This window comes from Paenochrobactrum gallinarii, from assembly GCF_014205685.1.
GTDB classification, from domain to species: domain Bacteria; phylum Pseudomonadota; class Alphaproteobacteria; order Rhizobiales; family Rhizobiaceae; genus Paenochrobactrum; species Paenochrobactrum gallinarii.
Window position 1 is genome coordinate 1 of the sequence record NZ_JACIIU010000001.1, and the last position, 230,686, is coordinate 230,686.

214 protein-coding genes and 2 tRNA genes (1 of these 216 cut by a window edge) are annotated in these 230,686 nt (G+C 49.6%); 72 read left to right on the plus strand and 144 right to left on the minus strand.

Annotated features, from left to right (window positions below):
* The first annotated feature begins 312 nt into the window (after nt 1-312).
* Nucleotides 313-2,616: an NADP-dependent malic enzyme gene (locus FHS77_RS00005; protein ID WP_184218181.1), complete on the plus strand. Its 2,304-nt coding sequence runs from the start codon at nt 313-315 to the stop codon at nt 2,614-2,616.
* Nucleotides 2,617-2,711: 95 nt separating this feature from the next.
* Entirely contained in the window at nt 2,712-3,545 is an 834-nt protein-coding gene (locus tag FHS77_RS00010) for a hypothetical protein (protein WP_184218185.1), read from the plus strand.
* On the opposite strand, the gene gltX (FHS77_RS00015) is transcribed toward FHS77_RS00010, so the two are convergent.
* The 5 genes from gltX (FHS77_RS00015) to gor all read right to left on the minus strand — a co-directional run bounded on the left by gltX (FHS77_RS00015) (nt 3,469) and on the right by gor (nt 10,063).
* Nucleotides 3,469-4,842: a glutamate--tRNA ligase gene (gltX, locus tag FHS77_RS00015; protein ID WP_184218188.1), complete on the minus strand. Its 1,374-nt coding sequence runs from the start codon at nt 4,840-4,842 to the stop codon at nt 3,469-3,471. The two genes, FHS77_RS00010 and gltX (FHS77_RS00015), sit on opposite strands and share 77 nt — an antisense overlap.
* Nucleotides 4,843-4,847: 5 nt before the next feature.
* Nucleotides 4,848-6,509 carry an NAD+ synthase gene (locus FHS77_RS00020; RefSeq protein WP_184219578.1) on the minus strand — a complete coding sequence of 554 codons (1,662 nt, stop codon included), beginning with the start codon at nt 6,507-6,509 and terminating at the stop codon, nt 4,848-4,850.
* A 108-nt stretch (nt 6,510-6,617) separates the two neighbouring features.
* Nucleotides 6,618-6,971, minus strand: a complete 354-nt coding sequence (locus tag FHS77_RS00025) for a diacylglycerol kinase (RefSeq protein WP_184218191.1) — start codon at nt 6,969-6,971, stop codon at nt 6,618-6,620.
* A gap of 151 nt (nt 6,972-7,122) precedes the next feature.
* Nucleotides 7,123-8,502: a class II 3-deoxy-7-phosphoheptulonate synthase gene (locus tag FHS77_RS00030; protein ID WP_184218194.1), complete on the minus strand. Its 1,380-nt coding sequence runs from the start codon at nt 8,500-8,502 to the stop codon at nt 7,123-7,125.
* A gap of 169 nt (nt 8,503-8,671) precedes the next feature.
* On the minus strand, nt 8,672-10,063 hold the full coding sequence (gene gor / locus FHS77_RS00035; protein WP_184219582.1) for a glutathione-disulfide reductase: 1,392 nt from the start codon (nt 10,061-10,063) through the stop codon (nt 8,672-8,674).
* Between the two features lie 329 nt (nt 10,064-10,392).
* Between gor and FHS77_RS00040 the strand changes: the two genes are divergently transcribed.
* Together FHS77_RS00040 and FHS77_RS00045 are read left to right on the plus strand one after the other, a co-directional pair.
* Entirely contained in the window at nt 10,393-10,890 is a 498-nt protein-coding gene (locus tag FHS77_RS00040) for an NUDIX hydrolase (RefSeq protein WP_184218197.1), read from the plus strand.
* Between the two features lie 739 nt (nt 10,891-11,629).
* Nucleotides 11,630-15,427, plus strand: coding sequence for a vitamin B12-dependent ribonucleotide reductase (locus tag FHS77_RS00045; protein WP_184218200.1), 3,798 nt, complete (start codon nt 11,630-11,632; stop codon nt 15,425-15,427).
* Nucleotides 15,428-15,655: 228 nt separating this feature from the next.
* Here the strand turns inward: FHS77_RS00045 and ilvA are convergent, their stop codons facing one another.
* The 8 genes from ilvA to FHS77_RS00085 all read right to left on the minus strand — a co-directional run bounded on the left by ilvA (nt 15,656) and on the right by FHS77_RS00085 (nt 27,739).
* Complete coding sequence (gene ilvA / locus FHS77_RS00050; RefSeq protein ID WP_184218203.1) at nt 15,656-16,912, minus strand: threonine ammonia-lyase IlvA; 1,257 nt, start codon at nt 16,910-16,912, stop codon at nt 15,656-15,658.
* Between the two features lie 166 nt (nt 16,913-17,078).
* The gene (gene dnaE, locus FHS77_RS00055; protein ID WP_184218206.1) at nt 17,079-20,573 is read right to left on the minus strand and encodes a DNA polymerase III subunit alpha; all 3,495 of its coding nucleotides are present in this window, start codon (nt 20,571-20,573) and stop codon (nt 17,079-17,081) included.
* 569 nt (nt 20,574-21,142) lie between these two features.
* Complete coding sequence (locus tag FHS77_RS00060; RefSeq protein ID WP_184218209.1) at nt 21,143-21,826, minus strand: ABC transporter ATP-binding protein; 684 nt, start codon at nt 21,824-21,826, stop codon at nt 21,143-21,145.
* Nucleotides 21,826-23,139 carry a lipoprotein-releasing ABC transporter permease subunit gene (locus FHS77_RS00065; RefSeq protein ID WP_184218212.1) on the minus strand — a complete coding sequence of 438 codons (1,314 nt, stop codon included), beginning with the start codon at nt 23,137-23,139 and terminating at the stop codon, nt 21,826-21,828. The genes FHS77_RS00060 and FHS77_RS00065 overlap by 1 nt, the downstream gene beginning before the upstream one ends.
* The gene (proS, locus tag FHS77_RS00070) at nt 23,139-24,464 is read right to left on the minus strand and encodes a proline--tRNA ligase (RefSeq protein ID WP_184218215.1); all 1,326 of its coding nucleotides are present in this window, start codon (nt 24,462-24,464) and stop codon (nt 23,139-23,141) included. Before proS ends, FHS77_RS00065 begins: the two co-directional genes overlap by 1 nt.
* Nucleotides 24,465-24,784: 320 nt before the next feature.
* Nucleotides 24,785-26,767: a threonine--tRNA ligase gene (gene thrS, locus FHS77_RS00075; RefSeq protein ID WP_184218218.1), complete on the minus strand. Its 1,983-nt coding sequence runs from the start codon at nt 26,765-26,767 to the stop codon at nt 24,785-24,787.
* Between the two features lie 163 nt (nt 26,768-26,930).
* A complete protein-coding gene (gene yidD / locus FHS77_RS00080; protein WP_184218221.1) occupies nt 26,931-27,308 on the minus strand; it encodes a membrane protein insertion efficiency factor YidD in 378 nt (125 codons plus the stop codon).
* A complete protein-coding gene (locus FHS77_RS00085) occupies nt 27,308-27,739 on the minus strand; it encodes an iron-sulfur cluster assembly scaffold protein (RefSeq protein ID WP_184218224.1) in 432 nt (143 codons plus the stop codon). Before FHS77_RS00085 ends, yidD begins: the two co-directional genes overlap by 1 nt.
* Before the next feature lie 361 nt (nt 27,740-28,100).
* Here FHS77_RS00085 and folE point away from each other — a divergent pair, with 361 nt between their 5' ends.
* The 3 genes from folE to FHS77_RS00100 all read left to right on the plus strand — a co-directional run bounded on the left by folE (nt 28,101) and on the right by FHS77_RS00100 (nt 29,554).
* On the plus strand, nt 28,101-28,682 hold the full coding sequence (gene folE, locus FHS77_RS00090) for a GTP cyclohydrolase I FolE (RefSeq protein ID WP_374786232.1): 582 nt from the start codon (nt 28,101-28,103) through the stop codon (nt 28,680-28,682).
* 22 nt (nt 28,683-28,704) lie between these two features.
* Nucleotides 28,705-29,121, plus strand: coding sequence for a phosphoribosyl-AMP cyclohydrolase (hisI, locus tag FHS77_RS00095; protein WP_184218230.1), 417 nt, complete (start codon nt 28,705-28,707; stop codon nt 29,119-29,121).
* A 348-nt stretch (nt 29,122-29,469) separates the two neighbouring features.
* Nucleotides 29,470-29,554 (plus strand) — tRNA-Leu (locus tag FHS77_RS00100).
* A 161-nt stretch (nt 29,555-29,715) separates the two neighbouring features.
* Here FHS77_RS00100 and bluB read toward each other — a convergent pair.
* Entirely contained in the window at nt 29,716-30,339 is a 624-nt protein-coding gene (gene bluB / locus FHS77_RS00105; protein ID WP_184218233.1) for a 5,6-dimethylbenzimidazole synthase, read from the minus strand.
* A gap of 189 nt (nt 30,340-30,528) precedes the next feature.
* On the opposite strand from bluB, the gene FHS77_RS00110 reads away from it, so the two are divergent.
* From FHS77_RS00110 to FHS77_RS00120, 3 genes are all read left to right on the plus strand, one after another.
* A complete protein-coding gene (locus FHS77_RS00110) occupies nt 30,529-31,200 on the plus strand; it encodes a thermonuclease family protein (protein WP_184218236.1) in 672 nt (223 codons plus the stop codon).
* On the plus strand, nt 31,193-31,843 hold the full coding sequence (locus FHS77_RS00115; RefSeq protein WP_184218239.1) for a uracil-DNA glycosylase family protein: 651 nt from the start codon (nt 31,193-31,195) through the stop codon (nt 31,841-31,843). Before FHS77_RS00110 ends, FHS77_RS00115 begins: the two co-directional genes overlap by 8 nt.
* A 131-nt stretch (nt 31,844-31,974) precedes the next feature.
* Nucleotides 31,975-32,454, plus strand: a complete 480-nt coding sequence (locus tag FHS77_RS00120) for an Lrp/AsnC family transcriptional regulator (protein WP_184218242.1) — start codon at nt 31,975-31,977, stop codon at nt 32,452-32,454.
* Between the two features lie 65 nt (nt 32,455-32,519).
* On the opposite strand, the gene cobT is transcribed toward FHS77_RS00120, so the two are convergent.
* A complete protein-coding gene (cobT, locus tag FHS77_RS00125; RefSeq protein ID WP_184218245.1) occupies nt 32,520-33,539 on the minus strand; it encodes a nicotinate-nucleotide--dimethylbenzimidazole phosphoribosyltransferase in 1,020 nt (339 codons plus the stop codon).
* Nucleotides 33,540-33,683: 144 nt separating this feature from the next.
* Between cobT and cobS the strand changes: the two genes are divergently transcribed.
* The 3 genes from cobS to FHS77_RS00140 are packed head-to-tail and all read left to right on the plus strand — an operon-like array spanning nt 33,684 to nt 35,407.
* Complete coding sequence (gene cobS / locus FHS77_RS00130; RefSeq protein WP_184218248.1) at nt 33,684-34,466, plus strand: adenosylcobinamide-GDP ribazoletransferase; 783 nt, start codon at nt 33,684-33,686, stop codon at nt 34,464-34,466.
* Nucleotides 34,467-34,484: 18 nt separating this feature from the next.
* Nucleotides 34,485-34,703, plus strand: coding sequence for a DUF1289 domain-containing protein (locus FHS77_RS00135; protein ID WP_184218251.1), 219 nt, complete (start codon nt 34,485-34,487; stop codon nt 34,701-34,703).
* A complete protein-coding gene (locus tag FHS77_RS00140) occupies nt 34,703-35,407 on the plus strand; it encodes a TIGR02281 family clan AA aspartic protease (protein WP_184218254.1) in 705 nt (234 codons plus the stop codon). The genes FHS77_RS00135 and FHS77_RS00140 overlap by 1 nt, the downstream gene beginning before the upstream one ends.
* Here the strand turns inward: FHS77_RS00140 and dusA are convergent.
* The 3 genes from dusA to FHS77_RS00155 form a co-directional block, all read right to left on the minus strand.
* The gene (gene dusA, locus FHS77_RS00145; RefSeq protein WP_281383531.1) at nt 35,391-36,473 is read right to left on the minus strand and encodes a tRNA dihydrouridine(20/20a) synthase DusA; all 1,083 of its coding nucleotides are present in this window, start codon (nt 36,471-36,473) and stop codon (nt 35,391-35,393) included. The genes FHS77_RS00140 and dusA overlap by 17 nt on opposite strands.
* A gap of 156 nt (nt 36,474-36,629) precedes the next feature.
* Nucleotides 36,630-37,766 (minus strand): alpha-D-ribose 1-methylphosphonate 5-triphosphate diphosphatase, encoded by a 1,137-nt coding sequence (locus FHS77_RS00150; RefSeq protein ID WP_184218259.1) that lies wholly within the window; start codon nt 37,764-37,766, stop codon nt 36,630-36,632.
* Between the two features lie 40 nt (nt 37,767-37,806).
* The gene (locus FHS77_RS00155; protein ID WP_184218262.1) at nt 37,807-38,526 is read right to left on the minus strand and encodes a DUF1045 domain-containing protein; all 720 of its coding nucleotides are present in this window, start codon (nt 38,524-38,526) and stop codon (nt 37,807-37,809) included.
* A gap of 135 nt (nt 38,527-38,661) precedes the next feature.
* Here FHS77_RS00155 and FHS77_RS00160 point away from each other — a divergent pair, with 135 nt between their 5' ends.
* The 10 genes from FHS77_RS00160 (at nt 38,662) to FHS77_RS00205 (ending at nt 48,660) form a co-directional block, all read left to right on the plus strand.
* Nucleotides 38,662-39,579, plus strand: coding sequence for a sugar kinase (locus FHS77_RS00160; protein ID WP_184218265.1), 918 nt, complete (start codon nt 38,662-38,664; stop codon nt 39,577-39,579).
* Between the two features lie 399 nt (nt 39,580-39,978).
* Nucleotides 39,979-40,257, plus strand: coding sequence for an acyl carrier protein (locus FHS77_RS00165; protein WP_184218268.1), 279 nt, complete (start codon nt 39,979-39,981; stop codon nt 40,255-40,257).
* Nucleotides 40,258-40,314: 57 nt separating this feature from the next.
* The gene (locus FHS77_RS00170) at nt 40,315-41,463 is read left to right on the plus strand and encodes a beta-ketoacyl-ACP synthase (RefSeq protein ID WP_184218271.1); all 1,149 of its coding nucleotides are present in this window, start codon (nt 40,315-40,317) and stop codon (nt 41,461-41,463) included.
* Between the two features lie 11 nt (nt 41,464-41,474).
* Nucleotides 41,475-42,752: a beta-ketoacyl-ACP synthase gene (locus tag FHS77_RS00175; protein WP_184218274.1), complete on the plus strand. Its 1,278-nt coding sequence runs from the start codon at nt 41,475-41,477 to the stop codon at nt 42,750-42,752.
* A 152-nt stretch (nt 42,753-42,904) separates the two neighbouring features.
* Nucleotides 42,905-43,933: a zinc-binding dehydrogenase gene (locus tag FHS77_RS00180; protein ID WP_184218278.1), complete on the plus strand. Its 1,029-nt coding sequence runs from the start codon at nt 42,905-42,907 to the stop codon at nt 43,931-43,933.
* A 1-nt stretch (nt 43,934) separates the two neighbouring features.
* Nucleotides 43,935-44,858, plus strand: a complete 924-nt coding sequence (locus FHS77_RS00185; RefSeq protein ID WP_184218281.1) for a lipid A biosynthesis lauroyl acyltransferase — start codon at nt 43,935-43,937, stop codon at nt 44,856-44,858.
* A gap of 114 nt (nt 44,859-44,972) precedes the next feature.
* Nucleotides 44,973-45,650 carry a ribulose-phosphate 3-epimerase gene (gene rpe / locus FHS77_RS00190; RefSeq protein ID WP_184218285.1) on the plus strand — a complete coding sequence of 226 codons (678 nt, stop codon included), beginning with the start codon at nt 44,973-44,975 and terminating at the stop codon, nt 45,648-45,650.
* Between the two features lie 103 nt (nt 45,651-45,753).
* Nucleotides 45,754-47,061, plus strand: coding sequence for an adenylosuccinate lyase (purB, locus tag FHS77_RS00195; protein WP_184218288.1), 1,308 nt, complete (start codon nt 45,754-45,756; stop codon nt 47,059-47,061).
* 208 nt (nt 47,062-47,269) lie between these two features.
* The gene (locus FHS77_RS00200; protein ID WP_184218291.1) at nt 47,270-48,160 is read left to right on the plus strand and encodes a 5'-methylthioadenosine/S-adenosylhomocysteine nucleosidase; all 891 of its coding nucleotides are present in this window, start codon (nt 47,270-47,272) and stop codon (nt 48,158-48,160) included.
* A gap of 221 nt (nt 48,161-48,381) precedes the next feature.
* Complete coding sequence (locus FHS77_RS00205) at nt 48,382-48,660, plus strand: hypothetical protein (RefSeq protein ID WP_184218294.1); 279 nt, start codon at nt 48,382-48,384, stop codon at nt 48,658-48,660.
* Nucleotides 48,661-48,792: 132 nt separating this feature from the next.
* Here FHS77_RS00205 and FHS77_RS00210 read toward each other — a convergent pair whose 3' ends face one another.
* Together FHS77_RS00210 and FHS77_RS00215 are read right to left on the minus strand one after the other, a co-directional pair.
* The gene (locus tag FHS77_RS00210; RefSeq protein WP_184218297.1) at nt 48,793-49,941 is read right to left on the minus strand and encodes a CaiB/BaiF CoA transferase family protein; all 1,149 of its coding nucleotides are present in this window, start codon (nt 49,939-49,941) and stop codon (nt 48,793-48,795) included.
* Nucleotides 49,942-50,017: 76 nt separating this feature from the next.
* Nucleotides 50,018-51,202, minus strand: a complete 1,185-nt coding sequence (locus FHS77_RS00215; RefSeq protein WP_184218300.1) for an acyl-CoA dehydrogenase — start codon at nt 51,200-51,202, stop codon at nt 50,018-50,020.
* A 102-nt stretch (nt 51,203-51,304) separates the two neighbouring features.
* On the opposite strand from FHS77_RS00215, the gene gcvA reads away from it, so the two are divergent.
* The gene (gene gcvA / locus FHS77_RS00220) at nt 51,305-52,219 is read left to right on the plus strand and encodes a transcriptional regulator GcvA (protein ID WP_184218303.1); all 915 of its coding nucleotides are present in this window, start codon (nt 51,305-51,307) and stop codon (nt 52,217-52,219) included.
* On the opposite strand, the gene FHS77_RS00225 is transcribed toward gcvA, so the two are convergent.
* The 8 genes from FHS77_RS00225 to coaD form a co-directional block, all read right to left on the minus strand.
* Nucleotides 52,192-53,193 (minus strand): LLM class flavin-dependent oxidoreductase, encoded by a 1,002-nt coding sequence (locus FHS77_RS00225; protein WP_184219585.1) that lies wholly within the window; start codon nt 53,191-53,193, stop codon nt 52,192-52,194. The genes gcvA and FHS77_RS00225 overlap by 28 nt on opposite strands.
* Before the next feature lie 124 nt (nt 53,194-53,317).
* A complete protein-coding gene (locus FHS77_RS00230) occupies nt 53,318-56,407 on the minus strand; it encodes an efflux RND transporter permease subunit (RefSeq protein WP_184218306.1) in 3,090 nt (1,029 codons plus the stop codon).
* Nucleotides 56,408-56,416: 9 nt separating this feature from the next.
* On the minus strand, nt 56,417-57,538 hold the full coding sequence (locus FHS77_RS00235) for an efflux RND transporter periplasmic adaptor subunit (protein WP_184218309.1): 1,122 nt from the start codon (nt 57,536-57,538) through the stop codon (nt 56,417-56,419).
* Nucleotides 57,539-57,957: 419 nt separating this feature from the next.
* Nucleotides 57,958-59,091, minus strand: coding sequence for a tRNA guanosine(34) transglycosylase Tgt (gene tgt, locus FHS77_RS00240; protein ID WP_184218312.1), 1,134 nt, complete (start codon nt 59,089-59,091; stop codon nt 57,958-57,960).
* 56 nt (nt 59,092-59,147) lie between these two features.
* Complete coding sequence (gene queA, locus FHS77_RS00245) at nt 59,148-60,230, minus strand: tRNA preQ1(34) S-adenosylmethionine ribosyltransferase-isomerase QueA (protein ID WP_184218315.1); 1,083 nt, start codon at nt 60,228-60,230, stop codon at nt 59,148-59,150.
* A 123-nt stretch (nt 60,231-60,353) separates the two neighbouring features.
* Complete coding sequence (locus tag FHS77_RS00250) at nt 60,354-60,863, minus strand: peptidylprolyl isomerase (RefSeq protein WP_184218317.1); 510 nt, start codon at nt 60,861-60,863, stop codon at nt 60,354-60,356.
* Between the two features lie 105 nt (nt 60,864-60,968).
* Nucleotides 60,969-61,559, minus strand: coding sequence for a peptidylprolyl isomerase (locus FHS77_RS00255; protein ID WP_184218319.1), 591 nt, complete (start codon nt 61,557-61,559; stop codon nt 60,969-60,971).
* 20 nt (nt 61,560-61,579) lie between these two features.
* Complete coding sequence (coaD, locus tag FHS77_RS00260; protein ID WP_184218323.1) at nt 61,580-62,077, minus strand: pantetheine-phosphate adenylyltransferase; 498 nt, start codon at nt 62,075-62,077, stop codon at nt 61,580-61,582.
* A gap of 246 nt (nt 62,078-62,323) precedes the next feature.
* Here coaD and FHS77_RS00265 point away from each other — a divergent pair, with 246 nt between their 5' ends.
* Nucleotides 62,324-62,473 carry a hypothetical protein gene (locus tag FHS77_RS00265; protein WP_184218326.1) on the plus strand — a complete coding sequence of 50 codons (150 nt, stop codon included), beginning with the start codon at nt 62,324-62,326 and terminating at the stop codon, nt 62,471-62,473.
* Nucleotides 62,474-62,704: 231 nt separating this feature from the next.
* Here FHS77_RS00265 and gyrA read toward each other — a convergent pair whose 3' ends face one another.
* Complete coding sequence (gene gyrA, locus FHS77_RS00270; protein ID WP_184218328.1) at nt 62,705-65,530, minus strand: DNA gyrase subunit A; 2,826 nt, start codon at nt 65,528-65,530, stop codon at nt 62,705-62,707.
* A 300-nt stretch (nt 65,531-65,830) separates the two neighbouring features.
* On the opposite strand from gyrA, the gene FHS77_RS00275 reads away from it, so the two are divergent.
* Nucleotides 65,831-66,460 carry a MarC family protein gene (locus FHS77_RS00275; protein ID WP_184218331.1) on the plus strand — a complete coding sequence of 210 codons (630 nt, stop codon included), beginning with the start codon at nt 65,831-65,833 and terminating at the stop codon, nt 66,458-66,460.
* Nucleotides 66,461-66,524: 64 nt separating this feature from the next.
* Here the strand turns inward: FHS77_RS00275 and FHS77_RS00280 are convergent, their stop codons facing one another.
* Nucleotides 66,525-68,357, minus strand: coding sequence for an extracellular solute-binding protein (locus tag FHS77_RS00280; protein WP_425498146.1), 1,833 nt, complete (start codon nt 68,355-68,357; stop codon nt 66,525-66,527).
* A gap of 338 nt (nt 68,358-68,695) precedes the next feature.
* Between FHS77_RS00280 and FHS77_RS00285 the strand changes: the two genes are divergently transcribed.
* Nucleotides 68,696-69,310 carry an invasion associated locus B family protein gene (locus FHS77_RS00285; RefSeq protein ID WP_184218334.1) on the plus strand — a complete coding sequence of 205 codons (615 nt, stop codon included), beginning with the start codon at nt 68,696-68,698 and terminating at the stop codon, nt 69,308-69,310.
* 98 nt (nt 69,311-69,408) lie between these two features.
* Here the strand turns inward: FHS77_RS00285 and FHS77_RS00290 are convergent, their stop codons facing one another.
* Nucleotides 69,409-70,095, minus strand: coding sequence for an HAD-IA family hydrolase (locus FHS77_RS00290; protein WP_184218337.1), 687 nt, complete (start codon nt 70,093-70,095; stop codon nt 69,409-69,411).
* Nucleotides 70,096-70,408: 313 nt separating this feature from the next.
* On the opposite strand from FHS77_RS00290, the gene rpiA reads away from it, so the two are divergent.
* Nucleotides 70,409-71,113, plus strand: coding sequence for a ribose-5-phosphate isomerase RpiA (gene rpiA, locus FHS77_RS00295; protein WP_184218340.1), 705 nt, complete (start codon nt 70,409-70,411; stop codon nt 71,111-71,113).
* A 19-nt stretch (nt 71,114-71,132) separates the two neighbouring features.
* Nucleotides 71,133-71,678, plus strand: a complete 546-nt coding sequence (locus tag FHS77_RS00300) for a DUF2059 domain-containing protein (RefSeq protein WP_184218343.1) — start codon at nt 71,133-71,135, stop codon at nt 71,676-71,678.
* An 80-nt stretch (nt 71,679-71,758) separates the two neighbouring features.
* On the opposite strand, the gene FHS77_RS16190 is transcribed toward FHS77_RS00300, so the two are convergent.
* From FHS77_RS16190 to FHS77_RS00320, 5 genes are all read right to left on the minus strand, one after another.
* Entirely contained in the window at nt 71,759-72,541 is a 783-nt protein-coding gene (locus FHS77_RS16190) for an OmpP1/FadL family transporter (RefSeq protein ID WP_343060936.1), read from the minus strand.
* 3 nt (nt 72,542-72,544) lie between these two features.
* Nucleotides 72,545-72,880: a hypothetical protein gene (locus FHS77_RS16460; RefSeq protein WP_374786230.1), complete on the minus strand. Its 336-nt coding sequence runs from the start codon at nt 72,878-72,880 to the stop codon at nt 72,545-72,547.
* Between the two features lie 278 nt (nt 72,881-73,158).
* Nucleotides 73,159-75,891, minus strand: coding sequence for a valine--tRNA ligase (locus FHS77_RS00310; protein WP_184218346.1), 2,733 nt, complete (start codon nt 75,889-75,891; stop codon nt 73,159-73,161).
* A gap of 187 nt (nt 75,892-76,078) precedes the next feature.
* Entirely contained in the window at nt 76,079-76,978 is a 900-nt protein-coding gene (locus FHS77_RS00315; protein ID WP_184218348.1) for a DUF2497 domain-containing protein, read from the minus strand.
* Nucleotides 76,979-77,525: 547 nt separating this feature from the next.
* The gene (locus FHS77_RS00320) at nt 77,526-78,320 is read right to left on the minus strand and encodes a YdcF family protein (protein ID WP_184218351.1); all 795 of its coding nucleotides are present in this window, start codon (nt 78,318-78,320) and stop codon (nt 77,526-77,528) included.
* Between the two features lie 235 nt (nt 78,321-78,555).
* Here FHS77_RS00320 and purC point away from each other — a divergent pair, with 235 nt between their 5' ends.
* From purC to lipB, 7 genes are all read left to right on the plus strand, one after another.
* On the plus strand, nt 78,556-79,320 hold the full coding sequence (gene purC, locus FHS77_RS00325; RefSeq protein WP_184218354.1) for a phosphoribosylaminoimidazolesuccinocarboxamide synthase: 765 nt from the start codon (nt 78,556-78,558) through the stop codon (nt 79,318-79,320).
* A 90-nt stretch (nt 79,321-79,410) separates the two neighbouring features.
* Nucleotides 79,411-79,653 (plus strand): phosphoribosylformylglycinamidine synthase subunit PurS, encoded by a 243-nt coding sequence (gene purS / locus FHS77_RS00330; RefSeq protein WP_184218357.1) that lies wholly within the window; start codon nt 79,411-79,413, stop codon nt 79,651-79,653.
* Nucleotides 79,654-79,732: 79 nt separating this feature from the next.
* The gene (gene purQ, locus FHS77_RS00335; protein WP_184218360.1) at nt 79,733-80,404 is read left to right on the plus strand and encodes a phosphoribosylformylglycinamidine synthase subunit PurQ; all 672 of its coding nucleotides are present in this window, start codon (nt 79,733-79,735) and stop codon (nt 80,402-80,404) included.
* Between the two features lie 106 nt (nt 80,405-80,510).
* Nucleotides 80,511-81,158 (plus strand): glutathione S-transferase family protein, encoded by a 648-nt coding sequence (locus FHS77_RS00340; RefSeq protein ID WP_184218363.1) that lies wholly within the window; start codon nt 80,511-80,513, stop codon nt 81,156-81,158.
* Nucleotides 81,159-81,184: 26 nt separating this feature from the next.
* Nucleotides 81,185-81,595: a hypothetical protein gene (locus FHS77_RS00345; protein ID WP_184218366.1), complete on the plus strand. Its 411-nt coding sequence runs from the start codon at nt 81,185-81,187 to the stop codon at nt 81,593-81,595.
* A gap of 110 nt (nt 81,596-81,705) precedes the next feature.
* Nucleotides 81,706-83,940, plus strand: coding sequence for a phosphoribosylformylglycinamidine synthase subunit PurL (purL, locus tag FHS77_RS00350; protein ID WP_184218368.1), 2,235 nt, complete (start codon nt 81,706-81,708; stop codon nt 83,938-83,940).
* 164 nt (nt 83,941-84,104) lie between these two features.
* Nucleotides 84,105-84,818, plus strand: a complete 714-nt coding sequence (gene lipB, locus FHS77_RS00355; protein ID WP_184218371.1) for a lipoyl(octanoyl) transferase LipB — start codon at nt 84,105-84,107, stop codon at nt 84,816-84,818.
* A gap of 77 nt (nt 84,819-84,895) precedes the next feature.
* Here lipB and FHS77_RS00360 read toward each other — a convergent pair whose 3' ends face one another.
* From FHS77_RS00360 to FHS77_RS00390, 7 genes are all read right to left on the minus strand, one after another.
* Nucleotides 84,896-85,120 (minus strand): alkylphosphonate utilization protein, encoded by a 225-nt coding sequence (locus tag FHS77_RS00360; RefSeq protein ID WP_184218376.1) that lies wholly within the window; start codon nt 85,118-85,120, stop codon nt 84,896-84,898.
* 173 nt (nt 85,121-85,293) lie between these two features.
* Nucleotides 85,294-85,830 (minus strand): MerR family transcriptional regulator, encoded by a 537-nt coding sequence (locus tag FHS77_RS00365; RefSeq protein ID WP_184218379.1) that lies wholly within the window; start codon nt 85,828-85,830, stop codon nt 85,294-85,296.
* 224 nt (nt 85,831-86,054) lie between these two features.
* Nucleotides 86,055-86,384 (minus strand): integration host factor subunit alpha, encoded by a 330-nt coding sequence (locus FHS77_RS00370; RefSeq protein WP_184218382.1) that lies wholly within the window; start codon nt 86,382-86,384, stop codon nt 86,055-86,057.
* A gap of 119 nt (nt 86,385-86,503) precedes the next feature.
* Nucleotides 86,504-87,475 (minus strand): beta-ketoacyl-ACP synthase III, encoded by a 972-nt coding sequence (locus FHS77_RS00375; protein ID WP_184218385.1) that lies wholly within the window; start codon nt 87,473-87,475, stop codon nt 86,504-86,506.
* Between the two features lie 163 nt (nt 87,476-87,638).
* On the minus strand, nt 87,639-88,709 hold the full coding sequence (gene plsX, locus FHS77_RS00380) for a phosphate acyltransferase PlsX (RefSeq protein WP_184218389.1): 1,071 nt from the start codon (nt 88,707-88,709) through the stop codon (nt 87,639-87,641).
* A 131-nt stretch (nt 88,710-88,840) separates the two neighbouring features.
* Entirely contained in the window at nt 88,841-89,398 is a 558-nt protein-coding gene (locus FHS77_RS00385) for a YceD family protein (protein WP_184218392.1), read from the minus strand.
* Nucleotides 89,398-89,976 (minus strand): ubiquinol-cytochrome C chaperone family protein, encoded by a 579-nt coding sequence (locus tag FHS77_RS00390; RefSeq protein WP_184218395.1) that lies wholly within the window; start codon nt 89,974-89,976, stop codon nt 89,398-89,400. Before FHS77_RS00390 ends, FHS77_RS00385 begins: the two co-directional genes overlap by 1 nt.
* 99 nt (nt 89,977-90,075) lie before the next feature.
* On the opposite strand from FHS77_RS00390, the gene FHS77_RS00395 reads away from it, so the two are divergent.
* Nucleotides 90,076-90,573, plus strand: coding sequence for an outer membrane protein assembly factor BamE (locus FHS77_RS00395; RefSeq protein ID WP_184218399.1), 498 nt, complete (start codon nt 90,076-90,078; stop codon nt 90,571-90,573).
* Nucleotides 90,574-90,641: 68 nt separating this feature from the next.
* On the opposite strand, the gene FHS77_RS00400 is transcribed toward FHS77_RS00395, so the two are convergent.
* The 9 genes from FHS77_RS00400 to FHS77_RS00440 form a co-directional block, all read right to left on the minus strand.
* On the minus strand, nt 90,642-92,798 hold the full coding sequence (locus FHS77_RS00400; RefSeq protein ID WP_184219591.1) for a sodium-translocating pyrophosphatase: 2,157 nt from the start codon (nt 92,796-92,798) through the stop codon (nt 90,642-90,644).
* 277 nt (nt 92,799-93,075) lie between these two features.
* Nucleotides 93,076-93,591: a transcription antitermination factor NusB gene (gene nusB / locus FHS77_RS00405; RefSeq protein ID WP_184219594.1), complete on the minus strand. Its 516-nt coding sequence runs from the start codon at nt 93,589-93,591 to the stop codon at nt 93,076-93,078.
* Between the two features lie 219 nt (nt 93,592-93,810).
* Entirely contained in the window at nt 93,811-94,425 is a 615-nt protein-coding gene (locus FHS77_RS00410) for a riboflavin synthase (RefSeq protein ID WP_184218402.1), read from the minus strand.
* On the minus strand, nt 94,425-95,558 hold the full coding sequence (ribD, locus tag FHS77_RS00415) for a bifunctional diaminohydroxyphosphoribosylaminopyrimidine deaminase/5-amino-6-(5-phosphoribosylamino)uracil reductase RibD (protein WP_184218404.1): 1,134 nt from the start codon (nt 95,556-95,558) through the stop codon (nt 94,425-94,427). The genes FHS77_RS00410 and ribD overlap by 1 nt, the downstream gene beginning before the upstream one ends.
* A complete protein-coding gene (nrdR, locus tag FHS77_RS00420) occupies nt 95,559-96,047 on the minus strand; it encodes a transcriptional regulator NrdR (RefSeq protein ID WP_184218407.1) in 489 nt (162 codons plus the stop codon).
* A 170-nt stretch (nt 96,048-96,217) separates the two neighbouring features.
* Nucleotides 96,218-97,516, minus strand: coding sequence for a serine hydroxymethyltransferase (gene glyA / locus FHS77_RS00425; protein WP_184218412.1), 1,299 nt, complete (start codon nt 97,514-97,516; stop codon nt 96,218-96,220).
* A 184-nt stretch (nt 97,517-97,700) separates the two neighbouring features.
* Nucleotides 97,701-99,002, minus strand: a complete 1,302-nt coding sequence (locus tag FHS77_RS00430) for a L,D-transpeptidase family protein (protein WP_184219597.1) — start codon at nt 99,000-99,002, stop codon at nt 97,701-97,703.
* Nucleotides 99,003-99,258: 256 nt separating this feature from the next.
* A complete protein-coding gene (locus FHS77_RS00435; RefSeq protein WP_184218414.1) occupies nt 99,259-99,693 on the minus strand; it encodes a DUF6163 family protein in 435 nt (144 codons plus the stop codon).
* Nucleotides 99,693-100,739: an enoyl-CoA hydratase/isomerase family protein gene (locus FHS77_RS00440; RefSeq protein ID WP_184218416.1), complete on the minus strand. Its 1,047-nt coding sequence runs from the start codon at nt 100,737-100,739 to the stop codon at nt 99,693-99,695. The genes FHS77_RS00435 and FHS77_RS00440 overlap by 1 nt, the downstream gene beginning before the upstream one ends.
* Before the next feature lie 245 nt (nt 100,740-100,984).
* Between FHS77_RS00440 and hemB the strand changes: the two genes are divergently transcribed.
* The 4 genes from hemB to FHS77_RS00460 all read left to right on the plus strand — a co-directional run bounded on the left by hemB (nt 100,985) and on the right by FHS77_RS00460 (nt 104,562).
* Nucleotides 100,985-102,040 carry a porphobilinogen synthase gene (gene hemB / locus FHS77_RS00445; RefSeq protein ID WP_184218419.1) on the plus strand — a complete coding sequence of 352 codons (1,056 nt, stop codon included), beginning with the start codon at nt 100,985-100,987 and terminating at the stop codon, nt 102,038-102,040.
* 115 nt (nt 102,041-102,155) lie between these two features.
* The gene (locus FHS77_RS00450) at nt 102,156-102,638 is read left to right on the plus strand and encodes an RDD family protein (RefSeq protein ID WP_184218422.1); all 483 of its coding nucleotides are present in this window, start codon (nt 102,156-102,158) and stop codon (nt 102,636-102,638) included.
* A gap of 210 nt (nt 102,639-102,848) precedes the next feature.
* On the plus strand, nt 102,849-103,595 hold the full coding sequence (locus tag FHS77_RS00455) for an arginyltransferase (RefSeq protein WP_184218425.1): 747 nt from the start codon (nt 102,849-102,851) through the stop codon (nt 103,593-103,595).
* A gap of 70 nt (nt 103,596-103,665) precedes the next feature.
* Nucleotides 103,666-104,562, plus strand: coding sequence for a DMT family transporter (locus FHS77_RS00460; RefSeq protein ID WP_184218428.1), 897 nt, complete (start codon nt 103,666-103,668; stop codon nt 104,560-104,562).
* 102 nt (nt 104,563-104,664) lie between these two features.
* Here the strand turns inward: FHS77_RS00460 and FHS77_RS00465 are convergent, their stop codons facing one another.
* Nucleotides 104,665-106,977, minus strand: coding sequence for a DNA topoisomerase IV subunit A (locus tag FHS77_RS00465; protein ID WP_184218431.1), 2,313 nt, complete (start codon nt 106,975-106,977; stop codon nt 104,665-104,667).
* A gap of 223 nt (nt 106,978-107,200) precedes the next feature.
* Here FHS77_RS00465 and FHS77_RS00470 point away from each other — a divergent pair, with 223 nt between their 5' ends.
* Nucleotides 107,201-108,379, plus strand: a complete 1,179-nt coding sequence (locus tag FHS77_RS00470; RefSeq protein ID WP_184218434.1) for a YdgA family protein — start codon at nt 107,201-107,203, stop codon at nt 108,377-108,379.
* A 117-nt stretch (nt 108,380-108,496) separates the two neighbouring features.
* Here the strand turns inward: FHS77_RS00470 and aspS are convergent, their stop codons facing one another.
* A complete protein-coding gene (gene aspS / locus FHS77_RS00475) occupies nt 108,497-110,284 on the minus strand; it encodes an aspartate--tRNA ligase (RefSeq protein ID WP_184218437.1) in 1,788 nt (595 codons plus the stop codon).
* A 208-nt stretch (nt 110,285-110,492) separates the two neighbouring features.
* Between aspS and rnd the strand changes: the two genes are divergently transcribed.
* The gene (gene rnd, locus FHS77_RS00480; protein WP_184218440.1) at nt 110,493-111,644 is read left to right on the plus strand and encodes a ribonuclease D; all 1,152 of its coding nucleotides are present in this window, start codon (nt 110,493-110,495) and stop codon (nt 111,642-111,644) included.
* Between the two features lie 57 nt (nt 111,645-111,701).
* Here rnd and ppx read toward each other — a convergent pair whose 3' ends face one another.
* Nucleotides 111,702-113,237: an exopolyphosphatase gene (gene ppx, locus FHS77_RS00485; RefSeq protein WP_184218443.1), complete on the minus strand. Its 1,536-nt coding sequence runs from the start codon at nt 113,235-113,237 to the stop codon at nt 111,702-111,704.
* Nucleotides 113,237-115,438, minus strand: a complete 2,202-nt coding sequence (locus FHS77_RS00490; RefSeq protein WP_246431196.1) for an RNA degradosome polyphosphate kinase — start codon at nt 115,436-115,438, stop codon at nt 113,237-113,239. Before FHS77_RS00490 ends, ppx begins: the two co-directional genes overlap by 1 nt.
* A gap of 251 nt (nt 115,439-115,689) precedes the next feature.
* Between FHS77_RS00490 and FHS77_RS00495 the strand changes: the two genes are divergently transcribed.
* Both FHS77_RS00495 and FHS77_RS00500 read left to right on the plus strand, forming a co-directional pair.
* The gene (locus FHS77_RS00495; protein WP_184218446.1) at nt 115,690-115,944 is read left to right on the plus strand and encodes a zinc-finger domain-containing protein; all 255 of its coding nucleotides are present in this window, start codon (nt 115,690-115,692) and stop codon (nt 115,942-115,944) included.
* Nucleotides 115,945-115,956: 12 nt separating this feature from the next.
* Nucleotides 115,957-117,165: an FAD-dependent monooxygenase gene (locus FHS77_RS00500; RefSeq protein ID WP_184218448.1), complete on the plus strand. Its 1,209-nt coding sequence runs from the start codon at nt 115,957-115,959 to the stop codon at nt 117,163-117,165.
* Between the two features lie 616 nt (nt 117,166-117,781).
* Here FHS77_RS00500 and ntrC read toward each other — a convergent pair.
* The 3 genes from ntrC to dusB are packed head-to-tail and all read right to left on the minus strand — an operon-like array spanning nt 117,782 to nt 121,342.
* A complete protein-coding gene (ntrC, locus tag FHS77_RS00505) occupies nt 117,782-119,239 on the minus strand; it encodes a nitrogen regulation protein NR(I) (RefSeq protein WP_184218451.1) in 1,458 nt (485 codons plus the stop codon).
* Entirely contained in the window at nt 119,236-120,348 is a 1,113-nt protein-coding gene (locus tag FHS77_RS00510) for a two-component system sensor histidine kinase NtrB (protein ID WP_184218454.1), read from the minus strand. Before FHS77_RS00510 ends, ntrC begins: the two co-directional genes overlap by 4 nt.
* Nucleotide 120,349: 1 nt before the next feature.
* Complete coding sequence (gene dusB, locus FHS77_RS00515; RefSeq protein WP_184218457.1) at nt 120,350-121,342, minus strand: tRNA dihydrouridine synthase DusB; 993 nt, start codon at nt 121,340-121,342, stop codon at nt 120,350-120,352.
* A 180-nt stretch (nt 121,343-121,522) separates the two neighbouring features.
* On the opposite strand from dusB, the gene FHS77_RS00520 reads away from it, so the two are divergent.
* Together FHS77_RS00520 and FHS77_RS00525 are read left to right on the plus strand one after the other, a co-directional pair.
* Complete coding sequence (locus tag FHS77_RS00520; RefSeq protein WP_184219602.1) at nt 121,523-122,749, plus strand: bifunctional 2-C-methyl-D-erythritol 4-phosphate cytidylyltransferase/2-C-methyl-D-erythritol 2,4-cyclodiphosphate synthase; 1,227 nt, start codon at nt 121,523-121,525, stop codon at nt 122,747-122,749.
* Nucleotides 122,746-123,249, plus strand: coding sequence for a CinA family protein (locus FHS77_RS00525; RefSeq protein WP_184218461.1), 504 nt, complete (start codon nt 122,746-122,748; stop codon nt 123,247-123,249). The genes FHS77_RS00520 and FHS77_RS00525 overlap by 4 nt, the downstream gene beginning before the upstream one ends.
* A 6-nt stretch (nt 123,250-123,255) precedes the next feature.
* Here the strand turns inward: FHS77_RS00525 and FHS77_RS00530 are convergent, their stop codons facing one another.
* The 16 genes from FHS77_RS00530 to tpiA form a co-directional block, all read right to left on the minus strand.
* Entirely contained in the window at nt 123,256-123,708 is a 453-nt protein-coding gene (locus tag FHS77_RS00530; RefSeq protein WP_184218464.1) for a type II toxin-antitoxin system RatA family toxin, read from the minus strand.
* 7 nt (nt 123,709-123,715) lie between these two features.
* On the minus strand, nt 123,716-124,681 hold the full coding sequence (lipA, locus tag FHS77_RS00535; protein ID WP_184218467.1) for a lipoyl synthase: 966 nt from the start codon (nt 124,679-124,681) through the stop codon (nt 123,716-123,718).
* A gap of 22 nt (nt 124,682-124,703) precedes the next feature.
* Nucleotides 124,704-124,982 (minus strand): GlsB/YeaQ/YmgE family stress response membrane protein, encoded by a 279-nt coding sequence (locus FHS77_RS00540; RefSeq protein WP_184218470.1) that lies wholly within the window; start codon nt 124,980-124,982, stop codon nt 124,704-124,706.
* Nucleotides 124,983-124,992: 10 nt separating this feature from the next.
* Complete coding sequence (locus tag FHS77_RS00545) at nt 124,993-125,220, minus strand: hypothetical protein (RefSeq protein WP_184219682.1); 228 nt, start codon at nt 125,218-125,220, stop codon at nt 124,993-124,995.
* A gap of 54 nt (nt 125,221-125,274) precedes the next feature.
* On the minus strand, nt 125,275-126,738 hold the full coding sequence (lpdA, locus tag FHS77_RS00550; RefSeq protein ID WP_184218473.1) for a dihydrolipoyl dehydrogenase: 1,464 nt from the start codon (nt 126,736-126,738) through the stop codon (nt 125,275-125,277).
* A 17-nt stretch (nt 126,739-126,755) separates the two neighbouring features.
* Entirely contained in the window at nt 126,756-127,343 is a 588-nt protein-coding gene (locus FHS77_RS00555) for a GNAT family N-acetyltransferase (protein WP_184218476.1), read from the minus strand.
* Nucleotides 127,344-127,404: 61 nt separating this feature from the next.
* Complete coding sequence (locus FHS77_RS00560; RefSeq protein ID WP_184218479.1) at nt 127,405-128,742, minus strand: pyruvate dehydrogenase complex dihydrolipoamide acetyltransferase; 1,338 nt, start codon at nt 128,740-128,742, stop codon at nt 127,405-127,407.
* 15 nt (nt 128,743-128,757) lie between these two features.
* Entirely contained in the window at nt 128,758-130,137 is a 1,380-nt protein-coding gene (locus tag FHS77_RS00565) for a pyruvate dehydrogenase complex E1 component subunit beta (protein WP_184218482.1), read from the minus strand.
* Between the two features lie 18 nt (nt 130,138-130,155).
* A complete protein-coding gene (gene pdhA / locus FHS77_RS00570; RefSeq protein ID WP_184218485.1) occupies nt 130,156-131,196 on the minus strand; it encodes a pyruvate dehydrogenase (acetyl-transferring) E1 component subunit alpha in 1,041 nt (346 codons plus the stop codon).
* Nucleotides 131,197-131,331: 135 nt separating this feature from the next.
* Nucleotides 131,332-131,661, minus strand: coding sequence for an FtsB family cell division protein (locus FHS77_RS00575; RefSeq protein WP_184218487.1), 330 nt, complete (start codon nt 131,659-131,661; stop codon nt 131,332-131,334).
* 353 nt (nt 131,662-132,014) lie between these two features.
* The gene (gene eno / locus FHS77_RS00580) at nt 132,015-133,292 is read right to left on the minus strand and encodes a phosphopyruvate hydratase (protein ID WP_184219605.1); all 1,278 of its coding nucleotides are present in this window, start codon (nt 133,290-133,292) and stop codon (nt 132,015-132,017) included.
* A gap of 197 nt (nt 133,293-133,489) precedes the next feature.
* Nucleotides 133,490-134,323: a 3-deoxy-8-phosphooctulonate synthase gene (kdsA, locus tag FHS77_RS00585; RefSeq protein ID WP_184218490.1), complete on the minus strand. Its 834-nt coding sequence runs from the start codon at nt 134,321-134,323 to the stop codon at nt 133,490-133,492.
* Between the two features lie 224 nt (nt 134,324-134,547).
* Nucleotides 134,548-136,176 carry a CTP synthase gene (pyrG, locus tag FHS77_RS00590; RefSeq protein ID WP_184218494.1) on the minus strand — a complete coding sequence of 543 codons (1,629 nt, stop codon included), beginning with the start codon at nt 136,174-136,176 and terminating at the stop codon, nt 134,548-134,550.
* A gap of 350 nt (nt 136,177-136,526) precedes the next feature.
* Nucleotides 136,527-137,069: a L,D-transpeptidase gene (locus FHS77_RS00595; RefSeq protein ID WP_374786231.1), complete on the minus strand. Its 543-nt coding sequence runs from the start codon at nt 137,067-137,069 to the stop codon at nt 136,527-136,529.
* Nucleotides 137,070-137,369: 300 nt separating this feature from the next.
* Nucleotides 137,370-137,777, minus strand: coding sequence for a preprotein translocase subunit SecG (gene secG, locus FHS77_RS00600; RefSeq protein ID WP_184218500.1), 408 nt, complete (start codon nt 137,775-137,777; stop codon nt 137,370-137,372).
* Between the two features lie 169 nt (nt 137,778-137,946).
* Nucleotides 137,947-138,711: a triose-phosphate isomerase gene (gene tpiA / locus FHS77_RS00605; protein WP_184218503.1), complete on the minus strand. Its 765-nt coding sequence runs from the start codon at nt 138,709-138,711 to the stop codon at nt 137,947-137,949.
* Nucleotides 138,712-138,954: 243 nt separating this feature from the next.
* Between tpiA and FHS77_RS00610 the strand changes: the two genes are divergently transcribed.
* From FHS77_RS00610 to FHS77_RS00630, 5 genes are read left to right on the plus strand one after another with little or no spacing between them, the layout of a single operon-like run.
* A complete protein-coding gene (locus tag FHS77_RS00610) occupies nt 138,955-140,844 on the plus strand; it encodes a peptidyl-prolyl cis-trans isomerase (protein ID WP_184218506.1) in 1,890 nt (629 codons plus the stop codon).
* A gap of 8 nt (nt 140,845-140,852) precedes the next feature.
* On the plus strand, nt 140,853-141,872 hold the full coding sequence (trpD, locus tag FHS77_RS00615) for an anthranilate phosphoribosyltransferase (protein WP_184218509.1): 1,020 nt from the start codon (nt 140,853-140,855) through the stop codon (nt 141,870-141,872).
* Nucleotides 141,873-141,881: 9 nt separating this feature from the next.
* Entirely contained in the window at nt 141,882-142,685 is an 804-nt protein-coding gene (gene trpC, locus FHS77_RS00620; RefSeq protein WP_184218512.1) for an indole-3-glycerol phosphate synthase TrpC, read from the plus strand.
* A gap of 11 nt (nt 142,686-142,696) precedes the next feature.
* Nucleotides 142,697-143,185 carry a cyclic pyranopterin monophosphate synthase MoaC gene (gene moaC / locus FHS77_RS00625; protein WP_184218515.1) on the plus strand — a complete coding sequence of 163 codons (489 nt, stop codon included), beginning with the start codon at nt 142,697-142,699 and terminating at the stop codon, nt 143,183-143,185.
* 4 nt (nt 143,186-143,189) lie between these two features.
* Nucleotides 143,190-144,410, plus strand: a complete 1,221-nt coding sequence (locus FHS77_RS00630) for a molybdopterin molybdotransferase MoeA (protein ID WP_184218518.1) — start codon at nt 143,190-143,192, stop codon at nt 144,408-144,410.
* 52 nt (nt 144,411-144,462) lie between these two features.
* Here FHS77_RS00630 and FHS77_RS00635 read toward each other — a convergent pair whose 3' ends face one another.
* Nucleotides 144,463-144,834, minus strand: a complete 372-nt coding sequence (locus FHS77_RS00635; RefSeq protein ID WP_184218521.1) for a response regulator — start codon at nt 144,832-144,834, stop codon at nt 144,463-144,465.
* Between the two features lie 310 nt (nt 144,835-145,144).
* Entirely contained in the window at nt 145,145-145,657 is a 513-nt protein-coding gene (locus FHS77_RS00640; RefSeq protein ID WP_184218524.1) for a single-stranded DNA-binding protein, read from the minus strand.
* A 302-nt stretch (nt 145,658-145,959) separates the two neighbouring features.
* On the opposite strand from FHS77_RS00640, the gene lexA reads away from it, so the two are divergent.
* On the plus strand, nt 145,960-146,682 hold the full coding sequence (gene lexA / locus FHS77_RS00645; RefSeq protein ID WP_184218527.1) for a transcriptional repressor LexA: 723 nt from the start codon (nt 145,960-145,962) through the stop codon (nt 146,680-146,682).
* Between the two features lie 224 nt (nt 146,683-146,906).
* Here lexA and FHS77_RS00650 read toward each other — a convergent pair whose 3' ends face one another.
* On the minus strand, nt 146,907-149,336 hold the full coding sequence (locus FHS77_RS00650; RefSeq protein WP_184218528.1) for a ComEC/Rec2 family competence protein: 2,430 nt from the start codon (nt 149,334-149,336) through the stop codon (nt 146,907-146,909).
* A 466-nt stretch (nt 149,337-149,802) separates the two neighbouring features.
* On the opposite strand from FHS77_RS00650, the gene gltX (FHS77_RS00655) reads away from it, so the two are divergent.
* From gltX (FHS77_RS00655) to FHS77_RS00665, 3 genes are all read left to right on the plus strand, one after another.
* Nucleotides 149,803-151,224, plus strand: coding sequence for a glutamate--tRNA ligase (gene gltX / locus FHS77_RS00655; RefSeq protein ID WP_184218531.1), 1,422 nt, complete (start codon nt 149,803-149,805; stop codon nt 151,222-151,224).
* Between the two features lie 204 nt (nt 151,225-151,428).
* The gene (gene gltA / locus FHS77_RS00660; protein WP_184218533.1) at nt 151,429-152,721 is read left to right on the plus strand and encodes a citrate synthase; all 1,293 of its coding nucleotides are present in this window, start codon (nt 151,429-151,431) and stop codon (nt 152,719-152,721) included.
* Nucleotides 152,722-152,892: 171 nt separating this feature from the next.
* Nucleotides 152,893-153,852 (plus strand): heparan-alpha-glucosaminide N-acetyltransferase, encoded by a 960-nt coding sequence (locus tag FHS77_RS00665; protein WP_184218535.1) that lies wholly within the window; start codon nt 152,893-152,895, stop codon nt 153,850-153,852.
* Nucleotides 153,853-153,854: 2 nt separating this feature from the next.
* On the opposite strand, the gene FHS77_RS00670 is transcribed toward FHS77_RS00665, so the two are convergent.
* Nucleotides 153,855-154,244 (minus strand): MerR family transcriptional regulator, encoded by a 390-nt coding sequence (locus tag FHS77_RS00670; protein WP_184218537.1) that lies wholly within the window; start codon nt 154,242-154,244, stop codon nt 153,855-153,857.
* 236 nt (nt 154,245-154,480) lie between these two features.
* Here FHS77_RS00670 and FHS77_RS00675 point away from each other — a divergent pair, with 236 nt between their 5' ends.
* The 3 genes from FHS77_RS00675 (at nt 154,481) to bfr (ending at nt 156,088) form a co-directional block, all read left to right on the plus strand.
* A complete protein-coding gene (locus tag FHS77_RS00675) occupies nt 154,481-154,867 on the plus strand; it encodes a hypothetical protein (RefSeq protein ID WP_184218539.1) in 387 nt (128 codons plus the stop codon).
* A gap of 461 nt (nt 154,868-155,328) precedes the next feature.
* Nucleotides 155,329-155,640, plus strand: coding sequence for a (2Fe-2S)-binding protein (locus FHS77_RS00680; RefSeq protein ID WP_184219608.1), 312 nt, complete (start codon nt 155,329-155,331; stop codon nt 155,638-155,640).
* Complete coding sequence (gene bfr / locus FHS77_RS00685) at nt 155,606-156,088, plus strand: bacterioferritin (RefSeq protein WP_184218541.1); 483 nt, start codon at nt 155,606-155,608, stop codon at nt 156,086-156,088. The genes FHS77_RS00680 and bfr overlap by 35 nt, the downstream gene beginning before the upstream one ends.
* An 89-nt stretch (nt 156,089-156,177) precedes the next feature.
* On the opposite strand, the gene lpxB is transcribed toward bfr, so the two are convergent.
* The 14 genes from lpxB to FHS77_RS00755 all read right to left on the minus strand — a co-directional run bounded on the left by lpxB (nt 156,178) and on the right by FHS77_RS00755 (nt 170,553).
* Nucleotides 156,178-157,398 (minus strand): lipid-A-disaccharide synthase, encoded by a 1,221-nt coding sequence (gene lpxB / locus FHS77_RS00690; protein ID WP_184218543.1) that lies wholly within the window; start codon nt 157,396-157,398, stop codon nt 156,178-156,180.
* Between the two features lie 12 nt (nt 157,399-157,410).
* A complete protein-coding gene (locus FHS77_RS00695; RefSeq protein ID WP_343060918.1) occupies nt 157,411-158,298 on the minus strand; it encodes an LpxI family protein in 888 nt (295 codons plus the stop codon).
* A complete protein-coding gene (gene lpxA / locus FHS77_RS00700; RefSeq protein ID WP_184218545.1) occupies nt 158,285-159,121 on the minus strand; it encodes an acyl-ACP--UDP-N-acetylglucosamine O-acyltransferase in 837 nt (278 codons plus the stop codon). The genes FHS77_RS00695 and lpxA overlap by 14 nt, the downstream gene beginning before the upstream one ends.
* Nucleotides 159,122-159,126: 5 nt before the next feature.
* Complete coding sequence (fabZ, locus tag FHS77_RS00705) at nt 159,127-159,600, minus strand: 3-hydroxyacyl-ACP dehydratase FabZ (protein WP_184218547.1); 474 nt, start codon at nt 159,598-159,600, stop codon at nt 159,127-159,129.
* Nucleotides 159,593-160,648, minus strand: a complete 1,056-nt coding sequence (gene lpxD, locus FHS77_RS00710) for a UDP-3-O-(3-hydroxymyristoyl)glucosamine N-acyltransferase (protein WP_184218549.1) — start codon at nt 160,646-160,648, stop codon at nt 159,593-159,595. The genes fabZ and lpxD overlap by 8 nt, the downstream gene beginning before the upstream one ends.
* 51 nt (nt 160,649-160,699) lie before the next feature.
* Entirely contained in the window at nt 160,700-163,087 is a 2,388-nt protein-coding gene (gene bamA / locus FHS77_RS00715; RefSeq protein WP_184218551.1) for an outer membrane protein assembly factor BamA, read from the minus strand.
* 241 nt (nt 163,088-163,328) lie between these two features.
* Nucleotides 163,329-164,468, minus strand: coding sequence for an RIP metalloprotease RseP (gene rseP / locus FHS77_RS00720; RefSeq protein WP_184218553.1), 1,140 nt, complete (start codon nt 164,466-164,468; stop codon nt 163,329-163,331).
* A 26-nt stretch (nt 164,469-164,494) separates the two neighbouring features.
* Nucleotides 164,495-165,307 (minus strand): phosphatidate cytidylyltransferase, encoded by an 813-nt coding sequence (locus FHS77_RS00725; RefSeq protein WP_184218555.1) that lies wholly within the window; start codon nt 165,305-165,307, stop codon nt 164,495-164,497.
* A gap of 66 nt (nt 165,308-165,373) precedes the next feature.
* Nucleotides 165,374-166,144: an isoprenyl transferase gene (locus tag FHS77_RS00730; protein WP_184218557.1), complete on the minus strand. Its 771-nt coding sequence runs from the start codon at nt 166,142-166,144 to the stop codon at nt 165,374-165,376.
* A 60-nt stretch (nt 166,145-166,204) separates the two neighbouring features.
* Nucleotides 166,205-166,765: a ribosome recycling factor gene (gene frr / locus FHS77_RS00735; RefSeq protein WP_184218560.1), complete on the minus strand. Its 561-nt coding sequence runs from the start codon at nt 166,763-166,765 to the stop codon at nt 166,205-166,207.
* Nucleotides 166,766-166,814: 49 nt separating this feature from the next.
* Nucleotides 166,815-167,537 carry a UMP kinase gene (pyrH, locus tag FHS77_RS00740; RefSeq protein WP_184219614.1) on the minus strand — a complete coding sequence of 241 codons (723 nt, stop codon included), beginning with the start codon at nt 167,535-167,537 and terminating at the stop codon, nt 166,815-166,817.
* 195 nt (nt 167,538-167,732) lie between these two features.
* Nucleotides 167,733-168,656, minus strand: coding sequence for a translation elongation factor Ts (gene tsf / locus FHS77_RS00745; RefSeq protein ID WP_184218563.1), 924 nt, complete (start codon nt 168,654-168,656; stop codon nt 167,733-167,735).
* 149 nt (nt 168,657-168,805) lie between these two features.
* Complete coding sequence (gene rpsB / locus FHS77_RS00750) at nt 168,806-169,576, minus strand: 30S ribosomal protein S2 (protein WP_184218565.1); 771 nt, start codon at nt 169,574-169,576, stop codon at nt 168,806-168,808.
* A 176-nt stretch (nt 169,577-169,752) separates the two neighbouring features.
* The gene (locus FHS77_RS00755; RefSeq protein WP_246431198.1) at nt 169,753-170,553 is read right to left on the minus strand and encodes a cell envelope integrity EipB family protein; all 801 of its coding nucleotides are present in this window, start codon (nt 170,551-170,553) and stop codon (nt 169,753-169,755) included.
* Nucleotides 170,554-170,808: 255 nt separating this feature from the next.
* Between FHS77_RS00755 and FHS77_RS00760 the strand changes: the two genes are divergently transcribed.
* The 4 genes from FHS77_RS00760 to FHS77_RS00775 all read left to right on the plus strand — a co-directional run bounded on the left by FHS77_RS00760 (nt 170,809) and on the right by FHS77_RS00775 (nt 173,718).
* The gene (locus FHS77_RS00760) at nt 170,809-171,273 is read left to right on the plus strand and encodes a RidA family protein (RefSeq protein WP_184218571.1); all 465 of its coding nucleotides are present in this window, start codon (nt 170,809-170,811) and stop codon (nt 171,271-171,273) included.
* Nucleotides 171,273-171,998, plus strand: a complete 726-nt coding sequence (locus tag FHS77_RS00765; RefSeq protein ID WP_184218574.1) for a glycerophosphodiester phosphodiesterase — start codon at nt 171,273-171,275, stop codon at nt 171,996-171,998. The genes FHS77_RS00760 and FHS77_RS00765 overlap by 1 nt, the downstream gene beginning before the upstream one ends.
* A gap of 82 nt (nt 171,999-172,080) precedes the next feature.
* Entirely contained in the window at nt 172,081-173,280 is a 1,200-nt protein-coding gene (locus FHS77_RS00770) for a GNAT family N-acetyltransferase (protein WP_184218577.1), read from the plus strand.
* A 15-nt stretch (nt 173,281-173,295) separates the two neighbouring features.
* On the plus strand, nt 173,296-173,718 hold the full coding sequence (locus FHS77_RS00775) for an HIT family protein (protein WP_184218580.1): 423 nt from the start codon (nt 173,296-173,298) through the stop codon (nt 173,716-173,718).
* 109 nt (nt 173,719-173,827) lie between these two features.
* Here FHS77_RS00775 and FHS77_RS00780 read toward each other — a convergent pair whose 3' ends face one another.
* Nucleotides 173,828-174,868 (minus strand): dipeptidase, encoded by a 1,041-nt coding sequence (locus FHS77_RS00780; RefSeq protein ID WP_184218583.1) that lies wholly within the window; start codon nt 174,866-174,868, stop codon nt 173,828-173,830.
* Between the two features lie 322 nt (nt 174,869-175,190).
* On the opposite strand from FHS77_RS00780, the gene FHS77_RS00785 reads away from it, so the two are divergent.
* From FHS77_RS00785 to FHS77_RS00810, 6 genes are read left to right on the plus strand one after another with little or no spacing between them, the layout of a single operon-like run.
* Nucleotides 175,191-176,789, plus strand: a complete 1,599-nt coding sequence (locus tag FHS77_RS00785; RefSeq protein ID WP_184218586.1) for an ABC transporter substrate-binding protein — start codon at nt 175,191-175,193, stop codon at nt 176,787-176,789.
* Nucleotides 176,789-177,799 carry an ABC transporter permease gene (locus FHS77_RS00790; RefSeq protein WP_210307004.1) on the plus strand — a complete coding sequence of 337 codons (1,011 nt, stop codon included), beginning with the start codon at nt 176,789-176,791 and terminating at the stop codon, nt 177,797-177,799. The genes FHS77_RS00785 and FHS77_RS00790 overlap by 1 nt, the downstream gene beginning before the upstream one ends.
* A complete protein-coding gene (nikC, locus tag FHS77_RS00795) occupies nt 177,796-178,698 on the plus strand; it encodes a nickel transporter permease (RefSeq protein ID WP_184218591.1) in 903 nt (300 codons plus the stop codon). Before FHS77_RS00790 ends, nikC begins: the two co-directional genes overlap by 4 nt.
* A 9-nt stretch (nt 178,699-178,707) precedes the next feature.
* The gene (locus FHS77_RS00800; protein ID WP_184218594.1) at nt 178,708-179,535 is read left to right on the plus strand and encodes an ABC transporter ATP-binding protein; all 828 of its coding nucleotides are present in this window, start codon (nt 178,708-178,710) and stop codon (nt 179,533-179,535) included.
* Nucleotides 179,535-180,275 carry an ABC transporter ATP-binding protein gene (locus FHS77_RS00805; RefSeq protein WP_184218597.1) on the plus strand — a complete coding sequence of 247 codons (741 nt, stop codon included), beginning with the start codon at nt 179,535-179,537 and terminating at the stop codon, nt 180,273-180,275. Before FHS77_RS00800 ends, FHS77_RS00805 begins: the two co-directional genes overlap by 1 nt.
* Before the next feature lie 12 nt (nt 180,276-180,287).
* Entirely contained in the window at nt 180,288-181,799 is a 1,512-nt protein-coding gene (locus FHS77_RS00810; protein ID WP_184218600.1) for a serine hydrolase domain-containing protein, read from the plus strand.
* Between the two features lie 76 nt (nt 181,800-181,875).
* On the opposite strand, the gene FHS77_RS00815 is transcribed toward FHS77_RS00810, so the two are convergent.
* The 3 genes from FHS77_RS00815 to FHS77_RS00825 all read right to left on the minus strand — a co-directional run bounded on the left by FHS77_RS00815 (nt 181,876) and on the right by FHS77_RS00825 (nt 187,508).
* Nucleotides 181,876-182,943 carry a DUF475 domain-containing protein gene (locus FHS77_RS00815; RefSeq protein WP_184218603.1) on the minus strand — a complete coding sequence of 356 codons (1,068 nt, stop codon included), beginning with the start codon at nt 182,941-182,943 and terminating at the stop codon, nt 181,876-181,878.
* Between the two features lie 255 nt (nt 182,944-183,198).
* A complete protein-coding gene (locus FHS77_RS00820) occupies nt 183,199-184,002 on the minus strand; it encodes a bestrophin-like domain (RefSeq protein WP_184218606.1) in 804 nt (267 codons plus the stop codon).
* Nucleotides 184,003-184,097: 95 nt separating this feature from the next.
* On the minus strand, nt 184,098-187,508 hold the full coding sequence (locus FHS77_RS00825; RefSeq protein ID WP_184219617.1) for a YhdP family protein: 3,411 nt from the start codon (nt 187,506-187,508) through the stop codon (nt 184,098-184,100).
* Between the two features lie 282 nt (nt 187,509-187,790).
* On the opposite strand from FHS77_RS00825, the gene FHS77_RS00830 reads away from it, so the two are divergent.
* Together FHS77_RS00830 and FHS77_RS00835 are read left to right on the plus strand one after the other, a co-directional pair.
* Nucleotides 187,791-188,258, plus strand: a complete 468-nt coding sequence (locus tag FHS77_RS00830; protein ID WP_184218609.1) for a peroxiredoxin — start codon at nt 187,791-187,793, stop codon at nt 188,256-188,258.
* Between the two features lie 92 nt (nt 188,259-188,350).
* Nucleotides 188,351-188,527, plus strand: coding sequence for a hypothetical protein (locus FHS77_RS00835; RefSeq protein ID WP_184218613.1), 177 nt, complete (start codon nt 188,351-188,353; stop codon nt 188,525-188,527).
* A 64-nt stretch (nt 188,528-188,591) separates the two neighbouring features.
* Here the strand turns inward: FHS77_RS00835 and alaS are convergent, their stop codons facing one another.
* The 38 genes from alaS to rpsL all read right to left on the minus strand — a co-directional run bounded on the left by alaS (nt 188,592) and on the right by rpsL (nt 217,399).
* On the minus strand, nt 188,592-191,249 hold the full coding sequence (gene alaS / locus FHS77_RS00840) for an alanine--tRNA ligase (protein WP_184218616.1): 2,658 nt from the start codon (nt 191,247-191,249) through the stop codon (nt 188,592-188,594).
* Between the two features lie 508 nt (nt 191,250-191,757).
* Entirely contained in the window at nt 191,758-192,843 is a 1,086-nt protein-coding gene (recA, locus tag FHS77_RS00845; RefSeq protein WP_184218619.1) for a recombinase RecA, read from the minus strand.
* A gap of 310 nt (nt 192,844-193,153) precedes the next feature.
* Complete coding sequence (locus tag FHS77_RS00850) at nt 193,154-193,819, minus strand: YiaD family glycine zipper/OmpA-like lipoprotein (RefSeq protein WP_184218623.1); 666 nt, start codon at nt 193,817-193,819, stop codon at nt 193,154-193,156.
* Nucleotides 193,820-193,946: 127 nt separating this feature from the next.
* Nucleotides 193,947-194,531 carry a transglycosylase SLT domain-containing protein gene (locus tag FHS77_RS00855; RefSeq protein WP_184218625.1) on the minus strand — a complete coding sequence of 195 codons (585 nt, stop codon included), beginning with the start codon at nt 194,529-194,531 and terminating at the stop codon, nt 193,947-193,949.
* 289 nt (nt 194,532-194,820) lie between these two features.
* Nucleotides 194,821-195,369, minus strand: a complete 549-nt coding sequence (locus FHS77_RS00860) for an NADPH-dependent FMN reductase (RefSeq protein WP_184218628.1) — start codon at nt 195,367-195,369, stop codon at nt 194,821-194,823.
* A gap of 164 nt (nt 195,370-195,533) precedes the next feature.
* Complete coding sequence (locus FHS77_RS00865) at nt 195,534-196,856, minus strand: replication-associated recombination protein A (protein WP_184218631.1); 1,323 nt, start codon at nt 196,854-196,856, stop codon at nt 195,534-195,536.
* 41 nt (nt 196,857-196,897) lie between these two features.
* A complete protein-coding gene (locus tag FHS77_RS00870) occupies nt 196,898-198,331 on the minus strand; it encodes a DegQ family serine endoprotease (RefSeq protein WP_184218634.1) in 1,434 nt (477 codons plus the stop codon).
* A 210-nt stretch (nt 198,332-198,541) separates the two neighbouring features.
* Nucleotides 198,542-198,970, minus strand: coding sequence for a 50S ribosomal protein L17 (gene rplQ / locus FHS77_RS00875; protein WP_184218637.1), 429 nt, complete (start codon nt 198,968-198,970; stop codon nt 198,542-198,544).
* A gap of 40 nt (nt 198,971-199,010) precedes the next feature.
* On the minus strand, nt 199,011-200,024 hold the full coding sequence (locus tag FHS77_RS00880) for a DNA-directed RNA polymerase subunit alpha (RefSeq protein ID WP_184218640.1): 1,014 nt from the start codon (nt 200,022-200,024) through the stop codon (nt 199,011-199,013).
* A 114-nt stretch (nt 200,025-200,138) separates the two neighbouring features.
* Entirely contained in the window at nt 200,139-200,528 is a 390-nt protein-coding gene (gene rpsK, locus FHS77_RS00885) for a 30S ribosomal protein S11 (protein WP_184218643.1), read from the minus strand.
* Between the two features lie 136 nt (nt 200,529-200,664).
* The gene (rpsM, locus tag FHS77_RS00890; RefSeq protein ID WP_184218646.1) at nt 200,665-201,033 is read right to left on the minus strand and encodes a 30S ribosomal protein S13; all 369 of its coding nucleotides are present in this window, start codon (nt 201,031-201,033) and stop codon (nt 200,665-200,667) included.
* Between the two features lie 230 nt (nt 201,034-201,263).
* A complete protein-coding gene (locus FHS77_RS00895; protein WP_184218649.1) occupies nt 201,264-201,848 on the minus strand; it encodes an adenylate kinase in 585 nt (194 codons plus the stop codon).
* Nucleotides 201,845-203,185 (minus strand): preprotein translocase subunit SecY, encoded by a 1,341-nt coding sequence (secY, locus tag FHS77_RS00900; RefSeq protein ID WP_184218652.1) that lies wholly within the window; start codon nt 203,183-203,185, stop codon nt 201,845-201,847. The genes FHS77_RS00895 and secY overlap by 4 nt, the downstream gene beginning before the upstream one ends.
* A 276-nt stretch (nt 203,186-203,461) precedes the next feature.
* Nucleotides 203,462-203,938 (minus strand): 50S ribosomal protein L15, encoded by a 477-nt coding sequence (rplO, locus tag FHS77_RS00905; protein WP_184218654.1) that lies wholly within the window; start codon nt 203,936-203,938, stop codon nt 203,462-203,464.
* Nucleotides 203,939-203,957: 19 nt separating this feature from the next.
* Nucleotides 203,958-204,155, minus strand: a complete 198-nt coding sequence (gene rpmD, locus FHS77_RS00910; RefSeq protein ID WP_184218657.1) for a 50S ribosomal protein L30 — start codon at nt 204,153-204,155, stop codon at nt 203,958-203,960.
* A 58-nt stretch (nt 204,156-204,213) separates the two neighbouring features.
* Nucleotides 204,214-204,774, minus strand: coding sequence for a 30S ribosomal protein S5 (rpsE, locus tag FHS77_RS00915; protein WP_184218660.1), 561 nt, complete (start codon nt 204,772-204,774; stop codon nt 204,214-204,216).
* A 165-nt stretch (nt 204,775-204,939) separates the two neighbouring features.
* Entirely contained in the window at nt 204,940-205,302 is a 363-nt protein-coding gene (rplR, locus tag FHS77_RS00920) for a 50S ribosomal protein L18 (RefSeq protein WP_184218664.1), read from the minus strand.
* Between the two features lie 12 nt (nt 205,303-205,314).
* Nucleotides 205,315-205,848, minus strand: a complete 534-nt coding sequence (rplF, locus tag FHS77_RS00925) for a 50S ribosomal protein L6 (RefSeq protein WP_184218667.1) — start codon at nt 205,846-205,848, stop codon at nt 205,315-205,317.
* Between the two features lie 39 nt (nt 205,849-205,887).
* Nucleotides 205,888-206,286, minus strand: a complete 399-nt coding sequence (rpsH, locus tag FHS77_RS00930; RefSeq protein WP_184218669.1) for a 30S ribosomal protein S8 — start codon at nt 206,284-206,286, stop codon at nt 205,888-205,890.
* Between the two features lie 10 nt (nt 206,287-206,296).
* Nucleotides 206,297-206,602 (minus strand): 30S ribosomal protein S14, encoded by a 306-nt coding sequence (rpsN, locus tag FHS77_RS00935; protein WP_184218671.1) that lies wholly within the window; start codon nt 206,600-206,602, stop codon nt 206,297-206,299.
* A 25-nt stretch (nt 206,603-206,627) separates the two neighbouring features.
* Entirely contained in the window at nt 206,628-207,185 is a 558-nt protein-coding gene (gene rplE, locus FHS77_RS00940; protein ID WP_184218673.1) for a 50S ribosomal protein L5, read from the minus strand.
* Complete coding sequence (gene rplX, locus FHS77_RS00945; RefSeq protein ID WP_184218675.1) at nt 207,178-207,489, minus strand: 50S ribosomal protein L24; 312 nt, start codon at nt 207,487-207,489, stop codon at nt 207,178-207,180. Before rplX ends, rplE begins: the two co-directional genes overlap by 8 nt.
* 12 nt (nt 207,490-207,501) lie before the next feature.
* A complete protein-coding gene (rplN, locus tag FHS77_RS00950) occupies nt 207,502-207,870 on the minus strand; it encodes a 50S ribosomal protein L14 (protein ID WP_184218677.1) in 369 nt (122 codons plus the stop codon).
* Nucleotides 207,871-207,937: 67 nt separating this feature from the next.
* Complete coding sequence (gene rpsQ / locus FHS77_RS00955) at nt 207,938-208,180, minus strand: 30S ribosomal protein S17 (protein ID WP_184218679.1); 243 nt, start codon at nt 208,178-208,180, stop codon at nt 207,938-207,940.
* Between the two features lie 12 nt (nt 208,181-208,192).
* Nucleotides 208,193-208,393: a 50S ribosomal protein L29 gene (gene rpmC / locus FHS77_RS00960; RefSeq protein WP_184218682.1), complete on the minus strand. Its 201-nt coding sequence runs from the start codon at nt 208,391-208,393 to the stop codon at nt 208,193-208,195.
* A gap of 11 nt (nt 208,394-208,404) precedes the next feature.
* Complete coding sequence (gene rplP / locus FHS77_RS00965; protein ID WP_184218685.1) at nt 208,405-208,818, minus strand: 50S ribosomal protein L16; 414 nt, start codon at nt 208,816-208,818, stop codon at nt 208,405-208,407.
* Between the two features lie 39 nt (nt 208,819-208,857).
* Nucleotides 208,858-209,568, minus strand: a complete 711-nt coding sequence (gene rpsC / locus FHS77_RS00970; protein WP_184218688.1) for a 30S ribosomal protein S3 — start codon at nt 209,566-209,568, stop codon at nt 208,858-208,860.
* Nucleotides 209,568-209,957 (minus strand): 50S ribosomal protein L22, encoded by a 390-nt coding sequence (gene rplV, locus FHS77_RS00975; protein ID WP_184218691.1) that lies wholly within the window; start codon nt 209,955-209,957, stop codon nt 209,568-209,570. The genes rpsC and rplV overlap by 1 nt, the downstream gene beginning before the upstream one ends.
* A 2-nt stretch (nt 209,958-209,959) precedes the next feature.
* The gene (gene rpsS, locus FHS77_RS00980; protein WP_184218694.1) at nt 209,960-210,238 is read right to left on the minus strand and encodes a 30S ribosomal protein S19; all 279 of its coding nucleotides are present in this window, start codon (nt 210,236-210,238) and stop codon (nt 209,960-209,962) included.
* Nucleotides 210,239-210,253: 15 nt separating this feature from the next.
* Nucleotides 210,254-211,087: a 50S ribosomal protein L2 gene (rplB, locus tag FHS77_RS00985; RefSeq protein WP_184218697.1), complete on the minus strand. Its 834-nt coding sequence runs from the start codon at nt 211,085-211,087 to the stop codon at nt 210,254-210,256.
* 20 nt (nt 211,088-211,107) lie between these two features.
* Nucleotides 211,108-211,401 carry a 50S ribosomal protein L23 gene (locus tag FHS77_RS00990; RefSeq protein WP_184218700.1) on the minus strand — a complete coding sequence of 98 codons (294 nt, stop codon included), beginning with the start codon at nt 211,399-211,401 and terminating at the stop codon, nt 211,108-211,110.
* Nucleotides 211,398-212,018: a 50S ribosomal protein L4 gene (gene rplD / locus FHS77_RS00995; protein ID WP_184218703.1), complete on the minus strand. Its 621-nt coding sequence runs from the start codon at nt 212,016-212,018 to the stop codon at nt 211,398-211,400. The genes FHS77_RS00990 and rplD overlap by 4 nt, the downstream gene beginning before the upstream one ends.
* Entirely contained in the window at nt 212,018-212,740 is a 723-nt protein-coding gene (gene rplC / locus FHS77_RS01000) for a 50S ribosomal protein L3 (protein ID WP_184218706.1), read from the minus strand. Before rplC ends, rplD begins: the two co-directional genes overlap by 1 nt.
* Before the next feature lie 26 nt (nt 212,741-212,766).
* Complete coding sequence (gene rpsJ, locus FHS77_RS01005; RefSeq protein WP_002964363.1) at nt 212,767-213,075, minus strand: 30S ribosomal protein S10; 309 nt, start codon at nt 213,073-213,075, stop codon at nt 212,767-212,769.
* Nucleotides 213,076-213,138: 63 nt separating this feature from the next.
* Nucleotides 213,139-214,314 (minus strand): elongation factor Tu, encoded by a 1,176-nt coding sequence (tuf, locus tag FHS77_RS01010; protein ID WP_184218709.1) that lies wholly within the window; start codon nt 214,312-214,314, stop codon nt 213,139-213,141.
* 59 nt (nt 214,315-214,373) lie between these two features.
* Nucleotides 214,374-216,458 carry an elongation factor G gene (fusA, locus tag FHS77_RS01015; protein WP_184218712.1) on the minus strand — a complete coding sequence of 695 codons (2,085 nt, stop codon included), beginning with the start codon at nt 216,456-216,458 and terminating at the stop codon, nt 214,374-214,376.
* Between the two features lie 30 nt (nt 216,459-216,488).
* Nucleotides 216,489-216,959 (minus strand): 30S ribosomal protein S7, encoded by a 471-nt coding sequence (gene rpsG / locus FHS77_RS01020; RefSeq protein ID WP_184218715.1) that lies wholly within the window; start codon nt 216,957-216,959, stop codon nt 216,489-216,491.
* Nucleotides 216,960-217,027: 68 nt separating this feature from the next.
* Nucleotides 217,028-217,399, minus strand: a complete 372-nt coding sequence (gene rpsL / locus FHS77_RS01025) for a 30S ribosomal protein S12 (RefSeq protein ID WP_184218718.1) — start codon at nt 217,397-217,399, stop codon at nt 217,028-217,030.
* Between the two features lie 475 nt (nt 217,400-217,874).
* Here rpsL and FHS77_RS01030 point away from each other — a divergent pair, with 475 nt between their 5' ends.
* The gene (locus FHS77_RS01030) at nt 217,875-218,189 is read left to right on the plus strand and encodes a hypothetical protein (protein WP_184218721.1); all 315 of its coding nucleotides are present in this window, start codon (nt 217,875-217,877) and stop codon (nt 218,187-218,189) included.
* Nucleotides 218,190-218,297: 108 nt separating this feature from the next.
* Here the strand turns inward: FHS77_RS01030 and rpoC are convergent, their stop codons facing one another.
* The 9 genes from rpoC to FHS77_RS01075 form a co-directional block, all read right to left on the minus strand.
* Nucleotides 218,298-222,500: a DNA-directed RNA polymerase subunit beta' gene (rpoC, locus tag FHS77_RS01035; RefSeq protein WP_184218723.1), complete on the minus strand. Its 4,203-nt coding sequence runs from the start codon at nt 222,498-222,500 to the stop codon at nt 218,298-218,300.
* Between the two features lie 148 nt (nt 222,501-222,648).
* On the minus strand, nt 222,649-226,779 hold the full coding sequence (rpoB, locus tag FHS77_RS01040) for a DNA-directed RNA polymerase subunit beta (RefSeq protein WP_184218726.1): 4,131 nt from the start codon (nt 226,777-226,779) through the stop codon (nt 222,649-222,651).
* Between the two features lie 213 nt (nt 226,780-226,992).
* Nucleotides 226,993-227,367, minus strand: coding sequence for a 50S ribosomal protein L7/L12 (gene rplL, locus FHS77_RS01045; protein ID WP_184218729.1), 375 nt, complete (start codon nt 227,365-227,367; stop codon nt 226,993-226,995).
* 51 nt (nt 227,368-227,418) lie between these two features.
* On the minus strand, nt 227,419-227,937 hold the full coding sequence (gene rplJ / locus FHS77_RS01050; RefSeq protein ID WP_184218732.1) for a 50S ribosomal protein L10: 519 nt from the start codon (nt 227,935-227,937) through the stop codon (nt 227,419-227,421).
* Between the two features lie 322 nt (nt 227,938-228,259).
* Nucleotides 228,260-228,961 (minus strand): 50S ribosomal protein L1, encoded by a 702-nt coding sequence (gene rplA, locus FHS77_RS01055; RefSeq protein WP_184218735.1) that lies wholly within the window; start codon nt 228,959-228,961, stop codon nt 228,260-228,262.
* A gap of 4 nt (nt 228,962-228,965) precedes the next feature.
* On the minus strand, nt 228,966-229,394 hold the full coding sequence (gene rplK, locus FHS77_RS01060; RefSeq protein WP_184218738.1) for a 50S ribosomal protein L11: 429 nt from the start codon (nt 229,392-229,394) through the stop codon (nt 228,966-228,968).
* Nucleotides 229,395-229,564: 170 nt separating this feature from the next.
* Nucleotides 229,565-230,092: a transcription termination/antitermination protein NusG gene (gene nusG / locus FHS77_RS01065; protein ID WP_184218741.1), complete on the minus strand. Its 528-nt coding sequence runs from the start codon at nt 230,090-230,092 to the stop codon at nt 229,565-229,567.
* 22 nt (nt 230,093-230,114) lie between these two features.
* Nucleotides 230,115-230,315 carry a preprotein translocase subunit SecE gene (secE, locus tag FHS77_RS01070; protein ID WP_184218745.1) on the minus strand — a complete coding sequence of 67 codons (201 nt, stop codon included), beginning with the start codon at nt 230,313-230,315 and terminating at the stop codon, nt 230,115-230,117.
* Between the two features lie 345 nt (nt 230,316-230,660).
* Nucleotides 230,661-230,686, minus strand: a tRNA-Trp gene (locus FHS77_RS01075) (it continues 50 nt past the right edge of the window).

Here is a 230,686-nt window from a genome sequence, read left to right on the forward strand (position 1 = left end):
ACCCACATAAAGCTTTAGGATATCGTTCACCCCGTGAGTTTATCGCGGAGCAAATTAACCAGTAAAAATGACCGATCTTTCGGGGGCAACTACAGCGCAGACGGGCGACAAATCATCACCTTTAAGTGACATGAATATTTGTTAAAGGTGATTATCAATTCTGGCTCTAATCACATGTGCAATCCCTGATACATTGCCCTGACCGTTACAGAGGAAAAACCGTCAAGGCAGATAAGCCTATCCCGCTCAATCGTAGCCCACGGATATAGCAAGGGATAGCTGCCAGAGTAATATTATGAAAGCGAGACGAACATGACGACTAAAACCCCGACGGGCCGTTCAGATTTCGACGAAGCAGCGCTTTATTTCCACCGCTACCCTAAGCCGGGCAAGCTGGAAATTCAGGCAACAAAACCTTTAGGCAACCAGCGTGACCTTGCGCTTGCTTACTCGCCAGGTGTTGCAGCGCCTTGCCTCGCCATTCAGGAAGACCCGTCACTGGCCGCTGACTTTACTGCTCGCGCCAATCTCGTGGCGGTTATCTCCAACGGTACTGCGGTTTTAGGACTTGGGAATATCGGACCACTAGCTTCCAAACCAGTGATGGAAGGTAAAGCGGTTCTTTTTAAAAAATTTGCTGATATTGATGTGTTCGATATCGAAATCGACGCGCTTAAAGTCAATCAGATGGTTGATACGATCAGCGCGCTGGAGCCAACTTTTGGTGGCATCAATCTGGAAGACATCAAAGCACCGGAATGTTTTGAAGTTGAAGAGCAACTTCGTGAGAAAATGAATATTCCGGTATTCCATGATGACCAGCACGGCACCGCGATTATTGTTGCAGCCGCGGTGATGAATGGTTTGGAGCTAGCAGGCAAAAAACTGAGTGATGTTAAAATCGTCACTTCCGGTGCCGGTGCCGCCGCTATTGCCTGTCTTAATCTGCTCGTTTCCATGGGGGCGAAGCGCGAGAACATCTGGGTCAATGATATTGACGGTCTCGTTTACGAAGGCCGCAACACCTTGATGGATCGCTGGAAAGCTGTTTATGCGCAAAAAACCGACCATCGCGTTTTGGCCGATGTGATTGGTGGCGCAGACGTATTCCTCGGCCTTTCAGCCGCTGGTGTTCTGAAGCCTGAACTCTTGCAACAAATGGCGCCGAACCCACTCATTATGGCGCTTGCTAACCCGACACCGGAAATTATGCCGGAAGAAGCGCGTGCAGTTCGCGCTGATGCGATCATCTGCACCGGCCGTTCCGATTATCCAAATCAGGTGAACAACGTTCTCTGCTTCCCTTACATCTTCCGTGGTGCATTGGATGTTGGCGCAACTGCCATCAATGAAGAAATGAAGATGGCAACCGTGATGGCGATTGCAGGTCTGGCACGTGAAGAAGTGTCGGATGTCGCAGCCAAAGCCTATCCGGGCGAGACACCAAGCTTTGGCCCTAACTATATCATCCCGTCGCCATTTGATCCGCGTCTCATTCTGCGCATTGCGCCAGCTGTTGCCAAAGCGGCAATGGAAACCGGTGTGGCCACCCGCCCGATTGAAGATATGGAAGCTTATATTGATAAGCTCAACCGTTATGTCTTCCGCTCCGGCCTGATTATGAAGCCAGTTTTTGCGGCTTCCCGTTCGGCCAGCAAAAAACGCGTGATCTATGCCAATGGTGAAGATGAACGTGTATTGCGTGCAGCACAAGTGGTGCTGGAAGAAGGCATTGCCATTCCAACTCTGATTGGTCGCCCAAGCGTTATTGAAGCACGTCTGAAGCGCTTTGCACTGAAAATCCGTCCGGGCGTTGATTTTGAAATCATCAATCCGGAAGATGATCCGCGCTATCGTGACTATGTCGAGCTGATGCACAAGCTGACTGGTCGTCAGGGTATCACGCCGGAAGCCGCACGCGCACTGGTTCGCACCAACCCGACCGTGATTGCCGCCTTGGCAGTCGTGCGTGATGAAGCTGATGCGCTGATTTGTGGCTTAGAAGGTCGCTTTGAACGCCAGCTGACACTGGTGAAGCAGATTTTGGGCGTTGAAGCACCATTGCGTGATCTCTCCACTCTCAGCCTGCTGATTTCCCCGCGCCAGACTTTGTTCTTCACTGATACTTATGTGAACATTGATCCAACCGCAGAAGAAATCGCCGAAATGACCATTTTGGCTGCAAAAGAAATCCGCCGCTTTGGCATTGAGCCAAAAGCTGCCCTGCTTTCGCATTCCAACTTCGGCTCGCGCGATTCCGAAAGTGCGGCTAAAATGCGTAAAGCCTGCAACATCCTGCAACAGATTTCACCGGAACTGGAAGTGGATGGTGAAATGCATGGTGACGCAGCCCTGTCGCAAATTCAGCGTGACCGTGTCTTCCCGAATTCACGCCTGAAGGGCGAAGCCAACTTGCTGGTGTTCCCGAATTTGGACGCTGCCAACATCACCATGAATGTGGTGAAGATGGTGACCGATGCTCTGCATGTCGGCCCTATCCTGCTTGGTGCTGCACGTCCGGCGCATATTCTGACACCATCAGTCACCTCACGCGGCATCGTCAATATGACAGCTCTGGCTGTTGTTGAGGCGTCGCAACGCGCCGCACAAAAATAAACCTGAAGTTGCAAAATGCAACTATTAGTAGTTAGTTAACTATAATATGCAAATATTCCCCCAGATTTCATTCATCGTTCTGGGGGAATATCGACGTGCAATATACTTCACGACTTTCAGTACGCATTTTTATTATTTTTATATTTCTACCAATAACCCTTATATTAGCGGGATGCGCGCAAACCAGCCAACCAAATAGCTGCACGGCCTCTCAAAAAAACGCACTCATCAAAGAATATAATCTACTCAGCTATCAGATTATTCAAAATCGCAGTGAACTGATCACTGCACATGAAAATATATTAAACTCTAATTGCCGAAGATCACCATTTTCAACGCAAGCAAAATCAGCATTCTGCGAACAGCAAATCTCAAGGATAGCTTCGCTTCAATCGACAATAGAAAAATTGCAAAATGAGGCAGAAACTTATCAAGCGGTGATTAATGGCGCAGCAATTGCGCACCCGCTATTAAGCAATGATGGCTGTTCTGTGCGTGATAGCCATCGCTATAATCAAAAAAACAACAGATCACTGCAGAACAATAAAAAAACGATTTCCGCCAAAACTAAAAAACAATCAAAGGCCGCGATTATTGAAAATAAAAAGAATAATCAACCAGAAAATCTGACAAAACACCCATTAGAAGATGTGGAATATAAAGTTTATACGCCACCGGCATCGGTAAAAATTACGCATGAAATAGTGCCGGAAACATTAGATAAACAAAACCCCGCACAAAGGAACGAACCGGTTAAATCTTTGTCATTCTCTCCGGTTTCAAAGTCACAAAAAAGCGTAGAGACAACTACGCCAACAGGGGCAGATCGCCCCTATCAGCCAGATCCGAAAATCAGGGTAATCGGGTCAGGGTTCTTTCCCGACCAAGAAGCGGTAACAGCTCAGCCAACTCAGGACCAGAATCCTTAAGCGTGAGCGCTAAACGCAGAGGCATGAACAATGTTTTGCCTTTGCGTCCGGTTTCAGACTGCACTTGTTTTGTCCATGATTTCCATGTGGTGTTGTCCCATGGTTCAGCCGGCAGCAGATCAAAAGCCGCACGTACAAAATCCCGATCTTCATCGGAGAATTCAGGCTTGTCGTTGAGATCACCAAACACGACCGGCCACCAGAGAGCCGCATCGGCAACGCGCTCAAGATTACCGCGCACCAGCAGCCAGAAGCTTTCTGCCTGCTCGCCTTCAATGCCCACGGCTGCCAAACGATCAGCAACATCGGCGTAAGTGTATTGATGAATCAAGGCACGATTTAAAGCATCCAGATCAGACGGATCAAATTTGGCTGAGGATTTAGATGTTGCAGCTACATCAACCTTTGTCGCAAGCTCGGCCATGGTTGCAACCGGCACCACATTTTCAGATGTACCGATCAACACTGCCAAGGACGCCACTGCCATTGGCTCATATCCGCTGTCACGCAGGCTGCCGATAGACAATGCACCGCTGCGCTTTGACAAACCTTCGCCCGATACGGTGGTCAGCAAATTATGGTGACCAAACACCGGCGGTCTGGCGCCAAGTGCTTCAAAAATCGCAATCTGCACACCGGTATTGGTGACATGGTCATCACCGCGAATAATATGAGTGATGCCCATATCAATATCATCAACAACGGATGGCAGCGTATAGAGATAAGTCCCGTCTTCACGCACCAGCACCGGATCAGACATTGAAGCCAGATCAACAGTTTGTGGCCCGCGCACCAAATCATCCCAATGCACTTCCGTGCGCCGGGTTTCAAATGGATTTTCGGCAAAATTTGGCAGCAAGAAACGCCAATGCGGCTTGCGGCCTTCAGCTTCAAAAGCGGCTTTTTCTTCTTCGGTCAACTTCAGCGCTTCACGGCCATAAACAGGCGGCATGCGGCGTGTAAGGCGAATTTTACGGCGACGTTCCAGCTCTTCCGCTGTTTCATAGCAAGCATAAAGAAGTCCTGCTTCTTTTAATTTATCGACAGCACGCTGATAGACATCAAAACGCTTTGACTGATATTCAACGCGTGACGGCTTGACGCCCAACCAATCGAGATCAACAGCGATTGCTTCCGAATATTCTTGTTTGGAGCGCTCAACGTCGGTGTCGTCATAACGCAAAACATAGTTGCCGCCGTTTTTCAGGGCAAACAACCAGTTAAACAAAGCAGGACGCGTATTCCCGATATGAATATAGCCCGTCGGCGACGGAGCGAAACGCACTGTAACAGTCATTTGATTTACTTTTCTAAAACGTCTCTATAGCGATTGGTAATCGGATAACGCCGATCACGACCAAAATTCTTCGGGGTAATTTTTACCCCCGGTGCCGATTGCCGGCGCTTATATTCCGCAATATACACCAAATGCTCAATGCGCTTGACCACTGCCGCATCATGACCGCGAGCAACAATTTCGCTGACACTCATGTCGCCCTCAACGAGACATTGCAGCATGTCATCCAGTTCCGGATATGGCGGCAGACTGTCCTGATCGGTTTGGTTTTCGCGCAGTTCCGCAGTCGGCACTTTGGTGATGATATTGACCGGTATCACCTCACCTGCATGCCCCAATGATGTGGCAGGCACATGTTTGTTACGCCACTCACACAGCGCATAGACACGGGTTTTATAAACATCCTTGATCGGATTAAAACCGCCATTCATGTCACCATAAAGGGTGGCGTAACCAACAGCCATTTCTGACTTATTGCCAGTGGTCATCACCATTGAGCCAAATTTATTGGAAAGCGCCATCAATATAGTGCCGCGCGCACGGCTTTGCAGATTTTCTTCCGTGACATCGCTTTCTGTTCCGGCAAAGAGCGGTGACAGCGCACTCAAAAAGCCTTCAACCGGCTCGGCAATCGGCACGATATCATAGCGGCAACCCAGCGCCTTAGCGCAATCGGCTGCGTCTTTTAAGGATTCTTCCGTGGTATAACGATAAGGCAGCATGATGCCGCGCACACGCTCAGCGCCAAGTGCATCAACGGCAATCGCTGCGCAAATAGCTGAATCCACGCCGCCCGAAAGCCCGAGGATCACATCCTTAAAGCCGTTTTTATTGACATAATCACGCAAGCCCAACATGCAGGCGGTGTAATCTGCCTCCAAATCTTGCGGCAGCGTTGCAATGTCACTTTGTGCGCAATGCCAGCCATCTTCACCGCGCGACCATTCGGTAACGGCGATTTGCGCTTCAAATTGCGGCATTTGCAGTGCAAGTGAGCGATCCGCATTAAAGATGAACGAACCGCCATCATAGACAAGCTCATCCTGCCCGCCCAGCTGATTGACATAAATCAGCGGCAGGCCGGTTTCGATCACCTGTCGCAAAACGACCTGATGACGCAGGTCTAATTTATCACGCTGATATGGCGAACCATTGGGCACCAGCAACAATTCAGCGCCGCTTTCAGCCAATGTCTCGGCCACACCGAGATCACCCCAAATATCTTCACAAATCGGAATACCAAGCCGTACACCGCGAAAATTAACCGGCCCCGGCAAGTCACCACTGGCAAAAACACGCTTTTCGTCAAACTCACCGTAATTTGGCAAATCAACCTTGAAGCGTTCGGCGATCACCGCGCCGCCATCAAGAACGACAACAGCGTTATAAAGCTTACCATCGCGCAAAAGCGGGGTGCCGATAACGACACCTGCGCCTTGATCTGCCGTATCTGCAGCAAGCTCTTTTATCGCCTGCTCACAAGCAGCAACAAAACCTGGACGCAACACCAGATCTTCAGGCGAATAACCGCTGATGAACATTTCCGTAAACAGCACAAGATCAGCACCGCTTTTCGCGGCTTGTGAACGCGCAGCGCGGGCTTTTGCCAGATTTCCGGCAATATCACCCATAACAGGATTGAGCTGTGCAATGGCTATTCGCAACATGGCAGGATTCTCATCAATGTGACTCATGAGAAATCTTTACCCCGCGCGCGCCATTGATGCAATTGTCAGCATCTGCGATTAGCTGAAAAGCAGATGCTGAGACTATGGTTATGACAACCAATATGTATTGATAAGAATATATCCCCAGGTGGTTGCCGCAACGATAATGGCAATCAGCACAGCCAATGAACCTGCATCCTTGGCAATCTGGATATTCTTGTTAAAATCGGTGGTGACAGCATCACAGGTTGCTTCAATCGCAGTATTGAGAATTTCAACCAGCAATACCAAAACCACTGCGCCGATCAGCACCAGAAAACTCACAAAGCTCGGTGCCAGAAAAAATGCCACCGGCAAAGCAAGCAGCAATAAAACCAATTCCTGCTGCACAGCCTTTTCATGGCGCGCCATATGGTTGAGAGCTCTCAGTGAATTGATGAAGGCCAGAAAAATACGACGCATTTCATATCCGTGTTTGCGAAATTTCAGCCGGCCTTTACCCGAAAAAGCCCTGCTCTGCCAATCTGATAGTTGAGTTGATATCTGATAATCTCTGGATAATCAGAATAGAAAAAAGGCGGAAAACTCATTTTCCGCCTTTTCTTATTTACTTTTAAGCGTTTGCCGCTATGGCGACCGGATTGGCATCGCGTTCATTTTTGAGAAGCTCTGCCAGCAAGAATGCCAGTTCAATCGCCTGATCTGCATTAAGGCGCGGATCACAATGGGTGTGATAACGATCGGACAGATCATCAGCAGAGATTGCGCGTGCACCACCAGTGCATTCAGTTACGTTCTTACCGGTCATTTCGATATGAATACCACCCGGATGCGTGCCTTCAGCCTGATGAATGGCAAAGAAGTTTTCAACTTCCTTCAGAACGCGATCAAACGGACGGGTCTTGTAACCACCGGCACTGATTGTATTGCCATGCATCGGATCACATGACCAAACAACCTTGCGGCCTTCACGCTCAACAGCACGGATAAGGTTTGGCAAATGGTCACCCACTTTATCATAACCAAAACGTGCAATGAGGGTCAGACGACCGGCTTCGTTTTCCGGATTGAGCAGGTCAATCAGACGCAGCAAATCATCCGGTTGCAAAGACGGGCCGCATTTCAGACCGAGCGGGTTTTTAATACCGCGGCAATATTCGATATGCGCATGATCAGCCTGACGGGTACGGTCACCAATCCAGATCATATGGCCGGATGTGCCATACCAGTCACCGGAGGTGGAATCCACGCGCGTCAGCGCTTCTTCATAGCCCAGCAGCAATGCTTCATGGCTGGTGTAGAAATCAGTTTCACGCAAATTGCGCTGGGCATCAGCATTGATGCCGATCGCCTTCATGAAGTTCATTGTATCAGAAATACGATTGGCAAGAGCTGCATAACGCTCGCCCGCAGGGCTGTTGCCGACAAAACCGAGCATCCACTGATGCACGTTTTCAAGATTGGCATAACCACCCTGTGCAAAAGCGCGCAACAGGTTGAGCGTTGCGGCAGACTGGCGGTAAGCCATATCCTGACGCATCGGATCAGGAATGCGCGATGCACTGTCGAAACCAATGCCATTGATAATGTCGCCGCGGTATGATGGCAGCTCAACATTGTTCAATGTTTCAAAATCGGATGAGCGTGGCTTGGCGAATTGTCCGGCAATACGGCCAACTTTTACAACCGGCTTGGAGGCACCAAAAGTAAGCACGACAGCCATTTGCAAAAAGACGCGGAAAAAGTCACGGATATTATCCGCGCCATGTTCAGCAAAACTTTCTGCGCAATCGCCACCCTGCAACAAGAATGCACGTCCCTCGGCAACATCTGCCAACTGCTCTTTAAGCTTACGTGCTTCACCTGCAAAAACCAAGGGTGGATAACTACGAAGACGGTTTTCGACATCAGCCAATGCCTGTGCATCCGGATAAGATGGCACTTGCTTGATTGGCATGTTTCTCCAGGAATGTGGGGTCCAGTTCTTCGTCATGTTAACACCTGTTATAAAAATTCGTAAACCTTTACGAACTCAAGTCCTCCTTTCACGAAAGCCCGAAGCTCCTCCTCGGGCACGCGTGATCGTGCTGATATAGTCTAAAGACGCGACATATACCAGCGCAATTCGTAACAGCTTGATATTTTGAGGCTTTAGCTTTGCCTTAAATACGCTCACCGTTCACCACCCGATAAGTCGGGTTATACATGGTGACAAACTCTTCTGCCGCCGACGGATGCACCGCCATTGTGCGGTCGAAATCATCCTTTGAAGCGCCCGCTTTTAAAGCGATGCCAATAAGCTGCGCCATTTCACCGGCATCAGGTCCCAGAATATGGGCACCAAGCACTTTGCGGCTTTTACCATCCACCACCAGCTTCATCAGCATTTTATCAGCACGACCCGACAGCGTATTTTTCATCGGACGGAAATGCGCACGGTAAATCTCAATCTCCGGATAGGTTTTGATCGCTTCATCTTCCGACATACCGACAGTGCCGATTTCCGGCTGTGAGAACACAACTGTTGGAATAAGATCGTGATCCGGACGGGTCGGATTGTCTTTATAAACCGTTTCAAGGAAGCACATGGCTTCATGAATGGCGACAGGTGTCAGCTGTACACGGTCGGTCACATCACCAACAGCATAAATATGTGGCTGCGAGGTGCGAGAATATTCATCAACAATCACCGCACCATGATCGCCTTTGCTTAAAGCCACACCAGCTTTATCAAGGCCAACACCTTCACTATTCGGCAAGCGACCGATCGCCAGCATCGCCTGATCAACCGTCAGCGTTTCACCATTGGACAATTCAACCGCCAGACGATCACCTTCTTTGCGCACAGCATTAAAGACGGCTTCAGTCACAATGCGGATGCCTTTGGCAGTCATTGCTTCACTTAAAAGCACACGCAGATCATGATCGAAGCGTGAGAGGATTTCCTTACCACGGTAAACAAGTGTCGTTTCAACACCAAGCCCATGGAAAATATTAGCGAATTCAACTGCAATATAACCACCACCTGCAATCACAATAGATTTAGGCAATTCGGCCAAATCAAAAGCCTCATCCGAGCTGATGCAATATTCATGCCCGGGCATTGAGGTATTGCGGTTTACGCGACCGCCGGTCGCAATCAAAATACGCTCTGCCGTCACACGCTGACCGGTACTCTTCAGTTCAATTGTATGAGCATCAACAAGTTCTGCACGGCTGGCAAAAATCTCCACCTTCGAACCTTCAAGACCTTTACGATAAAGACCTTCCAGACGGGTGATTTCTTTTTCCTTGGCATCAACAAGTGTGCGCCAGTCAAATGTGCTTGTCCCCACGCTCCAGCCATAACCGGCAGCATCGTCAAAGCTTTCACCAAATTGTGAAGCATAAACATAAAGTTTTTTCGGCACACATCCACGGATCACACAAGTGCCGCCCATGCGGTATTCCTCCGCAAGACCAACCCGTTTTCCCATAGCCCCCGCCAATCGCCCTGCCCGCACACCGCCGGAACCGCCGCCGATAACAAACAGATCATAATCATAGGTCGCCATAGTCAAACTCCACATTTTTTACTCATTGCTGCATATATAATAATGTGACCTGGAGCAAACTACATCATCATTCCTTTTTCATATAAAAAATGGAGTTTTCCTTCACTGGTACTGGCTATAATTTAGCCATATTAATGACTTAGCGTAACAATTACTGATTTGAAGAGCCTGATCTTCAATGATAATCATAGTTGAAAAACAGTTTTTGACCAATGTGCGAAATGATTTACGCCAACGAAAAACTGCGATTTGAGTTTAGGATACGGAACGAGCAGACTATTGTTATTTTAGCGAATCGTCCCACAATAAAAATAAAGAGAATATTCGCCATGAACCTGCTTGCTCCCGATAGTATTGCCACCCAGAAAAAGAATTTATTGCCAAACGGCCGCTTGCAACAAGTGGCGGCTTTGGTGTGGCGCGTTGAAAATGGTGAATTACAATTACTCACCATTACCAGCCGTGGCACGGGGCGCTGGGTTTTACCAAAAGGCTGGCCGCAGACAGGCCGTACGTTAGCCCGCACCGCCATGCGAGAAGCATTTGAAGAGGCCGGCATTCGAGGCGTGATTGATCCGCTGCCTGTCGGCACCTATGACTATGAAAAATACGACATGCCGCCTGACGCGATCAGCAGTTTTACTGTTGCCGTTTATGCGGTTGCCTTCACAGAACAAGTGGATCAATGGCCGGAACGTGGTGAGCGCATTCTGGAATGGGTTTCACCCTTGCAAGCCGCAGAACGGGTTGAAGAGCCTGAACTAAAAAAACTGATCCTTGCTTTTACGCCGGACACGTCACCAGCCATGGCAAAAGATGAACAATAATTTTTCTTATAATGCCTGATTTTCTCAATGAAGCCGGTTCAAACGGCTTCATTTCCGGCCTTGCCTGAATTGCAAGCTATTGGTCGCTATTTTTTATTATCTTCCCCACTATCCACATTTTCACCAGACCTATCCACAACATCTAGTGCGCGTTAGTTTAATTTAAACCAATGCTTGACCCCAAGCTCCGAGTCGTCTTTATAAGAAGAAGTTGGGTATCCAGTGATTTGCCGGGCGTTATCTTCTTCCGGCTGTTCTTTCGCAGACATATGTAAATTCAATCGATAATACGCGCTACAAAACGCTGTTCTCGAAACGATTTTTTATGTCTGCATTATGCTGTGCGCACAGAGAATATCTTTTGCTGCATATATGGCATCTGAGTGAAAAAACTGACTGGACACACAACATGTAGTACGTGTAAACTAATTAGACACCATTTGATGTAATCATCAGTGTCGAGTCATTTTCCGCGTACTGTACATGACTTATTATGAAAACCGTTTGCAACCGCATCAAGGCTCAAACGTTTTTCACAATAAGAATGCGTTTTTCTCTTTATTAATTGGAGTAAGCATTCTGAAATTATCTCTGGTCAAAGCCATTAGAAATGGCGATGGCCAAAGCTTGTTTTGAACCTTGAATTTAACAAGAGGGCTTGACCCCTTGTTTAGATCGCATGACACACGAACCGCACTATATGTAGTTGCTATAGCGCACAAGAAGTTGGATGGGGCAGATGAAGATCGAACGTCGTTTTACCAAAGAAGGCCAGTCGCCATACGCAGAAATAGCGTTTCGCACCGCGACCAGTGAGATCAAAAATCCCGATGGTTCAATTGTGTTCCGTCTTGAAGACATCAATGTCCCGGCGCAGTTCAGTCAGGTTGCAGCCGACATTCTGGCACAAAAATATTTCCGTAAAGCCGGTGTGCCTGCGAAGCTCAAAAAAGTTGAAGAAAACTCCGTTCCGTCATGGTTGTGGCGCTCGGTTGCTGATGAAGCAGCTTTGGGCGAACTGCCGGAAGCAGAGCGCTATGGCTCTGAGATGGATGCTTGCCAGGTTTTCGATCGTTTGGCCGGCACATGGACTTATTGGGGCTGGAAAGGCGGCTACTTCAATAAAGAAGAAGATGCTTTGGCTTTCCGCGATGAACTGGCTTACATGCTGGCAACCCAGCGCGTTGCGCCAAACTCCCCGCAATGGTTCAACACCGGTCTGCATTGGGCTTATGGTATCGATGGCCCGGGTCAGGGTCACTATTATGTCGATTGGAAAACCGGCAAACTGACCAAGTCCAAATCCGCTTACGAACATCCGCAGCCACATGCCTGCTTTATTCAGTCCGTTGCCGATGATCTCGTCAATGAAGGCGGCATCATGGATCTTTGGGTTCGTGAAGCACGTCTGTTTAAATATGGTTCAGGCACAGGTTCCAACTTCTCGCATTTGCGCGGTGCAGGTGAAAGCCTGTCCGGCGGCGGCCGTTCGTCCGGCCTGATGAGCTTCCTGAAGATCGGCGACCGTGCAGCGGGCGCGATCAAATCAGGCGGCACCACACGCCGTGCAGCCAAAATGGTTGTCGTTGATGTCGACCATCCGGATATTGAAGAATATATCGACTGGAAAGTGAAAGAAGAGCAGAAGGTTGCTGCCCTCGTCACCGGCTCTAAGATCGTCAAACTGCACCTGACCGCAATCATGAAAGCCTGCATCAATTGTGAGGCTGATAATAATGATTGTTTTGATCCGGCCAAGAACCCTGCCCTGAAGCGTGAAATCAAACTCGCGAAGAAAAATCAGGTTCCTGAAAACTACATCAACCGCGTCATCCAGTTTGCACGTCAGGGCTACACGGACATTCAGTTCAAGACCTATGACACCGACTGGGATTCAGAAGCCTATCTCACCGTTTCCGGCCAGAATTCCAACAATTCCGTCTCGCTGAAAGACGAGTTCCTGCGCGCTGTTGAAAATGACGGCGAGTGGAACCTGACCGCCCGTAAAGACGGCAGCACCATCAAGACCCTCAACGCACGCGAATTGTGGGATAAAATCGGCTATGCAGCATGGGCATCAGCTGATCCGGGTCTGCACTACAACACCACCATGAATGATTGGCACACCTGCCCTGCCGAAGGTCCGATCCGCGCATCCAACCCTTGCTCGGAATATATGTTCCTTGATGATACAGCCTGTAATCTGGCTTCCATCAACCTTTTGACCTACCGCAATGCAGACGGCACATTTGACATCAGCGCCTATGAGCACACAGCCCGCCTGTGGACTATTGTGCTTGAAATTTCGGTAATGATGGCGCAGTTCCCGTCCAAGGAAATTGCTACCCGTTCATACGAATATCGCACGCTCGGCTTAGGGTTCGCCAATATTGGCGGCCTGCTGATGACCTCCGGTATCCCTTATGATTCAGATAAAGGCCGTGCTATTGGCGGTGCCTTGACTGCGATCATGACCGGTATTTCTTATGCAACGTCAGCGGAAATGGCTAAGGAACTGGGCGCGTTCCCGTCTTACAAGCCAAATGCTGAAAACATGCTGCGCGTTATCCGCAACCATCGCCGTGCCGCTTACGGTGAAACTGAAGGCTATGAAGGCCTCTCCGTTAATCCGGTTGCGCTCATTGCAGCAGATTGCCCTGAAGAAGCAATGATCACCCATGCACGAGCAGCTTGGGACAAGGCTCTGGAGCTTGGTGAAAAGCACGGCTACCGCAATGCGCAGGCCACCGTTATCGCTCCTACCGGCACCATTGGTCTGGTTATGGATTGCGACACCACCGGTATTGAACCTGACTTTGCACTGGTTAAGTTCAAGAAGCTTGCCGGCGGCGGTTACTTCAAAATCATCAACCGTGCTGTGCCGGAAGCTCTGCGCACACTTGGCTATGCTGAAAACCAGATCGCTGAAATCGAAGCTTATGCAGTCGGTCACGGCAATCTTAATCAGGCAGCAGGCGTCAATCCTTCGACATTGCGCGCCAAAGGCTTTACCGATGAGAAAATTGAAGCATTGAATGCTGCATTGGCCAGTGCCTTTGACATCAAGTTTGCCTTCAACAAATGGACGCTCGGTGAAGACTTCTGTAAAGATGTGCTCAATCTCACCGACGAACAGCTGAACGATTTCTCGTTTGAAATGCTGCCTGCCATTGGTTTTGCCAAGAAAGACATCGAAGCTGCCAATATCCATATTTGCGGTGCAATGACGCTGGAAGGCGCACCATATCTCAAAGAAGAACATTACCCTGTCTTTGATTGCGCCAATGCCTGCGGCAAGATCGGCAAGCGTTATCTGTCGGTTGAAAGTCACATCCGTATGATGGCTGCCTCACAGCCATTCATCTCCGGTGCGATTTCCAAAACCATCAACATGCCAAATGAAGCAACTGTTGAAGACTGTAAGAATGCTTACATGCTTTCATGGAAGCTGGCACTCAAAGCCAATGCGCTTTACCGCGATGGCTCCAAGCTGTCACAACCTTTGAATGCTTCGCTGATTTCGGATGAAGACGACGAAGATGATGCAGTCGAAACCCTGATTGAAGCACCGGCAGCGGCCCGTGCCGTTCAGGTAACCGAGCGCATCATTGAAAAAGTGGTCGAAAAGGTTGTTCACGAACGCGATAAAATGCCAAACCGCCGTCAGGGCTATACCCAGAAGGCACTGGTTGGCGGCCATAAGGTTTATCTGCGCACCGGTGAATTCGGCGATGGCCGTTTGGGCGAAATCTTCATCGACATGCACAAAGAAGGCGCGGCCTTCCGTGCAATGATGAACAATTTTGCCATCGCAGTGTCGCTCGGCCTGCAATATGGCGTACCGTTGGAAGAATATGTGGAAGCATTCACTTTCACCAAATTCGAGCCTGCCGGTATTGTTCAGGGCAATGATGCGATTAAAAACGCCACATCCATTCTGGATTACCTCTTCCGTGAATTGGCTGTTTCCTATCTCGGCCGTCATGATCTGGCGCATGTCGACACCACAGATTTTGGCAATACCGCTTTGGGCAAAGGCATCAAAGAAGGTAAAACCAATCTCTTGGCAACCGGCTGGACACGCGGTTACAAGCCAACACTGGTAAGTGGTGACAGTAATCCATCAGGAGCTCAAGGTTCGGCTGGTACACAGACAACCCAGACTTCAAATGTTACGACGCTGAAAACCACAACAACCGCCACTGCAACGTCACGTACGACAACAGTCGGTCTGGTGAGTGATGGCGCAACAGCTTTCAAGCGTGACTATGAAGAACGTGCTATTCCGGCTGTTGAAACAACACCGGAACAGCCTTCAGCAACAGAATTGTTCTCCGACAAAGCTGCTGCCGATGCGGCTGCGGCAAAGGCCGAAAGCGCAAATTCTGCCAAGAAGCTGGAAGCTGACCGCCGCATGAAGTCGCTGATGCAGGGCTATACCGGCGACAGCTGCTCCGAGTGCCAGAATTTCACCATGGTGCGTAACGGCACCTGCCTGAAATGCGACACTTGCGGCGCGACAAGCGGTTGCAGCTAAAGCATGTCTCCCAAAAGTGGGCACCGGTTTTGGGACAAAGACATGCGTGAAAACAAAATATCAGAGCGAGCGCAGTGGATACAATTAACTGCGACACGCTCTAATAAACTTTAGCTTAAAAACACAAAAACCGGCTGATTTACATCAGCCGGTTTTTTTTATTGCTTAATAAAAAACGCACCATGATTTTAAAACCACGATGCGTTTAAAATTCAATGACTTCGCTCTTTAGATAATAAAATCAGCCAAAACCTGATTGTCGGTAATATCTTCATAAGCCCAGCCCGACGCATCAAATTTTTCAATCAATCTGTCGAAATTTTCGGCATCTTTGGTTTCAATACCGATCAGCACCGAACCAAAGTTGCGCGCCGATTTTTTCAAATATTCAAAACGCGCCACGTCATCATCAGGCCCCAACAGATCAAGAAATGTGCGCAAAGCGCCGGGACGCTGCGGAAAGCGGAAGATGAAATATTTCTTCAAGCCTTTGTAACGCATGGCGCGTTCGCGCACATCCGGCAGGCGTTCAAAATCAAAATTACCGCCAGACACGACAATCACAATTTTTTTGCCCTTAAGCTCTGCCTTGTCAAAACCTTTAAGCGCATCAATGCCAAGCGCGCCTGCTGGTTCCAGCACAACACCCTCAATATTCAGCATATCAATCATCGTTGCGCAGAGGCGGTTTTCAGGCACTGTCAGCACCTGATTGACGCTAAACTGCTGCAAATATTTAAAGTTTTCTGCACCAAGCTCTGCAACAGCAGCACCATCGACAAAGTTATCGACCTTTTTCAGTTTGATGCGTTCACCGGCAATCAGGCTTGCTTTCAAGCTGGATGCACCATCCGGCTCAACGAAATAAAATGCTGTCGGCCAGCCAAGATCAGTCAAATAATGCGTCACGCCGGCAGACAAACCACCGCCACCGACTGGCAGCAAAACCATGTCCGGCTTAACACCATAAGGCAATTGCATGGCAATTTCATGCGCCACACTTGCCTGCCCCTCAATAATCGCGGCATCATCAAATGGCGGCACCATCACGCCGTTATTTTCGCGCGCATAGCTCTGCGAAGCCGCATAGCATTCGTCAAAAATATCACCGACCAGTACAATAGTGATGAACTCGCCGCCAAATGTGCGCGTCTTATCAATTTTCTGCTGCGGTGTGGTGACCGGCATGAAAACCACGCCCTTGCGGCCAAAATGACGACAAACAAAAGCAAAGCCCTGCGCGTGATTACCGGCAGAGGCACAAACAAAAACGGCGTTTTTATCAACTTTATCAAGCGCTGCACTGATGAAATTAAAAGCGCCGCGAATCTTGTATGAACGAACCGGTGTTAAATCTTCACGCTTGAGCCAAATTTCCGCGCCATATTTTTTCGACAAGAAATCATTAAGCTGCAAAGGGGTTTCAGGAAACAATGCGCGCATTGCATCCACGGCTTGGGTGACAGATTGTGTGAAGGCAGACATTGAAAAATCATTTTCTGTTTATGACAAGATGCCACACTCATAGTACCTTCTGGTACATTTTCCAATGATTAAAGCATGTTTCGCAAAACTGTGACTGCGTTTTGCGAAACATATGCAAACAGTTCAGCAGAATCTGCCCTAAATCCCACCTTAAAAAGCATCCGAATTAATGGATCAGCTCCACATCCACGACACCTTGAATAGATTTCATCGCGCTGGCAACCTGCGGACTCACACGGTACCGATGCGGTAATTCAATTTCAATTTCCCGCTGCCCGTCTTCTTTAATGACGATGAAACTCACCTGACCATCGCCACGCGTGGTGAAATGCGGCTGAATATGTTTAAGCGCTTCGGCACTGCGCAAATAAAGCCGTAATGCTTTTTGCATCCGGCAGGCTTCATCTTCCAATGAAACAACTGTCTGGATGCGTAACCCCACCCCTTCAGGCCGGTCTTCTGCAGCCACCGTAATCACTACGGATTTACCGGTTTCCAGCAGATCGCGATATTGCGCTAAACCTTCCGAGAACAGTACGGCTTCATATTGGCCGGATGCATCCGACAATGCGACAATGCCCATCTTGTTTCCGGTGCGGGTTTTGCGCTCTTGTTTAGTGGTAATCGTACCAGCCAAACGACCGGCATTAGCACCTTTTTTAACCGCAGCAGAAAAATCTGCCCAGTTCTGCACGCGCATTTTTGCCAGAACTTCATTATATTCATCAAGCGGATGAGCCGACAAATAGAAGCCCACCGCCTGAAATTCACGATGCAATTTTTCTGCCGGCAACCATGGTGCAGCAGAAGGCAATTGCAGTTTTTCTTTTGGCGCACCGCTCAGACCGAAAATATCCGACTGACCGCTTAAGGCATTTTCCTGTGTGCGCTGCGCATAGCCCATCACGCGATCCATACCGGCACTCAGTGCTGAGCGATCATGGCCAAAGCAATCCAATGCACCGGCATTGATCAAGCTTTCCCAAACGCGGCGATTAACCAGTTTCGGGTCAATCCGCTCACAAAAGTCCTCGAGATCTTCAAATGGTTTGTCGCCGCGCACCTCAGCAATATGATCAACCGCTGCTTCACCAACCCCTTTGATCGCGGCCAGTGAATAGAAAATTTTATTTTCGCCCACTTCAAAGGCGCGGAAAGACGTCTGCACAGACGGCAGCACCACATCAATGCCAAGGCGCTTTGCTTCACGACGGAAATCGTTGAGCTTATCCGTATTGGACATATCATAGGTCATGGAGGCGGCGAGGAACTCAACCGGATGATGCGCCTTCATATAGGCGGTCTGGTAAGACACAATCGCATAAGCAGCAGCGTGCGATTTGTTAAAACCATAGTCCGCAAATTTGGCGAGAAGATCAAAAATCGTATTGGCCTGCGCCTTGCCGACCCCGCCCTCTATCGCGCCATCAACGAAACGGACGCGCTGCTGATCCATTTCCTCACGGATTTTTTTACCCATCGCACGGCGCAGCAAATCCGCTTCACCGAGCGAATAGCCCGACAAAACCTGCGCGATCTGCATCACCTGTTCCTGATAAACGATAACGCCCTGCGTTTCTTTCACCAGATAGTCGATTTTCGGATGGATTGAGGCGATTTCTTCCTCGCCATGCTTGCGCGCATTATAGGTCGGAATATTTTCCATCGGACCTGGACGGTAAAGCGCCACAAGCGCAATCACATCCTCGATGCGGTCAGGACGCATACCAATCAGCGCCTTACGCATCCCCGCACTTTCCACCTGAAACACGCCGACCGTTTCCCCTAACGAAAGCATGTCATAAGTCGGCTTGTCATCAAGCGGCAGGTGAGACAAATCGATCTCAATGCCTTTACGCGCTACAAGTTTGACCGCTGTTTCCAGTACGGTCAGGGTTTTCAGCCCCAAAAAGTCGAACTTAACAAGACCGGCCTGTTCCACCCATTTCATGTTGAACTGTGTGACCGGCATATCAGAGCGCGGATCGCGATACATCGGCACCAGCTCGGAGAGCGGGCGGTCACCAATCACGATACCGGCGGCGTGAGTGGAAGCGTGGCGATAAAGCCCTTCCAGTTTGAGCGCCATATCAAGCAAACGGCCGACAACCGGTTCCTGCTCGCGCTCTTCATTGATTTTCGGCTCGGTTTCAATCGCCTGCCCCAGCGAAACCGGATTGGCAGGATTGGACGGCACCAATTTACACAGGCGGTCAACCTGCCCATAAGGCATTTCCAGCACACGGCCAACGTCGCGCAACACCGCGCGCGCCTGAAGCGTACCGAATGTGATGATCTGCGCTACCTGCTCGCGTCCGTATTTGCGCTGCACATAACGGATAACCTCTTCACGCCGATCCTGACAAAAGTCGATATCAAAGTCCGGCATCGACACACGATCCGGATTAAGAAAGCGCTCAAAAAGCAAGGAAAAGCGCAACGGATCGACGTCAGTAATGGTAAGCGCATAAGCCACAAGCGAGCCCGCACCCGAACCACGACCAGGCCCGACCGGAATGCCCTGCATCTTTGCCCATTTGATAAAGTCGGCAACGATCAGGAAGTAACCCGGAAACTTCATGCGCTGAATGATGCCGATTTCATATTCCAAGCGCTCGTCATAGTCTTTTTCACTATAACCTTCAGCAAGCCCTGCAGTTTCAAGGCGGAATTTCAAACCTTCGCGTGCCTGACGTGCCAGTTCATCGGCTTCTGCCTGCAATGCAAGTTCCGGATCATCGGACTCACCGGTAAAGCGGGGCAAAATCGGTGCACGCGTTTGCGTAAAATAAGAACAGCGCTGCGCAATCTCGATGGTATTTTCAATCGCTTCCGGCAAATCTGCAAAAAGCGTTGCCATTTCGCTTTGCGATTTCAGATAATTATCCGCTGTCAGGCGACGGCGGTCATCATTAGAAATGATCTGCCCTTCGGCGATAGCCAGCAAAGCGTCATGAGCTTCAAAGTCTTCCGATTTTAAGAAGAAAGCTTCGTTGGTTGCCACAAGCGGCAATTCATATTTATAGGCGAGCTCAACCGTCTTGGCTTCCAACACCTTATCATAATTGGCAAATCTTTGCAGTTCGACATAAAGCCGGTTGCCAAAATGCTCTTGCAAAAATGCCAGGCGTTGCTCTGCACGCTCTTCACGATCAGCACTGATCGACTTGCCGATCGGTCCTAATGGCCCGCCGGTGAGCAGAATAACCCCATCCGACAATTCAGCCAGCCATTCCGAGCGGATATGCACCGGATCGCCATCAGCCGTTTCCAAATATGACCGGCTGACAAGGCGCACCATATTGGCGTAGCCTTCTTCAGTGCTGGCATAAAGAACCACAGGAGCCAGATCCAACACATCGCGACGGTTCGCGGTGCGGCTATTTTCAATATGATCGCCAAAGCAAATATCAACCTGACAACCGATAATCGGCTGAACACCATCCTTGGAGGCTTTTTGCGCAAATTCCAGCGCACCAAAGAGATTATTGGTATCCGTTACCGCAATAGCAGGCGCATCATCGGCAATGGCATGTTTAATAATTTTTCCAACCTGCAACGCACCTTCAAGCAGTGAATAGGCAGAGTGGACACGTAAATGCACAAATTTAGGTGCCTGAGCATTGGTTGCGGCTGGCAGATTATGTTGCGCATCACTCATTTATGTATTCCCGAAGCTTCATCGAAGCAGCAAAACCTCAAGCCTTGCCCATGCTTCATTCGTCATTTTGTGCACCCTATCACGGGCGCTTTTAAAAGGGCAGAAAAATCAGCTCAAAGACGACTCTCACAGCCCCGTCACAACAATGACTGTCGGGGAATAAGTTCAGAAAGTCCAGTTTCATAACCTTTGAGAGCGCCATCCATTACGGCGACCTCGAATTATCAACAGGCAGGACTTATAACAGACATCAGATTGCGCTGATCCAGATTGCGAAAGTCGCAATGAACAGGCTGACCGAAATAAAGGACATCACATCCTGAATAAGATCCGTCATCGGGAAACTCCATTGTTTGTTCTCTTATGTTTTTAATTTGTTCCATTATTGTTCCAAAGTCAAGCGTCTTGTACCCCCTATGTTCCACTCATAGTTTACGATTTATGAAATTTTCATTGGAAGCTTTAAGGTAGGAAAAGCGCGCTTTATAGCTGGAAGCCATAACAGGCACAAAAAAAGAGGGCTCAAAAGCCCTCTTGCAATCTTTCAAAAAGATAAGCCGAATAATGACTTAAACGTCGATAACCTTGCCATCCTGCAAGGTCACACGGCGATCCATCCGGCGTGCCAGTTCATGATTATGTGTAGCGATCAAAGCGGACAAACCAGACTGACGCACGAGGGCTTCCAATGCCTCAAATACATAAGAGGAAGTGTGAGGATCAAGATTACCGGTTGGCTCATCTGCCAGCAAAACAAGCGGCGCATTGGCAACGGCACGGGCAATTGCCACACGCTGCTGCTCACCACCTGATAATTCGGCCGGACGGTGCGATGCGCGCTTACCCACCTTCATATAATCAAGCAGCTGCTGGGCGCGGCTTGCCGCAGCTGCTTTCGGCAAACCACGGATCAATTGCGGCATCATCACATTTTCAAGCGCTGAGAATTCCGGCAGCAAATGATGGAACTGGTAAACAAAACCAATATCATTGCGGCGAATGGCTGTACGTTCGCCCTCGCCCAGCTCGCTGCATGAACGGCCATTGAGAAACACATCGCCATGATCAGGGCGCTCCAGCAAGCCTGCTGTGTGCAAAAGCGTGGATTTACCTGCGCCGGATGGTGCCACAAGCGCCACCATCTCGCCGCGCTTCAATGTAAAATCCGCGTCTTTGAGAATGACCAATTCACGGTCAATTTCTTTATAGGCGCGGCTGACACCCGAAAGGCGTAAAATCGGTTCCGCAGCCATTATTCGTACCTCAGAGCTTCAACAGGATCGAGCTTGGCAGCGCGCCATGCCGGAAGAATGGTTGCAACAAAAGACAAAACCAGAGCCATAATAATCACTGTGAGTGTTTCACCCAGATCCATTTTGGCCGGAAGCTGGCTCAGGAAATAAAGTTCAGGGCTGAACAAAGTTGTGCCTGACAGCCATGAGAAAAACTGGCGGATCGATTCCACATTAAGCGTAATCACCACACCTAACACCACTCCTGCCAATGTGCCGGTAAAACCGATAGCAGCGCCCGTCATCAGGAAAATACGCATCACGGAACCACGCGTGGCACCCATGGTACGCAAAATAGCGATATCGCGCCCTTTATCCTTCACCAGCATGATGAGGCCGGAAATAATATTCAAAGCTGCCACCAATACGATCAGGGTCAGGATCATGAACATCACATTGCGCTCAACCTGAAGGGCTGAAAAGAAGGTCTGATTGCGCTGGCGCCAATCGGTCAAAAGCAACTGTCTGGCGGCCACCTCTTCAACCGGTGCCTTTAACTCGTCCACTTTGTCGGGATTATCGACAAAGATTTCCAGCGATTGCACGCGGCCTTCCTGATTGAAGAAAAGCTGTGCTTCATTCAATGGCATCAAGACAATCGACGCATCATATTCCGACATGCCGATTTCAAAAATCGCAGCCACTTCATAGGACTTCACCCGCGGGTTCACACCAAAAGGTGTCACATCCCCGTCAGGCGAAATAACTTTGAGACTATCGCCGATGGTCAGCCCTAGATTTTGCGCCATACGCGTACCGATAGCCACACTGCTGCTACCATCAAAGCCTTCCAATGTGCCCTGACGGATATTTTCAGCAACCAGTTCCAGCTTATCAATATCTTCTTCACGAAGACCGCGCACCAAAGCGCCGGTTCCGGCACCGACATTGCCCTGCACCAGTGCCTGACCTTCCACCACAGGAATGGCGAAGCTTACGCCCTTGATCTCATCAACACGCTTGATCAGATCAGCATAATCTTCCAATGGCTGGTCGATCGGCTGCATGATCAGATGGCCGTTAATGCCCAGAATACGGGTCAGCAGTTCACTGCGGAAACCATTCATCACCGCCATAACAATGATGAGGGTTGCCACGCCCAGCATGATGCCGGTGAAAGAAAAACCGGCAATCACTGAGATAAAAGTTTCGCGGCGGCGCGCTCGCAAATAGCGCCAAGCGATCATGCGTTCAAACACCGAAAACGGTTTTGACTCCAGATTTGATGCTTTATTTTCGACGCGTTTGGCAGGTGCTGCCGCCGTTTTTGTCATTATTGGCCTACCAGGAAATTAATCGCTGCTTCAACGGAAAGGGTCTGTCTTTCGCCGGTTGCACGGGTTTTAATTTCAACTTCTCCATTAGCAACACTGCGCGGGCCTGCAATCACCTGATAAGGCAGACCGATCAGATCCATGGTTGCAAATTTAACGCCGGCACGCTCGTCGCGGTCATCCAGCAACGGATCAAGACCAGCATTGATCAATGCTTCATAAATCTTCGAAGACACAGCATCACAAGCCTCATCACCCGGCTTCATGTTAACAATGCCTGCATCAAACGGTGCGATTGCCTTAGGCCAGATAATACCATCATCATCATGCGATGCTTCAATGGTTGCAGCCACAACGCGTGATGGACCAATACCATAAGAACCCATCGAAACCAGATGTTCTTTACCATCAGGGCCTTGAACCTTGGCGCCCATTGGCTCGGAATATTTGGTGCCGAAATGGAAGATATGGCCAACTTCAATACCGCGTGCAGCAACCTGATTTGCGGCATCTACCTTTGCCCAGTCGGCTTCATCATGCATTTCTTCAGTGGCAGCATAGGGTGCAGTCCACTTGTCAACGATGGCAGCCATTGCTGCATCATCAAAGAAATTAATGTCCGCACCCGGCACTTCCAAATCAAGATAAGCGCGATCACAGAAAACCTGACTTTCGCCGGTTTCAGCCAGAATGATGAACTCATGGCTGAGATCACCACCGATCGGGCCTGTATCAGCGCGCATCGGCACAACCTGCACACCAATGCGGGAGAATGTGCGCAAATAGGACACGAACATCCGGTAATAAGCCGCTTTCGCGCCTTCATAATCGATGTCGAAAGAATAAGCATCTTTCATCAGGAATTCGCGTGAGCGCATCACACCAAAACGAGGGCGCACTTCGTCGCGGAACTTCCACTGGATGTGGTAAAGATTAAGCGGCAGATCTTTGTAAGAACGCACATAAGAGCGGAAAATGTCGGTGACCATTTCTTCATTGGTCGGGCCAAACAGCATTTCGCGGTCTGAGCGGTCATTAATGCGCAGCATTTCTTTGCCGTAAGCGTCATAACGGCCGCTTTCACGCCAAAGATCAGCAGACTGGATCGTCGGCATCAAAATTTCATTACCACCGGCGCGGTTCTGCTCTTCGCGGATAATAGCATTAACTTTGTTAAGGACTTTCAACCCCAGAGGCAGCCAGGCATAGATACCGGCAGACTGCTGACGGATCATACCAGCGCGCAGCATCAAACGATGCGAGACGATTTCCGCCTCTTTAGGTGTTTCCTTAAGAATGGGCAAAAAGAACTGCGAAAGACGCATCAAAACCACCAATCAAAGAATAGCCTGTCCGGCAAAGAATCAGGCAAAAAACTATATAAAGCTCATAATTTCATAGCCACATCTGCGGATAATGGGAACCCGGCCAGAGTGGTTTGTTATCATTGTTGCACTTTGAAAAAACTATAAATTCAATTCGGCACCAAATCATGGCGAAGAGCAGAGCTTGACCAAATATTTGCATAACATTTTTGTGGTCACCTGTCTTGTCACCACAACAAAAAATCACGGCATCAACCAGACTTTTAAAGTCCGGCCAATGCCGTGATTTCATATCAGCATTTAAACTACAAACGCCCTGATCAGGCGTTTTTATTTTTCAAACGCAGCAAATCCGGTGGTGTTGCCTCATGCACCAGCGACGCAACAGCCTCATCAAGACTCATAGACGACTGGTCGCGTGAACCAAGACGACGGATATTGACGGTACGCTCTTCTGCTTCGCGATTACCGCAAACCAAAATGACCGGAACCTTCTGCAGTGAGTGTTCACGAACCTTATAGTTGATCTTCTCATTGCGAAGATCGGTTGTGACCTGCAAACCGGCAGCTTTCAGCGTTGCAGCCACATCTCGCGCATAATCATCTGCGTCAGATGTAATGGTTGCCACAACCACCTGAACTGGCGCGAACCACAAAGGCATATGACCGGCAAAGTTTTCGATCAGAATACCAAGGAAACGCTCCATCGAACCGCAGATCGCGCGGTGGATCATCACCGGCTGCTTCTTCTCGGAATCATTACCGATATAGAAAGCACCGAAACGCTCAGGCAGGTTGAAGTCTACCTGTGTTGTCCCGCACTGCCATTCACGGCCAATCGCATCACGCAGCGTATATTCGAATTTAGGACCGTAGAACGCGCCCTCACCTTCGAAGATCGATGTTTTGATTTCTGGAGACTGGAATTTAATTGTTTCCAGAACTTCCATCATCACGCCTTCTGCGCGATCCCAAAGCTCATCCGAACCCACGCGCTTTTCAGGGCGTGTCGACAATTTGATCGTGATGCCTTCAAAACCGAAGTCTTTATAGACAGACAAAATCAAATCGTTAATGCGAAGGCATTCTGCGGCCAATTGCTCATCGGTACAGAACACATGCGCATCATCCTGCGTAAAGCCGCGCACACGCATCAGGCCATGCAGAGCGCCTGATGGCTCATAACGATGCACATTACCAAATTCAGCCAGACGGATCGGCAGATCGCGGTAAGATTTCAAACCATGTTTGAAAATCTGTACGTGACCCGGACAGTTCATCGGCTTCAGAGCAAAAACGCGGTCATCATCCGTATCATCACCGGCAACAGTTACCTTGAACATGTTGTCGCGATACCAGCCCCAGTGACCTGATGTCTCCCAAAGGGATTTATCAAGCACCTGCGGCGCGTTGACTTCCTGATAGCCATGTGTATCCAGACGACGGCGCATATAGCTGACCAATGTCTGGAACATGCGCCAGCCTTTGGAATGCCAGAACACAACGCCTGGACCCTCTTCCTGGAAGTGGAACAGATCCATTTCACGACCCAGACGACGATGGTCACGCTTTTCAGCTTCTTCCAGCATCGTCAGATAGGCTTGCAGGTCTTTGTCGCTGGCAAAGGCTGTTCCGTAAATACGGGTCAGCATCGGATTATTGCTGTCACCGCGCCAATAAGCACCGGCCACTTTCATCAGTTTGAAAGCAGTTCCAACCTGACCGGTGGACGCCATATGCGGGCCACGGCAAAGGTCAAACCAGTCTTCACCCTGATAATAAATATTGAGGTTCTGATCTTCCGGAATAGCGTCGATCAGCTCAACCTTGTAGCTTTCGCCCTTCTCGGCAAAAACTTGCTTGGCTTTTTCGCGTGACCAGACCTGCTTGCTGAACGCTTTATTGCGACCGATAATTTCTCGCATTTTCTTTTCAATCACCGGCAGATCATCCGGTGTAAAAGGTTCGTTGCGCGCAAAGTCGTAATAAAAGCCGTTCTCAATCACAGGACCGATGGTAACCTGCGTGCCCGGAAACAGTTCCTGCACAGCTTCTGCGAGGATATGAGCGCAATCATGCCGAATAAGCTCAAGCGCGCGCGGGTCTTCGCGGGTCAGAATTTCCACATCAGCAGAAGCACCCAGCGGATCGGTCAGATCACGAATAGTGCCATCCATGACATAGGCCACAGCTTTTTTCGCCAGTGATTTGGAGATTGATTCTGCCAGCTCCGCGCCGGTCATGGCACTGTCATATTCACGGACAGAACCATCAGGGAATTTTAACGAAACAACATTCGACATAATTTTGTCCTTATCCAGTCCCGCCAACGATTGCGGGTGGTTGCCTTCATTGAATTGATTATTCTTCGCTGTAACTAAAGTTTTCCTTAGAAAAACCTGAATTTTTACAGCCTGACCTAGCTCATAAATCTTTTTGCAGCCAAGGTAAAGCTTTCAAGACGTCTCAGCCCTTGGTTTTGCGGGCAATGAGCCAATAGCGCCACGGTTTATACCAGCGATAGCCCTCAGGCATCACTTGCGGCACCGGATCAAAACCATCAGTCCCGAAAGGGCCGCATCGCATCACGCGAAAAAGCCCCATCCAGCCACCGCTCCACAAACCATATCGTGCAATGGCCTCATAGGTATATTCCGAGCAAGTCGGCAGATGACGGCAGGAATTGCCGATAAAGCCGGATAATGTCAGCTGATAAAGCCGCACAAAACCGGTGCCGAACAAGCGCCCCAGTGTTTTCTTCCATGCCCCGTTGAAATTCCGCCCCATATAGGGCTTGCGCTCTGCCTTGGTTTTGGGCGCATGATCACCACCGCAGCCACACATCAGCCGGCCTGCTCAATCTGCGTCAGACAATCCACCACCGCATCAAACACTAAAAGTGTCGAAGCATGGCGCGCCCGATATTCGCGCACCGGTGCAAAATATTTAAAATCATCAAAGCGCCCCTGCGGTGCTTCGCCATTATTTTTCAGCATTTCATACATGCACTCACGCAAAGCCTTCAGCTCTTCCGGCGTCGCACCAATAATTGTGCGCGCCATAACCGAGGCCGTCGCCTGCCCTAAAGCGCAGGCTTTCACATCCTGCCCGAAACTGCTGACAATTCCATCTGCAACATCAAGATCAACAATGATTGTCGAGCCGCATAATTTGGAATGCGCCTTGGCTGTCGCCTGCGGCTGTTCCAGACGCTCCGTCTTGGAGATACTACCGGCAAATTCCAAAATCCGCTGATTATAGAGATCGTCAATCATTGCTTACTCTGTCTCGCAAACCCGATCAGGCACAGATCATAGAGCGATGCCTTTTTAAATACTGTTTCCATACTATATAATGAGCTGATAAAACTTGTGCCAGCCATTAAGCCAGCCCCCGAGAAATATCGTGCAATTTTCAAGTATCTCAGTTAATCACAGTTCTGCTTTCAATAGCACGAAGAAAACAGCCACTCTCTATATAAAGAGAGACAAAAATCCTTCCAATACACATCTGGCTCTATGTCAGGTTTAATTGGTATTGCCGTTCAACTCGTCTCCTCTAGCCGCAGGCATGAAGGAGACTACGGGAGATACTTACATGGATAACCTACGCGACACCCCAAAGAAAAGTGATACAATGGCAGCTATGCAGCGCCCGTCACAGGAAGAAGCAGAAGCAGCAGTGCGCACACTCTTACGCTGGGCAGGTGAAAACCCTGACCGCGAAGGCCTGCTCGACACTCCAAAACGCGTAGCCAAATCCTACAAAGAGCTTTTTGCCGGCTATGAAGAAAATCCGGAAGAGATTCTCGGCACCACTTTTGAAGAAGTCGGCGGCTATGACGACATGGTACTGGTGAAAGATATTACGTTCCATTCGCATTGCGAGCACCATATGGTGCCGATCATCGGCAAGGCACATGTAGCCTATCTGCCGGATGGCGAAGTTGTCGGCCTTTCCAAAATTGCCCGCACGGTTGAGGTCTTTGCCCGCCGCCTGCAAACACAGGAAAACATCACCGCTCAGATCGCTAATTCCATCCAGACAATTTTAAAACCGCGCGGTGTCGCTGTTTTACTGGAGGCGGAACATATGTGCATGGCTATGCGCGGCATCCGCAAGCAAGGCTCCAGCACCATTACCACTACATTTACCGGTGAGTTCCGCGACAATGTCAACGAACAGGTTCGCTTCATGAGCCTGATCCGCGCATCCTGACTGCTAAGATAAAGAGAACCACATGAGCGTTGAATTTCAACCCCAGAGCGACTGCTCGAAACATGACATTGAAGAAGGCGCTGCATTTGCACCGCGCTTCGATAGTAACGGCCTCATTACCGCTGTGGTCTGCGATGCTCTCGACAACAGCGTTTTAATGGTCGCGCATATGAATGCGCAAGCACTGAGCCTGACACTGGAAACAGGCATTGCCCATTATTGGTCGCGCTCGCGTCAGCAATTATGGAAAAAGGGCGAAACATCCGGCAATTTGCAAACTGTCATATCTCTTACCACTGATTGCGATCAGGATGCGCTCTGCCTCCATGTGGAAGTGGCTGGCAACGGCCCTACCTGCCACACGGAAAGGCGCTCCTGCTTTTACAGACAAGTCAGCCTGATTGACGGCGCAGCCCGCTTAACAATCAAATCAGAATGATCTTTAAAGACCTCACCCCATCGGTGAGGTCTTTTCTCTTTAAAAGTCAGATTGTTAGATTCGGATGAACATAACTGATTCACGCAAAAATCAACCTGACAGTGTTTTAACTCAACGCACCACAACCTATAAAACACCATCTGTGGAAAACCGGTGTTTTTTATGAAATAAAAAGTAACAATTAGAAACCCCGCAAATGCTGGCTTTTTAAGGGCTTCAAACACAAAAAGCGTAATTGCAGCAATGTTTTACAAAAATAATTGCGATATTTTTATTATAGGGCTTGTGCAGTCATAAGTGATTTGCTAAATCGCCCTCACCGAAGCAGTTCGGTTTCTACCACACAGTGCGGTCGTGGCGGAATTGGTAGACGCGCAGCGTTGAGGTCGCTGTGGGGCAACCCGTGGAAGTTCGAGTCTTCTCGACCGCACCATTCTCTCCTTACGAGGATTGAGAAAAAGCTATCATAAACAATAAGATAAATTGAATTTTCTTTTAAGCCTCCACTTCACAAAGCGGCTTAAAATCACTTCTGATTTTATTGAGAAATACACATTAAGCCTCTCATCTTTTCATCTGCAATATTCGATAATATTACATATCAATCCAGTTTTGCTCGATATTTTCCTGCCAGCCCAGTTCATGCAACAAGGGCGTATCGCTCTTAAATTCCGGCCAGCCGATGCAAAGATAAAAACTGAAGCGCCAGCTTTCAGGCACTTCAAAAAGCTGCTCCATGGCACCCGGATTTAAAATCGACACCATCCCCACACCAAGCCCATGAGAGCGCGCCACCAGATTAAGGTTTTGCACTGCCATCGCCGTGCTTTGCTCCAAAGTTGAAGCCAATGTTTGCCGCCCTAATCCGTGACCTTGTGTCGGATCGGTATCCGTAAAAATTGCCAATTGTACCGGTGCCGTCTGAATGGCTTCAAGCTTTAACTTTTCATATTGCGCCAAACGCTCAGGCTCATAAATTCCGGCTGCTTTCTGACTTGATTGCTGAAAATTTTCATAAACCGCATTACGAATTGCATGAGACTGCGCCATAAATATGCGCCACGGCCTTGAATTACCGACAGAAGGCGCAAGCTGAACGGCGCGCTGCAACTCCATTATCAAATGCGCTGGCACCGCTTCCCGCTTAAAATGCCGGACATCACGCCGCCAACGCATAATATCAATCAAAACCTGCTGGTCAGCATCGGAAAATTGCATCTATAAAAACCATAATCAATTCAGTGGTCGAACGACGATCATCACGCCCTTCATATATCTAAAACAATCTCTATCCCGCCCTCCCAGCCAGAGCAACAGCCTATACTCGCACCTTAAAATTATACCATTGCAAAAGTTCTTTATTTGTTCTAATTTTTATAACGGAGTGATTGTACGGAGTAAGGTTTCATGTCCAGACCACCATATGGTCGTAAATACCCTACCCGCACATATCGAAAACAGCTGAAATCAAAACGTCGCCGCCCGCTCATTCTCGACGCGCTTTTCGCTATCCTCATTTTAATCGCCATTGCTTTTCTCGTCAGCCGCATTCCGCAAACAACTGATGCAACACAAGAATGGACAGGCATTGCCACCATCATTGATGGCGACACAATTACTCTGCAACAGCAGCGTTTGCGCCTGAAAGGCATCGATGCGCCGGAGATGAAGCAAAGCTGCCGGATTGATAACCAAAGGCAGGCTTGCGGGGTCAGCGCCAAGCAAGCGCTTCAGCAAAAAACGGCACGCCAGATCATTCATTGCACCAGCTCTGCACGTGACAAATATAAACGCTTTTTAGCAAACTGCTATCTCGGCCAAACCGACATCAATCAATGGCTCGTAGAAGAAGGCTATGCAGTTTCCTATTATGATTATCCTGCACAAGAGCGTGAAGCGCGCACAAATAAGCGCGGCATCTGGGCCGGCGAATTTGAACGCCCGCAAAACTGGCGCAAACGAACCACTGCGCAGCAAAAAGATAGATCGGATGAAACCTATTTCGATTTCAAGGATTTTATTCGTATAATCAAACAAGCCTATGATAGATTATTCAACAGTGGTGGAACTGATGAATAAACAAACGCAACAACAATTAATCACAACTCTATCGCATGAGATTGCGCAATGCCGCCTCTGTCATGACAATCCGCGCTACCCGCCCGCCATGGCGATGCCGCCCCGCCCTGTATGCACAGTTTCCGCCTCTGCCCCCATTGCAATTTGTGGACAGGCTCCGGGCATGCGTGTCTATAATACAGGTATCCCGTTCAACGACCCCTCCGGTGACCGCTTGCGCCAATGGCTGAATGTTAGCCGTGAAAGTTTTTACAATCCCGACCACTTTGCCATCATACCGATGGGATTTTGTTTTCCCGGCTATGATAAAAGTGGCGGTGATCTGCCACCACGCCGCGAATGTAAAGAGGTATGGCATGACCGTATTTTTCCGCTGATGCCACAGATCAAACTCGTAATTGTCATCGGCCAATATGCGCAAAGCTATCACTTAGGCAAAAGACGTCATAAATCACTGACCGAAACAGTGCTGCATTGGCGGGATTTCTTTGAAGCACCGGACGAAAACGGACGCCGCATTCTGCCAATCCCCCATCCGTCATGGCGCAATAGCGGCTGGCTGAAACGCAATCCGTGGTTTGAGCAGGACCTATTACCTGAGTTGCAAAAACTAACCGCTGAACTTTTTCCAAATTTAGATTAAAGTTCTATATAATTTAAGAATAGTAGAATTTATTTGCTGTTCTTTTTGCTTTATGCTCTCCATAAGAGTATCAAGTTTCAAAGAAACTGCACAAATGATAATATGGGTTCCATTTAAGGGAAATTGAGCGAATGGACAGGCTTGACAGAAAAATTCTTCGTTTGCTGCAAGAAGATGCAACCCTTGCGGTTGCAGATGTTGCTAAAAAGGTCGGGTTGTCCACCACTCCTTGCTGGCGCCGTATCCAAAAGTTAGAAGAAGACGGCATCATCAAGCGCCGTGTTGCCATTCTTGATCCGGCAAAAATCAATGCCCGTGTGACTGTGTTTGTTTCCATCCGCACCAATTCGCACAGCAATGAATGGCTGAAGCGCTTTTCAGAAGTGGTGCAGGAATTTCCGGAAGTGATCGAGTTTTACCGCATGAGCGGCGATATTGATTATCTCTTGCGCGTCGCCGTGCCGGATATTGCTGCCTATGACGCATTCTATAAGCGCCTCATCAACCGCATTGAAATTCGCGATGTTTCCTCCTCCTTCGCGATGGAGCAGATTAAATATACCACCGAGCTACCGCTTGATTATATGGTTCTTGATAAAGAAACCTCCTGATCAGATCATTAAAAAAACCGGCTGAAATCTCAGCCGGTTTTTTCATTGTAATTAGGAAATTACTATTAATTTGAACTAGTTACGCCAGCTTGTTCAAATGTTGCCATACCTGCATGGGTAAGAGCTGCGGCTTTCACGATACCGGCAGCCAAAGCAGCACCAGTGCCTTCACCAAGGCGCATTTCCATTTCCAGCAATGGCTTTTTGCCCAGTTTTTCAAGCATACGGCGATGACCCGGCTCAGCAGAAACATGACCGAACATGCAATGATCAATCGCTGAAGCATCAAGCGCATGCAAAATTGCTGCGGCAGAGCTTGCAACAAAACCATCAATGATAACCGGAATTTTTTCCATGCGTGCAGCCAGAATCGCTCCGGCCATTGCTGCAATTTCACGGCCGCCCAAGCGACGCAACACTTCCAGCGGGTCCTTCAGATGATCCTGATGCAGTGCGATGGCCTTATTGATAGCGGCCAGTTTGCGATCCATTAATTCACCGGTTGAGCCGGTGCCAGGACCTGCCCAATCTTCAGCCGTCCCGCCATAAAGGGCGCAGGCAATGGCAGCTGCAATGGTGGTGTTACCAATGCCCATTTCACCGATGCACAAAAGATCGGTGCCGCCGGCAATCGATTCCATGCCGAAGGCCATAGTTGCAGCACAGCTTCGCTCATCCATGGCAGCATCGACCGTGATGTCAGCTGTTGGATATTCCAGCGCCAGATCGAAAACCTTGAGCCCCAGATCATAAGCAATGCAAATCTGGTTGATAGCAGCACCACCAGCGGCAAAGTTTTCCACCATCTGCGCGGTGACACTTGCCGGATAAGGGGTGATATTTTGCGCAGTCACACCATGATTACCGGCAAAAACCGCAACCAATGGACGGGTAACCTGCGGCTTGCCCAAACCGCTCCATCTGGCAAGCCATTCCACCAGCTCTTCCATACGGCCCAGCGAACCGGCAGGCTTGGTAAGTTGTGCTTCGCGCGCTTTGACCTGCGCAACCGCATCTTCATCAGGCCCCGGCAGGTTACGGATCAGCTCACGAAAATCATCAAAAGGCAGGCCGCTTGTGCTCATAATCTTTCAGTCCAGTCGCTCTTGGGAAATAAACAGGATGGATGTAATTTTATTGTTGATCTCCTATAAGCCTTTGAAGCCGATTTTCAAACGGCCTATAGAGGGAAAGTGACTATTCGTCCTGAAAATGACCGGAGAAGCTGCGTGACAAAAAAAACGATCAGCCGTTCTATCGTCCATACACTCGGCTTTTTAAGCCGCCTGCCATTGCCGGCGCATTGGTATGGCGGATCGGACGAATCATTGCAGGATCACGCTTATGCGTTTCCTCTTGCCGGTGCGGTGCTGGGCGCAATCGGTGCATTGAGCTTAATCATTGCCAGCCAGCTGGGCTTACCGCCAATGGGCGCTGCACTCATCACTTTTCTAACCTTGGCCTTCATCACCGGTGCTTTGCATGAAGATGGCCTCGGCGACACAGCGGATGGCTTCTTTGGCGGCTCAACACAGACGCGCCGGTTGGAAATCATGAAAGATTCCCATATCGGCACTTTTGCCGCCATCACACTCATCGGCACGATTTGGCTTAAAACCATCTTTTTGGCAACCATCATTGAAAAATCTGGGGCGCAATCAGCTGCTCTGGCAATCATCGCCATTGAAGCTGCCAGCCGCGCAGCCATGATGAGCCTCTGGTATAAACTTCCCTCAGCGCGCTCCGGCGGCTTATCGGACAAGATCGGCGCTCCCTCGCTGGAGGCCACCCAAACAGCCCTCATTATCGGGGTCGGAATTTTGGGCATAGGCTTCACAATAATTGCCAGTGTGGCGACATTTCTCTTTGCTTTGCTGGTGGCGCTCCTCATTCTTTGGGGCTTTGCCAATTTAAGCCTTGCCAAAATTGGCGGACAAACCGGCGATGTGCTTGGCGCTGCCCAGCAAATAACCGTCTTATCGCTATTATTGGCACTTGTTATTAGCCTCTGAAATGCGCATCTTTTTCATATGGAAACAACGCACACAAATCAGGAGCAAACCATTTCATCGCCCCCATCGCCATGCGTGTTGGTTTGCAATATAGATATTCACACTGGCCTGTGTCTGGGATGTGCCCGCACATTGGACGAAATTGCACGCTGGTCAACAATGAGTGCAACCCATAAAGAAGAAGTACTGGCGCTCTTACCGGCACGCCACAGACAGTTACAGGCAAAAGATATCTGATGGGTCGTTTACTCTGGATTATTATCGCAGCCATTGCAGTGGTGACATTGCTGCTTGTTTCCAATCATGAAAGCGGCATGACCGCAGGCTATGACAATGATGCCTTTGCCCGCGCTGCCTATATGGGCATCTGGGGCATAGTACTGGCTGCCGGTTTGCTTGGTTCCGGCATCAGTCTTGTCGATTCCGTACGGCAATTGATGATCTGGGCAGTGATCATTCTGGCACTGGTCGCCGGTTATCAATACCGCTATGAATTGCAGGATATCGGCAGCCGCGTCACGGCAGGGCTTATTCCGGCAAGCGCTATTTCCAGCCTGTCCGATGATGGCACTTTGACCGTGACTTTAACAAAATCCTCAGGTGGTCATTTTGAAGTTAACGGCAAGGTAAACGGAAAATACGTTCATTTTCTGATAGATACGGGCGCATCTTCAATCGTTTTATCATATGAAGACGCACAAAAAATCGGCATCAACACCGACGATCTCAATTTCACAGCACCAATTATGACCGCCAATGGCACATCAAAGGCCGCACATGCGCGCCTTGATACATTGCAGATCGGCGATATCAGGCGCGAGAATGTGCATGCCCTTGTCACCCAACCCGAGATGATGCGCGGCAGCTTGCTTGGCATGAGTTTTTTAGAAACCTTGCACGGCTTCAATGTGCGTGGCGACAGGCTTATTCTGCTGGATTAAGAGCACCAAAATCGCGCTCATACGCCTCGGCTTCTTCACGCGCTACGACAATCACCTGATAGGCGGCGCGCAGCACATCGCTGGTTGCACCGGCCTTGGGTGCTTCAACGGATAATATCTGGCGGAAACGGCGCGCACTCGGCTGCCCGGCAAAAAGCCCGACCATATGACGTGTTACCTGATTGAGCTTACCGCCGGTCGCGATATGGCGGTCGCAATAATCACACATGGCATCAATGAGTTCTGCGTCGCTTACCGGCTCATGCGCATCGCCATAAAGCAGTGCATCAGCTTCTCTCAGCAAAAGCGGATTGTGATAGGCCGAACGACCAATCATCACCCCGTCAACTGATTGCAGATGCTCTAAGCCTTCCTGCAAATTATTGATGCCGCCATTAATGCCGATAAACTGCGCGCCATATTGCTGCTTCAAACGATAGACACGCTCATAATCCAATGGCGGAATATCGCGGTTTTCTTTAGGTGACAGGCCTTGCAACCAGGCTTTACGCGCATGCACCCACAAAGCATCCACGCCCTCACCGATTGTCAACCGCGCCAGCTCACCAAGCGCTGTTTCCGTGTCCTGCTCGTCCACACCAATGCGGCACTTGACTGTCACAGGGATAGAAACCGCCTGCTTCATTGCCGCGACGCAAGCCGCTACGACATCCGGCGTTTGCATCAGGCAAGCGCCAAATGTGCCGGACTGCACACGATCAGACGGGCAACCAACATTAAGATTAATCTCGTCATAGCCAAAATCCGCACCGATTTTGGCAGCTTCGGCGAGCTTTTTCGGATCAGAACCACCAAGCTGCAAAGCAACCGGATGCTGTGTGTCATCAAAGCCCAGCAAAAAATCACGACGCCCGTGAATAGCGGCATCAGCCACCACCATTTCAGTATAAAGCAATGTGTTTTTAGTCAGGATGCGATGAAAAAAACGACAATGTCTGTCAGTCCAATCCAGCATCGGCGCGATCGACAGGCGCGGCCAGTTTTGCGGCCGGTTCTGCGACGCTGATACTGATTGAGCCTGATATAATTGCGCTGTTGACGACAAAGTTTTCTCCGGCAGTCTGATCTGCATGTAGATTATAAGAACAAAAAATAACTGCCCGCTCATACACATTATAAGCGGGCAGCAAAAGAAATAAAATTTAAACGCTGTTTTGCAACCGCATTATCCGAACGCAAAAGGCTAAAGTTTTAAGCGGATTCAAATCACCCGCGAACCTTCGCGCCAAACCGTGCGGATAATCGGAATATTATCCACCAGCTTCACCCGCACAAGATCGGCACGTTTGCCAAGTTTAATCTCACCGCGATCCGTCAAGCCCACCTTCTGCGCCGGGTTATAGCTGATCATGCGCATAGCTTCCGGCAAGGATACATTCGGCACATCAAGGGTCAGATGAAAAGCCGATTGCATCAGGCTTGAAGGAATATAATCGGATGAAATAATATCCAGATTGCGGGTGCTGGCCAAATCCCGTGCCGCCACATTGCCGGAATGTGAACCACCGCGCACAATATTCGGCGCGCCCATCAACACAGACAGGCCAGCTTTTTTAGAAGCTTCTGCCGCCACATGGGTAGTCGGGAATTCCGCAATACGAATACCCTGCTCCACCGCTTCTTCCACATGGGCAAGCGTTGCATCATCATGACTTGCCAAAATGATATTGCGCTCACGGCAGAGTGCCGAAAGCGCTTTGCGGTTTTTATCCGAATTACGCTTGGAATCATCCATCCGCTTATTGCAATAACGGCGAAACTCTTCTTCGCTCGTTTTCAGCTTACGCATATAATAGACCTTATAGGTCTCCACATCCACAAATTGACGCTGACCAGGGGCATGATCCATCAGCGAGGCAAGGCGCACCAGCGGCTCATTGTCGAAATAATGAAACGCATCCAAGCAATCATCAGCGGAAACTTCACAGCGCAAATGCAAAAAATGATCTGCGCGCAAACGCTCGTCTTGCACGCCTTGCTTGATCGCTTGCGCCAGTTTGCGCATATCCGCAATGCCGATTTCTGTTTCCGCATCAAGCCCGACGCGCAACGCATCAAAAACCGTGGTAATGCCCGAAGAAGCAATCTGCGCATCATGCGCCTGTACGGCAGCAATCGGGTTCCAGCGCACTTTCGGGCGCGGTGCATAATGGCCTTCCAGATGGTCGGTATGAAGCTCCACCAGCCCGGGCGTGATATAATCCCCCGCCATATCTTCACCAACAGCACTGCCATTGCTGGAAATATCTGTAATCACCCCATTTCGAAACTGTACAGATCCCGACACAATTTCATCAGCCAATATAAGCCGGGCATTTTTTAATACAGTTTCCGTCATCCTATCCAATCCTGCTCAATAACCAACCATTGCCATTAGCCTATCTCTGGCCAGCTAAAGGCGCCGAAACCTTCACTTTTGCCAATGGGTGCAAAGAATGCACTTCAAATGGCGCACCCGGCTCCGGTTCGACAAACAAAGCCAGATTATTAATCTCGACACTATCGGTTAAAACCGGCGCGAAGAAATTGTCTAAAATACCGGCAATTTTTGGCCTGTCCTGCTCTTCGATTTTATCCGTCAGCGTCATATGAAACCGGAATTCGTCGAATACGTAAGGATAGCCCCATTGTTGCAGATTGCGCAACTGAGCCGGTGCAAGTGATTGCGGGTTTCTGCGGGCAAAATCCTGCTCGCTTAAAGGTGCGCGAAACTTATCCAAAGCGGTCACTGTATCATTTGCCAGCTGTTGCAAGGCCGGAACCGGTTCTTTCAGCATTAAAGCGAAACAGGAGCTGATTGAGGTAATCTTCAACCGCGGCAATGTAACCGGCGCAAGCGAAGATGCAAAATGCATCAATGCGCGCAATAAATCATCTTCCTTATAATCTGGTGCCAGGTAAAACGGTGCTTTGATTGTCGCATGAAAACCATAACGACGCGCTGAAACGGTCATCTTATCCAGCTCTTCAACCGACAGGCCGCTGATGGCCGGACGGCGCACCGCCTCGCCGGTAAATGCATTTCGCCCCAGCCAGTTATTGGCAATTTTCAGCAAAGCATCAGTCGAGGAAGGTGTAAAATAAATAGCGTAGCGCATAATGATTCCTTTTCTGAACGATGCCTTTAAACATAAAATAAGACAGGCTGACGAAGGTGACAGACGATTAATAATCGCCTATAGGCTTATCCAAAATTATAATCGGGAAAACTACATATACAAAAGGGTAGCATTATGCACGGCTTTGCCTCTGTCGGTGAATGTATGATCGAACTTTCCGGCCAGAACGACACGCAATGGCATATGGGATTTGCCGGCGATACGTTAAATACGGCCTGGTATGTTCGCGCATTGATGCAACCTGATTTTGCCGTTGATTATGTTACCGCCTTTGGCGACGATGCCTTTTCCAATCAGCAAATGGCTTTTCTCAATGAAAATGGCATTGCAACCGACAAAAGCCCGATCATCAAAGGTGCCCGCCCCGGTCTTTATGCCATCACACTGACCGGAGCCGAGCGTTCTTTTACCTATTGGCGCAATGATTCTGCTGCCCGTCGTCTGGCTGAAAATCCGGCACATTTGCTAAAAAGCCTTAAAAACCGGAAAATGATCTATTTCTCCGGCATCACTTTGGCCATTATTTTGCCTGAACACCGCCAATCCTTCCTTGAGGTCATCAATCAATGCCGCGCTGAGGGTGCGCAAATTGCTTTTGATCCTAATTTCCGCTCTGCTCTGTGGCCGGATCATAATCTTGCCCGCGAATTAATCACGCAAGCAATGCGTAGCAGTGATATTGCTCTGCCGACATTGCCGGATGAACAGGCACTTTTCGGTGATGCGGATGGTCAGGCTTGTGCTGCGCGCCTCACAGCTCTTGGTGTTAAGGAAATCGTTGTTAAAGACGGCACGGATCCGGCAATTGTGCAGTTTGAAGGCAAACAAGTGCTGGTGCCATCCGTCAAAGCCAATGCAATTGACACAACCGGCGCAGGTGACAGCTTCAATGGCGGCTATCTGGCAGCCCGTTTGAACGGCATTGCTCCGGCAGAAGCGGCATCACAGGCACATAAAGTCGCAGCCCACGTTGTGGAATGTCGTGGCGCACTGATGCCAATGCAGACAGCTCACGATTTATTTATGAGATAAACGCCAAAACGCTTCAATCTTGCATCTTTGTTCAATTTATATTTGTCTAAAGATCAAATTCACGCGAAAAAGGACATAATTTATTAGAATTTGCTTCTAATTCGCTAAACAGCAATTATATAGGTCGCAGCCTGAAACCAATGTAGCGGTTTTCAGATAGATGACATGCGCAAGCCATGAAGAGAGCATTTTTAATGTCTCAACAGACACTATAAATGCTCTGAGCATGAACTGCGTTATAATGAACATAGTAAACCGGATTATACCCAACCGTATGATCCGGTGCGTATTGAGGCTTTCCCTATTTTAAGAAAAGCGCTACATACGCGTTAAATGTTTGCATATTGCGAACGAAAATTCGTAAAGCCGGAAGGCAAAAGCCTAAAAAGGAAACAGATCTTGTCCTCAACTTTTGACAAAGTCGCAGATATTATTGCCGAAACCAGTGAAATCGATCGCGATACAATCACTCCAGAAAGCCATACAATTGACGATCTGGGCATCGACAGCCTCGATTTCCTTGATATCGTTTTCGCAATCGACAAAGCATTCGGCATCAAGATTCCACTTGAACAGTGGACTCAGGAAGTAAACGAAGGCAAAGCGCCGACCGAAGAATATTTTGTGCTGAAAAACCTCTGCGCAAAAATCGATGAACTGGTTGCTGCTAAGGCTTAATTGCCTGAAGCCTACGTTTAAACGCCTTATCAGCCGTGGAGATCATACGAAGCCACCATGCAAAGCAATAAAGTTCTCATAACCGGAATTGGCATCATTTCCTCCCTTGGTGAAGGTCTTGAAGCGCATTGGAATGCTTTCAGCTCAACCGACACAAAGCCGCAGTTGGAAACAACTGAATTTGCGCCATATGTGGTGCACAAGCTTGGTGAAGTTGACTGGAATTGCCAAATTCCGAAGCGCAGTGATCAGCGTCAGATGGAAACATGGCAGAGGCTCGGCACTTATGCTGCCGGTCTTGCGCTGGAAGATGCCGGTATCAAAGATGATGAGAACCTTTGCGCGACCATGGATATGGTGGTCGGTGCTGGTGGCGGCGAACGTGACATTTCCGTTGACACCCAAATTCTGGAAGAAGGCCGCGTGAATGAAAACCGCGGTCTGATGCTCAATGACAAATTGTCAACGGAATTACGGCCAACATTATTTCTGGCGCAGCTTTCCAATCTGCTCGCCGGAAATATTTCTATCGTTCACAAAGTAACCGGTTCTTCACGCACCTTTATGGGTGAAGAAGGCGCTGGCATTTCGGCAATTGAAACCGCTGCTGCACGCATTCGCTCTGGTCAGAGCACCCATGCGCTGGTGGGCGGTTCTTACAATGCCGAACATTTCGACATGATTCTCGGTCATGAACTTGGCGGCCTGCTGAAACATGATGGCTGGGCACCGGTCTGGTCGCGTGAAGGTTCAGCCGGCGGCGGCATGATTTCCGGCTCCGGCGGCGTATTCTTAGTGCTGGAAAGCGAAGCTCATGCTAAAGCGCGTGGTGCACGCGCCTATGCCGAAATTGCAGAAATGTTAACTTCACAAATTCAGCGCGATAACAGCGATTTGCAAGAAGTGATCAGCGATATGCTGGCGCGCGCAGGCAGTGCCGATGTCACCATTTCCGGTGTATCAGGTGCGCATCAGGCAACTGTGGCCGAAAAAGCAGCGCTTGAAGCTGCAAAAATCAATTATCAGGATGTCACCAGCCTGACCGGTCATTTGCGCGAAGCACAGTTCCCGTTGACTGTAGCCTTGGCTGCATTGAGCGTCTGGAAGGGTAAAGCTCTGGCAGATCAGACAGATGTTGCCTCTGCCCTTGCCACCACAATCGGCGCTTCACGCGCTGAAGGCATTGCCAAACTGGTTAAAGCATAAGGAAGAGGATGATGACAAAATATCTCGATCACCTCGGTCGTCCTCTGGTCGCAATCACCGGTGCCGGTGTTGTTTCATCCCTTGGTCAGGGCAAACAGGATAACTGGAATGCGCTTACAAGCGGCAAGTCCGGTATCCATGCGATCAATCGTTTTCCAACCGATAATCTCAAAACCCGTTTTGCCGGTACGGTCGATTTTCTGACCGAGAGCGAAATGGGCGCATCAGCTCTTTCACAAGCGCTTGCGCGCATTGCCGGTGAAGAAGCCATTGCACAGTCCGGTCTCTCTGTGTCCGATTTTGGCGGACCGATGTTTTTGGCTGCGCCACCGGTTGAACTTGATTGGAAAAGCCGCTTTGCACTGGATGCAAGCGTAAAAGACAAAGGCCCTGCCAGCTATCAATTACTGCTGGAGGCTTGCCGCAAGCAGCGTCAGCAAGATTTTTTCAGCACCACGCAATTTGGCTATATTGCTGAGCAGCTGGCCAATCATTTTGGCACACGCGGCCTGCCGGTCACCCTGTCCACCGCTTGCGCATCGGGTGCCACAGCTATCCAGCTTGGTGCAGAAGCTATTCGCCGTGGCGAAAGCGACCGTGTTTTGGCAATCGGTACCGATGGTTCGGTTTCCGCAGAAGCGCTCATCCGCTTCTCACTGCTTTCCGCCCTTTCCACCCATAATGATGCGCCTGAAAAAGCCTCCCGTCCGTTCTCCAAAGACCGTGACGGCTTTGCAATGGCTGAAGGCTCCGGCGCATTGGTCATGGAATCACTGGAATCAGCACTTGCACGCGGTGCAAAAATTCTTGGTCTTCTGGCTGGTTGCGGCGAAAAAGCCGATGATTTCCACCGCACCCGCTCCAAGCCTGATGCCTCACCGGCAATCGGCACTGTAAGCGGTGCATTGGCAGATGCCGGCCTGACCATTGATCAGATTTCTTACATCAATGCCCATGGCACTTCGACACCTGAAAATGACAAGATGGAATATCTGGCGCTTTCAACTGTGTTTGGTGACAGAATGGAAAATATTCCTGTTTCCTCCAACAAGTCGATGATCGGTCATGCACTGACCGCTGCCGGTGCCATTGAAGCCGTCTTCTCATTATTGACGATCCAGACCGGCACTTTGCCGCCAACCATCAACTATGACAATCCTGACCCGTCTATTCCGCTGGATGTGGTGCCGAATGTCAAACGCGAAAGCAAAGTCACTTCTGTGCTTTCCAACTCGTTTGGTTTTGGCGGCCAGAATACCAGTCTTATTTTGACAGCCGAGCCAAAGTAACATCTGGCTGTCATTGACCATAATTTAAATAAAATCCCGGTAAGCAAATGCTTTCCGGGATTAAACTTTCAAATATCTTGCCCATAAAACTACACACTTTGGGCTAAAAACTATTTTGGGACAATTAAAGCCCAAGGTTAGAGGATAATTTCATGCGCGCTTTGCAGCTTCTTGATGATCGTCGTCTTGAGATCACCGATATGGCACCACCACCCCCGCCAGCTGCGGGTGAAGTCACCGTCAATATCAAAGCCGTTGCGCTTAACCATATCGACGTTTGGGGCTGGCGCGGCATGGCATTTGCCAAGCGCAAAATGCCGCTCGTGATTGGTGCAGAAGCTTCCGGCGTTGTTTCCGCTGTCGGGCCCGGCGTTGCAGGTCTGCTGCCAGGTCAGCTCGTTTCCATTTATGGCGCACGCACATGCGGCCTTTGTAAAGCTTGCCGCGAAGGCCGCGACAATCTCTGCGAACACGTCTCCGGCGTTCATGGTTTCCATCTTGATGGTTTTGCCTGTGAAGCAGTTAACCTGCCAGCACGCCTTCTCATCCCTGCACCACCTAACGTTGATGCCATTGGTGCAGCTGTCGCCCCTGTTACCTTCGGTACCGTTGAGCACATGCTGTTTGACAATGCCAAATTGCAGCCGGGTGAATCCATTCTCATTCAGGCCGGTGGTTCGGGTATCGGCACTGCCGCTATTCAGCTGGCTAAGAAAATGGGCTGTACAGTTTACACCACTGTTGGCTCCAACGACAAAATTGAAAAAGCCAAGGCGCTTGGTGCCGATCACGTCATCAACTACCGCGAAGACCGCTTTGAAGGCGTCATGCGCAAGCTGACCAAGAAAAAAGGCGTCGATGTGGTGTTTGAACATGTGGGTGCGGACACTTGGGCAGGCTCGATGCTCAGCCTCAAGCGCGGCGGTCGTCTGGTCACTTGCGGCTCCACCTCCGGTGTATCAACAAGCATGAACCTGATGATGCTGTTCCAGCAGCAGCTGAAGCTTCTCGGCTCATTTGGTTGCCGCATGGAAAACATGGCCGATGCCATGCAGAAAATGGCACAGGGCATTGTATCACCGGTGATTGATACCGTTGTTGGTTTTGATGAAATCGACACCGCGCTCAAGCGCATGGAAGGCCGTGACGTATTCGGCAAGATTATCCTGACTATTGAGTAATATGTTCAAGCTTAAACTCCTTGCCTTTCGCTACAGCCAGAAATTAAAACAGTTTAATTACTGGCTGCTGGCGCAGACAATCTTCGTGATTTTTGCGGTTTTGCGGCTGTTGCCTGCCAATGCGGCCATCCGCTTTTGTGCATGGTTCGCCCGTAAAATCGGCCCTTTGACGCCACGTCATAAGGTGGCAGTTGATAATTTGCGCCACGCTTATCCGGAAAAATCCGAAGATGACATCCAGGCTATCGCCCGCGAAATGTGGGACAGCATGGCAAGGCTGTTTGCTGAATATATTTTCCTTGATGCCATTTTTGACTTCGACCCGAATGCGACGGAAAAAGGTCTGGTCGAAGTTGATGGTATTCAGATTTTTGAACGCCTTCGCGATGAGAAGAAGCCACATATTTTCTTCACCGCGCATACGGGTAATTTCGAACTTCTGCCAATTTGCGCAGCGACCTACGGATTGGATGTCACGGCGCTTTTCCGCCCGCCAAACAATCCTTACATCGCCAAGCGTGTATTGAAGGCACGACGCACTAATATGGGGCATCTTGTACCTTCCAAGGCGGGTGCGGCTTGGTCTCTGGCCAGTATTTTAAGTGATGGCGGCAATGTTGGTGTTTTGGTTGACCAAAAATTCCATCGCGGCGTTGAGAGCACATTCTTTGATCGTCCGGTTAAAACCAATCCGCTTTTAGCCAAACTTGCGCGCCAATATGATTGCGATGTCTATCCGGCACGCTGCATCAGGCTCCCCGGCGGCCGCTATCGCCTGGAGCTGAAAGAGCGCATGGAATTGCCACGCGACACGCAAGGTCAGGTGGATATTGCTGCAACTGCACAGCTTTTAAATGATACAGTTGAAGAATGGGTGCGCGAATATCCGGGTCAATGGATGTGGTTCCATAAACGCTGGGGTTAACTGGCGGATAAATGTCCTGCGACCTTACACAAGCTTGTATGCATAGAGATAGCATGTTAACCGCAAAACAACGGTACAAAGCCTGATCAGGGCTTTTCAAACAAGGATTTTCTGATGTCCCGCCCGATTATCATTGCACCTTCCATTCTCGCTTCTGACTTTTCCAAGCTTGGTCAGGAAATCAAAGATGTTGTGACCGCCGGTGCGGACTGGATCCATATTGATGTGATGGATGGTCATTTTGTACCGAACATCACTTTTGGCCCAGATGTGGTCAAAGCTATTCGTCCCCACACCGATGCAGTGTTTGACACCCATTTGATGATCGCCCCTTGCGATGCCTATCTTGAAGGCTTTGCCAAAGCCGGTTCAGACATCATCACAATTCACTCAGAAGCAGGCCCTCACCTGCACCGCTCATTGCAGGCCATTCGCGGTCTTGGCAAAAAGGCCGGTGTGGCACTCAATCCGGGCACACCTGTTTCAGCGCTTGAAAACGTCATTGATGATGTTGATCTGATTTTGGTGATGACAGTTAATCCGGGCTTTGGTGGTCAGAAATTCATCACCTCGATGCTGCCTAAAATTGCTCAGGTCAATGCGCTGATCGGCAATCGCCCGATTGATTTGCAGATCGACGGCGGCGTGACGCCGGACAATGCAGGCGCTGCCGCGAAAGCCGGTGCCAATTCGCTTGTCGCAGGCTCCTCTGTTTACAAGGCCGGTAATCTGGAAGGTTACCGTGCCAATATCGAGGCCATCCGCAAAGCTGCGGAAACAGGCCGCGCTTAATTGAATTCTCACAGGCGGATAGCAATATCCGCCTGATTTCATTTAAAACCGCCGGTTACTCCCCTAACTGGTTTTCTCGTCGAGTACACATTAGGAAACGCACATGATCCCGCGCTATTCCCGCCCTGAAATGGTTGCCATCTGGTCGCCGGAAACCAAATTCCGCATTTGGTTTGAAATTGAAGCTCATGCTTGTGATGCATTGGCCGAAATCGGCGTTATCCCGAAAGAATCCGCTAAAACCATCTGGGAAAAAGGCGGCGCAGCAAAGTTTGATGTCGCTCGTATTGATGAAATCGAAGCTGTCACCAAACATGACGTGATTGCATTCCTCACCCATCTGGCTGAATTTGTGGGCCCTGACTCACGCTTCATCCATCAGGGCATGACCTCGTCAGACGTGCTTGACACCTGCTTCAACGTGCAGCTGATGCGCGCTTCCGACTTACTGCTTGCCGACCTTGACAAGCTGCTTGCAGCGCTTAAAACCCGCGCCTATGAGCATAAAGACACCGTCACCATCGGCCGCAGCCATGGCATTCACGCTGAGCCGATCACGTTCGGCCTCAAAATGGCGCTGGCCTATGCTGAGTTTGAACGCTGCCGTGAGCGCCTCGTTGCAGCACGTGAAGAAATTGCCACTTGCGCCATCTCCGGTGCAGTCGGCACCTTCGCTAATATCGACCCGCGTGTTGAAGAGCACGTTGCTAAAGCGCTTGGCATGAAGGCTGAGCCGGTATCTACGCAGGTTATCCCGCGCGACCGTCATGCGATGTATTTTGCAACCCTTGGCGTTATCGCTTCATCGGTTGAACGTCTGGCTGTTGAAATTCGTCATCTGCAGCGCACCGAAGTTCTGGAAGCTGAGGAATATTTCTCACCTGGCCAGAAGGGCTCGTCTGCGATGCCGCATAAGCGCAACCCTGTGCTGACCGAGAACCTCACCGGCCTTGCCCGCATGGTTCGCTCTTTCGCAATGCCTGCGATGGAAAATGTCGCCCTTTGGCATGAGCGCGATATTTCGCACTCTTCCGTTGAGCGTATGATCGGCCCTGATGCAACAGTCACGCTTGACTTTGCACTTGCACGCCTCACCGGCGTGATTGAAAAGCTGCTGGTTTATCCTGAAAACATGATGGCCAACATGAACAAGTTCCGTGGCCTTGTGCACTCGCAGCGCGTACTTTTGGCTCTCACACAGGCTGGCATCAGCCGTGAAGACTCATACCGTCTGGTTCAGCGCAATGCGATGAAGGTCTGGGAACAGGGCAAGGATTTCCTGGAAGAATTGCTGGCAGACGAAGAAGTCCGAGCGGCTCTGAGCGAAGAAGAAATCCGTGAAAAGTTCGACCTCGCATATCATACCAAGCATGTCGATACGATTTTCAACCGCGTTTTCGGTGATAAATAATCGGCGTAAAAATCTGTAACGGCAGCGCCCTTTCAGATTAAATCAATTTGATAAAAAATACTCCCATCATATTGATATAATGGGAGTATTTTAATTTTAAAATCTGAGGAAGTGGTAATCAAGAAAGAAAACTTACCGAACTTCTTGATTTCCCTCCTCACAATCGACCAAAATAACCAACCATATCAACTCATAAAGAGACATTGAGATGAAGTTTATTCCTGCTCTCCTCGCCCTGACTGTCAGCACCTCAGCCTTTGCTGATGACGCATCCCGCATTGCAGTCATGTCTGCCTTTGAACCTGAATGGATTGTGCTGCAAGAAAAGCTTAGCGACCGTCAGGAAGTTGAACTGAACGGCACAAAATTTCTGACCGGTAAAATTGAAGGCAAGGACGTCGTCCTGTTTCTCTCCGGCGTCAGCATGGTCAATGCAGCAATGACCACCCAAATGGCCATCGATAAATTCAACATCAATGCGATCGTCTTTTCCGGCATTGCGGGCGGCGTTGATCCATCCCTCAACATCGGTGATGTGATTGTGCCGGAACAATGGGGGCAATATCTCGAAGCCGTTTATGCGCGTGAAACCGATGGCAAGTTTTCCACTCCGTCTTTCATGCCGACAACCCTGCCAAACTACGGCATGATCTTCCCGCGTGAAGTCAGCGTTGCACGTGATGGTGGCCAGATGGAAAAGAAATTCTGGTTCAAGGTTGATGGCAAACTGCTCGAAACCGCCACCAAGGTGGCCGCAGAAGTGAAGCTGAAAGATTGCGTTGCCGAAAATAAATGCCTCTCCAAAGCCCCTGCCATTCATGTGGGCGGTAATGGTGTGACCGGTACAGCATTTGTCGACAATGCGGATTTCCGCGAATATTCATTCGACACATTCAAAGCGACTGTTCTTGATATGGAATCTGCCGCTGTTGCACATGTTGCGGACACTAATGGCGTGCCATTCATCGCTTTCCGTTCGCTTTCCGACCTTGCAGGTGGCGGTGACGGTGAGAATGAAATGGGCACCTTCATGGGCCTGGCTTCGGCAAACTCTGCTGCTGTGGTTTCCGCTTTCATCAAGGCACTGCCAGAGAAATAATACAAGAATAATCTGTTTTGTGACGGCAACTCGTAGGCCATCATTTTATGCAGTAATTTCAAAGAGCCGGAGCAGTTCAATGCTCCGGCTCTTTTCATCTCATCAACAGGATGAAGTCATATAGTCTTTAGAAAACACGAATATCAATTTATAAAACATAAACAAAATGTTATAGTCATTTTAAAAGATGCAACCGTTCACAACCGCTTTTGGAAAATGATATGACCGAACAAGATTCCAATCTCATTCTCTCCGCCTTGTCCCAGCAATTTACGGAAGACGACATTACTGTTCAGGTCGATATTTATCGCCTTGAAGAGGAAGACGGCTGGACACTGGAAGTCATTGATGAAGATGACATTTCCTTTGTCTACGAAGATCTGTTTGAAACCGATCAGGAAGCATGGAATGCATTTCTGGCTGATGTGGAAGAATATGGTCTTGCTGACATCATCGATCCAGATGAGGACGAAGATGACGAGGCGCCAAGCTATCATTAGATCGGTTTTTTAGTAAAACTGCTCTAATCTTTATCTTTCTACGCGCATCTTATTCCGAAAACCGCTTCACACTTTTCGGGATGCGCTATAGCTTAAAAAAAGCGGCCAGAATTTCAGGCCGCTTTTTTTGTTTTAACTACCCATTTTAAGAAACTCAGCAATTTCTGCGTTATGTTCACCAAGCATGGGTGAGCGTTTATCGAGATTTAATACAGCATCAGAAAACCTGATCGGTGTGCGCAAGCCGGGCACATTTTGCGGATTGACCTGCATATTGCGCGCGATAAATTGAGGATCGCTAAAAACATCTGCGACCGAATTAATCGGCCCTGCCGGAACCTTTAATTTTTCCAGTTCCGCCAACAAAGCATCACGGCTCCAGCCCCGCGTTTTTTCCTCCAACATGGCGGTCAGACTTTCTCGATTTTTAACGCGCGCTGCATTGGTGGCATAGTTTTCATCTTCCGCCACACCATCAAGCCCGAGCAGTTTGGCCAGTTTTGCAAACTGTCCGTCATTGCCACAAGCAATGATGAAATAACCGTCAGACACCGGCAATGTCTGATATGGAGCAATATTGGGATGCGCATTGCCCATACGTTTTGGTGCTTTGCCAGTTGCAAGATAGTTCATCCCTTGATTGGCCAGCACTGCCGTCATGCAATCAAACAAGGCCATATCAATATGTTGCCCATGACCTGTGCGCTCGCGCATCATCAGTGCTGACTGAATGGCAATCACACTATAAAGACCGGTAAAAATATCAGCAAAAGCCACACCGATTTTCTGTGGTTCGCGCTCCGGCTCACCGGTTAAATCCATAATACCGGCCATGCCCTGTATCATAAAATCATAACCTGCCCGCTCGGCATAAGGGCCATCATGGCCAAAGCCGGTGATTGAGCAATATATCAGCCGAGGATTGATTTTCTTGAGGCTTTCATAATCAAGCCCGTATTTTTCCAAACCGCCAAGTTTGAAGTTTTCAATCAGAACATCGGCCTGACTGACCAATTCGCGCACCAGCTCCTGACCTTGTACGTCGCGAAAATCAGCAGTTACCGAACGCTTACCGCGATTACAGCCATGAAAATAAGCCGCTGATTGCTCACCCTCAACATCAAAATATGGCGGCCCCCAGCTGCGCGTATCATCACCTTCAGGACTTTCGACCTTGATGACATCAGCACCTAAATCCGACAAGGTTTGCCCCACCCAAGGGCCGGCTAAAATACGGGCAAGCTCAATCACTTTCAGCCCTGCCAGTGGTGTATTTTCCATCTCAATCGCCTTTTTAAAACAAAAACCCGCCCGCAATGTTGCGAGCGGGCACAATCACCAACCGGTCATATTGAACTTAGTAAAAAGCCTGAATGCCTGTCTGCGCACGACCTAAAATCAGCGCATGGACATCATGAGTACCTTCATAAGTATTCACTGTTTCAAGGTTTTGAGCGTGACGCATCACATGATATTCAATCTGAATACCATTACCGCCGTGCATATCACGGGCATGACGGGCAATATCGAGCGCTTTGCCGCAATTGTTGCGCTTAATCAGCGAGATCATGTCGGGAGCCATGCGATCTTCATCCATCAGGCGTCCAACCCGTAAGCTTGCCTGAAGACCAAGGGTGATTTCGGTCATCATATCGGCCAGTTTCTTTTGATAAAGCTGGGTTCCGGCCAATGGCTTACCAAACTGCTTGCGATCAAGCCCATATTGACGCGCGCGGTGCCAGCAATCTTCAGCCGCCCCCATCACACCCCATGAAATACCATAACGCGCACGGTTAAGGCAGCCAAACGGCCCTTTAAGGCCGGAGACATTCGGCAGCAATGCATCCTCACCGACTTCGACGCCGTCCATCACCACTTCACCGGTAATGGATGCACGCAGCGATAATTTGCCACCAATTTTGGGTGCAGACAGCCCCTTCATGCCCTTTTCAAGCACAAAGCCACGGATTTGGTTGTCATGTGCAGCAGACTTCGCCCAAACCACAAAAACATCAGCAATCGGCGAATTGGAAATCCACATTTTGGTGCCGGTCAGGCGGTAGCCGCCATCGATTTTTTCGGCGCGGGTTTTCATACCCGCCGGATCAGAACCGGCATCAGGTTCAGTCAGACCAAAACAACCAATCAATTCACCGGAAACCAGACCCGGCAGATATTTCTTGCGCTGCTCATCAGAGCCATAAGCGTAAATCGGATAGATCACCAAAGAGGATTGCACGCTCATCATCGAACGATAGCCGGAATCAATACGTTCCACTTCGCGCGCCACCAGCCCGTAAGCTACATAGCTGGCATCGGCTGCGCCATATTCTTCCGGCAATGTCACACCAAGCAAGCCAGCCTGCCCCATCATGCGAAACAGCTCAGGATCGGTTGATTCTTCCATATAGGCTTTTTCAATACGTGGCATCAGCACATCATTGGCAAAACCTCTGGCTGAATCACGGATCATCCGTTCATCTTCAGTCAACTGGTCATCCAGCAATAACGGATCATCCCAAACAAAACTTGCGCGTGACATATAGTTCCTGCCTCTCCAAAAATAATAGCCGATTATGCAATCAGTCGGTATTTTCGGCAATCTATGTTTACTCATTCATCTATTCCGTTTAATCATAGATGAATGACATCAGTATCGCGACGGCTCCTCCCATCCACCAAGGCATTGGCAGCATTTGATGCCGTCAGCCGCTATGAAAGTTTTTCTGAAGCGGCAGATGAACTCAGTCTGACGCAAGGTGCTGTCAGCCGCCAGATTGCAGCTCTTGAAGCGCAGCTTAATATTGCTTTATTTGAGAGAAACAGCAGACAGGTTACCTTAACGGATGCCGGTCGCAGTTATTTGCAAGCTATCCGGCCTGCCCTGGCCGCAATCCGTGCAGCATCCTTAAACATGATGAGCCATATGGGCAGCAATACGCTTAATTTAGCACTTCTACCCACTTTCGGCACACGCTGGCTGATCCCGAAAATACCGCGCTTTGTCGCGCAATATCCTGATATTATTCTCAATTTTTCTACCCGTATTGGCAAAGTGGATTTCGAAAAAGAAAAACTCGATGCCGCCATTCATATCGGCCAACCTGATTGGCCGGATGCAGATTTTGAGTTTTTAATGGATGAAAAAGTACTGCCCGTTTGCAGTCCGGCATTTTTACAGGCACACCAGATTGATGATCCAGCCGACCTTCTTAAAATGCCGCTCTTTCATCTGGCATCACGCCCCAATGCATGGGCGCACTGGTTTAAAACACTGGGCATTGAGCAGCCACCGCATAGTTCAATGCGCTTTGAGCAGTTTTCCAATGTCAGTCAGGCCTGCATTGCCGGTCTTGGCATTGCTCTGATGCCCGAATTTTTGATCCATGCAGAAATGGCAGCCGGACAGTTGGTTCCTGTCTGGCCGCATAAGATTAAAAGCCTCAGCCATTATTATTTTGTAACGCCCAAAACCCGCCAGCAGTCACCGACGGTCAAGGCTTTTAAAACCTGGCTGCTTGCTGAGATCAATCAGGAATCAGCGGAAACTTTGGCATAAGACTGCGCTGCAATTTCATAAGAGCGCATACGTTTTTGATGATCATAGATCATGCCGGTCAGCATCAATTCATCAACACCTGTGCGCTTAACAAAATCGCGAATACCAGCACCAACGCTTTCCGCATCCCCCACAACACGACAAGAAAGCGCGTGTTGGATCACCGATTGCGCCGAGGCGTCCAGATTTTGCATATAACCTTCAACCGGCGCCGGTAACAGTCCCGGCTTACCGGTGCGCAAATTCACAAAAGCCTGCAATTGTGACGAGAACAGGAACTGTGCTTCTTCATCTGTATCGGCTGCAATCACATTCAAACCAACCATGACATATGGCTTATCGAGATATTGCGACGGCTCAAAACGCTCACGATAAATATCAATCGCACGCTCCATATCTGCCGGAGCAAAATGCGATGCAAAAGCATAAGGCAAGCCCAGCATCGCGGCTAATTGCGCACCAAAAAGGCTGGAGCCTAAAATCCAGACCGGCACATCAAGCCCGCCACCTGGCACAGCTTGCACACGCTGGCCTTCTTCAACAGGCCGGAAATAGCCCAACAACTCCACCACATCCTGCGGAAAAGCATTGGCATCGCTGTTGAGATTTCTGCGCAGTGCATGCGCGGTAAACTGATCCGTACCTGGGGCACGCCCAAGGCCTAAATCAATGCGCCCCGGATAGAGCGAGGCCAGCGTTCCGAATTGTTCGGCCACCACCAAAGGTGCATGATTGGGCAACATAATGCCCCCTGCACCAACACGGATAGTTTTAGTTTTTGACGCCACATGGCCAATGACGACAGAAGTCGCGGCACTGGCAATGCCGGGCATATTATGATGCTCAGCAAGCCAATAACGATGATAGCCGAGCTTTTCTGCAAGTTGTGCGAGTTCTGCGGTGTTGCGCAGAGACTGAGCCGGCGTGCTGCCGGCAGGCACAGGGGAAAGGTCTAAAACGGATAAAGGTGTCATGTATTTCATATGGATTACCTGAAAGGTAATACAAGTGTCATCACCAAAATATGACTACATTTTACAACAAAAAAGGCGGGCAAATTATCAGCCCGCCTTCTCATTATTTTGACATTCCGTTCACTTATGCCTGTGACGGCGAAGCATCCGAATTCTCATGTCCGGTTGCAGCGCTTTCCGTTGATGGCGCTACATCTTTTTTCGCAATGAACGTATAGAACATCGGCACAACAAACAGGGTAAAGACAGTACCGACGGTTACACCGGTGAAGATCACCAGGCCCATCGAATAACGGGCTGCGGCACCTGCACCTGACGCCAGAATCAACGGCACAACGCCAAGCGCCATCGCAGCCGTTGTCATCAAAATCGGACGCAAACGGGTTTCAGCCGATTTGATAATTGCTTCACGGCGCGAAAGGCCAAGCTCACGCTGCTGATTGGCAAACTCCACCATCAGAATACCATGTTTGGTAATCAAACCGATCAGCGTGATCAGCCCCACCTGCGTATAGATGTTGAGTGTGCCTAAGCCTAAATTCAGTGGCACCATTGCACCGAAAATCGACAGCGGCACCGACATCATAATAATCAGCGGGTCGCGGAAGCTTTCAAACTGCGCAGCCAATACGAGATAAATCACGATAACGGCCAGACCGAAAGCGATCGCAATTGTGTTGCCCTGCTCCACTTCCAAACGAGACTGACCGGAATAGTCGATGAAGAAACCATCCGGCATTTTCTCACGCGCAACTTCCAGCAATGTTGCCAGCCCCTGACCGGTTGTAACACCCGGCATTGGCAATGCGGAAATGGTTGCGGAGTTCAGCTGGTTAAACTGCTCAATCGCCGCAGGAGACGCATTTTCCGACACTTTTATAACTGCCGACAATGGCACCATTTCACCAGAAGCAGCGCGAACATAATAATCGCCGAGCTGTTCAGGGTTAGCACGATATTCGTCCGGCACCTGCGTGATCACATCATAACTGTGTGAATCTCGGTCAAATTTCACGAATGAAGCACCAGCAGTCAGCACACCAAGGGTTGTACCGATTTCACTGATATTCAAGCCCAATGCTGCTGCACGGTCACGGTCAATGGAAACAGTCGTTTGCGGCGCATTATAAGAGAGCGAGTTTTGAACGATGATGAACTGACCCTTAGCCTGAGCCGCGTTTTTGATCTCTTCTGCGATTTCAAAAACCTGATCAGACGGGCCGGTTGACTGCAGCGCAATAGAAATTGGCAAACCACCACCGGTACCCGGCAATGAAGGCGGTGCAAAAACAAATGCCTGCACACCAGCCACTTTGTCGATACGGTTGGTCAGGTCAGTTTGAATTTCTTTCTGACTGCGTGTTCTGTCATTCCAGTCATCCAGCACCCAGAGCGCGATACCCTGTGTTGTACCACCGCCCATACCGACAATATTGAAACGTGTCTGCAATTCCGGCAAATCTTCAGTCAAACTATCAATCTGCTTGGCATAAAGATTGGTATAATCAGAGGTTGCATATTGTGGCGCGTTAAAGATCGAGAACAGCGCACCTACGTCTTCTTCCGGTGCCAGTTCGCTGGATGTGTTGACAAACAAAAAGCCTGTCAGACCTACCAGTGAAACAACAATAAGCAGTGTAACCGGACGATAATTCAGTGAGCCGGAAACCCAGCGTTCATAGCCCGCTTCCAAGCGACCAAAATAATGGTCGATGAATTTCTGAAACCGGGTCTGTTCGCCGTGTTTCAACATCCGCGAACACATCATGGGTGAGATGGTCAACGCAGCAAAACCGGAAATGATCACCGCGCCTGCCAGCGTGAAAGCAAATTCACGGAACAGCGAGCCGGTCAAACCACCAGTAAAGCCAAGCGGCGCAAATACAGCCGCCAGTGTAATGGTCATTGCCACAATGGAACTGGTAATTTCCTTCATACCTTTGAAGGCAGCATCCATCGGCTTGAGGCCTTCCTCGATATGACGATGGATATTTTCCAAAACCACAATCGCATCATCCACCACCAGACCGATGGAAAGAACCATCGCCAGCAAGGATAGGAGATTGATGGAGAAACCCAGCACATAAAGGAAGAAACACACACCGATCATCGAGATCGGAATGGTCACAATCGGGATCAGAACCGAGCGGAATGAACCAAGGAAGACAATGATGACGAGAATAACAATCGCCATCGCTTCCGCAATGGTGGTGAACACTTCACGAATGGACGAACTGATCTGTTCGGTCGCATCATAAACCAAGACAATACTCATACCTTCAGGCAGAGACGCCTGAATGGATGGTAATTCCTTGTTAACGGCAGCAGCCATATCGATCGGGTTGGCGGCAGGTGTCGGGAAAACGCCTAAGAACGTACCCTCACTGCCATTGAACGAAACAATCGTGTCATTGCTTTTGGAAGCCAGCTCAACCTTGGCAACATCGCGCAAGCGCACAACTTCATCGCCTTTTGTTTTAACCGGCATCGCACCGAAAGTTTCCGGTGTCTGCAATGTGGATTGCATCGTAATAGAGCTGGCCACATATTCGTTTTTGGTTTTACCCGGTGCCGACAAGAAGTTGGAAGCTTTAATCGCGCCCAATATCTCGGAAGCGGTAATTCCACGCGCTGCCATCTGGATCGGATCCAGCCAAACACGCATCGAATAAACTTTACCGCCCATGATCTGGGCTTCAGCCACACCCGAAATGGTGGACATGCGCGGCTGGATAACCCGCTCCAAATATTCAGTGATCTGCTCACTGGTCATATTCGGATTGGTAGCAGCCAGATACATGGTGGCAAAATTTTGCCCTGTCCCTTTTACAATCACCGGATCATCAGATTCAGAGGGCAAATTACCGCGCACCTGATTGACCTTGGCAATCACTTCCGTCAGCGCGGCATCCGGATTTGCACCCAGCTTCATCTGCACTGTCACCGTACTCATGGAAGGACGGCTGGCAGAGGTTACATAGTCAATATTTTCAGTGGTCGCGACCGCCTGAGCAATAGGTGCCGTGATGAAACCCTGAATAAGATCAGCACTGGCACCCGCATAAGTCGTCGTCACCGTAATCACGGTTTCATCGACTTTCGGATATTCGCGCACGGACAATTGGAAAATGCCCTGCGCACCGAGCAACAGGATCAACAGCGACGTTACCGTCGCCAGAACCGGTCGCCTAATAAAGATATCAGAAAAGCTCATCTGACCCGCCTATTGCGCTGTTGCCGGATTGGCAGGATTGACGGTATTATCGATCACGACATGCATTTTAGGTGAAAGACGGTTCTGACCAGCCGATACGATAATATCGCCGTCTTTAATGCCGCTTGTCACTTCAACCACGCCTTTAACTTTACGGCCAAGCTGTACGAATACCTGATCAACCGCCAGAGTTTCCTTTGCATCCGCGGCCGCACCTTCAGTTTTCACCGGACGAACCACAAACACATAGTCACCATAAAGACTGGATACGACCGCAGTTTGCGGAAGAGCAATAATATTGCTTTCTTCCGGCAACTGTACAGAAACCTGCGTAAACTGACCCGGATTAAGCTGACCATTGACATTCTCAATATGGCCGCGCACCGAAACCAGACGCGTAGACGGATTGATTTTCGGATCAATACCGGTAATTTTACCGGTAAATTCCTCACCGCTATTCGGGGTGACTTTAACCACCTGTCCGAGTTTCAGCTTGGTGATGGATTGTTCCGGCACAGTGAAATCAACTCGCATTGTTTCCATATTCTGCAAAGTCGCAATGGCAACACCGGGTGACACATACTGTCCGACATCCACTTTGGCGATACCGATAGTACCGGAGAACGGAGCAATAAGCGTCTTCTGCTTCAACACAGCTTCAAGCTTTGCAACCTGCGCATGCGCAGATTCAGCTGATGCGGAAGCGGTATCTACATTGGAAACAGCACCCACACCTTGTGTGCGCAATGTCTGCGCACGCTTCAGGTTTTGGTCGCTCAGCACCGCAGACGCCTTGGCAGCAGCCAGATCGGCGACCTGAATACTATCATCCAACTGCACCAGCACCTGACCCTTTTGCACTTTATCATTGGCTTTGAACTGGATTTTATTGACAACACCAGCCACTTCAAATGTCAGATCAACACCATCAGATGCATTGACCGAGCCGATTGCTTCAAGCCCGGGCGTCCAGACAGTTGGCTCCACTGTGACAGTGGCAACTGTCATAGTTTTCTGCGGCATATTTGCGAAAAAATCCGCAATCATTTTCGAACGGAAAAGATTAAATCCAACAAGACCGCCAACAACGATTGCCAGAAATACAATTGCCAGTAACAGGCGTTTAATCATCGACTTTTAGCACTCCCGATGTGCTTGAGCGCACTCACTTGTCCGAAACCATTTAAGGGGTCACTGGCTGGGATGAAGCAAGTACGTTGGTTTTTATTTTAAAACATGTGCGCATAACTTGTGCGATATGGCTGTTTTAACAGCCTTAAGCGTTGCGCGAAGGATAGATTAAAAAACAATGAAATAAAAGGCGCTATCTTAAGGCTGTTATGCTTTATCTGCAAAAAGTTAAAACACTCAAAACCATCAGGCACACTTAAATATTAATACGCATAATATAAGTATAAATTACAAAATAATATTATACATCACAGAAATGTGACAGCTATGACAGAAACTATATTCAGAAAATAAATAAGGCAGCCCCATCAACTTTGACAGAACCGCCTTATCAAAAATATAAATTTCAGCAAGTAAGTTTAAAGGGCTGGAATATCACCCCTTGCCCAGGATTCTGTAGTTAAAGCGGTGAATTCTGCAAAACGACCTTCAGCAATTGCAGCGCGAATACCCTTCATCAGATCCTGATAATAGGAAAGATTGTTCCATGTCAGCAACATCGAGCCCAGCGTTTCTCCGGATTTAACCAGATGATGCAGGTAGGCACGGCTATAATCACGCGCTGCCGGACAATCTGATTCAGGGTCAAGCGGACGATGATCATCAGCATGTCGCGCATTGCGCAGATTGATTTTACCAAAGCGGGTAAAGACCAGACCATGACGTCCGGCGCGGGTCGGCATGACACAGTCAAACATATCAATGCCGCGGGCAACCGACTTCAAAATATCATCCGGCGTACCGACCCCCATCAGATAACGCGGCTTGTCGGCCGGCAAAATCGGACAGACAACTTCCAGCATATCCAGCATGACTTCCTGCGGCTCACCCACAGCCAGTCCACCGACCGAATAGCCTTTCAAATCCATGTCTTTGAGGGCCTGCGCGGAACGCTCACGCAAACGCTGGTCATCACCACCTTGCACAATGCCAAACATTGCCTTGCCCGGCTGATCACCAAAAGCAACTTTACAGCGCTCAGCCCAGCGCAATGACAATTCCATTGCGCGTTCGATTTCACTGGTCTTAGCAGGCAGTGCCACACATTCATCAAGCTGCATCTGAATATCACTATCCAACAGCCCCTGAATTTCGATAGAACGCTCCGGTGACATTTCATAAGCGCGGCCATCAATATGCGAACGGAAGGTCACGCCCTGCTCGTTTAATTTACGCAATTTGGCCAGCGACATCACCTGAAAACCACCGGAATCGGTGAGGATCGGGCCTTTCCAGCCGCCAAATTCGTGCAAGCCACCAAGGCGGGCAACACGCTCAGCCCCCGGACGCAGCATCAGGTGATAGGTATTGCCGAGGATAATATCCGCGCCCAAATCCTTCACCTGATCCATATACATGGCCTTCACCGTACCGGCCGTTCCCACAGGCATAAAAGCAGGGGTACGCACGGTGCCGCGCGGCATGGAAACTTCGCCCTGACGGGCATTGCCGTCACGAGCCAGAACTTTAAAATTAAAATTTTCGCTTGTCATAAATCACGCCATACCGCATTTACAAATGGTTTGAAAGTGCCAAAGCCTAAAGCTTCTCAAGCGCGCTTCAGCAGGCTTGCATCGCCATAAGAATAAAAGCGATAACCGTTTTCAATCGCATGTTTATAAGCCTGATGCATCATATCCATACCGGCAAATGCTGAAACCAGCATAAACAATGTCGAGCGCGGCAGATGGAAATTGGTCATCAGCAAATCCACCGCTCTGAACTTATAACCGGGGGTGATGAAAATATCGGTTGCACCAGACCAAGGCTGGATTTGTCCGTCTTCTGTTGCCGCACTTTCAATCAGGCGCAGAGAAGTGGTGCCAACGCAAATAACCCGTCCGCCACGCGCATGAACAGCATTCAATGCGGCAGCAGTTGCCTCTGACACATAACCGATTTCGGAGTGCATTTTATGGTCAGACGTATCATCGGTTTTAACTGGCAAAAATGTACCCGCGCCTACATGCAGCGTCACAAAATGCTGCTCAACACCACGCTCTCTCAGCTTTTCCAAAAGCTCAGGCGTAAAATGCAATCCGGCGGTCGGGGCTGCAACAGCACCCTTTTCGCGCGCATAAACGGTCTGATAATCCGTCAGATCACGCTCGTCTTCAGGGCGCTTGGAAGCAATATAAGGCGGCAGCGGAATATGACCGACCAGTGCAATTGCCTCATCAAGAAAAACACCGGAATAATCAAAAACCAACAGCGCTTCGCCGCTTTCGCTTTTTTCTTCAACCACCGCTTCCAAGGTGCCAAGGCTGCAAGCTTCACCCTTATGGCCAAAGCGAATGCGCTCACCTTGTTTGACACGCTTTGACGGGCGCAAAAACGCCTTCCAGCGATCAGGCCCCACACGCATATGCAATGTTGCACTGACCTGCGCCACATTACCATCGCGCTCACGCACACCTTCAAGCTGTGCCGGAATAACTTTTGTATCGTTGAAAACCAGAGCATCCCCCGGCTGCAATAAATCAACCAGACCATCAACGCGCAAATCCTGTAGATTATCCGCTTTATCCTGATCCGGCTGCACATGAAGCAAACGCGCATGATCACGCGGCTCCATTGGACGCAGTGCAATATTCTGCTCCGGAAGGTCAAAATCAAACAGGTCAACGCGCATTATTTTTCATCCAAACAACATCAAAAAAGAAACGGCTCCGGCAGTGCTTATAAAGCAACTGCCGGAGCCATCCAGTATTTTTTATTCAATTCTTATTTAATGCCACATTTATCTAATGTAGGCTTATTGAATGTCGGCAGCAATTTTGGCCGATACAATGCTGTCCGGATCAACAACAGGCTCGCCCTTTTTGATCAGATCAACAACATCCATACCTTCTACAACCTGCCCCCATACGGAGTACTGACGGTCAAGCCAAGGCGCATCTGCCAGACAGATGAAGAACTGCGAGTTCGCGGAGTTAGGGTTCTGGCTGCGTGCCATCGAAGCTGTACCACGCTTGTGGTTTACATTCGAGAACTCAGCTTTCAGGTCTGGCTTGTCGGAGCCGCCCATACCGGCGCGTGCCGGATTGAAGCTTGCGCCACCCTGCTTACCGAACTTAACGTCACCGGTCTGCGCCATGAAATCATTGATTACGCGATGGAAAACAACACCGTCATAAGCGCCTTCGCGAGCCAGTTCCTTGATGCGCGCAACATGGCCAGGTGCCAAATCTGGGAACAGCTCAATCGCTACATTACCTTTGGTGGTTTCGAGAATGAGCGTGTTTTCTGGATCTTTGTAAGCCATCTGGCCTCTCCTGTTCGTTTTATCTTGGCCGCTTTTAATGTAAACTCTGTATCAGCGGCAAAATTCTTTAAAGAGATGCGGCCAAAAAAGATGGCCGCACAGGTCTTATTTACGGTCGCTCAAAACAATCGCTTTGACGATCTTGTCCGGGTTATCAACTGAACCATTATCAGCTTCATTACCCTTCTTTATCTTATCGACAGCTTCCATGCCGCTGGTAACTTCACCAATGACCGTATATTGGCCATTCAGGAAGGAACCTTCATTGAACATGATGAAGAACTGTGAGTTGGCGGAGTTTGGATTTTGGCTGCGCGCCATGCCCACTGTGCCACGCACAAATGGTTTGTCCGAAAACTCAGCCGGAATATCAGCATATTGCGAGCCGCCAGTGCCAACACGGGTTGCATTGTAATTCTTGTCCAGATTACCGAACTTCACATCGCCGGTCTGCGCCATGAAACCCGGAATGACGCGGTGAAAGGCAACGCCGTCATAAGCGCCTTCACGTACGAGCTTTTTGATCTGCTCAACATGTTTTGGTGCAACATCTGGGTTCAGCTCAATCGCTACATCGCCGTCCTTCAGGGTCAGGACAACAGTATTTTCAGGATCTGCCGCATGGGCGCTGAATGATGACGTAAACGCCATAGCCATAAGAGTTGTTGCGGCCAGAGCCGAATGCAGAAATGACATATTTAAGGATCTCCCTGATGTCAGGATTTGAATTTGGCTTTTAAAGCACTTGCCACGCAAGCGGGAACAAAAGGTCTAATATCACCCTTCATCGCTGCAATTTGACGAACCAATGTGGCAGTAATCGTTCGAACACCCGGATCAGCCGGTAAAAAAACCGTCTGCAAGTCCGGTGCCATAATGCCGTTCATGCCGGCCATCTGCATTTCGTAATCAAGATCAGTCCCATCACGCAAACCGCGCATCATCAATTGAGCGTTGTTTTTGCGCGCAGCATCAATCACCAGACCATCAAATGAAATAACAGAAATACGTGAACCAGCCTCTTTTCCGAGCGCTTCGGAAACGGCTTGTTCAATCAGCTTTACGCGCTCTTCAAAAGTGAAAAGCGGTTTTTTACCGGGATGAATGCCGATGGCAATAATAACATGCTCGGAAAGACGCAGCGCCCCTTTCAAAACATCCATATGGCCATTGGTGACCGGGTCAAATGAGCCCGCATAAATCGCTGTTGTCATATCTGTCAGCTAACCTTTTTGCGCATCATTTTCAACATGCCGAATAAGGAAAAACAAATCTATCCTGTAAATGGGAGATTGTTTCAATTAAAATTCACAAACTTTATAAATTAACACCGCATTTTAAATACCAATGAAATTTCAAAAGAGCGCCACTCTCCGGCTTTATAATTTTTTTACAATATTTTTTAACCACGATGAAACCAAATCACATGTCGCACGTTTTCCAGTTGAAAGGAAACGGAGATGATGATTTTTCTACTCGCTTTATCCATGATGATCGCAATGGCAGCCTCGGCAATTATCTTGCTGCTGGAAGAACGTGCATCCAGGCGTCAGAACAAATCAAACGGCGCTTTTACCTGGCAGACGATGCATAAAAACTCGCATTTTTAATGCTGACTTTTATCCGTCGCAGCAAAATCGCGACCATCACCCTCAACCTTACAAAGCCTAAATCACTTTATAAGAAAACGTGATTAAGTAACTGATATAAATGAATTATATAAAATTCAATTCACTTGAATTGATAAGATTCCCTCTCCGATGAAGGCCAATTCCCTCCAGTCTTGGCATTTAAAAAGGGCGGCGCTTTTAAAGCACCGCCCTTCTTTTTTAGTTAATTTTTTATTCGGCGTCCGGCGCAGGCTCAGAGGCTTCGGGAGCACTTGCCTGCGCGTCCCCCTCACCTTGAACCGCAACATCGCCCTCGTCTTCCTCGTCGCTTTCCGTTTCAGAAATACGCTCGACAGAAACGACTTTCTCACCATCGGCTGTGTTGAAAATCGTCACACCCTTAGTAGAACGTCCGGCAATACGAATACCTTCAACCGGTACGCGGATCAGCTGCCCGCCATCAGAAACCAACAGGATCTGATCGCTTGGCTCGACCGGGAACAGAGCAATCAGCTTGCCGATTTCATCCGTCTTTGAAGTATCGGTAGCGCGGATACCCTTACCGCCACGGCCTGAGATACGGAATTCATAAGACGAAGAACGCTTGCCGTAACCAAACTCACTGACTGTCAAAACAGTCTGCTCGCGGGCTTTCAGCTCCTCAAAGCGCTCATCACTGAGTTCAGCATCTTCGACTGCTTCTTCCAGTGTATCCACCACATCCTCAATATCATCACCGGCCGCATTTCTGCGTTCCGCAGTAACACGTTTCAGATAGGCAGTACGCTCAGCCGGCGTTGCATCGACGTGACCAAGAATTGCCATCGAAATAATGCGATCGCCCTCAGCCATATTGATACCACGAACACCGATCGAATTACGTCCGGCAAAGACACGCACATCCGTGACTGGGAAGCGGATACACTGGCCGCCAGCCGCTGTCAGAAGCACATCATCAAATTCGGTACAGGTATCGACTGAGAGGATTTCGTCGCCGTCATCTTCCAGCTTCATCGCAATTTTACCATTGCGATTGACCTGCACAAAGTCGCTCAGCTTGTTACGACGCACAGTACCGCGCGTGGTTGCAAACATCACGTCCAGATTTGCCCATGAATCTTCATCCTCAGGCAATGGCATAATGGTGGTGATACGCTCGCCCTGCTGCAATGGCAGCATATTGATCAGCGCTTTACCGCGTGATTGCGGCGTACCGATCGGCAAGCGCCAGACCTTCTCTTTATAAACGATACCGCGTGAAGAGAAGAAAAGAACAGGCGTATGCGTATTGGCAACGAAGAGACGTGTGACCGAATCTTCATCGCGCGTTGTCATGCCGGAGCGACCCTTTCCGCCACGACGCTGCGCACGGTAAGTGGCCAATGGCACGCGCTTGATATAACCGGCGTGACTGACAGTCACCACCATATCTTCACGCGCGATCAGGTCTTCATCGTCCATTTCAGCGCCACCGGCACCAAGCTCGGTGCGGCGTGGAGTGGCAAATTCGTCATGAACAGCCTTGAGCTCATCCTTGACAATGGTCATCACGCGCTCACGCGAGGCCAGAATGTCGAGATAATCGCGGATTTCTTCGCCGATTTTGTTCAGTTCATCAGCAATTTCATCACGACCCAATGCGGTCAGACGCTGCAAGCGCAATTCAAGAATTGCACGCGCCTGCTCTTCCGACAGATTGTAAGTGCTGTCTTCATTGATCTTATGACGCGGATCATCGATCAAACGGATCAATGGCGCCACATCAGCCGCAGGCCAGCGGCGTTCCATCAACTGCTCACGTGCAGTTGTCGGATCCGGCGCACGGCGGATCAGCGCAATAATCTCGTCAATATTGGCAACGGCAATCGCCAAACCAACCAAGACATGGGCGCGTTCGCGGGCTTTATTGAGCAGGAACTTGGTGCGGCGGGTGACAACTTCCTCACGGAAGGCCACAAATGCGCGCAGCATATCAAGCAGCACCATCAGTTCCGGCTTACCACCATTCAGCGCAACCATGTTGCAGCCAAATGACGTTTGCAGCGGGGTGTAACGGAACAACTGGTTCAGCACCACATCGGCAACAGCATCGCGCTTCAGCTCCACCACAACGCGGTAGCCGTCACGGTCAGATTCGTCACGCAGATCGGAAATGCCTTCGATACGCTTATCGCGCACCAATTCAGCCATTTTCTCAATCATCGAAGCCTTATTCACCTGATAAGGAACTTCAGTGATGATAATGGCCTCGCGGTCACCGCGCATCGGCTCGATAGCGGTGCGACCACGCATGATCACAGAGCCGCGGCCTGTGCTATAGGCTGAATGAATACCGGAGCGACCAAGAATGATACCGCCGGTCGGGAAATCAGGGCCCGGAATGATTTCCATCATTTCTTCAAGGCTGATTTCCGGATTATCGATCAGCGCAACGCAGCCATCGATAATTTCGCCCAGATTGTGCGGCGGAATATTGGTCGCCATACCAACAGCAATACCGCCGGAACCGTTTACCAGAAGGTTTGGAAAACGGGCTGGCAGAACGCGTGGTTCGTGTTCGCGGCCATCATAGTTATCCTGAAAATCAACCGTATCTTTATCGATATCGGCCAGCAAATATTCAGAAACTTTTTGCAGACGGCACTCGGTATAACGCATCGCAGCCGGCGGATCACCGTCAATGGAACCAAAGTTCCCCTGCCCGTTGATCAACGGTTCGCGGAGCGAGAAATCCTGCGCCATACGTACGAGTGCGTCATAGATAGAAGCATCACCATGCGGGTGATACTTACCCATAACCTCACCGACGACACCGGCGGATTTACGATATGGTTTGTTCCAGGCGAGCCCCATTTCATTCATCGCATGCATAATACGACGATGAACAGGCTTCAGCCCGTCGCGCACATCAGGAAGCGCGCGACTCACGATAACGCTCATTGCGTAATCGAGATAGGAACGCTGCATTTCCTCAACGATTGAAATCGGTTCAATACCGCTCGGCCCAATTGGACCATTGGCATCATCTGAACCGGGTGGCGGAGTTAGATTTGACACTATTCAAAGGTCTTTCTTAACAGAATCGGTAAACACAACTTATATAGGAAAAACTCGCAAAACACCAATTTACCAGCTTTTTGCACTTGCTGAAATGTGAATGAAATTCAACACTTTGAAAGATATTCACAATTCAACCCCTGCACAAGAAGTTATGCGCCAATCACCTTTCCACAGGATATGTCCAAACTTCATTCTATAGTCGAAAAGGCAGTTCATCGACCTGAGGCGGCAACTAAGCTAACATAAGCGTTACTATAACAATTTGAGTCGTGACTTCAACCGGAGGACTAAAACCGCATGGGTTTCATTGACGCCATTTTGAGTGCTCTGGTCACGCTGCTTGTAACAATTGACCCACCAGGATTAGCACCGCTGTTTTTAGCGCTGACGCCGGGCATGAACCGGCAGGCACGCAATCAGGTTGCCAAACGCGCAACCATTATCGGCTTCATCCTGCTCACCATCTTTGCCATTGCAGGCGCACAGATCATGAGCCTCTTTGGCATCAGCATCGGAGCGTTCCGTGTTGCCGGTGGCCTGCTTCTGTTCTGGATTGCGTTTGAAATGATTTTTGAAAAACGCACCGAGCGCAAAGAAAAAAGCGCCGAAGTTGCCATCACCAAAGATCACATCCACAACATCGCCGCCTTCCCGCTCGCTATTCCGCTCATTGCAGGCCCCGGCGCTATTTCGGCTGTCATCCTGCTCTCAGACGGTCTTCATGCGCCCGTCGAGCGTTCTATGCTCATTCTGGTCATTCTTGCCTGTATGGCGATTACCTATGTCACACTTTTGTTGGCTGAGCGTGTGGATCGTTTCTTAGGCGAAACCGGCCGCTCAATCCTCACCCGACTTCTCGGTGTCATTCTCGCAGCCCTTGCGGTGCAATTTGTAGCCGACGGCGTCAAATCGCTGATCGCTAATTAAAAAAAGGCCTTGGAAATATCCTTCCAAGGCCTTTTCATTTACATCATTTATTTCTGCGCATCCTCTATTTCTGCGCATCCTCGGCCCACCATGCAGGCAGCTGATAGCCAAACAGTGATGTTTTTTCCGGATATTTGATCCGCGCCCAATGCGCCACCAATTGCTGCGGCAAATGATAAAGCGGAATGTAATAATCGCCCGAGATCAGCACACGATCCATAGCGCGTACAGCACTGACAAAATCCTCCTGTTCACGCGCGGCAAGCATGGCCTCAATCATCGCATCAATAGCCGGACTGGCGGCACCGGCATAGTTGAAACTGCCTTGTGCATCACGCGATGCACTGCCCCAGCGGTTCCACTGCTCATTACCGGGTGATAAAGTACCTGTCAGCGCGCCCAACAGCATGTCGTAGTCAAAAGTCTGCATCCGGTGTTGATATTGCGCATCATCAACCGTGCGCACAACCACCTGAATACCAAGCCGCTCCAGATTACGCTTAAAAGCAAGCGAGACTTTTTCCTCATCTACTGAACGGGTCATAATTTCAAATTCAAAAACCTTGCCATTTTTGTCAATCGCTTTACCGTTTTCAAAACGATAGCCGGCTTTTTTCAACAGTCGCATGGCTTCGCGAACAAGCTTACGATCATGTCCACTGCCATCGGTTCTTGAAGCGTTCCATTTACCTTCCAGCACATCGCTGCGCACTGCATTGGAAAATGGTGCCAGCAATGCCCGTTCGCGTTCATCTGCCTTCACACCTGCCGCCGAGAGATCGGAGCCAAACCAATAGCCTTCCGTTCGTTTATAATGATTTGAAAACAGGCTTCGATTTGCCCATTCAAAATCAAATAACAGGCTTAAAGCATGACGTACCTTAGGGTCTGCAAAAATTTCGCGCCGTGTATTAAAGGTAAATCCTAACAAATTAACCGGAATACCGCGCGTAAAGCCGGCTTTGATAATACGCCCGTCATTCACGGCCGGAAAATTATAAGATGTCTGCCATCGGGTAGGATTCCCCTCCAGAAAAACATCGACAGCACCTTTTTTGAACGCCTCAAACATCGCCGTTTCATTGCGGAAATATTCAATACTGATTTTATCGAAATTATCAAAACCGCGCTTAACCGGCAAATCTTTCGCCCAATAATCGGGATCACGCTCATAGATAATCGACTGCCCTGGCGAAACATGTGCAACCTTATAAGGGCCACTACCGACAGGCGCCTTTAATGAAGCATTACCGAAACTATCCACATCAATGGCGTGTTTGGGCAAAACCGGCATAGTCGATGCCACCAGCAACGGAAACTCCCGATCGGACTTGTCATTGAAGGTAAAGCGAACTTTACGCTCACCTGTTTTTTCAATCTTCTCGATACGACTCATTCGGCTGCTGTAAGGAGGGCGCCCTTTATCGTTAAGCAGTTGATAGGTAAAAATAACATCTTCCACCGTCACCGGCTCGCCATCCGACCATTTTGCTTGCGGGTTCAGCGTAAATTCCACCCAATGCCGCTCTTCATCCGTCTCCACGGTTTCGGCCAAAAGCCCGTAAAGCGCAAAAGCTTCATCGCGTGAACGCTGCATCAGGCTTTCAAACACCAGATTGCCAAAATCACCGTCCAAAAACAGGCCGCGTGCCGTGGTGCGCATACTTTTCAAAACAAACGGATTGAGGCTGTCGAAAGTACCGACAACACCATATTTGACCTGCCCGCCCTTTGGCGCATCAGGGTTCACATAAGGAAAATTCGGGTAATCACTTGGCAATGCCGCTGTCCCATGCATCGCAAGCGAATGGGATGGCTCGGCTCTCGCCAATGTAGTCAAATTCAATGAGACAGCCGCCGTCAGCAGAGCGGAATAAGTTATCGTTTTTATCATCATCAAATTCACCCGACATGAGTTCCGGCAGTTCTTTTTCGACGGAACGATTCGTAAATAATCATGCATAAGTTAAGGCTTTTGGTCTTTATAAAGCGTGTCAATAGAGTGACATTCGCAAACGAATGTGATTTTTTTAACAATTGCAATGAATTGTGCTTGAACGGCCTCTGGATTACACAGATAAGTCAGTGTAACACAACATTAAGCATATTGGTCACGCTCTCGCCGCATTTTTAAACAATTGAGTTTGCAGATGTTTAAGCAATAGCAGACCGCCCTGTAAGGGGTAACCGGGTGTAACAGCCCAAAACAAAAGCATTGAAAGGAACCTGTTGATCATGTCCAGCAAAAAGACGATCGCGGCCTCATCTGCACTGGCTGGCGTGTTCGCTTTGCTTGCAGCTTCATCCATGCCGGCCTCTGCACAGCAGCCTCCTCAAGGCTGGTTCAAAGTGTGCTCAAAGCAGGAAGATAACGACATCTGCAACACGCAGAATATCGTAACTGCTGATTCCGGCCAGCTGCTGACCGCAGTTAATCTGATCGAAATCAAAGGTAAGATTAACCGCAAAATCTTCCAGGTTTCGGTTCCGACCGGTCGCTTGATTCCTGCCGGCGTCGGCCTCCAGATCGACAATAACAAAGCTGTTAAAGTCGAATATGGCATCTGCTTCCCGGATCGTTGTATCGCTGAAGCACCTTTAACCGATGAATTGGTAAATTCATTCAAAAAAGGCGGCAAAATGGTTCTGACTTCGGTCAACTTCCAGAATCAGCCAAACCCGATTTCTGTTTCGCTTACCGGTTTCTCCGATGCGCTGACCGGTCCAGGTCTGCAGCAGAACGAACTCGAAGCACGTCAGAAAGAATTGCAGGATGCAGTTCAAAAACGTCAGAAAGAGTTTGAAGCCAAGATGAAGGCTGAACAGGACAAAGCTAAAGCTGGTAACTAAGCTTGAAGCGACAATCGCATAAAAAAAGAGGCGTTTGAAACGCCTCTTTTTTTATGCCACTTTTTAAGCTGCGACCATAATCAAAAAAATGCCTGCACTCAGCGCGGCATCACCGCGCCGGTCAGCTGCTCAACCATTGAAATGGTCAGCTCGTCATAATGCGAAATAATCCGGCTTGGACCTAAAACATTAACCGGCACATCCGTATAGCCAAAATCCACTGCTACAACAGGGATACCGGCAGCTTTGGCCGTATCAATATCGGTGCGGCTGTCACCAATCATCACCGCACGGTCGGCATCACCGCCTGCGGCCGCAATAGTTTGCGTCAAATGACGCGGATCAGGCTTGCGGAATGCAAAACTGTCTGAGCCACTAATCGCACCAAAGCGATCCGACAAATTGAGTCCGTCTAATAATTTGACCGCTAAACCTTCAAATTTATTGGTGCAGATGGCCAACAAATAGCCTCGGCTGGCAAATCGATCCAACGCTTCGATAGCGCCGTCAAAAATACGAGCCTTGCCCGGCATATTTTGTGCATAATGCTCAAGAAAAACCGCAACCAGTGCATCCAATTGATCCGACTTCAATTGTGTTTGCTGCGCCTGATATGCGCGCTCAATCATCACCCGTGCGCCCAAGCCCACATAACGGCGCAAAGAAACCGGATCAGCTTGCTTTAATCCGCCCACATCAAGACAATGATTGAGACTGTCCAGAAGATCTGTTGCCGTGTCGACCAAAGTGCCGTCAAGGTCAAAGACTATTATAGGTTTCAACATTCATATATCCGATAGTGTGGTCAAAAATCTTTTCTATGCCTAGCCGATGCGCGCCCTGCTCTCAAGCAGGATTCGTTCCCATTAACCAATGTTGGCAAATAAAAAGATAAAATCCGGTTTTCACTTCTATTATAGAGAAATTCAGTTGCGATCATTCAAATACCGTCTGGTTTTTAAAAACTTCGATAAGCATTTTCAAAACAAAATGAATATGTGCTTTTGTCTCTTAAGCAGTCCATGCTAAATGTAAGGCTCGAAACATCAAGAATCCTTATAGCTCTCAAAAAGGGCAGCTCTCAAAAGGAATGTAACTATGGATGAAGCCCGTCGACTTAAGATCGCGGCCGCAGCTGAAGCTTTGACACATGTCAAAGATGGTATGCGTCTTGGAATCGGCACGGGTTCAACCGCAGAAGAATTTGTTCGTCTGCTGGGTGAAAAAACCGCCAACGGATTTAAAGTCATCGGCGTGCCGACTTCAGAGCGCACAGCTGCACTTTGCAAAGAGCTGAATATTCCGCTCACCACGCTGGAAGAAACACCGCATCTTGACCTGACAATCGATGGTGCTGATGAAGTTGACCCTGCCCTCACCCTTATCAAAGGCGGCGGCGGGGCATTGCTTCGCGAGAAAATCGTGGCAGCAGCTTCTGATGCTATGATTGTCATTGCGGATGAAAGCAAGCTGGTTGACACATTGGGACGCTTCCCGCTACCGATTGAAGTCAACAGTTTTGGTCTGGGCGCCACCACGCGCGCCATCCAAAAGGCTGCCGACAAGCTTGGTTTGAGCGGAGCATTGGTTCTTCGTCAAAAAGACGGAAAAACTTTTGTGACTGATGGCGGTCATTACATCATTGATGCAAATTTTGGCCGCATTCCCGATTCAAAAGCATTATCAGACGCTCTCTTCGCCATTCCGGGTGTTGTTGAGCACGGACTTTTCATCGGACTTTCGGAAACCACTATTATAGCGGGCGCTGATGGTATCCGGACAATTAAACCGTCAAAAATTTAAATTACGGAGTGACGACCTTATGAACCAGACAACAGGCTTACACCGTCTGATTGCGCCTTTGGCTGCACTTGGTCTTCTGGCAGGTTTGCAAGGCGCAAATGCTCAGGACGTTTCAGAAGCACATCTGAATGCTGCACGTTCTGCGATTGCTGCCATTGGCGCAACTGAACAGTTCGATGGCATTCTGCCTCAGGCAGCAGCAGCTCTCAAAGCTGAGCTGATCCAGAAAGATCCAAATCTTGAAGCTCTCATCACCAAAACCGTTGATGATAAGGCAATTGCTTTGGCAGCACGCCGTGCGGATCTCGAAACCGAAGCTGCCCGCGCTTATGCAAATTCGTTCTCTCAGGCTGATCTTGAAGCCATTGCAACTTTCTACAATTCAGAAAGCGGCAAGAAGCTGATTGCCGAAGGCCCGATTGTCACCCGTGAAGTGCTGAAAGCTGCCGGCATCTGGCAGAACGGCATTGCCCGCGACCTGACCGAAGCCGTTGGCAACACTTTGAACGAACAGATGAAGGCGGCAGCTCCTGCTACTGAAGAAGCGCCAAAGCCAGCACAGTAAGCTTTATGCTTTCCAATAAGAAAAAGCCTCCGGTTGATGAAACCGGAGGCTTTTTACTATCTGCATGAGCGCAAAAAATTTTAAAATTTAAGCTTGGCTGCAACTGTAAAACCTTTGACCAGATCGGTACCAAACTCACTGGTGCTGACCTTATCACGGAATGTACCTGACGTTAAAAAGCCCAATGCACCTGCGAGTTTGATATCCAGATGATCATTGGCTTTGTAATTGGCACCGGCACCCAGTAACCAGACATCGGTCTGCGATGTCCAGCCGGTTGTTGTGCCTCTGTCCCATGTCAGCGTTGCCGCGCCCGACCATTGATCGTTGAATTTGTGCCCGACACCACCGCTTACAGTCCAGCCATCACGGAAATAAAGATCAAGCGAACTCATTACCCGTCCGCTGGCAAGTCCATAGGCCGGAATAGCATCCGTCAATGCGAAGGGCACAACTTGAATACTCTTCCAGTCCGTCCACTTCACCGAGGCCATTGCGATCCAGTCAGGCGCAATACCGGTTTGAAATTTGAACTCGACAGATTGTGGCAAGCTTACATCAGAACCAATATTCAGTGCCTGAGGTATCACGCCCTCAATCGTACCGCCCAAATCATATTTGACCTTGGATTGATAAACCACGCTGGCGCGTAAGGCGATTTCCGGCACCTCATAAGCTGCACCCAAACGCCAGCCCCATGACCGGCCGCCAACATCCAGAGTAGCGATTGCCTGATTGGGCAACATTTTGGTTTGATAACCGCTGAGCTCCTGATAGCTCAGGCCCCCAAGCAAGCGGACAAAGCTGCCCTCGCCAACCGCCAATTGGTATGAGCAATTAAGCCCAAGATCATGCGATGATATTTCTTACTCAATCGAACTATAGCGGCGCAAAGTATCGCTACCGACATCCATCGTGATGCCCCAGGGCTGACGATATTGCGCTGCGCAAGCAACATTATCAGCAAGCTGGAAACGTGCCGAAATTTTGGGCACCCAATAAGATTTCCCCTCATTGACGCTATCTTTTGTAACCGGCGCCGAGTGTAATTCCGGTGCAATAGGACGAATATTTTTAAGTTTTCGTTGCGGCAGAACGAAAGTCGCCGCACTTTCAATCTGATTGCCTGCTTCAAACAGAATGTCAAAATCCTGCGAACTACGCTCAAAGCCACCCGCTTGCGCAAAGTAGGTTCCACCCATCAGAGCAGCAGTCAAAACACACGAAAACTTTGTAGCTTTTTTTATTTTCACGCGCATTTTTCCCCTGCGGCTCTATTCCGCAATATGCCAGTTTTCATAAATTCCCCAGTACACCATGAATGATCCAGTGATCAATTTCAAACTTTAGTTGTAGATGAGGCAATAAATCACACAATTAAAACAACGGATTAAAATCAATAATTAAAAATAGACAAAAAAATACCCGCGATGCAATTACACAAAGTTGCATCGCGGGCGTTTTAAAGTTTCAGATCAGCTTATCCGGCTTCCTGAATACGCTTTTGTGCCAATGCCACTTTTTCTGCGGCTTCCTGCAATTCAACAAGACGGGCACGTTCTGCTGCCACCACGTCTTCACGTGCATTGGCAACAAATTTTTCATTCGAAAGCTTGGCATTGATCTTCTGCATTTCTGCATCAATTTTACCGGCTTCTTTTGTCAGACGCGCAGTTTCCGCACTCAGGTCAATCAGGCTGCCCAGCGGCATACATGCCGTTGCTTCACCGATAACCAGTTGTGCTGAACCTTTTGGAGCTGCATCAGAAAATTCAACATTTTCCACGCGTGCCAGACGTTTGATTGCCGCATCATGACGCTCAAAACGCTCTTTGGTCTGAGCGCTTGCTTCCAGAACCGTCAATGGTGCCTTAGCTGATGGCGGCACGTTCATTTCAGAGCGAACCGAACGGATACCGTTTACCAGATCAATCAGCCAGTTAACATCGGTTGCAGCTTCATTATCTTCAAAAGACAGTTCCGGCCACTGAGCCAAAGCCAAAACGCTGTCACGCTTTTCGCCTTCACCAGCGGTCAGAGCCCAAAGCTCTTCTGTCATGAACGGCATAAACGGATGCAGCAGACGATAGATCTCATCCAGGCAATAAGCCGCACAGGCCTGCGCTTCCGCTTTTTCAGCTTCATCATCGCCCATGAAAATGGGTTTAAGCAATTCCAGATACCAGTCACAGAACTGGTTCCAGACAAAGCGATAGGCAGCAGAAGCCGCTTCATTGAAGCGATAGCTGGTAATGCCGGCAGTGATGGCGTTAGCGGCCTGTGTCAGCTCAGTCAAAATCCAACGGTTAACCGCCAGTTTTGCCTGTTCCGGCTTGAAATTCGGATCGTGCTTCACGCCGTTCATCTGCGCAAAACGGGTCGCATTCCACAGCTTGGTGCCGAAATTGCGGTAACCGGCAATACGCGCAGGATCGAGCTTAACATCACGTCCCTGTGCCGCCATAATAGCCAGCGTAAAGCGCAGCGCATCCGCACCATATTCGTCAATCAGTTCCAGCGGATCAATGACATTGCCTTTGGACTTCGACATTTTCGCGCCGTTTTTATCACGCACCAGCGCATGAACATAAACGGTGTGGAACGGCTCTTCATCCATGAAATGAAGCCCCATCATCATCATTCTGGCAACCCAGAAGAAGATAATGTCAAAACCGGTCACCAAAACGTCGGTCTGGTAATAGGTTTCCAGCTCCGGTGTTTTGTCAGGCCAGCCAAGGGTCGAGAATGGCCACAAAGCAGATGAGAACCATGTGTCCAGAACATCCGGATCACGGGTCAGTTCAGTCGGCTTGCCATAATGCTTTTCTGCCGAAGCCAAAGCCTCCGCTTCGCTTTTCTCAACGAAGATTTCGCCATCCGGGCCATACCATGCAGGGATCTGGTGTCCCCACCACAATTGGCGGGAAATGCACCATGGCTGAATGTTTTCCATCCAGTCATAATATGTCTTTTCCCATGTTTTTGGTACAATCGCAGTGCGGCCTTCACGAACGCTGTCGATCGCAGGCTTAGCCATTTCGGCAGCATTGACATACCATTGGTCGGTCAAAAGCGGCTCAATCGGCACGCCGCCACGGTCGCCATGCGGAACCATATGGGTGTGCTCTTCGATTTTCTCGAGATAACCACCCTCTTCCATCTTGGCGACAATGGCTTTGCGAACAGCAAATCTGTCCTGACCATCAAGCTCAGCAATCAATGCATCAAGCTCAGCGCTGGCAGCCACACCCGCCAGAAACTCTTCATTATCTTTCAGGCAGATGGTGGCATCAGGCGCCATGATGTTGATTTTGCGCAGATCATTGCGTTTGCCAACTTCAAAGTCGTTGAAATCATGCGCAGGCGTAATTTTAACCGCACCGGAACCGGCTTCCGGATCAGCATAATCATCACCAACAATCGGAATAGCACGGCCAACCAGCGGCAGAATAACGGACTTGCCTATACGAGCCTGATAGCGCTCATCTTCCGGATTAACGGCAACACCGCTATCGCCCAGCATGGTTTCAGGACGCGTTGTGGCAACAACAATATAAGTGCTTGGATCTTCGGCGTTAAAGGTCACACCTTCCAGCGGATAGCGGAAGTGCCACAAATTACCTTTAATCTCGCGCTGTTCAACTTCCAGATCAGAAATCGCCGTCAGCAATTTCGGGTCCCAGTTAACCAGACGCTTGTCTTTATAAATCAAGCCTTCGCGGTGAAGGGTTACAAACACTTCCAGAACCGCTTTGGAAAGACCTTCATCCATGGTGAAGCGTTCACGCGACCAATCGCAAGATGCACCAAGACGGCGCAGCTGATTGGAAATCATGCCACCGGATTCATTCTTCCACTGCCAGATGCGTTCAACGAATTTTTCACGTCCCATCGCATGACGGTTCGGTTCTTTACGTTCGGCCAGCTGACGCTCGACAACCATCTGGGTTGCAATACCCGCATGATCGAAGCCTGGCTGCCACAGCACGTTTTTGCCGCGCATACGTTCAAAACGAACCAGAATATCCTGAATCGTATTGTTCAGCGCATGGCCCATATGCAAAGAACCGGTGACATTTGGCGGCGGAATAACGATTGTAAACGGCTCCGCGCCTTCCTTAGCACCGGCACCCGCTTTAAACGCGCCTGCCTCTTCCCATCGCTCAGCAATTTTCGGCTCTGTTGCCGCTGCATCATATGTTTTTTCTAGCATCAAACTGTCCGGTCGTTGTGCAAAGAATGAAGATTAATTCAGCAGTTTGCCGCCTTCACTCAATAATCAAGCCTAAATGAGAGTCACTTTGATTGACCTCTTAAACCCCCATGGGTTTTGTGTCAAAAAACAATAATCCCGCCATATATAATGACGGGATTAGCGCATTCCAACTTATCTTTATAAATCAGTACTGATCACCGCGAACCATGCGCTCAATTTCTTCACGCACGAGACGCTCAACCATGCTTGGCAGGTTCTCATCCAGCCAGTTTTGCAGCATCGGACGCAAGAGCGCTTCTGCCTGCTCTTCCAGCGAGCGAATACGCTCCTGACGCACAGCTTCTGACAATTGTTCAAAAGAAGCCGAAACCTGCTGCTTGGTGGAAGCCGATGCCAAAGGTGCGGCTGGCTTAGCTGCCGCTTCTTCAGGAGCCGCTTCCGGCTGTTTCTCCATCATTTCCGAGATAATCTTATGGATATCATTTTCCACGCTCTGTTCGACTTTCTCTCTGACATTGAAATCAGCAGCATCAGCACTCTTTTCAGGCTGTGCGGTAACAGTCATATCAACATCCATTGATGCATCATTAGCCGGAACCGGCTTAACTGCTACATAGTCAGCAGTCCCCTGTTCCACATCGAAAGCGCCGCGCAGGCTCATATCGCTATGAAACACAGGAGCATCCGTGTCAGTCTCTTCAGGTTGTTCAATAGCAGCAGACACGGCTGAAATCACCGAGCTGCGTAAAGTTTCGGGCTTCGAGGCTGGCGCTGCAGCAGCTTTTTCCTGCAATAAAGGGCGCTCAAAGTTACGTGATGCGGATGAAATAGTTGCTGATATAGATGCAGGCTCTTCTTCCTGCACAGAATTTGACGCAAAAGCTTCAACCGCCTCCACATTGGGACGACGAAACGGGGCAACCTCACCACGACTAACCGGTTCGCTGCGCAGTACAGGTTTTTCTGCCTGTACTACGTCCGCCACACCCTGCCGTGTCACATCGCTATCCTCGATAATACGACGGATAGAAGCGAGGATTTCTTCCATTGAAGGCTCACGAGCCGCGCTTGATGCCTGTGCCATAGTCTTTGTATCCCATATTCTCGCCGGAGAAGCGAATCTTATCGGACTAAAGTAACGAACTATTAACGATTTGAGAATCCCTTAGCGGCCAGACAAGACGCAAACTCACAGATTTATCATTTATTAATAAAGATATCTTCGAAGCGATTCGATTATTTGGCAGCCATCATGCCACAACACTTAAAACAGGACACAAAAAAGCGGGCGCTGCAATCAAATGCTAAGCGCCCGCTTTTATGAAAAACTTAAACTGAAAATAAATAGGCCAAAATAATAACTGACATCAAAGCTACGGCACCCCAAAGAGCAATGCCTCAGCACGATTTTTGAACAGTTTCGTCCATTTTTATGCGCATCTTTTCTGCTAATAAAACTTCTGTTCTCTCTATAGAACGAGCGTCAATTTTACGCAATCACTCTTTAAGGCATAAATGTGGCGCAAGCTATGCACAAACATGAATTGACAAATATCACCTCAATAAAATCAGATACTTAATCTTAAATCCACATTAATAAAACTGTAATTATTACGACAAAAACAAGCCCTTTACGGCTCAGGGAACAGGTGATCAATCCTGCCGTTCCACCAATAAATAACCAATCCAAGCCATTCATGAAATGCGGTCGAGCTGCGCGAAAAAGCTTCATTGGCATTTTGAAAATAGAAATGAAATTGCGTGTCCGGCACAGTTTTATAATCCACCGGCCATGCGATCACATCAAAACCGGCTTTCCTAAAGACACCGACCGAACGCGGCATATGATAGGCTGAGGTGATCAAGAGCCAGTTTTGCCCTTTCTCCGGCTTGACCAAATCACGGGTCATTTGCGCATTTTCAATTGTATTGCGTGATTGCGCTTCATAGATCACATTGCCATCATCCACTTGAAAAGCATTAAAAAGCTCACGCGTACTCTCGGCATCCGGTTTTGACTTATTAAAATAAGAGCCCTCGCCACCTGATACCACAATTTTTGCTTTTGAATAAATCTTGGCAAGGCGCATGGTCTCCACAATACGGTCTCCGGCGCTGTTTAATTCCGTGCCGCCGCGCGCCGCATTGATCTCGCCGCTCATATATCCACCAAGAACAATAATGCCATCAATGCTTTCAGGCAGTTTGTGTGGTCGCTGGAAGCGCTCCTCCAATGGATTGAGCAGCACCGAGCCCAAAGTGGTAAAACCGCATAACAGAATGATAAAACAAGCCATTAAGACGGATGTGATCGCCAAAATCTTCCAACCGAGATAGATAGCGCCAACACAAAAAAGGCATAAAACCAGCAACACCGACAAGGGCTGCATGAATAGCCAGATAATTTTGGACAAACTGAAAAACATGAAGCCCCTTAATGTCACATTTTACATCTATATAGCCTGCCTGATTTATCACGTAAAACAAAGTGGCATAGTCTGTGACAAGGCTATTTCACGCGACAGATCACCGCCCATTCATAAAATTTTAACAATCCGCTTAATGCGCCATTGTTAAAATGGCTAATTTGCTATAGGTAGCGCGCATACACTGCGGAAGTTATAACCCGCGCATCACAGATTTCCATATCCGGGAAAAACCATGAACCGTCGCCGCCGTATTTACGAGGGTAAGGCCAAGATTCTTTATGAAGGACCTGAGCCAGGTACTCTCATCCAGTTTTTCAAAGATGATGCCACTGCGTTCAATAACAAGAAACACGAAGTTATTGATGGCAAAGGTGTGCTGAACAATCGTATTTCCGAGCATATTTTTCAGCTTTTGAACCGGATCAACATTCCTACCCATTTTATCAAGCGCCTCAATATGCGTGAGCAGCTGATCAGGGAAGTTGAAATCGTTCCTTTGGAAGTGGTGGTGCGCAATGTGGCGGCTGGCTCTCTGGCCAAACGTCTCGGCCTTGAAGAAGGCACCATTTTACCGCGCTCAATCGTCGAATTCTATTATAAAGCCGATGCGCTTGATGATCCGATGGTATCGGAAGAACACATTACCGCTTTTGGCTGGGCAAGCCCGCAAGAGCTTGATGACATTATGACGCTGGCGATCCGCGCCAATGATTTTCTCACCGGCTTGTTTCTTGGCATCGGCATTCAGCTGGTGGACTTCAAGATCGAATGTGGCCGCCTGTGGGAAGGCGACATGATGCGCATCGTCATTGCGGACGAAATCTCACCGGATTCCGCCCGTCTTTGGGATATCAACACCAATGAAAAGATGGACAAAGACCGATTCCGCCGCGATATGGGTGGCTTGGTTGAAGCCTATCAGGAAGTCGCCCGCCGCCTTGGCATCATGAATGAAAATGAGCCAAGCCGTCCGACCGGCCCCGTTCTGGTGAAATAAAAATCTCATAAAGCCCGCCTTGACAAAATCAGGCGGGCTCTATGATTTCTAAAACAGCTTTTACGGCAATCTTTTTTACAGGATAAAACAGTGATCAAAGCACGTGTCACCGTTACATTGAAAAACGGCGTTCTCGACCCTCAGGGCAAAGCAATTGTTGGCGCATTAGGCAGCCTTGGTTTTGATGGCGTCAACTCTGTCCGTCAGGGCAAGGTTTTTGATGTTGAGCTGGAAGGCAGTGATAAAGTTGCCGCAGAAGCCAACCTCACGGCAATGTGCGAAAAGCTTCTCGCCAATACCGTCATCGAAGATTATAGTATCACTATTCTCTGACCATTGATAAGATCGCTTGAGGTGCGCCTCAAGCCGGTCTTTTCACTTTTGTTATATGAACAATAGGACGATTGGTGTCATGAAATCCGCTGTCATTCTCCTTCCGGGCCTCAATCGCGACCGCGATATGATTGCCGCTTTAACAAAGATCTCCGGTCAGGCGCCTGTCACTGTCTGGCAGACTGATACCAGCATCCCTGATGATGTTGATCTCATCGTCATTCCGGGCGGCTTTTCTTATGGTGACTATCTGCGTTGCGGCGCCATTGCTGCACGCATGCCTGTTATGCAGGCTGTACGTGAAAAAGCTGAAAAAGGCGTCAAGGTTATGGGCGTGTGCAACGGCTTCCAGATTCTGCTCGAAGCAGGTCTGCTGCCCGGTGCATTGATGCGCAACACATCGCTGAAATTTGTCTGCCGTGAAGTCAAACTCGAAGTTGCCAATAACACTTCAGCCTTCACCCGCGGCTATCAGCAAGGCCAGATTATCCGTTGCCCGGTAGCGCATCATGATGGCAATTATTTTGCTGACGCAGAAACATTGAAGCGCCTGGAAGACAATGGTCAGGTTCTGTTCCGCTATGCGGAAGGCACAAACCCGAACGGCTCTGTTAATAATATCGCAGGTATTATGAACGAACGCGGCAACGTGCTCGGCATGATGCCGCATCCCGAAAACCTGATTGAAGCAGCACATGGCGGTAATGACGGACGTGCATTATTTGCGGGTGCCCTCGGACTGGCTGCCTGATTGACGTAAACCGTCTTTCAGCTCAGATAAACTTGTTTTCGTTTGAAACGGTGTGAGCGTTAAAACTCACCATTAAAGCGCTTAAGCATCAAGGAGATTGCGACCCATGAAACTCTATTCCCGGCCTCTTTCTCCTTATGCAGCGGCAATCCGCGCCACTGCTTATCTGAAAAACATTCCGCTTAAACTGGTCGATCTGCCCTACCCGTTTCAAGAGCAGATCGCTGACATCACACCGGTTAAGCGCGTACCGGTTCTGGTGACCGGCTCTGGCACCGCTTTGTTTGAAGCCATTATCATTGCCGAATATCTGGAAGAAAAATTTACCGATACGCCGCTTTTGCCGCAGGATCCTAAAGATCGTGCACTCATCCGCTTATTAGCACGTATGGCCGAACTTGAAGTGCTGACACCAGCTCTCAACATCTTCAAATTGCCTGCCGATGCAGCTGATCGCCAACAAAAAATTGATGCTCAAATTGCTGTCATAAAGCGCGGCCTTGCAATTTTGGAAGAGCGCATGACCGGTGAAGCCTATGCTTTGGGCGATCATCCAACCCTTGCTGATTGCTGGCTGCTGCCGATCCGCTTCTTCTTAGAGCCAATCAAAAAGCTCAGCAATTGCCCGACACTGTTTGACGATTTTCCTAAATTTGACGCCTATGCCGCCAATGCCCGTCAGGACGATGCGCTTGCTACCGTCTGGAACGAAATGCATGATGGTTTGGTCGCGGCCAGACCGCATCTGGTATAAAACTTATAAGCTGGCGGAGCCTGCACTTGTTCAAGTTTCATCTCGCTACAGCTTTGGGTCTGTCAGCTTTATTGTTCTTATCGTCCTGCCAGTCTGCCCTTAAGCCAGGCCCCGGACCTTTGACATTAACATCTTCCCAAGCGGCTCTGCCGATAATGGAGATGATGAGCCAGGCGGCCACAGCCTGCTGGTTCAAATCAAAAGAAAAAGATTTCCGCGTCTATAAGATGGCCGCAGAGCTTAATTCTTTTTCAGGCCGGCCGCGCTTTTTATTAGTGCCGGTTAAAAACCCGACTGCCCGTCCGTTGCTTGTTGTGCAGGCGGAAGGCAATCCGGCTAAAATTGAAGTTTTCGGACCAATGATGGGGCAACCTGTCGGTTCAAAAATTGCCCATGATGTAAAGCTTTGGGCTGAAGGGCAAAAAAAATGTTCCTGAATAAACCGCGGTAAAGCCTGAATTTCAGGCTTTTTATACTCGCACTCCTCCTCATCTTGCGGTAAAGAAGCCGCTTGAAACACTAGATTTTCGGTGGGTTTTCTGTTTCCATGACCAATTCCTCATCCAATATCACAAACAATCAGGCAATCACGCCAGAACTGATCGAAGCGCACGGCCTGAAGCCGGATGAATATCAGCGCATTCTCGGTCTTATCGGCCGTGAACCAAGCTATACAGAGCTTGGCATTTTCTCTGCCATGTGGAATGAGCACTGCTCTTACAAATCATCTAAAAAATGGCTGCGTACGCTGCCGACAACCGGCCCGCGTGTTATTCAGGGTCCTGGCGAAAACGCCGGTGTGGTTGATATCGGCGATGGCGACTGCATCGTTTTCAAGATGGAAAGCCACAACCATCCGTCCTATATCGAGCCTTATCAGGGCGCGGCAACAGGTGTTGGCGGTATTTTGCGTGACGTATTCACCATGGGTGCGCGTCCGGTTGCAGCCATGAATGCGCTGCGCTTTGGTGAGCCGTCCCATCCAAAAACCCGCCACCTCGTTTCCGGTGTTGTTTCCGGTGTTGGCGGTTACGGCAACGCATTCGGCGTGCCGACTGTTGGCGGTGAGGTCAATTTCGACAAGCGTTATAACGATAATATCCTCGTCAACGCTTTTGCAGCGGGACTGGCTAAAACCGACGCGATTTTCTACTCAAAAGCTGAAGGCGTTGGCCTGCCGGTTGTTTATCTGGGTGCCAAAACCGGCCGTGACGGTGTTGGCGGCGCGACAATGGCATCGGCTGAATTTGATGAAACCATTGAAGAAAAGCGCCCAACCGTTCAGGTTGGTGATCCGTTTACCGAAAAATGCCTGCTTGAAGCTTGCCTTGAGCTGATGGCATCCGGTGCGGTTATCGCTATTCAGGATATGGGTGCAGCAGGTCTTACCTGTTCGGCTGTTGAAATGGGCGCTAAAGGCGACCTCGGCATCGAACTGATACTTGATCATGTGCCTGTGCGCGAAGAAAACATGACCGCTTACGAAATGATGCTTTCTGAAAGTCAGGAACGCATGCTGATGGTTCTGAAACCTGAAAAGGCAGAAGAAGCAGAAGCCATTTTCGTTAAATGGGGTCTGGATTTCGCAATCGTTGGTAAAACCACTGATGATCTGCGCTTCCGCGTCATCCATCAGGGCGTTGAAGTTGCTAATCTGCCGATTAAAGAACTCGGTGATGAAGCGCCTGAATATGATCGTCCATGGAAAGAACCAGGTCGTCATGCACCGCTGAGCCTTGCTTCTGTTCCGGAAGTTGAAGATTATGCCGATGCGCTTTTGAAACTGGTAGGCTCTGCCGATCAGTCTTCACGTCGCTGGGTTTACGAACAGTTCGACACCATCATTCAGGGCAATTCGTTGCAAATTCCTGGTGGTGATGCCGGTGTGATCCGCGTTGACGGCCATGAAACCAAAGCACTTGCTTTCTCATCAGACGTCACACCGCGTTATTGCGAAGCTGATCCGTTTGAAGGCGGCAAGCAGGCTGTTGCAGAATGCTGGCGCAACCTGACCGCGGTTGGCGCAGAGCCTTTGGCTTCCACCGACAACCTCAACTTCGGCAATCCTGAAAAGCCGGAGGTAATGGGTCAGCTGGTTAAAGCCATTGAAGGTATCGGCGAAGCATGCCGCACACTCGGTTTCCCGATCGTTTCCGGTAACGTATCGCTTTACAACGAAACCAATGGTCAGGCGATCCTGCCTACCCCAACCATTGCCGGTGTCGGCCTCATTCCTGATTGGAAGCAGATGGCTAAAATCGGCGGCATGCAGGATGGCGATGTGCTGATCCTGCTCGGTGGTGACGGTACGCATCTTGGCCAGTCAATCTACTTACGCGATCTGTTTGACCGTGCCGACGGCCCGCCTCCATCCGTTGATTTGGCCATTGAAAAGCGCAACGGCGATTTCGTTCGCTCCGCAATCCGCAATGGTCAGGTAACAGCTTGTCACGATCTGTCTGACGGTGGTTTGGCACTGGCAGTTGCTGAAATGGCAATCAAATCCGGCAAAGGTGCAAGCATCGAACTTGGTGAAGGCGCACGCCATGCACTGATGTTTGGTGAAGATCAGGCACGTTATGTTGTTTCAACCTCTGCTGAAACTGCCAACCTTCTGGCGCTCAATGCAGAAGGTTCCGGCATTCCGTTCCGAATTCTGGGCACCGTTGGCGGCACCGAGTTGAATTTCGGTGACGCTTGCAAGGTTTCAGTCGATGCACTGAAAGCATCCTATGAAGGCTGGTTCCCGAACTACATGAACGGCGTTGAAGCTGCCGAATAAACCAAATTGGTTTTTGAAAACAAAAGGCTGCGTTTCAAAACGCAGCCTTTTATCTTTTGGGGTTAGGTTTGATACGACAGCAGAGGCAAATTGCCATCTAACAATTGCCCATTTCAAACCCCATAATGAGTATTCAATACCCGCATTTATAACCGAGCTTTTCTATGTCTGATTTTTCCCGCGATCATCTCAATACTTATTTTCATGCCCAGACGGACGATATCCGACCGGTCGAGTGGCTTATTGCCGAGGGATTGACGGATTACGAATATGCCTTGAACTTCATGGAAGAGCGGGTGAAAGCCATCCGCGAGCATGGCGCGCCGGAACTGGTCTGGCTGGTGGAGCACCCGCCCCTTTATACCGGTGGCACCAGTGCCAATGCTTCCGACCTACTCACCCCTGATCGCTTTCCGGTTTATGAAACCGGACGCGGAGGCGAATATACCTATCATGGACCCGGCCAGCGTGTTGCCTATGTGATGCTTGATTTGAAGCGCCGGCGTGAAGATGTGCGCGCCTTTGTGGCCGCGCTCGAAGAATGGATTATCCAGACACTGGCCGAATTTAATGTCAAAGGCGAACGTCGCGAAGATCGCGTCGGCGTTTGGGTCACGCGCCCTGAAAAACCTCGCCTGGCTAATGGCGCGATGTCAGAGGATAAAATTGCCGCTATCGGCATTCGTCTTCGCCGCTGGGTCAGTTTTCATGGCATCGCGCTCAATGTCGAACCGGAATTAGAAAATTTCGGCGGCATCGTACCTTGCGGTGTAACCGAGCACGGCGTTACCAGTCTGGTTGATCTCGGCCTGCCGGTCAGCATGGATGATCTCGACGTGGCTTTAGCTAAAACATTCCGCACAATATTCGGCGAATAAATTATCATTCACAGCACAAAAAAGAGCATTTCCGCTTGGCGAAAATGCTCTTTTTTACATTCACTTTTTAAAAAGCCTTAGGCTTTCTTCAAAAACTCGGTCTTCAGCACCAAACCTTTAACCTGCTTGGTATTGCATTCAACTTCGCCCGGATTACCGTTCAAACGCACATTTTTAACCAATGTACCGCGCTTTATGGTCTCCGATGTACCCTTCACTTTCAGATCTTTAATCAAGGTGACGGAATCACCTTCGTTGATCTGAGTACCATTGCTGTCTCTTACAATGACTTCGTCGCTCATGCTTATCACTCCATAAAAAGAGCCTTAAGCTGTTCTTTCAAACAAGGCTTAAGGCTGTTTCAGAACTTAAAATAGCTTTCATTTAAAGCTTAAAGCGCACCATGCTTTTCAGTTCGAATTGCACGGGCTCATTTTCTCTTCACCTCAGAACATAACCCTTTGACAGGCATTCTTTAGCGCACCTGATCCAGCAGGCGTTTGCATTCCAGCAAATCAAATAAGGCTTCCTGCAACAGGCTGCGATTATCCTTTGACGCACGACGATCATCCGCACCCACAGGGCCGGACTCTTCACCTTTCAACAAACCAAAGAGCTTGCGCGGTGCAGCCGGCGCTTTGATGCCGGAGGGAAGTGATGATTCATCAAATGCATCAGCTTCCGCATGACGACTGGCTTCAACCTGTTTTTGCTTCGTAATCGCTTCTATAGCAGCCACATCACCATTGCCGAGCGCAATGATGAACTGAACATTATTTTCACGTAAAAGCTTTTGAACGCCTTTAATCGTATAGCCCTGATCATAGAGCAAATGACGGATGCCTTTAAGCAATTCAACGTCGAGTGGTCGGTAATAACGACGGCCACCACCGCGCTTTAAAGGCTTAATCTGCGTAAACCGCGTTTCCCAAAAACGCAAAACATGCTGCGGCAAATCAAGATCATCAGCTACTTCGCTGATTGTCCTGAAAGCATCTGGACCTTTATCCATATACTGCCCCTTCGATATTACAGTCTGCTTCTTAACTTTACGATCACACAAATCACAAAGCTACAGAATTATCATTATACATGACGGCATCAGAATGCTGAAACGAATAGTCGTCTAAGCACATAAAAAACCGTACGAATCACCTATAATGAACATGCAATATCAGTTATTTACAGGCAAGCATTTAAGCTGACTGTTAAACGAGCACTACAGATTGCAGCTGATTATTCGACGCGAGACGCCTGTTTGCTTCTCTTCTGATGTTCTTCAAGAATACGTTGTTTCAAGACATTGGAAGCCTTGAAGGTCATAACCCGACGCGGCAAAATCGGAACTTCTTCACCGGTTTTCGGGTTGCGGCCGATACGCTCATTCTTCTCACGCACCTGAAAAGTGGCAAAAGATGACAGCTTGACGGTCTCTCCATTCACAATAGCATCACACACTTCATCGAGAATCATCTCAACAAGTGCTGCTGACTCTGTGCGAGAGAGACCTACCTTACGGTAAACAGCCTCTGCCAAGTCTGCGCGTGTGACTGTCTTACCCCCCATGACGGAACCTACCTGGTTAGCGTTGGACTAATATTATCCTTAACTGACAGCAGGTTACACAAATAAAATGGTTTCGGTCAAGCAGCCTTTTTCACGCGCCTTCATTTAAAATGCTAAAATCACCAGCGAAGCAGCACAGCGCCCCAAGTAAAGCCGCCGCCCATTGCCTCCAAAAGCACCAGATCACCCTCCTTGATACGGCCATCTTTAACGGCAGCACCAAGGGCAAGCGGTACGGATGCAGCAGATGTATTACCGTGCTGATCAACGGTGATAACAACTTTATCTTCAGCAATATTCAGCTTTTTCGCCGATGCATCAATAATGCGTTTATTGGCCTGATGCGGCACGAACCAGTCGATATCGTCAGCAGTCAGACCAGTTTCTTCAAAAGAAGCTTCAATCACATCGGTGATCATGCCAACAGCATGTTTGAAAACTTCACGGCCTTCCATGCGCAAATGACCAACGGTCTGCGTTGTTGAAGGACCACCATCGACAAAAAGTTTGTGCTTATGTGAACCGTCGGAACGCAAATTGGCTGACAAAATACCACGATCAGAGGTCAACCCCTTGCCTTCGCCGGCTTCCAGCACAATCGCGCCGGCACCATCGCCAAAAAGAACGCAGGTGCTGCGGTCATTCCAGTCTAGAATACGTGAGAAGGTTTCGGAACCAATCACGAGCACGCGTTGTGCCATACCGCCACGAATATAAAGATCAGCCGTACTGATCGCGTAAATAAAACCGGAGCAAACAGCCTGCATATCAAATGCAAAGCCGTGCGTCATACCGAGTTCTTTTTGAATTTCGACTGCACTTGCCGGAAATGTATTATTCGGGGTCGAGGTCGCAACCACAATCAGATCAATATCATCAGGTGTCAGACCGGCATTTTCCAATGCCGCACGTGCTGCTGCCGCACCGAGCGAAACAGTCGTTTCATTTTCATTGGCAATATAACGCTGACGAATGCCTGTGCGCTGCACAATCCACTCATCAGACGTTTCAACCATACCTTCCAAATCGGAATTCTTAACGATACGCTCCGGCAGTGCGGTTCCGATACCCTTAACGACAGATCTAATCATCGCTTTTTCCATTTTCCAAGACATCGACACCCCAAAAGGGGAGCGCTTATCATTAAGTTAAAGGCAATAAAGCCTAAATGCATTTTCCACAAATATATTCAAGCTGATCTCAGCTAACACCATTTATGAAAAACGCCAAGTTTCTTACATTAAAGACGGGATCTCACGCCTGATCTTCATCAGAAGGCGCTGCCTCATCTGTTTTTAGGTTAAGTGGGGCACTATGCTGAAAATGCGACAGATCGGCGGTAATTTTCTCTAAAAGTTTATTACGCACCATATCATAGCCTACTTCTATAGCAGCCGCGATACCATCCGCATTAGCACCACCGTGACTTTTAATCACCACGCCGTTGAGCCCTAAAAACACACCACCATTAACCTTGTTCGGATCCATTTTTTCACGCAGGCGATCAAATGCACCCTTGGCAAATAAATAGCCGATCTTGGCAAGCCATGTGCGGCTCATGGCCTGACGCAGCAGATTAGCAATCTGGCGCGCTGTGCCTTCAGCGGTTTTCAATGCGATATTGCCGGTAAATCCCTCGGTCACCACCACGTCAACCGTGCCGCTGCCGATATCATTACCTTCAACAAAACCATAATATTCAAAACCATCTAACGGTGTATCACGCAGGATCTGCCCGGCTTCTTTGATTTCATCGAGACCTTTAACATCCTCAACGCCAACATTGAGAAGGCCGACCGTCGGACGTTTCACTTCAAAAAGCGCGCGCGCCATACCAGCGCCCATCACAGCATAATTCACGAGCTGCGGTGCATCCGCACCAATGGTTGCCCCCACATCCAGCACGATGCCCTCGCCGCGTGAATTCGGCCAGATTGCTGCAATGGCAGGACGTTCAATCTGTGGCATCATGCGCAGGCAAAATTTGGACATCGCCATCAGCGCGCCGGTATTACCGGCAGACACGCAGGCATCCGCCTCACCGTCTTTGACGGCCTCCAGAGCCTGCCACATCGACGACTTACCACGTCCGTTACGCAAAGCCTGCCCCGGCTTGTCATCCATACGCACAGCCATTTCACTGACGCGAAACTCGGATGCGGCCTGAAGCTTAGGATATTTGGCCAGAACCGGCTCTACCCGCTCCGCCAAGCCATAAATAACAAAGCGGATATCCGGATGACGCTCAAGCGCTATTGCCGCTCCGGGTATGACTACTTCAGGGCCAAAATCGCCACCCATGGCGTCAATCGAAATTCTTATCACTCTGGATTGTCCTGTGCGGTCCCTGTTGCTCGTATAGCTTTTTACAAAAATCAGCGGTTAAGCTTCAAGATTTACGCGAAAATAGCTTTTTTCTTCAGTCAGACAACTGAAATTTGGAAAATAGCTAAAAATCAGTCTTTCTTCTGCCAATTCGCAAGGCTGGCAAATGGTGAAACAACACCACTATCAGCCTCTTCATCTGTTTCGCCAATTGTAACAACCACAGAATCAGCCAAATCACTTTTGCGTGGATATGGATCAATTGCGAGGTCAAAAAACTCTTCTGCAATTGCCCCTATATCAATTTTATCGCCGGAAAATGTTTCCGGAATATCCGGACCATCGGCAGAAATCAGCATTTCGCCACTTTCATCCAGCGGAATACGGGCAAGACGAGAATGCTCCGGCACCAGCACCAGCTCCACATCTTCATCAATCTGATTCTCGATCGGCTCCAATGTGGCAACGCAAGCCTGTACGATCTGCGCCTGAATTTTACCGCGAATTTTAATGCCGCTCTTTTTCCATGGCGTAATGATAAAATCTGCAGAAAAGCTCAAAACCTTTTCCAGACCATGAGATTCGGCCAAGGCTTCGCGCTCTCTGTTATCGCTTTTAAGCGTCACTTCAATGCCTTTTTGCGGCACATGCTGCACCGAAACCGGAAAATTCAAAACTGCTTCTTGCATTACGCTGTCTCAACTTGCACGGTCGATGTTAAATCTTCCGCGTTTAAAAATACTAATCTGCCTGCTGCAATATCCTGATCTGCCAATTTTGACAAATGATCACGGCTCGCCATCACATATGTGCAAAGATCGTCTGCTTGCGGCCAGTTTTCAAGATCTGGCTGAATATTGCGCGCCAAGGCTGCGCTTAAAGCCTCGCGGTCATTAGAATCAAGTGCGGTTCCGTATGAACCAACACGACCATAAAACATTCGCGCCAGTTTTTTCATACGTTTTGGCACGGATTGATCACCAATACCGAACTCTCGCAAGGAATGATCGATATCTTTAAAGAACTCATCCGCCAGATCCTGCCCCAGCGCGGCCAGCACTTTATTGTCTTCACCATCCGATTTCAGCCGGTGCAACGTCAAAAACAAATGCAATGACAGCATTTCGTAACGCCCAAGCGGTGTATCGGGCACCTGAAATTGTGCATAAAAATATTTTTGACGTGCTGCCATCACGATATTTTCATAAATATGCAGCGTAATGGCCTCATTCGCCTTCGATTTGCGTCGAAAAAGTTGAAGAATCATAATCTGACGACCGTTCTTATTGCATCCAGTTGCAAGGTGGTTTACCGAAGTTCTCTTAACGGCGAAAGTGCCGCCCTGATTTAGATCATGGAGATGTCATTGTTGCAGCGATTTTTTACAAGCCCCCGAACAAGAGGCGCGATGCTTGCTAGCACTGTGGTTCTCTTATCAGCAGGTTTAGCAGGATGTAATACCGCATCAACCCTAAACCCGTCTGAAATACTGACCGAAGGCTATGTGCTCGATAAAGAGGCTCTGGATTCCATTCCGGTTGGCTCGAGCCGTGAGCAGGTTATGATGGCGATGGGAACACCGTCTTCCACCGCAACCTTTGATAATGAAGTATTTTATTATATTTCACAAAAGCGTTACCGTGCCGCACAGTTCATGCCGGCTAAGGTTACCGACCGCCAGATTTTGGCAGTCTACTTTGATAAAGACGGCAAAGTCAGCCAGATCGCCAATTATGGCCTTCAGGATGGTAAGTTGTTTGACTTCATTTCCCGCACTACTCCAACCGGCGGTAAAGATCAAACCTTCCTCACCCAGATCATTAAAGGTGTTAGCCAGGCACCAACATCGCTTCCGGGCATGTGATTGGCTTAAGAAATGCCAGCAATACAAAAACCCCGCTTTTCAGCGGGGTTTTTTATGTTTCATTCCAATCAAACCGAATGCGCCAATACGGCCAGCAGCAGCAGGGCCACAATATTGGTGATCTTGATCGCCGGATTAACCGCAGGCCCTGCCGTATCCTTATAAGGATCACCCACCGTATCACCCGTGACTGACGCTTTATGGGCTTCCGAGCCTTTCAAATGCAGCACACCATCTTTATCGGTATAGCCATCCTCAAAGCTTTTCTTGGCATTATCCCATGCTCCGCCACCTGACGTCATAGAAATAGCCACAAACAAGCCATTAACGATCACACCAAGCAATGAGGCACCAAGTGCTGCAAAAGCTGCGGACTTCGAGCCGGAAATCAACAACACGCCGAAATAAACCACCAATGGCGCAAGCACCGGCAATAATGATGGCAGGATCATTTCGCGGATGGCGGCTTTGGTTAAAATATCCACCGCACGCGCATAATCAGGCCGCTCCTCACCGGTCATAATGCCCGGATGCTCGCGGAATTGTCGGCGCACTTCATGCACCACGGAGCTTGCAGCCCGCCCCACAGCCGTCATGGCCATCCCGCCAAAGAGGTAAGGAATGAGTCCGCCAAAGATCAGCCCCGCCACCACATAAGGATTGGAGAGATCAAACGACACTTCGCCCATATTGGCAAAATACGGATATTGGTCGCCATGGGCAGCGAAATACGCCAAATCATTGGAATAGGCAGCAAAGAGCACCAAGGCGCCAAGTCCTGCCGAACCAATCGCATAGCCCTTAGTGACGGCCTTGGTAGTATTTCCCACTGCATCCAGCGCATCAGTGGCTTTACGCACCTCACCATCAAGGCCGGACATTTCTGCAATACCGCCGGCATTGTCTGTCACCGGCCCGAATGCATCAAGCGCCACAATCATTCCGGCGATGCCCAGCATCGCTGTTACCGCGATCGCAGTGCCGAAAAGGCCAGCCAATTGATAGGTCGAAATAATACCACCAACGATCACCAAGGCCGGTAATGCGGTTGATTCTAACGACACTGCCAAGCCTTGAATGACATTGGTGCCGTGACCACTGACAGAGGCCTGCGCAATAGAATTGACCGGCCGCTTATTGGTGCCGGTGTAATACTCAGTAATCAGCACAATTAATCCGGTGACGATCAGACCGATAACACCGCAGATAAACAAGTTGGTGCCGGTTATCACCACTCCACCAACAGTACCCACCTCGCCCCAACCAATCGTTAGCAGATTGGCAACAGCAATGCCGACAACAGACAGAATGCCGGTAGCGATAAGCCCTTTATAAAGTGCGCCCATAATCGAGCCGGACACGCCAAGTCTGACAAAAAATGTGCCGGCAATGGATGTCAAAACGCAAACACCGCAAATCGCCAGCGGATAAAGCATGATGGTTGAAAGCTCAGCATTACCCCCAAAGAAAATTGCCGCCAGCACCATGGTGGCAACAACCGTCACCGCATAGGTTTCAAACAAATCCGCCGCCATACCAGCGCAATCGCCGACATTATCGCCGACATTGTCAGCAATTGTTGCCGGATTACGCGGATCGTCTTCCGGAATACCTGCCTCTACTTTACCCACCAGATCGCCGCCGACATCAGCACCCTTGGTGAAAATACCGCCACCCAACCGTGCAAAAATGGAAATCAGCGAAGCACCAAAACCAAGCGATACCAGCGCATCAATCACCACGCGATCCGACGGCGCATAACCCAGATAATAAGTCAGCACGAAATAATAAAGCGAAACCCCAAGCAGCGCCAAACCTGCCACCAGCATGCCGGTAATAGCACCTGATTTAAAGGCAAGCTCCAGCCCGCCAGCCAAACTGAACGAAGCAGCTTGTGCCGTTCGCACATTGGCACGCACCGAGACGTGCATACCGATAAAACCGGTCACGCCGGAAAGCACTGCACCAATCAGAAAACCAATCGCAGCGGTGATGGAAAGCAAATACCAGGCAGCCAGAAAAACCACCACGCCCACGAGTGCAATTGTTGTATATTGTCGTGTCAGATAGGCCTGCGCGCCTTCACGAATAGCTCCGGCAATTTCCTGCATACGGGCATTGCCCTGATCTGCTGCAAGAACTGAACGGGTCGCAAATACGGCATAGACCACTGAAAATAAGCCGCATGCGATAACAAGAAGAAGAACCCCTATGCCAACTTCCATCAAGCTAACTCCCATTTCTTTGCGATCCGTTCCCCTTTAAGCGGATCGGTTTATCGGCATGAGAGTGCCTTGATGATGAATCCTTGCAGGATCATCATTCGATTAATGGATTTGAAATGTGAGCTTAAAAGACAAAACCTTGTTCCAACCCATCATTCAGCATCTTTCACATGCCGTTACACATGAAAGATGCGGAACTTATATCTAAAGGTCAAGCTGAAGTTGAAACCGGCCTCAGGCCAATGCTGCCAGCTGTCAAAACCGGCAGCAGGGATCATTATCGTTTATTGCGGCCAGCCGCACCACGGCTTTCACCGCGCAATTTAAATGCCAGACGATCCATCACTGCATTGGTCAGTTTTGGTTCTTCTTCACCATAAAAAGCCTTGGCAATATCGACATATTCCGAAACAATGACGGCAGTCGGCACATCTTTACGGGTTTTCAACTCCCAGATACCCGCACGCAAAATTGCACGCAGGGTGGAATCAAGGCGTGACAGAGGCCAGTCTTCATTCAGTGCTTCATGGATCATCGGATCAATCACGCGCTGTTCAGCGACAACACCGGCCAGAATTGCGCGGAACCACTGCGGGTCGGCATCCAGATATTGCGTGCCATCCACTTCCTTGCCCAAACGGAAAGCTTCGTATTCGGCAACAACTTCCGAAATACCCGTTCCGGCCACATCCATTTGATAAAGTGCCTGCACGGCGGCCAGACGCGCTACGCCGCGCTTGTTTGCTGTACGCGGAGCGGAGGCTACAGGTTGCCCATCATTCGAGGATGTCATTAATTCGCGCTCCAAAACTTCTTGTAAAATCTCATTATAACTCATGCTGAAAACCAGCATACCTCATTAGATAAAGCATTTCGCGTTCCTGTGAAATCACCTAAATGCTCTATTGATACAAAAACGCAATTTACCCGAAAACCGTCCTACAGTTTTCGGGATACGTTAATCTCTTTATTCTGCATGCCCTATATGGGCTGCATCAATTTCAAACAGGCTCTAAGCCGATTTTGAAAATTGTGCAAGACGTGCGGCGTAACGAGCGAGCTGATCAATTTCAATATTGACCAAATCACCCACTTTTCGCTCGCCCCAAGTGGTCACGGACAATGAATGACGGATCAAAAGCACGTCAAATTCATTGCCATCAACACCATTGACGGTCAAAGATGTGCCATCCAGCGCCACTGAACCCTTTTGTGCAATAAATGGTGCCAAGGGCTCAGGCGCACGTAGTGTAAAGCGAACAGCATCGCCCTCTTCTTCACATGCAATAATTTCTGCCTTGCCATCCACATGGCCGGAAACCAGATGCCCGCCCATTTCATCGCCAAGCTTCAATGAGCGCTCAAGATTGATCGGCGTGCCGGTTTTCCATTCAGAAATAGTGGTGAGACGCAGCGCCTCTTCCCATGCCTCCACCTCAAACCAACGGGCATTACTGCCCTTTTCAGGCAGCGCAACCACAGTCAGACAAACGCCCGAACATGCAATGGAAGCCCCCAGATCAATCTCGGACGGATCATAGGCGGTTTCAATGCGCAGCAGAACGCCTTCATTCAAAGGTTTAACACGACCAATTTTGCCCACATCTGTGACAATACCCGTAAACATCAGGACTTCCTCACATATTCTGAATAATGATCAGCGCCAAAATCAGCACTGCGTATTTGCGTAAATTCAGTGTCTATATAGTGCTGTAAACCCTCAACAGAAATACCGTCTGCGCCAATTTTGACAGGCGCCTGAAACAGTGTCAGACGATCCGCCAAGCCTTCACGCAGGAATGAAGCTGCGATTGCAGCACCTCCTTCCACCAGCAAAGTGGAAACGCCAAGTTCAGCTAAATCATTGAGCAATTCCGGCAAAGCAATCTGACCATCGCTCGTATCGGTTGCAATAATATGACATCCGGCATTTTGATATTGAATGCGTCTTTCAAGCGGCACATCAACGCCGCAGGCAATCCATAGAGGTACATGTCCCGCCGTCTGCACCAGCTTTGAACCAAGCGGTAACCGCAATGCACTATCCAGCACAATGCGGATTGGCGAGCGATGCGCCATCCCGTCCAACCGGCAGGTGAGTTCCGGATCATCTTCCAGCGCCGTTGCAATACCGATTAAAATGGCATCACTTTCCGCGCGCATCAAATGGCTTTGTGAACGCGCAACCGAACCGGTAATTGCCACCTGTCCAGAGCCACGTATTCCGATAAAACAATCTTCAGAAAGCGCTAACTTTACAGTAACTTCCGGCCTTTTCTTAAAGGAGCGAACGAGGTATCCGGCAAGCTGATTGGCAGCGATATGCCCCAGCACATTTTCATGCACTTCGATGCCCGCTGCACGCAGCATCGCATAGCCTTTGCCGCTCACACGATCATCCGGATCATTGGCTGCGGCAACCACACGGGCAATGCCGGCACTGATCAGCGCCTCGGCACAAGGTGGTGTTTTGCCATGATGGGCGCATGGTTCCAGCGTTACATAGGCTGTGGCACCGCGCGCATTTTCGCCCGCTTGCGCCAAAGCTTCGCGCTCGGCATGCGGACGGCCACCAAGAGCGGTAACACCACGCCCGATGATAACGGGACCAAAACCATTATCTTTGACAATTAAGGTTCCGACAGACGGATTGGTGGAGGTCAGCCCAAGATTGCGTCGCGAATAACGAATCGCAGCGGCCATAAAGCGCAAATCCTGCGCTGTAATTTCATCCTGATGAAGCCCTTCACGATCAGGCATTTAATCGTCCGTTTGCTTGACAGCAGGTGCTGCCGGAGCATCATCATTCAATTCATCAATCACATTATGAAAATCAAGCGCTTCGCTGAAATTGCGATAGACAGAGGCAAAACGGATATAGGCAATATCATCAATGCCCTTCAATGCATCCATCGCCAGACGACCAATTTCATCGGAATGAATTTCTGCTTCGCCTGAGCTTTCAAGCTGGCGCACAATACCCGAAATCGCACGCTCCACCCGCTCCGGGTCAGCATCCCGTTTGCGCAAGGCCACCTGAATGGAGCGGGTAAGTTTATCGCGGTCAAACGGCACTTTACGGCCGCTCTTTTTCAGCACCATCAGATCGCGCAACTGGACGCGCTCAAAGGTGGTAAAACGCCCCGCACAAACCGGACAGACACGACGGCGACGAATAACGGCACCATCCTCTGCAGGGCGGGAATCTTTAACCTGAGTGTCATCAGACTGGCAAAAAGGACAGCGCATGGGCAACTTTCATAACCGCTCAGCATGAATGCTGATTGTGATTCTGGTTTCTCAAGATAACCGATCACCTGAGAAGCGCATAATCAAAGCGGTAAAATAATGTGGAGAAGAAAAACCCTGCGCAACCGGTTGATCACGCAGGGTTCAAACTTAGTCAACTACCTGAGCATTCAGCCCTGATAACCATACATCGGGAAGCGGTCGGTCAGGCTGATAACCTTGTTCTTCACGGCTTCTTCAACGGCAGCATTGCCTTCATCCGAGTTGGAAGCCTTCAAACCATCCAGTACTTCGCCGATCAGATTACCGATTTCGGTAAATTCTGCTGCGCCAAAGCCGCGGGTTGTACCAGCCGGTGTACCCAGACGGATACCGGATGTTACAAAAGGCTTCTCAGGATCGAAAGGAATACCGTTTTTGTTACAGGTAATATTGGCACGGCCAAGAGCTGCTTCTGCGCGCTTACCGGTTGCATTTTTAGGGCGCAGGTCAACCAGCATCAAATGGTTGTCGGTGCCGCCAGAAACGATATCAAGGCCGCTGCCCTGCAAAGCCTTTGCCAGTGTGCGGGCATTGTCGACCACGTTCTTGGCATAGGTTTTAAATTCAGGCTGCAAAGCTTCGCCCAATGCAATCGCCTTACCGGCAATGACGTGCATCAGCGGGCCGCCCTGAAGACCAGGGAATACAGCCATGTTAAACTTCTTAGCCAGATCAGCATCATTGGTCATGATCATGCCGCCACGCGGGCCACGCAGGGATTTATGCGTGGTGGTGGTGCAAACATGCGCATGCGGCACCGGTGACGGATGCTGGCCACCAGCAACGAGACCAGCAATATGCGCCATATCAACCATCAGATAAGCGCCGATTTCATCAGCGATTTTGCGGAAGCGTTCCCAGTCCCAAACGCGGGAATAAGCAGTACCACCAGCAAGGATCAGCTTAGGCTTGGTTTCGCGTGCAATACGCTCAACTTCGTCCATATCGATCAGGTGATCTTCTTCGCTCACACCATAGGAAACAACATTGAACCATTTACCGGACATGTTAACCGGTGAACCGTGGGTCAGGTGACCGCCGGAATTCAGATCCAGCCCCATAAATGTATCACCCGGCTGCAACAGCGCGAGGAAAACGGCCTGATTCATCTGGCTGCCGGAGTTTGGCTGCACGTTGACATATTCAACATTGAACAGCTTTTTCGCACGTTCAATTGCCAGTTCTTCAACCACGTCGACATATTGGCAGCCGCCATAATAGCGCTTGCCCGGATAGCCTTCGGCGTATTTGTTGGTCAGAATTGAACCCTGCGCTTCAAGAACTGCGCGTGAAACGATATTTTCCGAAGCAATCAGCTCGATTTCATGGCGCTGACGGCCAAGTTCGTTGCGAATTGCACCAAAAATATCCGGATCAACTTCTTCAAGTGGCTTGTTGAAAAAAGCATCTAGATTTGCCTGCGACATGGTTTTAATCCCTCCGGTTGCCGATCAAAGCTGCTTGGTAGTTAAGAGCGCGGATTATCATATTTGCCCGACAAGCGCCAATCGAAAGCTGTGAGAAAAACGCGTTTCCGACAAAAGAAACAAAAAAGCCTGTGCGACTTATGCTCACACAGGCTTTGATCTGCTCAATTTTGCTCAGAAACAATCAGGCATCGGTGCCGATTGCCAATTCTGCCGCACCATCCATCTTGTAAATATCATCGCGGAACTGCACCACACCGTCACCGGTTGACCATGCCGATACATAAACAAAATGCAGCGGAACCGGATCAGCAAGCTGGATCGGACGGTTTTCACCTGACTTGATGGTGTTCTCAATGGTCTGACGATCCCAGCCCGGAGTATTTTTCAACAGCCACACATCCAGATCACGCACATTCTGCACGCGCACACAACCGGACGAGTCAAAGCGCATCATCTTGTTGAAATAGCTCTGCTGCGGCGTGTCATGCATATAAACAGCATGGCTGTTATGGAAATTGATTTTGGTTGAGGACATGGCGTTGATCTTGCCGGGATCCTGACGGAACATCAGGCGCACGGCCTCATCCGTGTTCCAGTCCACGCTTTCAGGCGGCACTTCCTGCCCCTGCGCATCATAAAGACGAATTTTGTTGCGGGTCAGATAGGTCGGATCTTTACGCATCACCGGAATGATATCCTTGAGGATAATCGACTTCGGTGCTGTCCAGAACGGATTAAGAATAACTTCGTGGATTTTGGAAACCAGCAACGGGGTCTGACGATCAATCTTACCGACCACCGCCGTATGGCGCTGCGAAACACGGCCGTTTTCATTGGCTTCAATGAGTGCCGCCGGAATATTGACCATCACAAAGCGCTGCGCATTCACATTGGCAATCTCGTTCAGGCGGCCAAGATTGGTCTGCAACTGACCAAGACGCACATCCACCGGAATATTCATGGCGGAATAAGTAAATTGCCCCATCACGCCATCAGCCGGCAAGCCGTGACGTGACTGGAAGCGTTTGACACCTGCATCCACATAAGAGTCGAAAGAGCCGGAAAGACCAGCGCTTTGCGGCAGATCACCGGTAATCATCAAGCGCTTGCGCAAAACGGAAACAGCCGGATCACTCGCGCCCAGTTTCAGCTTGGCATTGCCGGGCACCTGTGGCCAGCCGCCCTGCATGGCAATATTGCTATATTCAGCAATCGCATTCTGCACATAAGAAACCGTTTGCGGGCTCATCACCGGCTGATTGGTTGCCACCTGCTGCTGGCTGCTGGTGCTGGCGCGCGCATCAAACTGATCATCCCAGTTGCCTCGGCGCGGAGCGGAAATAATATCATTAAGAGCATTTTGCGCAAAAGCAGATGTTCCGGCCATTGAAAGCCCGAGACCTGCCGCGCCAAGGCTGGCGGCACCGCGCAAAAACGTGCGTCTGTCCAGTTGAGACATAGCGGTACTCTTTCCTGATTTCATGCCTGATTTAAACATTGCTCAATTCCCGAAGCTCACAGCAGCTTTAAAAAGCCTGTCAGACCCGCCACTTTTGCCAAGATAAAAGTATAAACCACAGGTTTTATGCTAGCCTTTATTTTGTGGCTTATTAATGTCTGTCATGCAGGTTTCAAGTAGTAACAACGCTCAGCCCCTACTCCGGCGCCTTCTACCTTAATGTGCCCGCAATTTGTTGCAAATCTGACACATAATGACACCATACCAGCTAAGATCAACCTTAATCGGTAAAGCGAAAATTATTCTGTTGTCTTCTTTGCCAGAACAAAATGCCACGCAAAATAATATAAAGCAAAATACAGGCAACATTAACAGCAATAATCTCCGGCCTGTATTCAAACATCCGCGACCAATAACTATAAATGCCAATCTCTATGCTTGCGGCGAAAAACCAGATCACCGGCCCCCAGGCTGCGCGCAACCATAGCCCTGTTGCAGCCACCGGAAACAAAATTGCAAGACCGACAAAAGCGGTCTGCCATTGCCATGGCATCAGATCAAAGCGCCATAACAGCCCCGGATAAACACCAATCAAGCGCACCCAGTAATAAAGCCCGCACCCAATCGAATATATTGCCAGCAGCCGGATGAACCAAAGCAAGCCTGTTTCAGCCATTGTCGGGCGCAAACTCTGGCGCAATGTTTCTTCGTGCATCAAAGCTCAAGTTCCCCGTGGCTCAAGGGTGAAAAATACTGATCAACCGCTTCCGGTGTCACATCATCAAGGCTTGCAGGCGTCCAAACTGGTTGTGTGCCTTTTTCAACCAATGCTGCCCTCACACCTTCATAGAAATCAGGTTTTTCTATCATGTGGCAAGCAAGGCGATATTCCATCTGCATGCGCTCTTTAAATGGAAGCGCCCTTGCCCGTTTCATTTGTTCAAAAATAACCGCCACACTGGTTGGCGAACGCTTGGCAAGCACTTCCAAAGCGCTGACAGCAAATGAGCTTGTCGCAGCTGCGTCCTTCAAAGCCGACAAACAAGCCGCCAATGTATCATGGCCAAAACAATCAGCAATCAATGCACGATCATCAGCGGATGTTTCAAAATCCGGATATTCAAGATGCACCAATGCCTGATCAATATCACCGGTCGCAAACAACACGCGGCGGAACTCCGCAACTTGCTCACTTTTCATCGCATGGGTAGCGATGCCGCTCTGCAAGCAATCGCCCCAGTGGATAATATTACCGGTCAAGGCCAGATAAATGCCGAAATGCCCTTCCAGCGGCGGCAAAAACACACTCGCGCCCACATCAGTGAAAAAGCCGATTGCTGATTCAGGCATAGCAAATTTGGTGTTTTCCGTCACGATGCGGTGAGTGCCATGCACAGAAACACCAGCGCCACCGCCCATCGTAATGCCGTCCAGCAGCGAGATATAAGGCTTCGGAAAAGCTGCAATCTCAGCATTCATGCTATATTCGTCGGCAAACATCTGAAATTCATATTTGCCCTGACGACCAAGATGATAAACCTCGACCACATCGCCGCCGGCACAAAAAGCGCGCCCCTCGCCTTCAATCAACACTGCCGCAATGGATGGATCGTCTTTCCATGCCTCTAAAGCGCGCCTTATTGCTTTGATCATTTCATGGGTCAGCGCGTTCAGCGATTTAGGCCGCGTTAACCGTATCAGTCCGATTGTTCCGTACTGTTCAAAGAGGATTTGATCGTCTGCGCCAAAGTTAATCTGCATTTTTTCCTCTCTTGTTTTAAAATGCGGGAGTAAAAAGCAAACCTTTACTGTGCCAATGCCGCTAAAAATATTATTCTTGGATAATGCAGTTTTCCCATGATAAGCAAGTGGCAATTGAACCGGACTCGCTCTTCCTCAAGAGTATGGCCGGTTCTTTTTATTGTTTTTTCACGCCAAAATGATCTCGCAAATGATTTTTGCAGCAGTTTTGACATTGTATCCCATCATCTACCGGGGGACCGATAATGACTAAACCCGCTTCCATGAATACACCATCCGCAACCACCCAAGCCATTGATGAGACCACGCAAGGCCGCCGCTTGCGCCGTATGCGTAAAACCGGCTGGTCGCGTCGTATGGTGCAGGAAAATCATCTGTCGGTCGATGATCTGATTTTGCCTTTCTTTCTCACCGGCGGCGAAAAGGTTGAAGAGCCGATTGAAGCCATGCCGGGTGTTTCGCGCTATTCCGTTGATATGGCCGTACGCATGGCCGAAAAAGCCGCCAAGCTTGGCATTCCGGCCATTGCTCCTTTTCCGCGTGAAAGCGCCGATGTGAAATCAGACGATGGCAGCTATATCGCTGACCCCGACAATCTGATTAACCGCGCCATCCGTGCGATTAAAAAAGAAGTGCCGGAACTGGGCATCATCACCGATGCAGCACTTGATCCGTTCACCACCCACGGCCATGACGGTATTTTACGTGATGGTATCATCGTCAATGATGAATCGGCCGAAATGATTGTGCGCGGCGCACTGGCGCAGGCTGAGGCTGGCTCCGACATTATCGCCCCTTCAGATATGATGGATGGCCGTATCGGTCTCATCCGTGATGCGCTGGATGCCAATGGTTTTCAGGATATTCCGATCCTGTCTTATGCGACTAAATTTGCCTCCGCCTTCTATGGCCCGTATCGTGATGCCATCGGCACGCTTGGCCTTTTGAAGGGCGATAAGAAAACCTATTACATCTCACCGGCCAACACCGACGAAGCTGTTCGCGAAGCCGAGCAGGATCTGATGGAAGGTGCAGATATGCTGATGGTCAAACCAGGCTTGCCTTATCTCGACATCATCCATCGCCTGAAAAGCACCTTCCATGTGCCAACTTTTGCCTATCAGGTATCCGGCGAATATTCGATGATCAAAGCCGCAGGCCGTAATGGCTGGATCAATGAGGAAGCAGCGATGATGGAAAGCCTGATGGCTTTTAAACGTGCTGGCTGCGATGGCATTTTGACTTATTATGCCTTTGAAGCTGCTGAGAAAATTCATCAGGGCTGGCATATCGGCAAATAATCCGGTGCGGGAATAATAGAACACTTTTAGTGTTTCCCTTGAAAAAGGCACATAAACAAACCATCTTTAAACAGCCGTACGATTGGTGCGGCTGTTTTTTAATGAGAGATGGCCAATGTCTTACCAGACATACAGAAATGATATGCAGGCTACGCAACTAACTGATTACCGGTTGTTTGACGGTGTGCGTACGCGCAGAATTTTTGCCTTTCTGATCGATTACGCCATCATTTTCATGCTGACTATTCCGGCCGCAATCATCATTGCCATTTTGGGAGTGTTAACACTCGGCCTTGGCTGGATGCTTTACGCCATCATTTTCCCGCTGGTTGCTCTCAGCTATGTCGCTTACACTATGGGCGGCCAGCAGCAGGCAACCTTGGGCATGCGCGCGATGAATATCCGCCTGATGCGCCTTGATGGCATGCCTGTCGACGGTATGCTTGCTATCGTGCATAGCGTGCTCTTCTGGGCGCTCAATACCGTTCTGACGCCACTGATTCTGTTTGCATCGCTGTTTCTGGATCGCAAACGCACCCTGCACGACCTTCTGCTTGGCACAGTGGTTGTCCGTTCCGACAGGCTGGGCGTGCGTTAAAGGCAATAAACGCAGGTTGCAAAAGCCTGAGCACTAATTCCCACTTGACCTTTTAAATAGTCGTATCATTCTATGCGGACTGATCTATGCTGAAAGCGAGCATACACCAATCTGCTTATCTTATTATAATACAATGATAAATTAGGGCGAACTTATCTAAGAACGGGCAGCCATGATGATTTCAGCGTTGGCATTTATCACGGTTAATGCATGACCCAGCACATCCAGAACACACCGCAGTTTTTTCTGACGGCTCCCGCCCCTTGCCCTTATTTGGAAGATAAGGTCGAGCGTAAGGTCTTTACGCATTTAACCGGCTCCAAAGCATCTGAGATTAATGATCTTCTGACGCAAGGCGGCTTTCGACGATCGCAAAACATTGCCTATCGCCCCGTATGTGAAAATTGTCAGGCCTGCGTTTCGGTGCGCATCATTACCGACGAGTTCAAAATGAACCGTTCAATGAAGCGTATCTGGCAAAACAACAGCGATCTGGTCGGCACTGTTAATGGTCCTGCCAGTAATAGCGATCAATATTCCTTATTTCATGAATATCTTGAAGCCCGCCACCGCGATGGCGGCATGTCCGGCATGTCTGTGCAAGATTATACCATGATGGTGGAAGACACCCATGTGAACACCAAGGTGATTGAATATCGCCGCCGTGGCCCTGACAGTTTCATCACCGGTAAAGGTGAAGGCGAACTCATTGCCGTCGCCCTCACCGATGTGCTCTCCGACGGCCTTTCGATGGTCTATTCCTTCTATAAACCGGAGCTGAGCTCGCGTTCACTGGGTACATATATGATCCTCGACCATTTGCAGCGTGCGCGCCAATACGGGCTGCCGCATGTTTATCTGGGGTATTGGGTCAATGGTTCACATAAAATGGAATATAAAATCCGTTTCCGCCCGCAAGAGCAATTAGGGCCGCGCGGCTGGCAGCGCGTGGAATAAGTTAAAATAAAATGCGATCAAACGCATAAAATAAAGGGCGTAAGCCCTATAAAAAACATGAGGGGAAGATTTGTCTGGCTCAGTTCAGAAGAGTGGCAATCATGCCAAAGGTTTACTCATCACCGCGATAGGCGGTTTATTTTTAACGGTTGATATTCCACTAATCAAACTGGCCGACGGCAATGCATGGTCGGTCATTATGGTGCGCGCAGGCCTCACCTTTATCGCAAGCCTTCTTATCTGGACTGTCTGGTCATTGCTGACCGGCAAAAAGCAAACATTAATACCAGGCAAAACCGGCCTGATTGTTGCCCTGCTCTATGGTATATCTGCCACTTGTTTTGTCACAGCCGTTTTTAATACCTCAACCGCCAATCTGGTGTTCATCCTTGCGCTTAATCCGATGGTGTCTGCCATTTTAGGCTGGGTATTTTTAAAAGAACGCCCACAGCGCGCCACCTTCATCACCATGTTTTTCATGGTTATCGGCGTGCTGATTATTGTCAGTGACGGCGTTACATCTGGCGGCTGGTTCGGCGACATGGTAGCGCTTCTTGCCACCACCTGCCTTGCCTCAGCCATTACCATCAGCCGCACAACGAATAAAGAAATGGGGCTTGCCGCTATTATCGCCAGCTGTCTGCCTTGCACCGTGGCGATTTACTTTGTTACGACGAAAACCGGCTATCAGATTAATGATATTAAATGGATTGCGCTTGATGGCGCACTCATTTTGCCCGTTGCATTCATCTGCCTTGCCACCGGCCCGCGTTATCTCTCAGGCCCTGAAGTTGCGATGTTCTATCTGCTTGAGACTATTTTAGCGCCGATCTGGGTCTGGATGATCTTTCAGGAAGTGCCAAGCACCGCCACGCTTACAGGCGGCGCAATTATGATCACCGCATTGCTCAGTCATTCCACATGGCAATTGCGCAAACATCGGGCTCATCGAAAAGCCTTCGCCTGAACCGGCATATAAAAAAAGCGGGACATGTCACCATGTCCCGCCTTTATTAATTTTATTTCCAGCCAGTCAGAACTTGCCAGCCAATCAGAACTTGCCTGCCAATCAGAACTTGCCTGAACGCGGGAAACCTTTCGGCACCACACGACCGGCAGTCGCACGGGCGCCCATCCATTCAAGCAGCTCTTCTTTGGAGCGGGTAAAGGTACGACCGGCAGAATCCTGCCAGGACAAACCTGTATCCATCGCAAAGCCACGAATATCGGACACGCCGCCATCCTTATAGCGCTGCAACCGAACACCCTTACCGCGGGTCAGCTCCGGAATTTCACTCATCGGGAAGACCACCATTTTGCGGTTTTCACCAATAACAGCCACATGATCGCCTTCAACGCGCATGCAGATTTTTGCTTCATCGGGCGCTTTGACATTCATGATCTGCTTACCCTTACGGGTATTAGCAACCGTATCGCTTTCAGAAATGATGAAACCATAGCCCAGATGCGATGACAGCAGCAATTTGGCTGACGGATCATGTACAAAAGCGGTCAGAATATCCTGATCATTTTCCATATCGACCAGAATACGGATCGGATCACCGTGACCACGTCCGCCCGGCAGCGTATTGGCACCGAGCGTGTAGAACTTACCGCCAGTGGTGAAGAACAAGATCTTATCTGTTGTTTCCGCATGGAAAGCCAGCTTCAGCTTGTCGCCTTCCTTGAAAGCCAGCGTGCTGAAATCAGGCAAATGCCCCTTCATTGCACGTAGCCAGCCTTTTTCAGAAACCACAATAGTGACCGGTTCTTTTTCGATCATCGCCTGCTGAATATCTTGCAGATCGTGACTTGGCGCTTCGGCAAAATGCGTACGGCGCGCGCCTAACAGAGTTTTAGGGCCATATTTTTCACGAACGGCTTTGATCTCGCTACTGATCTTCTTCCATTGTTTGGTGCCGGAAGCCAGCAGTTCTTCGATCTCTTTTTTCTCCTTAGACAAGCCATCGTGTTCTTTACGGATTTCAAACTCTTCGAGTTTGCGTAAAGAGCGCAACCGCATGTTAAGGATCGATTCAGCCTGCAAATCGCTGAGCTCAAAAGTGCGCATCAGCTCTTGTTTCGGCTCATCTTCCTCGCGGATAATCCGGATCACTTCATCCAGATTGAGATAAGCAACCAGATAGCCGCCCAAAACTTCAAGGCGTCTTTCAATCTCGGCTTTGCGATGCTCTGAGCGTCGGATCAGCACCTCTTTGCGGTGCTCAAGCCACTCACGCAGCACACCGTCAAGAGAAAGCACATTCGGCACTTTACCATGCGACAGCACGTTGAGATTAAGCGAGAACCGGCTTTCAAGCTCGGTGAGCTTGAACAGTGATTCCATCAATAATTCCGGATCAACCGTGCGGTTCTTAGGCTCCAGCACAAGCCGGATATCTTCCGCAGATTCATCCCGCACATCGTCAAGCAGCGGCAGCTTCTTGGCGATCAAAAGTTCGGCGATCTTCTCAATCAGGCGCGACTTTTGCACCTGATACGGAATTTCAGTAACCACAATCACCCAAGTGCCGCGATTACCCTCTTCCTTTTCCCATTTCGCACGCGTGCGAAAAGCGCCGCGTCCGGTGCGATAGGCTTCCAGAATATTGTCAGGCGTTTCAACCAATACACCGCCGGTCGGAAAATCAGGACCCCGAACTTTGGTCTTCAGCAAAGCATCAGGATCAGTCGCGGCTTCCCGCTTGATCTCTTCCCACTGTTCTTCCGTAGTCATCAGATCTTCAACAGAAGCATCAGGATGATTAATCAGATAAAGTGCAGACGAGCAAAGCTCAGCCACATTATGAGGCGGAATGGATGTCGCCATACCAACCGCAATACCGGACGACCCGTTGGCCAGAAGATTTGGAAAAGCGCCGGGCAAAACAATCGGCTCTTCATCTTCTTCATTATAGGTCGGACGGAAATCGATGGCATTTTCCTGAATGCCTTCCATCAGAAGTGTTGCCACTTCCGTCATACGCGCTTCGGTATAACGCATCGCCGCCGCATTATCGCCGTCGATATTGCCGAAGTTACCCTGCCCGTCGACCAGTGGATAGCGCACGGCAAAATCCTGCGCCAGACGCACCAGGGCATCATAAATCGACGCATCGCCATGCGGATGGAATTTACCCATCACGTCACCAACGATACGGGCGCATTTCGCATAGGCCTGATCAGGATTGAGACGCAACAGACGCATGGCGTGAATGATACGGCGGTGAACAGGTTTCAAACCATCGCGCACATCCGGCAGCGCACGATGCATGATCGTGGACAGTGCATAAGCGAGATACCGCTCTTCCAGAGCTGATTTTAAATTAACCGGCTCAATGTGATTATCGCCGCCACCAGGCGGAATCAAACTTTTTCCCATGAGAAATGAATACCAATTCGCCGATTCGACGGCAAGTCAAGAACCGTTCAACCCAACAGTTTAAAGTCATAAAATTGTTTCTAACATCGTGTTCCATGGTTTCAATTGTTAAAAATCACGACAGTTCACAACTCATCCCAATTTATGAGTAGGAAAAAAGTAAATAAGTTACTATCAAACAATTAGACTTTGACATCTTTCCAATATTTAAAAGGCCAATAAAATGAATATGAAATATTTTATTTCAGCCACTGCTGCTTCTTTGCTGATGAGCACCTCAGCATTTGCTCTGGACGCAAATGCCGTTGCTGAGCGCATCAAATCCCTTTATTCTAAGCAGGGCGCAGAAATCAGCTTCACCGCTGCTGAAGGCGATGCTACTGCCATTAATTTGCGCGGCGTTAAAGTTGCTCTGACTTCCATGTCTGACGAAGCCTTTGAAGTTGGCGATGTCACAATGAAGAATGTCGAAGAAACCAAAGATGGCGGCTACCGCATTGGTGAACTCATTATCCCTGACATTTCTGCTGACATTCAAGATGAAGGCAAAAAATCCGGCAAACTGATTATCGAAGGCGCAACATCAACCGGCTTCACAATCCCTGCTGAAAATGCCAAATCTGCACTCGACAAAATGTCATTCTATGACACAGCAACCATCAAGAAGATCGAAATCATCGGCGAAGACGATGTGAGTCTGCTGATGGAAGATATCAATGCCGCATTCAGCAACAAAGACGGCAAAAAGATCGACTATAGCTGGAATGTCGGCCGTATTCACATGAACCTGGAAAATATCGAAAAAGACGGCAGCATGCCGGATTTGGGTATGAACGAGCTGAATGCAACGATTACTTCTAATGGTACATGGCTGCCGGAAAGCGGTGTTGCAACCCTCGACAAATTTGATGCTGACATCAAAGATCTCGGCAAATTGTCAATGACCACTGAAATTGGCGGCTATGATCTGGCTTTTGTAGAAGCTGTGCAAAAAACACAGGAAGAAATGCTGGCAGCCGGCACTGATGATGCAGCCGGCGGCCTCGCAATTCTCGGCCTTGCTGAACAGCTGACCATCAAAGACATTGCCATCCGCTTTGAAGACCAGTCGCTGACCAACAAGCTGTTCGATCATTACGCGAAAGCACAGGGCACTGAACCGCAGATGCTGCGCGAACAGGCCAAAATGCTGGTGCCTTTGATGGCCATGCAGCTCAACAACCCGGAATTTGCTGAAAGCGTAAAAGTTGCAGCAGAAAAATACTTTGACGATCCAAAGTCCTTCACCCTGAAAGCTTCACCGGACAAAGCTGTTTCAGTCGCATCCCTCGTTGCTACAGCAGCAATTGATCCGACCAAGATCATCCAGCTTCTCAAAGTGTCGATCTCAGCTAACGACTAATCTGTAAAAAACAAAAAACCTCCGCTTTCTCGGCGGAGGTTTTTTTAAATCTAAATTTTGTTAAAAAAAATGGCCGCTTATGCGGCCATTTTATTTTGTAAAAACAACTATTTACAATCAGCTCTTCTGAACTGGGTTGAGGCGGATATGCAGATCACGCAGCTGCGCCGGTGTTGCCGGTGCAGGTGCACCCATCAGCAAATCAACAGCCTGCTGGTTCATCGGGAACAGTGCAATTTCACGCAGGTTCTGCGCGCCGCAAAGCAGCATTACAACGCGGTCGATACCAGCAGCCATACCACCATGCGGAGGTGCACCATACTGGAACGCGCGGTAGAGACCACCAAAGCGCTCTTCAACATCCTGCTGGCTCAAGCCCACTTTTTCAAAGGCTTTGACCATAACTTCCGGCAACTGGTTACGGATCGAACCGGATGCCAGCTCATAACCGTTACAAACCAGATCATACTGGTAAGCTTTGATGCTGAGCGGATCCTGGTTTTCCAACGCATCCAGACCGCCCTGCGGCATGGAGAACGGGTTATGCGCGAAGTCGAGCTTCTTGTTGTCTTCGTCCCATTCGTAGAACGGGAAATCGATGATCCAGGCCAGTTCAAAACGATCACGATCAACGAGGTTCAGTTCTTCACCAGCGCGTGTGCGGGCAGCACCAGCAAAGGAATAAAACTTAGCAGGATCGCCAGCGACAAAGAAGCAGGCATCGCCGTCGCCAAGCCCCATCTGAACGCGGATTGCTTCGGTGCGTTCTTCGCCGATATTTTTAGCAATCGGACCAGCGCCTTCCAGCTTGTCGCCTTCTTTACGCCAGAAGATGTAGCCAAGACCCGGCTGGCCTTCGCTCTGCGCCCATGAGTTCATACGGTCACAGAATGCACGTGAACCACCGGTTTTCGCAGGAATTGCCCAGACTTCCACTTTAGGGTCATTGGCAATCATATTGGCGAAAACTTTAAAGCCGGAACCGGCAAAGTGTTCGGTCACCTGCTGAATTTCGATCGGGTTACGCAAATCAGGCTTATCCGAACCATAGGTGCGGATAGCATCATCATAAGCAATACGACGGAATTTCTGTGTAACCGGCTTGCCTTCAGCAAATTCTTCGAAAATGCCGCGCATCACAGGCTCCATTGTATCCCAGATTTCTTCCTGAGTTACAAAGCTCATTTCCAGATCGAGCTGGTAGAATTCGCCGTAGAAACGGTCAGCACGCGGGTCTTCATCGCGGAAGCACGGTGCAATCTGGAAATAGCGATCAAAGCCAGCAACCATCAACAGCTGCTTATACTGCTGCGGTGCCTGTGGCAGAGCGTAAAACTCACCTTCATGCAGACGGCTCGGCACGAGGAAGTCGCGCGCGCCTTCCGGTGAAGAAGCGGTCAGAATCGGTGTGGAAAATTCGTTGAAGTTCAACTCATTCATGTGACGACGCATCGAAGCAATGATCTTGCTGCGCTTCATCATGTTTTTGTGCAGCGTTTCGCGGCGCAAATCGAGGAAGCGGTACTTCAGACGAATGTCTTCCGGATAATCAGGCTCACCAAATACCGGCAATGGCAGCTCTTTGGCGGCGGCCAGAACTTCGATATTGGTTGCAACAATTTCTATGGCACCGGTTGGCAGATTTTCATTCACTGCATCGTCTGCACGAGCAATAACTTCACCATCCACACGGATAACCCACTCGCCGCGCACGGTTTCCGCGACTTTAAATGCAGGTGATTCAGGATCGGCTACAATCTGGGTCAGACCATAATGATCACGAAGATCGATAAAAAGAATCCCGCCATGGTCTCGGACGCGATGAACCCAGCCGGACAAACGGACATTGGAACCAACATCCTCTTTACGAAGGGCTGCGCAGGTATGGCTGCGATAAGGGTGCATGATGTCTGCCTTTTAAATATAAAAAACTCTGTGCAGGCAAGAGGCTGCAAATTCTCTCGGACAAGCGCATTTTGGCTCACTTTTGTCAAGTGCGCAGTGCTTATCTTACCTTGTGAAGTTTAGCAGTTTTACCTTATAAAGTGCATAATGCACCATTTTTATTCAAACAAGCGCGACAAAGCTCGTCGCTTTCATTATAGAAAATACCATGACACTGATCACCACCACGCAAGACCTCGAAGAGGCAATTGAAACGCTGTCGAAATCTGATTTCGTGACAGTCGATACGGAATTTATCCGTGAAACAACTTTCTGGCCGGAACTGTGCCTGATCCAGATGGCCTCGCCGGATGCAACCGCCTTGGTTGATGCTTTGGCACCCGGTCTGGATTTGAGCGCATTTTTCAAGCTGATGGGCAATAAAGACATCGTCAAAGTCTTTCATGCCGCGCGCCAGGACATCGAAATCATCTATCATTTGGGCAATCTCATCCCTGAGCCGGTGTTTGATTCACAGGTGGCAGCGATGGTTTGCGGCTTTGGTGATGCCATTTCTTATGACGCCTTAGTTTCCAAAGTCAGTGGTGCCCATATTGATAAAACATCCCGTTTTACCGATTGGCGCCGTCGCCCGCTGACCGACAAACAGCTTGATTATGCGCTGGCCGATGTCACGCATTTGCGCGATGTTTATCTGCATCTGAAAGAGCAGCTTGAAAAAGACCGCCGCAGTGATTGGGTCAAGGAAGAAATGGCGATTTTAACCGCCGTTGAAACCTATGATCTCCATCCCGATGATGCATGGAAGCGCGTTAAATACCGCGTGCGCAAGCCAATGGAACTGGCCATTTTGAAATCTGTTGCTGCATGGCGTGAACGTGAAGCGCGTGAACGTAATGTGCCGCGTGGCCGTGTCATCAAAGATGACGCTATCGGCGAAATTGCCCAGCAACAGCCGCGTGATCTGGAAGCCTTGGGTCGTTTGCGTACCATTCCAAAAGGTTGGGAACGCTCAGCACAAGGTGCAAGCCTGCTGGTTGCTATTCAAACAGCGCTGGCAATTCCTAAAGAAGAGTTGCCGAAATTGCCAAAGCAAACCCATTCGCAGGAAGGTTCCGCTGCGGCTGCCGATCTTCTTAAAGTGCTGCTGAAGCTCACCACTGAGAAGCATGGCGTTGCAGCTAAAATCGTTGCGAATTCGGATGATATCGATAAAATTGCCAGCGAAGGCGAAAAAGCTAGAGTGGCAGCATTAAGCGGTTGGCGTCGCGAAGTTTTTGGTCAGAAAGCCCTTGATCTGATTAATGGTAAACTCAGCATCAAATTTGAAAACCGTACCATCACCACCGTTGAATCTTGATTTTCAATCAGGAAATCCGATCATGAAAAAAAGCCGCATCAAGATGCGGCTTTTTCATTATTCGGTTTCTTCAAGTTCAACTTCTATCTCATATGACAGTTTCTTGCCTGTCACTTTGGCCAATTGCTGCAATCGGCCAATCGGGCGATCGGAAACAAGATCAGCCAGATCAGCCGGCACCATCAGCGCATATTCATCACCACTGCCAACCCAATAGAGCCGCGGAATAACACCCGGCATCGACGCAGAGAGCAAATAAACCACGCGCAGCAACGCGCCAAGTAAACGCGCACGCTCACGCAAGCGCGGTGTGGCAAGGACTAAAATTTCCGGCGCCACATCATCATCCACCAAGCCTTCATGGCGATAATAATTGGCAAGCGCCATAAATGAGCGCCCCGCATGATCAATGCCGCCAAAGGAACTATGGGCGATGATGTTTAAAGCCTGCGAACCGCGATAATCGGGATGTGCGCGCCAGCTGATATCCGCCAGCAAACAGGCAGCCTGCCGATAGCGCCCCTCGTCTTCGGTTTCATCATAACCAAGCGCTTTGAGAGACATGGTGGTCCATGCTGCAAGCTCACGCGCATGGCGCGGCGAACGCGAGCGCAAAATGGCGAGCTCTTCGGCTGATGCCAATAGCGGATCCAGCCTTTGCTCATTCTTCGGCAACAGCGAATAAAGATAACCCTCGCGCACACCAAGTGCCGAAAAGACAATCTTTGACGGCTTCATCCGGCGTAAGACTTCCAAAAGAACCGTCGCACCAAAGGCCAGCAATTGGCGGCGGTTTTTCGAAACAGCTTCAATGCCGCGCATCTTATCGACATTGCCCTTAGCAACACGCGATAAGAAAGTCAGCGCTTCTTTCAGCGGAATTTCATAACCGTGCATAACATTGAGCGGATATTTTTTCGATGTCATATAAAGCTTGGCAAGGTTACGCCATGTACCCCCAACCGCATAAAAAATCTGGCCTTGCGCTTTTTTGAGCAAGTCTGCTTTGCTTAAATGCGAGCGGGCAATTTTGGCCGCCTCTTCCAGATTGTCATTCGACATATCCTGCAAGCGTAAACCACCAAGCGGCAATGTAATGCCTTCGCCAATATCATGGCCGCTTACCTGCACCAGTTCCAGCGAACCACCACCTAAGTCGCCGGTAATGCCATGCGGATTATAAAAACCCGAAATCACACCGTCTGCCGAATAGGTCGCTTCTTCCTTGCCGCTCAGCACTTCAATATGGCGACCTAAAATGGCCTCCGCCTGATTAATAAAATCAGGCCCGTTTTCCGCTTCACGCGCTGCCGCAGTTGCAATCACATGCAGCGAAATCGCGCCGGCCTGTTCGGCCAAAGCGCGAAAACGTTTCAGCGCCCGCAAAGCATCCTCAACCGACTTCTCGTTCAGCCGTCCTGTTTTGGCCAGACCTTTACCTAGTCCGCAGAGGATTTTTTCATTGAACAGCACGGTCGGCGACCGCACCACCCCTTCATAAACCACCACACGGACAGAGTTGGAGCCAATATCAATGACAGCAACCGGACGTAAGCCTTTGAGGCGACCTTGAGCAGACGGAGGGTTGGACATTAGCTAGGTGTACTTTCGGTTTGGGCAGCTTGTGCGGCTTGCGCCCGTTTTCGCAGCGCAATCAAGCGCGGTGCAGAAGATTTAAGCGACTTACCACGGCCGGAAAGGCTTGGATTGGTCATGAAATATTCCTGTGCGTTGAAGGCTTCTTCACCTTCTGCCGTTTCGATGCGCCGTGATGTGCCATCAGCCAATAATTCATAGCTTTGCTGATTATCAACCACATTGGCCAGCATAATCTGCGACAAAATCTGCTGGTGCACTGTCGCATTGGTAATCGGCACCAATGTTTCAACACGCCGATCCAGATTGCGCGGCATCATATCGGCAGAACCGATATAGACGATCGCATGTTCGGACGGCAATTCATGACCATTACCGAAACAGAATATCCGGCTATGCTCCAAAAAGCGACCAACAATCGATTTGGCGCGGATATTTTCAGACAGACCCGGCACACCCGGACGCAGACAGCAAATTCCGCGCACCACCAGTTCAATCGCAACCCCAGCAGTACTTGCCCGATAAAGCGCATCAATAATCTGCGGATCAACCAGCGAATTCATCTTCATCCAGATCGAGCCTTTGCGCCCTGCTTTGGCATGAGTAATCTCATCCTCAATATGTTTGAGAATACGACCGCGCAAGGTCAGCGGCGAAATCGCAATCTGCATTTCGTCGGATGGCTGGGTATAACCGGTGATAAAGTTGAAAATATTAGCTACATCGCCGGCAATCACCGGATCAGAGGTAAAAAACGACAAATCGGTGTAAACTTTAGCGGTCACCGGATGATAATTGCCGGTGCCCAGATGCACATAAGTGCGCAATTTCTGGTTTTCACGGCGCACCACCAGCGACATTTTAGAGTGGGTTTTCCAGTCGATAAAACCGAAAACCACCTGCACACCAGCGCGCTCCATATCACGCGCCCAGCGAATATTGGCTTCCTCATCAAAACGCGCTTTCAGCTCAACCAGTGCTGTCACTGATTTACCGGCCTCCGCCGCATCAATCAAAGCGCGCACAATCGGGCTGTCATTGGAGGTGCGGTAAAGTGTTTGTTTGATCGCCAGCACATCAGGATCTTGTGCCGCCTGGCGCAAGAATTGCACCACGACATCAAACGACTCATATGGATGGTGAACAATGATATCTTTTTCGCGGATTGCGGCCATGCAATTGCCGCCATGCTCACGAATACGTTCCGGAAAACGCGGATTATAAGTAACGAACTTCAAATCATTACGCGGAACATTAATCAGCTCCGAAATTGTATTGAGCGCCAGCAAACCTTCCAGCACACTCACACGGCGCTGCGAAACGCCCAATTCTGTCGCAACCAGATCACGCAAATTTTCTGAAATATCCGAATCAAATTCAATGCGGATCACTTCGCCGTGACGACGGCGCTTCAAAGCACTTTCAAACAAGCGCACCAGATCTTCGGCTTCTTCCTGCAATTCAATATCGCTATCGCGAATGATGCGGAATGTTCCGGCTTCAGCCACTTCATAACCAGGAAACAGCTTACCGATAAACAGGCTCACCGTGTCTTCCAGCGTGACAAAGCGATGGCTTTTTTCATTCGGCAGCTGGATAAAACGCTTCAGCGCAATCGGCAAACGCAACAGCGCGGTCATATTGTGCTTGTCTTTTTTACGCACCAATTGCAGTGCAATGGAAAAGCCCAAATTCGGAATGAACGGAAACGGATGTGCCGGATCAATCGACAATGGAGTCAGAACCGGAAAAATGGTTTCCTGAAAATGGGTTTCAAGCCATTTCTGTTCTTTTCTGGTCATCGTATTGGGGCGGACGATCTCAATTTTTTCCGCCAGCAGTTCCTGACGCAAGTTTGATAAGCAGACCTGTTGCGCATGCTGCAATTTGCCCACTTCGCACAAAATAAAATCAAGCTGCTCTTCCGGCGTGCGGCCATCAGGCGTACGAGTCACCACACCCTCACGCACCTGCGCTGCAAGCCCTGCAATGCGCACCATGAAAAACTCATCCAGATTGGCGGCAGAAATAGAAAGAAAACGTACCCGTTCCAGCAAGGGCTGGCGTTTATTTGAGGCTTCTTCCAGCACCCGATGATTAAACTGTAACCAGGAAAATTCCCGGTTCACGAATCTCGCCGGACTATGCGCCAGAGAAACCGGCTCTTCCGCAACGACGACCTCAGCAGAATTCACCATTTCCAGCTCCGAATTTTGCATCACTGCCGTATCATTCATGATCTAACCATCCCGTTGCAACCTGATTTGGGTATTGTTTGCAACCTATGGACATTTCATATGACAGTTTTATAGCAAAAATGACAAATAATAGTTAGAAGAGATAAAATCGCTTCTCAAAACAAGTCAAGCTGGTTGCAGGCAAGATACAAGCAGGCTACAGGCGAGCAACAGACTTTTTAATTACCGTGGTTAAAGCAACGGAGCTATCAATGTCCGATCATATCATCCCTCACTTCCAAAACAGCGACGGCCATCGTACTATTGAAATCGGTGTTAAGGAATTTATGTGCGTTGGCGCTAATCCGCCATTTGATCATCCGCACGTGTTTATCGATATGGGTGCAGAGGCAGAGGCCGTATGCCCTTATTGCTCCACACATTACCGCTACAACAACAAGCTTGATGCAACCACCACCGTTCCGGCTGGCTGCGCTTATGTGAGCGACACAGCAACCCCTGCTTAATAAGCAACAACAATGAAAAACACTGCAAAACCAACCGTTCTCATTGCTGGTGGCGGCGTTGCCGGCCTGACAGCAGCACTGGCTTTTGCGAATAAAGGTTTTTCTGTTTGTCTTTTTGATAAAGCGGCTGAATTTTCTGAAGTCGGCGCCGGTCTGCAACTGGCGCCTAATGCTACGAGGCTGCTTCAGCGCCTTGGCGTGATGGAAAAACTCAGCCCTTCAGCGGTAACACCGCAAGCGCTCCTATTGAAAGATGGCAAAAGTGCCAAAACGCTGACATCTATGTCTCTGGATGCGGCAGTGCACCGATGGGGTGCACCCTATGTCGTGTGCCACCGTGCCGATTTGCAATCAGCCCTTTTAAGCACTTGTCAGAACAATCCCGATATCACCATCCGGCTTGGCTGCGAAGCGGTGCAATTTCAAGAACATACAAACCTCATCAGCCTTACCGTCCGTCATAATGGCTTGGACGAGCAGTTTGACGGCGCCCTGCTGCTTGGCTGCGATGGTGTATGGTCTAAACTCCGTCATCCATTGCCCGCACCGGAATTTAGCGGCCATATAGCATGGCGCTTAAGCGTTGAAAAAGCCGATCTGCCACAAAGCTTTCTACAAGCCATCAATCAGCAAACCGCTGTTTCTGCATGGCTTGGAGCTGACCGGCATTTTATTGCTTATCCGGTCAAAGCTGGCAGCGCTTATAATTTTGTCGCGATTACCCGCGGTCAGGTCAGCGATAAAAGCTGGGACAAAATCGGCGACCATCAAAAACTTAAAGCCGAATATCAAAAATGGCATCCGGCCATTCGCGATATTATTGCGCTGAATAAACAATGGACATATTGGCCGCTCTTTCAGATGGCTGAGCCGCATTTCGTCGTCAGCAACCGTTTTGTACTATTGGGTGACGCGTCGCATGCCGTCACGCCTTTTGCCGCGCAAGGGGCTGCGATGGCGATTGAAGACGCCTTCAGCCTTGCTGAGCATTTGCCATTGAACCAAAATTTCTGGCCGCAAGCGCTTAAAAGTTACAATGTCACACGATTGAAACGTATTCAGTCCGTCGCCAAACGCGGTGCCTTCAATAAATTTGCTTATAATGCCAGCGGGCCGATCGCCCTGGCCCGCAATCTGGTCTTCAAAATGCGCTCGCCTGAAAGGCTGCTGAGTGATCTCGACTGGCTTTATGCTTATAAAGCTGATCAACGATCAGAATAGACAGAGTTTAAGCTATCTCTAATATCCTGTGTATATCGCTCAACTTAATTTAATCATGTCTAAAATGTGACGCGACCGAAGATTTTCCGTGACAAACATTAAAATGTGGGCTAATTTCTAAATACAACTGAGAGAGTAGAACAAACTACTCTTACTACGCGGTCAAAGTCTTGGGAGGATTGATCTAGGCGCGAATTACGCTGCCACCGGAAACGGGTACAGATCGGGCGCGAATTTAATAGCAAGGCGAAAGCCTTGCTTTTTTTTGTCCAAATTCCGCCAAAACGATATTTGAAGCCTATGCAATATTCGCATTGCAAAATGAGGTAAATGCATAATATCCTTATTTTACAAGGACTTATGCAAAAACCTCTTAATGACACTGTTTTTATAGGATTAACATAGTCAAAACGCAACCCCTTAAATGGCAGTTTATCCAAAATTCTAAAATGAACTGTGCTTTTGATTATTATTGCAAAGCATCCCCGGTCTTTGCCGCAATATTAGAAAAATTGAATGTTCAAATCTCCAACGAATCAAGGCTGCCGCCCACGCTTTTTTTTAAGAATGATTCTATTAAACAGAGCCGGTTCTGGCAAAAAACGACCTTAAAAAATCATTCTGAACCATTCTCGCGATAAATATCGATATTCAGATCACGGATTTTCTTGCGCAATGTATTCCGGTTAAGCCCCAAAACATCAGCCGCCTTAATCTGGTTGCCACGCGTGGCAACCAAACAAGCGGCAATCAATGGTCGTTCCACCTCTTCGATTATGCGCTGATAGAGACCGCTTTCCGGCAAGCCCTGCTCAAACAAAGCCTGCATATGGCGCTCCAGCACTGCGGTGAAATCCACCTCCCCATCATAGCTGAAAGCACTATGAGTTTGCTCAACACCCCCGTCACTCAGCTCAGCCCTGATAACATCTTCACAGATTTCATTTTGCGGATAGAGCACACTCAGACGACGCACCAGATTTTCCAGTTCGCGCACATTGCCCGGCCAATTATGCTTTTGCAGCAGTGCCAATGCCTCGCATGAAATTTGCTTTTCTTCCAAGCCCTGCCCGCGCCCCAGCCGGAAGAAATGCCGGATAAGATCAGGAATATCTTCGCGGCGCTCACGCAGGCTTGGAATTTTAAGCGGCACCACATTTAAGCGATAATACAGATCTTCACGAAACAGATTACGGACCATCAATTGTGTTAGGTTCTGATTGGTTGCCGCCACAATACGCACATTAGTTTTAATCGGCTTATGACCACCCACGCTCGTATATTCACCCTGCTGCAACACGCGCAACAGCCGCGTTTGCGCTTCCATCGGCATATCGCCGATTTCATCCAGGAATAAAGTGCCGCCTTCCGCTTGTTCAAAACGACCGCTGGCGCGTTGAAAAGCGCCGGTAAACGCGCCTTTCTCATGACCAAACAATTCCGATTCGATCAGATCACGCGGAATAGCCGCCATATTGACCGCCACAAACGGCGCTTTGGCACGGCGTCCAAAATCGTGCAGCGCACGGGCAATCAGTTCTTTCCCTGTGCCCGACTCACCGGTAATCAACACGGTCAGATCAGATGGCATCATCCGCGCAACAACACGATAAACATCCTGCATGGCTTGCGAACGACCAACCAGCGGCATGGGCTCGGCTAAATCGTCATGCGTATTGGCACTTGTTTTTTGTGCCTTCATTGCCAGGGCGCGCTCAACCACCTGCAACAATTCGTTGAGATCAAATGGTTTGGGTAAATATTCATATGCGCCTGCCTCATTGGCCTGCACTGCCGTCATAAAGGTATTTTGCGCACTCATCACCACAATGGGCAAATCAGGCCGCAGGGTTTTAATGCGCGGAATAACATCAAACACATTTTCATCCGGCATCACCACATCAGTGATAACCAGGCCGCCCTCACCGGCCAGCATGAATTGCCAGAGTGCTGCCGCATTTTCCGCCAATAAAACGCTGTAACCGGCACGCGTTAGCGCATGGTTCAAAACCGTTCGGATCGCGCCATCATCATCAGCCACAATAATCGTTTTCAACTGATCTTTGCTGGTCATCTCGCACTCCCCGAACTGTCAGTTTGCCCTGTATCACCCGTCCACATCGGCATAAGCATTCGGAATATAGTGCGCCCGTTTTGGCTGTCACACTCAATCACGCCGCCATGTTCGCGCACGATTTTTGCCACCAGCGCCAACCCCAATCCCGAACCATTGACCTTGCCGGTAATGAACGGATCAAACAAATGCGGCAGCATATCGTTCGCAACACCACCACCATTATCACTGACAGTAATTTCCAAAGGTAATGAAACTTTTTGCAGTTGTTCTGTGCGCACAAAATGCAAACCGGGCTTGTAAGCACTTTTTAAAATGATCTCACCATCCGTGCGTTTACCAATCGCCTCGGCAGCATTTTTGACCAGATTTAAAACCACCTGAACAAGCTGATCACGATTGGCTAAAACCGGCGGCAGTGAGGGATCATAATCCTCGATAAAATTGACAGACTTGCCAAAGCCATGCACCGCTAAGGCGCGCACATGGCTCAGTATATTATGAATATTCACCGGTTCTTTTTCCACCGGACGCTCGTCGGAAAAAATCTCCATCCGGTCAACCAGTTTGACAATCCGGTCAGCCTCATCGCGGATCAGCACTGTCAGCGGCTGATCAGAAGGCTCCACCACAGTTTCCAGCAATTGCGCTGCACCGCGAATACCTGAAAGCGGATTTTTAATTTCATGTGCCAGCATAGAAGCCAGACCCGACACCGATTGCGCCGCACCCCGATAGGATAATTGCCGCTCGATTTTCTCAGCCAAAGTCTTTTCTTTAAAAACCAGCAGCATATGCCCCGGCATTTCCAAGACAGGACGCATATAAATATCGGTGATTTTATCATCACCCAGCCGCGGCGATGAAAGATCGAGCCGGTACTCCTGACACGGAACATCACGCGCGCGCGATTGTTCCACCATCGCAATCAGCGGCGAACTCACAGGCAAAAGCTGTCCCAGTTCCTGACGGCGCAACATCGCCGCACCGGTTTTGAAAAAAACTTCAGCCTCCAGATTGGCATAGATAATATGATTATCTTCATTCAGCACGATGATCGCCTGATTGAGACTATCCAGCACGAGCAGGCTTAATGGTAGTGTGTCCATTTCAAGCCGCCATATCAGCGGTTTTATTGAAAATCCCGGTGAGCAGCGCAATGACTTGTTGCGGATCAGTCATGGTCATAATGCTGGCGCGATCTGCCGGAATGAGCTGATCGCCAATATGGCGATCAAGATACCAGCCCAGATGCTTGCGCGAGTGACGAATGCCGGTTCGGTCGCCATAATGCTTCAGCATATCCTCATAATGCATTATAATATATGATAAAATCTCGTTTTTATCAGAAAATCTCTGTGGCGCATCGGCTGCAATAGCCCCTGCCAGCCAAGGCTGACCATAGCTTGCGCGACCAACCATCACCGCATCAGCGCCAGAGCGACGCAAAATCTCCTGCGCATCCGCTGTTGTGCCCACATCACCATTGGCAACCAGCGGCAGTTTGATTTCTGCGCGCACCGCAGCAATAGCATCCCAATCGGCATGGCCTTCATAAAACTGGTTTCGGGTGCGCCCATGCACGGTAATCATCGCAATTCCGGCAGCCTCCGCACGTCTCGCCAATTCCGGCGCATTGATGCTGTTTTCATCCCAGCCAAGACGCATTTTTAATGTCACCGGCACTTTCACCGCATTCACCGTTGCTTCCACCAGCGTCATCGCGTGATCAAGATCACGCATCAGCGCCGAGCCGGAATAGCCACCAGTCACCTTCTTGGCAGGGCACCCCATATTGATATCAATAATGTCTGCGCCTTCGCCTTCAGCAATTTTCGCAGCTTCGCCCATCCAACGGGCCTCACGTCCGGCCAGCTGCACCACATGCGTTCCAAGCCCCTCACCATTAAGCCGCAACATGCTTTCGGAATTGCGTGAACACAATTCGGCACTTGCCACCATCTCAGATACCACCACACCGGCACCGGCGGCCGCAGCACGGCGGCGAAATGGCAAATCTGATACACCCGACATCGGCGCCAGAAACACACGGTTTGGCAGCTCAACGCCTGCAATCGAAATGGGTTGATTAAGGAGTGTCATTATTGCCTGTTGTCACTTATTTTTAAGAGTGCCTGTTATTTGGGCAGCTTTAAAACTGCCTATTATTTAAGCAATACACTACTCAAACGCAATAAAACACCCACACTTATGTGCCTAACTACATTCCTTAGCTGGCATTTTTGCTCTCTAAGCTTTAAATCGCTCTAAAGGCTTAATTTAATTGAAGGCAATGCAACTTTGAAAACAGCAGCAGTGATCGTCGCTGCCGGACGCGGGGAACGCGCCGGACAAAGCGTTGAAGGCCCGAAGCAATATCGCCGCATCGGTAATCAGGCAGTTTTGATGCGCACGCTTGCAACATTTTTGCAATGTGAGGCCCTCTCTAAAATTGTCATTGTCATCCATCCCGATGATAAAGCGCTTTATCAGGCGGCTTGCCCTATTGCAGATCCGCGCATACTGGTTGTTACCGGCGGCCCGACCCGTCAGGAATCCACGCAGCTCGGCCTTTTGGCACTGGCTGAAGACAAGCCTGATTATGTGATGATCCATGATGGGGTGCGCCCGTTTGTGACTTTAGATTTGCTTGGCCGCATCATCAGTCATTTGCAGCCAACAAGCGGCGTGTTACCAGCCCTTGCTGTTTCAGACACACTCAAGCAGGCAGACACCGGTGGTATGGTACAAAAAACCGTGCCCCGCGCCGGCCTCTATGCCGCACAAACCCCGCAAGCCTTTCCTTATGCGCCGATTTTTGAAGCCCATAGCAAAGCGCTCAAAGCGGGTTTAACTGATTTTACCGATGATGCCGCCATTGCCGAATGGCATGGTCTGGCCGTAACCATCATTGAAGGCTCTGCCGATAACACCAAACTGACATGGGCAAAGGATATTGAAATGGCCAATCAGCGCTTAAACAATGCGCAAAGCTTCTTCCCGGATGTGCGCACCGGCAATGGCTATGATGTACATGCCTTTGAAGAAGGTGACTTTGTCACTTTATGCGGCGTTGAAATTCCCTTTGATAAAAAGCTCTCCGGTCACTCCGATGCTGATGTTGGTTTTCATGCGCTCACCGATGCGCTGCTTGCCACGCGCGGCGCTGGTGATATTGGCACACATTTTCCGCCATCCGACCCGCAGTGGAAAGGTGCTGCTTCGCATATTTTTCTCGAATTTGCTGTCAAACTGGTGCGTGAAGCGGGTGGCCGCATCACCAATACCGATGTGACGCTGATCTGCGAAGAACCGAAAATTGGCCCGCACCGCCCTGCGATGACAGCGAGCCTTGCCAAAATTCTCAATATCAGCGCTGATCGTATTTCGGTCAAAGCCACCACCAATGAGAAGCTCGGCTTTTTAGGCCGTGGTGAAGGTATTGCCGCGATTGTTACTGCTACTGTTGTCTATCCGGGTGAAGTGCCAGCCAGCGAGGAAATTGTATGAGCGAACTCATCGCCGAGGTAAAAGCAAATGAAGTGCTGGAAGCCTGCCGCAAGGCAGGTTTCATGCTGGCAACCGCCGAATCCTGCACAGGCGGCATGATTATAGCGAGCCTCACAGATATTGCCGGATCATCCGATGTGGTTGATCGCGGTTTTATCACCTATTCCAATGCAGCTAAAACCGCGATGATTGGCGTTCCGGCCACACTCATTGATGATAAAGGTGCTGTTTCCAAAGAAGTAGCCCTTGCCATGGCACAAGGCGCGCTGGAACAATCTAAGGCCTCTGTCAGCGTGGCGGTAACTGGTGTTGCAGGCCCGGGCGGCGGCTCGGAAGCAAAGCCTGTCGGCCTTGTGCATATTGCCAGCGCCCTGCGCGGGAAAAGTACAATCCTCCATCGTGAATGCCGTTTTGGAACAGACAAAACACGCACAGAAATCCGGCACTTAACTGTGCTTGCTGCACTTGATTTGATTTTGGAAAATATCAGTCAAACTTAAAGCGGATCAGGCTTTAAAAATCTGATCCGCACGTTTTTCAAACGCTTCCGAAAATTTACGGAATGCCAGATCAAACATCGAGCCCATTAAAAGCCCCAATGTGCGGCTCTTAAACTCATAATCAATGAAAAACTCGACATCGCACGCTTCGCCATCCTCAGCCGGAATAAACGTCCAGCGGTTGTCTAGATAGCGGAATGGCCCGTCGATATATTTCACCTCAATCACATTGTCGTCCGGCTTCAATAAAACCTGACTGGTGAATGTTTCGCGGATGAGTTTATAGCCGACTGTCATATCAGCGATCAGCAATGTTTTGCTGTCACGCTCTTTGCGCGAGCGGATGGTCAGCGCTTCGCACATCGGCAGAAATTGCGGATAGCTTTCCACATCCGCAACCAGCTTGAACATATTTTCGGCGCGATGCGCAACGCGCCGTGTATTGGTAAAACTCGGCATGCGGTTCTTATGCCCGTGCCATCACCTGCGCTTCACGCGCGGCTTTCAGTTTCGCAAAATCGTCGCCCGCATGGTGCGACGAACGGGTCAGCGGGCTGGATGCCACCAGCAGGAAGCCTTTGGTGCGGCCGATGGTTTCAAACGACTTGAACTCATCAGGCTTCACAAAACGAATGACCGGATGGTGTTTGCGGGTTGGCTGCAAATATTGACCAATGGTCATAAAGTCCACATCCGCTGAACGCAAATCATCCATCAATTGCAGGATTTCATTACGTTCTTCGCCCAAACCAACCATAATTCCGGATTTGGTGAAAATGGTCGGATCCAGTTCCTTCACGCGCTGAAGTAAGCGGATGGAATGGAAATAACGCGCACCCGGACGCACTTTCAGATATTTCGACGGCACCGTTTCCAAATTATGATTGAACACATCAGGACGTGCTTTAACGACCACTTCCAATGCGCCTTCTTTGCGCAGGAAATCCGGTGTCAGAATTTCAATTGTTGTGCCGGGCGCTGCTTCACGGATGGCATGGATCACTTCGGCAAAATGCTGTGCACCGCCATCTGCCAGATCATCACGGTCAACAGACGTGATCACCACATGCTTCAAGCCCATTTCTTTCACGGCCTTGGCAACGCTTGCAGGCTCGTTTTTGTCGAGCGCAGTTGGAATACCGGTCGCAACGTTACAGAAAGCACAGGCACGGGTGCAGATTTCACCCATAATCATGAAGGTTGCGTGTTTTTTATCCCAGCATTCGCCGATATTCGGGCAACCTGCTTCTTCACAAACCGTTACCAGCTTGTGCGAGCGGACAATCTCACGTGTTTCATTATAGCCTTTGGTGACGGGCGCTTTAACGCGGATCCAATCCGGCTTCTTAAGAATGGCATTATCCGGCCGATGCGCCTTCTCAGGGTGGCGCACACGCATGTCTCTGGCAACTGTATCAACAACTGTAACCATAACTAAAACCCTGCCTGTCCTTTTATTTTGACCGTTTTCCGTTCAACAGATCAAACACCCAAAGAATAATAATTGCACCTGCGGTTGCGGCAATCAGATTACTGGCAAAGCCCCAAACCTGAAACGACAAGGCCTGCGCCAATGCCGTGCCGACAAATGCTCCGGCGATCCCTAACAGAATACTGATCAGGAATCCATAGTTTCGCTTCATCGCTTTATTGGCGATATAACCTGCCAGAAAGCCGATCAGCATTGTACCGAAAAAACCATAGCCATCAAAGACAACTAATTGATTTTCCATATGCTTTACCTCACTTTTCGGCGGCAATACCAACCGCACGCACCAGTAATGCGCCGATCAGACCAAACAGAAATCCGGCAATTCCGAGCGCCAGGGTCAGCGACCAAACGCCGTACCAGCCGGAAATCGCTGTTCCGTTAATCGATATAATATTGCCGGACAACATACTCAAGGTGCCGGCACCAAAGCCCAGTGCCAGCCCGATAACTGTTGCCCATTTCAATACCGGCCATGCCATAGCACGCCACGGATGGCCGTTTTTGATCAGCGGAATAGCGTTTCTCCTCAGGCTTTAAGCGTTCAGCACTTTGCCATAAGCATCCAGCACGCTTTCCTTCATCATTTCTGACAAGGTCGGATGCGGGAATACCGAATGCATCAGCTCTTCTTCGGTGGTTTCCAAATTCATGGCAATCACAAAGCCCTGAATAAGTTCGGTGACTTCAGCACCAACCATATGAGCACCGAGCAACTGGCCAGTTTTCTTGTCAAAGATGGTTTTAACCATGCCCTGATCTTCGCCCAAAGCAATCGCCTTACCATTTGCAGCAAACTGATAACGGCCAACGCGGATGTCATAGCCCTGTTCTTTGGCTCTGGCTTCCGTCAGACCGACAGAAGCGACCTGCGGGTTGCAATAGGTGCAGCCCGGAATCATGCCCTTATCCAGCGGATGAACATTTGGCACACCAGCAATTTTCTCAACGCAGATCACACCTTCATGCTCAGCCTTATGCGCCAGCATTGGCGGGCCCGCCACGTCACCGATAGCATAAATACCGGCCACATTGGTTTTACCAAAACCGTCAATCACCACGCAACCGCGATCGGTTTTAACGCCAAGTTTCTCAAGGCCGAGATTTTCGATATTACCCTGCACACCAACCGCCGAAATCATCCGGTCAACGGTTAAAGTCTGCACTTTTCCGTCTTTGGTTTCGATGTGAGCGGTCACATTATTAGCACCCTTCTCAACTTTCGAAACCTTGGCATCAGTGATGATTTTAAGACCGCGCTTTTCCAAACGCTTGCGGGCAAATGTAGAGATTTCCACATCTTCCACCGGCATGATCTGTGACATCAGCTCCACCACTGTCACATCAACGCCCATATCATGATAGAAGGAAGCAAATTCGATACCAATCGCACCCGACCCCATCACCAGCATGGTTTTAGGCAGTTCCTGCGGCACCATAGCTTCAAAATAGGTCCAGATCAGTTTGCCGTCCGGCTCAATGCCCGGAAGCGCACGCGGACGGGCACCGGTGGCAACGATCACATGTTTGGCCTGATATTTGCCTTCGCCAAGCACACCTTTTGGTGCCGTATGCTGTGGCTGCATTGGTGCCTTGGTGCTCTTGCCAACCGAAATTTCAACAGGGTTGCTGCCGGAGGCTGCTTTTTCAAGCTTCGCCTCACCCCAGATCACATCGATTTTGTTTTTCTTCATCAAATAAGAAATGCCGCCGTTCAAACGCGCAGAAACACCGCGCGAACGGGCAACAACTGCCGTTACATCGGCTGAAATCTTGCCATCGAGCACAAGGCCGTAGTCTTTGGCATTTTCACCTAAGTGCAACACTTCGGCAGAACGAAGCAAAGCTTTGGTCGGGATACAACCCCAATTGAGGCAGATACCGCCCAAATGTTCGCGCTCAACGATTGCGGTTTTCAACCCCAACTGAGCTGCGCGGATCGCAGTTACATAGCCGCCGGGGCCAGATCCGATAACAATCACATCATAAATGTCGGCCATATCGTTCCTGCCTTTGTTCACATCACGCTGCGGGTTAAAAACACCCAGTCGTGTTTGTTACAATCTTCGAAGTGCGGCACATGAGCGAGCCTGCTGACTTCCTTGAAATTCATCGAATTGTAGAGGGAAAGTGCCGCATCATTGTGGCTTTCCGTAATCAGGCTGACGGCATGATTGCCCTGTTTTTCAGCCTGTTCAATCTCGTATGCCACCAGCAAACGGCCAAGTCCCTTGCCACGGAAGCGTTTATATACACCCACACTGTCAATAAAACGATGGCCGATCATTTGCTGTTGCAATTGCAGCAAAGGCGCAAAAACCGGATGATCAGCTTCCTGATCTAAAATACCGGCCTCAATCGTATAGCCCACTGAAAGACCGGCTGTTTCACGGTCAACTTCCGCAATAGCGGTGTTTACCCAGCCTTCTGATCCTGCTTGCGCCAGCGCCCATGCACCATATTCCAATGGCGTATCCGCTTCGCCTTGCAACACAGCCCTGTTCCAGATCCAGCTGGCAAAGCCATGCGACGACAGATCAACCAGAATGGCGATCTCTGCCGCATCACGTTTATGCGCCGGACGAATGGAAATATGTTGTGTCATCAAAGCGTCTCCGGTGTTGCGCTTTGAGAGCTATCCCAAAGCGCAACACTGATTTTAATGCTTACACCAGCATGCCCATCGGATTTTCGATGTGACGCTTGAAGGCTTGAGCCAATTCAGCTGCCAATGCACCATCAACTGCGCGGTGATCGGTCGACAATGTCACGGACATGACAGTTGCCACTTTCACCTTGCCGTTTTTCACAATGGCACGCTCTTCACCGGCACCCACCGCAAAAATGGTGGCATGCGGAGGATTGATGATGGCCGCAAAGTCTTTCACGCCGAACATACCAAGGTTGGACACTGAAGTGGTGCCGCCCTGATATTCTTCAGGCTTCAGCTTGCGATCACGGGCGCGCTTGGCCAGGTCTTTCATTTCGTTGGAAATGACCGACAGGGTTTTGATTTCAGCATTACGAACGATCGGAGTGATCAGACCGCCTGGAATGGAAACCGCAACACCGACATCAGACTGCTTGTGCACGATCATGCCGCTGTCAGTCCATGATACGTTGGCATCCGGCACATCGCGTAAGGAAAGTGCAGTTGCCTTGATGATCATGTCATTGACGGAAAGCTTGTAAGCAGGCACTTCGCCCTTCTCGGTTTTCACGAGAGGTGCCGACGCGTTGATTTCACTGCGCAATGCAAGCAGAGCATCCAGATTACAATCAATGGTCAGGTAGAAATGCGGAACTGTCAGCTTCGATTCCATCAGACGACGCGCAATAACTTTACGCATACCGTCATGCGGAACCACATCATATGAACCTTCCTCAAACAATTTGAGAACAGTTTCATCTGACATGCCCTGCGGAGCAGCCGCTGCAACAGGTGCCTGAGCAGCAGTTGGAGCCTTGGTTGCACCGGAGCTCAGCGCTTTTTCCACGTCCTTCTGAATGATACGGCCACGCGGACCTGTACCGGTTACGCCAGCAATATCAAGTCCGGCATCTTTAGCAATGCGACGTGCAAGCGGTGAAGCAAACACGCGGTTGCCAGTCGATGCAGGTGCTGATGCAACAGGCGCAGCAGCCACAGGAGCAGCTTCAGCTTTTGGTGCTGCAACCGGAGCCGGAGTTGCTGCCTGTGCTTGGGCCGGTGCCGGGGCTGGCGCAGTATCGCCGCCCTTTGCAGCTTCGGCTACATCTTCGCCTTCTTCGGCAAGGATTGCGATAACCGCATTGACCTTCACACCTTCAGTGCCGGCCGGAACCATCAGTTTGGCCACAACACCTTCATCAACAGCTTCGACTTCCATCGTTGCTTTGTCGGTTTCGATCTCGGCGATCACATCGCCGGACGATACCTTGTCGCCTTCCTTAACCAGCCATTTGGAGAGATTGCCCTCTTCCATGGTTGGGGAAAGCGCAGGCATGGTGATTTTAATCGGCATGTCCTAAGAGCCTCCTCAGGCGGTGTATGTGACGGCTTTCACCGCCTCGACAACTTCCGCCACGTTTGGCAGAGCCAGTTTTTCCAAATTCGCCGCATATGGCATCGGCACGTCTTTACCTGCGATGGTCATGATTGGCGCATCGAGATAATCAAATGCCTGCTGCATCACGCGGGTGGCAATTTCTGTACCAACAGATGACTGCGGGAAGCCTTCTTCAACAGTTACCAGACGACCGGTCTTCTTAACCGATTCAATCACGGTCGGCAGATCCATCGGGCGAATGGTGCGCAGATCAATGATCTCGACATCAATACCTTCCGCAGCAAGCTGTTCAGCCGCTTTAATTGCGTAGGTCATACCAATACCAAAGGATACGATCGTTGCATCACTTCCAACTTTGTGGATGCGGGCTTTACCGATTGGCAATACGAAATCTTCCATCTCCGGCACATCAAAATGTTGACCATAGAGAATTTCGTTTTCCAGAAACACAACAGGATTTGGATCGCGGATAGCCGCTTTCAGCAAGCCTTTTGCGTCTGCTGCCGAATAAGGCATCACAACTTTAAGACCCGGAATATGGCTGTACCATGCTGCATAGCACTGGGAGTGCTGAGCAGCCACGCGGGCAGCAGCACCGGATGGGCCACGGAAAACCATAGGCGCACCCATCTGACCACCGGACATATAAAGTGTCTTGGCAGCAGAGTTCACGATCTGGTCAATTGCCTGCATGGCAAAGTTGAAGGTCATGAATTCAACAATCGGACGAAGACCGGCAAATGCTGCACCGACACCGATACCGGCAAAGCCGTGTTCGGTAATTGGTGTATCAACAACGCGTTTGTCACCGAATTCGTCGAGAAGACCCTGAGTTACTTTATAAGCGCCCTGATATTCAGCGACTTCTTCACCCATAACGAAAACGTTAGGGTCACGGCGCATTTCTTCAGCCATTGCATCGCGCAATGCTTCGCGCACAGTGGTCGAAACCATTTTGGTGCCAGCCGGAATGTCCGGATCATTGGCAACATCCAGAACAGGCGCCTGTGGTGCAGCAGCAGTTGCAGGCACAGTCGCAGCCACTGCTTCAGCCGGAGCGGAGGCCTCAACAGGAGCAGCAGATGCGCTTGCATCAGCAGCACTTTCACCGTCACCAAGCAGAACAGCAATCACGGAGTTAACCTTGACGCCTTCGGTGCCTTCAGCAACCACGAGCTTGCCAATGGTGCCTTCATCAACGGCTTCAACTTCCATTGTTGCCTTGTCGGTTTCGATTTCGGCCAGAATGTCACCGGAGGTAACTTTATCGCCTTCTTTAACCAACCATTTGGAGAGCTTGCCTTCTTCCATTGTCGGAGAAAGGGCGGGCATGAGAATTTCTACAGGCATTTCTACACCTTCCTCGAATCAAAGCAAAATATCTGTGTAGAGCTCGGATACATCCGGCTCCGGATCGTGCGTCGCAAAATCAGCCGAATCGGCAACGATCTCACGCACTTCCTTATCGATATTTTTCAGCTCTTCTTCGGTTGCCCAGCCCTTATCGAGCAAACGCTGTCTGACCTGCTCAATCGGGTCATGCTCGGCACGCACCTTCTGAACTTCTTCTTTTGAGCGATATTTTGCCGGATCGGACATGGAGTGACCGCGATAGCGATAGGTCTGCATATCAAGAATGATCGGACCTTTGCCGGAACGTGCCCATTCGAGCGCCATTTCAGCTGCCGCATTTACCGCACGCACATCCATACCATCAACCTGAATGCCAGGGATGTTGAAAGACGAACCGCGCTTGGAGAAATCTGTTTCCGCAGAAGAACGGGTCACCGATGTACCCATTGCATAGCGGTTATTTTCAATGATGAAGACAACCGGCAAATTCCAAAGCTTTGCCATGTTGAATGTTTCGTAGACCTGCCCCTGATTGGAAGCGCCGTCGCCGAAATAAGTCAGCGATACATTGTCATTGCCGCGATAACGGTTGGCAAAGGCCAGACCTGCGCCCAACGGAACCTGCGCACCAACGATACCGTGGCCGCCATAGAAATGCTTCTCTTTCGAGAACATATGCATCGAGCCGCCCTTGCCTTTCGACAAACCGCCACGACGTCCGGTCAGTTCAGCCATCACGCCGCGGGCGCTCATGCCTGTTGCCAGCATATGCCCATGATCACGATAGGCGGTGATAACCTGATCACCATCCTTCTGTGCCATCTGCATACCAACAACGACAGCTTCCTGTCCGATATAGAGATGGCAGAAACCACCGATCAGACCCATACCGTAAAGCTGACCAGCTTTTTCTTCAAAACGTCGAATCAACAACATTTCGCGGTAGCTGCTCATTTCCTGTTCTTTAGTGAAATCAGCAGGCTTGGGGGTCTTAGGTGCAGTGTTTGAAGCCGACTGTGATTTGCTCACAGACGCCTTGTTAGCCCTCGATGCCATAATTTGCTCCCTATTGTCTTACTGAAATAACCTTAAACGGGTGTCAAACAAGATACAATATGCAACAGGGGCATAGCAGCTATGTTATTAAGTCTTTAATTTCACTCAATAAAAAGACTATTAACCGGTTTTCAGTTAATCCAATGCATCTTCGCGAGAAATAATTATTGTCAGCTCATTTGCATTGGAGAGATTAAGCGCTCGTCGCGCCTGTTCGTCAAGCATATCCTTTTCAATGGAGCCATCACGCAAAAGCGAAACGCGTTTTTCCATTGCCTGGCGCTCTGTTGTCAGTTCATCGAGCTCAGCGGTGAGAAGGTTTACCTGCTGCTGCAAGCGGCCGCTTGAATCGATGCCATATTCGCCGTGATAGGCGTGGAAGCCAAAATAAGACAAGAAAGCAGTGGCCAGTAACGGCAACACAAATCGTCCGCGAATAGACTTACGCTTTTGCTTGGTCCACATACTCAACACATCCTTTGAGCCTTTTTAAGTTTCCGTCGAAACGTCACAAAAAGCCCGATTACTCATTTTACGCGCAACTTAAGCAGTGCCGCCGATACAATGGCAGCAGATCAGAGCCGGCCGCGTGATGGCCAACACAAGCACCCACGCAACAGACCCGTATTCTGATCGTACTAATAAACATTATTTTGCTTAACAGAGCCTTACTCAAAGACAGCACGAGCAAAACTTTATTAAACACAATTTGCCTGACACCTGACACAAATACCGCCAAAACAAAAAAGCGGAGCATTGCTGCCCCGCTTTCATATTTCAATGCAGCAAGGCGAAAACCTCACTGTGCTTCAAATCCATTAAAGGAATTTCAGTGCTGAACGACCGGCATAACGTGCCTGCAAGCCCAGTTCTTCCTCGATGCGGATGAGCTGGTTGTATTTTGCAGTACGGTCTGAACGCGCCAGCGAACCGGTTTTGATCTGACCGCAATTGGTTGCAACAGCCAGATCCGCAATGGTGGAATCTTCTGTTTCACCGGAGCGGTGTGACATCACAGCGGTGTAACCAGCCTTATGAGCGGTTTCAACGGCATCCAAAGTTTCGCTCAAAGTACCGATCTGGTTTACTTTGACGAGAATCGAATTGGCAACACCCATCTTGATACCGTCACGCAGACGTGCGGAGTTGGTCACGAAGAGATCATCGCCAACGAGCTGGGTTTTGGTGCCGACGAGTTCGGTCAGGTATTTCCAACCTTCCCAGTCGTCTTCGCTCATACCATCTTCAATGGTGACAATCGGGTAATCGCCAACCAGCTTGGCCAGATATTCAGCCTGCGCGCGCGGGTCACGGCTGACGCCTTCGCCTTCATAGACGTAATTACCGCCCTTGAAGAATTCGGTTGCAGCGCAATCAAGACCGATAGCGATTTCTTCGCCCGGCTTGAAGCCAGCCTGAGTGATGGATTCCATAACGAAATCAAGTGCGGCTTCAGCAGAAAGCAGATTAGGCGCAAAACCGCCTTCATCGCCCACATTGGTGTTGTGGCCAGCTTTTTTCAGGCGGGATTTCAATGTGTGGAAGACTTCTGCGCCATAACGCACAGCTTCGCGCATCGAATTGGCGCCGACAGGCAGAATCATGAATTCCTGAAAATCAATCGGATTATCCGCATGCGCGCCACCATTGATGATGTTCATCATCGGCACTGGCAGAATGTGGGCATTAGCACCACCGACATAGCGGTAAAGAGGCAGATCGCAAGACTGCGCAGCAGCCTTGGCAACAGCCAAGGAAACACCGAGGATCGCATTGGCACCCAGATTGCTCTTATTGGCAGTGCCGTCGAGGTCAATCAAAGTCTGATCAATATGGATCTGGTTTTCGGCATCCATGCCAGCCAGAACATCGAAAATCTGACCATTAACCGCAGCAACGGCCTTTTCAACGCCTTTGCCTAAGTAGCGGCTACCGCCATCACGCAGCTCAACCGCTTCATGCGCACCGGTGGAAGCACCGGAAGGAACTGCTGCACGGCCAAACGCGCCATCTTCCAGCAACACATCAACTTCAACAGTCGGATTGCCACGGCTATCCAGAATCTCGCGGCCGACAATATCAATAATCGCAGTCATACAGACTTCGTCCTTCCACTTTTTCAAACCACCGGCATGGCTGATGTCCCGATCAGTCATGCTTTCTCAAGAAACTCACCTCGAATGCGCCTGCAGCCCATCCGATTTACCCATTCTACTTATGCCAACTGCGGGTGCGTGTAAAACATTACCGCACCCTTCCACAGGGCAAAACTCTTAATTTAGATAGCCTGAGGTCACAAACCTTTGGCCAGACGGTCAAAGGCCATCAAAACCTCCAGTAAGGCCGGCATATTGTCGATCTGCACCATATTCGGGCCATCTGACGGCGCATTATCCGGGTCTTCATGGGTCTCGATGAAAAGACCTGCAACGCCAACGGCAACAGCGGCACGCGCCAATGTTTCAACAAATTCGCGCTGACCACCGGTTGATCCACCCTGCCCGCCCGGCTGCTGCACGGAATGGGTTGCATCAAAAATAACCGGCGAACCAAAACCTGCCATAATCGGCAGCGAGCGCATGTCGGACACCAGCGTATTATAACCAAATGACGCGCCGCGTTCACAGGACATCACATTCGGATTGCCGCTTTCGGTCACTTTCGCCAGCACATTTTTCATGTCCCACGGCGCCAGAAACTGGCCTTTTTTAACATTAATGACACGGCCGGTTTTAGCGGCTGCGATCAGCAAATCTGTCTGTCGGCATAGGAAAGCAGGAATTTGTAAAACGTCGATGACATCAGCCACCAGCGCACATTGTTCCTCGGTGTGAACATCGGTCAGCACCGGAAAATTATATTCTTTTTTCAGATCAGCGAAAACTTCCATCGCTGTTTCAAGGCCGATGCCGCGCTTGCCGTTCAATGATGTACGGTTGGCTTTGTCGAAGCTGGATTTATAAACCAGACCAATGCCAAGCTTGTCGGTCTGTTCTTTCAAACGTCCTGCCATGTCAAACGCATGCTGTCGGCTTTCCATCTGGCAAGGCCCCGCAATCAGCGCCAATGGCTGATCATTGCCAAAAGTCACATTGCCTGCGCGAATAATCGAATTTGCTGTCGTCATGGTTGGTCAACCTTCATTATCATAGAGTCGGGCGCTCGAAACTTGCCCTTTGCCGGATAGAATCCAGAACAATACTTATGGCACTTTATCTTTATATGACCGCATATCTTATCCAAAAACCGCTTCACAGTTTTTGACATACGCTTACCATATAAAAAAGCGCCATTGTTTATCACATATGGCGCTTCTTTTAACTTTTACATCAGGCAATCACACATTTGCGATCAAACCATTCGGCTTTGTTCCAATGCTGCGGCAATGAAAGACGCAAACAATGGATGCGGTTCGAACGGACGTGATTTCAATTCAGGGTGATATTGCACACCGATGAACCACGGATGATCGGCATATTCAACGGTTTCAGGCAGAACGCCATCCGGTGAAAGGCCTGAGAACACCAAACCGCACTGTTCAAGACGATCTTTATAATCGACGTTAACTTCGTAACGGTGACGGTGACGCTCGGAAATGGTGGTATCGCCATAGATATCAGCAATACGGGTTCCGGCTTTCAGTACCGACTCATAGGCACCAAGACGCATAGTACCGCCCAGATCACCGGACTGGCTGCGTTTTTCGAGCAGATCGCCCTTCAGCCATTCGGTCATCAAGCCAACAACAGGTTCTTTGGTCGGGCCAAATTCTGTTGAAGATGCATCTTCAATACCAGCCAGATTGCGGGCAGCTTCAATGCAAGCCATCTGCATACCAAAGCAAATACCAAAATAAGGCACTTTGCGTTCGCGGGCAAATTTAGCGGCTTTAATTTTGCCTTCCGCACCACGTTCGCCAAAGCCACCCGGCACTAAAATGCCATGTACTTTTTCCAAATGCGGAGCAGGATCTTCGCCTTCAAAGACTTCCGCTTCAATCCACTCAAGATTAACGCGCACTTTGTTGGCCATACCGCCATGCTGCAATGCTTCAATCAGAGATTTATAAGCATCTTTCAGCTCGGTATATTTACCAACAACTGCAATCGTAACCTCGCCTTCCGGATTATGGATAAGACGGGAAACCTCTTCCCAGCGCTCGATCTGCGGCTTGGGAGCCGGATCAATGCCGAATGCACGCAACACTTCCGCGTCAAAGCCTTCATGATGATAAGCAATCGGCACATCATAGATCGACTTAACGTCCAGCGCCTGAATAACGGCACTTTCGCGCACATTACAGAACAAGGACAGCTTGCGGCGTTCATTTTCCGGAATCGGACGATCTGCACGGATAAGCAGAACATCAGGAGCAATACCGATAGAGCGCAGCTCTTTGACAGAGTGCTGTGTCGGTTTGGTCTTCAACTCACCGGCCGTCGGGATATACGGCATCAGGGTCAGGTGAATATAAACCGCCATCCCGCGAGGCAATTCATTGCCCAGCTGACGGATTGCTTCCAGAAACGGCATGGCTTCAATATCGCCGACCGTTCCGCCGATTTCACAAAGAACAAAATCATATTCGTCATTGCCGGAGGTGATGAAGTTTTTAATTTCATCCGTGACATGAGGAATAACCTGAACCGTCGCACCGAGATAATCGCCGCGGCGTTCTTTTTCAATGATATTGCGGTAGATACGACCAGTCGTAATATTGTCCTGCTTGGTAGCAGGCTGACCGGTGAACCGCTCGTAATGCCCCAGATCAAGATCTGTCTCTGCACCATCATCGGTCACAAACACCTCACCATGCTGGTAAGGGGACATCGTGCCCGGATCGACGTTCAGATAAGGGTCGAGTTTACGAATCCGCACGCGGTATCCGCGTGCCTGAAGGAGTGCAGCCAATGCTGCTGCGGCAATGCCTTTTCCAAGGGAAGAAACCACGCCGCCTGTGATGAAAACATATCGCGCCATGGGCTTATGTCGTTAGACTCTCCTGACTGATTCCGCCACTAAAAAATGAAGCCCTATCTAAAATAGTTGGTTTTTCCCCGTTATAAAGGGGCAAAGCCACAAGTTCATTTTTTTGCTGTCCCCGCATTAATGCGCATTAGCGGACGGAATATATTAACCTTCTGAAATCCGGTTTTAATAACCGACGACTTTTCATGCCCAAGTTTTTGCTCCCCGCCCTATCCTGCCAGCTGATAACGGAGCCCGTTATCAGTTGGCTGAAAAGCGGTTTGCCTGCCATTTCAAATGGCCATAATAAAACACAAAAAAGCCGGGCCTGCGCCCGGCTTGTCAGCGCCTTATAATCGAAATCAAAGCACCACAACTTCTGTGCCAAGATTAACGCGCTCATAAAGGTCGAGCACATCTTCATTCAACATACGGAAGCAGCCGTTTGATGCTGCACTGCCGATTGTCCAAGGCTGCACTGTGCCGTGAATACGGATATAAGTGTCTTTATTGCCCTGAAACAAATAAAGTGCGCGGGAACCAAGCGGATTACTTGGACCACCATCCATACCGTTTTTGAAACGGCCATAATGAGCAGGATTACGCTCGACCATTTCTTTGGTCGGGATCCAGCGCGGCCATTCGCGCTTGGCATTGATAGTGCCGCTACCCTTAAATTCAAGACCAACTTTACCAACCGCAATGCCATAGCGGCGTGCGGTGGTTGAATTCTCTACATAATAAAGGAAGTAGTTTTTCGGATCAACAACGATTGTGCCCGGCTTATAGCCACTGAAAGCAACAGTTTGCGCATGGAAACGTGGTGCAATCTTATATTTCTCGGCCTGAGACACGTAAGACTTTTTAGTCGGAGCTGCATCGTTCGGCGCAGCCTGCACGGGCATTGCCATGCAAAGTCCTGCAATACCAGCGAGAATGATATGGCGTAAAAACATTTGAATTTCCCGAAAATAAACCCAAAACGTAAGGGCGACAGCACATCAATCCGTGCTCGTCTTTCAACCGTGATTACGACATCAACCTGTCATACTCAACAGGTGGATTTTATCCACAGCATGTTTTCATGCCCGCTATTGCATGGTTGCAACACTGTGCTGCCAATAAATTGTAAAAACACTCACAAACAAAAATCCCGACCTCAAAGAGATCGGGATTTAAAAATTTTAAAACTTTAAAGTAAAAACTTACTGTGAGCTTGGAACCGGATTAGCAGGTGCTGCCGGCACATCTTCTGTTGCCGGAGCTGGTGTTTCGCCACGCGATGATGCTCCGCCCAACTGGTTGAGGATACCGCCGCCGGTTGAACCTTCACCAGCTGCCGGTGCCTGACCGCCTGCTGCCGGAATACGGTTTAAAATGTCTGTCGGGCGTTCGCCGTAATTCGCCATCACGCCGAGAACAAGCGATGTTGCGAAAAAAGCAGCCGCAAGAATCGTTGTCATCCGTGTGAGCGCATTCCCTGCACCACGCGCGGTCATAAAGCCGGAACCGCCGCCAATACCAAGCCCGCCGCCCTCAGAACGCTGGATAAGCACAACGCCGACAAGCGCAATAACAATCAGTAGATGAATGACAATGAGTACATGCTGCATAGAATCTGATCTGCTTTCTTTATAGATCGCGGTCTTAATACGTTGCCGCTCTCTACACGGTATTGGAGAATAATCCAACCCCCATTTAAAAAGCCTTATCAACGCCAGGCTATTAATTTATAGCAGATGCTGATGCTTTTAAAGGGGGCGGATCAATCAACCGCTTATTTTACAGGCTGCGATAGGCTTCACAAATAGCCAGAAAATCAGCAGCTTTCAGGCTGGCACCGCCAACCAATGCGCCGTCAACATCAGCAACACCCAGCAATTCAACCGAATTGGCAGGCTTAACCGAACCACCATAGAGCAAGCGCATATGCGCGCCCTGTGCACCAAAACGCTCAATCAATGTTTCGCGCATAAATGCGTGCACTATGCGCACATCCTGTACAGTTGGTGTCAGGCCGGTGCCGATTGCCCAGACAGGTTCATAAGCAATGATGGTATTTTCGGCGGTCACGCCATCCGGCAATGAATTAGCAAGCTGCTCGCCCACTACATCCAATGTGGTTTCTGCGTGGCGCTGATCAGCGGTTTCACCAACACAAACAATGGCAACCAAACCGGCCTGCCATGCAGCCAATGTCTTTGCCTTCACCATTTCATTGGTTTCACGGTGATCCGTGCGGCGCTCGGAATGACCGACAATCACATGGCTTGCACCGGCATCTTTGAGCATTATTGCAGAAACATCGCCTGTATGGGCACCTGATTGCGCCATATGGCAATCTTCACCACCAAGTCCCACGCTCTCGCCTTCAAGTGTTTCAGCAGCGCGTGAAAGCAAAGTCGCCGGAACACAAATCACTGCATCCAGCTTGCGGCCATAGTCAGAGCTTAAGCCCGCAGCAATTGCACGCAATTCGGTCAGGGATTCCCCTGTGCCGTTCATTTTCCAATTGCCCGCAACTAAAGGGCGAATTCCCGGTGTCATGCGCTTCTCCTCGCCATGCTCTACCACCGTGTCGTCGCGCTTTATTTTCATGAACGCAGGCGGACGGTTTTTATGAATTTGCACCTGACTAACAAATTCACACGCGAATGCAACCGTTAAAGAGTGCACATTAACCGGTCAAGAAAGCAGCTTTCCTTTCAATGAGTCCTTGCATCGCGCTACTGCTTAGGGCTATTCCCATAGATCTGGAACTAACGCTTTCAATTAATAAAAGGTACCTCCATGCTCGACAGCTTGCGCGCCGCCACTCAAACCTGGATTGCAAAACTATTGCTTGGTATGCTCGTCTTAAGCTTTGCCGCTTGGGGTATCGCCGATATTTTCCGTGAAGACATGAGCGGCTCAGCCGCGTTAAGTGCCGGAAAATCCGAGGTTAGTGCGGTTGAATACCGTTTTGCCTATGAGCAGCAAATGATGCGCCTGTCGCAGCAATTCCAGCAGCGCCTGACCAAAGAACAGGCTCAGGCTTTAGGTGTGGAAAGTCAGGTACTCTCCCAGCTGGCCGCCGGCGTTGTGCTGGATGAAGAAGCCCGCCAGATGAATTTGGGAATCACCAAAGACGGAATCGCCCGCCTTGTGGCTGAAGATCCGTCCTTCCACGATGCTTCCGGCCGCTTCAGCCCTGCACAATTTGATGCAGTGATGCGTCAAAGTAATATTCGTGCACAGGATTACCTCGACAGCCGTACACAAGTTGCACGTCGTCAGCAGATTGTCGAAGCCGTAACCGATGGCATCAGCGTTCCTGATACATTGCTGAAAGCGCTGGCACTTTATGAAGGTGAGAGCCGCACGGTTGATTATATCACCATCCAGCCGGAAAAAGCCGGAGATATTGCGGCTCCGTCAGAGGATGTGCTGAAGGCTTATTTTGAAACCAATAAAGCCCAATATGCAGCGCCGGAATATCGCAAGCTCACTTATGTCAAGCTGGAGCCATCCGATATTGCTGATCCGAGCCAGATCACCCCTGAAGAAATCAGCGACTATTATGAAAAGAACCAGAGCCGCTATTCAACCACTGAAAAGCGCACCATCGAACAATTGAGTTTTACCGATGAAGCTGCCGCCAATGCCGCTGCCGAAAAGCTTAAAAATGGCATGAGCTTCGATGATCTGGCCAAAGAACTCAATAAATCTGCCGACGACATCAAGCTCGGCACTTTTGAAAAATCTGCCCTGCCTGATCCGGTTCTTGCAGAAGCTGCTTTTGGTTTGACCAAAGATCAGGCCAGCGATGTGGTTAAAGGTGCTTTTGGCCCTGTCATCCTGCGTGTGACAGAGATTGATTCCGCACACACCAAACCGCTTACAGAAGTTGAGCAGGAAATCCGCTTAAGCCTTGCCACAACAATTGCTGCAACCGCTATTTCCAATGTGCGTGATCAGCTTGAAGAAGACATCTCCAATGGCGTTCCTTTGTCAGAAGCGGCTACTAAGGCGGGACTCAAAGCTGTTACCGTTGATGCTATCGATGCCGAAGGCAATGATATGAGCGAAAAGCCGGTTGAGAATTTGCCTGTGCAGGCACAGCTCGTCTCCAACCTGTTCCAGACTCACAAGGGCATTGATAATGACCCGCTGTCGCTCGGCACCAACGGTTTCCTCTGGTATCAGGCAGACGACATCATCGCAGCGCGCGACCGCACCCTTGATGAGGTGAAGGACAAACTGGTTGAAGCATGGAAAGCCGATGAAGCCATTAAGAACCTGATTGCCAAAACTGATGATCTGAAAAAGAAACTTCAGGATGGCACATCGCTGGACGCATTGGCTGAAGAACTAAGCATCACCAAAAACACCAAACGCGGCGTGACCCGTACAACCAATGACATTGAGCTCGGCTCTGCCGCAGTTGCTGCCATCTTCCGTGGCGCTAACGGCCATATCGGCACGGCAGCAACACCAAACAATGATGCGCAAATCCTGTTTAAAGTCACGGATGTGGTTGAGCCTGCCGGCATCAGTGCGGAATCAATCACTGAAGATCGCCGCAAAGCTGCTGCTAACGGCTTTTCCGATGACCTTCTGACACAGCTTATTGCCGAATTGCAGAAACAATATCCGGTTAAAGTCAACCAGGCCGCGATTAACAATGCGATGGCATTTTAGAGGTGGCTATGGTTGATTTTAAAGAGTTCATCGCAAAAGTCGCGCTCGGAACACAGCTTAATGCCCAAGAGGCTAAAGAAGCTTTCGATATTATGATGACAGGGCGTGCGACGCCCTCTCAGATCGGTGCCTTTTTGATGGCATTGCGCGTGCGCGGTGAAACCGTGCCGGAAATCAGCGGTGCGGTTGCATCGATGATGTCCCGCGTCACAGAAGTCAAAGCACCCGACAATGCCATTGATATTGTTGGCACCGGCGGCGATCAGTCCGGTTCTTACAATGTTTCCTCTTGTTCGGCCTTTGTGGTGGCAGGTGCAGGCATTCCGGTGGCAAAACACGGCAATCGCGCGCTTTCCTCGCGCTCAGGAGCAGCAGATGCACTTGTGGCGCTCGGCGTTAATATTGAAGCCGGTGCCGATCTCATCAGCCGCTGCATTTATGAAGCGGGCTTGGGCTTCATGTTTGCGCCTAACCATCACTCATCCATGCGCCATGTCGGTCCGTCACGGGTGGAACTTGGTACCCGTACGATTTTCAATCTGCTTGGCCCCCTCTCCAACCCTGCCCATGTCAAGCGTCAGCTTGTCGGCGTTTATGCGCAGGAATGGGTCGAGCCTTTGGCACATGTGCTTAAAGAGCTGGGCTCTGAGCGCGCATGGGTTGTCTATGGTGACGGCCTTGATGAAATCACCACCACCGGCATCACCCATGTCAGTGCGCTGGAAGCTGGTACTATCCGCAGCTTTGAAATCAGCCCTGAAGATGTCGGCATCCGCCGCGCAGAACCGGCTGAACTGAAAGGCGGCGATGGCGCTTATAATGCGGAAGCATTGCGTGAAGTTCTTAAAGGCGCAAAAAATGCCTATCGCGATATTGTGCTGATGAATGCAGGTGCCGCTCTTCTCATTGCCGGCAAAGCGAATGACCTGAAAGAAGGCGTTGAGCAAGCAGCCGTTTCGATCGACAGTGGTGCGGCACTGAATGTCTTGAATAAGCTCGTTCAGGTTTCCAATGAGCAAGCGGAATAAGGATACGGTATGAGCACTGATATCTTAAAGAAAATTGAAGCCTATAAGCGCGAAGAAATTGCAGCTTCCAAAGCTCAAACTTCGCTTAGCGAGCTTAAAGCAAAAATTGCCGACCAGCAGCCGACACGCGGTTTTCTGAATGCTTTGCTGCAAAAACAAGCCAACAAGCAATTTGGCCTGATTGCAGAAATTAAAAAAGCCAGTCCGTCGAAAGGCCTGATCCGTCCGGATTTTGACCCGCCATTGCTGGCCAAAGCCTATGAAGAAGGTGGTGCGGCTTGCTTGTCCGTTCTCACCGACACACCTTCATTCCAGGGTGCGCCTGAGTTTTTGACAGCCGCGCGCAATGCCTGCTCATTGCCAGCTCTGCGCAAAGATTTCCTCTTTGACACATATCAGGTTTATGAAGCACGCAGCTGGGGTGCTGATTGCATTCTCATCATCATGGCAAGTGTTGATGATCAGCTGGCCGCAGAGCTTGAACAGGCCGCTTTCTCGCTCGGCATGGATGCATTGATTGAAGTGCATGACGAAGCTGAAATGGAACGTGCGCTCAAATTGCAGTCGAAAATGCTCGGCGTTAACAACCGCAATTTGCGCAATTTCGAGGTAGATCTGGCGGTAAGCGAACGTCTTTCCACCATGGTACCGGATGATTATCTGCTGGTTGGCGAAAGCGGTATCTTCACCCATGAAGATTGCCTGCGTTTGCAAAAATCCGGCATCGAAACCTTCCTGATCGGTGAAAGTCTGATGCGTCAGCAGGATGTGAGTTCCGCAACCCGCGCCCTTCTGACCGGCCAGACAGCCTGAAATAAATAACTATGAGCAAGCTGACCCATCTTGATCAATCCGGACATGCCCATATGATCGATGTCGGCGACAAGCAGGAAACCGAGCGTTTAGCTGTCGCCGAAGCCTCCATTATCATGCAGCCAGAAACGCTTGCTCTTATTCTTTCCGGCAATGCAGCCAAAGGCGATGTGCTGGCAACAGCACGCATTGCCGGTATTATGGCCGCTAAAAAAACCGCTGATCTCATTCCGCTTTGCCATCCGTTAATGCTCACCAAAGTCGGCATTGAAATCGAAGCGGATGAAAGCCTGCCCGGCTTAAAAGTAACTGCGAGTGCGCGCCTCAAAGGCCGCACCGGCGTTGAAATGGAAGCACTCACCGCAGCTTCTGTCACATGCCTCACCATTTACGATATGGCGAAAGCCGTCGATAAAGGCATGACCATTCAAAATATCCGCCTTGTTGAAAAACACGGCGGTAAATCCGGTGACTGGTTCGCATCCTCCAAGGACAAATAAAAAAATGGCACTTTTACCCGTTGATGAGGCCTTGCAGCGCCTGACTGAAAATGTCCAAACGGGACCAAGTGAAACAGTTTCTATCAGTGAGGCAGGCGGGCGCACCCTCGCCGCGCCTATGGTTGCTCATTATTTGCAATCGCCTTTTGATGCCTCCGCCATGGATGGTTATGCAGTGCGCGCCAATAAAGATGGCAGCTATTCAAAGACATTTCGCGTGATCGGTGAAGCCGCAGCAGGTAAGCGCTATCGCGGGCAAATTGCTGAAGGTGAAGCCATCCGCATTTTCACCGGTGCGCCGGTGCCAGCCGATGCGGATAGTGTTGTCATTCAGGAAAATGTCACCCGCAATGGCGACATGATCGAAGTCAGCGGTGCGATTATCAAACACAAACATATTCGCCGCGCCGGTCTTGATTTTAAACTCGGCGAAGAATTATTGCCGGTCGGACGCAAGCTTGATGCAGCAGCATTAGCGCTCGCAGCAGCCAGCGGCAATGCCGAACTGCAAGTCACCCGCCGCCCGCGCGTAGCCATTCTGGCAACCGGCGACGAGCTTGTAGCACCTGGCCAAATTCCGGCGGAAGACCAGATCATTTCATCCAATTCCAGCGGTATTGCCGAACTGGTGCGCGCACAAGATGCAACGGCAATTGATTTAGGCATTGTGCCGGACCAAACAGATTTAATCATTGCTGCCATCAAACAGGCGATGAATGATAATGTCGATGTGTTGTTAACGCTTGGCGGTGCCTCAGTCGGCGATCATGATCTGGTGCATAAAGCACTTACCGCCTGTGGCATGAAGCTGGATTTCTGGAAAATCGCCATGCGTCCGGGCAAACCGCTGATGCATGGCAGCCTGACCGCTGCCAATGGCCGTATCATCCATGTGCTTGGTCTGCCGGGCAATCCGGTTTCGAGCATGGTTTGCGGCCATTTATTTTTAGTGCCATTGATTGCCAAATTATCCGGCCGCACCTATCGCGCCGATATCCGCAAAGCCACGCTCTCAACCCATATGCCGGAAAATGATCATCGCCGTGATTATGTGCGTGCGGAATATATTCTTGACGATCAAGGCGATCTCATCGTCCATCCCCTGCCCGTGCAGGATTCGTCGATGCTTGGAATGTTGGCGCGCGCCAATGCGCTGATTATCCGAGAAGCCAATGCACCTGCCATTAATGCCGGTGCAACATGTCAAATTCTGGTCTTGCGTTAGATTTTATCGCGTTTTTTGCCTAAAAAACGCAGCGCTGTTTTTTAGCTAGGCTTTAAGCGTCGCCTAAATAAGATTTAATTGTCTCGATAAAACGCGGTACTGAAATCGGCTTGGAAATATAAGCCTCACAGCCACCTTGCCTGATGCGCTCTTCATCGCCCTTCATCGCAAACGCAGTGACCGCAATGACAGGAATAACCTTCAGCTCTTCATCATCCTTGAGCCACTTGGTCACTTCAAGACCTGAGACTTCCGGCAACTGAATATCCATCAAAATCAGGTTCGGGCGATGCTCGCGCGCCAGATCCAGCGCCTCGAGCCCGTTGCGGGTGCGGATAGTTTCATAGCCATGGGCTTCTATGAGATCGCGAAAGAGCTTCATGTTCAGCTCATTATCCTCAACGATCATCACTTTCTTAATCATCAAACTTCCCTCAGCGCACAGGCTTTCCGGCTTATTTGCAGGCTCATACACAGATGATGGAATCGATAAGACCCCATTCATCCACAGCCATTTTAAACGCAGAACATTGACGAATAGCAAACAGATTGCACTCTTTTATTTTTTTAAAGTCTGCACTCATCAAAAAAAACACTCAATTGACCGGCTGACAGTTCAAAAAAGCACAAAAAAATGCGCAAGTTTCATCAAAACCTGCGCATTTTTTAATTATTTATGCAAAAGATCACACAAAAACTGCAATTAATTGCCCGTTTTCATCGCTTCTTTTCCATTAAAACGGAATTTCATCATCCAGATCACGGGAGAAACCACCGCCCGATGAAGGGCCGGAGTTACCGAAATCCGAACCGCCCGATGAACCACCGCCGGAGTAATCAGACATCTGCGAACGACCGCCGCCATCAAAAGAACGTCCCTGACCACCGCCTTCACCGCGGCTATCAAGCATCTGCAATTCACCACGGAATTTCTGCAATACGATTTCAGTCGTATAGCGTTCATTGCCGTTCTGATCCTGCCATTTGCGGGTCTGCAAAGCGCCTTCAATATAAACTTTAGCGCCCTTTTTCAGATATTGCTCGGCAACTTTCGCCAGATTTTCGTTGAAAATAACAACACTGTGCCACTCGGTCTTTTCGCGGCGCTCGCCGGATTGACGGTCGCGCCAGCTTTCGGAAGTCGCAATACGCAAATTAACGACAGGGTCACCGGAGCTCATACGTCTTACTTCCGGATCCGCACCAAGATTGCCGACCAGAATAACCTTGTTGACACTACCTGCCATGCGCTTAACTCCACCTTATATTTTAACTTTGGTTAACTGCTACAGATAACAGCCGCCAGTGATTTAGCACATCCATGCTGCATCAGATGTCAGCAATTATAGACTGTTTCCACAAGAGATATGCCACTTAAATTTAAGTTCCTCCTTTGTTCTAATGTAAAAAAATCTTCGCGGCAAGTATCCATTTTTTTACCCGCTTAAAATAAGATTAAGAGACACTTGCAGAACAAGACTGGAACAGATAGTGTTTGTTCTGCATTTGTTTTTTATAATTGATTCTTAACTCTGGGGGGCTTTAGCGTATGTTAACCCGCAAGCAGCATGAATTACTTCTTTTCATTCATGAGCGTATGAAAGAAGTGGGGATTCCACCTTCGTTTGATGAAATGAAGGATGCGCTGGATTTAGCCTCCAAATCAGGCATCCATCGTCTGATCACCGCATTGGAAGAGCGCGGCTTTATCCGCCGTCTGCCAAACCGTGCCAGAGCGCTGGAAGTCATCCGTTTGCCGGAATCAATTGCTCCAGGGCTAAATTCACAAAAAAAGTTCTCACCGAGTGTGATTGAAGGCAGTCTTGGCAAACCTGCAGCGCCCGCTAAAGCTGAAACAGCACCGATTAATATCGCTGCCGATAATAATGAAACGATTTCTGTACCTGTTATGGGGCGCATTGCAGCGGGCGTACCGATCTCTGCCATTCAAAACCAGACCCGCACAATCAGTCTGCCGATGGATATGATCGGTTCGGGCGAACATTATGCGCTGGAAGTTAAAGGCGACTCGATGATCGAGGCCGGAATTTTTGAAGGTGACACCGTCGTCATCCGTCGTGGTAACACCGCCAATCCGGGTGAAATTGTTGTGGCACTGGTGGATGATGAAGAAGCGACGCTAAAGCGTTTTCGCCGAAAAGGCGCGTCCATTGCATTGGAAGCAGCCAACCCTGCCTATGAAACCAGAATTTTTGGCCCTGATCGCGTTCAGGTTCAGGGCAAGCTGGTCGGATTAATACGCCGCTATTAATCTGACCAATAAACTATGATAAAAACATCGGAGCCAGCCAGTTTAATCATTTTTCTATGGCTGGTTCCTGTAATAACGATAGCTGTTCCATTGCAGAAATGTAGCTGAGTAAGCGAAAATTTCGTCGGCATTAAAAGCGCTCGTTCAAAACTTGCAGCAATAATGCACTCGCTTATCATTGATGTGATAAATGATAGTTCTTAGTTGGTATCTATCAAAAATCTCTATTCTGAAAGTTTTTGATCTGTTTTTGCTTTCGGCGCAGCATAATCAGCAAGGCCACGCGCAGCACGTGAATAAAGCCGGTATAAATGCCAAGGGCGCTGCGGCTCACCGACTGAATATGTCAGCTGGTCATTATAATATAATTGCCTCCCGGCTCCAGCCAAACTTACAGGCATCGTGATCTGCGACGACGCATGCTCAACATCATCCATATTTGCATTTTCATGCGTCCTCATGGCTTCAGACATATCAATATGCATCAACCCTGAAACCTCATCAGGAAAATCATCTTCAGAACCCAAACTATGTTCATTGTCTGGCTCAAAGACTGGTGTGACACGCTCTCCCGCGACTCTCATCTTTTTTAAAGCTTGCTGACCAGTACTTTGCACTCCCAGCCGAACCTCCAAAGCCCCCTTCAAGGCCAATTCACGCCGCGTTACAATAAGCTTGTCACCAGATGGACATTTGAGTTCTTTACCCGCTACGGCTAAAACCACCACATCGCCGATATTACAGGCGAAGTTTACCATTTCCGGCTCATCAGTATAACTAAGCATACGCCCGTCTTTAAGAGTAATTGAGCAGATTTTCTCCTCACAATAAAAAGCATCGTCACTGTAAGTGCCATTTTTCTTCGAATCCGCGACCACCGGCGGCACAATGGCATGGGCATCATAGGCCTTTGACCAGTTCTGCATGGTGAATTTGGAAACTCGCGGACGGTTGACCGCCAATGAACCATCATTAAGGCGAACTGCAACCAATTTTGCATCTTCTGCAATCATGATATCGGGATCTGTTTCATAAAAATAAAACAAAAAACCTACCAGCACAAAGATGAGCGAAAGCGCACGTAAACGTGTTGTGCAAATAACTGCAATCACCAGCGCGATCGTCCAGTTTAAAATCGCGCCTGATGGAATTATGCCCGGGTTACCATCCGGCGCAATTGATGCAACAATATCAGCAATTTGCCGTAATGCCCAAACGCCAAATCCCATAATTTGCAATGGCAACCAATCCAGCTGCAACGGCATCAATAACAAGCTCAGCACAGCAAATGGCATAATAATAAGGGAAATTACTGGCATAGACAGAACATTGCCCAGCAAGCCAAAAGGAGCGGTATTATTAAAATGGTAAGCAGAATAAATTCCGCTCGCCACGCCGGCAATAATAGAAGTGGCCGCAGTCGCGACTACGGGCAACAACCATTTTTTCATCCTCGTCGGATTTTTACGCGTTTGCGGTTTATCCTCTTTAAACGCGCCTGAGTTTGTATCACTCCACCAAGCAAAGGCGGCAATCAATCCCGCTGTTGCCGAAAATGACATTTGAAAGCTTGGCCCCAGCACTTCATGAGGCGCAGTGATAAAGGCTATCAGCGCAGCGATTGCCAAATTGCGGATACTGAGCGCGGCGCGATCAAAGAGTAACGCCACCAGCATCACCATGATCATTACAAAACTGCGCTGCGCGGCCACATCCGAGCCAGACAGCGCCAGATAAAACGCAGAGCTGAATAAAGCCGCAATAGCTGCATATTTTTTTATCGGATGCCGCGCAGCAAAAGAAGGAAACAGACTGGCAACCATCCGAAAGCCAATGATCACCACCCCCGCCGCCAAAGCCAGATGAAGTCCCGAAATCGACAACACATGTGCAAGGCCGGAATTGCGTAAAGCTTCATTGGTGCGCTCGCTAATACCATCGCGCTGCCCCGAAATAAGTGCAGCAGCGATAGCACCATCTTCCCCGCTCACCACACTTGTGACACGACTGCCGACTATATATCTGAGCGTGGCAATCGCATAAGAAAAGGTCGCCCCCACACCATTAATGCTCGTGCTTTCAGCTAGTGCTGGTGTTCCGAGATAAAAACCATTCCCGCCGTTGCCTTTAAAAAAGCTATTAAAAGCAAAATCATAGTTGCCAGGTCTGACCGGCCCTGAATGCGGACGCAACCTCACCAAGCCGGTAAGTGTTGAACCTATCTCAGTTTGTGCCGGAATATCACGCGCTGTCATGCGCAATCGCTCAGGTGCATAGCGTAAAACCGGGCGCTGCGTCGACAATACATCAATCGTCAACCTCCAGCCGCCACTATATTGCGCTTCCAAACCGACAACACGCCCTGTCAACCTTGTTGTGACATCAGAGCCAACCATAGCTGTAGAATAACGCCATGTTTCAAGCTTGCCACTAAGCATTCCAAGCTGAAAAAAGATCGCCAGCATTACAATCGACGCCCAGTAATAGCGCTCACGCAGCCACCAGCGCATGACGCTCAGAAGGCATAATGCCAATAACAGCGGCAGCCAGCCGGTTTCCTGCGCTCTGGTAAAATAGGCAACAACGCCTGCACCGGCACTGATCGGCAAAAGCAAAAATCCCGTGCCGCGGTCGCGCTCTGCCTGCAAAGCCAATTGCAACTGAGCAAAACAAGTTTGAATGCGCGCCTGAAATCCGGTTTCAGCAAGAGTTTCAAACGGCTCCGCCTGTGGTGTTTCAAGCGGATGGTCGTAAATTGCCGGATCAGGTAAAAAAGGCGAATAAGACGTGTTGCCGTGCAGCTCTTTTAACAGCGCCCGCTCATCAATTTCAGGCTTAATCGCCTCATGCTGATCAGTATTCGCCCCCCGGCTCAGCCCCTCAACTCCCCCTGCACGCCCCCCACCATATAACGCACTCTTTTATAAAAACTTGACCGGCACACTTGCACACGATGCTGCCTATGCTACATGAGCTTTATAAAAAACCGAAGTCCTATTCTGATATGCGCTTTGACCAGCGCTGAAATCTGGATCTGAGTTTTACAAGAAATATAATTACCATGCAGCAAATCGCCCGTCATTGTGCTATTTGTTGATAAAAAATTACAGCGGAGCTGTCATGTCCAAGCCTGTTATTACCCGCTTTGCACCATCCCCTACCGGTTATCTGCATATCGGCGGTGCACGCACTGCACTCTTCAACTGGCTCTATGCCAAAAACCGTGGCGGCAAAATGCTGCTGCGTATTGAAGATACCGACCGTGAACGTTCAACCGATGCCGCCACAGCCGCCATTCTGGACGGTCTGACATGGCTCGGCCTGACATGGGAAGGCGAAGCCATTTCCCAGTTTGAACGTGCCCCGCGTCACCGTGAAGTCGCAGAAGAGCTGGTTGCCAACGGCAAGGCTTATTATTGCTATGCCACACCGGAAGAACTGGATGCGATGCGCGAACTGGCGCGTTCAGAAGGTCGTCCGCCACGTTATGACGGCCGCTGGAGAGATCGCTCTGCCGATGAAGCGCCTGAAGGCGTAAAACCGGTTATCCGTATTAAAGCACCGCAAACCGGCGAAACCCTCGTTGACGATGCGGTTCAGGGCGAAGTGCGCTTCCCGAACAAAGATCTGGATGATTTCATTATTCTTCGTTCTGACGGCACACCAACCTATATGCACGCTGTTGTTGTTGATGACCATGATATGGGCGTCACCCACATTATTCGTGGTGATGACCACCTCACCAATGCAGCGCGCCAGACAGTCATTTATAATGCAATGGGCTGGGACGTTCCGTCCATGTCGCATATTCCGCTCATTCATGGTGCGGATGGTGCGAAGCTTTCCAAGCGTCACGGTGCTTTGGGTGTCGATGCTTACCGCGCCATGGGCTATCTGCCGGATGCGCTTTGCAATTATCTTGCCCGTCTTGGCTGGAGCCATGGCGACGATGAAATCATGTCGATTGCGCAGATGATCGAATGGTTTGACATTGTCGACATCAATAAAGGTGCAGCGCGCTTTGACTTCCAGAAACTGGAAGCCATCAACGGACAATATATTCGTGCACGCGGCAGCGAAGAGCTGACCAACACGCTGATCGATACACTTGGCTATTTTGAAGGTGGCGAAGCAATGCTTGCCGCTCTCGATGACACAAAACGTGCGCAGCTTTTGGCTGCCATGCCAGGTCTGAAAGATCGCGCCAAGACATTGGTTGAGCTGATGGATGGCGCACAATTCCTGTTCGCACAGCGTCCGCTCCCACTGGATGAAAAAGCTGCAACCATTCTCAATGATGAAGGCCGCGCTCTTCTTAAAAGTGTTTTGCCGGCACTGGAAGCAACAACTGAATGGACTGCGGCGGCACTTGATTCTACTGCACGCGCATTTGCAGAAGAAAAAAACCTCAAACTTGGCAAGGTTGCACAACCTTTACGTGCAGCATTAGTGGGTAAATCCACATCACCAGGCGTTTTTGATGTGCTTGAAGTGCTTGGTCGTGAAGAAGCTTTGGGCCGAATTCGCGATCAAATCGTTTAAGTTTAAAAAAACTGCCGCCAAACACGAAAACTTGCTGAAGTTGAAGCTTTTTAGCATTGCAACATTGGTACTTTGGGATAGTTTGGCGGCCAGTTATTCACGAAGCAGACTAAGTGATAATTGGACAAACATGCACTAAATCTGCTTGAATACTTGCCGTACCCAAGCGGCGCAAAAGCAATAGTGGACATGAAAGGAATACCGATGTCTGACAAGACAGCTAGTTTTACCCTCGATGGAAAAACCTTTGAGCTGCCGGTGCGAGCGGGCACCGTTGGTCCAAATGTTGTCGATATCGGTCCGTTGTACAAGAATGCGAATTCCTTCACATACGATCCGGGTTTTACTTCTACCGCATCATGTGAATCCAAAATCACCTATATTGATGGTGATGAAGGCGTTCTTCTCTATCGGGGCTATCCGATTGATCAATTAGCCGAAAACGGCGACTTCTTAGAAACCTGCTACCTTCTTCTTTACGGCGAACTGCCGACACAGGCACAAAAAGCCGATTTTGACTACCGTGTTACCCGTCATACTATGCTCCATGAGCAGATGACCCGCTTCTTCACCGGCTTCCGCCGTGATGCCCACCCAATGGCCGTAATGGTCGGTTGCGTCGGCGCAATGTCCGCCTTCTACCACGACTCAACAGACATTACTGACCCGCATCAGCGCATGGTTGCTTCCATCCGCCTGATCGCAAAAATGCCGACACTGGCAGCAATGGCTTATAAATACCACATCGGCCAGCCATTCGTTTATCCGAAAAACGATCTCGATTTTGCTTCAAACTTCCTGCACATGTGCTTTGCTGTTCCTTGTGAAGATTACAAGGTTAACCCTGTGCTTGCCCGTGCAATGGATCGTATTTTCATCCTGCATGCCGACCACGAACAGAACGCATCGACCTCGACAGTGCGTCTGGCCGGTTCTTCAGGTGCCAACCCGTTTGCATGTATCGCAGCTGGTGTAGCCTGCCTCTGGGGCCCTGCCCATGGCGGCGCCAACGAAGCAGCATTGAACATGCTTGCTGAAATTGGCACTGTTGATCGTATCCCTGAATATATTGCGAAAGCAAAAGACAAGAACGATCCGTTCCGTCTGATGGGCTTTGGTCACCGCGTTTACAAAAACTACGATCCACGCGCTAAAATCATGCAGAAAACCACGCATGAAGTACTGGCTGAGCTGGGCATCAAAGATGATCCGTTGCTCGACGTAGCGATGGAACTGGAACGCATTGCTCTGACCGACGAATATTTCATCGAGAAGAAGCTCTACCCGAATATCGACTTCTATTCCGGTATTACGCTGAAGGCTCTTGGCTTCCCGACCGAAATGTTCACCGTGCTGTTCGCCCTTGCCCGTACTGTTGGCTGGGTTGCACAGTGGAAGGAAATGATCGAAGATCCACAGCAGAAAATCGGTCGTCCCCGCCAGCTTTACACTGGTGCAACAGAACGCGATTACGTGCCTGTCGCAAAACGCAAATAAGTTTAAAAACAAAAGCCCCCGACCAGTTCGGGGGCTTTTTTTATACAACCAACAAAAGTGACAGCCAGCAGCGCCAAGCAGGCAGACTGCACTCTTTATCTGTCACTCCATGTCGTGCTACGGATAAAAACAGATTTTCCTGTAGCTTGCCAAGGCGGTTCATTTTTGATCATGAGTGCCAATATTTCCTCCCCCCGCCTCAACCGTATTGATATTGCCCGTGGCCTCGCCCTCATTGCGATGGCGATTTATCATACCGGCTGGGATCTGGAATTTTTTGGCTATATGGATGCCGGCACCACAGCACATGGCGGCTGGAAACTCTTTGCCCGTCTGATTGCCAGCAGTTTTTTAATTCTCGTCGGCTTCAGCCTTTATCTGGCGCATGGCAAAGCAATCCGCTGGCACTCATTTGGCAAACGCCTTGCAATGATTGCCATTGCGGCTGCCGCCATTACCAGCCTGACATATTACACATCACCCGATTCATTTATCTTTTTTGGCATTTTGCATCAAATTGCATTGGCCAGTGTACTGGCCTTGCTGTTTTTGCGCCTGCCAGCAGTGCTTATTCTGGTCGTTGCTTTACTGATATTTATCGCACCTGATTATGCCAGAGCAGATTTCTTTAACGCGCCCCTGCTTGGCTTTATCGGCCTTGGCACCATCACACCATTATCCAATGATTACGTGCCGCTCTTTCCCTGGTTCAGCGCCGTTCTCACCGGTATTGCGCTCGCCAAACTGTGCCAGACCTTTAATCTGAGTGCGTGGCTTCAAAGTTCTGCCAAAGAGGCACAAATTGCCAAGCCGCTTACCTTTATCGGAAAGCATAGTCTGGCCTTTTATCTGATCCACCAGCCTGTGCTGATGGCCATCATTTACGGCATCACGTTTATTGTGTCGCCGGCAGGGCCGGAACGCGCTTTTGTGCAAGCCTGCCAGACCAATTGCGCATTGGAAGGTGATCAGCAATTGTGCGCGCAGTTCTGCGCTTGTGTCACCGATGATCTTCAAAACAAAAAAATCGCCAGGAAGATTTATAATGGCGCGATCACGGAAGAACTGAACCAGTCATTGCAGGAGAGCGCACAACTCTGCTCGGTCAACATGCTACCCAAGGCAGAATAAACTCAGGTTGAAACACCAAGCTCCGCAATACGCTCAATACAGATTTCCTCAATCCGCTCCAGCTCGCTCAATGTCTCTTCAATGTCGCGGCGCTTTTGGGTCAGTTCATCACGTTTTTCATTCACATGTCTGACCAGTAATTTCAGCTGTTCGATATCGGATGGCGGCTCGCTATACATACGCAAAATGTCGCGAATTTCGGCAATTGAAAATCCCAGTCTTTTGCCACGCAAAATCTGCCGCAGCAAATGCCGGTCGGCTGAGCGAAACAAACGGGTGCGACCACGGCGCTCGGGTTGCAGCAAGCCCTCATCTTCATAAAAGCGCAAAGTTCGCGTCGAAATACCAAATTCGCGCGTTAATTCGGTAATGGTATAATATTCGCGATGCAAACCTTGACCTTTCAGATAAAAATCTCATAGCTGGCGAAACTTATTGCTCACAATCAGCAGAGCTTCCTTTTACGTAACAGTCAATTAAAAACAACAAATCGCACGGCTAAAAACAAAAGATCAACCGTTTTTAACAAGGCTAACTGTTAACAACACTTTTAATATCTAACTATAGACTTTGAATGTAAAAGCTTCAGTATTTCACCTCATCCCTCACCGCCATTGAAAGAGCCCCTATGCAAAGACCTGTCAAAATCATTATCGGCGGTTTGGTTGTCATTGCAGTCTTAGGTGCAGCTCCCTTTATGATGCGCCCTTATGTGGAAAAGCTCGGCACACAGTCGCTTGAACTCTTAGCGCGCGACGGTGGATTTTGTGAAACCGAGACCTGTGAGGAAGGCGTTGATTACGCCCTCTCCTTTCTGGAAACCAATTACGGTCTTTCTCAAGACGAGATCAAGTGGTGCATGGGCGTTGATGAAATTGCCCATCGCGAATGGCCATTTGCCAATGGCCTAAAAGAACTTGCCACTGATTTTATGTATCGCCGCTGTGGCGCTCCTATTCTTGATCTGCCTGAAGGCGATGAAAGCACCAATAGTGCGCCATTGGCACCGCAATAAAACTGCCATCCATCTCGGCTTTTTTTAAATTTTACATTGCTTTCTGAATGTCAGCCGCTACTGAGGCAAAATATCGCATGAATAAAGCTTAAGCTATTTTGAGCGCCTCACCAAGGCCATCACGCCAGATTCCCCCATTAATATGGGCATTTAACTCATCTTTAGATTTATTCTAACTCGTTGTTTTTTAGAACAATTCAAAATCATAGCATTTGACAATTTTTACATTAATTCTGCATATATGAGCTAAATTTAGTTCAACCTTTAATATTCGGGCCTTTACCCTGAGCTATTGGAGGAACCAATGATTGGTTCAAATTCTGAGAATAATATAAATAACGCGCTGAATAATATAAGCAGCGTTGTATTTGCAAATCGAAATGTAAAATTCGCATACATAGCAGTCTATAATCACATCAGCTTGAATGATCAGCAGACCTTTATTGAAGGAACGCTGTAAAATGCTGGTATGCCATTGCAACTTCATTACCCAACAACAAATTGAAGAAACAATCATCGAACTTCTCGATGAAGATTGCTGGCGCTTGATTGTGCCTTCAACTATTTACCACGCGATGTCGCGCCGCGGACGTTGCAGCGGGTGCTTCCCAAATGTCGTAGAAACGATCATAAAGGTTACTGAAGAATATCATCTTCGTCATAATCAGAATGATGAAAATGTCATATTGTTCATTGATCAAGTCAGATCCTTGCGTGAAAAATTTGGGAGAATAAAGCATGAAGGGCGAACCACAGGTCATCGAGCGGCTTAACGAGGCACTGTTTCTGGAACTCGGCGCAGTCAACCAATATTGGTTGCATTACCGCTTACTTGACGATTGGGGCTATGCGCGTCTTGCAAAAAAAGAACGCGAAGAATCCATCGAAGAAATGCAACATGCGGATCGTATTATTGAACGCATCATTTTCCTTGAAGGCCATCCAAACCTTCAATCGGTAGCACCTCTGCGCATCGGCCAAAATGTCAAGGAAGTGCTGGAATGCGATTTGCAGGGCGAAATTGATGCCCGCACATCTTACAAAAAATCACGTGAAATCTGCGACCAACTTGGCGACTACGTCACCAAGCAGCTTTTTGACGAGCTCTTGAAAGACGAAGAAGGGCATATTGACTTCCTCGAAACCCAGTTGGAACTGCTCGGTAAAATTGGTGAAGAACGCTATGGCCTGCTCAATGCAGTACCGGCAGACGAAGCCTGATCAAAACCTGTTGAAGGCCGGCATGAACCGGCCTTTTTAATATTTTAATTGATAATGTAAAGCCGCGCTGATTGTCAGTGCGGCTTATTTTATTTCTTATCAGCTGGCTGTCGTGCGTTTGCCAGTTTAAGCACCACAGAGGCCGCCAATTCACCCGATGGCTGATCTGTCGCCATCAGCTCGGCAACCTCTTCAAAGCCCTTAATCTGAGCCTCACGAGCGGGTCCTTCAATCAGTAAGCGCTGCAATTGCCGTGCCAGAGCACCCGGCCGCATATAATAGTCAAAATATTCCGGCAAAATCGGTTCATCAGTAATGATGTTTGGCAGTGCGGCGCTCCAAATGGTAATACGCGGCAATAAAAACTGCCGTGCAAACCAATCGGTTTTATAAGCCAGAACGGTCGGCACTTGTGCCAAAGCCAGTTCCAGTGACACTGTCCCCGATGCGGCAAGTGCGGCATCACTTTCCGAAAAAGCCAGATATTTTGCTTCGTCGCCGACGACAATTTTAGGCTTAACCGGCCAGGTTTTTGACAGCTCGCGCACCATCTCTTCCAAATGCGGCAAGGTCGGCAAAACTGCCTCGATGCTTTCAAAGCGCAGCGCAAGTTCTTTTAAAGCCTCGCCAAAAACCGGCATCAGACCCTGAATTTCAGAACGCCGTGAACCTGGTAAAATTAAAACCTGACGCGGTGCTGTCGGATCCTTAAAAACAACACGTTTTTTCTGTTTGGCACGTGCACTCAAAATCGTCTGCAACCCTGCCAAACGATGGCCGACATAAGTGGCTTCCGGCCCATGCAGTTTTTTGAGCACATCCACTTCAAACGGCAGAATCGTCAGCACGTGATCAATATAATCGCGCATTTCCTTGGCGCGGCGTGGTCGCCATGCCCATACGGTTGGCGCGATATATTTGACAATCGGAATGGACGGATCGGCAAGACGTACTTTTTTTGCAACGCGATGGGTAAAATCCGGACTATCGATAATCACCAGACAATCCGGCTTTTCAGCCACTATTGCTTTCGCGGTCTGGTGAATGCGCATGATCAGTTTCGGCAGATTTTTTAAAACCGCACCCAACCCCATCAGCGATATTTCATGCGGATTAAACAGCGTTTTCAGGCCGCGCTCTTGCAAATGCGCGCCGCCAACGCCAACAATCTCCACCAGACGATCTGTTTGCAGACGAAGGGCATCAATCAGATCCGCACCAAGCAAATCACCCGATTCCTCACCGGCAACGATAGCAATTTTGAGCGGTGCGAGTTGCGATTGCGGACGGGTAATCACCGGCTTGCTCATCAGCGTCAGACCTCACTCAACTGGTGTTCGAACAAATGTCTCAATAAACAGGCCGCGTTTATTGGCCTCGGTTATCGTCTCGTGATAGCCAAGCACAAAACTACGCCCCGCTTCAACTGCAATTCCTGCCAAGCCGGCTTTATCAGCATTAATCACTGTCATGATGCCAATAGCGGGCAAATCGGCACGCTCTTCCTGCGAAGGCTTGGCGCATTTTACCAGCACGCCACCACGCGGCGGAATACGCCCTGCCGCCCGAAGCTCGGCCACACGGACCAGCATCAAATCAGTGCCTTCTGCGCCTTCCAGCGCCACCACACGACCACCAACCGCCACGCCGCCCTGCCCGACATCAAGATCACCCAGCAAGCGCGCAGCCTCGGCACCGAGCCCGATATTATGTTGCTCGCGCTTGTCAGGGCGCGCGACAGTCAAACTTTGAGCAGGTGCAGGAGATAATAAATCCGGTACGATTTCATGTGCGCCAATGACCTTAATATCATAACCTTCAAGCAAGCGGATGAAAGCACGCAGCAATGCGTCATCGCCTTTGCCCAATGCCCCGATCACTTTCGGCAGCGCTCGTAAAGTCGGCATATCAAACCGCAAATCAGTCAAATGCGGACGATTAAGCACACCACCCGCTAAAATAACTTGAGCGATATTATGCGCTTTCATGGTTTTGATGAATTTAGCAAATTCAACGATTGAAACTTCCTGATGTTCAAACTGATACAATTCAGGTGCTGCTTCGCCACGCAAGGCAAAGATAAACGGCGCATTGCCGCTGGCAGCCAGAGATTTTGCAACTTCAATCGGTAACAATCCGTTTCCCGCAATAATCGCTGTACGACGGGAAACGGAATGATCTGCAAGGTGCGAACGATTATTGCTCGCCACCGTTATCCTCACGGGTATCTTTTGCTGACTTGATCAAAGGCGTGCAAAAAGCACGTTTTGAATCTGTTGTGACAAAATCAATCAGATCAGCAACCGCCTTGGATTCTGCATAAGCAAGTTTTACGTCTTTGGCGCGATCCTGCACAGGTTTTGTGCGATCAAACAACATACGTGAAGCATGACGCACAGCATGAATTTCTTTTCTGTCCATGCCGGAACGCTTCATACCAATAATGTTCAACCCACCCAAATGCGCATGAACACCAATGACCATGCCAAACGGAATAACATCACCGGCAACCGCAGCCAGGCCACCCACAAATGCGTGATGACCGATACGGGTAAACTGATGCACCGCAGAACCACCGCCCAAAATGGCACGATGGCCAATTTCGCAGTGTCCGCCAACCATCACGTTATTGGCAAATGTCACATAGTCCTCAACCACGCAGTCATGCGCGACATGCGCATAGGCTAAGAACGTGCAATGATCACCAACAATCGTGCGGCCCCGGCTGGTATCAGAGCCGCTATGCATGGTCACACCTTCGCGGATCGTGCAATTGGTGCCGATTTCCAAAGTCGTAGGGCCACCTGTATGCTTACCGTTTTGCGGCTCACAACCAAGCACAGCATGTGGGAAAACTTGTGCATTAGCGCCAAGTCTTGTGGCACCGGTCACCACAACGTGGCTCATCAATTGAGAACCATCACCGATAACCGCACCTGACTGGATGTGGCAGAAAGGCCCGACAGAAACGCCAGCGCCAAGCTGTGCTCCATCCTCAACGAGTGCGGTTGGGTGAATCATGGTCTCAGCCATATGAATTACTCTTTCCCTTCTGGGACATGGGTCATTGCAGAAACTTCTGCTTCTGCAACTTTGACTCCGTCAACTTCTGCAACACACTGATATCTGGAGATGTTGCCACGTTGTTTCAACTTGTTGACGTGCAATAAAAGTTGATCGCCCGGAACTACAGGCTTGCGGAACTTGGCATTGTCGATGGTCATGAAATAAACCAGACCAGGACGCCCCTGACCATTAGCAAGAACAACGATTGCTCCTGCGGTCTGTGCCATTGCTTCAATGATCAAAACGCCCGGCATTACCGGCTTTTCTGGGAAGTGCCCCATAAAATGCGGTTCATTAATGGTCACATTTTTAACACCGGTAGCCGACTGGTCACCGTTGATATTAATAATGCGATCAATCATCAAAAACGGATAACGATGCGGCAGAGCATTCAAAACTTGGTGAATATCTGCCGCTTCAAGCTTAACCTCGTTGATCTCAGTCATCAGAGGATTGCTCCTTCTTAGGTTGTCCAAAGCTGCGCAGGGTTGCCACTTCGCGGAACCACTGCTTGATAGGTCGGGCAGGAAAACCGCCCCATTTCTCTCCATCCGGAATATCGCGCATCACACCACTTGCGGCAGCGATCTGCACATTTGATCCGATAGTCAGATGGTCTGCCAGGCCAACACGGCCGCCCAGCATGGTCATATCACCGATTGTCACGCTGCCGGAAATCCCGCTATGCGCTGCAACAATACAGTAACGTCCTATTTTTACGTTATGGGCGATCTGCACCAAATTATCGATTTTTGTGCCCTCACCAATAATCGTATCGCTCAAAGCGCCACGATCAATCGTTGTATTGGCACCCACTTCCACATGATCCTGAATAATCACTCGGCCAAGTTGCGGCACTTTTTCAAGACCGGCGGGACCTGGCAGATAACCGAAACCATCCTGCCCCACGCGCACACCCGGATGCAACATCACATGATTGCCGATAAAGGAATGCTGCACAGAAACATGCGGGGCTATATAACTGTTGCGACCAATCTGACAATTCGCACCGATCACCGCATTTGCACAAATGCGTGTTCCGGAACCAATAGTCACACCTTTACCAATAGCAGCGCCTGCCTCAACAGTGGCACCGTCTTCAATAATCGCTGTGGGATGAATATTGGCATAAGCAGAAATCCCCGCCTCACCCATCCATGGCTCAGGAAATGCAGATGCCGGAAAAAGCTTGCGGCCAAGTTGTGCAAAAGCACGGTGCGGATGTCTGGTAACAAGCGCCGCCACACCAGCAGGCACATCAGCCACCATATCCTCAGTGCAAAACACGCCGGCAGCATTCAAATCTTTCAACTGAGGAGCATTTTTTCGCCCTTCAGCAAATACGACCGCATCCGCTGTCGCACTATCGATCGATGTCAGGCGTACAAAAAAACGCGATGCCAACTGCGTATTATGCAGTTTGGCACCGGTTAATTCAACAGCGTCGGCAATAGTTACCGGACGATCAAGCGGGAAGAAAACAGGATCTGCCATCAAAACACTTTCTCTCCCGGTTCCATATGGTTCCGGGAGAAGGCAAATCGATCAGAACTTGCTCGAAATACCAAAATTGAAGTTCTGTACTTTATCCGTAGATGCTTTTGACGTCGGTACAGCGTAGTCGAAGCGCAACGGACCAAATGGTGAAGCCCACATAATACTCAGACCAACGGAAGAGCGAAGTTTCTTGTCGTCGCCCTGTACGTTATCCTCTTTTGTACCATAGAGCATAGCTGCATCAGCGAACAAGGCACCACGGATACCAAAGCTTTCAGGAACAACCGGCATCGGGAACTGCAATTCAGCTGTGGCCTTGAAGAAGGTTGTACCACCCATCCAGTAGCGCTCACCATTGCCACCATTCGCATCCTGATAAGGTCCCATGGAGTTATACTTGAAGCCACGGATCATGTCCTGATCATTCTTGAACAGGTCAAACATACGAACGCCGTCTTTATTGAATGCGTGTATATAACCGCCGCCCAGATTGATCATACCAACCAGATCAGCTTCATCAGCAAGGGTCTGATAATATTTCACATCAGCAGTTGTTTTCAGGAATTTGGCATCGCCCCCAAGACCTGCAAACTCCTGCGTGAAGCGCGCAAAAACACCATCATGCGGATTTTGCTTATTATCAATGCTATCATAAATCAGCGAATAACTGATCGATGAACGAATCCATGGACTCTTATCCGCAGCATCTACTAATGCAGGCGCCCAATGCTTTTCTAAATCAGTTTTCTTATTAGGATCTTCTCCGGCATTCAACTTGCTCAAGTTAAGATCATACTTTTCCTGAACCAGATTATAGGAAATACCGGCGGAGAAATTGTCAGTCACAGGCAGGCCAAAACGGATCGAGCCACCTGTCTGTGTTACGTCATAATCCTTATTAACGTTGTGGCTACGACGGAAAACATCGAAACCGGCAGAGATACGGTTACCGAGGAAGTAAGGCTCGGTGAACGAGAAGCTGTAGTTACGCATATCGTTCTGACCAGCGCCCGCACCAAAGCGGATATACTGACCACGACCAAGGAAGTTACGCTCGGTTACGGAACCTTCAACAGAAGCACCCGGAGTACCGCCACCGGTGGAATAACCGGCACCGATAGAGAACTCACCGGTCGACTTCTCAACCACATCAACAATCAAAACAACCTGATCACCTTCAGAACCCGGTGCGGTTGAAATATTGACAGTCTGGAAGAAATCCAGAGCTTCAAGACGGCGCTTCGCACGCTGAATCATCGCCTGATTGAAAGCATCGCCTTCATTCAGATCAAATTCACGACGGATAACATAATCACGGGTTTTATCGTTACCACGGATCTCGATACGCTCTACATAAGCGCGAGGCCCCTGCTCAACATTATAAACAACCGAAATTGTATGATTTTCAAAATTACGATCACCGCGCGGCTCGACCTTAGCAAAGGCATAACCACTGCTTGCAACGCGATCTGTAATCGATTCAACAGTTTTTTCGATGTCTTTAGCGCTATAGTTACGCCCTGAACGCGATGCGATCAGACCGTTGAGCGCCTCAGGGTCAACACCATCAACGGTGCTTTCAACCTGCACATCACCAAATGTATAACGCTGACCTTCATCAATGTTAATTGTAATGGTGTATTGATTGGTTGCTTCATCCAGCACAGCTTCCGATGACAAAACACGGAAATCCGCATATCCACGGTTGAAGTAGAAGCGACGCAACGCTTCTTCATCAGCCTGCAAGCGACCTTCATCATAAATATCGCTACGGGTCAGCCATGACATCGGATTCGACTTCTTAGTCGAGATAATGTCACGCAAGCGGCGCTCACCATAAGCATTATTACCAACAAAGTTGATCGCGGTAATTTTGGTACGGGTACCTTCACCAATTTCGTAAACGACATTGACGCGACCGCTACCCAAATCAACTGTCTTGGCGCTGACAGTCACATCATTACGACCCACATGACCGTAAGCAGCTTTAATTGCTTCTTTGTCCGCTTCCATAGTGGAAGGATCAAAGGCACTGCGCGGCTTCAACTGAACGGCACGTTCCAGCTGCGCATCTTTGACCTTTTTGTTACCCTGGAAGAGAACATTGTTAACGACCGCATATTCGCTGACGTGAACAACCAGAGCGCCACCGGACTGAGTGATTCTCACATCGGAGAATAACCCCATGGCGAACAGGCGCTTCACAGCCTCGTCCACATCTGCACTGGTGTAAGCTTTGCCCGGACGGATATTGACATTGTCACGGATGGTCTGCGCGTCTACGCGCTGATTGCCGCGAACATCAATACGGCTGGCAACAGCTGCCTGAGCACTTGCAACCGATGCCAGTGTCACAACCGCAGAGCCAGAGGCTGCCAGAGCCACGGACATGGCGATCGCAGATGCGGCGCCAAACAATTTAGAACTTGCCGTCATGGGCTTTCAAAACCTTCGTTTATTTCTATCCCCGGGCGCGTTTCCCAGAAAATGCACATACTTAACGTCATACCTTGTTTTTACATACAAGCAAGTACGACGGTTAAAATCTGTTTACTTCGTCGGCCACAGTGGCAGACATGCCACGCGAATCCATGATTATGGTAAACAAATTATATTACTTATCCAGTCCAACGCCTCTTAATTCACGCCTTATCGACGCCAAAATTCAATTTTACTGTTAGCAGGCAAAAACATCGTTGAAAAGTACAAAAGCCATAAAGCCCATAACCAATAAAAACCCGGCTTTATAAAAAAGCTCCTGCACTTTTTCAGGCACCGGCTTTCCCAAAACCGCTTCTGCCGCATAAAATACCAAATGCCCGCCATCCAATGGTGGCAAAGGGAATAAATTGAGCAAACCAATGCCGATTGAGAGCATTGCAGTTAACTGAACAAGCCATTCAAAACCTAAACTTGCAGCCTGACCTGCCATATTGGCAATTTTCACAGGCCCGCCAAGCTGGCATTTATCTTCCCGTCCGGCAAAGAACCGCGAGAAAAACTCACCGGTACGGCTGATAATATGGCCGGTTTCTTTGACAGCCTGACCAACTGATTCTAGCGGCCCGTATTCTATACGGCGAAACTGAGCAACTTCATTGGTGGTTTTTACACCAATGACACCAATTTTGATCTGGTTACCCAGCGGGTCTGTCTGCTCCGATGCAACCGGTGTTGCTTCCAGTTCAACTTCACGACCGCCACGCTCAACGACAAATTTGAGAGCATCGCCTGTGCGCCCTGATACGATGCGCTGCACATCGGCAAAGGTCGTGACTTTTGAGCCTTCAACACTGATAAAGCGATCACCAGCCTTAAAGCCCGCCGCCTCCGCAGGACTGCCAATGGTTACTTCCGCAACCAAAGGATCAGCGATGGTGCGGCCATACATGTTGAAAAACACACTCAAAATAGCGATTGTCAGCAGAATATTAAATGCAGGCCCCGCAAAAACCGTTGCCGCACGCTTCCAGACCGGCTGGGTATGAAAAGCGGTTTTGCGATATTCTTCACTCATTTGAGCATGATCAACGCCAACAGGCGAACTCGTCACACTCTCGTCACCGGCAAATTTGACATAGCCGCCAAGCGGGATCGCCGAGAGTTTCCAGCGTGTGCCGGACTTAGCTGTATAGCCAATCAGCTCTGGGCCAAAGCCGATCGAGAAAGCCTGCACCCCAATACCGCACCAACGCCCGACCAGATAATGCCCCATCTCGTGCACAAAAACGACCACACTGAGAACAAAGACAAACGGAATGAGCGTTCCCAACAGCAAACTATTGCTTCCAAAAAGCTGCGACAGAATATCGGACAAAACAAAACTCCTGACGGGGGACAGGTTTAAAGATTAAAGAATATAGCGGACGGTACATCCGGCTCTGCCAGTACGGCGCCGATAATATAAAGCAATGCACCGGCAGCAATAAGGCCGTCAACACGATCCATCACGCCACCATGTCCGGGCAACAGCCAGCCGGAATCTTTGGCGCCAAACTGACGCTTGACCCAAGATTCGCCCAGATCACCAATCTGCGAGACAATCGACAACATAACAGCCAGCAACGGCACAATGAAACTGCCAGGCTCCGCCACAAGAGAGGCCACAAAAATGGCACCTGCAACGGCCGCAGCGACACCACCGATAGCACCTGACCAGGTTTTATTCGGTGAAAATTTTGGCGCAAGCTTTGGCCCGCCCAATGAACGGCCAGTGAAATAGGCTGCGATATCCGTTGACCAGACGATCGCAAACAAAAAGATAATGGCGGTAAAACCAAACGGCTCGTCACCGCGCAAAAGCGTAAGAGATATTGTCGGGAAGCCCGCATAAATAAGACCAATAGCTGGCCACGCTTTGCCAGATTTCCAGCCCAGTACCAGCAACACAACAAAGCCGATGATTAAGAAACCAATCGTCCAAAGCGCGTTTTTGTCCCAGATCAACAAAGCAAAAGTACCCGCCAGCCACAACCATCCAAGAATTTTGGTCAATGCGCTCTGGCGGGACGCACTTAAAGTCGTCCACTCATAAAAAATCGCCAATCCCATGGCGATCATCAGTAAACTAAAGCCAAGTCCGCCAGCATATGTCAGCCACAGAGTTAAAGTGCCAAGCACAATCGCCGTCAGGATGCGGGTTTGAAGATTTGACATATTCACCTCTCGGCCTCATTTTTATTATCTGCCAAGTGCCCAAAGGCAGGCTACTTGTTATAAATCTCAGGATGCAACGCCGTCGGACGCAGTTGCAACAGCCAGCAATTCAGGGCTCTCTTTACAGCACTGCTTGGAATTAACCCCACCAAAACGACGATCACGACTGCGATAAGCCTCAATCGCCTCCTCAAAAACGGCCGGGGTAAAATCAGGCCACATACACGGCACAAATAAAAATTCCGCATAGGCTGCTTGCCAAAGCAGGAAGTTTGAAAGCCGCATCTCCCCGCTTGTGCGAATGATGAGATCGGGATCCGGCATGCCGGATGTATCAAGATTGGCGGATATCAGATCAGCCGAAATCGATTGCGGATCGAGGCGGCCCGCCGCCACATCAATCGCAAGACGGCGCATCGCTCGGGTGAGTTCGTCACGCGCGCCATAATTAAAGGCAATCACCAGATTAAGGCCGGTATTAGCGCGCGTCAGAGTTTCCGCTTCCACCAAAAGACCGCGCACATCCGCAGACAGGTTGTCACGCTCGCCAATCACGCTGATATGCACATTTTTACGATGCAAATCCGCCAGATCCCGGCGGATAAACATTTTCAACAACGCAAGAAGCTCACGCACTTCACCATCAGGCCGCGACCAGTTTTCAGACGAAAACGCAAAAAATGTCAGCCATTCAAGACCGGTTACACCTGCATGATGCACAATGGCACGCAGACTTTCAACGCCAGCCCGATGCCCCGCACTGCGAGGCAGCCCGCGCGCAGTTGCCCAACGACCGTTTCCATCCATAATGATGGCGATATGGCGCGGATCCGACATGCGTGCAGCTACCTCTTCAATCTACGCAGAGCCAAAAAATCATGCAAAACCTGTAAAGGTTTAAACCTGCATGATTTCCACTTCTTTAGCCGCGAACAATTTATCGATCTCGGCAATGGTTTCGTCGGTAAATTTCTGAACCTTGTCAGACATAACACGGCTGTCATCCTGACTCATCAGGCTGTCTTTTTCCAGTTTCTTAAGCTGATCCATACCATCACGACGAACGTGACGCGCAGCAACGCGTGCCTGTTCAGCATATTGGTTGGCAATTTTCACCAATTCTTTACGGCGCTGTTCGTTCAGTTCCGGCAGAGGAATACGCAGGTTTGTACCGTCGGTGATCGGGTTCAGACCAAGGCCGGATTCGCGGATCGCGCGCTCAACAGCACCAACCATCGTTTTATCCCAAACAGAAACCGCAAGCATGCGTGGTTCCGGCACAGTGATATTAGCAACCTGATTGATCGGCATGCTTGAACCGTAAGCCTGTACAACGATAGGCTCCAGCAAGCTTGCAGATGCACGACCGGTACGCAAACCACCTAAGTCATGTTTAAACGAAGAGATCGCACCGTCCATACGGCGCTTCAGGTCGTTGATGTCAAAAACATCGCTCATAGATTTTCTCCTTAGGGTGCGAAGATTTAAAGTTCAGGCAGCGCAGACGTCAAGAATCCGTCACGATGGTGCTGCGTCCTTTACCTTGCAGAATATCAGCCAAACCGCCATTTTCATGGATCGAATAAACTATTATCGGAATGTTGTTCTCACGTGCAAGTGCAACCGCAGCGGTATCCATCACAGCCAAGCCGCGATCAAGCACTTCCTTATGAGTCAAACGGTCAAAACGGGTAGCATTCGGGTCTTTCTTCGGATCAGCCGAATAAATGCCATCCACCTGCGTGCCCTTCAACAGAGCATCCGCACCGACTTCAGCTGCGCGCAAGGCTGCAGCAGAATCAGTCGTAAAGAACGGATTACCTGTGCCACCGGCAAAAATCACCACTTTGCCCGCATTCATATAAGCGGTGGCTTTGCGCTGGGTGAAACTTTCGCAAATTTCCGGCATGGCAATAGCCGATAAAACTACGGCTTCCACACCTGCTTTATTGAGTGACGTGCGCAATGCCAGTGAATTAATGACCGTCGCCAGCATCCCCATATGGTCACCGGTAATACGATCACCACCTTTTGAAGCCACAGCAACACCGCGGAAAATATTACCGCCGCCGATGACTATACCAACTTCGACACCCAGTTCGCGGGCTTGCTTGACGTCGCTTGCAATACGATCCGCAACCGACACATCAATACCAAAGCCCTGCGCTCCCATTAAAGCTTCACCGGATGCTTTTAAAATGATGCGTTTATATAAAGGCTTTCCGGTCATGATACCCTCTTGTGTTACGGTCATATGAATTTCAGATGTTCGATACACGAAGGGCACCGCGTTGTCACGCGATGCCCTCCATAATCAAAAGCTTTTCGAGCATAAGCCAGTATATTTTTTCTAAACCCACACTTAAGCGCGGGATAAAGATAAAACAACTGATATCAGCCCGATAAAGCTATTCAGATCTAAGAATTAGCTCTTAACAGCGGCAGCAACTTCAGCTGCAAAATCTGTTTCTTCTTTTTCAATGCCTTCGCCAAGTGCAAAACGTACAAATGCAGTAATTTTTGCAGGAGCGCCGATTGTCTTTTCAGCTTCTTTAAGAGCTGCAGCAACAGTCAGGTCAGGATTGATAACGAAAGACTGGGACAGAAGAACAACTTCTTCGTAGAACTTGCGCATACGGCCATCAATCATCTTTTCGATGATTGCGTCCGGCTTGCCCGATTCGCGAGCCTGTTCGATGAAGATTGCTTTTTCGCGCTCAACAGCAGTGGCATCAACTTCTTCGTTGGTCAGCGCCAGCGGGTTGATCGCAGCAACGTGCATAGCAACCTGACGGCCGAATGCGTTTGCAGCTTCTTTGTCACCGTCGGTTTCGATAGCTACCAGAACGCCCATTTTGCCGAGACCATCGGAAACGCCGTTATGGATGTAGGTTGCAACAGTACCGTTGTTAACGCTCAGAGCAGCCGAGCGACGGAAGCTCATGTTTTCACCGATGGTGCCAACAGCGTCCTTAATAACTTCGGTTACGTTCTTTTCTGCGCCAGGATAGGTGGCAGCAGCAACAGCTTCGGTCGAACCGTCAGTTGCCAAAGCAACCTGAGCAACATTGCGAACGATTTCCTGGAAGGCATCGTTACGTGCAACGAAGTCTGTTTCGGAGTTAACTTCAACTACAACTGCTTTGTTGCCATCTGCAGCAACCGCAATAAGACCTTCAGCAGCGGTACGGCCGGCTTTCTTGTCAGCCTTTGCAATACCTTTTGCACGCAGCCAGTCAACAGCGGCATCAATGTCGCCATTGGTTTCAGCCAATGCTGCTTTACAATCCATCATGCCTGCGCCGGTAAGATCGCGCAGCTGTTTTACCTGTGATGCGGAAACGCTCATAATTGTCGCCTTTCATGAAAGCGAAGGCACACCAAAGGGTGTGCCAACTTTAGACCCCCATATGACTAAATACCCGGGAGCATTAATCACAGAGGAACGAAACTAATTATCCACCCGCTTTGTAACGGGTGGATGAATTATAACAGCGCTTATGCGCCTTCTGCCGGAGCTTCAAGTGCTGGCTCAACCGGAGCTTCAACCTGAGCGCCGATATCAATGCCGAGTGCACCCTGCTGACGGGCAATACCGTCGATTGCAGCGCGGGCGATCAGATCGCAATAAAGCGAGATTGCGCGTGCAGCATCATCGTTACCTGGGATCGGGAAATCGATCTGGTCTGGATCACAGTTAGAATCGATAACTGCAACAACAGGGATACCAAGACGCTTGGCTTCCTGAATAGCAATTGATTCTTTGTTGGTGTCGATGATGAACATCAGGTCAGGAACAGAACCCATGTCCTTGATACCACCCAGTGCACGATCGAGTTTTTCACGTTCGCGTTCCAGGTTCAGGCGTTCCTTCTTGGAGTAGCCCTGTGCATCGCCAGCCAACAGTTCGTCCAGCTTACGCAGACGCTGAATGGAGTTGGAGATGGTTTTCCAGTTGGTCATCATGCCGCCGAGCCAGCGTGCATTGACATAATACTGAGCTGAACGGTTTGCAGCATCAGCAACAATGTCAGAAGCCTGACGCTTGGTGCCAACGAACAGAACGCGGCCGCCACGTGCAACAGTGTCAGATACAACCTTCAGCGCATTGTGCAGCAGAGGAACGGTCTGAGCCAAATCCATGATGTGGATGTTGTTGCGGGAACCATAGATGTACGGAGCCATCTTTGGGTTCCAGCGGTGTGTCTGGTGACCAAAGTGGATACCAGCTTCAAGAAGCTGGCGCATGCTGAATTCAGGCAATGCCATTTCAATTTTCCTTTTCCGGTTTAACCTCCACGGACAGAGGCGGGAGAACCGCCACCGGAGGTCATATCGGATTTCTCCCGATATTAACCACTAGCCCGTGTGTGGAATGATCCGGCACTTAACGGATGACAGACAGAAATGCAACCCCTGGCCGTATATTCATACCAATTATGATCTTAACTACACTGTTCATCCGCAGGCTGACCTTTATAAAGATCGAGCTTAACCAATTTGCCACGCATGGAAAAATCGCCGTAATCCATAAACAGATCGCGCGTCACACCATTTCGGTACAATTTGAAATTGATACGGTAGATCGGCATACCGTCCTGATTTTCCTTATCATCAAAATAAGCAATCGTGACCGGCCAGAATTTATCGTTACTCATCTCGCCCAAAGATTTGTATTCATCATCTTTGACGGCCTGCTCTTTACCAAGCATTACAGTGATAGCGACAACTCGGTTTGCATCCTCCGAACCATCAAAAATGGTCGTCTGATAAAATTTCTCGCCCTTTTCCGCCTTACCAATAATTTCGGTCAGATGCTTGGTCGGAAAGTTGGTTTTCGACAGCTCTATATCAGCTTTTTCCGGATGGCTGAGCTTGACTTGCAGATTTTTAGCTTGCAGCTCCGCTTTGCCGCGCACTTCTTTGATCAGATCCTTATCCACAAAGGTTTTGTTGACGAAACTGAACTCTTGACCGTCGGCCGCTTCAAAAGTTGTGGTCTGCTGATCAGTCAGCCGTTGCGGCTGCTCTTCCATATCAACCTGCGTCACAAAACGGAAATTGGTCGTATAGCCTTCGCAGGCTGAGCCATTAAACTCATAGACCATACGGCCTTTCAATCCGCTAATGCCCGTCTTATCATCCGCTTTATCAAGCTGGAGATCATAAACAGCACGATGCGGCGCCAACATCACTGAAGGTGCGGCTATCGCCGGCACAACTTCCAATGCAAAAACGGCAACCATCAAACCGCCGGAAATACCAGCCAGCGAGCCTGAAAATAAAGGCCGCCGCCCTAAGCAGAACGCTGCCTGCAACCCGGTTTGGCAAATGGCCTTTTTAATAAAATGCATGCTATATCTCCCTGCAGAAGCAGTATGATAAAAAAACTCGTGGCGGAATCGAGACAAAAGTCGCAACCTTGCGATAATTTCCACCGATTCTGTCTTGCCACTGTTATAATTGCACGACACAACACTAAAAGAATTAAGGATCTGAATATGACTGATACAATTGATAGCCGTCTTGCCGCTTTGGGTGTTACCATTCCAGCCTCCGCAGCACCGGCCGCAAATTACTTGCCTTATATGCAGGCAGGCCAGTTATTGTTCACCTCCGGCCAACTGCCGATGGATCAGGGCAAACTGATCCATACCGGCCTTCTGGGCGCTGAAATCGACATTGCCAAGGGTCAGGAAACCGCACGTCAGTGCGCCATTCAGGTTCTGGCACAGGCCAAAGCAGCGCTCGGCGATTTGAACCGCATTAAGCGTCTGGTGAAAATCACAATTTTTGTGGCTTCCGCACCAGGCTTCACTGAACAGCACGTTGTCGGCAACGGCGCATCGGATTTCCTCGTCAATGTTCTTGGCGACGCCGGTAAGCATGCCCGCTCCGCTGTTGGTGTAGCATCCCTGCCGTTTAATGCACCTGTGGAAGTAGAAGCGATTTTTGAGGTCGCCTGATGTCATTTGCCCGTTGGTTAACTGCAACCCCTATTGCACATCGTGGTTTGCACGACTTGAACCATGATTGCTGGGAAAACTCGCTTTCAGCTGCACAAGCAGCCGTTAAACAGGGTTTTGCCATTGAATGTGATGTTCACCTCACCAAAGACGGTGAAGTTGTCGTGTTTCACGATTCAACACTCAAGCGGGTCGCAGGGCGCGACGGGCATATTTATGACCTGACGCTGGCAGAGGCACAAGCGCTCACCATCGGCACCACACAAGACCATATTCCGTCTTTGCGGGAACTGCTTGATCTCGTTGACGGCAGTGTGCCCCTTATTATCGAAGTAAAGGGCACACCTGGTCATGATGACGGCCTGGTTAAAAAGACCGCCAAAGAACTTGAAAACTATCAGGGACATGCTGCGATCATGTCCTTTGACCATCACATCATCCGCCAGTTTGCATCCGATGCACCGGGCATTCCGGCAGGGCTGACGGCTGAGGGCATGAACCGTGAAGCGATGGAAGCTCATTTTTCCATGCTCGCTCATGGCATCGATTTTGTGTCCTATCATGTGCATGAATTGCCTAATCCGTTCATCAGCTTCGTACGTGAAAAACTGCATTTGCCGGTGATTACATGGACAGTGAAAGATCAGGCAACAAAAGCCCATAGTGACCTGAATGCCGACCAGATTACCTTTGAAGGGTTCGACCCGCGCGCGCAGCTTGCCTGATAATTCCTGACAAACCAGACAAGCACCAGCGCTGGCTCGATCCGTTTCGAGCCGAAAAGTCTTTGAGGAGGATTGCCGCAAGGTGTTGGACGTTGAAGATCAAAGCCCGGAATTTCAGCTCCGCGTCGTCAGACAATTTGATGAATTCACGGCCGAAGAATGGTCTTCCCTTGCTGGCACCTCCAAAGGACACGGAAATTATAATCCGTTTCTGTCCTATCACTTTTTAAACGCCCTCGAGAAATCTGAGAGCGCAACCGCTGCCACCGGCTGGCGGCCGTATCATTTACGTCTTGAAACAGCCGACGGAATTTTACTTGGCGCAGTCCCTGCTTATTTGAAAAGCCACAGTCAGGGCGAATATGTTTTCGATCATGGCTGGGCTGATGCCTATGAGCGTGCAGGCGGCCGCTATTATCCAAAATTACAAATTTGCGTGCCCTTTACACCCGCCACCGGTTCTCGGCTTTTGCATAACCGCGACTATGAACCTGTCGCGATCAGACAAGCATTGGCTCTCGGCCTTCAGCAGCTGACCGACCAGCTCGGCATCTCATCAGCCCATGTCACCTTTGTGGATCAAACACAGATAAAACCGTTGGAAACCGCAGGCTTTCTTCATAGAAACGACTTACAATTTCACTTTATAAACAATGGCTTTTCGCAATTTGATGATTTTTTAAGCGAGCTTTCTTCGCGCAAGCGGAAACTCATTAAAAAAGAACGCAAGGAAGCTTTAAGCAACGGTATAACGATTGAATGGCTGCAAGGTGAACAGATCACCGGGGACGTGCTCGATCAGTTCTTTGCTTTCTATATGGATACCGGCAGCCGCAAATGGGGACGCCCTTACCTAACCCGTGAGTTTTACACGATGATCGGCGAAACCATGGCCGATGATATTTTGCTGGTGATGGCAAAACGCGATGGCCGCTATATTGCCGGTGCGATTAATTTCATTGGTTCCGATACGCTCTTTGGCCGCCATTGGGGCTGTATTGAAGACCATCCGTTTTTGCATTTTGAAGTCTGCTATCATCAGGCCATTGATTTTGCGATCAAACATAAGCTCGACAAGGTTGAAGCAGGCGCGCAAGGTGATCATAAAATTGCGCGCGGTTATCAGCCTGTCCTCACCCATTCCGCCCATTATATTACCCATCAGGGTTTGCGTAATGCTGTGGCAGATTACCTTGATACCGAGCGTCAGGACGTGATGCGCATGGCTGTGTCGCTGCAAGACCATCTGCCTTTTCGTAAAACACCTGAACTCGACACATAAAACGGAGAAGGCCCGATGACAGCCGTCTATGACGATAATAATATTTTTTCCAAAATCCTGCGCGGTGAAATTCCGGCTCATCGTGTTTATGAAAATGATGATGTTCTGGCATTTATGGATGTGATGCCACAAAGCAACGGCCACACATTAGTGATCCCGAAAACCCCTTCACGCAATCTGCTGGATGCTGCACCTGAGACACTGAGCGCACTGATGAAAGCCGTACAACATGTAGCAAAGGCTGCGAAGACAGCCTTTGAAGCAGACGGCATTACCATCATGCAGTTTAATGAACCTGCCGCCGGCCAGACTGTTTATCACCTGCACTTCCATATTATCCCGCGCTATGAAGGTATCGATCTGAAGCCACATAGCGGTAAGATGGAAGATAATGGAATACTATCCGCCAATGCCGAAAAGCTACGCGCACAGCTTTAAACGGACAATAAAAAACGCCGCTTCAAAAGCGGCGTTTTCTTTAAGAGAATAATCTTAAGATTAAACTCAATTAAGCGCGCCTATTAAGCGCCCCCATCAAGCGCCCCCATCAAGCGCCCCAAGTGCGTTCCAGCACACGGATCCAGTTGTCATGCGCAATCTTGTTGATTGATTCCTGATCATAACCATGCGCACGCAGAGCATCGATCAGCTTTGGCAGACCGGTTGCATCGCCGATTTCTGTTGAAATCGCGGTGCCGTCAAAGTCGGAACCAAGTGCCACATGATCAATACCCATACGCTCAACCATATAATCAATGTGACGGATCATTTCTGACAATGGCAGGTTCAGGTCTCGCACGCCTTCGCTGTGCAGGAAGGAAACGCCGAAGTTAAGACCGGCCAGACCACCAGTGTCGCGGATCGCATCCATCTGCTTGTCGGTCAGATTGCGGCTATGCGGGCAAACGCCATGCGCATTGGAGTGCGAGGCCACCAGCGGCGCATCGGAAAGCTTGGCAATATCCCAGAAGCCCTTCTCATTCATATGAGAAAGATCGATCATCACTTTCAGCTCGTTACAAGCTTTGATCAGACGCTTACCCGCATCGGTGAGGCCCGGACCGATGTCCGGCGAACTATTGAAGCGGAAAGGCACACCATATGCAAAAATGTTCGGGCGGCTCCAAACCGGACCAAGGCTGCGTAGGCCAGCCTGATGCATCACATAAAGCTCATCCAGACCATCGCTGATCGCTTCAACGCCTTCAATATGGAAAACAGCAGCAAAAGCACCATCTGCCATCGACTGGCGAATGTCGGAAGCCGTACGGCAAACGCGGAAACCGCCATTTGCAGCCATTTCGATTCGGGTCAGCAAAGCCGCCATTGCCAATGTTGTGTTCAGCGCATCGCTATGGGCAGGCGTCTCGAAGTTACCTTCTGCATTCAGCTCTTTTGACGGGCTTGGAACATAAATAGCGCACAAACCACCTGCCAGACCACCGGTCTTTGAACGTGGCAGGTCGATGTGACCAACCGGTTCACCATTAATAAAACGCGCCTCAGGATTCGGCTCAGCAGATGTCCACAAACGCAGTAAAACATCGTTATGGCCATCAAAAACTGGGGTAATCGGAGCTGTTGTCATAACCAGATATGCCTTTATCAGTCTTGGAATTTAAAGCTTGAAGCTTATCACTATGTAAGGCTTACGCTCTTAGACATAAATTGCCAATGCGTTTTATGCATATGTTAGAAATCGCTTGCATAAGTTGGCCATTTATTTTAGCGAGCCCTAATCCATTTCCTCATTATGCATTCTGTGCATGACCGTTGCAAATTCTGCATTGGAACCCGCAAACCCACTCATGATACTGGATGCTTGGAAAAATGCGCCTGGCGGTAATGCTATTGGGATGGCGCTTTTATGGCAGTTGCGAACGCAATTGCTTTAACAGGGAGAATAAAAAATGATTTCGAGACGTAATTTCCTGGCAGGTGCCGCAGCGGTACCTTTCCTGTCTTACGCAAGCCTGTTGCCAGCTGTTGCTGCCGGCCGTCAGGACATTCTCGTTGTTGCTCAGACGCTCGACAACATGACGAGCCTTGATCCGCATGAAAGCTTTGAAGCTGTCGGCAGTGAAATCTGCAACAACATGTATCAGCGTCTTGTTCATCCAAGCCTGACCAATCCGGAAGAAATCGAAGGCGGCGTTGCTTCTTCATGGGAAGCTGACGAAGAAGGCAAAGTCTTCACCTTCAAAATGAACCCGGATGCAAAATTTGCCAGCGGCGCACCTGTAACTGCTGAAGACGCTGTCTTCTCCCTGCAGCGCGCTATCAAGATGAATAAGGGCGCAGCCTTCATCATCGGTCAGTTCGGCTTCACACCGGAAAACGTTGAACAGTGGATCACTGTCGTTGACGATTCCACCATCAAGCTTTCGCTCGAAACCCCGACCTCCCTCTCCTTCCTGCTCTATTGTTTGTCTGCAAGCATCGGCAGCATTGTCGAGAAGAAGGTTGTGATGGAAAACGCCAATGGCGACGACATGGGTAACGGCTGGTTGCAGAAGAACAGCGCCGGTTCCGGTGAGTGGACCCTCGTTTCCTGGAAGCCAAGCGAAAGCGTAGTGATGAACTACAACCCGCATGGTCTCTACAAAGGCAATGTAAAGCGCATCATGCTGCGTCACGTTGCTGATCCGTCTTCACAGCTTCTCATGTTGCAGAAGGGTGATGTTGATATTGCACGTAACCTGACCACCGAACAGTTGCGCGTCATCAACGACGACGAAAACTACAACATGGTTCGCCAGAGCGTCAGCGGCATCATGCTGATGTCCTTGAACCAGAGCAATGAAAAGCTGACCAATCCTAAGCTTTGGGAAGCAATCAAGTGGGCTGTAGATTACGACGGCATCCAGCAGAACATTGTTCCATTGCAGTACAAGGTTCACCAGACCATTGTTCCTGAAGGATTCCCGGGTGCAATCACTGACAAGCCGTTCAAGCGCGACCTTGAAAAGGCAAAAGCTTTGATGGCTGAAGCTGGTCTTCAAGATGGTTTCACCATCAAAATGGATCACTACTCTGCACAGCCAAGCCCGGATATTGCTCAGGCAATTCAGGCAAATCTCGCAGATATCGGCATTAAAGTTGAATTGCTGGCCGCTGAAAACCGTCAGGTTCTCACCAAAATGCGCGCTCGCGAACATGAAATTGCACTGACTTCTTGGGGTTCAGACTATTTTGATCCGAACACCAACGCGTCTGTGTTCTGCATCAATGAAGACAATTCTGACAATGCATTCACCAAGCCTTTTGCATGGCGCTCGCATTACCAGAACGAAGAGTTCATGAAAAAAGCTATTGCTGCCCGCGATGAAAAAGATCCGGCAACCCGCATCAAGCTTTATGGCGAACTTCAGCGTGAATTCATGGCTAACAGCCCGTTCATCGTCATGATGCAAAAATTTGAAACTGCTGCTTGCCGCAAAGATGTGACAGGCATGCGTCTGGGTGTGCTTTCAGACAGCCACTCCTATGCAGGGATCGCGAAGGCGTGATGAGGAAACTCCAAAAATTGACTGGTGTACTGGGCAGCGTGTTAATCACGCTGTTCGGTCTTATGGTTATCACTTTTATGATCGGCCGCGTTATGCCGGTCGACCCGGTTATTGCTGCGGTCGGCGATAATGCTCCGGAAGCCGTTATCCAGCGTGTACGCGCGGAAATGGGTCTGGATCAGCCAATGATCGTTCAGTTCTTTAATTATATCAGCCAGGTATTACACGGCGATCTGGGCAATTCTATTTTGACCAGAAATCCGGTCACCACTGACATCGTCCGTTATTTCCCGGCGACGTTGGAACTTGCAACATATGCACTGATCATTTCCGCAGCCATCGGTATTCCGCTTGGTGTGTGGGCTGCTGTGCGTCAGGGTTCATGGCTTGACCAGACCATCCGTGTTATCTGCCTTGCCGGTCACTCGGTGCCGGTCTTTGTTTTGGCGTTGATTTCCCTGCTGCTATTCTATGCAACCTTGGATGTTGCCCCTGGCCCTGGCCGTCAGGACATCATCTATGAAGGCATGATCACCCATGTCACAGGTATCATGACGATTGATACGCTGCTTGATGGTGATTGGGATGCTTTTGTTGATGCTGTGAAGCACTTACTGCAGCCAGTTCTGATCCTTGCTTATTTCAGCATGGCTTATATTACCCGTATGACCCGGGCATTCATGCTTGACGCGCTCAAAGGTGAATATGTCATCACCGCGCGTGCAAAAGGCCTGTCGCTCAAAGCCGTCATCTGGAAACATGCATTTCCGACTGTCGCAGTTCAGCTCGTGACCGTTCTTGCCCTCACCTATGCAGGCTTGCTTGAAGGTGCAGTGGTAACCGAAACAGTCTTTAGCTGGCCGGGCCTTGGACAATATCTGACCGTCTCTTTGATGAACGCAGATATGAATCCGGTCGTTGGCGCCACTTTGCTGATCGGCGTGATTTATGTTGGCCTCAATCTTCTGGCCGATATCCTCTATAAAGTACTGGATCCACGTGTCCGATGATAACATCTAGCTTTAGAAATTGGGCTTTGAACGAAACCCCGTCTTCCCGTGCACAAGCTGCATGGGGACGCCGTTATCGCCTGTGGCTCAACCTCAAAGGCAACCCGCTGGCCATGTTTGGTCTGGTTGTCATTCTGGCCTTTGTTTTGCTGTCGATCTTTGCGCCTTTGCTGGCACCATATGATCCAAGCGCGCAAAACCTGGCTAATCGCTTGTCAGCACCCACAGCTGAACATTGGTTTGGCACCGACGAACTGGGGCGCGATATTCTCTCGCGCATCCTTTACGGCGGCCGCGTTACTATGGGTATGGTGATTGCAGTCGTTATTCTGGTGGCACCAATCGGTCTGGCAGTTGGTTGTATTGCCGGTTATTACGGCGGTATCGTTGATACAGCTTTGATGCGCATTACCGACGTGTTCCTGGCTTTCCCGCGCCTTATCCTTGCATTGGCTTTTGTTGCTGCATTGCGTCCGGGTGTTGAAAGTGCGGTTCTCGCTATTGCGCTCACCGCTTGGCCGCCATATGCGCGCCTTGCACGTGCTGAAACAATGACCATCCGCAACAGCGACTTCATTGCCGCTTGTAAGCTGACCGGTGCATCGTCCAAGCGCATTATTGCACGCCATATCGCACCATTATGCGTACCGAGCCTGATCGTTCGTATTACGCTTGATATGAGCTCCATCATTCTGACCGCCGCAAGCCTTGGCTTCCTCGGCATGGGTGCGCAGCCACCTTCACCGGAATGGGGTGCGATGATTGCAACTGCCAAGCGTTTCATTTTCGAACAATGGTGGGTCGCGACCATCCCGGGTCTCGCAATCTTCTTTGTTTCGCTCGCATTCAACTTTCTGGGCGACGGTCTTCGTGACGTGCTCGATCCGAAGCAGAACTAGGACGGGACAATGCTGGTTGATATCCAAAATTTACGTATCACCTTCGAAACGCGCACCAGCCGTTTCGAAGCTGTCCGCGGCCTTAATCTGAAGCTTGGCAAAGAAAAGCTCGGCATTGTGGGGGAATCCGGTTCCGGTAAGTCCCTCACCGCCCGTGCTTTGATGAAGCTTCTGCCGCCAATTGCACAGGTTCAAGCTGACAAGCTTGAATTCTTCGGCACTGACATCATGAAGGCGACTGAAGCCGACATGCGTAAGATCCGCGGCAAGCGTGCAGGCTTCATTCTTCAGGATCCTAAATACTCACTGAATCCGGTTAAAACCATTGGTTCGCAGGTTGCCGAATCCTGGCGCACCCACAAAGGTGGTTCCGCCAAGCAAGCCAAAGAAGCAGCCGTTGATTTGCTCGATCAGGTGATGATCCGCAATCCGGGCGATGTGGCCAAGCTTTATCCGCATGAAGTTTCCGGTGGTATGGGGCAGCGCGTCATGATCGCCATGATGCTTGCACCCGATCCGGAAGTTCTGATCGCGGATGAACCGACCTCAGCGCTCGATGCGACTGTTCAGGCTGAAATCTTGCGCCTTATTGACGATCTCGTCTCCAAGCGCGGCATGGGTCTTATTCTGATCAGCCACGATCTGCCATTGGTTTCGCATTTCTGCGACCGCGTTATGGTGATGTATTCCGGTCAGGTTATGGAAGAGCTTAAAGCTTCCGAGCTGACCCGTGCGTCGCATCCATATACGCAAGGTCTGCTTAACTGCATTCCTTCGCTGACGCATCCAAAAGAACGTCTGCCTATCCTCACCCGCGATTCAGATTGGTTGAAATAATGATTTCTGTTGATCAGTTACGGATCAGTTTTGGCGAACGTGAAATCGTCAAGGGTGTATCCTTTGATGTCGCTAAAGGCGACAGTTTTGGTATTGTCGGCGAAAGTGGTTCCGGAAAATCAACGATTTTGCGCGCCATGGCCGGTTTGAACGAAAAGTGGTCAGGCCGCATTTCGTTCAATGGCAAAGATGCCCCATTGAAACGCCCGCCGGAGTTTTTCCGGCATGTGCAGATGGTGTTTCAGGATCCGTTCGGCTCCCTGCATCCGCGCCAGACCATTGACCGGATCCTGAGCGAACTTTTGCTGGTTCACGGCATCGATAATATCGAGAAGCGCATTTCACAGGCACTTGAAGATGTTGCTCTGCCACAGGCAGCGCGTTTCCGTTTCCCTCACCAGTTGTCTGGTGGTCAGCGTCAGCGTGTGGCAATTGCCCGCGCGCTGATTGCTGAACCGGAAGTCTTGTTGCTTGACGAGCCAACCTCGGCACTCGACGTGTCCGTACAGGCCGAAATTCTCAACCTGTTGTCGGATTTACGTGCAGCCAAGAACCTCACTTATGTGCTCGTCAGCCACAATCTGGCTGTGATCACCCATCTGTGCCCTCGTCTGGGCGTTATGCAGTTTGGTGAGATGGTTGAAGTTTTGAGCGCGGAAGATCTGCGTGCAGGCAATACCAAACATCCGCATACCACAGAACTGCGTCAGCTAAGTGTAAGTCTGGAAGAACCAGCCTGATCGGAGCTATCAATGTCTTTGGAACTAAACTGGGGCAAAGCCTCTGAACTGGCTAAAAGTTTTGCCGATGTCTGGTCTTTAGAAGAGCCAGGCGGTGCAATTGTCTGCTTTGATGCAAACGGTGTTCAGTTTGCACATGCGGGTGGTTTGGAGAGCCTGAGCACCCGCACAGCTTTCAGTGCGGATACAGTGGTTCGTTATGCTTCTGTGACCAAGCATGTTTTCTGTGCCATGGTTTTGCAACACAGCGATATCATCAAACTTGATGATCGCTTGGGGCAACATCTGCCGGAATTGCAGGCACCTTTAAGCGAAGTAACGGTTGGTCAGGCGCTCGATATGACCGCCGGCCTGCCTGACACCCGCGAATGCCTGACACTGCTTGGCCTTTCCGTTTATACGGAAACCGAAGCCAGGCGTCTGATGGAATTTCTTGCCACATTCACAAGATTAAACTTTGAACCTGGTACAGAAATCTCCTATTCCAATACCGGCTACCGTCTGGTTGAAACCATTCTGGAACGTCACGGCTTCCGCTTCAACGATTTCGTTGAGCAAAAAATTGCTGCTGCACTTGGCACGTTTCTGACCGCACCTGATGTCTGGAATGACACAGTCGCAGGTCTGGCACCTGGCTATTGGCACAATGGTTCCAAATGGCAGTTAAGTGCAGCCGGTCTTCACATTTCTGCTTCGGGCAGTCTTGCAGGCAGCGCTAAAGCATTGGCTCTCTGGGGTCAGGCATTGGTTTGCAACGATCACGGTTTTGATGGCACCTTGGCGCAATTAGGCGCAGACCGTCACATGAAAGACGGCCGCGTTACCGGCTATGGTTTAGGCGTTCGCTGGAACAATATCGACGGCAAAAACTTTGTCGGCCATGGTGGTTCACATCCGGGCTACAAAACCTATCTGCTGCTTGATCCTGAAACAAAGACCGGCATTGCTGTTGTTGCCAACCGCGAAGACGTCAACACCTACAAGCTTGCCCGCGATGTGATGGCAGAGCTTCATGGTTTGGCACTTCCGGAAGCGTCAAGCACGCTGCCACAAGGTCTTTATGCCACCGAAACAGGCCCTTACTGGGTTCAGGTCGGCGCGGCATCCATCAACTATCTCGACAGCGAAGACACGCTCTACGATGTCGGCAATGGCGTATATTCATCCACCTCACCGTCCTCCCCTGTTTCATTGAAAGCAGAAGGTGACAAGCTGGTTGGTGAAATCGGTTATGCTGCCCGTACTCTCTTAGCCGTTACGCCTAAAAAGGCCGGCACAGAACTGGACGGTCACTGGACTGCCGATCTTTATGGCGCGCAGTTTGATATTGTTGATGGTCAAGTGGTGATGGGCATCGGCCCGATCCGCAACACCATGCCATTGGAAGATTTAGGTAACGGCCGTTGGCTCTTTACCCTGCATGACGGGCCGTGGACAAAGCGTGTCTGCCTGCATCGCCTAGATGAAAATCGTGTTGAGCTGGTGTTAAGCCGCAGCCGTATGATGGAATACACACGTAAGTAAAATAATTTAAGATTATAAAAAAGGGCGGAAGAGTTTAACTCTTCCGCCCTTTTTATTTTACTTGAATTCTAAAATTTCACTCAGAGTTGCTCTTATTAAAACGAACTGATCCCCAGAATGAGATACCGATTAGTACTGCACCGCCAAGGCCGGTAACAACTTCCGGAATATGTACCAAAGTCTGTGCGAACATAATCACCGACAGGATCAGGATTGCATAGAATGCACCGTGTTCCAGATAACGATATTCGGCCAATGTGCCTTTCTCTACCAGCATAATGGTCATTGATCGCACATACATAGCACCGATACCCAAACCAATCGCAATCACGAACAGGTTTTGCGACAATGCAAAAGCACCAATCACACCATCAAACGAGAAGCTGGCATCCAGCACTTCCAGATAAAGGAATGCGCCTAAACCACCTTTGGCAGCCGCACTCATGGTTTTTTGCGAAGCATCAAGCAAGCCGCCCAACACTTCGACCACCAGAAATGAAACCAGACCATAGATAGCTGAGAAGAAGAAGCTTACGGCTTTGTCATCATCAAGCATGCTGGAGAAAATCAGCATCACTATCAGGACAATCGCAACTTCAATGCCTTTGATGCTGGCAAGATATTTGAACGGACGCTCCAGAAAGCCAATCCAGTGAATATCCTTATCTGCATCAAAGAAGAATTTCAGCGCCACCATCATCAAAAATGCACCGCCAAATGCTGCAATCGGCAAATGTGCTTCCTGCATGATGCGGGCATATTCTTCAGGCTTTGCTGCGGCCAGAACCACGGCTTCAACCGGATTGATTTTAGCTGCAATCACCACAATCAACAGCGGGAAAACTACACGCATTCCGAAAACTGCGATGATAATACCCCATGTCAAAAAGCGATGCTGCCAGACTGGGGTCATATCCTTCAGCTTGTTTGCATTGACGATAGCATTGTCAAAGGACAATGAAATTTCCAAAACAGCGAGCACCGCACAAATGAAGAATACGGACGCCATGCCGCCAAGCGTACCCGACGACTGCCAGCCAAGCCAGGCACCCAGTGCCAAACCGACCACAGTGACGATAATCGCCCATTTGAAATAGCCCCACGTCGTTGTTGATGTCGTAGTTGAAGAAGCAGTTGGCGTCATTTGCTCTGCTCCTGCATATTCAAATTAGTTTCAGGAAAATATGTTAAAAAACACGCGTCGGCACTGACACGCGTACAAGACACGGAAAAATGTAGCATTTTGCTTTATCCGCCGGCTGATATTGCTGGCGGTACCGACATCACGAGAGCGCCGCAAACTCTCGCCAGAGGGGCCCGGCACCTGACTGAAGTCCTTGATAAAAACTGCATGCGAAGCAGTTAAGGACACCTATATGTAAGCTTTCTATAGCACGCGTCAAGAGTTAGACGCTTCTTTCATCATCAATTGATAATGCATTTCCTGTGAAACCCGCGGCTCAAGCACATGGGCATTCAGACCGCCCGCCCCCGCATAGGGGTGCACATGCAGCGCTAAAATCCACATACAGATCACAGCTGTAAAGGTGTAAATCAGCATCGCCTGAACCCCTGCGCGCGGACGATCGGCATGAGTGGATGCCAACACAATTGTGGTGATCAATGTCAGACAAAGCACCAGATACCACTTATAATTATTGATAGAACTATTACCTAAAGCGAGCCGGTCATTGCGCGCATCCTGTAACTCATCAAAATCCTGCACTAATTGCGAAACAATAGGATAAGGCACTTTGCTCTCAGCTAACTTTAACAAAGCGACACGCATTTTCTGCAAAGCGCGTTCAACCTCAACCGCAGGGTTCACGTTCCTCTGTTTTGTCCATTCAACCTCAGAAACAGATACACGATAAGCTTTAATAGCATCATGCAACTCGGCAGAATTCAATGCATCTTTTGCTGCCATTCCCTCAAGCCGTGAAAGCGATGAACGCTCGGCCGATGCCGCATGTGAAGCATCAGAATTGACTGACCACACATCTGCAGCCGCAAAACCAAGCGCTAATGCCCAAGCCGTTGCGACAGTCCCTATAAAGGCTGCAACCGGCATAGAGGCAGGCTTTCGTTGCAGCTGATAGCTGAAATATCTGAGTGCCAACAAACCAATACTGACCGACAACAAACCGCAAGCAACAAATACCAGCAAAATAGTGAATGGCGCCCAGGTAAAAATTGATTGCATCTGCCGTTCCCCTTCTCCGCCCTCATGCAAAGTGAGATATTTATAGGCTATTTTCGCAGTTGAAAGCCATCCTTTTGTAAGGGCTTACAGCTTTATTAAAACTCAAAAATCGTGCGAAAAATTCCCGGTGCAATCACAGAAATCGGATTAACGGTTACTTTCGGCGCTTTAGCCGAACCAGACAATTTGTAAGTAATACCGATCAGCCCGCGATCACGGCCATTACCAAGCAAAGCGCCAAAAAGCGGAATATCCGCAAACATACGGTTAAGCCCATAGGCAGGCATGAATGTGCCGGTCATATTCATATTGCCTTCACGATCATAAAGAGTGCCTTGAAACGTCGTGCCGATCACAGGGCCACGGACAACGCCTTTCGACAGGCTGGCATATCCCTCGCCCTTCTCAATCAAGGCATAGCCACGTTCAATATCAACGCGTGACACATCAATGTCGCGCTTCACCGCCTGATTTAAACTGGCACCACCCGATGACGGAGGGCTTGAAACGATCGAAGACAACCGCCCTTCGCCCACAATCGCAAAGTTGCGCGCATCGATCTGTCCGTGCAGCGGATTTTTGCCCTGAGCAGCAAGCCCTGCACTAATATCACCGCCATAGATTTTGTCGTAAAAATCAAAGAAACGCAAAATAGCACCGGCATCAGATGATTTAAGCGAGACAGAACGCGCATCTTTTTGCGTATTACTGGTGGCAACAAATTCTTTGCCTGATCCGGTTGAGGCATTCACCGAAAAACTGGAAACCTCCTTGCCGGCACTTTCATAAGAGATGGCAAAATTCCTCAGTTTCTCATTATAAAACCCGCCCAACTGATCAACCTGACCATTAACTACAACGCGTGTTTTACTCAGTGAATCACTTTTTGAAACAGATGCCGTATCCGATTGAATTAACTGCTTAATCAAGGCTCGTGCATCAAAGCTTGAACCCTTCAGATCAACCCCGAAACCACCCTTTATCCGGCGTAATTTTAGCGACAGATCATCATTATTGGTCAATTGGATTTTTTTAAAATCGGCTGTAGCAAGTCCTGCCTTATCAATAGTAATATCACCGCGCAACTGAAAGCCATCACCGCTGACAATCAGATTTTTAATAACAATATCATCGGCTTTTTCATCCGGCTTGCTATAGATGAGTTCGGCCTTGGCAGCGATACCAGCACCTTTTTTCCAGCCCAGCCAAGGCAGATTGATCTCGGTGTTTTTTAAATCAACCACGATTGCCCGCTGCTTGTTTTTTTCAGAACCAAGCTTCACCAGCATCGGCCCTGTAAAAACCGTATTGATATCCGGGAAAAGTGCTGCACGCGCCTTATCGCTGACTGTCAACTCAACAAGCTGTTGTTTTAAAACGGTCTTATCTTCTACCGGCTCCACCATGCTGATCTTAGCCGGCATATTATTGAGCAAAGCATTGGCTGTAATATTGGCCGCTTTCGGATCAACCAAAATCTTGCCATCGGCTTTGCTGATTAGCTGGCCATCAAGCGGCTTGGCGATATCCAAATTTTTAAAATCAATATCGGCTTTCCATGTATAGGTACCATCAGGTGCATCTTTATTAACCGCAAATGATACATTGACCTTTGAAGTCACATCGCCCTTGATATCAGCAGGTGTAAAAGGCAAATGTCTGGAAATATTGATCGGCTTTTTGCCTAAAATCTCTGCCACCGCATCCGCTTGTCCCTGTAAGCGAATATCAAGATCGGCCATAACCGGACGCTGACGCCCCCACGGGATGAAAAGTGTTCCGTTACTCACGTCCAGACGACGATTTTCCGTTGTAAAGGCAGTAGCTTTCGCTAGATTAATCGTCGCATGAGAACCACGCACTTGTATATGGCCGTCAGCATCCCGTAGCGCCGGTAATTCTCCGATCACATCAAAACGTGTGTTTTTAATATCAAAATCAACCTGAACATGCTCACCTGTCAGTTCAGGTAACTGACCTTCGCCATTATAATGGCCCGGCGGAATAGCAATATCGATACGGCCATTGCTAAGCTGGCCACCAAACAGGTTTTTCAACACCCATTCACGCGCTCCGTCGGCCACATCAACCGGCCATAATTGCTTGGCCTGCGCTACAGGCATTTCCGGCACACGCAGCATAAAAATAATACCAGCAGACCCCATCCCGAAACTTAAACTACCCTGCCCGTAAAGCGTACCATCAAGCGTTTTGATATCCAGATTGCTAAATTCAAGGCGATTGTCTTCGATATCAAAGCGCCCGGCAACACGGCCTGCAAATGGCAAAGGTGCTTCAGTCGATTCCTGCGGTGCGCTTATCGCTTCGCTCGTGACTATTTCAAAACGATAGCCATCATCATCGGGCATTTTAGCATCATCATAAGCTTCCGGCCCAAAAGCACCATTAAAATGAAGCATCACACCGCCAAGCTGCAAGTTTGACGGTCGGACTTCAATTTTTTTTGTGCCTTGTTGTAACTCCAGATTAAACTCAGCCTGTCCAAAAATGTTAGGCACGCGCCCAACCTCAAGATCAACCTTGGAAATTTTAACCGATGCATTCAGCTTTTGCGAATGTTCCTCACTTGCGACCTGCCCGCTCAACGCCAGCGACGCATTTGCCGATAATGAAAAATGCGCCGGATTAACGCTATTTTCCGTACCAACCAGCTGTTTTACCTGTGGCGGCGAACCAATATGAACCGGAATACCATCCAGATTAAGCGTAAAAGAATGCAGCTCGCCATTTTGGCGGCTCACAGTACCATCCAAAATAAGTGACTTACCCTGCCATTCAAAAGCCCCCTTCAAAAGAACATTATCAATTTGCTCTTCAATAGAAGCCTGCTGGATAGCAAAGCGCTCTTCGCCTTTTGGTGTTGGAAATTTAATAACTGCATCTGACAAGCGAATGGCCTGTGTCTGGCGTTTTGAAAGTAATGCCAGTGCTTCTTTCACACCATCAAAAACAAGTGCCGATGAGGCATCAAAATCTATCCGCCCCTTGCTATCAAATGGCATCTTTTGCAGAAAATTATTATCTTGACTGCTCTCTGTCAGATTAATTTCGACACCGGACGCCTCAGCACTGCTAACTTCAATTTTTCCCAGTAACAAAGCCAAAGGTGAAAGCCCAAGCTTAACCGACTGAATTTGCTGAATATCAAGGCCACTATGCGGTTCAATCAGCGTCACGTCATTGGCTTCAATGGCCAGATTATTCGTCTGATCCAGCGAAATACGCGCTTTGCCGACAGAAATTTTACCACTTTCACTCAAAAACTGCGTAATGCCTTTTTGCGCTTCGGCACGTAAAAACTCACTATCAAACCCGCTACGCAAAATAAAAAAACCTGCAACCAGCAAAACGGCTGCCACAAGCGGGATCGACAATAAAAAATAAAGAAAAAACCTGACGCCAGAACGTTTTTTGGCTGTTCTTGACGACGGACAAGCGCACAAATCCTCACCTTCAGCCGACAGGCTGCGTTCTATTCTTTCCATTTCTTGCTTGGAAAACCGAACCTTGGTGATTTTCTGTCTCAATATCCTGATGCCACTATGCTTGAGCTAAGCGCCCAAACCAAAACCGAGTTCTCTAATCATGCGCCGCCTCACTATGGATGAGTGTCAGCGATTCGTAACTGATAAATCAGTATAATTAACAGAGTGCTGTAGAAAGCTTTCAAACCAGTGGTGTGATCCTTGCACTCCCGCCATCAATAATGGCATGCTTTTCAAAAAGCCGCTTATGAACAGCGAATCCGACACTTGAAAGGCATTAATATGGCACAGCCTGCAATTGGTGATATTGCTCCCGACTTTAATCTGCCCGAAGATTTAAACGGCACACTAACCTTGTCTTCGCTTCGCGGCCAAAAAGTTGTCCTGTTCTTCTACCCAAAAGATGACACAAGCGGCTGTACCAAAGAATCAATCGCTTTCAGTTCCCTGAAAGCAGAGTTTGAAAAAGCCGATACTGTGATCGTCGGTATTTCACCCGATACAGTGGCAAAGCACCAAAAGTTTCGCACCAAACATAATCTCACCACTCTTTTAGTGGCAGATGAAGAGAGGACTGCACTGGAAGCCTATGGCGTCTGGGTGCAAAAAAGCATGTATGGACGTAAATATATGGGTGTTGAACGCACCACTTTTCTCATCGACCGTGAGGGCAAGATTGCCCAAATCTGGAACAAGGTCAAAGTGGCTGGCCATGCGGAAGCTGTTCTTGCAGAGGCACAAACTCTGTAATTTATATAAAAGCAGCAGCAGAAGGTTCAAAGTTGCAAATTTTCATCAAAAAATGCGTCCTCAGCACATTGGCCTGCACACTTGCTGGCCAGATGAGTTTAAGCGCATATGCAGATGAAATAGATGCCCCCACTGCACAGCAACCCCTGCCGCCATTGGCACAATCAAAATTGCCGGTGCCGGTCGCCGTTCAACCAAACCTGCTGCAATCTTTAAGCACAAATGCAATTGATCCGATCATTACGGGTCCGGTGCCGGTTAAAAAATAATCTGCAAAAATTACGCATTAAAAAAGGCCGGAATTTCCGGCCTTTTTCTTGTTCTCTTTTATATTCAGGCAAGTGCGCCTTTTACGGCGGCAATGGCATTGGCGGCCTGTGAACCATCCGGTCCGCCAGCCTGCGCCATATCAGGACGGCCACCACCACCGGCACCACCAAGGGCAGCAGACGCAACACGAACCAGATCAACAGCGCTGAAGCGCGATACCAGATCTTCCGTTACACCAACCACCGCACTGGCCTTGTTGCTTTCATCAATACCAATGAAAAGCACAACGCCAGAGCCAAGTTGCTTCTTACCATCATCGGCCAATGGCTTCAGATCACGCGGTGCAACACCGGAAACAACCTTGCCCATGAAGTTCACGCCATTGACAACTTCATGTGCCGCAGCACCATCAGCGCTGTCGCCAACAAGCGCCAGCTTTTTGCGCGCTTCAGACAGCTCTTTTTCCAATTTGCGGCGTTCGTCCATCAGGCTGTTGACGCGTTCAAGCGCTTCTGACGGCGTTGTTTTCAGCGCCGATGCGATAGCTTTAACTCGATCATCCTGCTCTTCCAGATAAAGACGAGCGGCCTCACCGGTCAGTGCTTCCATACGGCGAACACCGGCGGCAACAGCGCCTTCAGACACAACTCGCACTAAACCAATATCACCGGTCTGGCGAACATGCGTACCACCGCAGAGTTCCAGCGAGTAAGTTTTACCGGCTTTATCGCCCTTCGTGGCAGTACCCATGGAAACCACGCGCACTTCATCACCATATTTTTCACCGAAAAGCGCCATGGCTCCGGCTTCGATGGCATCATCAACCGCCATCAGACGGGTGTTGACCGGCGCGTTTTGCAGAATGATTTCATTGGCAATATTTTCAATCTTGCGCAATTCATCTTCGCTGATCGGCTTCGGATGGGAGAAGTCAAAACGCAGACGCTCAGGGGCAACGAGTGAGCCCTTTTGCGCCACATGGGTGCCGAGTGTTTCACGCAGTGCTTCATGCAGCAAATGCGTGGCCGAGTGGTTAGAACGCATGCGCGAACGACGCTCATGATCAACCACCAGTTCAACAGCATCGCCGGTCTGGATTTTACCTTCACGGATTGCCGCCTGATGAACAAAAACGCCATCAGCCCGTTTCACCGTGTCGGTTACTTCAATCACAAAGCCATCGCCATAGATGAAGCCTGCATCCCCCTGCTGACCACCGGATTCCGCATAAAACGGTGTCTGATTGACGATGATAGAAACGCTTTCGCCAGCTGTCGCGGCTTCAATCACGCTACCATCACGCACCAATGCGGTCACAACACCTTCTGCCTTCTCGGTATCATAACCGAGAAACTCAGTGGTGCCGACTTTATCACGTACCTGGAACCAGACTTTCTCAGTCGCGGCATCACCTGAACCAGACCAGTTTGCACGGGCTTCGGCCTTCTGGCGTTCCATGGCAGCACTAAAACCGTCAGTATCCACATTGATGCCGCGCTGACGCAAAGCATCTTGTGTCAGATCCAGCGGGAAGCCATAAGTGTCATAAAGCTTGAACGCGGTTTCGCCATCAAGGCTCTGACCTTCGCTCATATTTTCTGTTGCATCACTCAACAAGCCAAGGCCGCGTTCCAGCGTTTTGCGGAAACGGGTCTCTTCCAGTTTGAGTGTTTCAGAAATCAATGCTTCTGCACGCACCAGTTCCGGATAAGCCTGTCCCATTTTGCGAATGAGCGTTGGCAACAAGCGATACATAAGCGGATCACGGGCACCAAGCAACTGCGCATGGCGCATCGCACGACGCATGATGCGGCGCAGCACATAACCACGGCCTTCATTGGACGGCAGCACACCATCAGCAATCAGGAAGCTGGCCGAGCGCAAATGATCGGCAATTACGCGATGGCTTGCGCGCTGGCCGCCTTCTGCCTTCACACCTGTTGCTTCTTCAGAAGCGCGGATCAGAGCTTTGAAAATATCAATGTCGTAATTGTCATGCACGCCTTGCAAGATTGCAGCAATGCGCTCCAAGCCCATACCGGTATCAATGGACGGACGCGGCAGATCAATGCGCTCTTCCTTGGTAACCTGCTCGAACTGCATGAAAACAAGGTTCCATATCTCGATGAAACGATCGCCGTCTTCATCAGCAGATCCTGGAGGGCCACCCCAGATATGATCGCCGTGATCATAGAAAATTTCGGAACACGGGCCGCAAGGACCTGTGTCACCCATCGCCCAGAAGTTATCATTGGTAGCGATGCGAATGATACGATCATCGCTCAGACCAGCAATCTTCTTCCAGAAATTCGCGGCATCATCATCCGTATGATAAACGGTCACCAACAGCTTGTCTTTGTTAAGGCCAAACTCTTTGGTGATCAGGTTCCACGCATGGCTGATCGCTTCTTCTTTGAAATAATCGCCGAATGAGAAATTGCCCAGCATTTCAAAGAAAGTGTGGTGACGCGCAGTATAACCGACATTATCCAGATCATTGTGCTTGCCGCCGGCACGCACACATTTTTGCGATGTCGTAGCGCGGCTATAAGGACGTGCTTCCAAACCGGTAAACACGTTTTTAAACTGCACCATACCCGCATTGGTAAACATCAAAGTTGGGTCATTACGCGGAACCAACGGACTGGACGGTACGACTTCGTGACCGTTTTTGCGGAAATAATCGAGAAATGTAGATCTTATCTCGTTGACGCCACTCATGCTCCACCTTCGGGTTTTTCACCCATCATTCAGACGCGATAACCGGCATTATGCTCATATTGCGTCAAATACATCCGAGACAATCAATCTCTGTCTCACGTTAGAAATTATATAAGCCATTTCAATCAAAGAAAAAATGCGGATGCATATAAAACATCAAATAATATTTCTGCGTCTCGCATTTTATCATGTGCGGTATTACTGACCACACAGATTCCATGTATCTCATCGACCAGAAAGGCTTGATGAGGGATAAAAATCACCCGTATCAAACCGTATAGCCGGACAAGAAATGGCTTAAAGGTTAAGTGCTTTTAGCGAGCTCTGCTATGTCTGTCCAGCTTAACCAGCATAGCATAAACGATGCTTTTCCAAGCCTCGTGGCATTTTCACACATTCATTTGCGCCCCACACATCAAGCACAAACATCAACGAATAACAAAAAGCCCCCGTTTACAATCGCAAACGAGGGCTTTTACAAATCATACGGCAGAAAATGCCAATATAATTACATTTCAGCAGCTTCCGGCGCTTCATCTTCCGGACCGGTTCCCTCAAGGAATTTCTCCGCAATCAGACCGGCATTCTGGCGCAATGCAAGCTCAATTTCATTTGCCACTTCCGGATTTTCACGCAAATAGGTTTTGGCGTTTTCACGACCCTGCCCCAAACGCTGTGAATTATAGGAGAACCAAGCACCTGCTTTTTCAACAATACCTGCTTTAACGCCCAGATCGACCAATTCACCAACCTTGGAAACACCGGCACCATACATGATGTCGAATTCAACCTGTTTGAAAGGCGGTGCAAGCTTATTTTTGACTACTTTGACGCGGGTCTGGTTGCCAACGACCTCATCACGATCCTTGATCGCCCCAATACGACGGATATCCAAACGAACGGATGCGTAGAATTTCAGCGCATTACCACCGGTTGTTGTTTCAGGTGAACCAAACATCACACCAATCTTCATACGAATCTGGTTGATGAAAATAACCATACAGTTGGAGCGTGAGATGGAAGCGGTCAGCTTACGCAGCGCCTGACTCATCAAACGAGCCTGAAGACCCGGCAATGAATCACCCATATCGCCTTCAATTTCCGCACGCGGTGTCAGCGCTGCAACGGAGTCGATAACCAATACATCGATTGCACCGGAGCGCACCAATGTATCGGTGATTTCAAGCGCCTGTTCACCAGTATCGGGCTGCGAGATCAAAAGACTTTCCAGATCAACACCAAGCTTGCGGGCATAAACCGGATCAAGCGCGTGTTCGGCATCCACGAATGCGCACATACCGCCTTTTTTCTGTGCTTCTGCAATTGTGTGCAGAGCCAGCGTTGTTTTACCGGAGCTTTCAGGCCCGTAAATCTCAACGATACGACCTTTTGGCAATCCACCGACGCCGAGCGCAATATCAAGCGACAGCGAACCAGTCGGAACTGTTTCAATTTCTACAACCTGATCGCTTTGACCAAGTCGCATGATCGAGCCTTTACCGAACTGTCGTTCGATCTGGGATAGCGCTGCATCCAGAGCTTTTGTCTTGTCCACTGATTTTTCCTCAACGAGTCGCAATGAATTCTGAGACATTTATAACATCCTCTTGTGCCGCTTGTAGCCCGCTTTTAAGAGAGTTCTTAATTCTTTGTATCTGTTTTGTTCTGAAATTGCAATATGAGCAACTCATTGATTTTACATTATTTTAAAAATTTTGTTCTATGGATGTTCACCAATGATCAAAAAATTGCTCTTGCAGCAATTAAAATGACACATTCGGTAAATGTGAATTTTTCTTTAAATATTGATTCGGCTAAGATTCAAAAAAGCGTGATACCCGGTCACTGGGCATCACGCTTTTAATCTTTAAACCGGCCTGATGGCGCTCAAGCCATCGCGTGAGTTACATCGCAGATTTCAATGGAGAAATTTCGATTTCCACGCGGCGGTTCTGAGCACGGCCATCAGGTGTTGCGTTAGAGGCAACCGGCTGCGAAGCACCATAACCGATGATTGCAAAGCGGCGCGGATCGATACCCTGACTACCGAGATAGGTGCCAACCGAAGCAGCGCGGCGCTGTGAAAGCTGCTGGTTATGGCTGGCGCTACCTGTCGAATCGGTGTGACCTTTAATATCAACCAAAGTCTGGTTGAACTTACGCAGCACAATCGCAACAGAGTTCAAGGTTGGATAGAACTGACCCTTAACCGCATCCTGATCGGTGTCAAAGGTAATGCTTGAAGGCATGTTCAAGATAATACGGTCACCATTACGGGTAACGGAAACACCGGTTCCCTGCAGCTGCGCACGCAGTTCTGATTCCTGACGATCCATATAGTTACCGATGGCACCGCCACCAAGCGCACCAATACCGGCACCGATCAGCACCGCATTACGCTGTGCAGTGCTGGAACCACCAACCATCAAACCACCCAATGCGCCAACAGCTGCACCGATAGCAGCGCCACCGGCGGTGTTGGAAACCTTTTCCTGGCCTGTATATGGGTCAGTGGTACAAGCGGAGAGGAAAGTTGCCGCAAGCGCAGCGATGGTCAGTTTCTTGAACATAAAAGATTATCCCTAAATGAGCGATTCTGAGCGTATAATAATACTGAATACGGCATGTACATGCACTTTATACGCATAAAGTCATTTTTCAAACCCCGGTTATTTATTAGCCTATTTTTTAAAATCTTTAGCGCAGACGCCCACAGCCTCTAAGCTGCACATCATAGCGCTTAGCCATATCTGCCGTACGTTTGGCACCATTTTTTGCAACCGAGCTATTGCGCCACACACCACGTGAATAACCACTATGGCCAGAATGATAAGCCAGATAAAGACTATAGGCATCATTGCGAGCAATGCCGTTGGTTCTGTAGCTTTGAAAGTGATACCAGCCGATAAAATGAATCGCATCATCAAAATTGCTGCGCGACGCACCGCTTCGGCCTGTTTCACGACGATAACGATCCCATGTGCCGTTCAAAGCTTGCGAGAAACCATAGGCCGTTGACTGGCGCTTCCACGGGATAAAACCGAGCAATTTGGTTCTTGGCGGACGTGCATAAGGGCGGAAACTTGATTCCGTATAAATGGTAGCCATCAAAACCGGAATCGGCACACCAAATTCGCGCGATGTTTTCTGTGCAGCACTATGCCAGTTATTGATCCAGCCATCCCGCTGATCAAAAATTGCACAAGCATTATTCACCTGTTTCGGCGCACTAGCACATCCGGCCAGAATCAGAAGCGCTACGAGACACAAAATGCGCATCATTCAACCTTTCTACCATGCCCGTTTCATCTAGCGATTGAGACTGGTATTTTGATAATCACCCTTTGATATGCAGTAAATTCAAAGGCTGACAATGACCGGAATGCGTTCAAAAAGTGGCATCTTTAAAGATCATGAATGAACCGTAAATATTAACAGGCACTTTCCAGCAGACTGAGGCGCGGCTCAAATTTCAAAACATGGTAAATAGTGAAGCGTCAAAACTGGTAAATGCACATAAAAAAAGCAGCCCGGAAGGACTGCTTTTTTATAATTACAGAGGTTTTTAAAATCAGCCTTCAATGCTTTTCAGCAAATCAGCAACGCCTGCCTTGATAAAGGAAAGGCTTGCTTCATCACTCAAACGACCGTCAGTAATTTTCTCATGCACGGCAGCCAGAACTGTCTGCGGACGCAGTACCTGACGCGCACCAATTGCCATCATCGCCTCATTCAATTGTGCCTGCGCGCGCACGCCGCCAGTGGCAGCCGGTGATGCAGTCATCGTGAAAACAGGCTTGCCAATCATGTGGGATTTGCCATGCGGGCGGGAAATCCAGTCCAGCGCATTTTTCAGCACACCGCTCATGCCATAAATATATTCCGGTGAAGAAATTATCATGCCATCAGCATCCGCAACGGCCTGACGCAGATCCTGAACAGCCTGTGGCGGCGTTGCTGTATCTTCGTCCTGATTATAAAGCGGAACATCATTGAGCGGGAAAATCTGCAATTCAACATTCTGCGGCAGGTTTTCAGCAATGGTTTCTAAAATGATAGTATTGAAGGCATTTTTACGAATACTGCCTGAAATGCCAAGCAAACGAATAGTCTTTGTCATCATGCACCTTTATAAAATTCATTGCAGAAAACGATCAAAATCAATTTTCTGCCAATTGCCCCTGTCATACACAGTGGCGCACATGGTGACAAATAATTTTAACCACTTTTAAATAAGCAAAATCATGACCTTACATGGGTTTCCTGAAAGGAACCGCATTCAATTCATGGCTTTTTAAGTGTACCGCGCTCTTGTCTTAAACGCTGCCAATAATCAAGACGCTTGCGCAATTCACGCTCAAAGCCCCGCTCCACCGGCTCATAGAAATTCTGGCGGCCTAGTTTTTCAGGGAAATAATCCTGCCCTGAGAAAGCATCCGGCTGATCGTGGTCATAAGCATAACCATCGCCATAGCCCTCACCCTTCATCAACTTGGTCGGTGCATTAAGAATATGCTTCGGCGGCAGAAGCGAGCCATGCGCTTTGGCCGTTGCCAAGGCCGCCTTATAGGCCATATAAACCGCGTTGGATTTAGGTGCAGTTGCCAGATAGACGCAAGCCTGCGCGAGTGCTAATTCACCTTCCGGCGAACCTAAATAATCATAGGCATCTTTGGCGGCATTGCAGATTGCCAATGCCTGAGGGTCAGCCAAACCGATATCTTCAACCGCCATGCGCACCAGACGGCGACCGATATAAAGCGGATCTTCACCTGCATCAAACATTCGGCAGAGATAATAAAGCGCAGCATCAGGATCAGAGCCACGCACAGATTTATGCAAAGCCGAAATAAGATTATAATGGCCATCCTGTCCTTTATCATAAACCGGAGCACGGCGCTGAACGATCTCCTGCAATGTCTCGGCATCAAAGATTTCATCAGGCTTGGCTGCACGCCAAACCTCTTCCGCCAAAGTTAAAGCAGCGCGACCATCGCCATCCGCCATACGGATAAGGCTTTGCCGTGCGTCATCATCCAAAGGGAGAGCGCGTTCTTCCTGCGCTTCAGCCCGTTTCAACAGCACCGAAATGCTGGTTTCATCATGCGGCTTGAAAGTTAAGACACGCGCCCGCGATAATAGAGCGGCGTTTAACTCAAAAGACGGATTCTCCGTGGTCGCTCCAATGAGAATAACCGTGCCATCTTCCATCACTGGCAAGAAACTATCCTGTTGCGCACGGTTGAAGCGATGTATTTCATCCACAAACAACAAAGTCTGACGGCCGGACATCCGTCTGGAGCGAGCCATTTCAAAAACACGCTTCAGATCAGCAACGCCGGAGAAAATTGCCGAAATCTGCTCAAATGCCAGATCGGTTTCGCCGGCAAGCAAACGGGCGACCGTTGTTTTTCCTGTGCCCGGAGGCCCCCAAAAGATCATCGACCCCAATGTGCCTGACGCAATCATGCGGCTCAGCACACCTTCTTCACCTGTCAGATGCTCTTGACCGGATACTTCGCTCAAGCTACGGGGACGCATCCGGTCAGCCAATGGCCGGTTGCGGTCGGCCAATGGATCAGGGGATGCAGAAAAAAGATCGCTCATTCTTATCTCACAATTGACCGGCCTATCTTCAAGATAACCGGTTATCGCACAAATTGCCGTATCAAAGCGCCGTCGCGTTCAAATTCAAGCCGCCACATCAATCCGCGACCGGCACTCAAGGCCGATTGCAGATCTTGTATATTACGGATCGGGGTGCCGTTGATACCACGAATAATATCGGATGGGCGCAAACCCAGACGCTGTGCAGGCGAACCACGATAAATATCCGAGACCCCTACTCCTGTTGTGGCTTCAGGCAGTCGCAGCTTTTTACTGGAAGCAGCATTGAGCTCAACCACAGAAGCACCGGCAAGCGGGTTATCCCCTTCAATCAACTGCGGCGCGACATCTTTCACGGCCGGTTCTTTTTCAAGTTTCACCGCAATCGACTGTGTTTTGCCATCACGGAGAATATCAAGATCAACCGTTTTGCCGATACCTGCAGTCGACAGGCGATAGCCTAACACATCAGGATTATCAGCGCGCACACCCTGCACACGCAAAATCACATCACCGATTTTCAATCCGGCCTTGGCACCCGGTCCGTCTTTAACAAGGGCTGCGATCAAAGCGCCATATGGCTGCTCCATACCCAGACTATCAGCAACGTCGCGTGTGATCGTTTGGAAGGTCGCACCGATAAACGGACGCACAAAGCTGGAATTACCCGCAGCCGCAGCATCAACAACGGCTTTCACCATATTGGAAGGAATCGCAAATCCGATACCGATAGACCCACCCGAACGGGAGAAAATCGCCGTATTAATACCGATAAGGCTGCCTTGCATATCAATCAAAGCGCCACCGGAATTACCCGGATTAATCGCAGCATCTGTCTGAATGAAAAAATCAAAATCAGAAATACCCACTTGCGTACGCGATTGTGCCGAAACGATACCGCTTGTCACTGTCTGACCAACACCGAACGGATTACCGATAGCCAGCACCAGATCACCAACCTCCACCGCATCAGAATTGCCTAATGCCAGAACCGGAAATTTTTCTTTGCCCTCGATCTTCAAAACTGCCAGATCGGATGTTTTATCGCGCAGCAAAATGCGGCTTTCATATTCACGCCCATCCGACATCGCCACTTTGATCTCATCGGCATCTTCAATCACGTGATTATTGGTAATCACAATACCGGATGCATCAACAATCACACCGGAACCGAGCGATTGCTCAATGCGTGGCTTGCGCTGGCCAAAACTATCGCCAAACTGACGGCCAAAAAACTGTTCGAAAAACGGATCACCGGCAAAAGGTGAACTGCGTTGTTGCACCTGACGTGCCGCATAAACATTCACAACAGCCGGCGCTGTTTGTTTCACGAGCGGTGAAAAAGATGCCTGTATTTGCGCGCGGCTTTCAGGAACGGCACGCGTTACTGCGTCTTGCGCCAAGGCAGAGCTGCCAACCGCAACGGCTGAGACTGCCATGAATGTACCCACGAGCATAGATCGCCAAGCTGTCATACGATACTCCATTCACTGTAAAGCCCAGATTATAATCTGTGATTCATGGCATAATGTAGTCGAAACTGAAGCTGTTTAAACCATTGCCGCGCATTAAAACACAAACAAGGACAAATCGCAGAAGAATTGCGTCAAAATCTAAATCAAAAAGCTTAAAAAGAAAAAGGAGCCCGAAGGCTCCTTGATCTTATCCAGTCGTGAGACTGAAAATTATGCTGCATCAGCTTCGTTAGCCTGTTCAGCTTCAACGCGGGCGAGATCTTTCGCGCCTTTTGCGTTTACATCGCGTTCAACAAACTCAACAACAGCCATAGGCGCATTATCACCATAGCGGAAGCCCGCTTTCATGATGCGGATATAGCCGCCGTTACGGGTTGCGTAACGGGTTGCGATTGTATCAAACAGCTTGCCAACCAGTTCAACGTTCTGGATTGCAGAAATTGCCTGACGACGTGCATGCAGATCGCCGCGCTTGCCGAGTGTTACCAGCTTTTCTACGATCGGACGAATTTCCTTAGCTTTAGGAAGGGTCGTTACGATCTGTTCATGCTCAATAAGCGATGCTGCCATGTTAGCGAACATTGCTTTGCGATGCGAGGCGGTGCGGTTCAGCTTACGCTGTGCATTACCGTGGCGCATGGCCTTCTCCTTTAATCTTTTTTAACCGATCAGTGCCGGCTCAATATTGGTCTTCGTAGCGTTTTGCGAGATCTTCGATATTCTCAGGCGGCCAAGTTGGAATTTCCATACCAAGATGGAGACCCATTGACGCAAGAACTTCTTTGATTTCGTTCAACGATTTGCGGCCGAAATTCGGAGTCCGCAGCATTTCGGCTTCCGTTTTCTGAATGAGGTCGCCGATATAAACGATGTTATCGTTCTTGAGGCAGTTAGCTGAACGGACTGAAAGCTCCAGTTCGTCAACTTTCTTAAGCAGTGCCGGGTTAAACGCCAGTTCTGCTTCCTGCTCCTGCGGGGCTTCCTTTTGCGGCTCTTCAAAGTTGACAAAGATTGCCAGCTGGTCCTGAAGAATACGTGCTGCATAAGCAACAGCATCTTCACCACTAACCGCACCATTTGTTTCAATGTTGAGCGTCAGCTTATCATAGTCAAGAACCTGACCTTCACGGGTGTTCTCAACCTTGTAAGAGACTTTACGCACCGGTGAATAGAGGCTGTCGACTGGAATCAATCCAATCGGAGCATCTTCAGCACGGTTTCTGTCGGCAGGGACATAGCCCTTACCGGTATTGACGGTGAATTCCATACGAATCTCCGCGCCCTCATCGAGGGTGCAGATAACGTGATCCGGATTAAGGATTTCAACATCACCAACTGTCTGAATATCGCCGGCGGTTACAACGCCCGGGCCTTCTTTACGCACAACCATGCGCTTAGGACCCTCGCCTTCCATACGGATAGCGATTTCTTTGATATTCAATACGATGTCGGTGACATCTTCACGAACACCCGGGATTGACGAGAATTCATGCAGAACGCCGTCAATCTGAACAGCGGTAACAGCTGCACCACGCAGGGATGACAAAAGCACCCGGCGCAGAGCATTACCAAGGGTCAGACCGTAGCCGCGCTCTAAAGGCTCGGCAACCACTGTTGCATGCGTATGCGAACCACTGGTGAGAAACTCAACCTTATTAGGTTTGATCAGTTCCTGCCAATTTTTCTGAATCATTTTATTTTCCTTCATCCAACCGTCGCTACCATCCAATCGTAGCGATCAAGCGAAGAAGCCGCACGGGAAGAAGACTATTAAAAGCCTTGCACCACATGCGGCAGTGAACAGAAATTATACGCGGCGCTTCTTACGAGGACGGCAACCATTGTGCGGGATCGGTGTCACGTCACGAATCGATGTGATCATGAAGCCAGCAGCCTGCAGGGCACGCAGAGCTGATTCACGACCTGAACCCGGACCACAAACCTCAACTTCGAGGGTTCGCATGCCATGTTCCTGAGCCTTTTTGGCGCAATCTTCAGCAGCGATCTGTGCAGCAAACGGGGTCGATTTACGTGAGCCTTTGAAACCTTGAGCACCAGCTGACGACCAGGCAATAGCATTGCCCTGCGCATCAGTGATTGTGATCAGTGTGTTGTTGAACGTTGAATTAACGTGAGCAACACCGGTCGAAATATTTTTACGTTCTCTACGACGAACGCGTGTGGCATCCTTGGCCATGTCAGTCCTTCCAATTGATCTCTACACCGCCGTAATTCCAGCGGCTCCACCAGTCCCGAATACTCGGACACAGGACTAGCATCAAATTCACATGCTTAAAAATAAGCACGCAGCGCTTGGCTAAAAGCGCTACGAATTACTTCTTCTTACCAGCAATTGCCTTAGCAGGACCCTTACGGGTACGTGCGTTGGTATGGGTGCGCTGACCACGTACCGGCAATGAACGACGATGACGCAGACCGCGGTAGCAGCCCAGATCCATCAGACGTTTAATGTTCATCGAAACTTCACGACGCAGGTCACCTTCAACCTGGTAGTCAGCATCGATTGCTTCACGAATCTGAAGTACTTCAGCGTCGGTCAACTGGTTGACGCGACGATCATCAGCGATTCCGACTTTCGTCACAATCTGCTGTGCAAATTTTGGTCCGATCCCGTGAATATACTGAAGCGCAATGATTACGCGTTTATTCGTAGGGATGTTGACGCCAGCGATACGTGCCACGCGTTTTCTCCTTGAGAAGTGTTAATATCCTGTCCGGACGTTATATTCGATTGCCCTAATCCAGACAGTTTTCATGTCCGACATCGGATCAAGCGTTTTTTGTACGCAATAAACCGAAATCGACCACTTAGATAATCGAAGTGGGGCTGTCATTGACGGAATCGCCGGCAAAAGTCAACCATTAAGTAACTTTTGCCGACACCGTCAGTCGCAAGAAACAGTCTTACCGCTTAAGCAGCAGTCAGAATCTTGGCGATTTCTTTCGTCACGGTATCAACTTCCGCCATACCGTCTACCGTCTTCAACTCACCGGTCGATGCATAATGATCTGACAATGGTGCAGTTTTTTCACGATATTCAACCAAACGCTTACGGAAAGCTTCCGGATTATCATCAGAGCGTACCTGACCGCCCTTAGCGATCGTTTCGGCTACACGATTTTCCATACGCTTAACCAAAGCGGATTCATCAACTTTCAGCTCAATAACAGCATCCAGTTTCAAGCCCTTACCAGCAAGCATATCGGCAAGCGCAACAGCCTGCGGTACGGTTCTTGGATAACCATCCAAAATGAAGCCATTGGCGCAATCAGCTTCATCAATACGATCCGATACAATCGCATTGACGATTTCGTCTGAAACAAGCTGACCTGCATCCATGACAGCTTTTGCACGTTTGCCGACTTCGGTTTGTTGCGCAACAGCTGCGCGCAACATGTCACCGGTCGACAATTGTGGGATCCCGTATTGCGCTGTCAGCAATGAAGCCTGCGTACCCTTGCCTGCTCCTGGTGGTCCAAGAAAAATCAATCTCATCTGCTACGTTTCCCGCCTCTTAGTTTGGACTTCTTGATAAGTCCCTCATACTGATGCGCAATCAGATGGCCCTGTACCTGCGAAACAGTATCAAGCGTGACACTGACCACGATCAGAAGCGATGTTCCACCCAAATAGAACGGTACACCGGTTGCGGAAATAAGGAACTCAGGAAGCAAACATACTAATGTAATATAAATAGCACCTACGACGGTAATGCGAGTTAACACATAGTCGATATATTCTGCGGTACGTTCACCCGGACGGATACCCGGAATAAAGCCTGAATGTTTTTTCAGCTGATCAGCAGTGTCCTTAGGATTAAAGACAATAGCTGTGTAGAAGAAGCAGAAGAAAATGATCAGTGCAGCGTAAAGCAGCATATAAAGCGGCTGACCATGACCAAGCGCGTTCAGAATAGCCGAACCCCAAGCCGGCATGTTTTCCGAATTTGCAAAGCCGGCAACCGTTGCAGGCAACAATAACAAGGAAGACGCAAAAATTGGCGGAATAACACCTGCAGTGTTCAGCTTAAGCGGCAGGTGCGACGTGTCGCCCTGGAACATACGGTTACCCACCTGACGCTTCGGATACTGGATCAGCAAGCGGCGTTGTGCGCGCTCAACAAATACGATCACAGCAATCAGAATAATCGCCAGAACAATAACGGCCAAAATCAGACCGGTCGACAATGCACCTGTACGGCCAAGCTCAAGCGTACCGGAAATGGCACTTGGCAGGTTGGCAACAATACCGGAGAAAATGATCAAAGAAATACCATTACCAATACCGCGTGCAGTGATCTGCTCACCTAGCCACATCAGGAACATGGTACCGCCAACCAGTGTAATCACGGAAGATACACGGAAAAACATACCAGGCTCAGTGACAATGCCGCTGCCCGATTCCAAACCTACAGAAATTGCATAGGCCTGAACGAGCGCCAAAAGCACGGTGCCGTAACGGGTATACTGATTGATGACTTTACGCCCTGCTTCACCGTCTTTTTTCAAAGCCTCAAGTGAAGGTACAACCGACGTCATCAGCTGCACGATAATCGACGCAGAAATATAAGGCATGATCCCGAGGGCAAAAATAGCCATACGACCCACAGCACCACCGGCAAACATATTAAAGAGGCCTAAAACCCCTTGAGCATGTTGCTGGAATGCCTGAGCCAATGCATCAGGGTTAATACCAGGTAACGGGATATAAGTACCAAACCGATAAACAAGCAATGCGCCTAGTGTAAACCAAATACGCTTCTTGAGTTCTTCCGCTTTGGAGAAAGCTGAAAAATTAAGGTTGGATGCAAGCTGTTCAGCAGCCGATGCCATAAAAATACTCCGGTGAAATCTCAGGCCCCGCCTCTAGATCCGTTAAGACGCTTCTAGGTCTGTTAAGATTTGAGTTCAGTGATCTTGATATCGCCCTACAAACCGGAATTCAATACAGAGTTAGCAAAAAGAGTACCGATAAAATATGTATTGCGACCATCAAAACAACGACAACACGAATCTAAACAGACGATTAGCGCAGGCGTTCTAAGCCAGATAAGCGCACAAGCTCAAATATGCAAGCGGCGGCTCGAAAGCCGCCGCTATTTAATTTACTTATTCAGCAGCAGAAGCTACCTCAGGCAGCTTTACGCTACCGCCAGCTTTTTCAACTTTTTCGATTGCAGCCTTTGAAGCGCCTGCAACATCAAAAGTTACTTTAGCTGTAATTTCGCCGTTTGAAAGCAGACGTACACCGTCTTTTGCACGACGAATCACGCCAGCTGCAACCAGAGCTTCAACAGTTACAACAGCTGATGCATCCAGTTTGCCTGCATCGATTGCAGTCTGAACACGTTCAACGGAAACAGTGTTGAATTCTTTAGCAAAAATATTGGTAAAACCGCGCTTTGGCAAGCGACGGTAAATTGGCATCTGACCGCCTTCAAAACCGTTGATGGCAACGCCTGAACGGGACTTCTGACCCTTCACACCGCGACCACCGGTCTTACCGGTACCCGAACCAATACCACGGCCTACACGCTTGCGCGCTTTAACTGCACCTGGCTTTTCACGCAGATCGTTGAGTTTCATCTCTATATCTCCCTGCGGCTCAAGCCTCGTCCACTACGCGGACGAGATGCTGGACGCTACGGATCATGCCGCGCACTGAAGGTGTATCTTCAAGTGTTGAACGACGACGCATTTTGTTAAGTCCCAGACCGATAAGCGTTGCACGCTGCTCAGCCGGACGACGGATTGGGCTACCGATCTGTTCGACCGTAACCGTCTTACCCTTCTTCTCAGCCATCACTGAAATCCTTTATCATGGGCAAACTTATAATAATAAGCCTGCTTAAGCTGCTAGCTTACTCTTCGGAACCAACAACATCAGCGCGACGCGCCTGCAATGTCGAATACTTAATACCACGCTGTGCAGCAATATCCTTAGGATGCATCTGGTGTTTCAGAGCATCAAAGGTCGCGCGCACCATGTTATAAGGGTTTGATGAGCCAAGCGACTTAGCAACAACGTCCTGCACGCCAAGGGTTTCAAAAACCGCACGCATAGGACCACCGGCGATGATACCTTTACCGGCAGGTGCTGAGCGAAGCAGAACTTTACCGGCGCCATGACGGCCAGCAACATCATGATGAAGTGTACGGCCTGAGCGAAGTGGTACGAAAATCATATCGCGCTTGGCAGCTTCAGTTGCCTTGCGAATTGCTTCAGGTACTTCACGAGCCTTACCGTGACCAAAGCCAACGCGACCCTTCTGATCGCCAACAACGACGAGTGCAGCAAAACCGAAACGACGGCCGCCCTTAACAACTTTGGCAACACGGTTAATGTGTACCAGCTTATCTACGAATTCACTGTCGCGTTCTTCGCGACCGCGGTCTTCGCGATTACGGTCTCTCTGTGCCATATCCTGTTTCCTTTTTCTTTTCCGGAAGCACAATGTAAATGCTCAGGCTTTATGAGAGTCACCCCTTCACCCGAACACAGCGGTGCATAAACGGAAAAGGGAAAACTTACAAGTCTTCCCTTCCCCAACACCATAAATTTTACCTCTGTTAAAACAGAAGCAAAATTAGAAGCTCAGACCGCCTTCACGGGCTGCATCTGCCAAAGCCTTGATACGGCCGTGGAAAATGAAAGCGCCACGATCAAAGACAACTTCTTTGACGCCGGCTTTAGCAGCACGCTCGGCAACCAACTTGCCTACAGCAGCAGCTGCAGCCTGGTCAGCACCGGTCTTCAATGAAGACTTCAGGTCACCTTCGAGTGTGGATGCAGCAGCAACTGTTACACCACGGGAATCATCGATGATCTGTGCGTAAATGTTTTTCGAAGAGCGATGTACGCTAAGACGCAAACGACCATTCGCAACAGCTTTAAGCTGACGACGGACGCGTGCAGCGCGACGCTGAGTAGTTTGTTTTGGCGATGCCATGACGCGCGCTCCTTACTTCTTCTTGCCTTCTTTACGGACGATCACTTCGCCAGCATATTTCACGCCCTTGCCCTTGTAAGGCTCAGGTTGACGATATTCGCGAATTTCTGCTGCGACCTGACCGACCACCTGCTTATCAATACCGTTAATTACAATTTCTGTAGGTTTCGGTACTGTAACGGTGATGCCAGCTGGCACTTCGTAAACAACTTCGTGGCTGAAGCCGAGGGAAAGCTGAACATTTTTACCCTGCATTGCTGCACGGTAACCAACGCCGTTGATTTCCAGCTTCTTTTCAAAGCCGTCAGTGACACCAACAAAAATGTTGGAAATCATTGTACGCGCCATGCCCCACTTAGAACGTGCATCTTTAGAGGAATCACGTGGAGTTACAGAAACTGCACCATCTTCCAATGAAACAAGCACTTCTTCGTTGACGACATAAGACAATTCGCCTTTTGCGCCTTTGGCTTTAACGGTTTGCCCATCGACGGTGGCGGTTACGCCCGCCGGAACCGGCACGGGTTTCTTACCGATACGAGACATTTTTCTACCTGTCCGTTTCTATGTAAATTGCCTGTCGCATCAGAAGATGCGGCAGAGCAACTCACCACCAACGTTTTGATCGCGGGCTTCGTGATCAGCCATAACACCCTTAGGCGTTGACAAGATCGAAATACCAAGTCCGTTTGCGACCTGCGGGATCGATTTAACCGACACGTAAACGCGACGGCCAGGCTTGGATACGCGCGTAATTTCGCGAATAACCGGAGCACCTTCGTAATATTTCAGTTCGATTTCGATTTCGGCTTTACCGTTTTCGAATTCGCTCTGTGTATATCCGCGGATATAACCTTCAGCCTGAAGAACATCCAGAACACGGGCACGCAGTTTGGACGCAGGTGTTGAAACCTTGGTCTTCTTACGGCCGATTGCGTTACGGATGCGGGTCAGCATATCGCCGATTGGATCTGACAAAGACATCTATTTCTCCTTACCAGCTCGACTTGACCACGCCTGGTACCTGACCAAGCGAACCCAACTGACGCAACGCAATACGCGACATTTTCAGCTTACGGTAGTAACCACGTGGACGGCCTGAAACTTCGCAACGATTGCGAATACGGACCTTGGATGAATTACGCGGCAATTCGGCGAGCTGGATGGTGGCGCGGAAGCGCTCTTCCAGCGGAAGGCTTTGATTCATTACAATCGCCTTCAGACGAGCACGCTTTTCAGCATGACGCTTAACCAACTTTTCGCGGCGCTTATTTTTTTCGACTGCGCTAGTCTTGGCCATTTTCTATACCTCGCTACGCTTGTCGTTACTGGCGGAACGGGAAGTTGAAGGCACGCAGAAGTGAGCGCGCTTCATCATCCGTCTGAGCAGTCGTGCAAACGATGATGTCCATGCCCCAGATCTGATCAACTTTATCGTAGTTGATTTCTGGAAACACGATGTGTTCCTTAATACCCATGGCGAAGTTGCCACGACCATCAAAGCTCTTAGGATTCAGACCGCGGAAGTCGCGAACGCGCGGAAGCGCAATCGTTACCAAACGATCCAGGAATTCGAACATGCGTTCGCCACGAAGAGTAACTTTCGTGCCGATTGGCATTTCTTCACGCAATTTGAAGGTTGCGATCGAATTACGTGCACGAGTGATGACCGGCTTCTGACCTGCGATAAGAGCAAGATCTTCAGCAGCGCGTGCAGGCTTTTTAGAGTCCGCAGTTGCTTCACCAACACCCATATTGATGACCACTTTATCGAGACGTGGAATCATCATTTCGTTGCTGTACTTGAATTCTTCAAGCAAAGCTTTACGGATTTGATCCTGATAAAGCTTCTTGAAGCGGGGAAGTGCCTTAGCTTCAGCCATTGATCAGCGCTCCAGAACGTTTTGCGACACGTACTTTTTTGCCATCTTCAATGCGGAAACCAACGCGGGTTGGCTTACCGTCTTTAGGATCGGCAATCGCCAGATTTGACAAATGAATCGGAGCCTCTTTCGAGATAATTCCGGCTTCTTGTGTCTGTGTCTGACGCTGATGGCGCTTCACAAGATTGATACCGCGAACAACCGCCTGGTCATCCTTTGGCATAACTTTGATAACTTCGCCGGTACGGCCCTTGTCCTTACCGGCAAGCACGACAACGCTGTCGCCTTTGCGAATCTTTTGCATCGTGTGCTTCCCTTACAGAACTTCCGGAGCCAGCGAAATGATCTTCATGTGGTTCTTAGCGCGAAGTTCGCGTGGAACCGGTCCGAAGATACGTGTGCCGATAGGCTCTTTCTTGTTATCGATGATAACGGCAGCATTGTTATCGAAACGGATAACACTACCGTCAGCGCGACGGATGTCTTTGGCAGTACGTACTACGACTGCCTTCATCACATCACCCTTTTTGACGCGGCCGCGCGGAATAGCTTCCTTGATTGACACCACAATGATGTCGCCCACGGAAGCATATTTACGCTTCGAACCGCCCAGCACCTTGATGCACATGACACGGCGTGCGCCGGAGTTATCCGCCACGTCGAGGTTTGTTTGCATCTGAATCATGACTGGCCGCCTTCTTTCCTCTCAGCTGGTTAAGGGCTCCTGCCCTACCTAAGCTGCGTGTTTGTATTTAGCCCGCTACGCCGTTTGAAATAACGACCCAGCGTTTGTCCTTCGAAATCGGCTTTGATTCCTGAATGGAAACAAGATCACCGGTTTTGAACTGGTTTGTTTCGTCATGCGCTTTGTATTTTTTCGACTGACGAATAATCTTCTGAAGCAGAGGATGCGCAAAGCGACGCTCTACCCGTACGACTACTGTCTTGTCGTTCTTGTCGCTGACGACAACGCCCTGCAGAATGCGTTTAGGCATTATATAAGTTCCTTATGCCTTGCTTTCGGCCGCCTTCTGGCGGGCGATAGTCTTAATGCGTGCGATGTCGCGGCGAACCTGCTTCACACGCGCGGTTTTTTCAAGCTGGCCGGTAGCTTTCTGAAAGCGCAGGTTAAACTGCTCTTTCTTCAAGCTGCCGAGCTCTTCTTTCAACTGGTCAGGGCTTTTGGCCCGAACATCTGCGGCTTTCATAGTTGCCTCTCTTATTCTGCGATACGCTGGATAAAGCGTGTCTTGATCGGCAACTTAGCTGCGCCGAGTCTGAGTGCTTCGCGTGCCACATCTTCTGGTACGCCGTCAAGCTCAAACATTACGCGACCTGGTGCCACACGGCAAGCCCAATAGTCAACAGAACCTTTACCTTTACCCATACGGACTTCGGTAGGTTTGCCGGTTACTGGCAGATCAGGGAAGATTCTGATCCATACACGGCCTGCACGTTTCATGTGTCGTGTGATCGCGCGGCGGGCCGCTTCGATCTGACGGGCGGTGACGCGTTCCGGCTCCAGGGCCTTCAGGCCGAAAGCACCGAAATTAAGATCCGTACCACCTTTCGAGGCGCCGTGGATACGGCCCTTGAACTGTTTACGGAACTTGGTGCGCTTAGGCTGCATCATTGTTCTCTACTCCAATTTTCTCGCTCGCGGCCCAGTATATCAGGCGTTTTCGCGGCGGCGGTTCGACTGGGAACCTTGATTGTCACCCTCGACCGCACGACGTTCTGAAGCCATTGGGTCATGCTCAAGGATCTCGCCCTTGAATACCCAAACCTTCACGCCACAGATACCATAAGCGGTCTGTGCTTCAGCCGTACCGTAATCGATATCAGCGCGCAGAGTGTGCAAAGGAACGCGACCTTCACGGTACCATTCCATACGAGCAATTTCTGCACCGCCCAAACGACCCGAGCAATTGATACGAATGCCTTCAGCTCCAAGACGCATTGCAGACTGAACTGCACGCTTCATGGCGCGACGGAATGCCACACGGCGTTCCAGCTGCTGAGCAATCGACTGAGCAACCAAAGTTGCATCAATTTCTGGCTTACGAACTTCGACGATATTCAGCGAAGCATCGGAATTGGTCATTTCGGAAAGCTTCTTACGGAGCTTTTCGATGTCTGCACCTTTTTTACCGATAATGATGCCCGGACGTGCAGAGTGAATGGTCACACGGCACTTCTTGTGAGGGCGTTCAATAACGATTTTAGAAATCGCTGCCTGCTTCAGTTCTTTCGTCAGGTATTCACGAATTTTTACATCTTCGTGAAGCAGCTTACCGTATTCACCGGTATTCGCGTACCAACGCGAATCCCAGGTGCGGTTGATGCCGAGACGAAAACCGATCGGATTAATCTTCTGACCCATTATGCGGCCTCCACTTTTTCCGCTACTTCGCGGACAATAATGGTGAGATGCGAAAACGGCTTCTCAATACGGCTTGCACGACCGCGACCGCGAACGTGAAAACGCTTCATGACAATTGACTTGCCTACGAAAGCTTCAGAAACAATCAATGCATCCACATCGAGATCGTGATTGTTTTCTGCGTTAGCAATCGCTGACTGAAGAGTTTTCTTAACAGTGCCGGCGATACGCTTGCGGGAAAATTCCAGATCAGCAAGTGCCGCATTGACTTTCTTGCCGCGGATCATAGCCGCGACAAGATTAAGTTTCTGCGGGCTGACGCGAAGCGTACGGGCGACGGCTTGCGCCTCGTTATCCTTAAGCTGGCGGGGAGCCTTGGCCTTGCCCATCGTTACTTCCTCTTTGCCTTTTTGTCCGCACCGTGACCGTAATAGGTACGTGTAGGCGCGAATTCACCGAACTTATGTCCAACCATTTCTTCTGATACTGACACCGGAATATGTTTGTTTCCGTTGTACACACCGAAGGTCAGGCCTACGAACTGCGGCAGGATCGTGGAGCGGCGGCTCCAGATCTTGATAACTTCATTGCGACCGCCATCGCGTACCTTCTCAGCCTTCTTGAGAAGATAGCCGTCAATAAACGGTCCTTTCCAAACTGAACGAGCCACTTTAGACTACCTCTCTTATTTCTTACGCTGATGGCGTGAGCGCATGATGAACTTGTCAGTTGACTTGTTCGAACGCGTCTTCTTGCCTTTGGTTGGCTTACCCCAAGGGGTAACCGGATGACGACCACCAGATGTGCGGCCTTCACCACCACCGTGCGGGTGATCAACCGGGTTCATAGCAACACCGCGAACGCCAGGACGCTTACCGCGCCATACCGAACGACCGGCTTTACCGTCGTTGATATTGGCATGATCCGGGTTGGATACAGCGCCAACAGTAGCGAAGCATGCACCTGGAACCAGACGCTGTTCACCTGAGTTCAGGCGCAGAATAGCCATGCCCTGGTCACGACCAACGAGCTGAGCATATGTACCGGCTGAACGAGCAATCTGACCGCCCTTGCCTGGCTTCATTTCCACGTTGTGGATAATGGTACCAACTGGCATGGATGCCAAAGGCATTGCGTTACCTGGCTTCACGTCAGCGGACTGGCCGGCGATAACTTTATCGCCTACTGCCAAACGCTGTGGAGCCAGGATGTAGCTCAGTTCACCATCTTCATAGCGGATAAGCGCGATGAATGCGGTACGGTTTGGATCGTATTCCAGACGCTCAACCGTTGCTGACATGTCGTGTTTACGACGTTTGAAGTCAACGAAACGGTAGGTACGCTTGTGACCACCGCCCTGAAAACGGACAGTGATACGACCTGTGTTGTTACGACCGCCCTTTTTGGACAAACCTTCGGTCAATGCTTTGACCGGCTTGCCTTTGTAGAGCTCTGAACGATCAACGATGACCAGCTGACGCTGACCTGGCGTGATCGGATTAAAGTGCTTGAGTGCCATTGTCTTTACTCCACGGCCTCTCAGAGACCAGTCGAAACGTCGATGCTCTGGCCTTCAGCCAAAGTTACGATCGCTTTCTTGACATCGCTCTGGCGTCCAACAATGCCGCGGAACCGCTTGACCTTGCCTTTACGCACAGTGGTGTTAACTGCAGTTACTTTCACGCCAAACAGCGCTTCAACAGCAGCTTTGATTTCCGGCTTAGTCGCTTTACGCGCTACGTTGAAAACAACCTGGTTATATTCGGAAACCATGGTTGATTTTTCAGTGATCACCGGGCTGACGATGACGTCATAGTGGCGAAGATCTGTCATTTGAAACGCTCCTCAAGAGCTTCGACCGCCGCCTTGGAAAGCACGAGCTTGCCACGACGAAGGATGTCATAAACATTGATCCCCTGCACCGGCAAAACGTCGATGTTTGGGATATTCGAAGCAGCGCGTTTGAAGTTGACATCGATCTCTGCGCCGCCGATGAGCAGTGCATTTTCGAGGCCGAGCTTGGCAAACTGCGCAACCAACAATTTGGTTTTTGCTTCGTTTGCAGCCAGATCGTCAACGATGATCAGGTCAGATGCCTTCAACTTAGCGGAAAGCGCATGACGAAGACCAAGTGCACGCACTTTCTTCGGCAATTCGTGGTCATGGCTGCGAACAACCGGACCATGAGCTTTACCACCACCACGGAACTGTGGAGCACGAGCGGAATGGTGACGGGCACGGCCGGTACCTTTCTGCTTGTACATTTTTGCACCGGTACGGGCAACTTCACCGCGTGTAAGCGTTGAATGGCCACCCTGCTGACGACGAGCCAGCTGCCAGCGTACAACACGCTGCAGGATGTCATCACGGGGATCAAGACCGAAGATTTCTTCGTTCAGCTTGACCTTACCGGCATCCTTGCCTTCAAGAGTTGTAATCGTGAGATCCATTATTCGGCTCCCTCAGTCGCGACGGCATCCACCGCTGCATTATTCGCGCTAGAGCGCAGGGCAGCTGGTTTAGGAGCATTTTCTGGCAGCGATACTTTAACAGCATCACGTACCAAGATCCATGCACCCTTTGAACCTGGAACAGCACCGCGAACCAGAATAAGACCTCGGTCTGTATCAGTTGATACGACTTCGATATTCTGTGTGGTTACGCGGGTCTGACCCATGTGGCCAGCCATCTTCTTACCCTTAAACACTTTACCCGGATCTTGACGCTGACCGGTGGAACCGTGTGAACGGTGAGAAAGAGAGTTACCGTGTGTCGCACGACCACCACCGAAGTTGTGACGCTTCATGACACCGGCAAAACCTTTACCGATCGTAGTTCCTGTTACGTCCACTTTCTGGCCCGCAACAAAATGTTCCGCCGTGATTTCGGCGCCGACATCCAAAAGGTTGTCAGGAGATACGCGGAATTCCGCAACTTTAGCTTTAGGCTCAACTTCAGCCTTCGCGAAATGTCCGCGCAGAGCTTTGGTTGTGTTCTTTACCTTGGCAAGTCCTACGCCAAGCTGAACAGCCGTATAGCCATTTTTTTCTTCAGTACGCTGAGCTACTACGTGGCAGTTCTCCATGCGGAGTACCGTCACCGGCACATGCTCGCCAGCGTCGTTATAGACGCGGGTCATGCCCAGCTTTTGTGCAATAACACCTGAACGCATCGGTTCGTTCCTTCCGTCCTCAAGCCTTACAGCTTGATCTCGACATCAACACCTGCGGACAGATCCAGCTTCATCAGCGCATCTACAGTCTGCGGGGTTGGGTCAACGATATCGAGAAGACGCTTGTGCGTGCGCATCTCGAACTGCTCGCGGCTCTTCTTATCGATATGCGGCGACCGGTTAACTGTGAACTTTTCGATCCGTGTTGGCAGAGGGATCGGTCCGCGCACATTGGCACCGGTACGCTTGGCAGTCGACACGATTTCGCGGGTCGAAGCGTCAAGGATCCGATGATCAAACGCCTTAAGGCGAATGCGGATGTTTTGACCGTTCATTTCATCTGTTCCTTGTTACGAGGGACGTTTCATATATCAGGAAACGTCCCTGCACAATCTATATTATTCGATGATGGAAGCGACGACGCCGGCACCAACGGTACGGCCACCTTCGCGGATAGCAAAGCGGAGCTTTTCTTCCATAGCGATAGGTACGATCAGCGCAACATCAACAGAAACGTTGTCACCTGGCATAACCATTTCAACGCCTTCTGGCAAGGTTACAATACCGGTAACGTCAGTTGTACGGAAGTAGAACTGAGGACGGTAGTTGGTGAAGAACGGAGTATGACGGCCGCCTTCTTCCTTGGTCAGAATATAGGCTTCTGCCTTGAACTTGGTGTGTGGCTTAACGGAACCTGGCTTGCAGAGAACCTGACCACGTTCAACGTCTTCACGGCCTACACCACGTACGAGCGCACCGATGTTATCGCCAGCCTGACCCTGATCGAGCAGCTTGCGGAACATTTCAACGCCGGTAACAGTTGTCTTGCCGGTAGGCTTGATGCCCACGATTTCAACTTCTTCACCAACTTTAACGATACCGCGTTCTACACGACCGGTAACAACTGTACCACGGCCGGAGATCGAGAATACGTCTTCGATTGGCATCAGGAACGGCTGATCAACAGGACGTTCCGGAGTTGGGATGTAGCTGTCAACAGCTGCCATCAGTTCGCGGATTGCATCTTCACCAATGGTTTTGTCTGAATCTTCCAGAGCTGCAAGAGCCGAGCCCTTGATGACCGGAATATCGTCGCCCGGGAAGTCGTATTTCGACAGAAGTTCACGAACTTCCATTTCTACGAGTTCGAGCAGTTCAGCATCGTCAACCTGGTCAACTTTGTTCAAGAAGACAACGATCGCAGGAACACCAACCTGACGAGCGAGCAGAATGTGCTCACGGGTCTGTGGCATTGGACCATCAGCAGCGTTAACAACGAGGATCGCGCCGTCCATCTGAGCAGCACCGGTGATCATGTTCTTAACATAGTCAGCGTGACCTGGGCAGTCGACGTGTGCATAGTGACGGTTTTCGGTTTCATATTCAACGTGGGAAGTTGAAATGGTGATACCACGTGCTTTTTCTTCCGGTGCAGCATCGATCTGGTCGTATGCGCGGAAGTCACCAAAGAATTTGGTGATAGCTGCTGTCAACGAGGTCTTACCATGGTCAACGTGACCGATGGTGCCGATGTTAACGTGTGGCTTATTACGTTCAAATTTACTCTTAGCCATCTGAGCTCTCCATTAGTTTAGCCTGCTCAGGCATTCTTGATTGACTTACGTAAAAAAAATTACGCAAACTTTTTCTGGATTTCCTGTGCAACCGCAGCCGGTACAGGATCGTAGTGATCAAACTGCATCGTGTACTGTGCGCGGCCTTGTGACATCGAACGCAGGGAGTTCACATAGCCGAACATGTTGGCCAGTGGAACCATTGCATTCACGACAGTGGAAATGCCGCGGGCTTCTGTGCCCGAGATCTGACCACGACGTGAATTCAGATCACCGATTACGTCACCGACATAATCTTCAGGAGTTACAACTTCAACCTTCATGATTGGCTCAAGAAGCTGAGCGCCTGCCTTCTGTGCACCTTCACGGAACGCTGCGCGAGCAGCGATTTCAAAGGCCAGAACGGAGGAGTCAACGTCGTGATACGCACCGTCGATCAAAGTTGCCTTAACGCCGAGCATTGGGAAACCAGCAAGAGGACCCGCACCCATAACGCTTTCAATACCCTTTTGAACGCCAGGGATAAATTCCTTAGGAACTGCACCACCAACGATCTTGGAGTCAAAGATAAAGTCATCGCCATCATGTGGTTCGAAGACGATTTTAACACGAGCGAACTGACCTGAACCACCAGACTGCTTCTTGTGGGTGTAGTCAATTTCTGCCTGACGGGTGATGGATTCACGGTAAGCAACCTGTGGAGCACCCACGTTAGCTTCTACCTTGAATTCACGCTTCATACGGTCGACGAGAATGTCGAGGTGAAGTTCACCCATACCTGCGATGATGGTCTGACCTGATTCTTCGTCCGACTTAACGCGGAATGAAGGATCTTCAGCAGCCAGACGATTGAGTGCAATACCCATCTTTTCCTGGTCAGCTTTGGTCTTAGGCTCAATCGCAATTTCGATAACTGGATCCGGGAATTCCATACGTTCCAGAATAACAGGCTTCAGCGGATCGCAGAGCGTGTCACCGGTTGTGGTTTCCTTCAGGCCAGCAAGCGCAACGATATCACCAGCAAATGCTTCTTCAACATCTTCACGGCTGTTCGAGTGCATCTGCAGCATACGGCCGATACGCTCGCGCTTACCCTTAACGGTATTTTCCAAGGAAACACCCTTGGTCAGCTTACCGGAGTAAATACGGGCGAATGTCAGCGTACCAACGAACGGATCGTTCATGATCTTGAAAGCGAGCAAAGAAAGCGGAGCTTCATCTGTCGATTCGCGTGTTGTTTCTTCTTCTGTCTTAACGTCGATACCTTTAATTGCAGGCACTTCGTTAGGAGCAGGAAGATAATCAACAACTGCATCCAGAACAGGCTGAATACCTTTGTTCTTGAACGCGGTGCTGCAGAGAACCGGATGGAAGGTTACGTCGATTGTACCCTTACGGATCAACGCACGCAGCTCATCATTGGTTGGCATTTTGCCTTCCAGATAAGCTTCCATTGCAGCTTCATCAACTTCAACAGCAGTTTCGATCAGCTTTTCGCGGTATTCTTCAGCCTTCTCTACGAGATGGGCCGGAATATCACCAACCTGAGTTGGCGCACCAATGGTACCATCCCAAGTCAAAGCCTTCATTTCAACCAGATCAACAACGCCTTCAAATTCGTTTTCCGCACCGATTGGCAGCTGGATAACGAGTGCAGTTGCACCAAGACGGGTCTTGATCATATCAACGCAACGGAAGAAGTCTGCGCCGATCTTGTCCATTTTGTTTACCAGCACCATACGAGGTACATGGTACTTTTCAGCCTGACGCCATACGGTTTCAGTCTGCGGCTCTACACCGGCATTCGCATCGAGAAGTGCAATTGCACCATCGAGCACACGCAGGGAACGCTCAACTTCAATGGTGAAGTCAACGTGACCCGGGGTGTCAATGATGTTGAAGCGACGCTTCTTGCCATCACGACCCTGCCAGAAAGTTGTTGTAGCAGCAGAAGTAATCGTAATACCGCGTTCCTGCTCCTGCGCCATCCAGTCCATAGTGGCGGAACCGTCGTGGGTTTCACCAATCTTATGGTTTTTACCGGTGTAAAACAGGATACGTTCCGAAGTCGTGGTCTTACCGGCATCGATGTGAGCCATAATACCAAAGTTACGGTAGTCTTCGATTTTATATTCGCGGGACATGTTTTCTGCTCTTTGAATAGAGTTCGATGATTACCAACGGTAATGCGAGAAGGCGCGGTTTGCTTCTGCCATACGATGCGTATCTTCACGCTTCTTAACAGCAGAACCACGGTTGTTAGCTGCATCAAGCAACTCACCGGACAAACGATCAACCATGGTGGTTTCGTTGCGGCTGCGAGCAGCATTGATCAACCAACGGATCGCCAGTGCCTGACGGCGATCTGGGCGAACGTCAACCGGAACCTGATAGGTTGCACCACCAACGCGACGCGAACGCACTTCAACGTGCGGAGCTACGTTATCAAGCGCCTGATGGAACAGGGCAAGCGGCTCCTGCTTAGCTTTCGCTTCGATCGCGGACAACGCGCCGTAAACGATACCTTCAGCAGTCGACTTCTTACCATGAAGCATTACTGCATTCATGAACTTGGTGATGACGAGATCTCCAAACTTTGGATCCGGATTGATCTCACGCTTCTCAGCTTTATGGCGTCTAGACATATATTCTAGTCTTTCAATTACATCGGGCTCAACTCGCCACTATGGCGGCCGGTATCCCCGGAAAATTCTTATTTAGGACGCTTAGCACCATACAGCGAACGACGCTGCTTACGGTTTTTAACACCCTGTGTATCAAGCACACCACGAATGATGTGGTAACGCACACCCGGCAAATCCTTTACGCGGCCGCCGCGGATCATGACCACGGAGTGCTCCTGAAGGTTGTGCCCCTCACCCGGAATGTAACCGATGACTTCAAAGCCATTGGTCAAACGGATTTTGGCAACCTTACGAAGAGCCGAGTTAGGCTTCTTAGGGGTTGTGGTGTAAACGCGGGTGCAAACGCCACGTTTTTGCGGATTCGCCTGCAAAGCAGGCACTTTATTACGCTTTACCGGCGCAGTGCGCGGCTTGCGGATCAACTGGTTTACGGTAGGCATAGCACCTTCCTCTTTTAAAAATCTCGTATCTCTGCCCAATCGGGCCGTTTCTACGCTATAAACATGCACAAATTCGGGTATAGCGTACCTAGCGGTATCCATCCCGAACAAAAGCAGAGGAAACTCTCGTTTCATGCGAACGGCAAGTTGCATTTCGTAAGTAAAACGAACCCTGTTTGAGACTAACTTCAGGATGTGTCACCCCGAAAAAGCCTGTCTCACATCGGCTCAGATGGGCTGCTGATACGCGTTTAATGCCCCCGCGTCAAGGTCTGTGCCTTAACTTTCTTAAAACAGCCGGTCTGTTAAGGAATTTTTAACGAATTGGGCAGTGCAAACATGCCGAAATACGGGGACCAGCAATTATTTCGCATCGTCAACGATGTTTTAACCGTTTAGGATGGCGGTCAGCCCTAACAAAAGCTATTCAACCACGACTGAGTCGAAAAGCAAACGAAATTTCAAGGATTCCCTGATGTCTTCCACAACTGAAACACCGAAAACCGATCTTCCGGTTCATCTCATCATCGCCGATGTCTGGAATGAAGGCAGCGATGAATCAATCGAAGTCCATCTCCTCCTCACCAACAAAGAAGATGAAAATCTCGTAGATCTGGCTTTGAGCATTCTGGCTGAAGAAGGCTATCATGAAGCCGAACTTCTTGAAGTTGGCACAATTGAAGATCAGCCGGATGAAGAACCGCACCGCAGCGCATGGGAAACTGCCCGTGGCGGCGAAGTTGCCCTCATCGAATTTGATGGTGACGATGAAGAAGAAGACGAAGAATAAGTCTTGGCATTACAAACAAAAAAAGACCGCCCTCACCGGCGGTCTTTTTTTTAATAACTATCAAGATATGAAAAAAGCGGCCTGAAATTCAGGCCGCTTTCTTATTTCTTACTCGGCAGCGCCTTTGGTCATATCAACCAACATGGCATCTGCTGTTGCAGCACCGGAAGATTTCTTGCGCTCATCGATGATCAGTTCATCACGAGCAGAAGCGATCCGGCGGATCTGGTTGGTCATGCCACCGGTACCTGCCGGGATCAGACGACCAACAATCACGTTTTCCTTCAGACCCTGCAATGTATCCATCTTACCAGCAACAGCAGCTTCGGTCAGAACGCGTGTTGTTTCCTGGAAGGAAGCAGCAGAGATGAACGAAGGTGTCTGCAACGAAGCCTTGGTAATACCCAAGAGTACCGGAGTACCAACACCTGGCTTCTTGCCTTCTTCGATCAGACGATCGTTGATTTCATCGAGTTCGATGCGGTCAACATGATCACCCGGAATGTAACCGCTATCGCCGGATTCGGTGATTTCAACTTTCTGCAACATCTGACGTACGATGACTTCAATGTGCTTATCGTTGATCAACACGCCCTGTAGACGGTAGACTTCCTGGATTTCATTAACCAGATAGGACGCCAGCGCTTCAACACCCTTAATAGCAAGAATGTCGTGTGGTGCCGGGTTACCATCGAGAATGTAATCACCCTTTTCGATCGCATCGCCATCCTGAAGATGGAAAGGCTTACCCTTAGGGATCAGATATTCTGCTGGTTCAATCGTGCTGTCACTTGGCTCAATAACAATACGACGCTTGTTCTTGTAGTCACGACCGAAGCGGATTGTACCATCGATTTCAGCGATGATCGCATGATCCTTCGGACGACGTGCTTCGAACAATTCAGCAACGCGCGGCAGACCACCGGTAATATCCTTGGTCTTGGCACTTTCAAGCGGAAGACGTGCAATAACGTCACCGGCTTTAACCGTTGCGCCCGGCTCAATCGAAAGAATGGTTTCGACAGAGAGCTGGAAGCGGGCTTCGCCACCCTTTGAAAGCTTAGCGATCTTGCCGCTCTTGTCTTTAATGACAAGTGCCGGCTTCAGATCTGCACCACGTGGTGTTGAACGCCAGTCGATAACAACGCGCTTGGTGATACCGGTTGATTCATCGGTGGTTTCCTGAACCGAGAGACCATCAACGAGGTCTTCAAACTCAGCAATACCTTCAACTTCGGTAACGATCGGACGGGTATACGGATCCCATTCCGCAATACGCTGACCGCGACGGACTGCATCACCCTCATCCACGAACAGACGTGAACCGTAGGTAACACGATGGCTTGCACGTTCTTTGCCACCGGCATCCATGATGACAACAGCCATGTTACGACCCATGACAACCAGCTGGCCGTCAGAGTTACGTACCACGTTGCGGTTACGCAATGTGACTGTGCCTTCATAAGAGGCTTCAAGGTAAGAACTATCAACAACCTGCGCTGTACCGCCCAAGTGGAACGTACGCATGGTCAGCTGAGTACCAGGCTCACCGATGGACTGCGCAGCAATAACACCAACCGCTTCACCCTGGTTAACCGGAGTACCGCGTGCAAGGTCACGACCATAGCACTTGGCGCAAACGCCGTTACGTGTCTGACAGGTCAGAGCCGAGCGGATGCGGATGGACTGAATACCAGCTTTTTCGATCAGATCGACATGCTGTTCTTCAATCATCTGACCGGCTTCAACGATCACTTCAGCTGTCAGCGGATGCAAGATAGCATCGAGAGCTGTACGGCCGAGAACACGCTGACCAATCGAGGCCACGATCTGACCGGCATCGACGATAGGCTGCATGGTCAGACCAATATCAGCACCACAATCAACTTCAGAGATGATCGCATCCTGTGCCACGTCAACAAGACGACGTGTCAGGTAACCGGAGTTCGCAGTCTTCAACGCCGTATCGGCAAGACCCTTACGGGCACCGTGTGTGGAGTTGAAGTATTCGTTAACAGTCAGTCCTTCTTTAAAGTTCGAGATAATCGGTGTTTCGATAATCTCACCTGAAGGCTTGGCCATCAGACCACGCATACCGCCAAGCTGACGCATCTGGTTGACCGATCCACGCGCACCGGAATGCGACATCATGTAGATCGAGTTCATCTGCTTCTGACGACCGGTTACCGGATCAAATTCAACGGCCTTAATACGAGCCATCATTTCTTCAGTAATCTTGTCGGTGGCTTTACCCCAGGCATCAACAACCTTGTTGTACTTTTCGCCCTGAGTAATCAGACCGTCATTGTACTGCTGTTCATATTCGGTAGCCAAAGCTTCAGTGTCGGCAACGATCTTCGCCTTGGTGTCAGGAATGACCATGTCATCCTTACCAAAGGAAATACCGGCGCGGCACGCATGAGCAAAACCAAGCTGCATCACGCGGTCACAGAAGATCACTGTCTCTTTCTGGCCGCAATGACGGTAAACCAGATCGATCATCTTGGAGATGTTCTTCTTGGTCATTTCCTGATTGCAGATGTCGAAAGGAACATTGACGTTCTTCGGCAGCAATTCACCCAAAATCAGACGACCAGGCGTGGTGTCATAGATCTTTGAAACAGGGTTACCATCTGCATCAACAGTCTTGTAACGACCTTTGATCTTGGTGTGCAGGGTAATAACTTTGCTTTCCAGCGCATGATGCAATTCGCCCATATCGGCAAACACCATACCCTGACCAGGTTCGTTATCTGCAACAATCGACAGATAGTAGAGACCGAGAACCATATCCTGCGAAGGAACAATAATCGGCAGACCGTTTGCAGGATGCAGAATATTGTTGGTCGACATCATCAGAACGCGTGCTTCAAGCTGTGCTTCCAAAGACAGCGGCACGTGAACAGCCATCTGGTCACCGTCAAAGTCCGCGTTAAACGCAGTACATACGAGCGGATGCAGCTGGATTGCCTTACCTTCAATCAGCACAGGTTCAAAAGCCTGAATACCAAGACGGTGCAGCGTTGGCGCACGGTTCAGAAGAACCGGATGCTCACGGATCACTTCGTCAAGAATATCCCAGACTTCTGGGCGTTCTTTTTCAACCAGCTTCTTCGCCTGTTTAACAGTTGAAGAGAAGCCCTTGGCGTCAAGACGTGCGTAGATGAATGGTTTGAAGAGTTCCAAAGCCATTTTCTTCGGCAGGCCACACTGGTGCAATTTCAGTTCAGGACCGGTCACGATAACCGAACGACCGGAATAGTCGACGCGCTTACCGAGCAAGTTCTGACGGAAACGACCCTGCTTACCCTTCAGCATATCTGAAAGGGACTTCAGCGGACGCTTGTTCGCACCGGTGATGACGCGGCCACGACGACCGTTATCAAACAGCGCATCAACTGCTTCCTGAAGCATACGCTTTTCGTTGCGGATAATGATGCCAGGCGCACGCAGTTCGATCAAACGCTTCAAGCGGTTGTTACGGTTGATCACGCGGCGGTAAAGGTCGTTCAGATCGGAAGTCGCAAAACGACCGCCATCCAGCGGCACCAGAGGACGCAGATCCGGTGGAATAACCGGAACGGTCTTCATGATCATCCACTCAGGACGGTTGCCTGATTCCATGAAGTTTTCAACGATCTTCAGGCGACGCATCAGCTTCTTAGTTTTAAGTTCTGATGTGGTTTCAGCCAGTTCAACGCGCAGATCGGCAGCAATCTTTGCCAGATCCATAGCGGCCAGCATTTCATAGATTGCTTCCGCACCAATAAGCGCTGTGAACTGATCTTCACCGAATTCGTCAACCGCGATCATATATTCTTCTTCTGAAAGCAGCTGATGCTCTTTCAGGGAAGTCAGACCTGGCTCGGTAACGATGTAGTTTTCAAAATACAGAACACGCTCAATATCCTTGAGCGTCATATCCATCAGTGTACCGATGCGGCTTGGCAGGGATTTCAGGAACCAGATATGCGCAACCGGAGCAGCGAGTTCAATATGACCCATGCGCTCACGACGTACGCGCGATAATGTGACTTCAACGCCGCATTTTTCGCAGATGATGCCTTTGTATTTCATACGCTTGTACTTACCGCACAAGCATTCGTAATCCTTGATCGGGCCAAAGATGCGCGCACAGAAAAGACCATCGCGTTCAGGCTTGAACGTACGATAGTTGATCGTCTCCGGCTTTTTGATCTCGCCGTATGACCAGGACAGAATCTTCTCAGGGCTGGCGATCGAGATTCTGATGGAATCGAACGTCTGCGCCGGAGCCTGAGGATTGAAAAGATTCATGACCTCTTGGTTCATGCCGTTCTCCTTGAGGGCGATCCGCCGCCCTATGTGTCGTCAGCGATAGAGGAGGATACCTTATCACCGTAAATAGAATTCGCTAAAAACTGCCGTCTAAACTGACAATACGGGCGCACTATGGAAAACCATAGCGCGCCTGTAAAATTTATTCGGCTGCGTCCGGCAGCTGCGGATGACCGTCACGGGTGTCATCAAGCTGTACGTTGAGACCCAGCGAGCGCATTTCCTTGACGAGAACGTTAAAGCTCTCAGGAATACCAGCTTCAAATGTGTCATCACCACGTACGATAGCTTCGTAGACTTTGGTACGGCCGGCCACGTCGTCAGACTTAACTGTGAGCATTTCCTGCAAGGTATATGCTGCACCGTAAGCTTCCAGAGCCCAGACTTCCATTTCACCGAAGCGCTGACCACCGAACTGCGCTTTACCACCCAGCGGCTGCTGTGTGACGAGCGAGTAAGGTCCGATCGAACGAGCATGAATCTTGTCGTCAACCAAGTGATGGAGCTTCAACATATAGATGTAGCCCATGGTCACCTGACGATCGAACGGCTCACCGGTACGACCATCATAAAGAGTTGACTGACCCGATGTTGCCAAGCCTGCATCTGTCAGCATCGCATTGATATCGGCTTCCACAGCACCGTCAAAGACAGGTGTGGCAATCGACACGCCGCGTTTTACCTGATTAGCCAGTGTCAGAACCGACTCATCATCATAGTTGCGGACAGGCTCGTTGCGGTCATTGTCCGGATAGATATTTTCCAGAGTATCGCGCAGCGGCTGAATATTTGCAGTCTTCTTATAGGCGTCGATCAGCTCACCGATCTTACGACCCATACCGGCACAAGCCCAGCCCAGATGCGTTTCAAGAATCTGACCCACGTTCATACGGGACGGCACACCCAACGGGTTGAGCACGATATCCGCATGTGTACCATCTTCCAGGAACGGCATGTCTTCAACAGGCAGAATGCGGGAAACCACACCCTTGTTACCGTGACGACCGGCCATCTTATCGCCTGGCTGGATCTTGCGCTTAACAGCAACAAAGACCTTGACCATCTTCATGACGCCAGGGGCCATTTCGTCGCCGCGCTGAACCTTTTCAACCTTATCCATGAAGCGTGCTTCAAGCATCTTCTTGGATTCGTCGTACTGGTTGCGAAGCGCTTCAATTTCACCCTGAAGCTTTTCGTCTTCAACAGCAAACTGCCACCATTGTGAACGCGGATATTCCGAGATCACATCACGGGTCAGTGCGCCGCCTTTTTTGAAGCCCTTAGGACCTGCAATCGCGACTTTGCCTTCCAGCGTATCTACCAGACGGCCATAGGTATTGCGGTCGAGAATGGCCTGTTCGTCATCGCGGTCTTTTGCAAGACGTTCGATTTCTTCACGTTCAATAGCCATTGCACGTTCGTCTTTTTCAATGCCGTGGCGATTGAAAACGCGAACTTCAACGATAGTACCGTATGTTCCCGGAGGCATACGCATTGAGGTGTCACGGACGTCAGAAGCCTTTTCACCAAAGATGGCACGCAAGAGCTTTTCTTCCGGTGTCATCGGGCTTTCGCCCTTTGGTGTGATCTTACCGACCAGAATGTCGCCCGGGTTCACTTCGGCACCGATATAAACAATACCGGCTTCGTCGAGATTCTTCAGCGCTTCTTCCGAAACGTTAGGAATATCACGGGTGATTTCTTCAGGTCCGAGCTTGGTATCACGAGCCGCTACTTCAAATTCTTCGATATGGATCGAAGTGAAGACGTCATCGGAAACAATCTTTTCAGACAGCAGGATGGAGTCTTCGTAGTTGTAGCCGTTCCAAGGCATAAACGCGACCAGCACGTTACGGCCAAGCGCCAGATCACCAAGATCAGTCGAAGGACCATCAGCGATGATGTCACCCTTACCGATGCGATCACCTACACGCACCAGTGGACGCTGGTTAATACAGGTGTTCTGGTTGGAGCGCTGGAACTTCATCAGGCGATAAATATCAACACCGGACTTGGACGGATCCAGATCTTCGGTTGCACGGATAACGATACGGGTCGCATCCACCTGATCAACAATACCACCGCGACGTGCAGCAATCGCAGCACCGGAGTCGCGTGCCACAATCGGTTCCATACCGGTACCGACGAACGGAGCTTCCGCACGTACCAGAGGCACGGCCTGACGCTGCATGTTCGAACCCATCAATGCGCGGTTCGCGTCATCGTTTTCAAGGAACGGAATAAGCGCTGCAGCAACAGACACCAACTGCTTGGGCGAAACGTCCATCAGATCCACGTTTTCACGCGGCATCATCATCACTTCGCCGGCATGACGGCAGACAACGAATTCATCAACAAAGTGACCGTTATCGTCGATAATGGCGTTTGCCTGTGCAACTGAGTGCTTGGCTTCTTCCATTGCAGACAGATACACCACATCATTGGTAACTTTGCCGTCAACGATCTTACGATACGGGCTCTCAATGAAGCCGTATTTGTTGACACGGGCAAAGGTTGCCAAAGAGTTGATCAGACCGATATTCGGACCTTCCGGTGTTTCAATCGGGCAGATACGACCATAGTGTGTCGGATGAACGTCACGAACTTCAAAGCCTGCACGCTCACGGGTCAGACCACCGGGTCCGAGAGCCGAAAGACGACGCTTATGGGTAATTTCAGACAACGGGTTGGTCTGATCCATAAACTGTGAAAGCTGGGAAGAACCGAAGAACTCACGCACAGCTGCAGCAGCAGGCTTCGCGTTGATGAGATCCTGCGGCATGACAGTATCAATTTCGATCGACGACATACGCTCTTTGATTGCGCGTTCCATACGCAGCAAACCAACGCGATACTGATTTTCCATCAATTCGCCGACTGAACGCACACGACGGTTGCCGAGGTTGTCAATATCGTCGATTTCACCGCGACCATCGCGCAGTTCAACCAGCATTTTAACAACAGCAACAATGTCTTCTTTGCGCAGTACACGAACTGTGTCTTCAGCATCAACATCAAGACGCATGTTCATCTTCACACGGCCAACCGCGGAGAGATCATAACGTTCTGCATCAAAAAACAGCGAATGGAACATGGCTTCCGCAGAATCCATGGTCGGCGGCTCACCAGGACGCATGACACGATAGATGTCAAACAGTGCATCCTGACGGCTTTCATTCTTGTCAGCAGCCAGTGTATTGCGAATATAGGCACCAATGTTCACATGGTCGATATCCAGCGTGTTGATTTCATCAACGCCGGTTTCAATCAGAACCTTAAGTGTCTTTTCGTCAAGCTCATCACCGGCTTCAAGGAAGATTTCACCGGTTTCGTAATTGACGATATCTTCAGCCAGATATGAGCCGAACAGATCATCTTCGGTGACCTTGATAGCCTTGAGGCCCTTCTCAGCCAGCTGACGGGCAGCACGCGCTGTAAGTTTCTTGCCGGCTTCGAGAACAACTTCACCGGTATCAGCATCGATAAGGTCAGAAATAACTTTCATGCCTTTGAAGCGCTCTGCCGAATAAGGCATGCGCCAGTCATCACCGTCACGCGTATAGGTAACGGTGTTGTAGAAGGTTGAAAGAATTTCTTCGCCATCCATGCCGAGCGCCATCAGCAAGCTTGTGACAGGCAGCTTACGGCGACGGTCGATACGCGCAAAAACCACGTCCTTGGCATCGAATTCGATATCGAGCCATGAACCACGGTAAGGAATGACGCGGGATGCAAAAAGCAATTTACCGGATGAGTGTGTCTTACCCTTGTCGTGATCGAAGAATACACCAGGTGAACGGTGCATCTGAGACACGATAACACGCTCAGTACCATTAACGATAAAGGTGCCGTTGTCTGTCATGAGCGGCATATCGCCCATGTAAACATCCTGCTCTTTAATATCCTTAATAGATTTCGCGCCGGTATCTTCGTCAATATCGAATACGATCAGACGCAAAGTCACTTTTAATGGCGCGGAATAGGTCAGATCACGCTGACGGCATTCGTCAACGTCAAATTTCGGCGCCTCAAACTCGTAGGAAACGAATTCAAGCATCGATGCGCCGGAAAAGTCCTGTATCGGAAAAACAGACTTGAAAACGGCCTGCAAACCTTCGTCAAGACGCCCGCCTGCTGGTTCCTCTACCATGAGGAACTGGTCGTAAGATGCTTTTTGAACCTCAATCAGGTTCGGCATCTCGGCGACCTCAGGGATCTTACCGAAAAACTTGCGTACGCGCTTGCGACCATTGAAAGAATGGGTCTGAGCCATCGTCGCTCCTCGTTCTATAGCCTTGCGGCCTTGCTCACGCCTTGCGGCCTTTATTACTCGCCGCCTGACGGCGGTCACCTGAACGGGACAAAACCCGTTTCCTGACCACTTTGAGTGTAGTCAGGAAAAGGGTTCGGTACCAACTAGTCTGCATAAATCTACTGATAATGCAGAGAACCGGCAGATGCAAGAGCATCTGCCGGAGATAAGAACTTACTTAAGTTCGATCTTAGCGCCAGCTGCTTCGAGCTGTGCTTTGATTTTTTCTGCTTCGTCTTTAGCTGCACCTTCTTTAACAGCTTTAGGTGCACCTTCAACGAGGTCTTTAGCTTCTTTCAGACCAAGACCGGTGATTGCGCGAACTTCCTTGATCACGTTGATCTTGGATGCGCCGCCATCGACGAGGATTACGTCGAATTCGGTCTTTTCTTCAACAGCAGCACCGGCAGCAGCGCCACCAGCAGCAGCAACAGCAACTGGAGCAGCAGCGGAAACGCCCCACTTTTCTTCCAGAAGCTTGGACAATTCTGCAGCTTCGAGAACGGTCAGTGCTGAGAGGTCTTCAACGATCTTTGCGAGATCAGCCATTTTAGTATTCCTTAGTTTAAAGGTTTGAACAATTGACAGCGAGAAACGGCCTTAAGCCGCCTCGTTCTTCCGGGCGTGCGCGCCAATTACGCGGGCGATTTGGCCTGCTGGTGCGCTTGTAAGTACTGCAAGACGCTGTGCTGGTGTTTGGATCATACCAACCAACTTTGCGCGCAGTTCGTCGAGTGACGGCAAGGAAGCAAGTGACTTAACGCCTTCGGCATCAAGGTTGGTTGCGCCCATTGCACCACCAAGGATAACGAGCTTGTCGTTAGCTTTGGCGAACTCAACTGCTACTTTAGGAGCGCTGATAGGATCTTCTGCATAAGCAATTACAGTCTGACCTGTGAAAAGCTCTGCGATACCTTCAGCTTCCGTGCCCTGAAGAGCGATTTTGGCAAGGCGGTTTTTCGCGACTTTAACGGAACCACCAGCTTCGCGCATTTTGGAGCGAAGATCGCTCATCTGCGAAACAGTGAGACCGGTATAGTGAGCCACAACGACAGAACCAGACTCGTTAAAAGTGCTGTTCAGCCATGTGACAAATTCGCGTTTTTCCGCTCTATCCACGGTGTCTCTCCAGTAGACAATTACATAAAAATGCAATTGCCGGTTTGCCTTAGCCTGAATATTTCAAAGAAACATTCAGACGCTTGGTCTCCTGTCCCTTTTACAAGCGGCATACACCGGCATTATAAAAGCAACTACGGTTCAAACCTTGAATTGCGACTAGCGCTAAACCTGGTTATTCCACGTCTCATGCAGGCTAAATTTAAGACTTACGCCACCCACAATCTCGGACAGGATAACTGAACTTTCGTTCAGCTATCCGGGCCTTGCAGCCCGGAATGAAAGTGCTTGCCCGCTGAGGTTTCAGCAGACAAGCAAATTATTAAGCTTCAACTTTAACGGAGGCTGTCTCTACTTTGACGCCAACGCCCATGGTTGAAGAAAGCGATACGCGCTTCAGGTATTCACCCTTGGCAGCAACAGGCTTTGCCTTCAGAACTGCATCAGCAAATGCGCGGATGTTTTCTTCCAGAGCCTTATTGTCGAATGAAACCTTGCCGATACCAGCATGGATAATACCAGCTTTTTCAACGCGGAATTCAACTGCACCACCCTTGGAAGCTGCAACAGCTGCTGCAACATCAACGGTAACAGTACCGACTTTAGGGTTTGGCATCATGCCGCGCGGTCCGAGAACCTTACCCAGACGACCAACAAGTGGCATCATGTCAGGGGTTGCAATGCAGCGATCGAACTCGATCTTGCCGCCATTGACGATTTCGAACAGGTCTTCTGCGCCAACAATGTCTGCACCGGCTTTTTTAGCTTCTTCAGCTTTATCGCCACGAGCAAAAACAGCAACACGAACTGTACGGCCTGTACCGTTTGGCAAGTTAACAACGCCGCGAACCATCTGGTCAGCATGACGTGGGTCAACGCCGAGGTTCATTGCGATTTCGATGGTTTCATCAAATTTCGCAACAGCACGTTCCTTGACTACGCTGATAGCGGTCGACAAGTCATAAAGCTTATCGTGATCCAAACCTTCACGAATCTTAGCTACACGCTTTGATAATTTCGCCATCAGATCAGCCCACCACTTCCAGGCCCATCGAACGGGCAGAACCTTCAACCATACGCATAGCTGCTTCGATGTCAGCTGCGCTCAGGTCTTTCATCTTAGCTTCTGCAATTTCACGGACTTTATCACGTGAAATTGTACCGGCTTTAACCTTGCCTGGCTCTTTCGAACCGGACTTCAGATTAGCAGCCTTTTTCAAGAAGTAAGCAACAGGCGGAGTCTTCATCACAAAAGTGAAAGACTTATCCTGGTAATAGGTGATCACGACTGGAATCGGGGAACCCTTTTCCATATCCTGTGAGGCAGCGTTAAATGCCTTACAGAATTCCATGATATTGATACCACGCTGACCGAGAGCCGGACCAATTGGTGGTGAAGGGTTGGCAGCACCTGCAGCAACCTGCAGTTTGAGCTGACCTGCAACTTTTTTAGCCATTGCATTCTGCTTTCATTGATATGCCGGCAAGCCGGCGACTCTTTAAAACGCCAATTAAATTGGCAGTGCAGTTCGGTGGTCTGACTTACCGACCGGCTAAAGCCGGCTTACCTTCCACCTCACACCGCATTTACAATGCGGCGGGCGGCACTAAGGCCGCCATAAAACGATCAGAGCTTTTCAACCTGACCGAATTCGAGATCCACAGGAGTAGCGCGGCCAAAGATCGAAACTTCGACCTTGAGGCGTGAACGCTCTTCTTCAACTTCCTGTACGATACCATTGAAGGATGCGAACGGACCGTCAGAAACACGAACCTGCTCACCAACTTCAAAGGATACAGATGCCTTCGGACGATCAACACCTTCCTGAACCTGCGCCAAAATCTGCTCGATTTCACGCACAGGGATAGCAACCGGATTTGGATCACCCAAAAAACCGGTTACGCGCGATGTGTTTTTGATCAGCGAGAACAGAGCATCTGTCAAATTCGCTTTAATCAACACATAACCCGGAAAGAACTTACGCTCTGCATCGACCTTACGGCCACGACGCACTTCCACAACCTTTTCGGTCGGAACGATAATCTGTTCGATCAGGTGCGACAGACCTTTTTGGTCTGCTTTCAGCTGAATGTCGTCAGCAACCTTTTTTTCAAAGTTCGAATAGGCATGAACAATGTACCAGCGTGCAGTCATCCCGTTACTCCCGTATAAACCGTCAGCGTCCGAGACCAAGTATCAACTCAACAACATAAGCCATAAGCTGATCCGCAAGAAAGAAAAATGCAGCTGCAACAAACGCCATTACAACCACCATAATTGTGGAAATAACAGTTTCACGCCGTGAAGGCCATGTAACCTTAGCCGTTTCAGCACGAACCTGCTGCAAAAATGTAAAAGGATTCGTCTTAGATGCCATTTGTCACTCTGTCATTGATCTGGCGTGATAAAAAATGATTCAAACAGCGAATCAAACTTTAACTCACGCATCTACGGCACGCAAAGCTGATGATTCAGCTCCACGCACCGCGTGTCTGTTGACGTTACATAGAACCGATTCTCAAAAAATACAAGCCCAGACGTTAACGAAAGTAAAACAGCCGCCCGCAAACTGCGCTCATCCAGAGAAAAGACCCTTCGGACACTCCCCTCACCTCAAAGGCTAAGGACGTGCTCACCCAACAATATTCAACACTTAAATATCATTGGCCTTAAAACGAAATTGAGCGCAGCACAGCTTTACACTATGCGGCGCCCAACTAAATGGCAGGGGCAGCAGGGCTCGAACCC

What these genes read in the sequence shown, in the direction of transcription:
- FHS77_RS00005 (WP_184218181.1), top strand. Translation starts at nt 313, where the DNA reads ATGACGACTAAAACCCCGACGGGCCGTTCAGATTTCGACGAAGCAGCG.
- gltX (WP_184218188.1), bottom strand. Translation starts at nt 4,842, where the DNA reads ATGACTGTTACAGTGCGTTTCGCTCCGTCGCCGACGGGCTATATTCAT.
- FHS77_RS00020 (WP_184219578.1), bottom strand. Translation starts at nt 6,509, where the DNA reads ATGTTGCGAATAGCCATTGCACAGCTCAATCCTGTTATGGGTGATATT.
- FHS77_RS00025 (WP_184218191.1), bottom strand. Translation starts at nt 6,971, where the DNA reads ATGCGTCGTATTTTTCTGGCCTTCATCAATTCACTGAGAGCTCTCAAC.
- FHS77_RS00030 (WP_184218194.1), bottom strand. Translation starts at nt 8,502, where the DNA reads ATGACGAAGAACTGGACCCCACATTCCTGGAGAAACATGCCAATCAAG.
- gor (WP_184219582.1), bottom strand. Translation starts at nt 10,063, where the DNA reads ATGGCGACCTATGATTATGATCTGTTTGTTATCGGCGGCGGTTCCGGC.
- FHS77_RS00040 (WP_184218197.1), top strand. Translation starts at nt 10,393, where the DNA reads ATGAACCTGCTTGCTCCCGATAGTATTGCCACCCAGAAAAAGAATTTA.
- FHS77_RS00045 (WP_184218200.1), top strand. Translation starts at nt 11,630, where the DNA reads ATGAAGATCGAACGTCGTTTTACCAAAGAAGGCCAGTCGCCATACGCA.
- ilvA (WP_184218203.1), bottom strand. Translation starts at nt 16,912, where the DNA reads ATGTCTGCCTTCACACAATCTGTCACCCAAGCCGTGGATGCAATGCGC.
- dnaE (WP_184218206.1), bottom strand. Translation starts at nt 20,573, where the DNA reads ATGAGTGATGCGCAACATAATCTGCCAGCCGCAACCAATGCTCAGGCA.
- FHS77_RS00060 (WP_184218209.1), bottom strand. Translation starts at nt 21,826, where the DNA reads ATGGCTGCGGAACCGATTTTACGCCTTTCGGGTGTCAGCCGCGCCTAT.
- FHS77_RS00065 (WP_184218212.1), bottom strand. Translation starts at nt 23,139, where the DNA reads ATGACAAAAACGGCGGCAGCACCTGCCAAACGCGTCGAAAATAAAGCA.
- proS (WP_184218215.1), bottom strand. Translation starts at nt 24,464, where the DNA reads ATGCGTCTTTCGCAGTTCTTTTTGCCCATTCTTAAGGAAACACCTAAA.
- thrS (WP_184218218.1), bottom strand. Translation starts at nt 26,767, where the DNA reads ATGTCGAATGTTGTTTCGTTAAAATTCCCTGATGGTTCTGTCCGTGAA.
- yidD (WP_184218221.1), bottom strand. Translation starts at nt 27,308, where the DNA reads ATGTGTGGCTGCGGTGGTGATCATGCGCCCAAAACCAAGGCAGAGCGC.
- FHS77_RS00085 (WP_184218224.1), bottom strand. Translation starts at nt 27,739, where the DNA reads ATGATTGACGATCTCTATAATCAGCGGATTTTGGAATTTGCCGGTAGT.
- folE (WP_374786232.1), top strand. Translation starts at nt 28,101, where the DNA reads ATGGCAGCTATGCAGCGCCCGTCACAGGAAGAAGCAGAAGCAGCAGTG.
- hisI (WP_184218230.1), top strand. Translation starts at nt 28,705, where the DNA reads ATGAGCGTTGAATTTCAACCCCAGAGCGACTGCTCGAAACATGACATT.
- bluB (WP_184218233.1), bottom strand. Translation starts at nt 30,339, where the DNA reads ATGCAATTTTCCGATGCTGACCAGCAGGTTTTGATTGATATTATGCGT.
- FHS77_RS00110 (WP_184218236.1), top strand. Translation starts at nt 30,529, where the DNA reads ATGTCCAGACCACCATATGGTCGTAAATACCCTACCCGCACATATCGA.
- FHS77_RS00115 (WP_184218239.1), top strand. Translation starts at nt 31,193, where the DNA reads ATGAATAAACAAACGCAACAACAATTAATCACAACTCTATCGCATGAG.
- FHS77_RS00120 (WP_184218242.1), top strand. Translation starts at nt 31,975, where the DNA reads ATGGACAGGCTTGACAGAAAAATTCTTCGTTTGCTGCAAGAAGATGCA.
- cobT (WP_184218245.1), bottom strand. Translation starts at nt 33,539, where the DNA reads ATGAGCACAAGCGGCCTGCCTTTTGATGATTTTCGTGAGCTGATCCGT.
- FHS77_RS00135 (WP_184218251.1), top strand. Translation starts at nt 34,485, where the DNA reads ATGGAAACAACGCACACAAATCAGGAGCAAACCATTTCATCGCCCCCA.
- FHS77_RS00140 (WP_184218254.1), top strand. Translation starts at nt 34,703, where the DNA reads ATGGGTCGTTTACTCTGGATTATTATCGCAGCCATTGCAGTGGTGACA.
- FHS77_RS00150 (WP_184218259.1), bottom strand. Translation starts at nt 37,766, where the DNA reads ATGACGGAAACTGTATTAAAAAATGCCCGGCTTATATTGGCTGATGAA.
- FHS77_RS00155 (WP_184218262.1), bottom strand. Translation starts at nt 38,526, where the DNA reads ATGCGCTACGCTATTTATTTTACACCTTCCTCGACTGATGCTTTGCTG.
- FHS77_RS00160 (WP_184218265.1), top strand. Translation starts at nt 38,662, where the DNA reads ATGCACGGCTTTGCCTCTGTCGGTGAATGTATGATCGAACTTTCCGGC.
- FHS77_RS00170 (WP_184218271.1), top strand. Translation starts at nt 40,315, where the DNA reads ATGCAAAGCAATAAAGTTCTCATAACCGGAATTGGCATCATTTCCTCC.
- FHS77_RS00175 (WP_184218274.1), top strand. Translation starts at nt 41,475, where the DNA reads ATGACAAAATATCTCGATCACCTCGGTCGTCCTCTGGTCGCAATCACC.
- FHS77_RS00180 (WP_184218278.1), top strand. Translation starts at nt 42,905, where the DNA reads ATGCGCGCTTTGCAGCTTCTTGATGATCGTCGTCTTGAGATCACCGAT.
- FHS77_RS00185 (WP_184218281.1), top strand. Translation starts at nt 43,935, where the DNA reads ATGTTCAAGCTTAAACTCCTTGCCTTTCGCTACAGCCAGAAATTAAAA.
- rpe (WP_184218285.1), top strand. Translation starts at nt 44,973, where the DNA reads ATGTCCCGCCCGATTATCATTGCACCTTCCATTCTCGCTTCTGACTTT.
- purB (WP_184218288.1), top strand. Translation starts at nt 45,754, where the DNA reads ATGATCCCGCGCTATTCCCGCCCTGAAATGGTTGCCATCTGGTCGCCG.
- FHS77_RS00200 (WP_184218291.1), top strand. Translation starts at nt 47,270, where the DNA reads ATGAAGTTTATTCCTGCTCTCCTCGCCCTGACTGTCAGCACCTCAGCC.
- FHS77_RS00205 (WP_184218294.1), top strand. Translation starts at nt 48,382, where the DNA reads ATGACCGAACAAGATTCCAATCTCATTCTCTCCGCCTTGTCCCAGCAA.
- FHS77_RS00210 (WP_184218297.1), bottom strand. Translation starts at nt 49,941, where the DNA reads ATGGAAAATACACCACTGGCAGGGCTGAAAGTGATTGAGCTTGCCCGT.
- FHS77_RS00215 (WP_184218300.1), bottom strand. Translation starts at nt 51,202, where the DNA reads ATGTCACGCGCAAGTTTTGTTTGGGATGATCCGTTATTGCTGGATGAC.
- gcvA (WP_184218303.1), top strand. Translation starts at nt 51,305, where the DNA reads ATGACATCAGTATCGCGACGGCTCCTCCCATCCACCAAGGCATTGGCA.
- FHS77_RS00225 (WP_184219585.1), bottom strand. Translation starts at nt 53,193, where the DNA reads ATGACACCTTTATCCGTTTTAGACCTTTCCCCTGTGCCTGCCGGCAGC.
- FHS77_RS00230 (WP_184218306.1), bottom strand. Translation starts at nt 56,407, where the DNA reads ATGAGCTTTTCTGATATCTTTATTAGGCGACCGGTTCTGGCGACGGTA.
- FHS77_RS00235 (WP_184218309.1), bottom strand. Translation starts at nt 57,538, where the DNA reads ATGATTAAACGCCTGTTACTGGCAATTGTATTTCTGGCAATCGTTGTT.
- tgt (WP_184218312.1), bottom strand. Translation starts at nt 59,091, where the DNA reads ATGACAAGCGAAAATTTTAATTTTAAAGTTCTGGCTCGTGACGGCAAT.
- queA (WP_184218315.1), bottom strand. Translation starts at nt 60,230, where the DNA reads ATGCGCGTTGACCTGTTTGATTTTGACCTTCCGGAGCAGAATATTGCA.
- FHS77_RS00250 (WP_184218317.1), bottom strand. Translation starts at nt 60,863, where the DNA reads ATGGCTTACAAAGATCCAGAAAACACGCTCATTCTCGAAACCACCAAA.
- FHS77_RS00255 (WP_184218319.1), bottom strand. Translation starts at nt 61,559, where the DNA reads ATGTCATTTCTGCATTCGGCTCTGGCCGCAACAACTCTTATGGCTATG.
- coaD (WP_184218323.1), bottom strand. Translation starts at nt 62,077, where the DNA reads ATGACAACAGCGATTTATGCGGGCTCATTTGACCCGGTCACCAATGGC.
- FHS77_RS00265 (WP_184218326.1), top strand. Translation starts at nt 62,324, where the DNA reads ATGATGATTTTTCTACTCGCTTTATCCATGATGATCGCAATGGCAGCC.
- FHS77_RS00275 (WP_184218331.1), top strand. Translation starts at nt 65,831, where the DNA reads ATGGGTTTCATTGACGCCATTTTGAGTGCTCTGGTCACGCTGCTTGTA.
- FHS77_RS00280 (WP_425498146.1), bottom strand. Translation starts at nt 68,357, where the DNA reads ATGATGATAAAAACGATAACTTATTCCGCTCTGCTGACGGCGGCTGTC.
- FHS77_RS00285 (WP_184218334.1), top strand. Translation starts at nt 68,696, where the DNA reads ATGTCCAGCAAAAAGACGATCGCGGCCTCATCTGCACTGGCTGGCGTG.
- FHS77_RS00290 (WP_184218337.1), bottom strand. Translation starts at nt 70,095, where the DNA reads ATGTTGAAACCTATAATAGTCTTTGACCTTGACGGCACTTTGGTCGAC.
- rpiA (WP_184218340.1), top strand. Translation starts at nt 70,409, where the DNA reads ATGGATGAAGCCCGTCGACTTAAGATCGCGGCCGCAGCTGAAGCTTTG.
- FHS77_RS00300 (WP_184218343.1), top strand. Translation starts at nt 71,133, where the DNA reads ATGAACCAGACAACAGGCTTACACCGTCTGATTGCGCCTTTGGCTGCA.
- FHS77_RS16460 (WP_374786230.1), bottom strand. Translation starts at nt 72,880, where the DNA reads ATGGGTGGAACCTACTTTGCGCAAGCGGGTGGCTTTGAGCGTAGTTCG.
- FHS77_RS00310 (WP_184218346.1), bottom strand. Translation starts at nt 75,891, where the DNA reads ATGCTAGAAAAAACATATGATGCAGCGGCAACAGAGCCGAAAATTGCT.
- FHS77_RS00315 (WP_184218348.1), bottom strand. Translation starts at nt 76,978, where the DNA reads ATGGCACAGGCATCAAGCGCGGCTCGTGAGCCTTCAATGGAAGAAATC.
- FHS77_RS00320 (WP_184218351.1), bottom strand. Translation starts at nt 78,320, where the DNA reads ATGTTTTTCAGTTTGTCCAAAATTATCTGGCTATTCATGCAGCCCTTG.
- purC (WP_184218354.1), top strand. Translation starts at nt 78,556, where the DNA reads ATGAACCGTCGCCGCCGTATTTACGAGGGTAAGGCCAAGATTCTTTAT.
- purQ (WP_184218360.1), top strand. Translation starts at nt 79,733, where the DNA reads ATGAAATCCGCTGTCATTCTCCTTCCGGGCCTCAATCGCGACCGCGAT.
- FHS77_RS00340 (WP_184218363.1), top strand. Translation starts at nt 80,511, where the DNA reads ATGAAACTCTATTCCCGGCCTCTTTCTCCTTATGCAGCGGCAATCCGC.
- purL (WP_184218368.1), top strand. Translation starts at nt 81,706, where the DNA reads ATGACCAATTCCTCATCCAATATCACAAACAATCAGGCAATCACGCCA.
- lipB (WP_184218371.1), top strand. Translation starts at nt 84,105, where the DNA reads ATGTCTGATTTTTCCCGCGATCATCTCAATACTTATTTTCATGCCCAG.
- FHS77_RS00360 (WP_184218376.1), bottom strand. Translation starts at nt 85,120, where the DNA reads ATGAGCGACGAAGTCATTGTAAGAGACAGCAATGGTACTCAGATCAAC.
- FHS77_RS00365 (WP_184218379.1), bottom strand. Translation starts at nt 85,830, where the DNA reads ATGGATAAAGGTCCAGATGCTTTCAGGACAATCAGCGAAGTAGCTGAT.
- FHS77_RS00370 (WP_184218382.1), bottom strand. Translation starts at nt 86,384, where the DNA reads ATGGGGGGTAAGACAGTCACACGCGCAGACTTGGCAGAGGCTGTTTAC.
- FHS77_RS00375 (WP_184218385.1), bottom strand. Translation starts at nt 87,475, where the DNA reads ATGATTAGATCTGTCGTTAAGGGTATCGGAACCGCACTGCCGGAGCGT.
- FHS77_RS00385 (WP_184218392.1), bottom strand. Translation starts at nt 89,398, where the DNA reads ATGCAAGAAGCAGTTTTGAATTTTCCGGTTTCGGTGCAGCATGTGCCG.
- FHS77_RS00390 (WP_184218395.1), bottom strand. Translation starts at nt 89,976, where the DNA reads ATGATTCTTCAACTTTTTCGACGCAAATCGAAGGCGAATGAGGCCATT.
- FHS77_RS00400 (WP_184219591.1), bottom strand. Translation starts at nt 92,798, where the DNA reads ATGGAAGTTGGCATAGGGGTTCTTCTTCTTGTTATCGCATGCGGCTTA.
- nusB (WP_184219594.1), bottom strand. Translation starts at nt 93,591, where the DNA reads ATGACATCCTCGAATGATGGGCAACCTGTAGCCTCCGCTCCGCGTACA.
- FHS77_RS00410 (WP_184218402.1), bottom strand. Translation starts at nt 94,425, where the DNA reads ATGTTTACGGGTATTGTCACAGATGTGGGCAAAATTGGTCGTGTTAAA.
- ribD (WP_184218404.1), bottom strand. Translation starts at nt 95,558, where the DNA reads ATGCCTGATCGTGAAGGGCTTCATCAGGATGAAATTACAGCGCAGGAT.
- nrdR (WP_184218407.1), bottom strand. Translation starts at nt 96,047, where the DNA reads ATGCGCTGTCCTTTTTGCCAGTCTGATGACACTCAGGTTAAAGATTCC.
- glyA (WP_184218412.1), bottom strand. Translation starts at nt 97,516, where the DNA reads ATGTCGCAGGCAAATCTAGATGCTTTTTTCAACAAGCCACTTGAAGAA.
- FHS77_RS00430 (WP_184219597.1), bottom strand. Translation starts at nt 99,002, where the DNA reads ATGAAATCAGGAAAGAGTACCGCTATGTCTCAACTGGACAGACGCACG.
- FHS77_RS00435 (WP_184218414.1), bottom strand. Translation starts at nt 99,693, where the DNA reads ATGCACGAAGAAACATTGCGCCAGAGTTTGCGCCCGACAATGGCTGAA.
- FHS77_RS00440 (WP_184218416.1), bottom strand. Translation starts at nt 100,739, where the DNA reads ATGCAGATTAACTTTGGCGCAGACGATCAAATCCTCTTTGAACAGTAC.
- hemB (WP_184218419.1), top strand. Translation starts at nt 100,985, where the DNA reads ATGACTAAACCCGCTTCCATGAATACACCATCCGCAACCACCCAAGCC.
- FHS77_RS00450 (WP_184218422.1), top strand. Translation starts at nt 102,156, where the DNA reads ATGTCTTACCAGACATACAGAAATGATATGCAGGCTACGCAACTAACT.
- FHS77_RS00455 (WP_184218425.1), top strand. Translation starts at nt 102,849, where the DNA reads ATGACCCAGCACATCCAGAACACACCGCAGTTTTTTCTGACGGCTCCC.
- FHS77_RS00465 (WP_184218431.1), bottom strand. Translation starts at nt 106,977, where the DNA reads ATGGGAAAAAGTTTGATTCCGCCTGGTGGCGGCGATAATCACATTGAG.
- FHS77_RS00470 (WP_184218434.1), top strand. Translation starts at nt 107,201, where the DNA reads ATGAATATGAAATATTTTATTTCAGCCACTGCTGCTTCTTTGCTGATG.
- aspS (WP_184218437.1), bottom strand. Translation starts at nt 110,284, where the DNA reads ATGCACCCTTATCGCAGCCATACCTGCGCAGCCCTTCGTAAAGAGGAT.
- rnd (WP_184218440.1), top strand. Translation starts at nt 110,493, where the DNA reads ATGACACTGATCACCACCACGCAAGACCTCGAAGAGGCAATTGAAACG.
- ppx (WP_184218443.1), bottom strand. Translation starts at nt 113,237, where the DNA reads ATGTCCAACCCTCCGTCTGCTCAAGGTCGCCTCAAAGGCTTACGTCCG.
- FHS77_RS00490 (WP_246431196.1), bottom strand. Translation starts at nt 115,438, where the DNA reads ATGGTGAATTCTGCTGAGGTCGTCGTTGCGGAAGAGCCGGTTTCTCTG.
- FHS77_RS00495 (WP_184218446.1), top strand. Translation starts at nt 115,690, where the DNA reads ATGTCCGATCATATCATCCCTCACTTCCAAAACAGCGACGGCCATCGT.
- FHS77_RS00500 (WP_184218448.1), top strand. Translation starts at nt 115,957, where the DNA reads ATGAAAAACACTGCAAAACCAACCGTTCTCATTGCTGGTGGCGGCGTT.
- ntrC (WP_184218451.1), bottom strand. Translation starts at nt 119,239, where the DNA reads ATGACCAGCAAAGATCAGTTGAAAACGATTATTGTGGCTGATGATGAT.
- FHS77_RS00510 (WP_184218454.1), bottom strand. Translation starts at nt 120,348, where the DNA reads ATGGACACACTACCATTAAGCCTGCTCGTGCTGGATAGTCTCAATCAG.
- dusB (WP_184218457.1), bottom strand. Translation starts at nt 121,342, where the DNA reads ATGACACTCCTTAATCAACCCATTTCGATTGCAGGCGTTGAGCTGCCA.
- FHS77_RS00525 (WP_184218461.1), top strand. Translation starts at nt 122,746, where the DNA reads ATGAGCGAACTCATCGCCGAGGTAAAAGCAAATGAAGTGCTGGAAGCC.
- FHS77_RS00530 (WP_184218464.1), bottom strand. Translation starts at nt 123,708, where the DNA reads ATGCCGAGTTTTACCAATACACGGCGCGTTGCGCATCGCGCCGAAAAT.
- lipA (WP_184218467.1), bottom strand. Translation starts at nt 124,681, where the DNA reads ATGGTTACAGTTGTTGATACAGTTGCCAGAGACATGCGTGTGCGCCAC.
- FHS77_RS00540 (WP_184218470.1), bottom strand. Translation starts at nt 124,982, where the DNA reads ATGGAAAATCAATTAGTTGTCTTTGATGGCTATGGTTTTTTCGGTACA.
- FHS77_RS00545 (WP_184219682.1), bottom strand. Translation starts at nt 125,220, where the DNA reads ATGGCATGGCCGGTATTGAAATGGGCAACAGTTATCGGGCTGGCACTG.
- lpdA (WP_184218473.1), bottom strand. Translation starts at nt 126,738, where the DNA reads ATGGCCGACATTTATGATGTGATTGTTATCGGATCTGGCCCCGGCGGC.
- FHS77_RS00555 (WP_184218476.1), bottom strand. Translation starts at nt 127,343, where the DNA reads ATGACACAACATATTTCCATTCGTCCGGCGCATAAACGTGATGCGGCA.
- FHS77_RS00560 (WP_184218479.1), bottom strand. Translation starts at nt 128,742, where the DNA reads ATGCCGATTAAAATCACCATGCCTGCGCTTTCCCCAACCATGGAAGAG.
- FHS77_RS00565 (WP_184218482.1), bottom strand. Translation starts at nt 130,137, where the DNA reads ATGCCTGTAGAAATTCTCATGCCCGCCCTTTCTCCGACAATGGAAGAA.
- pdhA (WP_184218485.1), bottom strand. Translation starts at nt 131,196, where the DNA reads ATGGCATCGAGGGCTAACAAGGCGTCTGTGAGCAAATCACAGTCGGCT.
- FHS77_RS00575 (WP_184218487.1), bottom strand. Translation starts at nt 131,661, where the DNA reads ATGTGGACCAAGCAAAAGCGTAAGTCTATTCGCGGACGATTTGTGTTG.
- eno (WP_184219605.1), bottom strand. Translation starts at nt 133,292, where the DNA reads ATGACTGCGATTATTGATATTGTCGGCCGCGAGATTCTGGATAGCCGT.
- kdsA (WP_184218490.1), bottom strand. Translation starts at nt 134,323, where the DNA reads ATGACGACAGCAAATTCGATTATTCGCGCAGGCAATGTGACTTTTGGC.
- pyrG (WP_184218494.1), bottom strand. Translation starts at nt 136,176, where the DNA reads ATGGCGCGATATGTTTTCATCACAGGCGGCGTGGTTTCTTCCCTTGGA.
- FHS77_RS00595 (WP_374786231.1), bottom strand. Translation starts at nt 137,069, where the DNA reads ATGCCCGTGCAGGCTGCGCCGAACGATGCAGCTCCGACTAAAAAGTCT.
- secG (WP_184218500.1), bottom strand. Translation starts at nt 137,777, where the DNA reads ATGCAGCATGTACTCATTGTCATTCATCTACTGATTGTTATTGCGCTT.
- tpiA (WP_184218503.1), bottom strand. Translation starts at nt 138,711, where the DNA reads ATGACACCGGGAATTCGCCCTTTAGTTGCGGGCAATTGGAAAATGAAC.
- FHS77_RS00610 (WP_184218506.1), top strand. Translation starts at nt 138,955, where the DNA reads ATGCTCGACAGCTTGCGCGCCGCCACTCAAACCTGGATTGCAAAACTA.
- trpD (WP_184218509.1), top strand. Translation starts at nt 140,853, where the DNA reads ATGGTTGATTTTAAAGAGTTCATCGCAAAAGTCGCGCTCGGAACACAG.
- trpC (WP_184218512.1), top strand. Translation starts at nt 141,882, where the DNA reads ATGAGCACTGATATCTTAAAGAAAATTGAAGCCTATAAGCGCGAAGAA.
- moaC (WP_184218515.1), top strand. Translation starts at nt 142,697, where the DNA reads ATGAGCAAGCTGACCCATCTTGATCAATCCGGACATGCCCATATGATC.
- FHS77_RS00630 (WP_184218518.1), top strand. Translation starts at nt 143,190, where the DNA reads ATGGCACTTTTACCCGTTGATGAGGCCTTGCAGCGCCTGACTGAAAAT.
- FHS77_RS00635 (WP_184218521.1), bottom strand. Translation starts at nt 144,834, where the DNA reads ATGATTAAGAAAGTGATGATCGTTGAGGATAATGAGCTGAACATGAAG.
- FHS77_RS00640 (WP_184218524.1), bottom strand. Translation starts at nt 145,657, where the DNA reads ATGGCAGGTAGTGTCAACAAGGTTATTCTGGTCGGCAATCTTGGTGCG.
- lexA (WP_184218527.1), top strand. Translation starts at nt 145,960, where the DNA reads ATGTTAACCCGCAAGCAGCATGAATTACTTCTTTTCATTCATGAGCGT.
- gltX (WP_184218531.1), top strand. Translation starts at nt 149,803, where the DNA reads ATGTCCAAGCCTGTTATTACCCGCTTTGCACCATCCCCTACCGGTTAT.
- gltA (WP_184218533.1), top strand. Translation starts at nt 151,429, where the DNA reads ATGTCTGACAAGACAGCTAGTTTTACCCTCGATGGAAAAACCTTTGAG.
- FHS77_RS00665 (WP_184218535.1), top strand. Translation starts at nt 152,893, where the DNA reads ATGAGTGCCAATATTTCCTCCCCCCGCCTCAACCGTATTGATATTGCC.
- FHS77_RS00675 (WP_184218539.1), top strand. Translation starts at nt 154,481, where the DNA reads ATGCAAAGACCTGTCAAAATCATTATCGGCGGTTTGGTTGTCATTGCA.
- FHS77_RS00680 (WP_184219608.1), top strand. Translation starts at nt 155,329, where the DNA reads ATGCTGGTATGCCATTGCAACTTCATTACCCAACAACAAATTGAAGAA.
- bfr (WP_184218541.1), top strand. Translation starts at nt 155,606, where the DNA reads ATGAAGGGCGAACCACAGGTCATCGAGCGGCTTAACGAGGCACTGTTT.
- lpxB (WP_184218543.1), bottom strand. Translation starts at nt 157,398, where the DNA reads ATGAGCAAGCCGGTGATTACCCGTCCGCAATCGCAACTCGCACCGCTC.
- lpxA (WP_184218545.1), bottom strand. Translation starts at nt 159,121, where the DNA reads ATGGCTGAGACCATGATTCACCCAACCGCACTCGTTGAGGATGGAGCA.
- fabZ (WP_184218547.1), bottom strand. Translation starts at nt 159,600, where the DNA reads ATGACTGAGATCAACGAGGTTAAGCTTGAAGCGGCAGATATTCACCAA.
- lpxD (WP_184218549.1), bottom strand. Translation starts at nt 160,648, where the DNA reads ATGGCAGATCCTGTTTTCTTCCCGCTTGATCGTCCGGTAACTATTGCC.
- bamA (WP_184218551.1), bottom strand. Translation starts at nt 163,087, where the DNA reads ATGACGGCAAGTTCTAAATTGTTTGGCGCCGCATCTGCGATCGCCATG.
- FHS77_RS00725 (WP_184218555.1), bottom strand. Translation starts at nt 165,307, where the DNA reads ATGTCAAATCTTCAAACCCGCATCCTGACGGCGATTGTGCTTGGCACT.
- FHS77_RS00730 (WP_184218557.1), bottom strand. Translation starts at nt 166,144, where the DNA reads ATGTCGGATCCGCGCCATATCGCCATCATTATGGATGGAAACGGTCGT.
- frr (WP_184218560.1), bottom strand. Translation starts at nt 166,765, where the DNA reads ATGAGCGATGTTTTTGACATCAACGACCTGAAGCGCCGTATGGACGGT.
- pyrH (WP_184219614.1), bottom strand. Translation starts at nt 167,537, where the DNA reads ATGACCGGAAAGCCTTTATATAAACGCATCATTTTAAAAGCATCCGGT.
- tsf (WP_184218563.1), bottom strand. Translation starts at nt 168,656, where the DNA reads ATGAGCGTTTCCGCATCACAGGTAAAACAGCTGCGCGATCTTACCGGC.
- rpsB (WP_184218565.1), bottom strand. Translation starts at nt 169,576, where the DNA reads ATGGCATTGCCTGAATTCAGCATGCGCCAGCTTCTTGAAGCTGGTATC.
- FHS77_RS00755 (WP_246431198.1), bottom strand. Translation starts at nt 170,553, where the DNA reads ATGGTTGCCGTTTTTGCATTGGAAGTTGTGCCGGCGATAGCCGCACCT.
- FHS77_RS00760 (WP_184218571.1), top strand. Translation starts at nt 170,809, where the DNA reads ATGACTGATACAATTGATAGCCGTCTTGCCGCTTTGGGTGTTACCATT.
- FHS77_RS00765 (WP_184218574.1), top strand. Translation starts at nt 171,273, where the DNA reads ATGTCATTTGCCCGTTGGTTAACTGCAACCCCTATTGCACATCGTGGT.
- FHS77_RS00775 (WP_184218580.1), top strand. Translation starts at nt 173,296, where the DNA reads ATGACAGCCGTCTATGACGATAATAATATTTTTTCCAAAATCCTGCGC.
- FHS77_RS00780 (WP_184218583.1), bottom strand. Translation starts at nt 174,868, where the DNA reads ATGACAACAGCTCCGATTACCCCAGTTTTTGATGGCCATAACGATGTT.
- FHS77_RS00785 (WP_184218586.1), top strand. Translation starts at nt 175,191, where the DNA reads ATGATTTCGAGACGTAATTTCCTGGCAGGTGCCGCAGCGGTACCTTTC.
- FHS77_RS00790 (WP_210307004.1), top strand. Translation starts at nt 176,789, where the DNA reads ATGAGGAAACTCCAAAAATTGACTGGTGTACTGGGCAGCGTGTTAATC.
- nikC (WP_184218591.1), top strand. Translation starts at nt 177,796, where the DNA reads ATGATAACATCTAGCTTTAGAAATTGGGCTTTGAACGAAACCCCGTCT.
- FHS77_RS00800 (WP_184218594.1), top strand. Translation starts at nt 178,708, where the DNA reads ATGCTGGTTGATATCCAAAATTTACGTATCACCTTCGAAACGCGCACC.
- FHS77_RS00805 (WP_184218597.1), top strand. Translation starts at nt 179,535, where the DNA reads ATGATTTCTGTTGATCAGTTACGGATCAGTTTTGGCGAACGTGAAATC.
- FHS77_RS00810 (WP_184218600.1), top strand. Translation starts at nt 180,288, where the DNA reads ATGTCTTTGGAACTAAACTGGGGCAAAGCCTCTGAACTGGCTAAAAGT.
- FHS77_RS00815 (WP_184218603.1), bottom strand. Translation starts at nt 182,943, where the DNA reads ATGACGCCAACTGCTTCTTCAACTACGACATCAACAACGACGTGGGGC.
- FHS77_RS00820 (WP_184218606.1), bottom strand. Translation starts at nt 184,002, where the DNA reads ATGCAATCAATTTTTACCTGGGCGCCATTCACTATTTTGCTGGTATTT.
- FHS77_RS00825 (WP_184219617.1), bottom strand. Translation starts at nt 187,508, where the DNA reads ATGGAAAGAATAGAACGCAGCCTGTCGGCTGAAGGTGAGGATTTGTGC.
- FHS77_RS00830 (WP_184218609.1), top strand. Translation starts at nt 187,791, where the DNA reads ATGGCACAGCCTGCAATTGGTGATATTGCTCCCGACTTTAATCTGCCC.
- FHS77_RS00835 (WP_184218613.1), top strand. Translation starts at nt 188,351, where the DNA reads ATGAGTTTAAGCGCATATGCAGATGAAATAGATGCCCCCACTGCACAG.
- alaS (WP_184218616.1), bottom strand. Translation starts at nt 191,249, where the DNA reads ATGAGTGGCGTCAACGAGATAAGATCTACATTTCTCGATTATTTCCGC.
- recA (WP_184218619.1), bottom strand. Translation starts at nt 192,843, where the DNA reads ATGTCTCAGAATTCATTGCGACTCGTTGAGGAAAAATCAGTGGACAAG.
- FHS77_RS00850 (WP_184218623.1), bottom strand. Translation starts at nt 193,819, where the DNA reads ATGTTCAAGAAACTGACCATCGCTGCGCTTGCGGCAACTTTCCTCTCC.
- FHS77_RS00855 (WP_184218625.1), bottom strand. Translation starts at nt 194,531, where the DNA reads ATGATGCGCATTTTGTGTCTCGTAGCGCTTCTGATTCTGGCCGGATGT.
- FHS77_RS00860 (WP_184218628.1), bottom strand. Translation starts at nt 195,369, where the DNA reads ATGACAAAGACTATTCGTTTGCTTGGCATTTCAGGCAGTATTCGTAAA.
- FHS77_RS00865 (WP_184218631.1), bottom strand. Translation starts at nt 196,856, where the DNA reads ATGAGCGATCTTTTTTCTGCATCCCCTGATCCATTGGCCGACCGCAAC.
- FHS77_RS00870 (WP_184218634.1), bottom strand. Translation starts at nt 198,331, where the DNA reads ATGACAGCTTGGCGATCTATGCTCGTGGGTACATTCATGGCAGTCTCA.
- rplQ (WP_184218637.1), bottom strand. Translation starts at nt 198,970, where the DNA reads ATGCGCCACGGTAATGCACAGCGTAAGCTGAACCGCACCGCCTCGCAT.
- FHS77_RS00880 (WP_184218640.1), bottom strand. Translation starts at nt 200,024, where the DNA reads ATGATTCAGAAAAATTGGCAGGAACTGATCAAACCTAATAAGGTTGAG.
- rpsK (WP_184218643.1), bottom strand. Translation starts at nt 200,528, where the DNA reads ATGGCCAAGGATGCCACACGCGTTCGTCGTAGAGAACGTAAAAATATT.
- FHS77_RS00895 (WP_184218649.1), bottom strand. Translation starts at nt 201,848, where the DNA reads ATGAGATTGATTTTTCTTGGACCACCAGGAGCAGGCAAGGGTACGCAG.
- secY (WP_184218652.1), bottom strand. Translation starts at nt 203,185, where the DNA reads ATGGCATCGGCTGCTGAACAGCTTGCATCCAACCTTAATTTTTCAGCT.
- rplO (WP_184218654.1), bottom strand. Translation starts at nt 203,938, where the DNA reads ATGAAACTCAACGATCTGCGTGAAAAGCCAGGTGCAGTTAAAGCGCGC.
- rpmD (WP_184218657.1), bottom strand. Translation starts at nt 204,155, where the DNA reads ATGGCTGAGAAGAAGGGTAAGACGGTTACGGTCGAACAGATCGGTAGC.
- rpsE (WP_184218660.1), bottom strand. Translation starts at nt 204,774, where the DNA reads ATGGCACAGAGAGACCGTAATCGCGAAGACCGCGGTCGCGAAGAACGC.
- rplR (WP_184218664.1), bottom strand. Translation starts at nt 205,302, where the DNA reads ATGGCATCGCCAAAACAAACTACTCAGCGTCGCGCTGCACGCGTCCGT.
- rplF (WP_184218667.1), bottom strand. Translation starts at nt 205,848, where the DNA reads ATGTCTCGTATCGGTAAGAAACCCGTGCCGGTTCCGGCGGGCGTAACC.
- rpsH (WP_184218669.1), bottom strand. Translation starts at nt 206,286, where the DNA reads ATGTCTTTGTCAGATCCAATCGGCGATATGCTGACCCGCATCCGTAAC.
- rpsN (WP_184218671.1), bottom strand. Translation starts at nt 206,602, where the DNA reads ATGGCCAAGACTAGCGCAGTCGAAAAAAATAAGCGCCGCGAAAAGTTG.
- rplE (WP_184218673.1), bottom strand. Translation starts at nt 207,185, where the DNA reads ATGGCTGAAGCTAAGGCACTTCCCCGCTTCAAGAAGCTTTATCAGGAT.
- rplX (WP_184218675.1), bottom strand. Translation starts at nt 207,489, where the DNA reads ATGCAAAAGATTCGCAAAGGCGACAGCGTTGTCGTGCTTGCCGGTAAG.
- rplN (WP_184218677.1), bottom strand. Translation starts at nt 207,870, where the DNA reads ATGATTCAGATGCAAACAAACCTCGACGTGGCGGATAACTCCGGCGCA.
- rpsQ (WP_184218679.1), bottom strand. Translation starts at nt 208,180, where the DNA reads ATGCCTAAACGCATTCTGCAGGGCGTTGTCGTCAGCGACAAGAACGAC.
- rpmC (WP_184218682.1), bottom strand. Translation starts at nt 208,393, where the DNA reads ATGAAAGCCGCAGATGTTCGGGCCAAAAGCCCTGACCAGTTGAAAGAA.
- rplP (WP_184218685.1), bottom strand. Translation starts at nt 208,818, where the DNA reads ATGATGCAGCCTAAGCGCACCAAGTTCCGTAAACAGTTCAAGGGCCGT.
- rpsC (WP_184218688.1), bottom strand. Translation starts at nt 209,568, where the DNA reads ATGGGTCAGAAGATTAATCCGATCGGTTTTCGTCTCGGCATCAACCGC.
- rplV (WP_184218691.1), bottom strand. Translation starts at nt 209,957, where the DNA reads ATGGGCAAGGCCAAGGCTCCCCGCCAGCTTAAGGATAACGAGGCGCAA.
- rplB (WP_184218697.1), bottom strand. Translation starts at nt 211,087, where the DNA reads ATGGCACTCAAGCACTTTAATCCGATCACGCCAGGTCAGCGTCAGCTG.
- FHS77_RS00990 (WP_184218700.1), bottom strand. Translation starts at nt 211,401, where the DNA reads ATGACAGATCTTCGCCACTATGACGTCATCGTCAGCCCGGTGATCACT.
- rplD (WP_184218703.1), bottom strand. Translation starts at nt 212,018, where the DNA reads ATGGATCTCACGATTACAACTCTTGAAGGCAAGGATGCCGGTAAGGTC.
- rplC (WP_184218706.1), bottom strand. Translation starts at nt 212,740, where the DNA reads ATGCGTTCAGGTGTTATTGCACAAAAGCTGGGCATGACCCGCGTCTAT.
- rpsJ (WP_002964363.1), bottom strand. Translation starts at nt 213,075, where the DNA reads ATGAACGGTCAAAACATCCGCATTCGCCTTAAGGCGTTTGATCATCGG.
- tuf (WP_184218709.1), bottom strand. Translation starts at nt 214,314, where the DNA reads ATGGCTAAGAGTAAATTTGAACGTAATAAGCCACACGTTAACATCGGC.
- fusA (WP_184218712.1), bottom strand. Translation starts at nt 216,458, where the DNA reads ATGTCCCGCGAATATAAAATCGAAGACTACCGTAACTTTGGTATTATG.
- rpsG (WP_184218715.1), bottom strand. Translation starts at nt 216,959, where the DNA reads ATGTCTAGACGCCATAAAGCTGAGAAGCGTGAGATCAATCCGGATCCA.
- rpsL (WP_184218718.1), bottom strand. Translation starts at nt 217,399, where the DNA reads ATGCCTACCGTAAACCAGTTGATCCGCAAGCCGCGCACTGCGCCGGTA.
- FHS77_RS01030 (WP_184218721.1), top strand. Translation starts at nt 217,875, where the DNA reads ATGTCTTCCACAACTGAAACACCGAAAACCGATCTTCCGGTTCATCTC.
- rpoC (WP_184218723.1), bottom strand. Translation starts at nt 222,500, where the DNA reads ATGAACCAAGAGGTCATGAATCTTTTCAATCCTCAGGCTCCGGCGCAG.
- rpoB (WP_184218726.1), bottom strand. Translation starts at nt 226,779, where the DNA reads ATGGCTCAGACCCATTCTTTCAATGGTCGCAAGCGCGTACGCAAGTTT.
- rplL (WP_184218729.1), bottom strand. Translation starts at nt 227,367, where the DNA reads ATGGCTGATCTCGCAAAGATCGTTGAAGACCTCTCAGCACTGACCGTT.
- rplA (WP_184218735.1), bottom strand. Translation starts at nt 228,961, where the DNA reads ATGGCGAAATTATCAAAGCGTGTAGCTAAGATTCGTGAAGGTTTGGAT.
- rplK (WP_184218738.1), bottom strand. Translation starts at nt 229,394, where the DNA reads ATGGCTAAAAAAGTTGCAGGTCAGCTCAAACTGCAGGTTGCTGCAGGT.
- nusG (WP_184218741.1), bottom strand. Translation starts at nt 230,092, where the DNA reads ATGACTGCACGCTGGTACATTGTTCATGCCTATTCGAACTTTGAAAAA.
- secE (WP_184218745.1), bottom strand. Translation starts at nt 230,315, where the DNA reads ATGGCATCTAAGACGAATCCTTTTACATTTTTGCAGCAGGTTCGTGCT.